Raw genomic sequence first — 230686 nt, 5'->3', positions numbered from 1 at the left:
ATCCAAAGTCCCCATAATTTGAAGTAATGTGGTTTTACCTGCTCCCGAAGCCCCTACAATGGAAACTACTTCTCCTTTATCAACTGATAAATCAACTCCTTTAAGAACATCGAGGTCTCCAAAGGACTTTTTAATATTTGTTGCCTTTATCATATGTATGCGTTGGAGCAGTGAAAGTAATCATTCCGAATGAGAGCCAAAAGCTGAAAATTTGAAAAGAAGGTTTTTAAATATTTGCCGACTAATAATGGAATGCTAAGGCGTTTTATGATATTGTAAAACCAACAAGTTTGTTTAATTTTATCGTCAATATGGATAAACAAAATAATTCTACAGAATCGATAGCAATTTTTGCTGGAGGGTGCTTTTGGTGTACGGAAGCCGTTTTTCAGAGATTGAATGGAGTAAAAGAGGTAATTTCTGGGTATACCGGAGGTTCAATTAAGAATCCAGCGTATCGTGAGATTTGTACTGGAAGAACCGGTCATGCTGAAGGTGTAAAAGTAGTTTTTGATGCTTCAGAGGTTTCATATACAGAACTCTTAGAGGTATTTTTTGCAACCCATGATCCTACAACTTTAAATAGACAAGGTAATGATGTGGGTACCCAGTATAGAAGCGAAATTTTTTATACCAGTCAACAACAGAAAGAAGAAGCTGAAGCTTTTATTTCTTTGTTAGAGAAAGAAAGAGTTTTTGGTTCCCCAATAGTGACGGCAGTTTCGGAGGAAAAGCCTTTTTATAAAGCTGAAATTGAGCATCAAAATTACTATAATGATAACAAGATGCAACCATACTGCCAGTTCATCATAAATCCTAAAATAAAAAAGTTGAATCAGCATTTTTCAAGCAAATTGAACGCAACATCCTAACAGATTATAAACCATTTTGCTTTCCCTTTCTTTACGAGTAATGGTATACGAGATGCAAAACAGAATTAAACTGATTACCAGCTTTTAGGCGAATTTGGGAAGATTGAGATTTTACATCAATTTCTTAAACCTACCAGGTCCGATTTATAATAGGGTATTTTTCTCTTTCAAGCCGTTTTGCTATTTTTCCGCAATGGCAAAAGAAAAAGATTCAAAATATAGAGACCTATTTTTGGGTCTACTGTTTGATGGTATTGGAATGCTCTCATTTGTCATACCTGGAATAGGAGAGTTTTCTGATGTTATTTGGGCTCCGCTTGCGGGTTGGCTTATGACCCAATTGTATAAAGGTAAGATGGGTCAAGTTGCAGGTGTGGTGACTTTTGTAGAAGAGCTGGTGCCCGGATTGGATGTTGTGCCCAGTTTTACCTTAATGTGGTTGTATACGCATGTTTTTTCTAAAGGAAAAAAATAAGGGAGCCTTTTACGAGAACTCCCTTAGTGGAAAACTAACAAACCTCACATTTGTTCTTTTCCAAGTCAAAAACGATTTATTGAATCGTCAAGTCAAATGTTAGGTTAAAATCAGGCTCACCATCTTCAGAGGTAGAAGTGGATGTTTTTACAGGAGTTTCATTAACAGGCGGTTGGTGCTGCAATCTCGCCGTAAAAGTACCCATAGTTGTACCTGTGGCAGCAGTGGTCCAATTAGTACTTAAGCCCACCGGGTTGCCATTATCATCCTGATCGTTATAGTTTATTGCTCCCGTAGCAGGAGAAATATTACCAGTACCCGTTGGGCTGTCAAAAGCACCATCGGTGAAGCTAAAGAAAAATTGGTGTTCGTCATCTTCGTCCAAGATTTCTTCACCTATATCTTCTACATCATCCGGATCCAAAGCGTTCAGGATTATGAAAGTTAACGTATACTGCGTGTCAGCCGCTAGGGCGATTCCACCTTGAACCTGTAGCTCTGCAATACCTTCTCCATCTGGATCTACCGCTGTTGCAGTTATTACATCCATAGGATCGGCATTGTTTGTAAATTGTAATGTTACACTGGTGATAACTTCCAACTCATCTTCTTCCCCGGGAGCGTCGTCATCATCACTACAACTTGCTATGGTTAACGCGGCAAATAAAATTGCCAATAAACGTAGATTCATTAATTTTTCAATTGTTTTCATTTGTTACTTTTTTTTATTTGTTTAATTGTTTCTGTAATCTAAAATCTGTTTTCAAATTTTATGTAATCAAGGAGGTCGAGTGATAATTGACCTCTTTTTTGGGGCACTTTGTTCAGTCATTTTTTTTTGATTTAAAAGAATAGTTCAGGGTAAAAAGTATATTTCTTCCCGGCTCATCCGCAAAGTATCGTAAATCATTTAAATAGTTTCTATAACGTGCATTTAAGAGATTAGTTACGGCTATGTTCGCGCTGAAGGCCTTCCATTTTAAGTTCCAGGATAAATCCAACAGGAAATAGCCGTCCGGAGCATCTGCAAAGTCAAAAATTTCAGAATCAGTAGTGATTTCCACAGATCCATCCGCAAGACTTTCCAAAGGAATTGTTCTTGGCGCCTGAAATTGCCTAAACGTGTAGCTAGGGCGTATCGTTAGTCTTGAAGATTCAAATTTCCATAGCTTTCCGTGATCCCATTGCAACTCATAATCAGTGGAAATCGGAGGCTGGTTTATCAAGTCTCCTTCGTTATCCGGGGTGGTGGTCCATAGATAGCTAAAACCAAAAGTTCCAACTATATTCTTTGTCCATTCTCGCCTCCAACTATAATCTGCTCCAAGAAAAAGAGCATCAACTTGGTCGAAGAAAAAAGCTGTATTTGGGCCTCTTACGGTTCCAAAAACTCCGATAGGTCGATCAAAAACATAGTTTTCAATAAAATGGGAGTAGACCGTAAGATTGTGTTGATTACCATTTTTGGTGGTCTTGAATTCATTGATGAATTTATAGCCTCTTTCGGGTTCCACATCACTATCTTCAAACCGAATAACTTCGCTGGTACTTGAGGTACCATCTGTATTGCTAAATCGAAGTAGGCCAAAAATACTTTCGTATCTCTGTTGTCCAAAGCTGAACAACTCAAATACGTTTGGAGTTCTCCAAGCGGTTCCAATATTTGTTCTGAAGGTGGTGTTTTCGTTGAACCTCCTTATATAGCCCAACGAGGTCGTCAAGTTGGTGAAATTGTAGTTGTCGCGAAAAATATCCTGGTTGGTCTCCCTACCTCGTACATCGTTGGATTCAAAGTCGACTCGTACCCCTGCTTCAAAAGTATTTTTTCCAAATCCTAAGCTCTCGGTTATAAAAGCACTATATCTGTCTATATTATAGTTGGGAACAAGTGGAGTGGTTTGTGTACCAGGATTATTGTCATTATTCTGGCTAAAGTATTGAACTCCTATCAGGCCATTCAGTCCGTACCATCTGGGATGTTGCCATTCCAATTGATAGTCATAGGTGAGTAAATCGAGGTCAATAATAGGGAGATTGGAATTTCTTCGTACATCAAATTCATCCCTTTGATTCAATTGTATTCCTCCTCTGAAGGTCAATTTTGCATCATCCGAATACCACCAGCTAATTTCCGCTTTGGCTAGATGGTGCTGAACATCCTGATTGGGCTCATCAATATCATAAGAAAAAGGATTGATGATAAGAGGTTCTTCGGCATTTATAGACCTTATAAAAGTATCTGCACTACCTGCTATTGATGATCGTAATAGTGCAAGATTTTGGTCTATAAAGCTGTAATTAATTTTAAAATCCCAATTTTCAAGATGACGAAGAACACCAAAACCAAAGGCTTTTTCTTCCCTTCCAGAGTTGGTTAAGTTGTAGTCAGGGGTCTTCCTGTCACCAATTCTTATATAGCTTCCATTGATATAGTAACTCCATTTGTCCGTACCCTCACCAATTTCCAAGTTGGCATTATAACCTCTACCATTAGTTTGATAGCCCGTTCCAACATTGGCATAAAGAGGATTATTTAATAATAAAGGGTTGGATTCCACTATTATGGCCCCACCAAGGGCCTCGGGCCCATACCGAACCCCTGCGGCACCCTTGACAACAGTTATACTATTTGTCGAATTTACATTAATTTCAGGAGCGTGTTCTCTTCCCCAGGTTTGAAAACCATGTTTTAGCCCATTATTGAGGATTAAAATTCTATTTCCAGATAGGCCATGAATAACTGGAAGCTCAACATTAGTTCCCGTTGAGGCGAAAGTAACACCTTGTTGACTCGATAAAACGGATGCTAAGGTTTGTGTAGGTTTACTGATGATTTCTTCTTTGCTTACTGTGACTTGGGCTATGGATTCAGTTCCTTTATCCTTGTTTATTTCAGCCTGGATAGTTACCTCATCCAACCCAACAATGGTCGGTGTTAAATAAAAATGGGGCGATGACCCATGATCATGATGATGCTCGTGTTCTGATTCTGAATAACCAAGACAAGAAATAATGAGGGTGTTGGTTTCCGAACATACCCCTTCTATCTTAAAAATACCGTCTTGATTGGTAAGGTCATATTTGTCCGTATTGCTTACCCTCACCGTAACATATGGTATGGGTGCCTTAGTTTCCGCATCAAGTACTTTTCCGCTAATAGATAGCGTACAAGGATTCTTTTGGGCAACAATGGAAGCTGAAACAAACACCAAAAACAAAAAAAAGAATGATTTTAAATTCACTTTATACCAAAATCGTGAGAATCTATACTGAGTTTGAACAAGAGCTCAGCATATTAATTTAAAGGGTTACATTACAAAGCTTTAAACTAAATAAGTCCTTATATACCCCCCTGAACTGAGAATACTATTCTAATGAAGCTTATGAGTGGGGTGGAGGTCTGGAAAAAAGGAGATTTATATTCGAACTAGAAGAAAAGGACTTTGACTTTAGAGGCGCCTTTTCTTCAATTGAAATAACATGATTTATGTCTGTGAAGAAGGGAATAGGAATATCCAAATCTGAGGCTTGGTTTTCTAGGACCAAATCACAGATTTCACAATCATCGATGGCTTCACAGTCTTCATCGTGATGTGCGTGCACATGAAAGGCGGATACCTTGACGAGTATCAGGCCAGAAAAAAGTAAAAGACCAAAAATCTTTTTCATGTGCAACATGCTGCAAATCTAGGTAAATTGAAGAACTCTATAATGTTAATAAAACCATAATTAGGGGATTAGGAATCCTAAACCCATACGCTTGAGCATTTTTTTCTCAAAATTCCAGAAAAATGAGAATTGACCAAATAGCCATCCGAAGAAGACCAAGAGTACTTGATAAATGGGAAAGATAAGGAGAATGCGTGCTGTCCAAAAAATCCAATCACTAATTATTCCTTGCTTCAAGCCTATCAATTCGGTTAAAGGACCTGCCAACTTTCCTGAAATACTCCCGGTAATAGCAAAAACAATGAATATGGCAATCATTTCCCAACGTTCTTCTACGGGCCATTTATTGGATAGTTTTTTAAAACACCACAAAAAAAGCTTGACCATTACATAATACCCTAAGGCACCCGCTCCTAAAGTAAAAATCCATTCAAAAACGGTGTTGTTAAGGTCAAAAAGATGTAGTAATCGTCTTGCAATTAAATATGCTGTTATCAAAGTCAACAAGACTCCTAGTATAGGAAACAACAACTGCCAATTTTGGGAAATGTCCCACCTTTGTTTAATTTTTTCCATCAATACAATTTCGATGGCAAAAATAACACATTAAATTCTTGGAAAGAAGGGACCTAGCCTTTGATTATACTTCCTTTGGAAGTAAATAAAAAAGTTATAGAGTTTGTAATTTACCTCATATCCGTAGTCTATGGAAGGACTATAGTCTATTTGAAATTGATATAGCTGTGGGTCAAAATTGAAAGGTTGCTGTACCCGGATGTTCCATTGGATAACCAGTATATTATTCCTGTTTTCAAGAAATTGTTGGGAATAGAAACCTTCGGGCCGGGCAATACCTTTTAACCAAGCATTGAAACCAGGTTCAAGAATTATTATATCATATTCGGTTTCTTCGTCAGATATTTCGACGGGATCCTCATCTTCCAAATTAAAATAGGCTTTCTCCTCTTCGGAAATGTTCAGAGAGTCTTTTTGAGAAAATGTTTGCGAGGTGAAAAAAATGCAAATCCCAAGAGAAATACATTTTAAGATAGTTTTCTTTTTCATATAAAGATAATATACAAAAAAGCCATTTGAATTTTCAAATGGCTGTGTTAAAATAAGTTAAGGATTTTTTACTTTCCAAAAAGGCCTCCTAGAATTCCACCAAGGCCACCGCCTTTTTTGCCTCCACTGTTCAGTACCATTCCTGCTAAATCGTCAATGACACTTCCATCTCCATCAGAATCGAGGAAAGTCTCAATCAAAGATTGTTCTTTTTGTGTATTACTACCTCCCATAAGTCCTCCTAAAAGACCATTTAAGGCATCAGGACTGCTTAGATTCTGCTGCTTAGTTTGTTTTCCTAAATATCCAAGAACAAGAGGTGCCGCTATTTTAAGAATTTGTGATATTGCCCCTGCATCAATTCCTGACTTGCTGCTTAATGCATTTTCAACTTGGGGCTGTTTGCTCCCAAAAACATGACCTAATATGCCGGCTCCATCATCCATTACTCCTTGGTCAACTCCACCGCCGAATAGGCCTCCTAAGTCGTCCAAAATACTGCCGTCATGTTTTGAGGATAAAGCATTCATGAGTCCTTGAGCGCCTCCAGGGGTTGAGGCATTCTTTTTCATTGCCCCCATAAGCAATGGCATGGCCATACTGAGAACGTCGGCGGTTTTATTTTCCGGTTGTCCCGTTTGTCCGGCAACCCCGCTTATCAATTGTTTGCCCATTGGGCTATTCAGTAAATCTAATAATCCTGACATTTCTAAAAGTGTTTAGTATGAATTGGTAATGTACAAAAAAGTAGGTTTTCCCTTAAGCTGATATCACAAAAACAACACTAATTTAAGAGAGAAGTTATTTGAGTGGCCAATTCCAAACCAATTCTATCTTGTGCTTCGTTTGTGGAGGCACCTATGTGAGGAGATAATGAGATTTTGGGATGCATTAAAATCTTGATTTCGGGATTGGGTTCGGATTCAAAAACATCAAGTCCTGCAAATGCCAGTTTTTCCGAATTCAAAGCTTCAACCAAGGCTACTTCGTCTATAATTCCTCCTCTTGAAGCATTGACGATTCCTGCCCCGGCTTTCATCATTTCGAACTCATTTTTTCCCAAAACATAGCCATTTTTTTGAGAGGGAACATGAATGCTAATGAAATCAGATTGCTTTAAAAGTTCATCCAATTTAGATACAGTCAGTTTAATAGTTACGGATTGACCATCGAAGAAATCCATGGTTAGATCTGCTTCTTCGTGATGATGGTCATTAAAAAGCACTTTCATTCCCATTCCAAGGCCCATTTGGGCCGTTGCCCTCCCAATTCTTCCAAAACCAATAATGCCCAGGGTTTTGCCTTTGAGCTCATGTCCTTCTGAGTAACTCTTTTTGAGTTGTTTGAAGTTACTGTCTCCCTCTAAAGGCATATCGCGATTGGCATTATGCAAAAAACGTACACCATTGAGCAAATGTCCAAAAACCAACTCTGCCACGGATTGTGATGAGGATGCGGGAGTGTTGATTACATGGATTCCTTTGGATTTGGCATATTCCACATCAATATTGTCCATACCAACTCCACCACGACCAATCAATTTTAAGCCAGGACAAGCATCTATCAATGATTTGGTAACTTTCGTTGCGCTTCGCACCAAAAGAACGCTAATCCCATTTTGGTTGATATAATTTTCAAGCTGCTCTGGGGCCACTTTGGTAACAATTACCTCTATACCTTCTTTTTCCAATGCATCAATACCTGATTGCGAGATGCCATCATTGGCCAAAACCTTGTGCATATATTATCCTTTTTTCTCCAATTCACTCATTATATCGACCAGCACGCCAACACTTTCCAATGACATGGCATTGTACATTGATGCACGATAGCCGCCTACCGAACGATGCCCATTGATTCCATTTATCCCTGCTTCTTTGCACTTTTCATCAAAAAGTTCCTTCAACGTCTCATCTGTGATATTGAAGGTGGCATTCATGATTGAGCGGTCCTCTTTTGCAGCAAAGCCTGAAAAAACAGGATTCAATTCAATTTCGGAATAAATGAGATTGGCTTTCTTCTCATTGATTTCTTCAATTGCCGCAATTCCTCCTAAATCTTTTAACCATTGTAAAGTAAGCATGGATACATAAACAGCAAATACTGGCGGAGTGTTGAACATACTGTCCTTGTCAGCATGAACCTTATAGCTCAGCATGGAAGGGATTTTTCGGGAGACCCTATAAAGAACCTCATCCTTTACCACTACCAAAGTTGTTCCTGCAGGCCCCATATTCTTTTGAGCTCCCGCATATATAAGGTCAAATTTTGAAAAGTCTAGCTGCCTTGAAAAAATATCGGAACTCATATCACATACCAAAGGGACATTGGTAGTTGGAAATTCCTTTATCTGTGTCCCAAAAATGGTATTATTTGAAGTTAGATGTAGGTAATCCAAATCACTGGGAACCTGATATCCCTTAGGGATGTAATTGAAATTTTGGTCTTGTGATGAAGCTACTTCAACAATTTCCCCTAGGAGCCTAGCTTCTTTAATGGCTTTAAGACTCCAAGTACCTGTGTTTATGTATCCCGCCCTGTTTTCCAAAAGATTGTAAGCGGCCATCAAAAACTGTGTGCTAGCTCCTCCTTGTAGGAAAAGTGCATGGTATCCCTTGTTTTCCAAACCCAAAAGCTCTAAAGCAAGGGAGCGTGCCTTTTCCATAATGGCCACAAACTCTTTACTACGATGGGAAATCTCTATTAAGGAAAGACCAATACCATCCAGTTCTACAACAGCTTCCGAAGCTTTTTTCATTACTTCTTGTGGTAGAATGCACGGTCCCGCACTAAAATTGTGTTTTTTCATTTTCTTGAAAAAATTTGGTGTTCATTTGAATGAAGGCCAAAGGTCTTAAAAAAACTTGGAAGGCAAAACCCGAATTAGGAAGTGTTGAAATCCTTAGAGGTTTAGCAGGAAATCTAAGGTGTCTACCCCATCTGCGTAATCGTTTAAGTCTGGGCTCTGTGTCTGTCCAAATGGAATTTCATCATCAAACCATCCTTTTGAAACAATGCACTGAATTTGCTCACTCTTGTTTTTAAGGTCTTTTTTCAGTATTGATTTATCTTCATAAAACTCATAAAACAAACAAGCGATAGGGGAGGAAAATCCTTCATCTTCCTTCAACACTAGAAAACCATTATCCATGATTTTGATATTGCTCATTAAGTAAACTGCCTTATTATAATCATAGTTGTTGGCATATTTGTTTTGATTGATGATATCTTGAAATCCGAAAATGGCCGTGTAGAATTTATCAAAATCGTATCCCTTTGGTACATAAAGCTTGGAAACATTGCGGCATCCTAAGCCATAATAGCGGAACACATCATTTCCCAACGCTTTCAATTCATCCTGATTTTCATTACCGGATAGTACAGCCACAGAATTTCTATTCTTTCGAATAATATTGGGATATTTACCAAAATAGTATTCAAAATATCTACTGGTATTGTTGCTGCCAGTTGCTATTACGGCATCGAAGCCTTCCAATTTTTCTTCAGTAAATTGGATGTAACCTTTAAGATATGGAGCATTTGCGACTAGTATTTCGGTTAAAAACGGGAGCAAAAGCCTATCATTTGATGAAAGTTTGACTAAAACTTTATTTCCAGAAAGCAATACGCATAAAAAATCATGAAAACCCACTAAAGGGATATTGCCAGCCATGATGATGGCCACCGTTTTCGGTTTTTTCTTGCTGGTACTATCATATACTTCCAACCATTTGTTTAAGTTATTTTCCGTTAGCATATTGGCCCATTGCTGTATTGAAAACTCTAAATTTTCCGGAGTAAACCAGCTATTTTGGGCCTCTGCTTTCAAAAGAACTCCTTTAAAATCTTGAAACGGGCCTGTATTTGGATTGTTTTTTTCTACTAGGTAGTTAAACAAAAAGCTTCCAAGTTTAACAAAAGCTTGCAAAGTGGACGATTGTTCCATTATTATATTTGTATACTAGTTTACTAGGATTTATTTTTGTCCAAAAATACGCAGCCTTATAAGATTCAGCTAAAAGAAGAAGGAAATTATGGCAATTATAATAACAGACGAATGCATAAACTGCGGTGCTTGTGAGCCAGAGTGCCCGAATACAGCGATATACGAAGGAGCCCAAGAGTGGCGATACAGCGATGGAACTTCATTGACAGGAAGTGTTGTTCTACCTGATGGCAAAGCGGTGAATGCTGACGAGGTTCAGGAACCTATCAGTGATGAAATCTACTATATATCACCAGATAAATGTACGGAGTGTATGGGATTCCATGAAGAGCCACAGTGCGCTGCTGTTTGTCCTGTAGACTGTTGTGTGCCTGATGAAGACAGGGTGGAGACGGAAGAAGAATTGTTGGGCAAACAATCGTTTATGCACCCAGAGTGAGAAAGAATTTCTAAGATTTAAAGCCCGAACCATGGTTCGGGCTTTCTTTTTTAAGCTATCTGAATCCTAAATTCTATATTTGCACCCCTAAAAAGAAATACTTTAATGAAAGCAGGTATTGTAGGACTGCCCAATGTGGGAAAATCCACTTTGTTCAATTGTTTGTCCAATGCAAAAGCGCAAAGCGCAAACTTCCCTTTCTGTACCATTGAACCCAACATCGGTGTGGTCAATGTGCCGGATACTCGTTTGGAAAAACTAGAATCGCTGGTGCAACCGGAAAAGGTAATTCCCGCCACGGTCGAAATTGTTGATATTGCCGGATTGGTAAAAGGAGCCAGTAAAGGAGAAGGTTTAGGAAATCAGTTTTTGGGCAACATTCGTGAAACGGATGCCATTCTTCATGTATTACGCTGCTTTGACAACGATAATATTGTGCACGTAGATGGTTCCGTAAATCCAATTCGAGATAAGGAAACGATTGACATGGAACTCCAATTGAAAGATTTGGAGAGCGTGGAGAAGAAATTGGACAAGGTAAAGCGTGCTGCAAAAACCGGTAATAAAGATGCTCAGAAAGAGGCAGCCGTTCTTACCTCTCTAAAAGAAGGATTAGAAGCTGGCACTTCAGTTAGAGCCATTTCAATTTCTGAAGATGATAAGACAGAGTTTGTAAAGCCCTTGCAATTAATTACGAATAAGCCAGTGATGTATGTCTGTAATGTGGACGAGGAAGCGGCAGCTACTGGCAATGATTATGTTGAAAAAGTGAAGGCCGCCGTTGCCGATGAAAATGCCGAGGTTATTTTCTTAGCAGTAGGTACAGAAGCGGATATCACCGAATTGGAAACGTATGAAGAGCGTCAACTTTTTTTGGAAGACTTGGGATTAAGCGAACCTGGTTCTGCCAAATTGATACGAGGCGCCTATAGACTCTTGGATTTGGAAACCTATTTTACGGCTGGACCCAAAGAGGTCAGGGCATGGACCATTCCAGTTGGTGCAACTGCTCCACAAGCTGCCGGTGTAATCCATACTGATTTTGAAAAAGGGTTTATCCGAGCGGAAGTGATTTCTTTTGACGATTACCTGAAATTTGAGAGCGAAGCCAAAGTCAAAGAAGCGGGCAAAATGCGTATTGAAGGGAAGGAATACATCGTTAAGGATGGTGATGTGATGCATTTCAGATTCAATGTATAAGCCCCGATTTGCTGGCTCTATCAACAAAGCTTGTTGATTACTTTCTTACCGTCATCCTTTGATTTTTGTGGCTAAATTTTAAATTAGCTAGGATTAATCCTATTCATGGCAGAAACTCAATATACAGAGGATAATATCCGTTCACTGGATTGGAAGGAGCATATTCGCATGCGCCCAGGTATGTACATTGGTAAGCTGGGTGATGGCTCATCCGCCGATGATGGTATCTATATCCTATTGAAAGAGGTCATCGATAACTGTATTGATGAGTTTGTAATGGGAGCTGGAAAAACCATCGAAATCAATATCAAGGAGAATACGGTCCATGTTCGGGATTACGGTAGAGGGATTCCTTTAGGAAAAGTAGTGGATGTGGTATCCAAGATGAATACAGGAGGAAAATACGATACCCGCGCTTTTAAGAAATCTGTCGGGCTCAATGGAGTAGGAACCAAGGCAGTAAATGCTTTATCTACCTATTTTAAAGTTGAATCCAATAGGGATGGCAAGTCTAAATCTGCCGAATTCCAAACAGGAAACTTGGTCAATGAAGAGCTTTTGGAAGAAACCTCGAGAAGACGGGGTACCAAAGTAAGTTTTGTTCCCGATGAGACCATCTTTAAAAAATACAAATATCGAAGCGAGTATGTGGAACGCATGCTCAAAAACTATGTCTATCTCAACCCTGGCCTTACCATAGTTTTCAATGGTGAGAAATTCCATTCCGAAAATGGCCTTAAAGACCTTTTGGAGGATACCAACAATGTGGATGATATGTTGTATCCCATCATTCATTTGAAGGGAAATGATATTGAGATAGCCATGACCCATAGCAAAACCCAATATAGTGAGGAGTATCATTCCTTTGTAAATGGGCAGCACACCACGCAAGGAGGAACGCATCAAGCGGCATTTCGGGAAGCTGTGGTGAAAACCATACGTGAGCATTACGGGAAAAATTATGAAGCTTCAGATATCAGGAAATCCATTATTTCGGCTATTTCCATAAAGGTAATGGAGCCAGTTTTTGAGAGCCAGACCAAAACAAAATTAGGTTCCACAGATATGGGGGGTGACCTACCAACCGTTAGGACGTATATCAATGATTTTGTTGGGAAGTATTTGGACAACTACTTGCATAAAAACCCGGATACAAGGGAAGCCATACAACGAAAAATAATCCAGGCCGAGAAAGAGCGTAAGGAACTATCAGGAATACGTAAACTGGCTAGGGAACGTGCCAAGAAAGCTAATCTTCATAATAAGAAATTAAGGGATTGTCGTATTCATCTTCAGGATATGAAAAAGGACCGTAGATTGGAGACCACTCTTTTTATAACAGAGGGAGATTCCGCTTCAGGTTCGATAACGAAATCTCGTGATGTAAATACACAGGCTGTTTTTAGTCTTAGGGGTAAGCCCTTGAACTCCTACGGGATGTCCAAGAAGATTGTGTATGAGAATGAGGAATTCAATTTATTGCAGGCTGCACTTAATATTGAAGAATCTTTAGAGGATTTACGTTATAACAACATTGTAATAGCCACGGATGCTGATGTAGACGGAATGCACATACGCCTACTTCTTATTACTTTTTTCCTTCAGTTTTTCCCGGAGTTGATAAAGGAGAATCATCTATATATTCTTCAAACGCCACTTTTCCGAGTGAGGAATAAGAAAGAAACCATTTACTGCTACAGTGAGGAAGAAAAGCGTAATGCAATTGAAAAACTATCTGGAAAACCTGAAATTACCAGATTTAAGGGATTAGGGGAGATTTCACCAGATGAATTCAAGCATTTTATTGGAGATGATATCCGACTGGAGCCTGTAATGTTGGATAAAGCTTTGAGCATTGATACGCTTTTAAAATTCTATATGGGGAAGAATACCCCGGACCGACAGGATTTCATTATAAATAACCTTAAAGTTGAACTTGATTTAATAGAGGAAAACTAACTCTAAACCAGATAATTTATCCTTCTTAATGGAAGAGAATGACGCATTGAACGAAGAAGGTTTTGAAAACCAAGATAACTCCCAAGAAGCGCTTACCAAAGTTACAGGTATGTACAAGGATTGGTTCCTTGATTATGCCTCTTATGTAATTTTAGAAAGAGCCGTACCTGCTATTGAGGATGGGTTTAAACCTGTACAGCGCCGAATAATGCATTCCTTAAAGGAGTTGGATGATGGGCGCTACAATAAAGTAGCGAATGTAGTTGGGCACACCATGCAATATCATCCACATGGGGATGCCAGTATCGCCGATGCGATGGTTCAATTGGGTCAGAAAGACCTATTAATTGACACTCAGGGGAATTGGGGAAATATATTGACAGGCGATGGGGCAGCAGCTTCCAGATATATTGAAGCACGACTGTCAAAGTTTGCATTGGATGTTGTTTACAGCCCGAAAATCACTGAATGGCAACTTTCTTATGATGGTAGAAAGAAAGAGCCTGTAAATCTTCCGGTAAAGTTTCCATTGTTGTTGGCTCAAGGTGCGGAAGGAATCGCCGTTGGCCTATCGACCAAAGTATTGCCACATAACTTTAACGAATTGATTGATGCATCCATTAAGCATCTAAAAGGACAGCGATTCAAATTATTCCCTGACTTTCCCACTTCGGGAATCATTGATGTCACCAACTATAACGACGGAGTTAGAGGAGGTAAAATACGGGTTCGGGCCAAGATTTCCACCTTGGATAAAAATACTTTGGTCATTAAAGAAATCCCTTTTGGAACCAATACCTCTTCTTTGATAGATTCCATTCTCAAAGCAAATGATAAGGGAAAGATAAAAATCAAAAAGATTGAGGACAATACCGCTGCGGAGGTCGAAATATTGATTCATCTCCCCAATGGGATTTCTCCTGATAAAACCATTGATGCCCTGTATGCTTTTACTTCGTGTGAATCTTCAATCTCTCCTTTGGGATGCATCATTGAGGATAACAAACCGTTGTTCATAGGGGTAAAAGAGATGCTTGAACGCTCCACGGATTATACCGTGGAATTGCTTAAAGCAGAGCTTGAAATACAGTTAGGTGAGCTAGAGGAACAATGGCATTTTGCATCGCTTGAGCGTATTTTTATCGAGAATAGGATTTATCGAGATATAGAAGAAGAAGAGACCTGGGAAGGAGTGATTGCTGCCATTGATAAAGGTTTAAAGCCTCATACCAAGCACTTAAAACGAGAAGTAACCGAGGCAGATATCGTTCGTCTTACCGAAATTCGTATTAAACGTATTTCAAAATTTGATTTGGAGAAGGCCGAGCAATTGATTGAAAGTCTCAATGACAGAATTGCTGAAACCAAACATCATCTAGAACATCTTGTCGAATATGCCATTGATTATTTCAAAGACCTGAAGAAGAAGTATGGCAAGGGCAAAGAGCGTAAATCCGAGATTAAAATATTTGATGATATTGAGGCTACCAAGGTAGTAATCCGGAATACCAAACTCTATGTGAACCGCGAAGAAGGTTTTATTGGTACTTCCTTGCGGAAAGATGAATACGTTACAGACTGTAGCGATATAGACGACATCATTGTCTTCACCAAAAAAGGGGAAATGATGGTCACCAAAGTGGATGCCAAGACATTTGTGGGCAAGAATATCGTTCATGTAGGGGTTTTTAAAAAGAAGGATAGCCGGACTACTTATAATATGATTTATAAGGAAGGAAAAGGAGGGTCTAGCTACATAAAACGATTCAACGTCACTGGAGTCACGCGGGATAAAATCTATCAACTTGCCGGAACCAAGGTCAGTGCCGATGTTCTTTACTTCACAGCAAACCTAAATGGTGAGGCAGAAATTGTTACGGTGATGCTGCGGCAATCTGGAAGCATCAAAAAGCTTAAATGGGATTTGGATTTTGCCGATGTCCTCATTAAAGGAAGGGCTTCGAAAGGGAATTTGGTCACTAAATATCCTGTGAAGCGCATTGAACTCAAAGAGAAAGGAGTTTCTACACTAAAACCTAGGAAAATTTGGTTTGATGATGTTGTAAATCGCCTAAATGTTGACGGTCGTGGAGAGCTACTGGGAGAGTTCAAAGGGGAGGATTTGTTATTGGTTATTGACCAAAAGGGAAGGGTGAAAACCATTGCCCCGGACCTTTTGACGCGGTTTGATGACAATATGATTGTCCTCGAAAAATGGAAACCCAATAAACCGTTGTCAGTTGTTCATTATGAAGGGGAGAAGGAACGCTATTATGTCAAACGTTTTGTGGTGGAAAATCCAAATAAGGAAGAAATTGTGATTTCTGACCATCCTAAATCCTTTATGGAATTGGTTTCAACAGACTGGCGCCCGGTAATAGAAATTGAGTTTGTAAAGCCAAGGGGCAAAGATGCCAAACCAAATCAAAAAGTGGATTTGGAAGATTTCATCGCCATCAAAGGTATAAAGGCCATAGGAAATCAATTGACATCTGATAAGGTAAAGAACATCAATGCTTTGGAGTCCCTACCTTTTGAGGAGCCTGAAGAGGTTAGCGCTCAGGAGATTGAGGTAGTAGACGAAGAGGCCATAGAAATCAATGATACCGATGTAAAGACAAATGATGACGATTCGGACCAACCCACTTTGTTTTAATCACATATTCTACCTATTTTAGTCGCCGACACACCAAACCATTAGCTGAATTACATTATATGGATTTTACTAACCCGCTGGTTTACGGCGTACCCGTTTTTATTGCCTTTATTTTATTTGAACTTACGTATAGCAAAACCCATGGAGATGACCATCTTTACAATTGGAAAGATTTGGCGGCTAGTGGTTTTATGGGAGTGGGCTCGGCCCTTCTTGGACCTTTGTTCAAAGTCATTTTTGCGATAGTGCTCTTTGAAACCGTCTATGAATTTTGGAATCCCATTGTTGATGGAACAAGGCAAAACTTGTTGGGCTATGAGTCTTTTGGGTATGCTTGGTATATTTGGATTATTTGCCAGTTGGCTGATGATTTTACGTATTATTGGTTTCATAGGGCAAATCACGAAATACGTATCCTTTGGGCGGCCCATATTGTTCATCATTCTTCCGATAATTTTAATCTAGGTACCGCCGTGCGAAATGGATGGTTTACCATTTTGTATAAACCTCTGTTCTATATGTGGATGCCCGCTATCGGATTCCCGCCCGAAATGGTTGTGGTTTGTTTGGGTATTGAAGCGCTATGGCAGTTTCAATTGCACTCTGTGTACATTCCAAAGCTGGGTTTTCTTGAAAAAATCTTTAATACGCACACCATGCACCAAGTTCATCACGCACAAAACGTGGAATATCTGGATAAAAACCATGGGGGTTTCCTCAACATATTTGATAAGGCGTTTGGTACATGGAAAGAATTGGATGATGATATAGATGTGAAGTATGGTGTAATTCACTCGCCAAATTCCTATAATCCAGTTGTAATACTTACCCATGAGTTCAAGGACATTTGGAATGATGTCAAAAAATCAAAAAACTGGTATCACAAATTCATGTATGTGTTTGGACCTCCAGGCTGGAGCCATGATGGAAGCACGTTGACCGTAAAACAACAGCAGAAATTACATAAAGAACATCAAGAGCAATATCCAGACTTGGTGTATAACCGTCCAAACTAACTTATTTTTCCAATACCTCTTCCGGTTTTGATTTGTTCTTCTTCATACGTAAATCGAAAAACTCTACCATGAGTGAAAAAGCAATGGCAAAGTAGAGATATCCTTTGGGTATTGCACCGATTTCATTGTCAAAGACGATTAAATGGGATAGGTGGGCCGCTTCGGTAATCAGCATAAAACCGATAAGAATCAAAAATGACAATCCTAGGATTTGAATGGAAGGATGCCTATTTACAAATTCTCCTACCGGATTGGCGAATAACATCATTATCAAGACCGAGATGACCACCGCGGTCACCATGAGTACAAGAGCATCCGTTGGGTTCGGCGATATCCCGTTGGTCATACCAATTGCGGTAAGAATCGAATCGAAAGAGAAAACAATATTGATGACCGTTATTTGGATTATGGCATTGGTAAGGGAGGAGGAACGTGCCTTTGTGACCTCCCTCTCATCATGACCTTTATCTTCTACCTTTTCATGAATTTCTTTGGTGCTTTTATACAACAGGAACAGTCCTCCCAAAAAAAGAATAAGTGCTTGCCAACTGATTCCACCTTTTATCCAGGCCTCATCCAAAACCAAAAAAGGCTTTTTTAGTTTTGTGAGCCACGTTATTCCGAAAAGAAGAACAATTCGCATACCCATGGCCAATACCAGTCCAAGGTTGGTAGCTTTTTTTCTGTCTTTTTGCTCAAGCTTTCCGGCTGCAATTGAAATGAAAATAATGTTGTCAATACCTAAAATGATTTCAAGAAAGGTAAGTGTCAACAATGCCATCCAGGCATCTGGGCTTGTAAAGATTTCGAACATGGTCAGTGTATTTTAAACGCGGTACCTTTAAATTTTCTGGTATCGCCAATAGCGTTATATTCAAATGTATAAGAAGAATCCGTTGTAGTCAATATTTTTATATGGATAGATTTTTCTTCGGCTTTACTCTTGGGATTTAGATTTTTCAATACATATTCACAATCATTGATCCAACGTATGGAGGAAGTATCCTGTTTTCCTTCAAAATAGTCTATTTCAATTTTCTCGGTTCTCTCGAAAACTGTCTTTTTTTCTTCCCCATCAATTTGGGTGGTGAACGAAAATTTACCTTCCTTAAAATCCAAACATTTTCGCTGGGGAGGAGCACTGCAAGAAAAAATAAAAACCAAAACGAATACGGAAAGATATAATCTAATCATGTCCGCAAAGTAAAGGTAAAGTCAATTATAAAGATTAAAAAGCTATTGCTTTTTTTGATTGAAAGTTTCGAAGGTTCCGTCGTTGTAGAACAGAACAATTTTTGAAATCTCCTTGTTTGAGTTTGTATTCGAGAGTTCTTCAATCTTCTTGGATGCATTTTTGTTTGAAATTCCTTCTGCTTCAGTTACGGAAGGAAGGGCAGAGGTTGAGTCGTCATCTTCTGGAAAACTGCCTTTTCCATTCAGCAACCAATACAAATTGACTTCGGGGAAAGTCTTAACCAATTTCATCACAAAGTCAAGGCTAGGTTTATTTCGCCCGTTTAGGATATGGGACATACTGGACCTTTGAATTCCAATCTTATCCGCAAACGCTGAAACACCTAAATCATAATGTTCCAAAATGATTTTTATCCTATTTACAAATCCATTGTTCACTCTTGTAACTTCTTTGTATCAAAAGTAAATCAATTATAACAAAGGAAGCAATTTGTTTTCGTGAAATGTATACCAGAATTTGAAGTAAAAGTTCATATAAAAATATTTATAAATTTGATTTATAAGATTTTATAGATTATTTTAAAGATTCTATTTACAAAAGTATCGTAAGTTGGATTTTAATACTAAAAATTATTCACATTTGTAACATGAAGTAATCATTGAATTAACTTTTGTAAACAAAAATGAATATAGATTTGTAATCTCTTAAAGGAACTGGTATTCATTAATACATGCATCATTTATACAAAGAAGAAAGTGTGGAAGGACGTTATGTTACCTTGAACCACTTGACAAAAACATGGTTACCTGGCTTGCCAGAACAATACGTTGATACCATTGGCAAATCCGAAAATGGCCAGCTTATTTATTCCATTACCTTAGGTACAGGTGAAAAAAAAGTGCTCATGTGGTCGCAGATGCATGGTAATGAATCAACAACAACCAAGGCTGTTTTGGACTTGGTTAATTTCTTAAGTTCTAACAGTGACATTTCCAATGAAATCCTAAAAAATTGCAAATTGGTAATTCTGCCCATGCTTAATCCAGATGGCGCAAAAGCATACACGAGGGTAAATGCAAACGAGGTTGATTTAAATAGGGATGCACAAAATCGTTCACAAGCCGAAACCAATATTTTGTGGTCCGTTTTCGAATCCTTTCAGCCTAATTTTTGTTTTAATCTGCATGATCAGCGGACACTGTTCAACGTTGGAGGTACAGACCAAGTTGCAACGGTTTCCTTTTTATCACCGGCGAGCGATAGCCAAAGAAGTATTACAGATAGTAGGGTAGAGGCCATGAAATTGATTGTTGGCATGAATCATAGATTGCAGCAAGAAATACCTGGACAAGTGGGAAGATATGATGATGCTTTCAATGCCAATTGTATCGGGGATTCCTTTCAAATGAAAAAAGTTCCTACAGTGCTTTTTGAAGCTGGACATTATCCAAATGACTATGAACGCGAAGAAACAAGACGCTTCATATTCTTCGCTTTGATAGAAGCGTTGGAAATTATTTCTGAAAATAAGTTGGACAATTTTGAGGTTTCCGAATATGCATCCATTCCTGAGAACCATAAGTTTTTCTTCGATGTATTAATAAAGAATGCTTCGGTTGTTAATCCCAATATAGAAACCGGGAATTCAGTGGGTATTCGATATGAGGAAATTCTCAATGCCAACAGTATTGAATTTAAGCCAAAAGTGGATGAGGTGGGAACTCTTGAAGATTTTTACGGGCATTTGGAGTTGGATTTGACAGTTTCTGAAGACTTTGATTCACTTTCCAGCCAAAAAGAGATATTGGAATTGCTAATTCATCTTTAACAGAATTATTGACTCTATTTGTAAGCTGTTACATTTTTTTTAAAAAAACGGGTTTTTTTTTACGTTTATTTTCTTAATTAACTACTTTTGTTGAAAATACTATTAACTATGACAAAAGTAAAATTAGACGAAATAGACCACCAAATTTTAGATATGTTAATTGACAATACCCGTACTCCATTTACGGATATTGCTAAAAAACTATTGATTTCTGCTGGTACTGTGCACGTTAGAGTCAAGAAGATGGAGGAATCGGGTATTATCAAAGGTTCTTCCTTGACTTTGGACTATGTAAAGTTGGGATACTCCTTTATAGCCTATGTTGGTATTTTCCTTGAGAAAACCCATCAAACAAAATTTGTCCTTGAGCGTTTAAATCAAATTCCATATGTAACCGTTGCCCATATTACTACGGGTAAGTTCAATATATTCTGTAAAATCCGCGCAAGGGACACGACCCATGCGAAAAACATCATCTTCAAAATAGACGACATAGACGGTATTAGCAGAACGGAAACTATGATCTCTTTGGAGGAAAGCATCAACGATAAAAAACGTTTGATGCATACTATTTTTAACGAGCTATAGTTTTACCAAGATGTCCCTTTCCGATAGTGAATACCATCCCTACTATGGGAACTATATTGCTTTGTCCGGTGATGCACCTTTTCTCCAAACATTGGAAAAAGGTCTAAACGAGTTTCAAGATTTTGTTTCAAGCATTCCGGATGATAGGATGAATTATGCCTATGATGAAGGAAAGTGGACAGTTTCTGAATTGCTCATGCATTTGATTGATGCCGAAAGAGTATTTCAGCACAGGGCTTTTCGGTTTGCAAGAAATGACAAGACTCCTTTGCCTGGATTTGAACAGGATGATTATGTGCCTGAGTCCAAGGCAGGGATTCGTTCTAGAAAAGAAATTATTGAAGAGTTTTTGACGGTTCGTAATTCTTCCATACAACTCTTCAAATCATTTAATGAAGATATATTGATAAGGATGGGAATAGCGAGTGGTTCTCCAATGAGTGTGCGGGCACTGGGACATGTTATCTGTGGACATCAAATCCATCATTTCAACGTAATCCGAGAGCGTTATTTGTAGATAAAGTAGTCCTTTTATAATAAGCCGTCTTTTTCTGGGTTGGAATCTGGGTCGGCTTCAAATTCGGAATGGTCCGGATGCGACTCATCTTGAGCTAGGGCTATTTCCTTGTCAACTTTCTTATCCAATTCCTTTTCAATGTTTTCCTCAAAATTTGAAATGAAGTTGGAAAGACTTTTACTAATCTTCACTAGGTAGATGGCCTCTTCTGTACGCACCTCCACCGCCTCAACAATTTCTCCGTTCGGTTTTTTCAACACAATGATATCTTCATCGCCATAGCCATAAGGATATGAGTCAATAAGACGGGCAGCCACATCATGGCTTAACTTTTTGTAGTCTATTAAAATTCGTTTCATGGCAGGTAGTTTTGATTTCTCTACCTAAGCTATAAAATTTAGAATCTTATGTGAATGAAGAGTTGTCAATATCCAAAATTAGTATATGAACCAATTATTGATTGTAGTATGCAAACGCTTTTTCAAAAAGAGGAGTAGGTACTTTTACATCCAAAATAGCAGCGCCTATGTCTTGTAACAATACAAAATTGATATTACCGTGTGTGTTCTTTTTATCATGCTTTAATAGGTCGACAATAATCTTGACATCTTCTTCTGAGAAATCCACTTTCTCAAAATGTTGGAGAAAGGTGGTTTTGATATCTTCTAAAGAAAGCATGGACAGGCCTTTGAGTTCATGGGAAAGGTATCCTTCCAAAATCATTCCAATAGCAATCGCTTCCCCATGCAGTAAAGCAGACTTTTCAGGGTTCTTTAAAAAATAAGACTCTATGGCATGCCCCAAGGTATGCCCGAAATTTAATATTTTTCGAATCCCTTTTTCCGTTGGATCCTCCATGACCACATCGTTTTTAATGGCAATGGACTTTCTGATATAATCAGCATGTGTATAATCGTCAACGGTTTTTAAGGAATCCCAATACTCGCTGCTCTTAATCAATCCATGCTTCAGCATTTCGGCAAAACCGCTGGTGATTTGCCTAGCATCCAAGGTTTTCAGCATATCTGGAAAAATAAGTACCATTTGAGGTTGGTTGATAACCCCAATCTGATTTTTCAAGGAACCGAAATCAACTCCTGTTTTTCCACCAATTGACGCATCAACCATAGATAATAGGGTAGTGGGAATATTTATAAAATCGATACCCCGTTTAAATGTAGAAGCTACAAATCCGCCTAAATCGGTAAGTACCCCGCCACCCAAGTTGATGAGCAGACTTTGCCTGTCACCTCCATAATCTGAAAGATTGCGCCAGACAGTTGTACAGGTCTGTATGGTTTTGTTTTCTTCACCGGATGGAATTTCAAGAATTTCATCAACAACGGGCCCCACTATTTTTTGGAGTTTGGGTAAACAGTGCTGCTTGGTGTTTTCATCTACCAAAACAAAAACCTTGGAATAGTCTTTTACCTTGATATGCTGGTTTATTGCCGCCTCCGCCAATTCCTCCAGATACACTTCGTATGAACCAGATGCTATTGAATTCATAATGCAAATAATCCACTAAATAAAGATTATTTTATCGATAATCTTATCGAAACCCTACTTATATTTGATTCATTAAAGGATTATCAAAAATGCACTTGAATTTTGAGGATACGGCAATAGCGTTTGAGTTGAAAACTGACTCAGAGCTGGAAAGGGCTTACTTTTTGTTCAAATTAATTGCCAATGAACCGTTGGTGAGAATCGGAACTGCCGTGACCAATTTTGCCATAAAAGCACATCTTCCGGTTGAAGGATTAATTCGCGCCACGGTGTTTGACCATTTTTGTGGCGGAACTACCGAAGAAGATTGCCTTTCTATCATTGACAAGATGTATGAAAAAGGGGTATGTTCCATTTTGGACTATTCGGTTGAAGGTAAAGAAGTGGAAGACCAATTCGATTTTGCCCTTCAAAAAACCTTGGACGTTCTGGATTTTGTAAAAGAAAAAGATGCTATTCCCTTTGCAGTCTTTAAACCCACGGGATTCGGGCGTTTCGAATTGTATGAAAAAGTAAGTGCTGGAAGACCGCTTAATTCGGATGAACAAAATGAGTGGGACAGGATAAAGGAACGTTACGATAAAGTTTGCAAAAAGGCATTTGATTTGGATGTGGCCCTTTTGATTGACGCCGAAGAGAGTTGGATGCAGCAAGCTGCGGATGATTTAGCTCTCGATATGATGCGTAAATACAATAAAGAAAAGGTTGTTGTTTATAATACGGCACAAATGTATCGGTGGGATCGACTGGATTTCATTAAAGAGCTGAATGAAACTGCTTCATTGGAAAAATTCAAGGTGGGTTTAAAAGTGGTGCGCGGTGCTTACATGGAGAAGGAGAACGAGCGGGCAAAAGAGCTAGGGTATCCAACCCCAATATGTAAATCCAAGCAGGCGACCGATGAGAACTTTGACGCTGCTATTGGCTACATGATGGAAAACCTTGACAGGATGAGTATTTTTGCGGGTACTCATAATGAATTGAGTTCCATTAAGTTGGTGGAGTTTATGGAAGAGAAACAGCTTGACAATAACCATGACTCTATATGGTTTGGTCAGCTTTATGGTATGAGCGACCATATTACCTACAATCTCTCTGCTTCAGGATATAATGCCGCCAAATATGTTCCCTATGGTCCCGTTCGGGATGTAATGCCCTATTTAATACGAAGGGCAGAGGAGAACACTTCCGTAGCAGGGCAAACTAGTCGAGAGCTCACTTTGTTGCAAAAAGAAAAAAAACGAAGGAAGTTGGAGGATTAGTTTTCTTTAAACTTGGATTCCACAATTACTTCACCGGAGCAATTTTTGAAAATCAACTGGATTTCATCTTGAGCTTGTTTCATTTTCACAACATATGTTTTGCATGGTTTGGATTCCGTATCACTTCTCCCAAAATCGATATCCCCGTCTTGTAAAAAGGACCGAATCAAAACCGTATCTCTAAACCTGGCCTCCAAATTATCTCCAAAAACCAAAGGTTTGGAACGCATATCTTTCAATACCCTACAATTAGGAAAGTAACAGAACTCGGTATCTGTCTCATCTGATTTTTTCTTGAAAAAGAAAACCAAAAAAATGATTCCAATGGATAGGCCTACTAAATACCAGCCCAAGCGTCGTAAAAATCCCATATATCCTTAAAAAATGAGAAAATTAATGTCATTATAGGAAAGTCCAAACCAATCACCAACGGATTTATTGGTCAATATTCCATGGTACATATATAGCCCATTGCGTAAACCTTTGTCAAAACGCAATGAGTGTTCTAGGCCACCATCTTCACCTATTTTAAGCAGATAGGGAGTAAAAATATTGCTTATAGAAATGGAGGATGTTCTTGGATATCGTGACGGAATATTGGGTACTCCGTAGTGGATGACATCGTATTTTTCGATAGTGGGTTTATCATGAGTGGTCACTTCGGAGGTCTCAAAACATCCACCCATATCTATACTTACATCAATAATCACGGCGCCTTTTTTCATGTTCTCCACCATGGTGCTCGAGACTACCACAGGAGACCTGTCCTTTCCTCGAGTAGCACCAATGGCCACATCACAGCGCTTCAGGGCTTTGAGTAAGTTTTTGGGTTGAATGGTGGAAGTATATACCGTACGATTCAAATTGGTTTGAAGATTTCGGAGTTTGGTCAATGAATTATCAAATACCTTTATGTTAGCTCCAAGCCCCAATGCAGAGCGAGAAGCAAACTCACCTACGGTTCCAGCCCCAATAATGACCACTTCAACCGGAGGTACCCCGCTGATGTTTCCAAACATAAGCCCGTTGCCTTTGTTGGTGGTTGCCATAAGTTCAGATGCAATCAAAATGGAAGAGATACCAGCGATTTCGCTAAGAGAACGTACTGCGGGATATTTTCCGTCCTCATCACGAATGTACTCGAAAGCTATGGCCGTCAATCGTTTTTTGGCCATCTTTTCAAAATAAGCTTTGGACTGTGTCTTTATTTGTAAAGCGGATATTACAATAGTCTGCGGATTGAGCATATCCATTTCCGAAAGGGTAGGGGGCTCCACTTTTAAAATGAGTGGACATGAGAATACTTTTTTGGTATCGCGAGTAATTTCTGCACCAGCATCAGTATAATCGGTATCCGAAAAGTTAGCGCCTTCACCAGCTCCAGATTCCACCAATACGCGATGTCCATGAGCTGTAATCGCGTTGACGGCATCTGGGGTCAAACAAATGCGCTTTTCTTGATATTGATTTTCCTTTGGTAATCCGATAAAGAGTTCTCCTTTTTGTTTCAGGATTTCCAAGGTCTCTTCTTGCGGTAGAAGTTGCTGTTTGCTAAACGGGGAGGAGGGTTGGTTCATACATTGTAAATCCGTTGATTATGCCATTAACAGGCAATAAAACAAATTTACATTTTTTTAGCAAGGGTTTGTTGGCGCTGTTCCAGTTTCTCGCGCTCTTTGCGGAGTTCTTCTTTTTCTTTAAGAATTTGAAGTTCAGTATCCATAGCGTCCAAATCAATGCCATGAACATGTTTATCTACCAATTTTACCCTAATAAAATATACAACTGGGGTAACTACCATTGTAACCGCAATGACATACAAGATTTCGCTTTCATCAATTATTTGGGAATCATAGGTAAGTACACTAAACAATTGAAAACTATACATCGCTATTGGAATCAAAATGGCATGATACCACCAATGCTTACATGTTGTAAACCAAATGATTAGAAGAAGTAAAGGGGTGATTTTTAAAAAGTAATAATAAAAAGCATCACCTACATTTGGAAATCCATTATTGGTAAAAGTAATCCCGATGAAATTCATTTCAGATCCATCAGATGGTAAGTATTTCCAGAAATAATGAAGTATAGGTGTTATGGCTATTAAAATCGTTACAATACCCTCGATTAGGAACTTTTGCCTTACCTTTTTCTTATCACTCATATAACCATAACTAACGAGACTTAAAATTATTGTATAAAAAACCCTTTGTAAAATTACAAAGGGCTTTAAGTACATACTTAGCTGTTGATGCTAGAACTTTATTTGCTGGTCCTTTCTGATACTGGGCGCTTCCTCCAAGGAATCCACGTCAACAATATTGGTTGAAACAGCTGTCATAGCCAAAAAGGCAATAGCTAAGAATCCAAAAAAAACTTTTTTAGTGTTCATCGTAAAAGAGTTTTTGGTTAATAAATGAATTCATTCACAAAACGAATGTAGGAAAATATTTCAAGCCAACCTACACTTCATCGATAAAACTTGCGTTTTATCCGAAAAAATAGGCCTTTTATCGATACTGACCAACCTCATAAGTGATTTCCTTCAAGATACATGGATTGTTTGGGTTCACGGATTTATCTCGATTGAACGTGTGTTTTCGTCGATAAACTGTAAGTAGATGAATTCCGTGTTATCGGGTAGAACAGACGATACCTTTTCAGGCCATTCGATAAATAACCAAGCATCTGAACTTAAATAATCCTCAAATCCCAAATCATAAATTTCACTTTCATCTTCGATGCGATAAAAATCAAAATGATACCCCAACAATTCATTTTTCTTGGAAAAGTATTCATTTACCATTCCAAAAGTGGGGCTGTTGGCCGAATCTATTCCATTCAAATTCTTGACCAAATGTTTTATTAAAGTGGTTTTTCCTGCACCCATTTCTCCATAGAAACATAAAACATTTCCAGATACGTGGTTCAGCAATTCGACCGCAACATCATCTATATCTTTTAAGGTAAACTCTCTTTTCAATTTTGATTCTATTTTGCCTCCAAAACTACAAAAGGTACAATCATTTCCTCCAAAGAAACTCCGCCATGTTGATAGGTATTTCTGTAATACCCTACATAATGGTTGTAGTTATTGGGATAAGCAAAGAAGAGGTCGTTTTTGGCAAAGATGTAGCTGCTGCTCAAATTGATATTCGGTAAATGTATTTCTTGTGGATTCTTAGTGGCCAGAACGTCTTTATCATCAAAGGTAAGGCTTCTTCCGGTCTTGTAGCGCAGATTCAAGCTGGTTTCTCGGTCGCCTATCACTTTTGAAGGTTGCTTAACATTAATGGTACCGTGGTCGGTGGTTAATATCAACTTCATTCCCAGACTCTGTGCCTGCTGGATAATATCCAAAAGAGGCGAGTTTTTGAACCAACTTAGTGTTAACGAGCGATAGGCCTTGTCGTTGGAGGCCAATTCCTTGATGACTTCCATTTCTGTTTTGGCATGGGACAACATATCCACAAAATTATAAACCAAAACCGTAAGGTCATTATCCTTTTGCGAACGGAAGTTTTGTGCCAATTGTTTACCCTGTTTCAAGGTACTTATTTTATGGTATTCCCAATTGAAGTTGAGCCCCAACCTTTTCAGTTGCTCCCCTAAAAACTCAGCTTCAAAGAGATTCTTCCCCCCTTCATCAGTATCATTTTTCCACCATTCTGGATATTTCTTTTCCATGTCCAAGGGAGTAAGTCCGGAAAATATCGCATTGCGTGCGTATTGGGTCGCAGTAGGTAGAATACTATAATAGGAACATTCTTTTTTCTTTTTGTAATGTACCCCCAATACCTTTTCAAAGGCTAGCCATTGGTCGTACCGAAGGTTATCAATTACAATTAATAGGGTCTTGTTGTTTTCCAATTCGGGATGGACCATATTTCGGAAAAGGGTGTGGGACATAATGGGACCATCATCCGAAGTAAACCAATCTTGATAGTTCTTGTCCACAAACTTGCTGAACTGTGAATTGGCTTCAACTTTTTGGGACTCCAAAATTTCAAACATCCCTGAGTCCTCAATCTGTTCCAATTGCAATTCCCAGTAAATTAATTTTTTGTAAAGCTCGGACCATTCTTCATGGCTGTTCACCATGGATAAATCCATGGCAATTTTTCTGAATTCCTGCTGATAGTTCGCTGTTGTTTTTTCAGATACCAATCGAGAATTGTCAAGGCTCTTTTTAAGCGAAAGCAATATCTGATTTGGGTTTACAGGCTTGATCAAGTAATCAGCTATTTTAGAACCAATAGCCTCGTCCATTATATACTCCTCTTCACTCTTGGTAATCATAACCACGGGAATGGAATCATCGTACTGTTTTATTTCATTTAGGGTATCCAGACCAGAAATCCCGGGCATGTTCTCATCCAGAAAAACAATATCGAAAAAAGTGTTCTTTATTTCTTCAAGTGCATCTTGCCCACTTTGACTGGTAACCACTTCGTAGTTTTTGCTTTCCAGAAAAAGAATATGAGGTTTGAGCAGGTCAATTTCATCATCTACCCACAGAATGGTGATTTTTTTCATATAGTGCTATCTTTACAGCTTTAAAAGTCGACTGCATTGGTCACAACCAACAAGCTTAAGGTCTATAACGATCCAATTTACGGTTTTATTGGAACTCCTAGTGAACTTATTTTTGACCTTATCGCCCACCCATATTTTCAACGTTTAAGACGAATATCCCAAATGGGAATGTCCTATTTGGTTTACCCTGGGGCTCACCATACTCGGTTCCATCATGCTCTGGGGTGTATGCATTTAATGACAAAGGCCATCCAGATTTTGAGGCTCAAGGAAATTGAAATTTCCGAAGAAGAAGAGTCGGGACTTCTTTGCGCTATTTTATTGCACGATATGGGCCATGGACCTTTTTCACATGCTTTGGAAGGATTTATTGCGGAGGATATCATGCATGAAGAAATATCCCTCAAATTTATGCAAGCCCTGAATTCAGAATTTTCAGGAGCCTTGGATTTAGCGATTCAAATTTTTCAAGGGAGCTATCACAAACCTTTTATGAATCAATTGGTGTCAAGTCAGTTGGATATGGACCGTCTTGATTATCTAAAGCGTGATAGTTTTTACTCGGGAGTAACCGAAGGTAATATTAACTCAGAGCGCCTAATCTCAATGCTCAATGTTGTTGATGGGCATTTATTGATAGAAGAGAAAGGAATTTATGCCGTTGAGAAATTTCTTATGGCCAGAAGATTTATGTACTGGCAAGTTTATCTACATAAAACAAGCTTGGTGGCGGAGCAATTACTTGTTCGCATCATGAAAAGGGCTCGTAGCCTTTTGACCGATGGTGTTCCAATTAATTGTAGTAAAATATTAAGGTACTTTTTAGAGTCTAAGGCAAATAAGGGTTTTTCAAATGAAGCCTTGGCGTTCTTTTCAAAATTGGACGATATTGACGTGATGTCTGCTTTAAAAGATTGGCAAGGTCACGATGATTTTGTACTATCAACTTTGAGTAAAATGATTCTCAACCGAAATCTTTTGCACATCAAGATGAAAAACAATCCTATTTCGGATGAGAAGTTTCAAGAAAAATTGCAGTGGGCGAAGGAAGTTCATAAGCTAAAAGAAGAAGACGTTCATTACTTTGTTTTTAGGGGAGAAATTGCAAACAAGGCCTACCACGATAGTTATCAGACTATAAATGTTCTAAAGAAAAATGGTAAAGTGACACACTTACTAAAAGAGTCTGATCAGTTAAGTTTGAAAGCCCTATCTAAAAAGGTGACCAAATACTATATCTGCTACCCCAGATAACCGTTTATCAAATTTTGTTACTTTTGCAGCAATGAAATTTACGGCCACCCAAATTGCAGGAATATTAGAGGGAGAGGTTGAGGGCAATCCTCAAATTACGGTACATAAATTATCAAAAATAGAGGAAGGAGAAACAGGTTCTTTAACCTTTCTTGCCAACCCAAAATATACCTCATACATCTATTCTACAAAAGCCTCTATTACAATTGTTAATAGGGATTTTGCACCAGAACAAGAACTTACCACTACTTTAATAAAAGTAGATGACGCGTATAAATCATTCTCTAAATTATTGGAGTATTACAACCAGGTCAAAAGCAATAAGGTAGGAGTGGAGCAGCCTTCTTTTGTATCCGAAACCGCTAAATACGGGGAAGGATTTTATCTTGGAGCTTTTTCTTACTTGGGCGATAATGTCAATATTGGAGACAACGTAAAAATATACCCCAATGTATATATAGGAGAAAATGTCACTATAGGTGACAACGTCCTAATTTTTGCAGGTTCAAAGATTTATTCAGAATCTGTTATTGGCAACAATTGTGTGATCCATAGCGGTGCAATAATTGGAGCAGATGGATTTGGTTTCACTCCAAATGAAAAGGGAGAATATAGTAAGGTACCGCAAACAGGTAATGTGATTTTGGAAGAAAATGTTGATGTTGGTGCCGGAACTACCATTGACAGGGCAACTTTGGGATCTACCATTCTTCGCAAAGGGGTGAAACTAGACAATCAAATTCAAATTGCCCATAACGTGGAAATTGGTGAACATACCGCGATAGCAGCCCAAACGGGAATTGCGGGATCTACAAAAATTGGCAAGTACTGTCTCATCGGCGGTCAGGTTGGAATAGTAGGCCACATCACCATTGGTGATAGGGTGCGGATCCAGGCCCAATCTGGAATAGGGCGAAACGTAAAAGATGGAGAGGTGCTACAAGGCTCTCCAGCACTTAATTACGGTGACTATAACAAGTCGTATGTTCATTTCAAGAATCTCCCGAAACTGGTAAATACAATCAACGAAATAGAAAAAAAGGCGAAAGTCGACCATGACTAATACAAAGCAACGTACCATTGAGAAAAAGGTAACCTTGGAAGGTGTTGGTTTGCATACTGGAGAGAATGTGACCATGTCCTTTGTGCCTGCTAAGGAAAACCACGGTTTTGCATTTAAACGTGTGGATTTGGAAGGTGAACCCATAATAGAAGCGGATGCCAGCTATGTAGTAAATACACAGCGGGGTACCAACTTAGAGAAAAATGGAGTTAAGATTCAGACTTCTGAGCACGTCCTAGCTGCTTTGGTAGGTATGGAAATTGACAATGTGCTTATAGAGTTGGATGCCCCTGAACCCCCAATTATGGATGGTTCTTCCAAATTCTTTGTTCAAGCATTGGAAGAAGCAGGAATTGTGGAGCAAGAACTGGACAGCGAGGTATATGTGGTCAAAGATGTCATTTCGTATAAGGACGAAGCAACAGGAAGCGAGATTACTGTAATTCCTTCAGACAAATATCAAGTAACTACAATGGTAGATTTTGGGACCAAGGTTTTAGGTACTCAAAATGCAAACTTGGAGCAACTATCTGATTTCAAATCGGAAATAGCAGATTCAAGGACCTTTAGCTTTCTTCATGAGCTAGAGATGCTTTTGGAACACGGTCTTATTAAAGGAGGCGACTTAAACAACGCCATTGTTTATGTGGACAAAGAAATTTCGGAGGCCACAATGAAAAAATTGGAGAAAGCTTTTAAGAAGAAGAAACTTTCTGTGAAACCCAATGGAATTCTGGATAACCTTACCCTGCATTATCCAAATGAAGCAGCAAGGCACAAGTTGTTGGATGTTGTTGGGGATTTGGCTTTGGCAGGAACTCGAATTCAAGGTAAGGTCATAGCCAATAAGCCTGGACATTTTGTAAACACTCAGTTTGCCAAGAAACTTCAGAAAATTATCAAGCAAGAAAGACGTAATTCGGTTCCAGATGTTGATCTTCATGCTAAACCTGTGAAGGATATCACTCAAATCATGGAAATGCTTCCTCACCGTCCTCCATTTTTGTTGGTTGACAAAATTATGGAACTCTCCGAAGAGCATGTGATAGGTGTGAAGAATGTGACCATGAACGAACCGTTTTTTGTAGGTCATTTTCCAGGAGCCCCAGTAATGCCAGGTGTACTTCAAATTGAGGCCATGGCACAAACAGGGGGAATCTTGGTGTTGAGCACGGTTCCAGACCCTGAGAACTATCTTACGTATCTTCTTAAAATTGATAACGTTCGATATAAACAGCAAGTAACCCCTGGCGATACGCTGATTTTTAAATTGGATTTATTGTCCCCAATCCGTCGAGGAATTTGTCAAATGCAGGCAAGGGCTTATGCCAATGGAAGATTGGTGTCTGAAGCTGAAATTATGGCCCAAATCACCAAAGTAAAAGGAAACTAAATGAATCAGCCGTTAGCATATGTGCACCCGGGTGCCAAGATTGCAAAGAATGTGGTCATTGAGCCGTTCACTACTATACATAATAATGTAACCATTGGTGAAGGAACCTGGATAGGTTCCAACGTGACCATAATGGAAGGCGCCCGAATTGGAAAGAATTGCAACATTTTTCCGGGGGCGGTAATTTCCGCCATGCCACAAGATTTAAAATATCAAGGGGAGGAAACCACCGTTCATATTGGAGATAATACTACCATCCGTGAATGTGCCACTATCAATAAGGGAACTTCGGATAGAATGAAAACGGTTATTGGTAATAATTGTCTTATCATGGCGTATTGCCACATTGCGCATGATTGTGTAGTTGGAGACAATAGTATTTTCAGTAACAATTCAACTTTAGCTGGGCATGTTACCGTTGGCAATAATGTGGTTTTAGCTGGAATGGTTGCTGTTCATCAATTTGTCTCTGTTGGCAATCATGCTTTTATTACCGGAGGTTCTTTAGTACGTAAAGATGTACCTCCTTACGTCAAAGCAGCAAGGGAACCACTTTCTTATGTAGGAATTAATTCAGTGGGGCTGCGCCGTAGAGGTTTTACTTCTGAAAAAATTAGGGAGGTTCAGAACATTTACAGAATACTTTATCAAAAGAATTACAACAATACTCAAGCAGCATCAATTATAGAAGCTGAGATGGAAGCTACTCCAGAACGCGACGAGATTCTGCAATTTATAAGAGATTCCCAGCGCGGAATCATGAAAGGATATTTTAGCTCAAACTAAAACAAATGGCAAATACTTCAGATATACGAAAAGGATTGTGCATAAAGTACAACCACGACATTTATAAAATTGTTGAATTTCTTCATGTTAAACCGGGTAAGGGACCAGCATTTGTAAGAACCAAGTTGAAAAGTGTCACCACGGGAAAAGTTATTGACAACACTTTTTCTGCTGGACATAAAATTGAAGATGTGCGCGTGGAAACACGTTCATATCAATATTTGTATGATGAAGGGGATACTTTTCACTTCATGAATACGGATGATTATAATCAAATATCCCTTCAGAAAAGCTCTTTAGATGCTCCTGATTTGCTCAAGGAAGGTGAAATAGTAACTATCCTTTTCAATACAGAAGATAGTTTGCCCTTATCTGTTGAAATGCCTGCAAGCGTTATATTGGAAGTTACCCATACAGAACCAGGTGTTAAGGGAAATACCGCAACTAATGCCACTAAACCTGCGACGGTGGAGACGGGGGCAAGAATCAATGTCCCTTTATTCATAAATGAAGGCGACAAAATCAAGGTTGATACTGAGAAAGGCGCCTACATGGAACGTGCTAAGGAATAGACGGCATGAAATTCCCCAAAGCACAAACCTTACAAGAAATAGCTAACCTAATAGAAGCTGAATTTGTTGGCAGCCCAGACTTTCCTGTTTTGGGAATGAATGAAATTCATGTGGTTGAGGAAGGGGATATTGTCTTTGTGGACCATCCCAAATACTATGATAAAGCACTGGAGTCCAAAGCAACCATTGTGTTGATTAACAAAAGGGTAGATTGTCCTAAAGGCAAGGCTCTGTTGATTTCAGATGACCCGTTTCGGGATTTCAACAAACTTACCTTACATTTTAAACCATTTGAATCCTCAAACACCTCAATTGCGAAAACAGCTGAAATTGGAGAAGGTACCATTATCCAACCTAATGTTTTTATAGGAAATCATGTAAAAATTGGTAAGAACTGTCTAATCCATCCCAATGTATCCATTTATGACCATTGTGTTATTGGCGACAATGTTACTATTCACGCAGGGACGGTGTTAGGAGCTGATGCTTTTTATTATAAAAACCGTCCCGACGGTTTTGATAAATTGATTTCTGGAGGAAGGATTGTTATTGAAAACAATGTGGACATCGGAGCTTCATGTACTATTGATAGAGGAGTTACGGGTGATACAACAATTAAGGAAGGTGCAAAACTGGATAACCAAATCCAGATTGGACATGACACGGTGATTGGTAAAAAATGTCTTATAGCCTCACACACAGGAATAGCAGGCTGCACAATTATTGAAGATGAAGTTACTCTCTGGGGTCAGGTAGGGATTACCAGCGGTGTAACCATAGGGAAAAAAGCGGTGATTCTAGCTCAATCTGGAGTTTCTAAGTCACTGGAAGGTGGAAAAACCTACTTCGGAAGTCCAGCTGAGGAAGCCAGGGCAAAAATGAAAGAAATGGCCTCGATAAGAAAGGTTCCATTTCTATTGGAAAAGTTTAAAAAGAATTCATGAATTGGTTGGCACAAATGATTGGCAAAACCTATTTTTGTAACGCATTTAAGTAAAATATATGAGCGTCTTAGTAAACAAAGATTCAAAAATAATTGTACAAGGTTTTACGGGTAGTGAAGGTACATTCCATGCCGGTCAAATGATTGAATATGGTACCAATGTTGTAGGTGGTGTAACTCCTGGTAAAGGAGGCCAAGAGCATTTGGGCAAGCCTGTTTTCAATACTGTTGAAGAAGCAGTTGAAAAGGTTGGTGCCGACACTACAATTATTTTTGTTCCACCTGCGTTTGCCGCGGATGCCATAATGGAGGCTGCCAGTGCCGGAATTAAAGTTATCATTACCATTACTGAAGGTATCCCAGTGGCAGATATGGTTAAAGCCAATGACTATATTCAAGATTTAGATTGTACTTTAATAGGCCCCAACTGTCCTGGAGTCATCACCCCTGGAGAAGCCAAAGTAGGTATTATGCCTGGTTTTGTTTTCAAAAAAGGAAACATTGGAATCGTCTCCAAGTCAGGTACTTTGACGTATGAAGCAGCGGACCAAGTAGTACGACAAGGACTTGGAATTACTACAGCCATCGGAATTGGTGGCGACCCTATTATAGGTACCACTACAAAACAAGCTGTTGAATTGCTTATCAACGACCCAGAGACGGAATGCGTAGTAATGATTGGAGAAATTGGGGGTCAACTTGAAGCCGATGCCGCCAAGTGGTACAAAGAAAGTGGTAGTACCAAGCCTATCGTAGGTTTTATAGCTGGAGAAACCGCACCCGCAGGAAGAACTATGGGTCATGCAGGGGCAATCGTTGGTGGTAGTGATGATACTGCCCAGGCCAAAAAGCGCATCATGCGTGAATCTGGAATCCATGTTGTTGATTCTCCTGCAGAGATTGGAGCCAAGGTCAAAGAAGTTATGGCATAGCCAATCGTTAAAAGAATTGTAAATCCCGTTTTCGACGGGATTTTTTTTCATTACAACTTAAAAACAACACCTATATTTGAGGTTATAACCATTCAAACCAACATTACTATGAAACTATTGGAAGGCAAAAACGTAATTATTACTGGAGCCAGTAGAGGAATTGGAAAAGGAATAGCAAAAGTATTTGGGGAACATGGAGCAAACGTTGCATTCACCTACAGTTCAAGCGAAGCTCCTGCTTTGGAATTGGAAAAAGAGTTAGAGGCAATGGGTGTGAAGGCCAAAGCTTATAAGAGTAATGCCGCCAGCTTTAGTGAGTCTGAAGCATTGATTGCCAATGTACTTGAGGAATTTGGAAGTATTGATGTCCTGATAAACAACGCGGGAATTACCAAAGACAACTTGTTGATGAGAATGGGTGAATCGGATTTTGATACGGTTATCGAAATCAATTTAAAGTCCGTCTTTAATATGACCAAAGCGGTGCAACGGACTATGTTAAAGCAACGAAAAGGTTCCATTGTAAATATGAGCAGCGTAGTTGGGGTCAAAGGAAATGCTGGACAAACCAACTATGCAGCATCTAAGGCGGGAATGATTGGTTTTACAAAATCGGTAGCTCTGGAACTGGGCTCTAGAAACATTCGTTGCAATGCCATAGCACCAGGTTTCATTGAAACAGAAATGACGGATAAGCTTGACGAAAAAACGGTTCAGGGATGGCGAGACGCCATTCCATTAAAAAGAGGTGGAAGTCCTGAAGATGTGGCCAATGCTTGTCTTTTCTTAGCTTCGGACATGTCGGCATATGTTACAGGTCAGGTCCTGAACGTGGACGGGGGTATGCTAACCTAAACTGAATGGACATACGCACGCTACTTCTTATCATTTTGGCGGTCATAGCTGCGTTGACCATTGTTTTTTATCAATATTTTTTTAAGGCTCGTCACAAAGGAAGTTTGAGAGTCATCCTTGCTTCCTTGAGATTTGTTACCCTCTTGGCGGCTTTTCTCCTGTTGATAAACCCAAAGTTTATTGATGAAGAATACTTTCTAGAAAAATCCAACCTAATCCTATTATTGGATGATTCGGCGTCAATGCTCAAATCTACCAACGCGGATGATATTGAAAGATACATTGCGGAAATTCTGAACAATGAAGATTTACAGGAGCGCTTTTCCCAATTTAAATTCAAGTTTGGTTCGCAAATGGAAGAAAGTGATTCGCTTTCCTTTCAGCAAGAGAATACGAATATTGCCAATGCCCTTTCAAAGACAAACGAACTCTTTATTAAGGGAAACAATACCGTTGTTCTTTTTTCCGATGGAAACCAGACACTAGGAAGAGATTACGAATTTTTAAACCTGAAGAACAATGTTCAGGTCAACTCCGTTGTGGTAGGGGACACTACAGCCTATTCCGATATTTCAATTGGCCAAGTGAACACGAACACTTATGCATTCTTGGGAAATAAATTCCCTGTTGAGATCATTATCCAGTATTCAGGAGAACAAAATATATTCAAAAATCTGGTCATTAATCTTGATGGGAAGAGAGTTTTTCAGGAAGCTGTAAGTTTCAATCCTGCCGAAAACAGTAAACGTATCAACACCTTAATTGAGGCCAAAAGCGTTGGGTTAAAAACTTTGGAGCTTCAAATTTCTCCCTTAGAGAACGAAAAAAATATCATCAACAATAACAAGGTTGTAGCATTGGAGGTGATTGATGAAAAGACTAATGTCACTTTGGTTTCGGATATGTTACATCCAGATATTGGTGCACTCAAAAAAGCGATTGAATCCAACGAACAACGCCAGTTAAACGTGGTCAAACCCAATGCGACGAGTGAGATTTTGGAAGCCACAGATGTTTTTATATTATATCAACCCAACGGAAGGTTCAAAAGAATCTATGATTTTATCAAAGCCGGCAATTACAATCACTTTACCATAACAGGCACGCAAACGGATTGGCGGTTTTTGAATCAAGTTCAAGAGAATTTCTTCAAAGAAGATTTTAACCAGAAAGAAGAAATCTTACCGGTGTTGAACAAGTCTTTTTCAGAATTTGGCTTGGGTGATTTTGATACTTCAGATTATCCACCTCTAATTAGCAATCTAGGTGATTTGGATATTTCCGCAACCCATCAAAATATATTGTTCCAACGTATTAAGGGTGTAGATTTAGACATACCCTTGATGACCACTATCAATTCAGAAGGAAAGAAGGAAGCAGTTCTTTTTGGGGAAAATATATGGAGATGGCGTGCGAAAAGTTATTTGGATAACAACGGTTTCGGAATTTTTGATGATTTTATTGGGAAACTCTTGTTGTTCTTGAATAGTGACGGAAAGCGAAGTCGATTGGAGTTGGATTATAAAACTGTCTTTGAAGGGACTGATGCGGCTCGAATTAAAGCGACTTACTTTGATAAGAGCTACAACCTGGACCCCAATGGCAATGTTCAAATTGAAATAAGAGACCAAAATTCTGATTATAGAAGACAGGCTCCAATGTTGTTCAAGGGTTCCTTTTTTGAATATGACCTCGAAAACCTAAATGCTGGAACGTATGAGTTCACTGTTCGGGAGAACAAAGAGAATATCTTCAAGTCCGGAACATTCAGAATAGTGGAATTTCAACAAGAGGACCAGCTGTTTTCTGCAGACTACAGAAAAATGCAACGACTATCGGAAAAAACAGATGGCAAGCTCTATTTTCCAAATCAATTGGATAATTTGATCGAAGATTTATTGAGCTCGGAACAGACCTTACCCCTTCAAAAGAGCAAGCAAAATGTCGTATCTTTAATAGATTATAGAGCACTCTTAGGGCTGATTGCTTTTTGCTTGGCAATGGAGTGGTTTCTAAGGAAATACAACGGATTAATTTAAAAAAAAACAGATGGATAGATTACCAAAGATAGGATTGCCCATAATCGTGGGTGTCATTTTAGTCATTATTTTGATTTCTAAATCAGCGATTACCATCGGCTCGGGTCAGGCAGGAGTTCTCTATAGGACCTTTGGAGACGGTGTGGTTACTGATAAACCACCATTGGGAGAAGGCTTCCACTTAGTGGCGCCCTGGAACAAAGTATATGTGTATGAAGTAAGAAGACAAGAAATCTTCGAAAAAATGAAGGTTTTGTCCTCTAATGGATTGGACATTCAACTAGACGCTTCTGCATGGTACCAACCTAATTACAATGAATTGGGCAAACTACATCAGGAGATAGGAGAAAACTATTTACAGCGAATCATTTTACCCACTATTAGGTCAGCGGCACGTAGTGTTGTGGGAAGATACACGCCGGAACAATTATATTCTAGTAAGCGTGACGCCATTCAGGCAGAAATTTTTGAAGAAACCAAAAAAATTGTGGACGAACAGTACATCGTTTTAGATGAGATTTTGGTCCGTGATGTTACCCTACCACCTACAATTAAGGAGGCCATTGAACGAAAATTGAAGCAAGAACAGGAATCCCTAGAATATGAATTCCGCTTGGTTACTGCCCAAAAGGAGGCTGAACGTCAAAGGATAGAAGCCCAAGGAAAAGCTGATGCGAACAAAATTCTCAGTGCTTCCCTTACGGACAAAATTCTTCAGGACAAAGGTATTGAGGCCACATTAAAGTTATCTCAATCGCCTAACTCCAAAGTTGTGGTTGTAGGGTCAAGTGGAGACGGATTACCCCTTATTTTGGGAAATAACTAAATAAAGCTTTTTTGATAAAAAAATATATTTTAATTTTATCCTCGAAATGAGAAATCAAAATGTACATCATCATTTTTATACTTGCACTCAAGCGAGGTAGAAATGTATTGTTGTAGATAAACTATATTTTAACCCGTTTGAGAAATCAAACGGGTTTTGTTTTTGTACCCTTTTGGTTTTTCAGATTAAATGAAAAAGAAGAATGACTAAAATTAGAATAGCGGTTCAAAAAAGTGGCCGTTTAAACCAAGATTCGCTCAAAATCTTAAAGGACTGCGGTATTTCCATTGATAACGGAAAGGACCAGTTAAAAGCTACCGCCCGCAACTTTCCTTTAGAAGTGTTTTACCTACGGAATGGCGATATTCCCCAATACTTAAGGGATGGAGTGGTGGACATTGCCATTTTGGGAGAAAACGTCTTGGTTGAAAAAGGAAAGGATATCTCTATTGCCGAGAAACTGAACTTCTCCAAATGTCGGGTTTCGCTTGCGGTTCCAAAATCTGTAGAATATAAATCGGTTCAGGATTTTGAAGGGAAACGAATCGCTACCTCCTACCCAACTACGGTAAAGGACTATCTCGCTTCAAAAGGAGTCAATGCAGATTTGCATATCATCAATGGCTCGGTGGAAATTGCACCTAATATTGGACTCGCAGACGGAATTTGTGATATTGTTTCTAGTGGGAGTACACTTTTTAAGAACAATTTGAAGGAAGTAGAGGTGATTTTGAAGAGTGAAGCAGTTCTTGCAGTCTCTCCTAAAATCTCTACTGAAAGAGAGGCTATTCTGGACAAGCTTAGGTTTAGAATTCAATCTGTACTTGAAGCACGAAACAACAAGTATGTGCTTTTGAATGCTCCGAATGAAAAGTTAGATGAAATATTGACACTCCTACCTGGAATGCGTAGTCCAACAGTTCTACCTTTAGCACAAAAGGGATGGAGTTCCGTGCATACCGTGATTCAGCAGGATACATTTTGGGAAGTAATTGATGAGCTAAAACAAGCGGGAGCTGAAGGTATCCTGGTTTGTCCAATCGAGAAAATGGTACGCTAATGCAACGAATTGAAAATCCACCAAAACAAGATTGGAAAAATATCCTGAAGCGTCCCACTCAGCAAGTAGGGGATATTGAGTCTACGGTGGAGCGCATTTTTTCTGAAGTTCAAAACGATGGAGATAATACGCTTTTGAAATACACCGCTGAGTTTGATAAAGTGGAGTTGGACGATTTAAAAGTTTCTTCCCAAGAGATTGAAGATGCCTCTTCAAAAATCTCCGAAGAACTAAAACAAGCCATAAAGGTTGCCAAAGGGAATATAGCACGTTTTCACGAAGCCCAAAAAAGTGAACCTGTTGTAGTTGAAACAATGCAAGGGGTCCAATGTTGGCAAGAGAAGCGTCCCATTCAAAAAGTCGGGCTTTATATTCCCGGCGGAACAGCACCCTTGTTTTCAACAATATTAATGTTGGCAGTTCCTGCAAAAATTGCAGGCTGTGATGAAATTGTGCTATGCACTCCTCCAGACAGCACGGGAAACATTAATGAAACGATTTTGTACACTGCCAAACTATGTGGTGTCACACAAGTTTTTAAGGTAGGTGGGATTCAAGCTATAGCGGGAATGACTTTTGGCACGGAAAGTATTCCCAAGGTATTTAAGATTTTTGGCCCAGGAAATCAGTTTGTCACTGTAGCCAAACAAATTGCTACAAAATATGGTGTTGCTATTGATATGCCCGCAGGCCCAAGTGAACTATTGATAGTAGCAGATGATAGCGCAAACCCGGAATTTGTTGCATCAGACTTGCTGAGTCAAGCGGAGCATGGCGTGGATAGCCAAGTTGTTTTGGTTTCTACTTCCAAAAGGATGATAGAGCAGACTGAAGAAGCGATTAAAAATCAGATAGAGCTTTTGCCAAGAAAGAATATTGCAAAAAACGCTATTTCCAATAGTAAACTTATACTTGTTCAAAATGATAAAGTCGCTTTGGACTTAATCAACGAATATGGTCCGGAACATTACATTGTTTGTGTCGAAAATGAGGATTTTTATGTCGCAAATACTATAAATGCAGGTTCTGTCTTTATTGGCAACTATACTCCAGAAAGCGCAGGGGATTATGCTTCGGGTACTAACCACACGTTGCCTACCAATGGATATGCAAAACAGTACAGTGGTGTAAATTTGGACAGCTTTTTAAAGAGTATGACGTTTCAGAAAATAGATAGGGAAGGTATTCAAGCTTTAGGAACTACTATTGAACTGATGGCTGAAGCTGAAGGCTTGCAGGCACACAAAAATGCAGTGACCCTGAGGCTAAAAGAATTGAAAGGAGGCGAGCAATGAAAGTAACCGATAAGTTCAACATTGATGATTTTGTCCGAGAGTCGGTAAAAGGACTAAAACCCTATTCTTCGGCTAGGGATGAATATGTTTCCGATGGTACTGCGATGATTTTCTTGGATGCCAATGAAAATCCCTATGAGAATGGAGTAAATCGATATCCAGACCCGCAGCAAAGAACACTTAAGACAGTTTTAGCTAACCAGAAAAACGTTTCCGAGCAGAATATACTTTTAGGGAACGGTAGTGACGAAGTCTTGGATTTGTTGTTCAGAGCCTTTTGCGAGCCTGGAATGGACAATGTTGTCACTTTGCCACCAACTTACGGAATGTACAAAGTTTTGTCTGGAATCAACGCAGTGGAAAACAAAGAGGTTTTACTAACCGAAGATTTTGAACCCGATGTTGACAAAATCCTAGAAACAATAGACCTGAAAACCAAAATGGTCTTTTTATGCTCTCCGAACAATCCCACAGGAAATAGTTTTTCTTCCTCCAAAATAGAAGCTATTCTAAATGGTTTTAATGGTTTGGTGGTCATTGATGAAGCCTATATTGATTTCTCAGAACATAATAGCTGGCTTTTAAGATTGTCGGATTTTCCGAATTTGGTGGTTACGCAAACGCTATCGAAAGCGTATGGGATGGCGGGAATTAGATTAGGTATTTGTTATGCTTCCGATGAAATCATTCAAATACTGAATAAAATCAAACCTCCGTACAATGTTAACGAACTTACTCAGCAAAAAGCTTTATCACGTGTAGATGATAATGATGCAGTCACTTCGGAAGTGAGTAAGATTCTGAAAGAAAGGGAAATTCTGATTAAAGAACTTCAGAGGCTGGGGTTTATAGAAAAGGTATATCCAACGGATGCCAATTTTGTATTGGCAAAGGTTGATGATGCTGAAAAACGGTATAAACAATTATTGGGCTTGAATGTAGTAGTGCGAAACAGGAGCTCGCAGCCCTTGTGCGACAATACTTTGCGGTTCACAGTAGGCACACCTGATGAAAACAAGAAATTGATTGAAGTTTTAACGAAAATTTCGTCACCCTGAATTCATTTCAGGGTCTCACTAAAAAGATGCTGAAACAAGTTCAGCATGACAAAATGGATATGAAGAAAGTACTTTTTATAGATAGAGATGGCACCATCATCAAAGAAACTGCTGATGAACAGATAGATTCGTTCGAAAAGATGGTTTTCTATCCCAAAGTGTTCACCTACTTGAGCAAGATTGCCAAGGAACTGGATTTTGAATTGGTTATGATAACCAATCAAGATGGGCTAGGCACCAATATTTTTCCGGAAGATACCTTTTGGCCAGTACATAATTTCATTTTAAAGTCATTTGAAAATGAAGGGGTTGTTTTTGATGAAGTTTTCATCGATAGGACCTTTCCAAAGGACAATGCGAATACGCGTAAACCAGGCACGGGACTGTTGACATCTTATTTTTCGGATGAATATGATTTAGCAAACTCCTTTGTGATTGGGGACAGATTGACGGATATCGAATTGGCTAAGAATTTGGGGGCAAAAGGGATTTTTATTAACGATGAAACCCATTTGGGAACCAATGAAATCACTGTAAAAAGGGAAGAACTGGACGAATATATAGCATTGGAAAGCAATGAATGGCAGAGAATATACGAGTTTTTGAAACTGGAAAATAGAACGGCAGTGATTTCTCGTAAAACCAATGAAACCGATATTTTAATTGAATTGGACCTAGATGGGACGGGTAAAAGTGATATTGATACGGGTCTATCTTTCTTTGACCATATGTTGGACCAATTGGCCAGACATGGACAATTGGATTTAAAGATTAAAGTTGATGGCGATTTGGAAGTGGACGAGCACCATACGATAGAAGATACTGCTATTGCTTTAGGTGAAGTTTTTTCTAAAGCCCTTGGTGATAAGTTGGGAATGGAACGCTACGGTTTCAGCCTTCCCATGGATGATTGCTTGGCGCAAGTGGCTTTGGATTTTGGTGGAAGAAACTGGTTAGTCTGGGATGCACAGTTCAATCGGGAAAAGATTGGAGACATGCCCACAGAAATGTTCCATCATTTCTTCAAATCTTTTACTGATGGTGCCAAGGCCAACTTAAATATCAAGGTGGAAGGTACCAATGAACACCACAAAATTGAAGCTATTTTTAAGGCTTTTGCAAAATCTATCAAAATGGCTGTCAAAAGAGATGCAGAGAAAATGGTTTTACCATCAACCAAAGGAATGCTATAAATGAAAATAGTCATAATCGATTACGGTGCGGGTAACATTCAGAGCATCATGTTTGCCATACAGCGTCTGGGTTTTGAAGCAGTTTTGAGTAGTGATGCAAATGAAATAGAGGAGGCTGACAAGGTTATATTTCCTGGAGTAGGAGAGGCGAGTTCTGCCATGACCAAACTCAATGAAAGCGGTTTGGAAGATACTATTAGAAACCTCACTCAACCTGTCCTGGGTATCTGTTTGGGTATGCAGCTTATGTGCAACAGTTCTGAGGAAGGAAATACAAAGGGTCTTGGTATTTTTGATTTAGATGTGGTCAAGTTTTCAGAAGCCTTGAAAGTGCCCCAAATAGGATGGAATGAAATTACAGAACTTAAATCCAATTTGTTCAAGGCGGTTCCCGAACGAAGCCATATCTATTTAGTGCATAGTTTCTATGCCCCTAAATCGGAGGACACTATTGCAGTTTCTGAATATGGTTTGGAATACAGTGCTGCGTTGAAAAAAGATAACTTTTACGGTACTCAATTCCACCCGGAAAAGAGTAGTACCATTGGTTCTCAAATCCTAAAAAATTTTTTAGAACTATAGTGATTCCAGAATTTTACATAGAAACAGATAAAAAGAAGCTTGATTTCGCTGCTATACATCATGCCATTAAAAGCAGTTATTGGGGTGCCTACCGAACAGAGGAAATGACTCAAAGTACAATTGATAATTGCCTATGCTTTGGTGTTTATTTGAAAGAAACCAATGTGCAGATTGGATTTGCAAGGGTCCTTACCGACGAGGTGGTTTTTGCCTATATTATGGACGTAATCATATTTGATGGATATAGGGGCATGGGAGTTGGAAAAGACTTGGTCAGTTACATTTTGAAATATCCCACAGTAAAAAAGGTGCTTACAGTTGCTTTGAAAACGAAAGATGCGCATGGGATGTATCGCCCATTTGGGTTTGACCGTGTTGGTAATTCATCAATGTGGATGGCTAAAGACCATGCGAAATACGATTAACTATGAGGATTATACCAGCAATAGATATTATCGAAGGAAAGTGCGTCCGCCTGTCCAAAGGAGATTACGACACAAAAAAGATATATAACGAAAATCCTTTGGAGGTTGCCCAAGCATTTGAAGCCCATGGTATTGAATATTTGCACTTGGTTGATTTAGATGGAGCCAAGTCAAAACATATCGTGAACCATAGAGTTTTGGAACAAATTGCTTCCAAAACCCAACTGAAAATAGATTTTGGGGGTGGTCTTAAAAGCGATGAAGATTTACGAATAGCTTTTGAAAGTGGTGCTTCTCAAATCACTGGAGGGAGTATTGCGGTAAAAGACGAGGATACGTTTTTAAACTGGATTGCTAAGTATGGAGCGGATAAGATTATTCTTGGGGCGGATGCGAAAGATGAAAAAATTGCAATTTCCGGTTGGGAAGAAGAATCAGATATATCGCTAATACCCTTCATAAAAGGGTTTCAGAAAAAGGGAATAAAATATGTTATCTGTACTGACATTAGCAAAGATGGCATGCTTCAAGGACCTTCATTTGGTTTGTACCGAAAAATTTTGGAACAAACCAAAAAGTGGGAAACACGCATTACCGGAAGTGGGGTAGAAGATGAAGAAGTTTTGGGAATACATTTGATTGCTAGTGGAGGTATTTCAGACTATGATGAGTTGAGCCAACTTGCCGAACTGAGATGCGAAGGGACTATTATTGGAAAAGCGATTTACGAAAACAAAATCAGCTTAAAACAACTTGAAAACTATATTTTGGAAAATGGGGTTTCATAAAGATTTTGAAAAGGAATTCATCTCACAAGCTAGCTATCGAATGGATGAGAGTCTTCGAATGGTTAAGAAGTGTCTTGACCAACTTTCAGATGACCTGATTTGGAAAAAACCGAATGCTGTCACCAACAGTATTGGGAATCTAATTCTTCATCTTTGTGGCAACATCACGCAATATGGCATTGCTTCACTTCAAGGATTGGAAGATGATAGGAATCGGGATTTGGAATTTGATACAGTTTCCGGATTTACCAAAAATGAACTCTTGGATAAACTAAAAAGTACCGTAGAAAAAGCTAAACAGAGCTTTGCTGATGCGGACTCGCAAGAATTGCTAAGAAAACGGAAAGTTCAAGGGTTTGAGTTTTCAGGGATTGGAAATATTGTTCATGTTGTTGAACACTTCTCCTATCATACAGGTCAAATAGCACTTTGGACCAAACTGTTGAACAACAAAGAACTTGGCTTTTATGACGGGATTGATTTGAACATAAAGAATGAAAATACGTAAGGGGACATGCTAACAAAACGAATTATTCCTTGTCTGGATATAAAAGACGGCAGAACCGTAAAAGGGGTCAATTTCGTAAATTTAAAGGATGCTGGTGACCCCGTAGAGTTGGCTGAAGTATATGCCTTGGAAGGTGCGGACGAATTGGTTTTCTTGGATATCTCAGCAACGGAAGAAAAACGGAAAACCCTTGCAGATTTAGTGTATCGCGTAGCGGAAAAGGTAAATATTCCTTTTACTGTTGGCGGAGGGATTCGTTCGGTTGAAGATGTCGATATCCTACTGAAGAATGGTGCGGACAAGGTTTCGGTTAATTCCTCAGCCGTGAAAAATCCAGACCTAATCAATCGGTTGGTAGCCAAATTTGGTTCACAGTGTATTGTTGTGGCTATAGACGCTAAACAAATTGATGGTCAATGGAAGGTTCATTTGGTTGGAGGCAAAGTACCCACGGAAATTGATTTGTTTGAATGGGCACATGAAGTAGAAGAGAGAGGAGCTGGTGAGATTTTATTCACCTCAATGAATCATGACGGAACCAAGAACGGCTTCGCTAATGAAGCTTTGAAAAGATTATCGCGAAGCCTTAAAGTCCCAATCATTGCATCAGGTGGTGCCGGTGAAGTAAGCCATTTTACAGATACTTTTAAGGATGGTGAGGCAGATGCAGCATTGGCAGCCAGCGTATTTCATTTTAAGGAAATAGATATCACCGATTTAAAAAAAGAATTGAAGCAAGAAGGAATACCAGTAAGATTGTAAAAGATGAAAATAGACTTTACCAAAAATGGAGATGGATTGGTCCCAGCTATTATTCAAGATGCGCGGACCAAAAATATCCTTATGCTAGGGTACATGAACCAAGAGGCGGTTGAAATTACCCAGAAAACCCAAAAAGTCACTTTTTTTAGCAGAAGCAAGCAACGCTTATGGACGAAGGGTGAGAAGAGTGGTAACTTTTTGCACTTAGTAGACATTAAAAATGATTGTGATAATGACTCATTGCTAATTACAGTGAGACCAGAAGGTCCGACTTGCCATACTGGGACCGATACCTGTTGGGGTGAGGTCAATTCGCAAGAATTCGGTTTTTTGTCCACATTAGAAAGCATTATTGCCTCTCGTAAGGAAAATAGTGAAAATGAAAAGAGCTATGTAGCCTCTCTTTTCCGAAAAGGTATCAACAAGATTGCCCAAAAAGTGGGAGAGGAGGCTGTGGAAACCGTTATTGAGGCAAAGGATAACGATGACTCTCTATTCTTGAATGAAAGTGCCGATTTATTGTTTCACTATCTAATACTATTGAAGGCAAAAGGGTTTTCTTTGGAAGACGTGGTTAAAGTCTTGGAGTCAAGACACTAATCAGTCTTTTAAGAAATCAATTCTTAAAAAGAGATTTTTTTGTAACCGTTTCATATACCGATTCCCTAAAATTTCTACTGAGCGGAATAGTTTCTTGTGTCAGCTTTAGACTTGTTTTTTCAATCGTTCTGATTTTGTTTATCGCTACTATAAAAGATTTGTGGACTTGAATAAAATCCGTGGCTGGTAGTATGTCCCAAACTCGTTTTAAGGGCATTAATGTCATGTATTTGTCTTCGCTGGTATGAAAAACGATGTAATTCTGTTGGGCTTGTATAAATTCTAAATCGGTAACATTTATTTTTTCATATACCTTATCACATTTTACAAAAAAGTATGCTGCTGATTCTTTTTTCTGGGATTCAGGAGCATTGTTTTGCTTAAGTTGAAAATAGTCTTTTGCTTTTACAGCTGATTTATGGAACCTACTAAAGGTGATAGGTTTCACCAAATAGTCCAAAACATCAAGCTCAAAACCTTCCAAAGCATAACTTGGATAGGCAGTAGTCAATATGACCATAGGTCTTTGGGGGTTGTTCTTCAAGTATTCCAATCCGGTCATAATGGGCATCTGAATGTCTAAAAAAATCACATCAACGGAATTATCCACCATGAGTGTATTGATTTGAGTGGGATTGGTGCCTTCTCCCAATAATTTCAAAAAATCCGTTTTTTGAATATAATCCCTGAGGCATTCACGGGCCAAGGGTTCGTCATCAATTAGTATGCAATTGATTACATCCATTACGCAATGTTGGTTTTTTCCAATACCTCTTGCTTCAACGTAATTTCTAAAGAGGCCTTGTATGTAGTATTTGTTTTCAATACTTCAAGTTTATGCGAATTCGGATATAACAGCTCTAGCCTACGTCTCACGTTTGTCAATCCAAGACCGGAAGATTCAGGCGTCTTGGTCACTGATAATTTAGGTTTGCTGTTTGAAACCTTTAACTGTAACCGATTGTTCGTGGTATGTGAGGAGATGTGAATCCAATTGCGGGAATCAGTGTGGTGTGAAACATGTTTAAATGCGTTTTCAACAAAAGGCATCAATAAGAAGGGTGCTATTTTGAGACCTTGTGTATTGGAACTATCCAATTCTGTTTGCAGGTCTAAATTGGACAACTCTTGTCTCAACGTTTCCAATTCTATATGATTCTTTAGGTAGTTCAACTCTTGGCTTAAACTGATTTCAGGCTCATTACATTCATACAATTGGTAACGCAATAGCTCTGAGAATTTGGCCAACGAATCTGAGGCCATATCCTGATTTTTATGGATTAAAACAAAAATTGAATTAATTGTATTGAACAAAAAATGTGGATTGTACTGTGAGCGTAAAAACTTCAGCTCCGTTTTCAGATTCTCTTTTTCCACCTCATTACGTCTCTTTTCTGAAGAAATCCAGTTTTTTGTCAATTTTATGCTCATAGCCAAGGTCATACTGGCCAGGGTAGAAGGCAATGCGTTGTTTTTGAATAGTTGAAAGAATTCTGTAGGGGCCACCTTAAACAGTTCTTGAAAGGGAACACCAACAATGGAGGCATTTACATAATAGCCACCAATAATTCCTGAAGAGGTGAGCAATATGGTCAATAATAAGGCGGGGATATATATCAGATATTTTCCTCTTTGTAAGAATCTAGGGATAAGATAATAGAGGTTAAAATAAACACCTAAAGCCTGCATTACCACGTAGAATGCAAATTTGGTTGAATACTGAGAAAAGAAAATATTGTTGACCGCTTCAACGGCCCCACTTTGCAAGGCCCACCAAAAGTAGTGGTACAAAAACCAAAAAACTAGATGGTACAGTTTGTACCGAACAAAAACCGACTTAATCTTTTCTAGCAAAACCAACTATACTTTACCTAAAAGTACTTAAAACTAAAGACTTGTTTTCGCTTGGGTTGATGTAATTGACGTCAGGTTATCAAAAATTGACAAAAGGCAATTTGTGCTACTGATATTTGGTTTTTGCAGGATATCATCAGTTTGAAGCTTCTTATCAATTATCTAAAACCCATCAGCAATATGTTTTTTGAGAAGTACTAGGTTCCATTTCCTTTGATAGAAACCAATAACACGCTGTCATGAAAATGTTTCTTGCGGATACAAGAATCTGGATTACCTTACTTATGTTGTGCTTTTTCTGCTGCTATTCGCAGGAGAAACCAATAGACGATGTGGTAGTCAAACAAATCACCGCTACCGGGAAGGCGGTCAGAGAGGCTTTTAAAAATGGGGATTTGGAAACTATTAAGTTGCATCATCATCCAGATGTGGTGAAGGCACTGAGCTATAACAACTTGAGAGTTGGACGTGAAGCTGTTTTGGAAGCACTCAACGAAACCATGGCCCAATTTGACCTTGAGTTTATTGGTGAAAAGGAGGACGAACTATTTCTACATAAAGGAGATTTGGTAATAAAGCAGATACTTTTCGGTATCCGATTGATTCCAAAAAATGGCGATGACCCATTTGTGTTCCGAGGTAGGACACTAGTCATTTTACAGCGATATGATAAAAGCCCCACCGGATGGGCTACCATACATGAAATAATTCAACCTTTTGAAGAGTGATTGAATCGAGTTATTAGAGCTCTAAAAGCTTTTTCCATCAAGCAAATAGTTTCACTCAATTAAAACAATCAAAAATCGAAACAGGTCATTGTCATAAAAATTCAACCATGAAGAAAAATAGAGTTGCAATAGTATTGCTAGCAGCAATCTTTAGTGCATTTTCGTTGCAAAAGAAGAACGTAGGTTATGAAAAAGTAAAGTCTCAAAGTCAAAAGTTTGGAGAGGCGCTAAGGACAGAATCACTGAATGAAGCAATCGATTTGATGGATAATGAGACCATCCTGCTACCAGAATACCATAAGTCTTTATGGGGCAAAGGTAAAATAAGGGAATACTTCACTCAGTTTTTTGCGAAAACAGAGACCATTAGCTATTCCAAAGAACCTTTTGAAATCTTAGATTTGGGGGAATACTTTATAGAATTGGGCACGTTTGAGCACCAGTACAAAACCCCTGATTCTCAAAACTTTGATTACTATGGAAAATATGCAACCTATTGGAAGGTTTCGGATGGTGAGAACCCAAGGGTTATAGCTCACATCTGGGGTGCTTCTAGCTATTTTGAGGCGGAAAACGTAAACTTTGTCTCGATTGATGTTCGAGATAGAGAGACCATGGAATTCAAAACGCGGTGGGAAAAGGAAATAGAGGAAATGCGTAGGTTTTCTTATGAAGCGGTTTTTGAGGGCGATGCCAAAACACAATTAAAATCTTATGCAGATGATGCTACCTACATGACATATTATGACCCACCCTTTATCGGAAAAGATAATATCACTAAATATTTTGAATCTCATTACAACCCGGATGTTCCCAAGGATTCTTTAATGACCAGAAGTGTCAAAGTTATAGATATGGGAGATTACGCTTTGAAGTTTGGAGAGTATTATGTAGAATGGACTTGGGAAGGACAGCCTTCATATATTGAAGGCAAAGGTTTGACTTTGTACAAGAGAATGAAAGATGATGGTATTAAAATCTATAAACAAATGATAAATCATAGCATGCCAGCTTCACCCAAATAATCAAAAAATGAGGATAAAAAACATAATGTTGCCCCTTTTGTTACTATTTCTATTGAACGCTTTTTCACAAGAGACGGCAATCATCTTTTCCAATCATGGAAAAACTGAGGAATTGGCATTGCAAAATCCACTTAAGGCTTTTATTGGTGAATGGACTTTGAAAGATGATAGTTGGACACAAAACTGGGGAGGGGAAACGGAAACAATAACGATACCCATGCACCACACCATTTCAACACAAATCAATACGGCGAACAGTCTCTTTTCCATTATTGACGGTCCAGAACCGAATGGTCATATTTTTTGGTCTTACAATCCGGTTACCAAAGTGGTGAACCATTTGTCAAGCTTTGGAGCGCTCAGGGCCGGAGTAGGTGCCGGAAGCATTACCAAAAGTGGTGATGTGACTTTAAAGATTTCATTTGAAGGAGAGCCAAAGGAAACCTACAGAATTTATCATTATAAATGGATTTCTCAAGATGAATATCATATGAAATCCACTCAGTACAATTCAGATGATGCACCTACGGGTTTGTTCTATGAGGGTACTTTCGTTCGTTTGCCCGATGAAAAGGAGAGGCTGAAATCTCAAATTGAGGCAATTTTGGCTGTGCTTGATAACAATGCGCTTACTGTTGAAAGGCAACTTGAGGTTTATACGGATGATGTCGTTCATATGGCTCCTGAAAGTGAAGCCAATATTGGAAAAGAGGCGCTTTCTAAGTTCTTAAAAGAACAGAGGAAGTACGGTGAGTCCATAATGAAACATGAAATTCTAGAAATGGAAGTATACGGAAGTGTGATTGTTATGCGAGGTAGGGTTACGGGTAGGTACCATCCAAAAAATAATACTTCTCCTATGCCATTTGTAACTAAGAATTTGTTTGTTTTCCGCCAGGTGGATAGAGATTTAAAAATAGGTAAGGTAATTTATAATATGTCACCACCAAACAACGAATAACTTCTCAAGTGTTCCAGAGGTCTTTTTCATCCAGAGCATAGGTGTATTTTTTTGAATCATCCGAAGATTTACTTCCATGAGTGTTTCCGTGTATGACATCCAAGTAACGTTCTCATGAGGTTGTATGGGCCATTCTTTTTTGAATGGAATATAAAACAGATTTTTTCCATAATCAACTTTTTCAAAATTCTCAAATCGCATCCAATATCCCACAACACAGCTTGGATTTAAGGGACGGATATGAACTATAGGCTCATCAAAAGGTCTGAATAACTGCGCTTTAAAACAGCAGCTTTGATGTAACACATTTGAATTCAGCCCTATTTCGTCAAGGATACTTTGGGTTTCAGGACGATTAATCAGTGCGAACTGTTCGTTCTTTATCTTTTCCATTTTGGTGAAAAACATATCCCTTCGGTTAGGTCCCATTAAGCGGTGAATAGGTTCAGAAATTGACGAATCAATGACGTAAAATTTATAAGTAAGCTCTACATGATGAACTATGTTGCTCACACTTTGGTTTAGTATAAAATCAATTTCGCCTATTGTCTTTTTTCCAGAGCGAACTGCTTGATTCATAAGCATAATCCCATAGGTTCCATCAAATCGTATCAGCTGCTCAAACACGTACTCCATTTGATGTCCCAAGCGCAGATTTTCAGGAATATCGACGGGATGTAAACCCTTTAAATCCATTTCAGGGAATTCAAATTGTTGTATACCAAACTGTATAGCTCTCCAGAGGGGAGGCGTGTTATAAAATCCTTCAACTTGTTTGATATACATAACAGGATGAGTCACTATCGTTAAGGTTTCTTTAAATGCGAAACCAATATGTTCAAATGTGTTATTTTTATATAATGGCTATGAATTTAAGAAAAGGGTTTCGATTCACTACCTACGAAGCACCCGAGCAGACTCCTTTTGAACGACTTTTTGAGATTTTCCAAGAATTGGTCACCCATACTTCTGGAGATGTGGAAGAGGCTTTGGATTGGCTGAGGGAATTGGATAAAGAATATGAACTTACGGATGATGACTACACCATCGATGATTTCATTGAAGATTTAAAAGCTAAAGGCTATATCCGAGAGGAAATTGACCCTAATGGAGAACAGGGAGAAGGTGAGGAAGGAGATGGAGGGGGAAATCTGTCCATAACAGCCAAATTGGAACGTATGCTCCGTCAAAGAGCATTGGCCCAGATTTTCGGCAAAATGAAACGGCGAGGTTCTGGAGACCATAAAACAGGTAAATTAGGAAACGGAGATGAGCACACTGGAGAGTTTAGGGAATATCGATATGGGGATTCTTTAGAAAGAATATCTATAACCGAAAGCTTAAAGAATGCCCAGATAAACCATGGGATGGATAGCTTTACCCTAAATGAAGAGGATTTAGTGGTTGAGGATACTCAGTTCAAGGCCCAAATGAGTACCGTGCTCATGATAGACATAAGCCATAGCATGATTTTGTACGGCGAAGACCGTATCACTCCAGCAAAAAAGGTGGCAATGGCCTTGGCAGAGTTAATTACCACAAGGTATCCAAAAGACACACTTGATATTCTGGTTTTCGGGAATGATGCCTGGCCTATACCCATTAAAGACTTACCTTACCTGAAAGTGGGCCCTTATCATACCAACACTGTTGCCGGTTTGCAGCTCGCGATGGATATTTTACGCCGCAAGAGAAACACCAATAAGCAAATTTTTATGATTACAGATGGGAAGCCTTCCTGTCTGAGATTGCCCAACGGAGAGTATTATAAGAATAGTGTGGGATTGGATGATTACATCGTAGAACGCTGCTATGCAATGGCGCAACAAGCAAGAAAGCTACACATTCCCATAACCACGTTTATGATTGCCCAAGACCCCTATTTAATGCAGTTTGTAAGGGAATTTACCAAAGCCAATAAGGGTAAGGCTTTCTACACAGGTTTAAAAGGTTTGGGCGAAATGATTTTTGAAGATTACGAAGAAAACAGAAAAAAAAGACTAAAAGGATAGATTGCTAATTATGAGCAAAATGGAATATAAGAAGATTACGACCCTAGGACAATTAAAAAAAGCGGGGTACGAAAGCAAAAGCATTAAAGATGAACTTCGAGATAATTTACTGGAAAAGATAGCGAACGGCGAAGAGACTTTTGAAGGTATATGGGGGTATGAAAACTCGGTGATACCAGAACTGGAGCGCGCTATTTTATCCAGACATAATATCAATCTTTTGGGGCTTCGCGGTCAGGCGAAGACACGACTGGCCCGTTTGATGGTTCAGCTCTTGGACGAGTGGATTCCAGTTGTGGCTGGTTCAGAAATCCATGACGACCCGCTAAATCCAATGTCACGTTATGCCAAGCAACTGATTGAAGAAAAAGGGGATGAAACTCCAATAGAGTGGCTACATCGGGACGAGCGATTCTATGAAAAGCTCGCCACACCTGATGTGACCGTAGCTGATTTGATTGGTGATGTCGACCCCATAAAGGCGGCGAACTTAAAACTATCATATGCTGACGACCGTGTTATCCACTTTGGCATGATTCCAAGAGCGAATCGCTGTATTTTCGTTATTAACGAATTACCTGACCTTCAAGCAAGAATTCAAGTAGCACTATTTAACATATTGCAGGAAGGTGATATACAGATTCGTGGTTTTAAGTTAAGGTTGCCATTGGATTTGCAATTTGTGTTTACCGCAAATCCGGAGGACTACACAAACAGGGGAAGTATTGTTACTCCTTTAAAAGACCGAATTGGATCACAAATTTTGACCCATTATCCGGAAAGTGTCGAAATCGCAAAGAAAATAACCAAACAAGAGGCCGATTTGGATTCCAGGCAGACGGACTCCATTTATGTTCCCGATATGGCCATGGATTTATTGGAACAAATCAGTTTTGAGGCCAGAAAAAGTGAGTATGTGGATGCTAAAAGTGGGGTAAGTGCCCGAATGAGCATCACAGCTTTTGAAAATCTTTTAAGTACAGCGGAAAGACGCAGTATACGATCGGGAAATAAAAAGACATCTGTACGGTTAAGTGATTTCATGGGAGTTGTTCCATCAATTACCGGAAAGATTGAACTGGTTTATGAAGGAGAACAAGAAGGTGCAGGTTCAGTAGCTGAAATACTTATTGAAGATGCTATTAAGACGCTCTTCTCTAATTTCTTTCCCAAAATTGACAAACTGGAACGAAAAGATGCCGAAGGTCCGTATGATGATTTGGTGTCTTGGTTTTTTGAAGGAGAAGGCTTTGAACTATTGGATGATGATTCGGATGAAGAATATCAAAACAAACTTGATTCAATAGTTCCTTTAAGAACTCTTGTTAAGGAATATCAACCCTCTATTCCAAAAGAAGACTCTTATTTTCTTAAAGAATTTTTACTATGGGGATTGGTTGCTTATAAAAAACTGAGCAAACAGCGGTTCTTACAAGGATATGAATTCAAGGATTTATATGGAAGTTATATACGCGGCCTCTAATTATTGCCACATATTTAAGTTATCATTGAAGTTTTCAAAATTGTACACTCCAATCTGACGTTTACGAATAGCGAAGGAAAACAAAGTGATAATGAAAAGGAGACAATAGAGAACCAATATGGTGGTTATCATGGGAAAAAAGGTTTCTGGAATGTAATGTTCCTGTAAATCTGAAACAGAATTAAGGACCACTATACTTTCATAGATTTTAAAGGCATACACCACCATCACGGCGTATAGCGCGTACTCCAAATTGCGCATTTTTGGGTCGGGCAACTCATCTTCTTTTATCTTGAACCATATCACATAGATATAGAGAAAATGAATTATACTCAACAATGGGAAAATATAGTTGTCTGGTTTAGTTAGATAAAATGAGTTAGTGTAAACCCCATAGAAGCTAAGTACAACCAAAACTGACAATATAAAGGCAGTAATCAGGTTGGTACTTTTCCAAGTAAGGATTTTAAAGATTTTGTTCATTTTTGGCAGATTTGGTATGGTCAAAATTGCTAATAAAACGGGAGTAATTCGGGTTTTATTCTATCCATTTCGATGAACCGGAAAGAATGTTGGGTAAACCGTAAAAACTGTGGTTTGTTTTCCTAAGAATTGCGTTTCATCGGAAAAATCTTAAAAAATGTGGCACTTCTCCATAGCCATTCCAAGGGACCGTATCGAAATTTTCTAAGCCACCAAGCACTGATAACCATTTGAAGGACAATAATTAAGATGGCTATGCCAAAGGTGTAGATATTCCTAAGTTCTCCCAAATAACCCAAGCCCCAGCCAAAAAGTAAGAAAGTGCCGATAATACTTTGAAAGAAGTAGTTGGTCAAGGCCATCCTTCCATAGGGAGCAAATTTGGAAAGCCATTTTTGTCCTCCAGTTCGCTTATAAACAATCACAAAAACGCTCAATAGGATGAAGGTCATGGCCACATTGTTCAAATCAAATGAGGTTAAACCAAACATTGCAATCCACTTATCAAAAGTCACGTTTCCTCCCATACTTCCAAAGGTTAAAGCCATAAGACCTCCTGAAACCAGAAAGAGAACCAAGGACCATATCCAAGTCCGTTTGATTAACTTTTTCATATCCGTATATCTTTCAAAGAAGCCCATACGTCCCACAAAGAGTCCCATTAAGAAAAACCCTAGGGTGATGTATGCCCTCCCAAAAACACCTAATTGAAAATTAGCTTTATTTAAGTGGCCTTGGTGACCGTTATAGGCAAAAACATCCGAAAGAGTGCCTTCTTTTAGGATAGCATAGTAATTCTTAACATCTTGACTATCAGGAGTAAAATCCATACCTGGGAAAACATTTCCTCCTTGTGTAAAATAGAAAACAACATATCTCCCAATACCTAAAAACAAAAGAGCAGTAATTCCCAGAATCCACTTGTTACCAACTTTATAAAACGGAATTAAGAAAACTCCAAGTATAGCGTAGATGGTCAAAATATCTCCCCCGTAAAAGAGACTATGTGCATATCCTATTATGAGCAATAGTATGAGTCTCCATAAAAATCGGCCTCCAAAATATTCGCCCTTTTTATTTGCATTGTCCATTTGAATAAAAAAGCTCAATCCAAACAGAAAGGAAAACAGCGCAAAGAACTTGCCTCGTAGCAAAAAGCCTATAAATCCATCCACAATATCATCCCCTATACCTTGGTGAACCGCCTCATTGAAAGAGGATGGGGACGGAGCACCTATGTAATTCTCAACCATGTGGACGATTACTATTCCGGCAAGTGAGAAACCTCGTAGGGCATCTATAATTTCAATTCGGTTTTTAGGTAGTATACCCTGAGCAGATGATTCCATAATGTTTTTTGATTGATTGATGTTTGAAAATAAGAATTTTAAGTCAAAATCATTGACAAAGAGGTATTTATATTTTTTTGTAATTTGGAAAAAACTATCGTGCATGCAGAACTGGGTATATGTAGTCTTGGCCATACTTACGGTGTATATCCTCATAAGCGTTCTTCTTTTCTTTTTTCAGGACTTCTTTCTGTTCAAACCAGAAAAGTTGAATAAGGACTTCCAGTTTCACTACGAAAATCAAGAAACGGAAGAATACAATGTAGAAACTAGGGATGGAGCCATAATCAATGGTCTACATTTTAAAGCCAAAGACCCGAAAGGGGTTGTTTTTTATCTGAAGGGCAACTCCAAGAGCATAAAAGGCTGGGGCAAATTCGCAGTGGATTTTACAAGACATGGCTATGATGTCATTATGGTTGATTATCGGGGATTTGGAAAAAGCACAGGTCGTCGTACCCAAAAAGCGGTAAAACGCGATATGCAGGTTATCTATAATAAAATCAAAAAAAAGGTATCGGAAAAATACATCATTCTTTACGGTAGGTCTTTAGGTTCGGGTTTTGCCGCAAAATTGGCTTCCATGAATGAACCACGTATGTTGATTTTGGATGCGCCCTACTACAGTTTGAGTAAAGTGGCTAAAAAGTATATCCCCTTTATGCCCTTGTCGTTACTGATTAAATTCCCAATGCCAACCTATAAGTGGCTGAAATATGTGAAATGTCCCATTCATATACTTCATGGTACTGATGATAGGCTGATTCCTTATAAAACCAGCGTTAAACTTTCTAAAATCAATCCCAAGCGAACCAAGTTATATACAATAATTGGTGGTGGTCATAAAGATTTGAACACCTTTGAATCGTATCATAGCATGTTGGGTGACATAATTAATTCACGTCCTAGAAAAGTGAACCTTGAAGGGTCAAGTATTGATGTGAAACATACTTCAAAACCGATTAATGCGTAAACTAGGTCGTTTTGCGATTATTATATTTGTTCTGTTCTTAACCCTTTCTCTTATGCTTACCTTGTTTCAGGAAAAGTTTATTTTTCTACCCACTCAACTTCCAGAAAGCTATACCTATTCTTTTGAAAGTGATTTTGAAGAATTCTTCCTGACCAGTCCGGATGGGGCCAAGCTCAATGCGTTGCATTTTAAGACAGAAAACCCAAAAGGGGTCATTTTGTATTTCCACGGAAATGCAGGAGATTTATCAAGATGGGGGCGAATTGCCCGTAACTTTCTTGATTTTGAATACGATGTAATTATAATGGATTATAGAGGGTATGGAAAAAGCACAGGGAAAAGAAATGAGTCCAATCTTTTGAAGGATGCACAATTGTTTTATGAACATACCACAGGATTGTTCCCAGAACACCAAATCGTAATCTACGGAAGGTCATTGGGATGCAGTATAGGCACCCATGTAGCTTCAAACAATGAAATCAAAAAACTGATATTGGAAACTCCATTTTTCAATCTGACCGATGTGGCTCAAGACCGTTTTCCATTTTTACCCATGAAAAGTATTTTGAAGTACAAGTTGAACTCGAACGAATTTATTAAAAAGGTTCAAGCGCCAATCCGTATTTTTCATGGTACCGAAGATAGGGTAGTGGCGTATGATTCAGGGAAGCGTTTGTTTAAATCAATTCCAATAACTGATAAAAAAATGTATACCATTGAGGGGGGCAAACATAACGACCTTGACCAGTTTGAAGTATACTGGCAAGGTATACGGGCAGAGTTAGACAACTAGCTCAATCAAATAAATCTGAAGACAGATACCGATCTCCACGATCACAAACAATCGATACAATCGTGCCCCTTTCCAAAGTCTCCGCCAACCGTAACGCTACGGTAGCAGCCCCGCCACTGCTCATACCAGAGAAAATACCCTCGTCTTTAGCCAATCTTTTTGCCATAACCACGGCCTCATCCTGGCTTACTTCCATAATTAGGTCCACCTTACTGGGGTTAAAAATCTTGGGAAGATATGCCTCGGGCCATTTACGTATGCCCGGTATCCTGGAGTTATCCGTTGGTTGAACACCAATTATATTTATGGCTTGATTTTGTTCCTTCAAATAGGTAGAAGTTCCCATTATGGTTCCGGTTGTTCCCATGCTGGACACAAAATGGGTAACATCGCCATTGGTATCATTCCAAATCTCCGGACCTGTGGTCTTGTAATGGGCCTTCCAATTGTCATCATTTGCAAATTGATTGAGCATTTTAAAGCCCTGATTGTGCACCTTGGCTTCTGCATAGTCCCTAGCGCCTTCTATTCCAATATCAGAAGAAGTGAGAGTAACCTTGGCACCATAGGCTCGCATGGTCTGCACACGCTCTTTTGTGGAGTTTTCGGGCATTACCAATTCTATATCCAGGCCATAAACACCAGCTATCATGGCTAAGGCAATTCCCGTATTGCCACTGGTGGCCTCAATTAGTTTTGTGGTTTTGGTAATTTCACCCCGTTCCAAGCCGCTTTTAATCATATTGTAAGCAGGTCTATCCTTAACACTTCCACCTGGATTATGCCCCTCCAGTTTAAACAAGAGCTTTACGTTCTTGTTAGTATTCAAGACCCGCGATTCCACCAAAGGAGTATTACCGATAAGGTCCAAAATGTTACTCGACATCAGCGGTCTTTATTTTTATTTCAGGAGTATGAAAAACTGTGGAATTTGGAGGAACCGAAGAGGTTAACCAAGCATTACCACCAATAACCGAATTTTCACCGACTACCGTTTCGCCTCCAAGAATGGTTGCGTTGGCATAGATGGTAACATTGGACATAATGGTAGGGTGCCTTTTTATTTTTTGAAGTTTTTTATCCACGTAAAGTGCTCCCAAGGTAACCCCTTGATAGACTTTTACATTATCGTGAATTACAGCTGTTTCTCCTATAACTACCCCTGTTGCATGGTCTATAAAAAATGATTTGCCTATTTGGGCACCAGGATTGATATCAACCCCAGTTTGTCTATGTGCATATTCCGTCATCAATCTGGGGACTAATGGAAATCCTTCTTTGTACAATTCATGGGCCAATCTGTAAATGGCTATTGCATAAAACCCGGGGTAGGCCATATAGATTTCCTGCATGGAAAGTGAGGCGGGGTCACAGTTCAATATAGCTTCTGCGTCCAAATTTAGTTTTTCAAGAATGGATGGGAGTTTAGAAACATATTTACTCCAAAGCTTATCACAAGGTTTGTTTGCATCCCAACATGCTAAATCAACAAGCCTTGTAAACTGTTTTTCGAGAAGGTCTAAATTCTCCTCAACGGGAGTGTTGACATCGAAGAGGGTATAGAAAAGAGTGTTCGTGAATTCCTCCGTTTCCCTTTTTAATCTATAGTCCAGGTAGGGTTGTTTCTTATGCCCCTTTAGTTCTTGAATGATTTTTTCCTTATCCATGATTGATTAGTAAGCCTTAAAAATAGATAAAACATATCCATACCGCTCTGAATTCTCTAACTTTAGCGTAAAAATAACATCTAGATTGTCGCATGGAGATTCAAAGCATTTCAAAAGAGACCCTTGATTTTTTAAAAGAATTGGAAAACAACAACAATAGGGATTGGTTCGAGGCCCATAAGCCAACATTCAAAATGCACGAATCTGCGGTAAAACAGTTTTATGCCAATGTTCAGGAGAACCTCAACGTTCATGATGAAATTGAAAAAATGAAGATGTTCCGCATATATCGCGATGTACGCTTTTCAAAAGATAAAACTCCGTATAAATCTCATTTTGCTGGCTCCTTCTCCCGCCTTGGGGCACATTTAAGAGGGGGTTATTATCTTAGAATAAAACCTGGAGAAACTTTTGCAGCGGTTGGTTTTTGGGAGCCCAATAAAGAAGACCTTTTCCGAATCCGAAAAGAGTTTGAAATGGATGCCTCGGACTTTAGAAGCGTGATTGGTAAAAAATCATTGAAGTCCATTTGGGGAGAGATTCAAGGCGACGGGGTAAAAACAGCTCCCAAAGGATTTGATAAAGAACATCCAGACATAGACCTAATCAAAAGAAAACAGTTCATTTTCGTAAGGAACTTTTCGGATAAAGAAGTACTGGATGAATCCTTTCTTGAAGAGGTGAACAAATCTTTCAAGGCCATACGCCCCTTCTTTGATATCATGAGCGATATCTTGACCACTAACTTAAATGGGGAATCGCTACTGGACTAGTATCGCTTCTTGTAGCAATTGCAATTGGTCCTTTAACCGCTCTATAACCATATTCATCATTCGTTTGTTAAGAGCAGAAGAATTTGTAATGTAAACAGTGTATTCTTCAACGGTAAATTGACCAATAATTATTCCTTTAAGGGAATTCCGAAACTTGATATCCTTTTGAATGGACTTTTCAATATAACTGAGCTTTTTTTCATTGGACAATTCATAGAATACCCCTTTGTGCTTTCTTACGTAGTTTTTAAAAACCTCTACGAGTAAAACGTTTTGCATTTTGATAATAGGGCGGAGCGTTTTATTCTGGAAGTGCTCTTCCATGCTCATATTATCGTGTATTCTTGCTTTGGGAATTTCGGGACGGATGTCCAACAACTTACTGGATCGTGAATCCATGGCGTTTCGTTTTATTAAAATTACAGAAACATCAATTCTACAAATTTAGCAAGAGCAATACTTTTTAACTATGTTATGAACAGAGTTTGGGAATACTTAACTTCGTCTTAGCGTATTAATAACACACCTATGAAATTTGGAAAGGTAGAACAGCCTGAACTCATCGATTTTACAATACCTGCGGATCACCCGGAAACTGCGGGCGTATTGGGAAAAAACAAGGACAAAGGTCCTTCAAATATTTTTGTAGGTTGTGCCAAATGGAACAGACAGGATTTAAAAAACTTTTATCCAAGAGGTACAAAAGATGAATTGGTCTACTATTCATCACAGTTTAATTGCATTGAGCTAAATGCTACGTTTTACCGAATATTCCCTGCTGAGCAGTATGAAAAGTGGTATGATAAAACTCCAGATGATTTTAAGTTTTTTCCAAAGATGACCAACGAAGTGAGCCATTTAAGAAGATTGAACGACAAGGTTTATGGCATTGTAGATCGCTATTTGGAAGTAACCTCCTTATTGAAAGAGAAATTGGGAACCATTTTTTTACAGATGCACAATAATTTCAATCCCAAAAATTGGGATAGGGTAGTGCGATTTGTGGAATATTGGCCCAAAGAATTTTCGTTGGCCATGGAATTTAGGCACACGGACTGGTTCAATGATGAAAAAGTAGCTCAAGAACTATATCACCTTCTTGAAGAAAATGATATTGCCAATGTTTTGGTAGACACAGCGGGAAGAAGAGACCTTATGCATATGCGATTAACAAACAACGAGGCCTTTATTCGATATGTTGGCGCCAATCACGAATCGGATTACCCAAGATTGGATGACTGGGTAAAAAGATTAAAAGCATGGGAACTGCAAGGGTTGAAAAACATACACTTTTTTGTACATCAAAATTTGGAGTTGGAATCTCCCTTGCTTTCAGCCTATTTTATTAAGAACTTGAACGAAGCTTTTGGTTCGGAATTGAAAATTCCGTCGACCTTAGTGCAACCTAGTCCACCAAGTCTGTTTTAATAGGGAATACCCACTTCCACAAAGGTATTTTTGGTATGGAACCTTGGCGAAACAGGTGCAGCCATACAACATGTGGACCCCAAATAAAACAATGAAAGCTCTTGGAGCTGTTTCACTTCACTTCCAATTTTGATATTTGCGGAAAGTTCTATGGTTCCTACCGCAGGCCCTCCCACAATGGATAAATACCATGTGCGACCTCTTTCATCTTCAATATCAATGTTGTACCGTTCATTTCTGAATGCCGGGATGGACGGATTCTGTTTATAAATCCAGGGACGTAAAACAATCAAATCTCCTGGGATATGTTGAATCCGAGTAATGGTTCCTGTTATAGGTGAATGAATTCTATGATAGTTTTTGTTATGTAAAAACACATTGGTGAACGTGTAGTTTTTTGGGATTTCGTTGTATTTCAAACCGAAAACTGTTGTTACTGAGCGGATATCGGTTTTCACTTGAACGTAATCCAGATTTTCAACTTTGTTCTCGTCACATAGCAGACCTTCGCAAGGCCAGACAAAAGGGCTGTCATTCAGTGGTAGTTCCTTGAATTCCCTTATGAAGAAATCTTGAAAGGATTCAAATTCTTCCTTTCCAAAAGGTGGTTTGAACTTGTCCAGATAGTCCTTATCCGAATAATTAAGTCGGATGTAGGATTTGATGATTTTTTTGGAGTATGGCTTGTTGTAGACGGAACTGTACCAGGATGAAAGATAACGTTGAATAGGGCTGGGTAGATTACCCCATAATTCCAAAGAAAGGTATTTGTAAAATTTTGCCCTCCAATCTGGCACTTGAAAAACGGTAAAGCTAGGGTCTGAATAGTATTCGACACTGGTTTGCATGATGGTTGTTGTTTTGATCGATGCCTGAATTTATTTAGAAGATATTTTTTACGGCTCTTAATTAAGAAAAGTTTATTTCATCATTAACAAATTTTATCAAAATAATAATGTTTTTGTTAAAAGTGTTACAGAAAAATCAGTCATAGGCCAAAGCTTTAATTTTGTCGTATATCCCAAAAACATTCTGATGAAATTTCACTCGAGAAAATGGGTCAAGCCTGAAGATTTAAATGCCAATGGGACTCTGTTTGGAGGTAAAGTACTGGCTTGGATTGACGAGGAAGCAGCACTATACAGCATTGTTCAATTGGAGAACAAAAAAGTAGTGACCAAATATATGTCTGAAATCAATTTCATGAGCAATGCTCAAAAAGGCGATATCATAGAGATTGGGATAGAAGTTGTAAAATTTGGAACAACCTCTATAACCTTGAACTGTGAAGTACGAAATAAAATGACCCATGAGAGTATTGTTACCGTGGACAATATCATTATGGTCAACCTTGATGATATGGGAAATCCGAAACCGCATGGAAAAACCAAAGTCGAGTACGTAAAAGACCGATTGGCCAAAAAAGAAAAGGAAGTATCAGGGTAATTCAGTACCCAAACAATTGTTCTATCATTCCATCTTACCGTAATTGATTGATACCTTTTATTCTGCAGGTTTTGTTAGCAAATTACTATACCAACGTAAACCGCATTTTGACAACAAAAAACCTACCCTTCAAAACAATTAGTTGGCCAAACAGGTTTTAATGGTCAAATTACCTATTGCATTTAGATAGGTAACATGGGAAGCGCAGAATTATTACGCTATTTGGAAAAACTTGAGATTGGTCTCAGCAGTTTTTCGTATGAAGAACTGAACACCTCGGAAGCGGGTGAACTAAAGAGAACATTCAACGAATTCAAAAACGGTCTTGAAAACAAGGTATTTGGTGTCCCTTCAACAAATGAATTGGAGGTAATCTACGAGGAGATAGGTATTTTAAAACCAAAAGCAGAAAACAAAACAGACTACAAGAGGGCACTGGAAAAGGTAAACCTGTTGCTTGACGAGTTTGATGCATCTGGACTCAATAAAAAACAGAATGAGCTATTGCAAGAACTGAGGCAAGTATGCATGACTTCAGGTTCCTCGGAACAAGAAGATAATAGTGTCGAGAAAAGTTTAGGAACCAAGGATAATGACCGTATCAACTTGGTACCTCTTTGGGAGGAATGCATGCACCGAATGGATTTGATGGAAGAATTGGCCAGACTTTATAAACAAAACATTTTTGAATTTGTAGGTAAGACCAAGGTACATCTACAAAGCAAAAATGTACGGGGATTGGATTTTTCTTGCCAAAAGGTACGACCTTCCTTAAGGATGTTACATTGTTATACGCTTTTAGAAATCACTGAACAAATGTCAAAAGTTTGCAAATCGGATAATGATTTGAAACATTTGAATTTCTTATATAACCAATTTTTAGAGGAATATCCTAAAGTAGAAAAGCTTTTGGACAAAAACATGCTTCTATTTAAGAAATAATGGAACCAGAATTATTACCAGACTATTACCAAAGCGTTTTTTATCAGTTGTTCAAGTTCACAACAGATGAAGAGTGCAAGTTGATTTTGCTCGAGCAAATTCTGGAGCTTGGTGATGAAAAAGAAATTTCCTTGTTGGAAGAGCTTGAGTGCATGGAAACTTTAAAAATCAGCACTAGGGCATATGAAGTAAAATGTCTTTTGCAAAAGCGCTTGGAATTGGAACAAAAAGAATTGGAACGCCTCCCCATGAGTCTATGCTTTTTGTATGAGGAGTTTGATATCCATCCTCCAAAGTCAGATGTCGATGTAGATATAGATTTTGAGCTTTCCTTGGAAATTTTATCAGATGAATAACAAATGTTCACATTTTTTTCACAACGAAAACCCTTAGTTTCACCACAATTTGTTGTAATACCTCAATCTTTAAGTTAGGTTTACGAAGAGTAATGAATACCCAAACTTAAAACCACCTAAGTTATGTTATACGATACCTACGGAGAAGAATACTTGGCCTTTCTTCAAGAGTTGAACGAAATATTGAGTATGAACGAACTGGTAGAATTGGATTACCTATAGTCTCAAATCAAAATACCTTTAGTCCCATGAAAAATCAAAACCAAGAAAACGCAGCTTACTTGAATTTTATTCGAGATTTAAACCAAATGTTGACAGACTTCAACATTACACAGCTGAATTACCCCAATAGCTTTAAATAAATAACAGAAAAAAGGAGCCAATAGGCTCCTTTTTTTATTTCCTATCCCAAGTAGGATTTAAGGTTTTTGTTTTTGGAAGCATGTCTTAGTTTTCGAATCGCCTTTTCCCGAATTTGACGAACCCTTTCCCGGGTCAAATCAAAAGCGTTCCCTATTTCCTCTAAAGTCATCGATGGCTCATCACCAATTCCGTAGTACAATCTTACGATATCCGCTTCCCTTGGTGTTAGGGTATCTAAAGCTCTGTTGATCTCTGTGTTTAAGGACTGGTGCATCAATCCCTTATCAGGTTTTGGGGACTCACTCACATTTAGAACATCGTATAAGCTTGAAGTTTCTCCCTCTTTCAATGGTGCATCCATGGAAACATGCGGACCAATATTTTTTAGGGATTGTTTCACTTCAGAGACAGTCATATCCAATTCCTTTGCTATTTCCTCGGGAGATGGTGGACGCTCATGGGCCTGTTCCAAATACGAAAATGTCTTTTTGATTCGGTTAATGGTACCAATTTTATTTAATGGAAGGCGAACCACTCGCGCTTGTTCGGCTAAAGCTTGTAAAATAGATTGTCTAATCCACCAAACTGCGTAAGAAATAAACTTGAACCCTCGGGTCTCATCAAATCGTTGAGCGGCTTTTACCAATCCCAAATTCCCTTCATTGATTAAATCTGGCAAGGTAAGCCCCTGGTTTTGGTATTGTTTAGCCACTGAAACAACAAATCTGAGATTGGCCTTTGTCAATTTTTCCAACGCCACTTGGTCTCCTTTTTTAATCCTTTGTGCCAGTTCCACCTCTTCCTGGGCGGTAATCAAATCAATTTTACTGATATCCTGTAGGTACTTGTCAAGGGATTTGGACTCTCTGTTGGTTACTTGCTTTACAATCTTCAGTTGCCTCATACGAAATAGTGGTTTCAGGTTATTCCGGGTATGATATTACTTCAACCACATTACAATTCCAAGCGCATTTTTGGATACTTATTAAAATGTTATGAAGAATTTTCGCTATGATTTAATCAGCAAAAACATTGTTAATAGTCTATTGATATTAAAGCAATGTTAAACCTGAAAACAGGTGTAAAAAACAACTAATTTTGTAAGGTTTGATGCAGCATAAAACTTAACACCCTTTTTTTTGGAAATACAAAAGGTCAAAAACACGAAAACACTTTACGATTACCAACACGAAGATTTGAAAAAAATCTTCAACCAAATACACGAGCTTCCTGCAGGGACCAACATTTTGTACCAGTTGCCCACAGGTGGAGGTAAAACAGTGGTATTCTCCGAAATTGCTAGGCAATATATTCAGGAAACTGGAAAAAAGGTAATTGTTCTAACTCACAGAATCGAACTGAGCAGACAGACTTCGAATATGTTGAATGGTTTTGGGGTTACCAATACCATCATCAACAGTGAGGTTAAGGAGCTTTATGACCAAGATGATTATATGTGCTTCGTGGCCATGGTGGAGACCTTGAACAACCGTTTGCAAGAAGAAAAAGTACAAATCAATAACATTGGATTGGTGATTATTGATGAGGCCCATTATAATTCCTTCAGAAAACTGTTCAAGTATTTTGAGAATGCTACTATACTCGGGGTAACGGCTACGCCTTTAAGTTCGAACATCAAGCTCCCCATGAAGGACCATTACAAGCATTTAATTGTAGGAGAGTCCATTCAATCCTTAATCAACAAACAGTTTTTAGCAAAGGCCAATTTATATAATTATGATGTTAGCCTAAGGACGTTAAAGATTGGAATAAACGGCGATTACACCGTTAAGTCTTCAGACGAGTTTTATAGCAATCAAAGCATGCTTGGCAAATTGGTTGCCGCTTATGAAGAATTGGCCAAAGGAACCAAAACGCTAATTTTTAATAACGGAATCAGTACCTCGTTGTACGTCTATGAAACTTTCAAAAAAGCGGGGTACAATATCAGACATCTTGATAATAAGAATACAGCCACGGAAAGAGCTGAAATATTAGAATGGTTTTCCAAAACCCCGGATGCTATTTTGACTTCGGTCAGTATTCTTACCACGGGTTTTGATGAACCTACTGTGGAGTCCATAATCCTAAATCGAGCTACAAGGTCTTTGACGCTATACTTCCAAATGATTGGAAGGGGGTCTCGAGTGCTTCCTAACAAAAGTGAATTCAACGTTGTCGACTTGGGTAACAACATTGCACGGTTTGGGCCATGGGATTCACCGGTAGATTGGCAGGAAATCTTTCATTTCCCGGATTTCTATCTGGAGAACATCAAAAATGATGAGGACATTGAACGCGAGTTTGTCTATGAAATGCCAGATGAATTAAAGGCCAAGTTCAGTAAATCAGAAAACATCCATTTTGATATAAAGGCAGAGTACAAAAAGGTATTTGCGGAAGGGTTGAAGTCTAAGTTGGTATTGGAGCGAAGCATTGAACAACATGCCCAAATCTGTGTGGAAAACAGTGAGGACGTTTTTGATGCCAGAATCCTGGCCAAAGAACTCAAGGAAGAGATTCAGTATAGGGTAAGGCAATATTCCTATTGTATTATGAACAATACCAAAAACTACAAAGAATGGCTCGAGGAAGATTACGAACGTAAATTACGCTCCAATATCTCCAAGAAATTTGCAGCCATGATGTAATTTGATGAGCAAAGTACTTATTATTGGGCATCATTGGCCCGAGCCGACTACAACGGCGGCGGGACATCGAATGGTTCAACTAATTGAGGCTTTTTCACACTTTGGATGGTCCGTTACCTTTGTTTCCACAGCCTCTAAAACCGAATATTCCCTGAATTTGAAAAAACTTGGGGTTGAAACCGCTTCCATACAGCTCAACCATTTTAGTTTTGATGATTTTATCAAAGAGCTCAATCCTCAATATGTGGTTTTTGACCGATTCATGGTAGAAGAGCAATTTGGTTGGCGTGTTGCGGAACATGCTCCAAAAGCCATTCAGATTTTAAATACTGAAGATTTGCACTCTCTTAGAAAAACCCGTGAAGCATATCATAAAAAAGGGGAGGAGTTCACCCTTGAAAAATGGAAGGGTGGAGATATCACTAAACGAGAAATTGCCAGTATCTATCGGAGTGATTTGAGTTTAATGATTTCCAAATTTGAAATGATTACACTTCTGGAAGAACTTCAGATTCCAGAAAACCTATTGATGCATCTTCCCTTTATGATGGAAGAAGTAACTAAAACTACCCAAGCTAAATGGCCATCTTTTAAAGAACGAAAGGATTTTATCACCTACGGCAATGGAAAACATAAGCCCAATGTAGATGCCATCATTTATCTGAAAGAAACCATATGGCCACTGATAAGAGAAAAACTTCCCAAAGCGGATCTAAAGGTTTATGGGGCTTATTTACCACAACAGATAAAACAAATGCATGCCCCTCAGGAAGGGTTTCATGTCCTAGGTTGGATAGAAAATTTGGATGTGGAAATTCAAAAAGCACGCATCGTGTTGGCACCTTTACGTTTTGGTGCCGGAATCAAAGGAAAGATTACGGATGCTCTAAAAAATGGAACTCCCGTTGTTACCACCAAAATAGGGGAAGAGGGGATGTCTTTAAATTTACCATCCATACAATCCGTTGAGAACAATGACCCAAAAACGTTTATGGACTGTGCGGTCCAATTGTATTCGACAAGGGAACTATGGTGTGAAGCCCAAAAACAAGGTTTGGAATCCATAAATGTTCAATATTCGAAAACAAAGCACCAACAAAGGCTACAAAAAACCCTTGAGGGAATATCTGAAAGTATTTTGAAACATCGCAACGAAAACTTTATTGGAGCTTTACTACAACATCAAAGTATGGTTGCGACAAAATACATGGGAAAGTGGATTGAAGAAAAAAATAGAGGATAAAGGTTATTTATTGGAGGTTCTACTCCAATTTCATTCTGTAAATATAGAAAGGACCTTTTCCTTCATCAGTTCCCCCAGTAAAAGCTGGAGTTTTATGCAGTTGATTTACCGTCATATAAATCCATCCGTCCGGGCCTAGTGAAACGTTGTCAGGCCAATCAATTTTGGCATCGCGGATTAAGGGCTTTAGATCCCCTTCAGATGTTAAAACATCAATTCCATAGTGTTGAATATTTGTAAAATAGTGGTTGCCAGATGCATCAGTGGCAGCCCCGTCAGAAACAGGCTTTGGCCCCATTATTTTAATATTCTTATCAATATCGTAATCGGTTCTACCATTTCTAAACATTTCTGTAGGTAACTGATACCAAGTAGTTCCATTCATGGCCCCGTAAAACAAAGTTTCCTTATCAGCACTCAAGGTAATAGGGTTAATGGCAACGCTCGCCGGAGCACCACCAAAATTGATTAGCTGACCATCTATGATCATATCCACTTTCTCAGCTTGAACGGATTCATTTGCAAAGCGCCTTGTTTTCTTTGTTTCAAGATGTAATGCAAGAATTCCAGGATTACCAATATCTGCCAGATACACCCATCCATTTTTTTCATCAACGGCCAAGTCTTGGACAAAACTTCCTTTTGGAGCAATTTCTTGGGGGAAATCATATCGAAAAACCTCCTTTTTAGTTTCGATATCAAAAGCAAATAAACGAGTTGTTCCTAAATTCAATCCAGCATCGATTAACCACAACCTATTCTGATTGTCGATACGAATTCCCAGTGGGGCATCCAGCTTATCTGTTGACGGTGTTTTCGAATCGTTTTGATAGCTTGTGCTCGGAAAATTTTCATAGCTGTTCTTACCAGTTATTTCAACCAATTGAAATGTGGGGTTGACCAAAGGATGTATTGTAGTAAAGACTCTTCCCGAAGGAGAGACAGCAACGTTTCCTGGCCTAATATCCATTTCTGCAATTATTTGAATTGCCTTCTCATTTTGAGCTTCAATACAGAAGGATGCAATAAGAGCGATTGATAGGGTAAAAATTGTTTTTTTCATACCTGAGCGTTTAGTCCATTTTAGTATGATGCAAGATACGTTGGTTTTTATGATTATTCCGGTTGATTAGTTGAATGCTGCACCAGTGCTTTGGTAAAAAAGTCAATTTGAAAATTCATTTCTTTGTAAGAGTAAATTATTTATATGAAATCACCCAATTGGCAGACCGCTATCGAATTTGAAGACATTACCTATAAAAAGAGCGATGGTGTGGCACGAATTGCCTTTAACAGACCCAATGTTCGGAATGCATTCCGTCCTAGAACCACTAGCGAATTGTACAAAGCTTTTTATGATGCACAAGAAGATACTTCCATTGGTGTTGTACTTCTTTCTGCAGAAGGCCCTTCAACTAAAGATGGTAAATGGGCTTTTTGTAGTGGTGGCGACCAAAAGGCAAGGGGGCACCAAGGCTATGTTGGTGAAGACGGATATCATCGCCTTAACATTCTAGAGGTGCAACGCTTAATTCGCTTTATGCCCAAAGTTGTTATTGCGGTTGTTCCTGGTTGGGCCGTGGGTGGCGGACATAGTTTGCACGTGGTTTGCGATATGACCTTGGCCAGTAAAGAACATGCTATTTTTAAGCAAACAGATGCGGATGTCACCAGTTTTGATGGAGGATATGGTTCTGCTTATTTGGCAAAGATGGTTGGCCAAAAGAAGGCTCGTGAAATATTCTTTTTAGGAAGAAACTATTCTGCGCAGGAAGCTTTTGAAATGGGCATGGTTAACGCAGTTATTCCTCATGATGAGTTAGAAGCTACTGCCTACCAATGGGCACAGGAGATTTTGGAAAAATCGCCTACATCCATAAAAATGTTAAAGTTTGCCATGAATCTAACAGACGATGGCATGGTAGGTCAACAGGTCTTTGCTGGTGAGGCTACACGATTAGCGTATATGACCGATGAAGCCAAAGAGGGCAGGGATGCCTTTTTGGAAAAACGTAAACCTAATTTTGGTAAGGATCAATGGATACCTTAGTGGATTGGTTTTTTAACTTATGTCAAAAACAAAAAGAATATCGATTTTAATACCCGACGCCGAAGAGGGTCTTTTTGTTCATGTTTTTAATTGTTTGATAACTATGGATGGGCTTGATATCCATATAGTATCGAAAAACAAAACTCATCCTTTTCAATATTCTAAATATGTCAAGAGCTTTACTAGCTTTTCTTCAGAACTAGGTAACGAAGCGTTCTTAGCCTTCATTAACAACCTCTGTCATTCAAAAGGAATTGACTTATTATTTCCAATCATGCCCCCAATGATAGACTTTATCTTGGAATATAGTCATCGATTTATTGAAACAGTTGGGTTGCCTCTTCTCCCACAAAAATGGTCTTTAGAAGTGGTAAACGACAAAATAGTATTCTCGGAACATTTACAATCCAAGAATATTCCTGGGCCTGCTTTTCAAACCTTTAAATTACCTCTATCCCAGGACAACTTGAAACTTTCATTTCCAATTCTGATCAAACCGCATCAAGGTAAAGAAAGTGGCAGCGGTCAAGGAATTATGTTGATATACGATATAGAAGAGTTTAACGATTTAATCCCTAGTTTGGGAGAAGACGGAAAAACAGTTTTTATCCAAGAGTATATAAAAGGATTCGACATTGACTGTAGTGTATTGTGCAAAGAAGGAGAAATACTTCAGCATACAATCCAAAGGGGGGTATTACCAGGAAAAACTTCTTTTTCTCCCCATGATGGTGTTATACTTGAACACAATGAAGGAGTCCTTGAAGTAACTAAAGCACTGATGAAGTCTTTAAATTGGACTGGAGTGGCTCATGTAGATTTACGATTTGATGAAAAACAGCTGGGTTACAAGGTGATTGAGGTGAATGGTAGATTTTGGCAATCTATTTTAGCCTCTCTCTATGTGGGAGTTAATTTCCCTCAATTGTTAGTGCTAAGTGCCTTTGGTAAAAAGATTAAAAATGCAGAGTATGATACCAAAACGTTTTATAACCGTAGCGGAGCATTAAAACTAATTAGACGAAATCCAGGCATTCTGTTTAACTTGAGAAAACTTTGGTCTTCAACCCCATTAAAATTTGTTTTTTACGATCCAATACCATGGATTGTTGTTGCCAAAAGAACCATTTATGGTAGACTATTTGGGTAAAGCGTCTTATTGAAAAGAAGAATAAATGGGTAGGGAATTGCCAGAAACTTAGTTAATGGATTTGTTCAGCCCCATTTTATTTTGGAATTATTTGGCGTTCTCCTTTTGGAACCAAGCAATCAAACTACCACTTAAAAAATGTAACAAACTAAAAAGAGCCTTGCCACTTGGGTCAAGACTCTTTTACGAGAACACTATATGAAAATGAAAAAATTTACTTGCTTATTTTTTACATTGTAAATGTAGTGCTAGACCTCAAGTGTAGGAAAATTATGTTGTGAAGTGGCCTTTCTGTGTGGTTTTCGGACTATTTTAAGACATTTAGCCTATTTATTCAAGGGATTTTATCACTTCAGATAGAAATCCATTGACATCAAAATCGGGTCTTTCTGCCAAACCGGTACGTACAACCACCAGTTCTTTAGAAGGAATTATAAACACATGCTGACCTTGAAATCCATTGCAAGAGAACAAATCTCTAGGAACATCTGGATATATTCCTTCTGCATTTAACCAAAAATGAGCACCATAAGTGCCATCAGAGTCCTGGGTCACCTCAGTGATATAGTCCACCCAAGAGGAATCAAAGACTTGTTTCCCATTCCAGACGCCTTTATCCAAATACAATTGGCCAAATCGAGCCCAATCCCTGGTAGTGGCCCAGGCATACGAAGAACCCACATAATTTCCTTTAACATCGGCTTCCAAAATCATGGAATGCATACCTATCTTGTCAATCAAATTTTGGTAAGGAAAATCCAAATATTCTTGATGGCTTCGAAACTGTTGTCGCAAAATTCCAGAAAGTAAATTTGTGGTGCCCGAAGAGTAATTCCATATTTCTGTTGGTTTCGCCACAGGTTCTTTTTCTTTTTGGGCAACGGTCATATCGTCTTCCAAAAACAACATACGAGTTACATCAGAAATTTTGGAATAATCTTCTTCCCATTCCAATCCACTTTGCATACGCAATAAATGATTCAGCGTGATTTGGCTTCGGTCATCATTTTTCCATTCTGGAATAGGTGCGGGCCAATCCATTTTCAATTTTCCTTGATGTTCCAAAACTCCATAGCAAGTAGCCAATATACTCTTGGTCATGGACCAGCCCAAGACTCTGGTATCTTTAGTGAACCCTTCGCTATATCGCTCTCCTAAAAGATATCCCTTGTGTAGTACAGCTACAGTACGTGTCTTTTGCACTTCTGGATTTGAAAAAGCCAAAGCAATAGCTTTATTTAATTGGTCGTAATTCACTTCAGGCAGTAAGGTGTCCTTAGCTTCAAGATGTCCAAAAGGATATGGTTTTTCGATTTTATTGAAATCACGTTTGGGTTGTAAATAGTTTTCATTTTCGTCATAATCAGAATCAACAAGAACACTTCCCAAACCCTGCCGGTCAATAGCTTTGCGATTCATCAATCCATAAACGGAAGCGGAAGCGGAACTGTTTTTTGAATCCAAAGAGACTTCGGCCAATTCCACCAAAGGCATTTTTAAGTCATTATTTACGATTGAGGAAGAATCCCGTTCTGCCAGGTAGGTTGCGGAAGCCATGTATTTTGATGCATAACCGCTGATGATGTTCAGCTTGGAGTAATTCAGATAAACAACTATGGCAATGACAACCAATAACAGTAAGAGTATTCTTTTTACGTATTTCATGGATTAAGATTTGTTGTAACTTTCAAGAACTAAATATAAAAATTTACCGCATGTCCAACCTAGGAATGATCATTGAAGAGAGAAGCCGTGATATTGGCGACTTTTTAGTAGGTCGTTTGATTCCATTTCGAAAAAAGCGTATGATAGGCCCTTTCATCTTCATTGATCATATGGGGCCTACACAATTGGGTCCAAAAAAATACATGGACGTCGACCAACATCCTCATATCGGATTGTCAACATTGACCTATATGCTAGAGGGCGAGATTATGCATGAGGATAGTATGGGGACCAAACAACGAATTAGTCCAGGCTCAGTAAATTGGATGACCGCAGGGAAAGGTGTAAGCCATACGGAACGCACTCCAAAAGACCTAAGAAATGGAAAGGTTTTTACGGCTCATGGCTACCAAATTTGGATTGCTTTGCCCAAAGAATTGGAAGAAATGGAGCCTGAATTTCATCATACTCCAGCAACAGACCTTCCTAAATGGCAAGACAGCAATACTAAATTTACTTTAGTGGCTGGTGAGGGTTATGGGAAAAAATCCCCTGTCCCAGTTTATTCACCACTATTTATGATAGAAATAAAAAATCAGGATGAGTATGTACTGGATGTTCAAGATGATTTAAAAGGTGAGATTGGCATATGCGTTGTGGAAGGTGGTATTACCGCCTGTGGACAGGACGTGGGAAAAGGGAATATTCTCGTTTCCAAAGTAGAAGACACCTGCAAGGTTACCCTACAGCCAAATTCACATCTTTTACTTTTTGGTGGCGAGGCATTTCCGGAGGAGAGACATATTTATTGGAATTTTGTTTCAAGCAGCAAGGAAAAAATCGAAAATGCAAAAAATGCATGGAAGGATTGGTCTTTCCCAATGATGGAAAATGATTCAAGCTATGTTCCTTTACCTAAATGATTCAAATTGTGGTACTTTTAATCTGATTTGAAAAAGCTCCTACTCATATTGCCTTTTATTGTTTCGTGCCAAGAAAAAGTAGAGGTGGAAAACCCAAAGTTTGAATGGCGCTCTTTGGAAGTTACCGCTTCTGCATATAATTCACTATCCTGGCAGACCAAAGCCGAAAATCCAAATATTGCAGCATGGGGGGATACATTGAAACCCGGTATGAAAAGCATTGCTGTATCTCGTGATTTGATAAAAATGGGATTGGGTCACAATACCATGGTAAAAATTGGAACTTGGCCAGACACTTTTTATGTTAAGGATAAAATGAATCGTAGATGGCGAAATAGAATTGATATTTATATGGGGGTGGATGTGAAAAAGGCAAGAGAATGGGGAAAGCAAAAAATCGATATTTGTTTTGCCATACCTTTAGATACCACTTCAACACTAAACCGGTAGATATGCGGCTTTTTTATTATGTTCTTTTTTTGTTTTTCTTGCTGATTGGATGTGCCAGCAAAAAAGAAATAGTGGATAAGCCTATTATTTTCAATGACCAGCGGATACAACTTACCAAGGAGTACTTGGAGCAGCGCTATAATCTTAACCAAGATACTCCAACAATTGAACCTAAGATGATAGTGCTTCACTGGACGGCCATTCCTACACTGGAGAGGTCATTCAATGCGTTCGTGAGCCCAACTCTCCCTAATTGGCGACCAGATATTGAAAGTGTAAGCGGACTTAATGTGTCTTCTCATTTTTTGATAGACCAAAATGGTACAATTTACAGGCTTATGCCGGAAACAACGATGGCCAGACACGTAATAGGGTTAAACCATTGTGCCATTGGAGTTGAAAATGTGGGTGGAACGGAAGAAACCCCTTTAACTCGTAAGCAATTAAAGGCCAATGTATGGTTAGTGAATTATCTGGCCACTAAATATGACATTGAATACCTTATTGGTCATCACGAGTATACAGATTTTGAAAACCATCCCCTTTGGTTGGAAGTGGACGATGGGTATCGAACAGTGAAAACAGACCCCGGTCCTGATTTTATGAATAAAGTGCGAAACTCCACCAAAGCGTTCAATTTTAAACCCCTTCCAACAAAATAATCAATGAAGCCTTTTGTAGTATTCATCGCATTCTTGTTTTTCTTTTCTATCTCAAACGCCCAAGTTAATATTACTTCCAGGCTTTATGATACGTATTCAAATTATAAAGAACCTTCTCTAACTAAAAGAAGAATAAAACACAAGCAGATTCAGCCTTTGATTCAACGATTTGCGGACAATTCTAAATTTAAAGTACAAAAGGTGGGAGAGTCTATTCAAGGAAGGGATTTGCATTTAATCAGCATTGGTTCCGGTGAAGAAGACATCTTTCTGTGGTCCCAAATGCATGGAGACGAGCCTACTGCCACTCAAGCTATATTTGACATTCTTAACTTTTTGGATGCACCTGAATTCGCTGAGGAAAAAGATGAGATTTTGGCTAAAACCAAGCTTCATTTTTTGCCCATGCTTAATCCTGATGGGGCAGAGATATATCAACGAAGAAATGCTCTGGGCGTGGACATTAATCGAGATGCGCTACGACTGCAATCTCCAGAAAGTCGTGTTTTAAAAAGAATTCGGGACAGTTTGGATGCAGATTTCGGCTTTAATCTGCACGACCAAAGCACCTATTACAACGCTTATTTGACGGATAAGCCCGCTACCATTTCCTATTTGGCCACAGCTTACAACTACGAAAAGGATATTAATGAAACGCGGGCAAATGCCATGAAGGTAATTGTATATATGAATGACATCATCCAGAAATATGCACCGGGCCAAGTGGGCAGATATAGTGATGAGTTCGAACCACGTGCTTTCGGTGACAACATTTCCAAATGGGGAACGAGTTTGATTTTGATTGAATCCGGCGGCTATACCAATGATATAGAGAAACAGGAAATTCGCAAGCTAAATTATGTTTCCATTCTATCAGCAATTTACACTATTGCTCAAGGTAGCTATAAAGACATTTCCATTGAAGATTACGAAAAAATACCACGAAACGACCGAAAGCTTTTTGACCTTAAGATAGAAAATGCGACTTACAATCTTTTAGGTAAAGATTACGTTTTGGATTTAGGAATTCGTCGACAGGAAATAGACAATGCTAGCCACGAAGACTTTTATTACAAAAGCACTATTGTGGACCAAGGCGATTTATCCACCTTTTACGGCTATGAGACTTTTGACGCAAGTGGTTATACCATTGTAGCACCAAGATTGGCCGAAGGTAAGGCAGCTATCTTTCAATCCGGAAATCCTCCAAAACTCCTCAAACAAGGTGTAGCGTTTATAAAGACTACTTTACCGGAAAAAGGGGTTACAACAAATTCAAAATTCCATTTTGCTGGAAATGATTTCAATCTTCCCGAATTCAATCTTAAACCTGGCCAAAACCCAACTTTTTTCTTAGAAAAAGAAGGTGAAATCACGCATGCAGTAATCAATGGATTCATTTTGGATTTGTCCAAACCGCTAGAAGACCAAAAATTTGGTAATGCCTTGATTTATCGTTAGTATCCAAATTGGATGTTCATTTCATTTCCATAACGGAGTAAAACAACCAACATTCCAAAAAGTGTAAACACAATTGAGGCAAAAATGGAAAGCACCAACGTTTTTAATCCTTTGTCCAAAGCACCTGCGGCACTTCCTTCAATTATTTCTTTAATTACATCCATAGCATTTTTTTTGAGTTAAACTTCTGTATCGTAGTTTAGGATGTAAGTGATTAGTCGTTTATATGTAAAACAACTTTCGGGCCAGAAACCCTACTTTAGAAAACATTAGGAATGTAGCTAAGACTGGCTACTCGCAACCGCCAGTAAAACCATCGGCCCTAAATTTGGTCTGAACAGCTCCTTGGAGACCGCCATCGGTGAGTTGAATGACCAGATTGTTCTCACCGCTTCCATCCCGTTTTGGGGTGCAATATTCAAACAAATAAAAACTATTGGCCTGTTCTGATACCCGTTGTGAAATTTGATTGAATGTGGCTTCAAGCTCTTCTTTGTTACCTGCAAAGACACTTGCGGTTTTACCAATGTCACTCAAGACATCCACATCAATTTCGGCACCTAAACCGATAGTGAAAAAGGAAATGTTTGGATTGGCTTCATTCACTGCACGCAGAGCATCCTGTTCTCTAAACCGTGATGCCTGGTCCGTACCGTCCGTAAACAAAACAACAGAAGCCGCACGAACTATGGAACTTTCATTGTTTTGTTCCACTAAATCTTCAGCAATATCGGTGGACTTTATTACCGCTCCGTATAAGTCCGTTGAAGGGTCGCTGCTTATATTTTCCGTAATTCCATTGATTGAAGCGGTAAGCTCTTCTGCCGAAGAAGTCAACGGGTTGAGCAAGTGTAACTCATCTTCACCGTCAAACCAATAGATGGCCATTTGAAATGACTCTGTTTCTGGGGAAGGAATTACATTTTCCACGAAGCTACTTGCGGCTGTTTTAAGCTCTTCCAAACTTCCCTGCAAAACGCTATTACTCAAATCAAGCACTAAAAGTGTACTATTATTGAATACTTGCGAATTAGGAGAAATTCTAGCTAAAGACTCCGAAGCGGATATGGTATTGAAGCAATCGTCATTTCTACCCTGTTCGTAAATGGTGAATTGGTTTGCCGTAAGTCCTGAAATAGGATTTCCATTGGTGTCAGAAACTTTAAAAAGTATAGACACTCTTCCAGGAAGCGAGGTTTCTTGATTTTGTATAGACAGCAAAAGTTCGTTCTCTTCAAAACCCAAACAATCATCGGGATTTTCACCTTGACCCAATTCTCGTTGATTGATGTCAAAATTGACGTCATCATCTGCGTTGCCGCAGGAAACAAATAGTAATAAAGAAAGAATAGGGAATAGAGAAATTACGAGGTTTTTCATTTTCTTCTAAGCTTTGTTCTATTTGCTCAACGTCAAATTCTACCGTAAAGTGTGTGTCGCTTTCATAATTAAATTAAAGAAAAGTTAAAATATGGGTGCTCTTGTTAAAAAAGAAGCTATCCATCCAAATTTTGGTAACTTCAAGAACAATTCTTTTGAAATCACTCAATTCAAAAAACTATGCCAACGTATCAATTAAAAGTAAACGGAACTTCCAAAACTGTCGATGTTTCTGAAGACACTCCTGTGTTATGGGTATTACGTGACCACATGGAGCTAGTGGGAACAAAATATGGTTGTGGGATAGGGCAGTGTGGAGCCTGCACCATTCATGTTGATGGAACAGCCATGCGAAGTTGCTCATTAACACTTTCCCAGGTTGAGGGAAAATCTATTACAACCATAGAGGGTCTTTCAGAGGACGGTTCCCACCCTGTACAGGAAGCTTGGAAAGAAGTTGATGTACCCCAATGTGGTTATTGCCAGGCTGGACAAATTATGACTGCATCCGCTTTTTTGGAAAGCAATCCAAATCCTACCGAGGATGAGGTTAAAAATGCTATGCACGGAAATATTTGTCGCTGTGCATCCTATACTCGAATCAAAACTGCAGTAATGAAAGCTGCCGAGAACATGGAATAACTATTCCCATTCACTTCTAAAACGAAAAAATGTCATCAAATAAAACAAACGCTCTAAGTAGAAGAGCATTTTTAAGGAATTCTTCACTGGCAGGAGGGGGAATGATAATTGGATTCAATCTTCTCAATTCGTGTAAACCCAAAGTAGTAGCAGAACCTACCATTGACCTAGCCAGTCTGGATTACAATGATTTCAATGCATTCATAAAAATTGCAGAAAATGGTGCCGTGACCATATTTTCACCAAATCCTGAAATTGGTCAGGGTGTAAAGACTTCCATGCCCATGATAATTGCTGAGGAACTGGACGTGGCTTGGAAAGATGTATATGTGGAACAAGGTATTTTGGACACGGAAAACTACACCCGACAAGTAGCTGGGGGAAGCCAATCCATTCGTCATGGATGGGATGCGTTAAGAGAAACAGGGGCTAAGGCTAAGCATATGCTGGTAAGTGCCGCTGCAGCGAGATGGGGCGTGGACCCTTCCGAGTGTTCCGTGAGCGAGGGTGTAATTACCAATGCCGCCGGAGAGACCTTGGGTTACGGCGATGTTGTGAACGAAGCAGCACTCTTGGAAGTTCCCGAGAAAGTGGAATTGAAGAAGCCTAGGGACTACAAAATTATGGGTAAAAATGCCGGTAATGTGGATATTGATAAAATAACAACGGGCAAGCCATTATTCGGTTTGGATTATAAAACAGATGGCATGGTCTATGCCGCTGTGGTAAGACCTCCGAGTTTCGGACATAAGCTAGTTTCTTTTGATGATTCGGAAGCTAGAAATATGCCTGGGGTAATCGATGTTGTTACTATAGGAGAAAAAGTACGCAGCTTGTTGGCGGAAGACCCTAGTTTTTCGAGCAAGATATCTTCTAGTGACAAGGTGGTGGTAATAGCAAAAACCACTTGGCAGGCTTTTAAAGCAAAAGATGCCATTAAGGCTACTTGGGAAGAGGAAACTCCTATGGAAAGTACCGAGCAGCACAATAAGATACTGACCGATTTACTGGATGGTAGCAAGTTTAATACCATGCGTTCGGATGGAAATATCAAAAAGGCGTTTGCCGAAGCGGACCAAGTTTTGGAACGCACTTACGAATCACCCTTTTTACCGCACAACTGCATGGAACCCATGAATTTTTATGCCAATGTAACTTCTGAGAAGGTGCATTTGGTTGGACCCATTCAGACTCCAGCCTGGAAGGCCGGTTTAGTGGCCAAAATGCTGGGTAGGGAGGAAAAGGACATCCTGTTGGAGATGACACGTATGGGTGGTGGCTTTGGTAGAAGGCTTTATGGTGATTTTGTCATCGAAGCTGCTGAAATATCCCAAACCATAAATAAGCCTGTTAAAGTAGTTTATACCCGAGAAGATGACATGGAAGATGGAATCTACCGAATGGCCATTAAATACAGAATAAAGGCGGGAATTAAGGATGGAAAAGTGACCGCATACCATTTGAAGGAAGCAGCCGTAAACGATAATATGTATGGGCTTATTCCCAATTTCTTCCCTGCTGGTGCCATAGAAAATTATCAAGTGGATGTAGCCAGCTATAAAAGTAACATTACTACGGGTGCATGGCGTGCTCCGTATACCAACTTTTTGGCTTTTGCAGAACAAAGTTTCTTTGACGAGTTGGCCGAAATGATGGAAGTTGATAAAATTCAGTTGCGTTTGGATTTATTGGATAAAGTGAAGCCAGAAGACGACGAGCGCATCCAGTACTCTCCTGACCGAATGAAAGAGGTCATCAAAATGGCTGTTGAAAAATCAGGATGGGGAACTAAACCCAGCAACGTGTATCAAGGTTTTGTCAACTACTACTGCCATAATACCCATGTTGCAGAAGTTGCAGATGTGGAGATTGAAAATGGAAGCCCAGTAGTTAAGAAGATTACTTGTGTTGTGGATTGCGGCATTGTTGTCAATCCTCTAGGGGCAATGAATCAAATTGAAGGTGGTGTAATTGATGGGGTTGGACACTCCATGTTTGGAGAATTGGCATTTGAAGATGGGAAACCAACGGCCAATAACTTTGATAGATATCGACTAATACGAATGAAAGAGGCACCTGTGGTTGAAACCTATTTGATGGAAAACGAATATTCGCCTACAGGATTGGGTGAACCCACTCTACCTCCTGCCGGAGGTGCGGTAGCCAATGCACTCAAGGCTGCTACAGGAAATAGACTTTACGTTCAACCATTTACCAAAACACCTGAATTACTAAAAGTTCCAGAGAAGGAGATTATAGGCTGATATTATGACGATACTTTTATTCGGGGTAACTAAGGATATTGTGGGTAGTTCTACTTTGTCCGTCCCCACAACATCCGTAACCGGGAAAAAAATTCCAAATACGGTAAGGGAATTGCGGCAATTTTTAGGCGATGCCTATCCCGAGTTGAACAAGTTATCCTCATTGGCAGTGGCCGTAAATAATGCCTACGCCAAGGATGAGCAAATCATTAATTCTTATGATGAAATTGCCCTGATTCCACCTGTTAGTGGAGGATAATAAGTGGGTTTTGTATCTTTCAAGCGGATTGTATTATGGCGTTAATCGATAATCACGGAAGAAAAATAAATTACCTGCGTTTAGCGGTCACGGACCGTTGTAACCTGCGTTGTAATTATTGCATGCCAGCAGAAGGAATAAACTTCGTTAAAAACGATAAATTATTGAGCATACCAGAATTGGAAAGGGTAAGTAAAGCCCTTGTAAATCTGGGAATCGATAAAATAAGGATAACAGGAGGAGAACCTTTTGTGCGTAAGGATTTGATGGTCTTGTTGCGCAGTTTGTCCAAAATGGAAGGACTGAACGACATTTCGGTAACGACAAATGCAACACTAATTGGTCCCTATATTGATGAATTGAAGGAATTGGGAATTCGCAACATCAATGTGAGCCTCGATTCAATCAATCGAGAGACCTTTGAGCGTATTACACGAAGAAAACAATTTGATACGGTTCACAATAATCTTATTCGATTAATTACCGAAGGATTTAATGTCCGTATTAATTTCATCGTTTTGGATGGCCAAAACGAGCAGGATATTCTTCCCATTCTAGACGTGATGAAACATTATAAGGTTTCTGTTCGGTTTCTGGAAGAAATGCCTTTTAATGGGGGTTCCAAGAATTTTTCAACCATAAAATGGAATTACAAAGCCATTTTGGACCATGTTGCCACCAAATACGAATTTGAAAAATTGGTTTCACCTGCCACATCAACCTCAATCAATTACCAAATCAAAGGGCACCAAAGTACTTTCGGAATTATTCCTTCCTTTAGCAGAACTTTTTGCGGCACCTGTAACCGACTACGCGTTACCGCAACTGGAGATGTCATTACCTGTCTATATGGTAAACCTAAAGCAAACCTGAGGGATATTGTAAGGGCAAACGAAAATGATGATGAAATGAACTCCGTGATTTTGAACACAATAGGTTCCAGGGCAAAGACAGGGTTTGAGGCGCAGGATGAACATGCTAAAACCATTTTTGATAACTCCATGACCTCAATTGGAGGTTGATTCAAATCATGGACCTATGAGCAATACACCTAAGCTTTATGGATTAGTTTTGGGCGGTGGTAGAAGCACTCGCATGGGTTCGGATAAGCGCCTTCTCAATTATCATGGAAGTGAACAACAAGCTTGTATGTATAATTTATTGGAGCAGGTTTGCGAAGCTTCTTATTTAAGTATCAGACAAGACCAGGTTTCGTCAAATGAAGGCAGGTTCAATGTTATTATCGACAAAAATAGGTATCAGGGCCCGTTTAATGGCATCATGAGTGCTCATGCAGCATATCCTAAGGTTGCTTGGCTGGTATTAGCCTGCGATTTACCATTTATGGATAAAGAATCTCTTAAAACTCTGATAGCCAAAAGAAACCTTCTAAAAGGTGCTACTGCCATGGCTACAAAAAAGACAGATATCCCAGAACCTTTAGTTACAATTTGGGAACCAAAAGGACTGGAGAAGGCAAAGGAGTTTCTGGAAGTATCAAAGAATTCAGGTCCCACCGAGTTTTTACGAAACTCAGAAATTGATAAAGTATATCCAAGTACAGATGATGTTCTTTTCAACGCCAACTCTCGGGAAGATTTTGATCAAGCTAAAACCCGTTTGAAAGCATTACAAGATGGATAGGTATACGCGACAAACCAGTTTATCCGATTTCGGAGAGGTAGGACAGCAAAAATTGTCCGAAGCCAAAGTTTTAGTGGTAGGATTGGGAGGTTTGGGACTACCAGCGCTGCAATATTTAAATGCCATGGGTGTAGGAACCTTGGGATTGATAGACCAAGATATTGTGGATTATCATAATTTACAGCGTCAGATACTTTATACCGAAAAGGATGTAGGAAAATCAAAATTGAACACTGCACATAACAAACTGCAATCCCAGAATTCGGAGACCAATTTCATTCTACATGATACGTTTTTAACCAGGAACAATGCCTTGGAAATTATCAAGGAGTACGACCTTGTTCTTGATGCTACGGACAATTTTCCCACTAGATATTTGATAAACGATGCTTGTGTTGTCTTAAATAAACCTTTTGTTTATGGAGCGCTGCATGGGTTTGAAGGCCATGTTAGTGTTTTTAATTTTAAAGGTGGACCGACCTATCGTTGTCTTTATCCAGAGATGCCGACTGTGGAAGAGATTCCCAATTGTGATGAAAATGGCGTTTTGGGTGTAACCCCCGGTATCATTGGAAATTTACAAGCATTGGAAGCAATAAAGGTAGTCACAGGAATAGGAAAGGTGCTTTCGGGCAAATTATTGGTGTTTGATGGGTTACATCAAAACTATCTAAAGATAGCATTCAAAACCCACCCTGAAAATCTGGCAATAAAGGAACTTAGAGAGACTTATGAGTCCTCGGGTTGCAGTATTATAAATTCTATATCGGCCCAAGATTTTTCTCAAAAACGATTAAATAAGAGTCAGATAGTTTTAGATGTTAGAACGCCAAAAGAGTTTGAGCATAACCATCTGGCGGAATCTATAAATGTTCCCCTGCAAGAATTGGAATTGCCCTTTAATCTAATAGAGTCCAAAGCACCTATTTATGTAATTTGCCAATCGGGGAAAAGAAGCGAACTCGCCATAGAGCAGCTTCAAAAAGCGCATCCAGAATTGACTTTTTGTAATATCTTGGGTGGCATGAATCGGCTTTCAATTCTTACACAATAATCGGCTCATCCTTTTTAACCAACATCCAGCACTATGATTTCTTTTGATTTGGCCTTGGAATTTGTTCTAAAACATGAACAGAATTTTGGTACTGAAACAGTTCCTTTTTCTGAAGCTTACAATCGTGTTTTGGCAGAATCAGTTCTTGCGGATAGGGATTTTCCACCCTTTAACAGGTCGACTAGAGATGGTATTGCAGTCAGTTCCAAGGCGCTAAGCGAAGGGATGAAACAGTTCAAGATTGTAGGTATCGCCCAAGCGGGTGCACCTCAATTGAATTTGGAAAATCATACAGATTGTGTTGAAATCATGACCGGCGCCATGGTTCCTAAAAATGCGGATACTGTCATCATGTATGAGCATTTGGAAAGGGTTGGGGATACTTTTCAATTACTAGAGAAGGTGAAACCAGGACAAAACATCCACTACCAAGCCAGCGATTTCGAAAAGGGTGCTACTCTCTTAAAGCCTGGTGTAAAAATCACCGCTGCGGAAATTGGGGTGTTGGCATCTGTAGGGAAACATGAAGTTTTGGTAAAAGTCAATCCCAAGGTCGCCGTAGTTTCGACGGGAGATGAACTAGTCGATGTGGACAAAGAGCCTTTGCCTTTTCAAATACGGAAGTCGAACAGTTATTCAGTACAAGGCTTATTAAAAAAAGAAGGGATGACAGCAGATGTTTTTCATCTAGTGGATGACAAAGAAATTCTTGAAAAGAAACTTGCCGAGCAAATTGAGAAGAAAGATGTACTCATTTTAAGTGGGGGAGTTTCTAAAGGAAAATATGATTACCTACCCGAGATTTTGAACAAATTAGGAGTTCAAAAAGAATTCCATAGGGTTTTACAACGCCCCGGAAAACCTTTTTGGTTTGGAATACACCATATCCATAAGACGTTTATTTTTGCTTTTCCCGGTAATCCAGTATCCACTTTCGTGAACTATCATGTCTATTTTAAACCTTGGCTTAACAAAACTTTAGGAGCAAAAAACCCTGTATTTACAGTACTTTTAAAGGAATCTATGGAAAATTCAACGGACCTTACTTTTTTTAAAGGTGTTCAAGTAGCTTTCGAAAATGGCTCACTTGTGGCTGAAGAGGTGAAAACTACAGGTTCCGGGGATGTAATTGGGCTTACCAACATCGATGGTTTTGTTCAATTGTCACCTAAAGATGTAATGAAAGAGGGAGCTAAGGCCCCATTTATTCCAACAAGAAGCCTAACATAATATGACGCACGAACTTAAAAGCATATTAATTGGGTATGAAACAGCAAAAGCTGAGGGGATTAAATCTGTTTTGGCCACTGTTGTGGCTTTGGATGGTTCGTCTTACCGTCGCCCGGGAGTTCGAATGTTATTGTTGGAAAATGGGAAAATGATAGGAGCAGTCAGTGGGGGATGTGTAGAGAAAGAGGTGTTACGACAAGCTGAATCTGTTTTTCAACAGGGTGTCCCAAAAGTAATGGTGTATGATGGACGATACCGATTGGGTTGCGAAGGTATTTTATACATTTTATTGGAACCATTTCAACCTGATGCTCAATTTTTGGAAGTGTTTTGGGAAACGATAAAGTATAGAAAGCCTTTCTTCATTAAATCCTTTTTTCAAAAAAACCATTCAGAAAATAGGGGTTATGGTTCTTCTTTTTTGTTTAAAGGGAATGAACTAGCATTGAACTCTACTATGGTGAAATCGGATATGGAAGTCTTTGAACAAAAGCTTTCTCCATGCTTCCAACTCATCATAATCGGCGCCGAGCATGATGCCGTACAATTGTGCCAAATTGCAAGTCTCATGGGATGGGAGGTAACCGTAGTATCCAATCCCCGTGAAGAAAAAACGGCAAATCATTTTCCAGGGGTTCATAACTTTCTTCAGCAGGAACCGGAAAATCTAGAAATTCCTTTGGATGAAGAAACTGCCGTCGTTTTGATGACTCATAGTTTCGTGAAAGACTTGGGCTTCCTACTGGCACTTAAGGACAAGAACTGCGCCTATTTAGGGCTTTTGGGGCCTATGCGTAGACGGGAAAAGCTTTTTGATGAATTGTTGGAAAGACATCCGGACATTACAGAGGATTTTCTGGATTCAATTCATGGACCAGCAGGTATTGATATTGGCGCTGAAACACCTCAAGAAATATCGATTTCCATTATTTCTGAAATTTTGGCACGAGTTAGACAAACGGAGCCAATGCTTCTCAAAGAAAAGTTGGGTAAAATCCACAGTTGATTCATGACAAAAGCCATTAGTGCATTAACCCTGGCCGCTGGCGCCTCTAATAGAATGCCCAATAAGATTAAGCAACTACTACCTTGGGATAACACTACTCTTTTAGGGAATACGATACATCAGGTTAGTCCGTTGGTCGATGCTGTACATGTTGTCCTAGGGGCTTATGCAGACGAAATCCGGCCCACGTTATCGAAACAGGTGATTGCTCATGTAAATCCCAATTGGGAAAGTGGAATGGGAGCTTCAATAGCATATGGAGTAAGTCAGATTCTTAAAAACGAAAAGGTTCCCGATGCTATACTGATTTTGGTTCCAGACCAGCCGTTAATGGATACCATGCATTTCGATAAGCTAAAAGAAACATATTTGAAAAATGAAAATGTCAACCTTGTAGCGACCCATTACGGAAACCAAAGACATGGAGTTCCTGCAATTTTTGACCATTCGCTCTTCTCAGAACTTCAAAGCTTAAGGAAGGATTTTGGGGCCAAAAAAATCATTCAGAACCATTTATCTGTAGCAAAATTGATTCCAGGAAACGGAAAGGAAATTGATGTGGACACCTATGAGTCGTACCTTCAATTGATTAAGGACACATCTAAAGGAAGTTCAATCTAATTTCAACGGAGAAGCGCTGACCAGTTAATTGGTCTATCGACTTGAAGTAGGTTTTTTTGAAGTGGACTCCACCACTTCCAAATCCTGAAAAATACCGCAGGAGATTTGTTTTTTTATTAAAGATTTGGATTTCTTCTTTTTTACCAGAGCGGCTATTTCTTTATTTAAGAATTGCATCGGAAGTGTTTTACATAAGAACGATAGTTTTTCAAAATTAGTCTTTGGCAAATTGGTTTTGTACACGTTCCAAAACGGTCATCCAATGCATTTTTAAGATAAGTGCTGCCGTGGGAATATTGTTTTCGGCAATAGCATTTAGTATAGCGTCGTTTTGGGTTTCCATCTGTTGACCCACCAGACTACTTTCCGGTAAGATTTGTTCGTAGAAAAATAACCTGGCCTTTAAGTCGTCTATAATTTGAAGGAGAATAGGGTTGGTACAATTGGCAAGAAGTAGTTTATGAAATTCAAATCGCGTGCTAATTGAATTTCTGATTTCCTTCTGTTCAAAATAGTTACGAAGTTCCAGAATGTATTCTTTACTAAATGGAGTGCTTTCCAAGGCCATTACTTCCAATTGTGAAACCGTTTCATAAAGGTGCTTGGCTTCTAATGTACCCAAAGGACGTATTATAAATCCTCTATTGGGAATGGCCTTAACGATTCGGGCATGCTCCAATTGGCTAAGTGCCTCCCTTACCGGGGTAACGCTTATTCCAGTTTCCCTGGCCACCGCTGCTAAATTGATGGTTTTCCCAATTTGCAGTTTTCCCTGTTGAATTTGTTCCAACAAATGGGACTTTACCTTGTCCCGAAGTATTTGAGGTTGAATCATACTTGGAAGATACAAATCATTGTCTTACACCTTACTTTGTCTTTTATGGATTACCCGTATATTTAAGCGTATTCTAAACTTTGCTACGGTATGAAAAAATGGATTATTTCCGTGATTACACTGTTTTTGCTGATTGGTTGTAAACAAAATGTACCAATTCCAGCAGATATCTCATTGTATGAATCTGAGTTGTTTAAAGACGTCCAACTTGCGGCTGTTTTTAAAGACTCCAAAACCTTGGTGGACCTAGTGCCCAAAGAAGAAATTGGAATTCTAGAGGCAAAATATCTTACGGAAAAAACCAAAGAGGGCTTTGATTTGGAAGGTTTTGTAGCCAATAATTTTGAAGACCACTCCATGAAGGCTCTCGAATTTAAGACCGATACCACCAAAACCATGTATGAGCATATCAACACCATGTGGGATAAACTTACCAGAGGGCCAGATAGTATAATCCCCTTCTCTTCGAGGATTGCATTACCACATAAATATGTGGTGCCCGGGGGAAGGTTTCAAGAAATCTATTATTGGGACAGTTATTTCACCTTGGAAGGTCTACTGGCAGCTGAAAAAGATGAATTGGCAAAGGCTATGGTAGATAATTTTAGCTTTTTGATAGATTCCGTAGGATTCATCCCAAATGGCACAAGGGATTATTATCGAACCCGTAGTCAACCTCCTTTCTATGCTTTAATGGTAGATGCCGTGACTAGAAAGGACAGCACAAAACTTACTGACTACTTGCCTCAATTGGAGAAGGAGTACAACTTTTGGATGGCCACTTCAAATTCAACTGAAGATTCAAAGGCGGACCAGCATGTTGTAAGACTTGATAGTGTCATACTAAATAGATATTGGGACAAGGCATTTACACCAAGACCTGAAGCCTACAAGGAAGACCTGCATTTAGCCGGTGAGGTACCCCAATCTGAAAAACCAGCCTTATTGAACAATCTTAGGGCAGCTGCTGCTTCTGGATGGGATTTTAGTTCTAGATGGTTTGGAACAAAGGGAGAGTTTAGTAGCACTGAGACTACGAACATTCTTCCTGTCGATTTGAATTGTCTACTTTATTTTATGGAAAAGACTATTGCCAAGACTTATGAATTAAATGGGCAACCAGAGGAGGCAAACAGTTACATGGAAAAAGCCACTTCACGAAAATCTAGTATTCAGGAATTCTTTTGGAATGAAGAAAACGGCTTTTTTCAGGATTATAACTATGCTAAATCGGCTGCTACCCCAGAGCTTACCTTAGCTGGGGCTTTTCCATTGTACTTTGGGTTGGCTACTGTAGAACAAGCTGAAAAAACCAAAGAAGTCTTGATGAATACGTTTTTAAAAGACGGTGGATTGGTAACCACTTTGGAGTATTCGGAACAGCAATGGGATGCACCAAATGGATGGGCTCCTTTGCAATGGATTGCAGTGAAAGGTTTACTGAATTATGGGTATATCGAAGAAGCCAAAGAAATCATGACACGTTGGTTGGCCCTGAACGAAGAAGTATTCAAGAACACGGGTAAGATGATGGAGAAGTATAACGTAGAAGACCTCACATTGCTTTCGGGCGGAGGGGAGTATGAAACGCAAGATGGTTTTGGATGGACCAATGGTGTTGCTTTAGGTTTTAAACAAATGATGGAGGAGCTAGAGGATTAAACTCCTGTGAGGAAAATGTAAGGGTTTCGTGATTTTAAAGACATAATAAGGGCAATCTCATCAATCAATAATGGCGAAATCACTACTTTTTATTCCCGATATTTCGGGGTATACTAAGTTCATACAGACCACGGAAATTGAACACAGTCAGCATGTAATTTCTGAGTTGCTTGAAGTGCTCATAAATGCCAACACACAGGAACTTAAGCTTGCGGAAATTGAGGGAGATGCACTTTTTTTCTACAAGGAAAATGATGTGCCATCCCAAGAAAATCTTTTGGCGCAAATTGAGACTATGTTTACCGCTTTTTATAGTCATCTCCAGCGACTTGAAAAATATCGGATTTGTCCATGCAACGCCTGTGCCACAGCTCCGAATCTTCAGCTTAAAATTATAGCCCATACCGGCGACTTAAGTCACATAGAAGTACACGGTACTAGAAAACCCTTCGGAGAAAAAGTAATTGAAGCTCACCGGCTGCTAAAAAATTCCGTAGAGAGTGATAATTATACGCTCATTAGTCGGTCTTTAGCCCTCGAAATACAGCTGTCGCCCTATTATTCAAGTAAATTGTTTCGATTTAGACAGGGCTCTGACAATTATGACGACAAAGACTTGGAATATTTGTATGCACTGATTGACCGGGAACAACTTTCATTACCTCCTTTGGATGAACCTTTGAAAACCAGTTTTGAGAACGCTCCAAATATAACATCCACAAGGACCTTTCCTATTGCCGCTGAACGTTTGCTGGAATATGTTTCCAACTATACGTATCGACCGTATTGGGTGAAAGGGGTGGACAGATTTGAATTCAACGAAAACGAGGTTACCCGCGTGGGGACCAAACACACCTGTGTTATTGATGGAAAGGATTTAAATTTTAGCACGGTGACCATCGATACCAAAGATGGGGAGCTGGTATATGGGGAAGTTACTTCGGACATACCTTTTTTGGACGAACTCAACCAGTTTTTTATAATTACCCCTATATCGGAAACAGAATCAGAGTTAAGGTCTGAAATCTATTGGAACGTCAATGCTCCTTTAAAAAGGATTTTTGTCAACCTGTTTGTGAAACCAACGCTAAAAAAGAATACAGAAGAAGCATTGGATAGGTTGCATAAGTTTACAGTTGAAAAACCCGTTGAGGCAACATAACGACTTAAGCTTTGTTGTCCAAATATGAACTAAGATTTTGCAGGGTATCATCCCAAAAACGCTCATAAAATTTAAGCCAATGGTTCACCTCCTGTAAGGGTAGGGGGTCGGCCAGGCAAAAACGTTCACGACCTTTGGTCTGGATTTGAATAAGCCCGGCGTCCTCTAAGGTTTTAAGATGTTTGGTGATGCCCTGTCGGCTTATGGCAAACTGTCCGGATATTTGCGTTATAGGCATGGCAGTGGCCGCCACAACCAAGGCGTGAAAAATTTCACGCCTAGTAGGGTCAGCAATGGCCTTTAAGATTTTTGTGATTTTACTCTGCATGTATTTCATTTAATAAGTATTCGTCCAACAGAGAGATGCAGTTATCCCATCCACCATTGAAATCAGTGTACATTTTTATCGCAGTATCCCCTGCATATTTGGAAATACCGGAATGTTCCAAATACAATCTTGTTTTTCCACCCAAATCTTCCAATTCCCATTTTACGGTAGTTTCCACATTTGTGTTTTGAACTTCCCATGTATAAATCAGAGTGTAGGGTTCTGCTTTTTGAACAACTCCCAGAATAGGTTCGCATCCTTCCTTCCCATCTGAAGTAAAGGTATACCTATACCCAACTTCGGCTTTGAAGTCGGCTTTGATGAACCATGTTGACAATTCTTCTGCTTTTGAAATGGCATCCCAGACTTTGTCAATGGAATGACTCAATACCTGTGTTTTTGTAATAACATCTTTCATGACTGTTCGTTTATTTAAGATTAATATGCAACTATATGGTTGCAAATATAATCAAACATTCTAATTACGCAACTATAAAGTTGCATATAAAATGATTCACTGGGGTTTATTTCACATTTTGTTTAGATTTTTCTGGTACACTTTTAAGTATCTTGCTCCGGACTAATTCTACCAAAACTAACACTCATGAAATTCTATTTCAAGACTTGGGTCTTCTCCCTTTTCCTTCTCTTTTTCTCCGTTTTATTAACCGCTCAAAAACCTGACTCCACAACTTTTAAAGGATTGGAATTCAGAAGTTTAGGGCCCGCTCTTACTTCTGGTCGTATTGCTGATATAGCCATTCATCCTGAAAATGAAAGTGTTTGGTACGTTGCCGTTGGCTCCGGAGGGGTTTGGAAAACAACCAATGCGGGAACCACTTGGACTCCAATTTTTGATAAGCAAAGCGTTTATTCCATTGGATGTGTAACGATTGACCCCAACAATCCGAATACAATTTGGGTGGGTACTGGTGAAAATGTAGGAGGCCGTCATGTTGGATTCGGAGATGGTATTTATGTAAGTCATGATGAGGGTAAAACATGGAAGAATATGGGACTCAAAAACTCAGAGCACCTTTCCAAGATAATTGTGCATCCAGATAATTCCGATGTGATTTGGGTCGCTTCCCAGGGACCTCTTTGGAGCAAAGGTGGTGAACGTGGACTATATAAATCATCTGATGGCGGAAAGACATGGAATAGAACCTTAGGAGACTCCAATTGGACGGGAGTTACCGATATGGTAATTGATTTTACCAATCCGGATGTACTTTATGCTGCCACATGGGACAGGCATCGAACCGTTGCTGCCTACATGGGAGGTGGGCCAGGTTCTGGTCTTCATAAGAGTATGGACGGGGGAGAAACTTGGACAGAATTGAAAAATGGTATCCCAAAATCCAATCTTGGTAAAATAGGATTGGCTATTTCTCCTTTTGATAATGAAGTTCTTTATGCAGCTATCGAACTTGACCGCAAAAAAGGTGGCCTCTTTATTTCTAGAAATCAAGGCGCTTCATGGAGCAAACAATCGGACGCGGTTTCTGGAGGTACCGGACCTCATTATTATCAAGAGTTGTACGCATCTCCCCATCAAAATGGAAAGCTCTATTTGATGAGCAACTATGTGCAGATATCGGATGACCATGGAAAGAATTTTACCTTCATGAATGAAGATAAAAAACACGTGGATAGCCATGCCATGGCCTTTAAAAAATCGGACCCAGATTATGTTTTATTTGGCACGGATGGAGGTCTTTATGAATCTTATGATTTAACCAAAACATGGAGGTATTTCAACAACTTACCGCTTATTCAATATTATAAAGTTGCTGTTGATGATGCCAAACCTTTTTATAATATTTATGGGGGAACCCAAGATAATGGTTCCCATGGAGGACCATCCCAGACTATTAGCAGTAAAGGGATATTAAATCATGATTGGTGGAAAACCTTGGGTGCTGATGGTCATCAATCTGCTACGGAGCCAGGGAATCCAGATATTACCTATGGTGAATTTCAACAAGGTTGGCTTTGGAGAATAGATCAAACCACAGGTGAAACGGTATTTATCCAACCGCAACCAAAAGCTGGAGAACCCCATGAGCGGTTTAATTGGGATGCTCCAATTTTAGTGAGTCCACATAATCCAAAGCGATTGTATTTTGCCTCTTATCGGGTTTGGAAATCTGAAAATAGGGGCGATGATTGGACTGCAATCAGCAGTGATTTAACTCGAAATGAGGAAAGGTTGGCCTTACCCATAATGGGCAGGGCACAAAGTTGGGACAATCCCTGGGATGTTGGGGCCATGTCAAATTACAATACGATAACCTCTTTGGCAGAATCTCCAATACAAGAAGGATTGATTTATGCTGGTACTGATGATGGAATTCTTCAGGTAACCGAAGACGGTGGAAACAATTGGCGAAAAATAATGCTCGGTTCTATCAAAGGAGTGCCGGAAAGAGCCTTTGTCAATGACGTTAGGGCCGATTTGTTTGACGCTAATACCGTTTACCTGGTTCTAGACAATCATAAGGAAGGGGATTACAAACCTTATCTTTTAAAAAGTTTGGATAAGGGAAAGACATGGAGATTCATGAATGGTAATCTTCCCAAAAAACTATTGACTTGGCGAATCGTTCAGGATTATGTTAAGCCCAATTTACTTTTTATTGCCACCGAGTTTGGAATTTATATGTCCAATAATGGTGGAGGAAGCTGGATGGAGTTAAATGGAGGTCTTCCAACCATTTCATTTAGGGATATTACCATTCAACGCGAAGCCGATGATTTGGTAGGAGCTTCTTTTGGAAGAGGGTTTTATGTGTTGGATGATATTTCGCCTCTACGTGATTCTGATGCTTCCAAAATGGGTGAGGCTACTCTTTTCAAAGTACAGACTGCAGATTGGTATATCCAAAGAAGCGGTGTTGGCAGTCAAGGTAATACGGAATATGTTGCCAAAAACCCTCCGTATGGGGCGGTTTTTACCTATTATCTACCTGAAAAGTTGAAGAGCCTCAAAGAAGTAAGAAAGGAACAGGAAAAGAGCCTCAACAAGCAAAATACTAACATAAATTTCCCGGGTTGGGACGCATTGGATACTGAAACCAATCAAGAGAAGCCATCCATTTTCCTTATAGTAAAGGATAGCAACGGAAATACTGTAAATACCGTGGCCGGAACAAATAAGAAAGGCTTTAATCGGGTCTCTTGGAATCTTACCCATGCGGATAGGACAGGGATTCCATTAAAAAAACCGAAAGGGGACAACGATAACTTTTTTGGCTCTCCTTTTAGGGCTACACCAGGAAGATATTCGGTTGAGCTTTATCAAAATGTGGATGGGACCATGACCCAGCTATCAGAAGTACAAAGTTTTGAAGTAAAACGATTAACACAAGGTGCATTGCCGTCCAAACCCACAAGTGAAATAGATGCATTTAGAGTTGATTTTCAAGAATTTCGCCAAGACTTAATGGCTACCAATACCGTATTGGAGAAAAGTTTGATGAAAGTAGACGCTATGCATCGCGCTTTAAGTCAAGCCAAGCAACCTTCTGCGAATCTCAATTCAAAAATACACACTGCCAAAACTTCTCTTTTAGAACTAAAGTTAGTAATGAAAGGAAGCGTTGCAAAAAACGAAGTTGGCGAGCGTAACAATCCCTCTCCAGAGAATGGTTCCTTTATAGGTTTTGTGGCTTTGGGCAATACCTATGGCCCAACCGGAAACCAAAAGGCAGCGTTTCAAAGAGCAAAAAACCAACTTCAGGATGTGAAGAAAGAGTTGAATGTTTTTGTAGAAAACACAATTCCTGGTCTAGAGTCTGAACTTAAGGCCGCCGGAGCACCATGGATTGAAGGTCAAGGGCTTATTCAAAACTAACATTGGATGACAAAAACTGGACTCTTTTTTAGTCTTTTGTGCACCCTGTTGATATCTACCTTATCCCTTGCTCAATATACTTCCAGTGATTGGGAATCAAGAGATAAGTGGATGAAGACCGATTTCCTTTTGGAAATGGCCGAAGTTTCCGCAGGAGATGTGGTTGCGGATATTGGATGTCATGAAGGATATCTTTCCATGCACTTGGCACGAAAAGTAGAAAGCAGTGGAAGGGTGTATGCGGTGGATGTTAGAGATGATAGATTGGCCACTTTACGTGAAAATGCCAATTCAAGAAACTTGAGCAATATCATAACCATCCTTGGAGACTATGATAATCCTAAATTACCGGAAGGTGCGTTGGATTGTGTTTTTGTTATTGATACCTATCACGAAATAACAGCGTACAAAAAAGTAATTAATCACATCCGGAAAGCCTTGAAGTCAAAAGGCCAAATCATGGTGTTGGAAAAGTTGAAAAAACGCATCATAGGAAAATCAAGGGAGGAACAGGTGGCTGCGCACTCCTTGGCCATGCATTATGTAGAAAAGGAACTACAACAAGCCGGTTTTTCCATAGTTTCCAAAATTGAAAACCATGGTTTATGGGAAAAGGAAGATGACAAACAAATGTGGGTGATTTTAGCTAAAAAGACTCTGCAATAGTCAGGGTTGCCTTAATTCGTAAACAAAACTTTGTATTCCAGGTAAATCTTCGCCAATATCATTTACAAGTTGGTCTCCTGAAATTCTTAAACCTGTAAGAATATCATCATTGCCGCTAAAGGTTACTTCAGTTTCATCCGAAAACCAACTTCCTGTACCCGTTATGGTCCCATTACAATCGGCACTGAACATGTCTCCTGTGATGGTTGTTATCGCAATATCAGATTGCTCAAAAGTCCAAACTAGGTTGCCATCAATTAATAAACTACCTGTGATGCATTCAAGTTCGTCCATCAAATTTGCAGAAGCTGTACCATCCATATTAAGGTCTTGAGGGGGATTAATATTGACCTCAACCAAATCCCAGAGACCAATCACTTCAAAATTGGGAAGAGGTGTTTGCTCAACTCCATCATCCAAATTACAGGAGTTGGTGAGTACAATTAGCAACACGAACACTATTCTTAAACTAAAAGATTTCATAGCTGGTTTTTTAAATCATGGCTCAAAATAGCAATATTCTATTTAATATCTGTTAAAAGTCAGTCTTGTCCAGCGTTGACAGCTTACTTTCTTTTCTTGAGTTTACGTATATTTATTGGAAACTGAAATTTTTTCTTATGCACAAAAAAGTACGTTTGACGGCTCTATCCTTTGTTGTTTTGTTATCTATATATGCTAATGCCCAATCTGAATTCTTAATTGGTGACGCATTACCGGATGCTCCCATCTTATCAGAACGTGGTGACTATGGGGTAGGGGTGCAAGCTTTAGAGTTTGTTAATAAAAATCAACCTGACATTTTAAATATTGCTGACGGCAAGGCACCAATTTATGATAGAAAAATAACGGTGGAGGCCTGGTATCCTGCTACAATTCCTAATGGTACCAAGGAAATAGAGGAATATACTCAAGTTTTAGGTAGAAATGGAACTGAGGGAAGACCTGTCGTGCCATTTACATTTAAAGGTAGAGCACTTAGAAATGCAAAAATACTTCAGGAATCAAAAAAATATCCTTTGGTTATACTTTCCCACGGTTATGTAGGGTCCCGTTTTTTATTTACTTACTTGGCGGAGAACTTGGCATCAAAAGGGTATGTTGTTGTCTCTATTGATCACACTGATTCAACCTACAAGGATGCTGCAAACTTTACCAGTACTTTGGTGAACAGGTCTCTGGATCAACTTTTTGTGCTGAATGAAATTGACAAACTTTCCCAACCTGAAAGCGGTAGTTTTTTATCAGGGATGGTGGATGTTTCCAAAACAGGACTTGTAGGGTATTCCATGGGAGGTTACGGCGGATTGAATACTTGCGGTGCTGGTTATAGTGAAGCGGCAGTTGGGTTTTATAAATCGATGACAGGTGGTAATACCGCTCTAGATGAACGTACGATGTCCAGTAAGTCCTATAAGAAAATGATGGATTCTAGAATTAAGGCCTTTGTGGCAATGGCACCCTGGGGGATGACCAGAGGTGTATGGGATGACAAGGGATTGGCAGGACTTGAGGTACCTACATTTTTCATAGCTGGAAGTGAGGATGATATCTCTGGATATGAAAAAGGAATAAAGGCCATTTATCAAGGAGCCATAAATTCTGATAGGTATTTACTGACCTATATCAATGCACGGCATAATGTAGCTCCAAATCCTCCTACTGTTGAAACTATGCAAAAAGGTCTCAATATCGATGAATACTTGCGCTATGCGGATTCGGTATGGGATATGCGTAGAATAAACAATGTAAATCAACATTTTATCACGGCTTTTTTAGGCATTCATCTAAGGGGAGAGGATAATATGGAATACTTGGACCTGGAACCCAATGCCAATACTGGAAATTGGAAAGGCTTCAAGCCCCGAACATCTGTTGGCATGGAATTACTGCATGAAACACCAATAACTCAAAATTAAAGCACATGAAACGTAGGGATTTTCTTTTAAGCACAGGAGCGTTGGCCTTGGCAGCAAATTCGTACAGCAAAATCTTGGGAGCCAACGATAAGATTGGAATTGCACTGGTAGGAGCGGGTAGAAGGGGAAGATGGGTTCTGAAAGAACTACTGGCCACAAATAGGATGGAACCTATTATCTTTTGTGATGTATGGGATGAACAAATAAAACGCACCCAGGAATACACCAAAACGAACAATATAAAAACGACCTTTGATTTAGAGGAAGTTCTTTCAAACTCGAAAGTGGATGCTGTGGTGTTGGCCACTCCAGACCACCTTCACAAGGACTACGCTATTAGAATACTTGAAGCAGGCAAACATCTCTTATTGGAGAAACCGGTGACCTTGAAGTATAAAGAGGGATTTCCTCTTAAAAAAGCCGTTGAGGAAAGTGGATTGGTATGTCAAACAGGAACTCAACAACGCAGTAGTAAAATGTTTAAAAGGGTCAAGGAAGAATTCTTTAGTGGTTCCAGGCTTTTGGGGGACATTATTTTTGCGCGTGCGGTATGGAGCAATTTTGGATGGCAGCGGAGGAAACTGGAAGAACAACCGATGCCCAAAAATTTTAAATGGGATACATTTTTGGGGAACTCACCCAAAGTGGATTATCACTGGCCCCGATATGATGGTTGGAGACACTATAAAGAGTATGGAACGGGTATTTTATCAGATTTGCTGACCCACTGGGGAGATGTCGCCCAATGGATGATGGACGATCCCAACCCCATGAATGCAGTAACGTCAGGAGGGATTTACCATCTTAAAGATGGCAGAACAAATCCAGATACGGTTAATACTATTATTCAGTACAAAGCAGGATGGAATTTTACATTCGAATGCAGCATTTTGCCTGTCAAAAACCAACATGATTCTGTTTTGTTTCATGGAACCAAAGGGAAATTAGAACTTTTCAGGGCCGGATATATTTACACCCCACACGAAGGTTCCCCCGTTGTTTTTGATAACAATGAGAACTTGACCAGGGCCCATATGGATGATTTTTTAGATGGTTTAGTATTGGGCAAACAAGTGTCGGCTCCAATAGAAATTGGTTTGGAGGCTGTAAAACCTTCTTATCTTGCTGCGGCCTCTTATTGGAGTGGAAAGCGGATGAAGTTTAACGATGACCAAACGGATATTGTTGAGGCCTAATCCGGTAGGTGGTACTTTTTTATCAATTGTTGCTACAATCTCTCTTTAAAACTATTTGATGCCCCAAATACACCATTGAATTATGATCAAGAACTTGGTTGAAACTCAAAAATCTTTTTTCGCTTCACAGCAAACCAAAGACGTAAGCTATAGGAAAACCTATTTGAAAAAACTGTACAAGGCGTTGATAGCTCATGAAGATGATATATGCGAGGCCATTTATAGAGATTTCAAAAAGCCGAAGTTTGAGAGTCTGGTCACGGAAACTCAAATTGTACTCTCTGAGTTGAAATATATTATAAACAATCTGGATGAATGGACAAGACCAGAACGGGTTTCAGGGCCTTTGGCCAATTTTCCCTCATCTGATTGGCTTTATCACGAACCGTATGGCACAGTCTTGATTATATCTCCATGGAATTATCCTTTTATGCTTGCTATTTCACCTTTGATAGGTGCTCTGGCAGCAGGGAATACAGCGGTGCTTAAACCTTCCGAATTGAGTCCAAACACATCAAGAGCAATTCTAAAGCTTTTGGAAGAGGTATTTGATGAAGAATATGTTTCCGTTGTAGAGGGTGGGGTAGAGGTGTCTCAAGAATTATTATCCCACAAATGGGATTATATTTTTTTTACGGGAAGCTCGCACGTTGGTAAAATTATTTACCAAAGTGCGGCAGAACATCTAACTCCAGTTACTTTAGAGTTGGGAGGTAAAAACCCATGTATTGTTGACGAAACAGCAGCCATCAAGTTGGCCGCGAAAAGAATAGTTTGGGGAAAGTTCATGAATGCTGGACAGACTTGTGTTGCTCCTGATTATATTCTAGTCCATAAAAGTGTAAAGGATGGTTTTGTTGATGCTCTAAAGAAAAATATCCAAAAGTTTTATGGAAGTTCGATTGAAGCATCGGATGACCTTGCCCGAATAACCACAAAAAAGCATTATGAATCCCTAAAGGCTATGATAACTGGACAAACCGTGCTTTCTGGGGGCTCCTTTAATGACGAAACGCAATATATTGAACCTACCTTGATTGATGAACCTGACCTGGAAAGTCATCTGATGAAGGGTGAAATTTTTGGGCCTATTCTCCCAATTTTGTCCTATGATTCTGAATCAGAAATTGGGGATATTATTCTTAGGTATGAAAAACCCTTATCGCTATATGTTTTTTCAACAAGGAAAAAATTCCAACAAAAGATTATCAATACTTATGGATTTGGAGGTGGTGGTATCAACGATGTGATTATGCACATAGCCAATAAAAACCTTCCTTTTGGAGGAGTCGGGGAATCTGGAATAGGAGGATACCACGGTAAGCATTCCTTTAAGTTGTTTTCGCATAAAAAATCCTTGGTGAAAAAACCAAATTGGGGAGATATTCCCTTCCGATATCCTCCATATACACTACCTCTCAAATGGATAAAGCTATTCCGACATCTTTTTTGAAATCCCAATGATTTTTTTGCGACTGTTATAAGCTGAATTGTATAGTTCGTGGAAATAACATCAAAAGCATTACGCTTCTTTAGCTATCTTTATAAATCTCAAAAAAACAATCACAATGAAACAATTAACCGTACTAATGCTATTTTTCGGACTTGTATTTGCTGCATCGTGCAAACAGAAATCGGAGTCCACAAAAGCAACCGAAGAAGTTTCTCAAGAACTACCTGTAAAAGTAAAAGGGGAGGAGGTAACTTATGCTACGGATTCCACAAATCTCAAAGGATATATTGCATTTGATGAAAATGCTAGCGAGAAACGGCCAGGAGTTTTAATAGTTCATGAATGGTGGGGGCATAATGATTACGTGCGTGAGCGAGCAGATATGCTAGCCGAATTAGGGTATACTGCGATCGCTGTAGATATGTACGGTGATGGTAAGCTGGCCGATCATCCAGATGATGCCGGGAAATTTGCCATGAGCGTAATGACCAACCTTCCAGAGGCTACAGCTCGATTTAATGCCGCTTTAGCTGTACTCAAATCACATGAGTCCGTAGACGCCGATAAAATTGCTGCCATTGGTTATTGTTTTGGAGGAAGTGTGGCGCTCACCATGGCCAACTCTGGAGCGGACCTAGATGCTGTTGCTGCATTTCACAGCGGTGTTCAATTACCTGTAATGCCCAGCTCTGATTTAAAGGCTAAAGTATTGGTTTGCAATGGGGCAGACGACCCTTTTATTAGTCCAGAGTCTATTGAGGCGTTTAAATCGGCCATGGATTCCATAGGTGCTAGTTATCAATATATTTCATATCCTGGAGTTAAGCATAGCTTTACAAGTAAAGAGGCGGATGCCAATGGAGAAAAATTTGGACTTCCTCTTGCTTATGATGCCGATGCGGATGCAAAATCATGGGCTAGTCTACAAGCACTTTTTGAAGAGTCGTTTTAAAAAATTCAATGTTATTGACCGTAGGGAAGATTCAACAAATTCGTCTTACGGTCATTGTTAACTCTTGTTTGCATAAATCCGCCGTACCTGGAATATGGTTATCTTTATAATTCTCTGATAACCATTAATAAGACTTTAAGCGCAGTATGGCTTCCAAAGCAAAATACCATATTTCTGTTTTGATGGACATGGACAACTCTTCCAAATCTGCACTGCGCAGTGCCGTGGAGCTTGCGAAAACACTTGGTGGTAGGGTGGAAGCCCTCTATATCAAATCCCCGTTGAAAGTGGTAAAACAAGCCAATCAGTTTTCGGCCAAACGTGACCTTTACGAAGATAGTAGGCTCGCAAAATCAACCATTCAAGATTTGACAAAAACCATGGGAGAAAATGAAAGTTTAGACATTTCATATACCATTAGTTATGGGAATGTGAAGAATAAACTCAAGAGCTACCTGAGAGAAACAAATCCCGACATTTTGGTATTGGGAAAACCCAAGTATAGGGCTTTGGGTGGGGTTGAAGAAAAACTGACCTTATTGATTGTTGGTGAAAAAGACAACTTACTATCTTTTAAAGATTTATCCTTAGGCATTTTCGGTGATTCAATACCAGATGCCAAGAACGAAATTCTTCAGGTTTTGAAAAAGGAAACTACCCAACCTATACGTTTGTTTAGCATTAAAAAGGGAAGACAAAATGATACTTCTGGGCAAGAGACGGATAACAAAACGGTTTCCTATGTGTTTTCCGAAGGAACAAACGCAATAGACGGGCTCACTTCCTATGTTGAACGAACAAAAACCCAGTTGTTTTGTATTCCCAAAACCAAATCCGTTAAATTTAGCTTCCAGAGTGACGAAACCGAGCAGCTGTTGCGAAAAGTAAATGTTCCGGTTTTACTTCTATCATGAAAATGTCCTCAGGTTGTAACCCTTTTTATTCTTTATTATATAAAATGAAAAATCTTTTTTCCGCAGCTACAGTGCTAACATGCCTAATGGTATTAGTTATAGGTTGTAAAAACAAATTAAATAGTGAAAAAACTACTGAAACCAAGCAGTATGAGGAACCAATCTCTGAATTGCCCCTTAACCGGTTGAAGTTGCTCAATGGCTTTAAAATTGAAGTATACGCAGATAAAGTGGATGGTGCGCGTTCGATGGCTATGGGGAACAACGGGACATTATTTGTTGGTACGCGAAACGACAAAACGGTGTATGCCATTCAGGACCGGGACCAAGATTACAAAGCGGATCGCATAATTGTCTTGGATTCCACATTGGAAGTACCTAATGGAATTGCATTTAGAAATGGTTCTTTATACGTAGCGGAAGTTAATCGGTTGTTACGCTATGATAACATAGAGGAGGAGCTGGAAAATCCTTCCGAGCCTACCGTGGTGTATGATGATTATCCAACCGAGTTTCACCATGGCTGGAAGTATATTGCTTTTGGACCGGACGATAAGCTTTATGTGCCTGTAGGGGCACCCTGTAATATCTGCGATAGTACTGTATCAGACCAAAGATACGCCTCCATAACTAGAATGGATCCTGATGGCTCCAATAGGGAAATCTATGCGCATGGGGTACGAAATACAGTGGGTTTTACCTGGCATCCAGAGACACAAGAAATGTGGTTTACGGACAATGGTCGGGATATGATGGGGGATGACATACCTCCATGTGAGTTGAATAGAATTACCGAACAAGGTCAACACTTTGGATATCCATTTTGTCATGGCGGTACTATTAAAGACCCAGAATTCGGTGACCAAAGACCTTGTGAGGATTTTGTGCCTCCGGTTCAAGCCATGGGAGCGCACACAGCACCTTTGGGGGTAAAGTTTTATACAGGGGAAATGTTTCCAAAAAAGTATAAAAACCAAGCTTTTATTGCCGAGCATGGTTCTTGGAATCGTTCTAAAAAGGTGGGATATAAGATTTCATTGGTGGAGTTGGAAGATAACAAAGCGGTAAGCTATACCACATTCTTGGAAGGCTGGCTGGACCATGAGAGTCAGGAACAATTTGGTCGCCCGGTGGACATTTTGTTTTTGGAAGATGGGTCCATGCTGATATCAGACGATTATGGAGATGCCATTTATCGCGTAACATATGAAAGGACCATAGCCAGCAACCAGTAAACACCAATCTGGTGTTTACTGGTTGCCTGTATGGCTCTTTTTCAAAGAGTATTCCTTAATTGTTGATGTAATTGTACAATTCCTGAATCTTTTCAGGAGTATTGAATTTACCCCCATAAAAAGAGGTAACCGTGGCGGAAGTATCATCCTTTATTCCTCGGGAGGAAACACATAGGTGTTTGGCATCAATAATGACAGCCACATCTTCAGTACCTAAAATAGCTTGGAGTTCCAAAGCAATTTGATTGGTCAATCGTTCCTGTACCTGAGGGCGTTTGGCAAAGTATTGTACAATACGGTTCAATTTGGAAAGTCCTATGACCTTACCAGACGAAATATATGCAACATGTGCTCTTCCAATTATAGGAACAAAATGGTGTTCACAATTGGAGTAGAAGGTGATGTCCTTTTCAACCAACATTTGGTTGTATTGATATTTATTATCAAATAGGGCAACCTTGGGCTTATTGGCGGGATTTAATCCCGAATAAATCTCATCTATATACATTTTTGCCACCCGCATGGGAGTCCCTTTAAGGGAATCGTCCGTTAGGTCCAAGCCCATAACATCCATTATCTGACCAAAAAGGTCGGCAATCTGTTCCTTTTTTTCATCATCCGAGAGCTCAAAAGCATCCGGCTTCATAGGGGTTTTTACGCCAGTATATAGATGGTCATCGCCAATCTCGTCATGGGTATAAGAGTTCAATAAATCTGTGGATTCGAGGTAATCTTCTAGTAGTAAATCTTGATCTTTCATTTGATAATTCCAGTGGAACTAAAAAGCTCCCAGTTCAATTATAAATTTTAACAAGTTAAAGCTAATGATTTGTTTAATGAAAAACTAAAAATATTAAACAATTTTAACAAACATATAGCTTATTGTGTAATCAGCAAATATCGTACCAACTGTTTGTCCGTCGAAATCCCTAGAGATATGAAATAAATGAAGGGATAGCAGGACCAAATAATATGTCTGAATTTATGATCATAGCTTACATTTAGGCAAAGGCGAATAGAACTAGGCTCGGAGAAGCCCATGATGTCATTTTTGCAAAAAAAACTGCTAATCTTTTTCTACTTCCTCCATCATCTGGTCGAAAGAAGTAATCCAGCTATACAGTTTACCGCCTAAACTAATTATAGGACCAGATAAAGAATCCATTTCTTGCGTCGATTTGGACAAAAATTTACCCAATTGTTCTTTAACGTCAGGTTTTTCATCTAAGGAAACACTTCTAAAAAGGAAGTTTTGGGTGTTGAGTTGTTCAACAATACTATCACAGGCACCACAACCAGTGTATGTATAGATAGTGATTTGTTTTTTAGGCTTGACTTTAGGTGGAGGGAGATTTAGTTTGGTAAACTCTTTCTTAACAGCCCGTTTTGATAAACTGTCGTTGGTTTTGAAGATTTTAGAATAAACCGGTGTCTTGTCCCGAAGTAGGATAATAGTCTTTAAATGAACTTTGGAGGCTGCAGGAACACGAATCCATCTGGGTTTGGCTGCACTTTGTCTAAAATTGGTGCCTTTTACTTCAAACAGCACGTCATAATCTGTATACGTTCTGTTCTCTGCAAAAAATGTAATCCGATTTTTGGATTGGGTTTCGACTACCTTGATGGTGCCTTGCTGTGCATAAGCAAAAGTCCCTACAAGACAGAGCCATAAAGTCAGTGCTATTGGGATAGTGCTAGAGAAGTTAATTTCTTTTTCAATTAATTGCATACCTTAAAATACGGCAAATCATTGGATTATTAAAGATACGGAGGTGAAGCGTATATTTTAAATGGTTACTCGATATAAAAGAGCTTTTAGTGATAGGGGGTTTAAAATTCTTATTTTACATAATATAAATTATAGTACAAATGTATTGTTTTGCTTTTCTAGCGGTTTATCCATTTGATAGCTATAATTCTATTATGTAAAATTGTAAATGACAATTTAAAAAGTACAATCTGATATTTTAAAATGTACAATTAACATTGAACTTTAATCTTTTTGTTCTTTAAAATTCCCGTAAGTAAATGTTTCCTAGATTATAGTTGCAATATCTTTGGAAATCAGCCTTTTTAACTACAAAAAGTAAATTAAGCTAATAATTACTGCTATTAACATAAAAACTGATAAGCACCCTTTTGATTGTGACTCATTTATAAAACTCAGGTTTTGAGCTCTTCTCAATTCTTTATTGAAGTTTTTTTCCCAACCTTCAGGAACCTCGAAAAGTATTACTTGCTCTTTTCCATCTATTCTATTCAAAGCCTCCTTATTGGCCTTTATAATCCCAACGTTCCAATAACAATGTATCCGATTTTCTTTCGTGTTCAATTTTACCATCTTCCCATTGGATGGTCACCCTTGTCAATCCACCCTTTGGAACATTGTATGGCCTTTTGGGACTAGTGGAGGGATACAGTCCTGCGAACCTAATCGACCCGTCATCTATTTCAATAGTGCCCTCTCTAACCCTGCGCCACTTCCCTTCACCATAAATTCTATCAAATCGTTGCTCGGAATACTCAATGGTAAATTGATGTTTTTCCATCAACCGTTTGTCGGCCAATCTATCACCCTTAACTTCCCCAAGATTGAGGGATGAAATTTTATAATCTTTATCTAGATATATGGGGTCCGGCAACACAATCCAATTTGAACCATCCCAAAATTCTGAGTTTAAAGTAAAACCTCTTCTGGTCAGATCATTGCTGTCCCATACTTCCCTTTTCTCCCTTATGCCAAAATCAGGAGCTTCCAACTTAATGTAATCATGGTCCTGGAAGGCCCAATAACCACCCTCAGTTCCTGTTTCTGAAAAGAATGTCAGTTTACCACTAATTTGCATAACCTTCAAATATCGCTATAATAATTTTACGACACTTGGGCAGGTCGTTGACCTTTTTTACTACGGTTGAGAAGTGCATTACACAATTGGTATGTTAAAACATATTCAAAGGAACAATTAAAATAGAATGTGAATAGGTAGCTACTCCCCTATCCCGCTGTCCCTTCCAGTATGGTCCCAAAAACAGACCTTTTTGATACTATGCTCTAATAAGGTTTACCCAAAGTAGCTCTAATCAAAATGTTAATATTTGGATATTAACGTTTTATGATTTTTTACATACTTTTAAGGTACTATGGGTTCAGCCAATTCACATCCTAACCCCCTAGCATCACGTCTTGAGCAACAGCTTAAGTTTGAGAAATTGATTTCAAAGCTATCAACCCGTTTTATCAATATGCCTGTTGGTGAAATCGATACTGAAATCAAAAATTCCCTCAAGTCGTTGACCGAATTCATGGATGTCGATTACAGCAGCCTGAACACCTACTCCGAAGAAACAGGATTGGCCTCAACTACTCATTTCTATGCTCGACCCCACCTAGATTCTTTTATAACCCATGAGGATTTTAGGCAGATTTCAATGAGCAAATTCCCATATGCCGTCAATGAATTGACAAATCAAGGTATGATATGTATAGGTGATGTGGATGCCCTACCTGATGACGCAAAGAACACCAAAAAGTTCATGAAAAACTTTGGGCTGCAATCTCTTCTTTATACGGCTCTTGTAATCGATAAAAAGCCAATAGGCTTTCTGGGTTTTGATTCCTACGAAAAGAAAATTGATTGGTCCTCGAAATATATCAGCCGATTAAAGTTGGTCGGCGAAATTTTTGCCAATGCCTTGAATCGGAAAGCTAGCCAGGAAGAATTACAGAGGGCGTACAAACAACTGGAAACCCTAAAGAACCAATACCAAAAGGAGAGTGAATACCTACAAGATGAAATAAAGTTAAATCTTAACTTTGAAGAGATCATTGGGAAAAGCGGGTCACTCAAAAGCACCCTTAAGCAGGTCAAACAGGTAGCTCCCACCGATAGTACGGTTTTAATCCTAGGGGAGACAGGTACCGGAAAAGAGCTTATTGCGCGTGCCATACATAAAAATAGCCGAAGAAACCAACGTCCCTTGATCAAGGTGAATTGCGCGGCCTTGCCCACCTATCTTATTGAAAGTGAACTCTTCGGTCACGAAAAAGGTGCATTTACCGGAGCTATTAACCAGCATATCGGACGTTTTGAAATGGCGCACGAGGGCACTATTTTTTTGGACGAAATAGGTGAGATGCCCCTCGAACTTCAAGTAAAACTACTACGTGTTTTGCAGGAAGGTGAGTTTGAGCGTATTGGAAACCCAAAGACAAAAACCGTGAATGTTAGGGTCATCGCCGCCACCAACAGAGATCTATTGAAAGAAATTGATAAGGGAACCTTTAGACAAGACCTTTATTATCGATTGAACGTATTCCCCGTGGAAGTGCCCCCACTTCGTGAGCGAATGGAGGACCTCCCCCTTTTGGTCCGACAATTTGTGAGCAAAACGGGAAAAAAAATCGGTAAGTCCATTGATACCATCCCCGAAGCCCTTATTTCAAAATTAGGGGAACACCACTGGCCGGGGAACATCAGGGAATTGGAGAATATAGTAGAACGTGCCGTAATCACCTCGGAAACCAATGTATTGAGTCTCAAGGATGCCCTGATCAAAACCGAGCCTTCTTCAGTACATCGGACAAACAGTTCATTACAAGACGTTGAAAAAACACATATTCTTCAGGTACTTAAAAAGTGCAATTGGAAAATAGAGGGCCAAACGGGTGCCAGCAAAATCCTGGATATCAATCCGAGTACCTTACGATCTAGAATGTTGAAACTGGGCATTAAAAAAGATGTCTCATCTTAATTTTTCTTTCTTTCCTAGAATAATCCATCCCATTTTCCGCCATATATAGCGGAAGCCGTGGTATTTCGAGGCAACTTCTTCTTTGACTCGCGTCTTATATATTTTTAAAATATTGATTATCAATTAATTAAATAAATATTAACGTCGTGGCACGGCCATTGGATATGGTATGCCGTCTTAAAATTTTTAATCAATAATGACGGTAATAATGGCTTTAGTAGAAGTAAGAAGCAACAAACGAAGTGAATTTTTGAACATCATGCAAGAAGTGGCCCTGAAAACAAAAGAAGACCACTATTGCGAAAAATTTGAAATCTATCAAGATGTCGAGAATGAAAATATCTTTTCATTCTTTGGAAGTTGGAAGAACCCCAATGGGTTTCGGATGCACCTAAAATCAGATCAGTTCACGATGGTCCTGATTGCCTTAAAACTTCTCAAAAAAAATCCTGAGATACGATACTTCAAAAATCAAATGACCATGGGAATCCATGGTCTGAAGGAGTTGAGAAACATACTGCAGGCCCATTGAGGATTCCTGAATGATAGAAATGTACAGAGCAGAAAATGAACCACTTGTTGGAAGATTATTGGGAAGACCTAAGATGGGAGGCCCTGATCACATGGCAACGATTGAACCTAGCAGAATTGAACCAGGTCAATGGAAACGCTATTGAATTGGAAAAACTAATACGACGTGAATATGAATTTAATGCATGGCAAATCCAAAAACAGATCAAGGACCTGATCAATAGATATGATAACCTGTTTTTCTTGGCGGATTGGAATTTCATCAAGGTCCATTTATTGGACTTCTGGCCTCCACTTGATGGTGATGATATCAAATATATCAATGGTAGCCGAATACGAATGTTAGGAACTGTAGAGCGGAAATATGGATGGACCAAGGAAAGGGCGATGGACGAGGTAAGCAGATTTCTAAGACAATTCATGGATTGAACAAAAATGTAAAAACACTAAAACAATAATTATTAATCAATTAAATCAAAAATCATGAGTGAAATTTTAAATGGTTACTGGAACGAGCTTAAAGGCGAGGCTCAAAAAACTTGGGGAAAACTGACCCATAACGAACTAGATCAAATTGCTGGGGACGCCAAAAAATTGGAAGGCCTGTTACAGCAAAAATACGGCCACTCCATTGAGGAGGCCAGAAAAGAGGTCAACAAGCTGCAGGACCGTTATGACAACATGACCTATTCAGGAGAGTGGAACCAGCTTAAGGGAAAAATGCAAAAGTATTGGGGAGAGATCACTGAAAATGAAGCAGATAAAATCAATGGCAGTAGAACCCGTTTGGTCGGTCTTCTCCAAGAAAAACTTGGAAAAACCAGGTCGCAGGCCCTTGAGGAAGTAGATCAATTCCTGAAAAAAATATCCTAACAACTATCTAAACACCCCTGGGCTATACCAGGGGTGTGTTTAAACCATCCTTAAAAACAAATAAAATGAAAACACGAAACATTTACTTGATTGGAATTTTGTTGCCGACCCTTCTAATTTTGGGAAGCTGTAATTCCATTAAAAACTTGAAAACGGCTGTTGAATATGATAAGCAGGCCGATTTTAATACTTACGAAAGCTATAAGTTCGACAAGGAGCTATCATATTCGGACACCCATGACAACTATAGCAGTCAGAATCAAAGAGCATTTGAGAATGCGATACATGACCAGTTGAAAAAGAAGGGGTTGGAAGAAACTGAAACCCCAAACCTTCACATCAACTTTTTTGTTGTGGACACCCAAGAATCCCAGAGCATCACTCATACCTCCTACCGAAACCAGCGATATGGTGGTATGGCACATGTGGATACCTATATCAAGGAGTACGAGCTTGGAACATTGGTAATTGATTTAGTGGATGTCTCCGCCAATAAATTGGTCTGGAGGGGATTGGCGAACGGTATCATCACTGGAAAACAGGACGATATGGAGAAAACCATCAATGAAGCTGTCAAGGCAATATTATCAAAATATCCGCCCAAGAGCTAAATCATCAAAAAAAGAAAGAACCATGAAATTCAAAAGAAAAAATTGGTGGATGTACCTCTTGAGGGGAGTATTGTTCATTGTTGTGGCCGTACTGGTATTCAGAAACCCGTTGGCCTCGATTGTGGGCCTGACGGCGACCATTGGATTGCTGACCTTTTTCACGGGATTAGTTTTCATAATAGGTAGTATTACAGTAAGAAAGTTCTATAACAAATGGGGCTGGACACTTGTGCTGGGGATTTTAGATATACTACTAGGCGCCATGCTCATGTTCTATCCAGGAATGACAGCACCTTTATTGGTCATGTTCATCGGCTCTTGGACAGTGGCCATCGGTATAATGGAATCCGGTCTGTCATTCGGGCTTAAGAAACTTAAGTTCAAGAAATGGTGGGTGTTATTGGTGATGGGCCTACTGTCCATTTTGTTCGGGGGCATTATAATTTTCAGGCCTTTGGTCGGAGCGTTGTCGGTGACCATGTTTATGGGGATGCAGTTTCTGCTCTATGGAAGTTATTTGATTGCCAAGGGCTTCCAGAAAGAAGAGGCCCCTACGCCTACCCCAATTCCAATTGAAGATTGATAACAAGGGATAACGATATATCAGATATTATGAAAAGGGATATGTTATGTCTTACGGAAATCATCCGTAGGATTGAGAAAATGAAATACCAAGGAGAAAAGGCTCCAACTGATTTTTCCATAAAAGGCTATTCCAAGGGAAAAGTGGATTATCACATCCAACTGTTGAAAGATGCCGATTTTATAAAAACAGGTACTAACGATAAAGGCCGGGAATTGCCGATCAGACTTACTTGGAAGGGCCATGAGTACGTATTTCAGACCTTGAACAGTACCGTTAACGTTGTTGAGGAAGGAATAGGTGTTGTTGCGGATTTAATGTAGAATATCCTTCTGGATTCCCCCCTGCTAAAGGCGCAGCTGGTTGGTCCGCGTCCTTTGGGGGAATCTTCCTTTAAAACTCTTTCCGTATGAATAAGTTAAAGCTGTTTTTCATTTTTGTTCTTCTTGCAGTTCACACCCAAGCCCAAATTGTGAACGTGGAATCCTTGCGAAAGGTGACCGACACCTCCAAATGGTCGGGAAATGTTGGACTCAATCTAAGTTTGATCAAGAACAGGAACGATATTTTTAAGGTCACCAATAGGGCACATCTACAATATCTGAACAAGCGAAACCTTTTTTGATTGTCACCAATTTAAATTTTCAGCAATTGGACAGTAGCAAGTTTGTAAACAGTGGTACCATTCATCTGCGTTACAACTATAAACTCAAACCTAAAATTGCCTTGGAAGTCTTTTTTCAATCCCAGTATGATGCCGTTTCCAATATTTCTTTGAGAAACCTAGCGGGGCTGGGACCTCGGTTCAAGATTGGCAATTCGGATAAATACAAGTTCTATCTGGGAACCTTGGTGATGCATGAGTATGAGAAATCAACAGAGACTTTTGGCACTAATATCAATAGGGATGTAAGGGGCAGCGGTTACCTTTCTTTTAGCCTTTATCCTACCGACCGATTTTCGATGGTAAGTACCACATACTACCAACCGAACCTCAAAGAATTTGGAGATAATAGAATCTCAAATGACACTTCTTTGACCTTTGAGGTGTATAAAGGATTGGGATTTACATCCACTTTCAACCTTTTATTTGATGCATTTCCACCAACAGGAGTCCCCAAAACGCAATACACCTGGACCAATGGAATTGTGTATTCCTTTGATTAAGAAGGGGAAAAGGGATTAACTTCTCTAAATAGCTTCCACGTGTATGCTTAATCACATTAATTCAGGAAACCGAACAACTGTAGTCTATGATAAAATGAATTTAAACAGCAAATAATGAATCCCATAAAACCACCTTTTACCGAACTTTTAATAAGCTTACGGAGCGGTTATTTTATAGTGTGATTTCTTTTGGGTAATCCATCCCTTGTATCAAAATTTTTAAAGTCTAATAAAACTTTCATGAAATTAATTGGAATATTATGCGTCTAGTCTACAATATCTAATAAATGGTCGCTTAATTTTTTTTAACCTGACTTCATATTTTAAGTTAACAAAGTAGATAGATAAATTTTATCAAAATACATTCTCATTTGAAAATCTACTTGGAATATTCTCCTTTCGCATAAGAAGCTAACATGGATGCATTTGGTGTCTTACAATTGTTCGGGAAATCAAAGAAATATATACACTTGGGAATACCGTTTTCAAAGATGATCCTAACGGTTCCTGTACTGTTGGTTTTGAACCCGTTGTACCTATAATTTGCGACCAGTTCTGTGGGTCTTCCCATGGTATTTGTATATTTCTTTACACTGGACACACTTTTTGGTACATACCGATTGAATGCCCATGTTTTGGCCTGATCATCCACTAGTTCATCTATCAACCTTTCAAAGTCTTGCTCGCCATTTGGCCCTCCCGAATTTTTCATTTTTTCGTATTTGCTGCGTTCTTTCATTTGAACCGCTGGCTTGTCCAAAGCAAACAACCTTAAATTCTCTTCAAGCCGCCCAATAGAAGGACTGTTACAGGCATTAAGATTGAAAATCAATGACATATCTGTTGCCAAACCCTTGGCCTTATGAGCTATATCCACGGTATTTCCCATAGCATTCGGATCGGTCATAATCTCAATGGTAGTCCTTAGTGCATCCCTGTTCTGTATGTCAAGAACGGTCAAATAAGCTCCATATAGCTCGGGGCGTGCATAGATTCCTGTACCCACGGTTTTCCACTGCACGCATGTCCTATCCGTCTCAACCCCGTAACCATTGGTTGTTACCCGTTCCTTAACGCAGACATTCTCCATAATCTCAACTTTATCTGCGGGAAGTGCATTAGGGCACCGCCTACCAAAAGCCCTTAGATATTGACCGAATATCGATAGGAATTCATTGTCCTCCCTGGTCATGTCAATATTTTCAAAATGCCCCCGAAAGACATAATCAAAGAACTCTGCACAGTACAATCCGTCTGTATTCAGTTCTATGGAATCGCCGCTCTTTATAAAACTGATTGGATGTTGTTCAACTGGGCAATTAAACGAACCCAGGAACATAACAATCATTATAAGGACTGAATTTTTCAAATACGTATTTTTCATTGGTTCAAGTTTTTTACAGAAGTTTCTAAGGCTTAAAGAACCTATATCTTATCAATTTTTATTAGGTAAAAGGAGTAATTATCCTTTGTGTTTCCATTGGCTTCGGCTTTTATCATTGCGGATATTTTCTCAACAGGAATTTCCTTTTTGAACCAATTTCCAATTTTTTCCTCGTCCATATTTTCAAGTACACCATCCGAGCATAGCATGAAAAAATCGTTCTCTTGAAGGTTCTCGATAGTTTTCACATCCGGTTTGGAAGGGTTCAGGCCATTGATGGCCCTCGTTATGATATGTCGTTTGGGGTGGTGCTTAGCTTCCTGCTGCGTAATCTCTCCCATATCCAACATTGCCTCCACGACTGAATGGTCCTTGGTGCGGTACAGAATTTCGCCATCCCGTATATGGTATATTCTGCTATCACCTAACCAAGCCACCTGCACTTTTCCAGCATGACCTCCGATATACAACAGGCTCAATGTACTTGCCATGCCCTTCGACTCCGGAAAGTTTTTTAAATGTTCACGGAATTTATTTTCCACAAATTCTAGGGCTTCGAACCAATAGGTATGCACTCCCCTGGGTGGGTTATCGTTGATAAAAGAAGCCATTTCGTTACATACCAGACGGGATGCCAGTTCACCTTTGGCCTGGCCACCGACACCGTCACATACCATGAACAGCCGTGTATCTTTAGTTGGAATTGCAGGGTATATGGTATCTTCGTTTGAGTCCCTATTGCCTATTTCATTACAATTGACCGGTAGTTGGATTTCCATGTCCTTCAATATTTTTTAGCAATAAAATCACAGGCATTTTTATATCCCTTTTCACAAGATTGTTGATACCAGGTTTTTGCCAAATAGGTGTTTTTTGGGGTGCCAGCGCCACTATAGTAACAAGAGGCCAGGTTATACATTCCGACCCTATCCCCATTTTTCGCGGACTTTTGATATAGCCCAAACGCCTGTTTCATGTTTTTCGGACCTCCGAGACCATTATCATACATATAGCCAAGAAAACTCTGTGCACTGGCATGGTCTCGATCAGCCGCTTTTTGGAACCACTTTTTGGACGCGTAGTAATATTTGCCATTGTAATACATCACCGCCACCCTATATTGACTGTGCAAGTCCCCTTTTTCTGCGGCTTTCAAATACCATGGTGTGGCCTTTCCTTTTTTGTCCTTGCCCAATTTGAGGTCGTAATACAGGTCTGCCAATTTTATTTGGGCTTGGAGATATTCTTTAGTAGCTGCGTTGAGATACCTTCTTTCGGCTTCAAAATAGTCTGTGGGCCCCGCCAAGCCCTTTTCAGCCATAGTGCCCAACATATAGTCCGCAGCTATAATGTTTTGGGCCGCTGATTTGGTAAAAAATTCTTTGGCCTTGTCGTAATCCTTGTTTTTTCCTTTTCCTTCATAATATAATCTGCCTAAAGCATACAGAGCTAAACCTTGATTTTGTTCAGCTGCGAGCTCATAATACCGTATTCCCTGGGTTAGGTTCGGAGTTCCATCAGCTTCCCCGTACTCAAGAATTTTACCCATCATGTATTGGGAGTTCGCATACCCTTTATCAGCAGCTTTCTGGTGCCAATTTTTGGCTAGTTTTATGTCCTTTGGAACCCCAAGACCATTATAGTGAATAACACCCATATTGTGCATCCCGAAGGTATTTCCCTTTTCGGCCGCCAATTGGAACCATTTTTTGGCCTCTGGATAATTCTTGTCATTGAAATATAAAGTACCCAACTCATTTTGAGCTCCCAAATGTCCTTTATCCGCCGCTTTGGTGAACCATTGGATTGCCTTTATACGGTCGGGTTTGGCCAATACTCCATTCTTATAGAAAATGCCCAGATTAAATTGGGAAATAAGATCCTCGTTCTTGGCAGCGATTGTAAATAGTTCCAAAGCCTTAACCGTATCTTGGGGCACATACTGACCAAACCTGTACATATTCGCCATGCCCCGATATCCAGAATACCTGCCTATGGACGTGCATTTTTCATACCCCTTAAATGCTTCCTCATAGTTTTTTTCTGACGTATTGAGTATTGCCAAGTTTTCAATTGCAGCTGGATGGCCCTTACTAGAAGCTTTTTCGTAGTAACGTTTTGCCTTACCCGCGTCCTTTTCCATGACAAAACCAAAAAAGTGCATTAAACCCCTTAGATTGAGAGCCTCTGGGTTACCATCATCGCTTAAGGTCACAATGCTGTTCTTTGCCTTTCCATAGAATTTTTTGGCCTCGACCGTGTCCATGTCCACACCGAGTTCGTTTTGATAGGCCCATCCATGATTAAAGTTCGCCAGGTCATATCCTGCATCAATGGCCATATCCGCATATTCAAAACCCTTCTCGTAATCGACCTCTGTCCCATACCCATTTTGATTGAATCTGGAGAGAAAATAAAAGGCTTCCCCGGACCCATAGTTGGAGGCCTTAATATAGGTATCATGGGCCTCTTTGAACTTCCCCTCCTTATAAAGGTTCCACCCATCTGCCAAAAGCGTATTTATCTTGGTGGAGCGATAAAAAGCATAGCCCCCGATGCCTAATCCCAATACCAATAAGCATGTTATTAGGGCAGGCCAGACCTTTTTCCTTTCGCCTCTTTTGCCTTCGTGCTTTGATGTATTTGAAGGAATAAAAATGGTGCCCTCGCCATCATCGATTCCGCTCAAAGCACGTACGAAGCCAGAGACAGAGGAAAATCTATCTATGGCATTTTTCTCCAGACTGGAGCGTAAAATGGCTTTATACCTTTCAGGAACTTCCGAGTAATCCGGTTCTTCACCAATGATACTGTCCCTGGTCAGTTCATAGTCCTTGCTGTTGTGACCAAAAGGTAGTTTTCCCGTCAACATCTTGTAAAACATGATTCCCAAGGCCCAAACGTCCGTTCGTTCACCGATTTCGCCATTCAGTCCAAACTTCTTTTTGAAGAACTGTTCAGGGGCCATATAATGGGGTGTTCCCACCCCCTCGGTCATGGACTGTTGGATGGTTTTTTCGGATAGGACATCTTGACTGATACCAAAATCCGTTATTTTGGAAACCCTGTTTCCACTTCTATCCTTGCCGAAAAGGACATTGCCGGGTTTTAAATCCCTATGTATGATACCCTGTCCATGAAGATAATCCACTGCTTGGGCGACTTCCAAAATAATTTTTTCGGAATCCATCGGGGACAGCCCTTTTTGAATGGCCTGTGCCAAGGTGCCCTCCCCAGCATATTCCATGATAAGAACTGGATAGCTGGCATCTCTGCCCATGGCATCTTTGTGGACAATGTACTCGAGATCATAATACGTGATTAGATGTGTATGGGAAAGCCCATCAATTTTGGAGAACTCTTGTTCCAGACTGTACTTTTTCTGTCCAGTACTCCCTTGTGTGCCCCTGGAAACGGCTTCCTTGTAAATCTTGAGTGCCACATACCTGCCTTCGGTATTCAAATCACGTGCCTTGAAAACCTCGGCAAATCCACCTTCCGCAATCAGGTCTTTTTCAGGGTCCCACTCATAATGTGATAGTTTCATAGGTTTTTGTTGTTTGTTCGGTCGTTCCCTAAATGTACTAAAAATCAATCCTGTTCTTGGATATGGGCGACCATTTTGCACGCCCCATCATGGCCCTGTCCACAGGCTTTGTTGAACCACAGTTCCGCCTTACCCAGGTCTTTCGGAATTTCCAACCCTTCATAGTACAGGTTGCCCAATGTCACATTTGCATTGGTGTTTCCCATATCCGATGCTTGCTCAAATAATGGAACGGCTTTCTGAATGTCTTTGGGCACTCCCTGGCCCTTAAGGTGCATGATTCCCATATTGAATATGGCTGGGGCATACTTCTTTTTTGCGGATTTTTGAAAGTATGCAAACGCCTTGGAATAGTCTACTTTAGCATTTTTCCCAAAATAATAAGTACAACCCCTTTCAAAAAGTGCTTTTCCGTTCTTTGGGAAGAACCAAATCCCCGCCAATACCGCCAATAATATCCAAAGGGAAAAACCCCATAGCCAATCTGTCAATGGTATTTCGTAAGACGGCATAGGGTTCGGTAGACTGCCGGTCTCTTGAAAGGATGCCAGTTGTTGTTCATCAAGGGTGTAGTAGGAACCAAATTTTCCCTTGATGCCCAAAACATAGCCATCATCCTTCATGTATACCCCCATGAAGAAAAATTGGGAAGTGGTCTTATATCCTAAATAAAGGTCTTCCCCATTGGAACCCTTTATGTCAACATCCATAATTTTTTCTATGCGCTCGCTTTTTCCGAAAAGGCCCCTGACCCTTTTGGCCATGGCTATGTTTGGAACTAAAGCCATTAAGACTATAATCAGTACAAGTTTTTTCATTGTTTCAATTTTTGATGGTTATCATTAGAGTTTGGTCTACTTACTTTTTTGAAAGCCCATTTCCTGGCTTCTTCCCCAAACCGGGTATTCTCTCTGAGCAAGTCCCGAAAGCTGTAGGATTCGAAAAATCCACAACCGGCACAAAACGATACCTCGCTTTCTGAATCATAGAGCCCCTTAACATGGGCTTTTTCCAAATGGGTCAATTTGAAAACTTGTTGTTCTTCCAATACCTCACATACTATTACCGCCAAATATCTTTTTCCGGTATCATTCGAGAAAAGCAGCTCACGTATTTTTTGATATTCCGCTTTATATATGGCCAACTCCATTTCCCAAACCGACTCTGTGGGTCTGCCAAAAAAAGAGCAGTGAAACCCTACTGTTGACCGATGTTCTTGGGTATTTTGGGAGTAATCAAGTTTCATTCCTGATATTAGGAACATGGACAAGAAGGAAAGTATCAAAAAAGATGGGGATAACTTGAGTTTTAAGGAATTTATGGTCTTCATCTTCTGTTTGGTTCATGTTTACATACATGTATAACCATAAGATGGAAATGTCATCTTTTTTTATTCCCATTTACCTTTTTTCTTCGTAAACCACTGTTTTTATGGGTTCCCTTGTCATAAAAAGTCGTGCCAACCTGTTTTTAGTAATATCAACCGTAATTAAGGGCGTCGCTTCTTTTGCATCTTCATCCAAAGCATAAATTTGATTGTCTTGGACCAGGTAATAATAATATCGTCCAGTTTCTTCCACCCGGTATACCATTACCTTTTCCAAATCCAAATTGGCTTGGATCATAAGTTCCAACTGATGTTCTTCTTTATTGAAAAAATATGTTTGTTCTCCAATATTGTCATTATCAAACCTGACCACCAATTCCGACAGGACAGTTGAAGCATTTTGGACTCCGACAATATCCAATGTGACCTTCTCTTGGGATGGTACTGATTTTAAGGGCCCATTGAAAAGTGTATTTACACCCTTATTGTTGCGCTTTACATCGACCTTTATCAACGGTAATCTCCGCTCTGTTTTTTCCAAATCATAGTAGTCGTTTTTATATTTGAGAAAATAGCCAGATTCCCGGTTCTTTAAGATTCTGAGGGATAGGGCTTCCAATTTTCCCATCAACGGATTACCGTACAATTTGAAAACACCATCATGAAAAGTATAGAAAAGGGGGGTTGAGGATTGATATTTTCTTACCGCTCTGCTCGGAAGTGTTTTGTAACCTCCAATAGCCAACTGTACCTCTCTTTCTGTGTTGGGGTTTTGAACACTATCGTGTTCTTGCAAATCATCGGTATTCTCACTATCGACCAGACCGTCATTATCCTGCACTCTGTCAATATTTGGGTTATCTTGCTTGTTTTCTTCGACCAGTTTTCCTTCATTCACCTCGAAAATGGAATCGGTCTTTATTGTGGATGTTGTGTCCACGTCCACTACGGTAGGTTTGGTGTTTGATGTTGGAGGGCCATATTCATTGAAAAGTAAAATTGCCCCTCCGATTATCAAACATGCTGCTATTGCCCCACTATAAATGAAAAGTCTGCGATATTTTCCGTTTGGTCTGTCTGAAGTCGTAGTTCTTTGGTTTTCCTGATACTCTTGATAGTACTTTCGTAAGCGGTTCTTTAATTCTGCCTTTTCTTTCTCGGTGATTTCCTCATATATTTTTTCATAGACCCTTACCTCTTTGGCAAAGTCGGGATTGTCTTGCAACAACTTCTCTACCTCATCTTTTTCCAATGGGGCCAGTGTACCTCTAAGGTACTTGTCTATCAGCGCTATGTACTTTAAATCCTCGATCATTTTACTGCTCCAAAGCGATTATGTCGTCATACGAAATGCTGGATCTGAGCTTTTTGAGACATCTTAATTTTTGTTGACTCGCCGACCGGGCACTTGAGTAGTTGAACCTTTCCGCGATATCCTCCATGCGCATGCCCAAAAAAATTGCGGCCTCTAGAAGGGACTTGCATGGTTCCCCCAAGCGTGACATGGCTCTGCCCAAATAATCCTTTAATCTGGGCCCTCTGCGGGTAACCTCATATATCAGTTCTTCTTCAAACTTGCTTTCAAAACCATTGGCTTCCCCAGGTTGCTCGTGGCGCTTTCTTCGGTTAAGTTGGTTGAGCCACTGTCTTTTGGAAATTTCAAACAGGTATGTGCTTATTTTACTTCTTTGCTCGTATTTTCCAGACATTACATTCTTGTAAAAGACGATTATCGCTTCCTGGAACACATCGAGGGCATCCTCCTCGTCCCCATTGTTTCTGAGAATCCAGCTTTTTACCATCCCCAAATGGGCATATAACTGCCCAAGGCATTCCTCATTACCTGATTTCAGCTGGCGTAAAAGTTCTTGGTCAGTCATTTGGTCCTAAGGCTTTCTTAAAAACTGATTTCAAGTAGGTCCTCTATTGGCACATTGAACCGATACCCCTCGATGAGTACCTGTGCTTCCCCCAAAATAGTGAAATTCACTTTTTGATCGGTCAACCAAGAGAATTTCATTTGTTTCAACAAGTCCAGATTATTTAAAGTAACCTGTAAAGGAATTATTTGTGACCCCATGGGTCTCTGGTCATAAGGTTTTTCCAACGTCCAATGTGCTACAGATTCCTTGGTCTTATCTAGGTAAAAGCCCAGCTCCAAACTGTCGATTTGGTATGCAATGGGCATCCGGTTGACGGCCTCCATTTCGAGTCTGAGCTGCGTTTTTCTTAAAGAAGGTAGCTTGTTACTGGATATGGAGCGTAACTTGAAATTTTTGCCATAGTCCAGGTTTTGCTCAATCTGGGTCAGAATGGCCTCTTTGGTATTAAGATCAATTTGCTCATCCAATACAATACTAAAAGAGTTCAGCATAAAGCTGACCTTCCCGTTTCCCTTGAGGTCAAAAGTCGAAGCTTCCGAGGTTAGCAGTTCGGGATAGAATGTGCTTAAACTTTTTAGGCTTATTTTACAGCTTACGGGGATTCCTATGGTGTCATTGGCACTTAGTACAATCTGTTCCTTTAGGAATCCACGGCCCACCAACGAGTCCCTGTAGTAGATTTCCATACTGGATTGGCGCAATTTTGTCCTGACATTGTTTGGGTTGTAAACAATGTAGTCCATCCCTACCATAAGGGTGTCATTTTTGGAGTTTAAAATGGCGATATTTTCAACGGCCACGAATTCCGGTCTCTTGGCGCATGAGATAATGACCGAAAGGATGGCGAACAGTATTGTTGTCTTTATTTTGGTTATTGTTTTCATAGGGCATCCTTCTTTTTAAGTGATACGAAAATCAGCAGGTAAAAAAGCATGCTGAGAATGGCGATGGCCAAAAGGTTCCTATCAAACCCATCAAAAAGGCTTCCTATCAATTTTCCTTCGCCCACCAGTTTTTCATTATAAAGGTCCAATATTCGAAGGGCTGAGGAAGGGGCATCCTGTACCCCGTTGACAGGAGGGGGCATTGCCACTGAAGCAATTACGGATTGTGTGGTATCGACAGTGCCTTCCAAAGTTGGAGAAGCCTTGTCCTGTACCCGTGCCAATCCCTCGGTGCCCCATCGTCCCAGGGTGAAAAAGCTCAACAGTTCCACAAGGGTATTGTTTATTTTGGTCATTACCCCTGCCAACATGATCTGTGGCATCAATGCAATGGGCACCACTGTCATCACCTTTTCAGTATTGTTGAAGGTCGCTGAGAGCCAAAGTCCTATGAGCGAGGCTGAAATGGAGATATAAAACATGAATACCGCGCTACCCCAAAACGATCGCAGGAATATCTCTTCAAAGTCGGGGTGGGAATTCCATTTAAAGTTAACATACACAATGCCCACAAAAATGAGGGTCTGAATCAATGCGATGAGCGCAAGAACCGTCCATTTAGAGAGGATATAGGTATTGATGCCCAAATTGAACATGCGCTCCCTTTTGTAAATGGGGAGTTCCCCGACAATTTCCTTGGCGGCATTACTGACTCCGAACCAAATCCCTGAAATGGCCATCAAGAACAACACCCCTACCTGGAACTTGTCGAAGACCAAACACACCAGTCCACCTATTATGATAGGTTGTGCCAAGAGAAGTCCGAGGTTCTCCCTGTCGTTGACCTTGATTCTGAAATACCTGGAAATCAGCCAGAACAATTGTAGCCAATGGGAGTCTTTCCGCTCTTTTTTGATTTCCAGGTTGCTCGTCCCGGACACACTTTGCTTGGGTGGTTTTTGATAAAACTTGCCAACCACCTCTATATCGCTCATTTTGCTATAAACTTCCACAATATTGCCCACTTCAAAATGGGTGGTCAACAAATCCGCTGGTCCTTTAAAGACCAAATGCCCCTGTACTCCCAGAAATATGACCTCATCCACATAATTGAGGTCTTCTGGTTTGTGGGTGACCATGATTATGGTAGTCCCATTGTGCGCTAATGCTTTTAAGCTGGTCAAAAAGCCCTCTATGGTTTCAGGATCCAGTGGAGAGGTGGGTTCATCCAAAAAGAGGATAGTAGGTTCGGTCAAAAGTTCCACGGCAATGGAGACACGTTTGCGTTGACCGCCAGAAAGACTGTCTACTTTTGTAGTTCGAATATCTTTCTCTTTGTCTTGGTCCAAATTCAGATCGGAGATGACCTTGTCTATCCTTTCATTGATTTCCTCATTCGTCGTATCATCCGGCAAACGCAATTTGGCGGCATAGAACAAGGTCTTATACACGGTTAGTTCCCTATGGACAATATCATCCTGTGGTACATATCCTATCTTTTTTTTGATTAAGCCAAAATTTTCTGCCAACGACAGTCCATGAATCAGTACTTCCCCGGACGTAGCGGGATTCTCCCCGTTTAGACATTTTAATAAGGTTGACTTTCCGCAACCCGAGGGACCCATCAACGCCACAAACTTGGATTGGAGGATGTTCAGTGACATATCTTGGAGTCCAATTTTGTTGTTTGGGAATTTTTTTTGGATGGCCAAGGCCTTGATGGCACTTTTTATTTTTCTAAGGTCTTTGGGGCCATTAGCGAGTGTTATGCTGTAAAAGGATATTGTAATCGTATCACTATCCTTCAACTTTGTCTTGGTCTTTATCTCTTTTCCGTTGAGATAGGTCTTATTGGTAGAGCCCAAATCTTCAACCCAAAAACTCCCTTGGGAATAGGACAGCAAAGCATGTTCACGGGTCACCGTAGGGTCTTCCAAAACAATGTCATTGCTTTTTTGACGTCCAACTTTTAGAATCCCCTTGGCAATGATTTTTTGTTTGAAATCAGATGGCTCTGGCCCTATAATTTCTTCTTGTTCCTTTTTTCTAGTAAGCCCTTCAGTGGAAAGGTAAAAGGTTAAAGAAGCGATATGGATTGTATCCCCCGGTTCGATACTTGACCAAACATTGGGCTCCAAACGCTTTTGATTTACCATGATTCCGTTAGCGCTTTCTAAGTCGATAATGAAGATTCCTTCTGATCGTAACTCAATTTGGGCGTGTTGCCGAGAAACTCTTTTGTTGTCCACTTCAATGTGAGCACCATGCCCCTTTCTCCCGATGGTCAGTTTTTTTCCCAGTTCAAGAGGCTGTGATTCAGTATTGTGAACTAAATACATTTATTTTTTATCTATTGTTGACTATATAAGAGTGAACGCAGTTCTTTCGATGTGCTGCAAACGGGTGTGTCGATGTAAGCTTTCTCAGCAGATCCTGTTTTTCATAACGCTCCAACTTCTTGAAGAAATCAGCAAATCGGTTGATATCATACCCTGCGGCCTTTGCAAGTTCAAAACCGATTTTATCCGCCTCATATTCATCAATTTGGTCGAACGGTGGGGAAAGTGTTTTATTTATCTTGCTTGCTATTTCCGCAAACCCTTCCATTCGGGTCATATCCCCTAAATCAGTAGAAAGTGTGAGTTTGGTTACTTTACGCTGGGTGTGCAATCGGTCCTCATGGGCCACCTCATGGCCAATGATAAAGGCCAGTTCATCATAGGAATCCACAAAGTCCAATAGTCCAGTGGTGATATAAAGATAACCGCCAAGAGTGGCGAAAGCGTTGATCTCATCGGACTTAAGTATGCTCAATGTATAGTTAACTTCTTTACGGGAAACGTTCTTTGTGATTTTTTGTAGGATTTCCTCAACTTTTTCCTTGGCAAAATGGGTGTTGTCCAATTGACCCAAAAGGACGTATCGATTATAAATGTCCTTACCGATGGAGCTTTTGGAATTGCTACTGATGTATAATGCAAAATCAAGCCAATTGTTCTCCGCCTGTTTCAATAGAAAAGCAGGACCATCAAATGCATGACCGCATTTGTTCAATAAGGCAGCATCCTCGACCTTCGAGGTATATACGGCTATGGCCTCGTCAAGTTTATCCAAGGGCAGTTCTTGTGCGCCGGACCATTTAAAAAGAAGAATAAATAGAAGAGTGGAAAAGGTTGGTTTCATCGTGTTTTTATGGTATATAACCAAATGTAGCAAATGTCATCTTCTAACTGGAAAATTTCCCTATGAATCTTTGCCACATACATTCGATAACCATCTCCTAATCATGTTGGATTCCTCCCCTGTTGGTCTTCTGTTTCCCTTGCCCAAAGATTGCACCAGTATGCGGAGTTTTGGGCTTATCTCGATTGTAATCACCCTGTTTCCATTCTTTTTCAGCGAGAAAATTGCCGAAGTTCCCGAAGCACATCGTCCTGCATAGGTTGCCACACAATGGTGCATGGATTGTCCTTCTTCGTACAGTTGTTTGCCGTTGATTAGTTCCACAAAATCCCAAGTGTTGTCCCTCCCGTCCATAAAGGTCCAATCCCAGTCATGGCTTTCCCAATGATACCCTATCCATGAGGGCAAGTATCGGGAGGCCTCATATTCCTCACTGGCGGTGAGTACGTTGTTCAACGTCCTTCCCTTCCAAGTAAATTCCCCTTCATCCGCGTTACGGGTCGCTTCGGTATGTCGGTGAAGAGCCCAAGCGATTATTAGGTTGCTTTCCTCATCGCTTATGGCCTCTCGATTGCTTATTAACCAGACCAAGGTGTTCTTCCAAAATCTGTGATAAGGTTCATCATGGGTCCGCTCTGTCGGGTCAATGACCAGTGAACGACTGTACATAACGCGCATAAAATCCTGTTGATTGCCTCCCAATCTATATATTTCTGCATAGAGACATGATTCCATAGGGTAATCAGTGTTAGGTGCGCCCAGTAGGAAGTGTTGGAATTTATTGGAGATGTTCCAGCCAAAGTATTTGGATGCCTTTTTAAGACTTCCACCTTGCCCTATGATCAAATACCAACAAATCCACTTGAAAGGAATGTACTTCCTTCCAAAGCCATCGTTCCGATTTGGGAACCATTGTTCTTTGAGAAAAACAGGGACATCGTATACTATAAATAGATGATCAAGTATATGTTTTCCGCTTTCTGGTGTCCAAGATTTCGGATCTCTCAACCAGAATGGGGATAACAAACTGCACCATTTAGCAATAAAGTCTCCATGTTCTAGGCCCACTGCCTTTTTGATGATTTCAATGTTTGAAAGGTCACCAAGCGTTTTTCGTAGGCTTTCCACAGTTGTGTTCATGGTATTTTGCAGATTATCCATGTTCTTGAAATAACTGTGCAGTCTTTCTTCAATATGGTTTCCCGGTACCAAGTTCTTTTGAAGTTCTTGTAGATTCGAATTCCAAGGTTGCGATATTTCATCCCCGACATTCAAGTTCTGAATGGTCTTTTCGAGGTTGGTGATATTTTCGTACAACCTTTGATAATTGTATTCGCAGATATCCTCTTGGCTTCCCAAGCCAATATCGCTGTAGTAACAATCTAAACAACAGTGGAAACCAGGAATATAGCCATTCAAAGCCACCAAAGGATCCCTTAGGTTGTTCCAGTACATATCATGTATATGGCCTCCGGATTTATCAAAATGGTATTGTTCGAGTTCTTCCTCCAGAGAAGTCTTGGAATTCTTCAATCCATAAAACCTTTGCCAACGCCAGTTGTGGGGTTTTTTGTAAAATTTACGGCCCATTTCGGAATACTTTTGATTAACCTCTGGTAGTGTATAACTAAATTAACGGAAAGTCATCATTAAAGTACGTTTGGTGGCAGATTGAACAGTAATTATTGGTTAGCTAGAATTCTTGGTAGTATTTTAAATCCAGCGTTTAAAGGGATAATTTGTTTTGTTTATTTCATTGGTTTACCCGTTTTGATCGATATTCATAAGTACCATAAATAGAACCTTTCTTGGGACGAGTGAAGTGTACATTTTAAATTATCATCCTTTATTTTGTATGTTTTGTGTACATTTTAAAATATCATTAAGTCTTTATAAGTAAATAAAAACCAGTTAGTTATAAAGAAATCTGGTTTTGACCTCTGTACATTTTAAATTGTCATTTACAAAATATCCCTCAGCATTTCGTGATTTAAGCGAATGTAAATGACAATTTAAAAAGTACAATCTGGTATTTTAAAATGTGCAATTAACATGAGTTAGAAACATGAACATATATTCAAAGCAATAATATATTGATTTAGCAACTTCAAGGAAACAGTTATATACGATAATATCATTTTAGATTCGAAATCGAAAGTTTGTATTTTTATATACTTAGCTAATACGCTTAAGTGCTTCTTCTTTGTTGGTTAAATCGGATGATGAACGAGATAAATCAAAAATGATTTCCTTTCTCGCTTCGATTTCTGTTTTCAATTCTATCCTTGGCATCCTTTAAATATACTTTTGATGAACAGCGAGGTAAAGATAAATTAATCCAGTCCCGAAATAGGTTGCTTTTATGGAACCTCTCTTTAATTTAGATCTAAAATAAGTCAGTTTGAGATGCTCTTTGCAGTGAATTAAAATTGGATTTTTTAACGTATAAATCATGAGTGACCCATGTTAAATAACCGAAGGTTAACCTTGTTATGATTGATGGAACATAATTTGGTACATGGCAATTTTTAACTTGACTAATATGGAGCGCCCCATTACAAAAGACTACCATATTTTCAATCTTTATCATTATTTGGAGCAGGATACAAGCTATAACCTTGAAAATGTGGTGTCTGAATTTACGCTTGACAAAAACAAATGTCTCTATAAACCTCCTACTCAACATTTATTCATCTATGAGGTGATAAATGGAGCTATAAAATTGGGCAGCTATACGTTAGATGGGAAAGAATTTGTATACGATGTTGTTTCCTCCAACGACTTCATTGGTAATTTGAAATACCTCAACAACCAGTTTTTTGAATTTGCCAAAACACTGACATCAACTAGGCTAAGAGCTTATAAATTGTCTTTTTTCAAAAAAGTAATCATAGAGGAGCCCCGGATATCTGAATGGTTTATCTCCTATTTGGTACAACGATGGTGCACAGCCGAAAAAAAACTGCGTAAAATTAATGAGAAGAGTACTACGGAGAAGCTACGTTTCCTAATGGCTTATCTTGATAAAAGCATTGAGGACGCGGAGGGCAATATACATGTGCTTTACGATCTTCTTACCCAAAAGGATTTAGGGGATTTCATAGGAGCAACCCGTCAAACAGTTGCCACAGCACTAAAGAAAAATCAATCCATTTTTCCTAAAATACCTGGGTAAAACACTTTTTTCAGTCTAAAATCCAACTCGAGAAGTTTGCTAATTAAAGGTGGAATACCTTCTAAACCTATTTTTTCCAAGCGATTACAGTACCCTATGCTACAAATCGGGTTTCAATTTGTTGAAAATGATCAACAACTATCAGATGAAGTGTCAGGTTAGGTATTTAAACTGCTTTAAAGATAAAAGAAAGAGGGGTTTAAAGACGTGAAACCCCTCTTAGTTGCTAATTGAACAATCTTAAACTTAATTAAAGGTATAACGAGCTCCCAATTGAAGTCGCCATGGTGTGCCATTTATTGGTTCAGTGCCAGCTCCTGTCTGGACACTATAATCATATGCATTTGTTGTAGGATCAAAACCATTGATACGCATAAAATCCCTTCTCCTACCAAAGTTGTTGGTACGTCCCCATTCCCTATTCAACAAGTTGGCGGCGTTGAATAAATCTGCTGTGAGCTCCAGACCATGTCTGTTGTTATTAAAACTGAACCTTTTTTGCAAACGTAAATCAATAATCGCCCTGAAAGGATTCTTCCCACCATTACGCTCAGCAAAACCACCAAAGCTTTCCCGTAAATACTCCTTAAAACCTTCCGGAGTCTCCGGGTCGTTGAGTACTTCGTTGTATCCATCTACAATGGCCTGGGGCGTATTGGGGTCATTGGGGTCGAAAATATAAGCTATATCATTTCTCAAATTGAAATCACCATTAGCACTGGTATTGTCATCAACATGAAGTGAATATCGAGTACCACCGGTTCCAATGATGGTGGCACCAAAGTTGAATCCTTTCCAGGTTGGGGTGGAGCCATTAAGTACCAATTTGGTGTCAAAATGATTGTCTGAAAAGCCATAGTTCAAGTCCCTTGGATCCCCTTCCACTGGAATAAACGTAGAGGTATTGGCCACACAACAGTTGTATGAGGAATTATCTTTGGTCCTGTTCCAGGTAAAGCTACCGTTTAGGTATCCATCACGGCCAATCCGAGCGGATCCCTCCACGATAAGCGTAATATTGTCCAGTACCCCATCAGAAGTCAAGACCAAAGTCCGGCCCACTTGGTCCGAAATCCTGGAGTTTGTCCAATCGGTCAAGCCATTTTCCGTGATGGTATTCGCGGGGACAAAAACATCCCTCCCTTCAATAGGCGTTGTAAAAAAGGGTTCTGTAACAAGGTTGGCTTCCTGATATACATAGTTATTGGTCGTATGACTAAAGAGCGCATTGATACCCAAAGTGTAACGATCTCCAAAGAAACGAGTGTAACTAATGTTTCCTTTGTAAATCGTAGGCACTTCAAAATCCGGACTCACCGCATTTATGGTTGAAAATGGCGTCTCCCCTTCCGGGACTCCGGGAACGGTACTGGGATCATTGCGATACGAGATAAAGTCCGGTGTAGGTACAGCATCCCCTGTCACATCAATAGCTCCTAGCAAAGTCCCGCTATTTTGAATGTTGTTTACTTGAGCATAATAGTGAGGTTGGGCACTAAAAGCGCCTCCTCCAATTTTAATGATATCCGTGTTTTTGCCTTTTACGTTCCATGTCAGTTGGAAGCGTGGCTGAATATTGTCAAAATCATCGATCCGCTCATCTGTGCGTATGCCCAACTCTTGAAATACGGTGGGATTAAATTCGGCCTCATCCATAAAAACAGTAGCGTCCCAACGAAGCCCTGCCATCAAATTCAGATTTGGCGCTAAATCAAACTCAACCTGTCCAAACAATGAAAGGTCCAAAACCGTCTGTTCTACTAGGGGTAGCCCCTGTAATGGAACTTCACGGGCATATCTTGAAGCATTTAAATTTTCAAAGTCATCCAATGAATCAAAGAAAAAACGACCGTTCTGTTCGTTGGATAGCAATGTTTCCAAATAGGTAATTAGATTGTCCGTACCAAATGTAAAATTGAATTTACCTGTATTGACATAGGTAGTATTTGCAATTTGTAATTGGTTTTCCAAATTGGTTTCTGGAGTAAATCGTTGTCCCCCCAATTGAACACTTCTGTTTCTTGTATTGCCATTGGGTAAGACCGAGGACACCTCTACAATGGCCCTTGGGATATTGGAGGCAGGAAGCTCCGTATTTGGGGTAAAATCCCTTTCCGCATGCTGGTACTGTACCTTGAACTCATTGATAACGGTTGGGGAAAATATGGAGCGCAGTGAAAGTAAAGTACTGTTTTCCTGTGATTGAAAGTTAGAAAAAGATTCGGCTACTTCAATATTGGAATTATCGCTTACACTAAAAGGATTTTCCCATTTGTTGTATAAATTCCGCAAGGTAAGCCTGTGATTTTCATTTATCTGCCAATCCAGACGGATAAATAAATTATTGGCTTCCGTTTCCCTATCAAATTGTCCGGTCTGTTGTGAATCGCTCAGACCGTAGACATCCCTACCTATCTGTAAAAACCGGTCCAAGTTTTCCTGGGAGATACCCAAAAGGTTTTGGTCATTATCGCTTTGGATATCTGCAATACTCAAAGGCTCTCCTGCATCCTGCCGCTCATATACCGCAAAAAAGTGCAATTTATCCTTTATGATAGGGCCTGAAAGGCTAAACCCATATTGGGATGTAAAGAAATTGGCATCTCGATCTTCCCCCCGAATATTGAACTGACTTTGCAAGGCATCTGCCCTATGGTAAAAAAAAGCGCTTCCGCTCAAGGTGTTTGTCCCTGATTTGGTAACTGCATTGATGGCTCCACCACCTTGTCTTCCTTGCAGCACCGAATAATCATTAGTAGCCACTTCAAACTCTCGGATAGCTTCTTGGGAAATAGTGTAGGGGCCTCTTCCTATTTCCCCAGCTGTGAGCTGGTTTCGTGCATTTACCCCGTCAATGGTTATATTGGTTGAAGTACGTCTTTGTCCTGCCAAATTAATGGAGCCGCCACCTTGAAGAGGAGAAAGGCTTGTCAATCCGGTAAAGTTTCTACCTTCCAACGGCAGTGTCTTAATTTGGTCCGTTCCTATTTTGGTAGATGCCCCCAACTGTTCTATTCGTTTGGTAAGGGTATTGGAAGTCACAACTACCTCATCCAGTGCCATAGAAGTTTCCTTCATTACAAAATCAACTACCAAGGCGTCGCTTAAATTGATTGTAAATCCATCTTTCACCATATCTTGGAAGCCCAGATATTGGACCGTGATTGAGTATGCCCCCCCCAATTGTAATTGTTGTACCAAATAGTTTCCATTTTCATTGGCTACCGTACCTGAAACAAACCCCGTGGATGTATTCTTTATAACAATGGTCGCCCCCATCAGTGGCACGCCATTAGCATCGGATATTTTCCCCCTAATGGAAGCATTGGTGGCTTGACTATAAGATGTAATACCGTAAATGCAAATAATTAGAATAGCAATTATTTTGGGTAATCTTTCAAACTGTCTTTGCTGGTGGAATCTGTTGATTTTCATTTGTGTTTCTTTTTGATTGGAGTGTAAAACTAAATCCGCCGATAAGGGAATACATGTTAACTTTTAACATGTACCTAACTATTAACCTTAACTTGTAAATTTGTTAATGTGAAGCATTCCTGTAAGCTTTGGAAAAGTGCCTGACTATATACTTATTGGCTATTTCAACAATGCTGGGACATCACAAGGCAAGTTCTACACAATGTTATTTTTAATAGTTGCCTGCCGCCAACATCCAAAATAGTTGGAACTTAAAGCATTCAGCTAGCTTCTTGAGCGAACAACACCAGACAGCATTAAATAGGGATGAACGCCGCTACTTCACCCAGGGCATGAGTATGGTTGTTAGGTTATTTCAGGTAAGGGCCTTGTTCGACCCTAAGACCTTAAAAGAGAAAGAGAATGCTTAGTTTCCGTTGGAAATGTTCACAAGAAAGAGAAAAGAAAAAATAAAGGAAAGAGTGGTTACTTTTTTGGAACGCGCTAATTTGAAAGACATCCGTAAAGTTATTTGAATGCCATCTCTGAAAATATCTAATTTTCGCCTAAACCCGAAAGTTTAAACCATTCCTAAACCAAAAAGTTATCTAAAAAAGCCAAAGGTTTCAGGTTAACGGATATTAAGCTGCAACGGCATATAATTAACCCAATCTTAATTCACCAAATGACTCCCATTTGAGATTTTTTGCGACTTTTCTAAAAAAATCACTGCCATGCACTCTTTTCGCTTCTTTATTCCATTATTTTTCGTGTTTACCACGATAAATGCTCAAAACAACCCAACAATTTATATTGATATCCCTACAGTTAAAAAGCCTTGGAATCATATTGAATGGAACACTGCCCCAGAACAATTTCAGTTTGCCATTGTTACGGACAGAACAGGGGGCCCTCGACCAGGGGTTTTCCCAGTAGGTATTAAAAAACTAAACTTATTACAGCCCGAGTTTGTAATGAGTGTGGGCGACCTGATTGAAGGCTATACCAGAGATACTGTGCAATTGAATGCGGAATGGAAGGAATTCATGAGTTTTATAAAACCACTGGACGCCCCCTTCTTTTACGTTCCTGGCAACCATGATATTACTAATGCTGTAATGGAAGAGAAGTGGAAAGATTTATTTGGCGTTTCCTATTACCATTTTGTTTACAAAGACGTACTTTTCCTTTGCTTGAACTCTGAAGATAATCTTCGCGGAGCAGGTCGGGGAACTATAGATGACACCCAATTTGAGTATGTAAAAAGGACTTTGGAAGATAATGCGGATGTAAAATGGACATTAGTGTTTTTGCATCAACCTCTATGGGTTCAGAACGACACCAAACGTTGGAAAGATGTGGAAATGCTTTTGGCCGACAGAAACCACAATGTTTTTGCCGGCCATTACCATCGCTACTGGAAAAGCGAAAGAAACAACGGGAATTACATTGCCTTGGCCACCACAGGTGGAGCAAGCCGTTTACGCGGTAAGGCTTATGGCGAATTTGATCATGTGGTCTGGGTCACAATGACTGAGGAAGGACCTATTTTAGCCAATCTGTTTTTAGATGGAATCTGGGATGAAAATGTAGTAACCGAAGAACTGGTCAATCTGGTCAGGAACCAACCGTTTCCCGTTCGTATTGATCCAATTTATCTGGACGAAACCGGCCTAGAAAATATGTCTGCGGAGGTCAAGGTTACCAATCATAGTGATACCCAAATGAAAGTCAAACTTACTGGGCAGGCCCATGACAAAATGTTTTATCAACTCGACCAAACCTCCTTCACCGTAGAGCCTAATGACGTTGTAACGTTCAATATGAATCTGAAAAAAATAGATAAAGCAATCTTTACCGAATTAGACCCCATTAAAATTACAGCAGAAATCACCTATATATTTGAATCACAGCCTAATGTATACTTTTCATCTGTTCTGAACTTTATGCCTTTTGACAAGAACACCGTAAAGAGGGTGTCAAAAATCCAATTGGATGGAAAGCTTGATGAGTGGAAGGGAGCCGAATGGAGGGCTGTTAACAATGTGGAGGGAAGTCCTTTTGATTATGACGGTGATGAAGACTTTGATATGCAATTTGCTACAGCATATGACGACACCAATTTCTATGTTGCAGTGAACCTTAAAGACAACGATTTTTTTATTGAGGAAATGGGTTCCTATTGGGACCAAGACGCTATATTTTTAGGCCTTGACGCACGTCCAGCGCATGTAAGCGCTTTCAATGCAGGTGAAGGAAGAGGACGGGACTGGATTAACTTTTTGCGAACTTTTAAAAAGGAAAAACCGGTATACAACGAAAACCGACTACCGGTTTCTGTTACATCAGAGGTACAGATGACAAAAAACGGAGCAACTATGGAAATTGCCGTACCTCTGGAATACATTAAAAAAGGAAGTGGTGAAGATTGGCAAAGCCTACGTTTTGGTTTAGGTTACTACGATTATGATAACGGCGATGAAGATGGCACTACACATTTTTGGTTCCCAGCCTGGAATAGCGCCAAAGACATACCAGGTTCCGGAATGCTCTTTAAGGAATGATTGTTGGGCCGCTTCAAGAGTTATTGTAGCATCATGAAGTCGCGTACTTAGCCAAGGAAAAGAGGAAATCGGTTACAGTAGTGCAACCTTCTCTGGGTACTCCATAACTATCACGTATTTATTTCGAAGCTTATTCTTTACTATAATTATAAACATGTTTTGGTTTGAGATTTATTGGACTGTTTTACGGGAATAATTCGCTTTTTTATAGGCAAGACAACCTGACGGTGTTTTCTCCGCTAAACACCTAAATCAGTCCGAAAAAACTTAAGTTTATAACTCGCAGTTGAGAGTTGTTTAGAATCCTTTGATTCCAAGTTTTGAATCGTCCTTTAAAAAGAACGTTTCTTGGGACAAGGGAAAGTGTACATTTTAATTTACCATTTACAATTACCGCAGCTATTAAAAAAACAAACACCTAAAAAAACTACATTTCGAGACTACCTTAAATTGTATAATGGATTATGGAAACTTAAAGCGTCCCTTAAACAAGTAATACTGGAAACTATCAAAAAAGGGCTATAAATTTTGGAGGCCACTCCCCTAACCCATTATTAATTCTTTCCTCGTCCCAATAAACAGTCACCTAAGGGATTTTTTGTAGGATGAACTTAATAGCCCAATTGAACTTCATAAAACATGATATTGATGGGGAGTTGAGTCATACCTATCAATCCGTGATTTTGAGTTTACTCTTAATATACCAACTCATAATTGAAATCTACAGCCATACAGCTTGGGATTGATTTGTTTGTAAACAGAACAATAGTTCTTCGATGTCTTATTCGATTTAGATAGTGAACTATCCTCTGAATAGCGTTATGATCTAGATAATCAAAGGGTTCATCTATGAGCAGTATTGGTTTTTGGGTGAGGAATGCCCTGGCATACATCAACAGCTTTCGCTGTCCGTTGGACAAATTACTGCTTGACTCACCAATACATTGATCCAAATGTAATGAGTTTGACAGCCCGAGGGTTTCCAATATTTTTAAAGCTTTCCTTCTATGCTGGTGTTTTCGACTATAGGAAACGGCCTCAAATACCGTTCTGCCCAACAAGCTACATTGATCGGCCACCAAAGTCATTTTTTTTCTCAGTACTTTTAAGTCTATCTCATTTATAGGTTGGCCGCCAATTAAAACATCACCTTCATCACCTGTATAGAGTCCATTTATAAGTTTCAACAAGGTCGTTTTCCCAATACCACTTTTACCATGGATAACCGTTATGCTGCCGAAAGGTATATCCAAATTCAAATGACGGATCACTGGGTCTTTCTGTTTTTCATAGGTAAAGGATAGATTACGTACAGCTATATGACCCTGCTTTGGGTCATCTTTTGTTTTATTACCCTCTTGCTCTTTGGGAAGTTGTAAGATATTGGTTAATTTTTGATAAGAAATACTACCGTTGCGCCATACCATACTTACTCGAAAACACCTTCTGAAAACTGGCATCGCCGTGATTAAAAGCAAAAGGGCCGTGAAAAAGGTTTTAGGGTCTACACTACTACCACTGATATTGTTTAAATACATGGTAATCCACATTACCATACCTATGGTTAAGTATAACCCAAAGGGAATTACCGCTCCAATAGCACTAGTCACCAATTGATAGGATTTGCCGAGGTCCAATAAATTTCCCACTCTTTTCTCATACTTTTTCATTTCCGGGACGTACCTATTGAAGACTTTAATTGTAATGATTCCCTGCAATCTAGAAGTAACAAATTTTAACAGTCCAGATTTGGCGTTCCTTCTTGCTACCGAAATAGTATATAACCTTAAGTTCATTACATAAACTATTGCGGCCAACATAATACTTAGTACTAGCAGGGTTACACCCAGATAGGTATTGATTGTAAAAAAAATCCAAAGTGTTAACACCAATAGAATGGTATCACTGCCAAACCGGATGATTCCTTTAGTGAAAAAGGCCTGTATATTGGTCAGATCGCCACTATAGCGAAGCAAGTACTTGGAAAATCCTTTTTGATCATATATGGGCATTGTCATTTGAAGTTGATGGGAAAAGATTTTGTTTCTGAGAAAGGCTAGGTGCATTTCCCCCAAATAGGCAGTAAGGTATCGCTCACAAAAATCAATGCTGCCCCGTAGCAACAGAACAATAATAAATATCGTAAGGTACCCTTCAAAAGTGGAAATCCATTCTTTGGGAATAAAGCCTAACAAATGTGCTCTATGAGATTTTACATCAAACAATAGATTATAGGACAAGGCCATATAAATAGGCAATAAAATAACAAGTAACTGTGAAGTCAGGCTAACCAAAAAAGTAAGTACTACCCTACCTAAGTTAGCTTTAGAAAATGACCATATTAAATGTGAATAATGCAAAACAGAAGGATTTACGTATCTAAAAATCGCCAACGCTCATCGGGTTTGGGTATTCGACAGTTAGTCCGCTTTCCAAACCATGAATAACGCGAGCGCGCTACCCAGTCATATATACCATTTCGCAATTGTAACGGCAGCCATCTTAGGACATAAATTACCTTTAAAGGCATACCCAGTTCTTTTGTTATTCGCAGAATGGCATCACTCTTCACATATTTTTGTGCACCATCGACCAAAACAATGGAATCTATTTTTTCATGGGAAAAATCGTAACCCAATACCTTTTCGGCCACCGCTGATTGCAAAGGGGCAAACCGAAAACGCCTTTGTTTGTCCCAACGGATTACAAAACGTATCCAGGCGTTACAAAGTGAACAAACACCGTCAAAAAAGACAATTGCCGTTGTTTCACGCGAAATACTTTTTTTACCCTTTATTTTTTTGCGAAGAAATGCTATCCATTTCTCAGGCTCGAAGAAAGATAGAAACAGTAAACCGGTCATCTGGTACCTAAAACGAATGCCCATAATCAAGAAAATGCCCCAGTGCATAAACCAGGTCAATACGGCCCAGACCATTCCCCAACGCTTCTTTAAAAGAGCGATTGGCGCACCAATTTCTAAAACTAGGGTAAGAATGCCCATTCCCAGAAATAACCATGTATGCTGATAGATAATTTTAAAAAGCGGTGCCGTTTCTGCAATCAACACGGATTTACGTATGGCATCAATAGCAACTTGTGAGCGCATGGCACTACCATTTGCCCATTCTAAGGCCAAATCACCTGCTATTTTGGCAATTCCAGATAAAAAGTAAGATCCCAAGGTAACGGCGCAAATAAGAACTACCGGCCATCCGTAATTGAAATGGGCTTTTTTTATTTTATTGCCATTTCTCCCACTCTGCCATGCGTCAACGGACCACGCATCAGTTGAAGCCACAAAACCAAGTATCACAATATGTAACACCAGGGCATTTCTATTGTGGTAAATCATCGACCATGAATTTCGATAGGTAAAAAAAAGCAAGGTCAAAAGGGCAAACACCGGACCACTGAATTTGAATTTCCATCCGATTATGTAAAAAATGTTCAATACAATCAACCCTACTGAAATCCACCAAAAGGCAGTTGCAGATAAGGGTTCCTCCATCCAAAACAATACGCCAATTGGATCAAAGGCTGAAGTGTTTTTTACCATTTTCTGTAGCATTTCAAAACGTGAAATCAAGTACCAAAGACTGAAACACCCGGTCGCAATTCGTAAGAGGGCCAACCGTTGGGGACTGATTGCCTCAAACCAACGTTCTTTTAATGTTTTTATAATTGTTTTCATTATTCCTTGATTTTTAGGGTAGCAATGTTCCGCTCTAAAAGCGGAAGCGTATCGTTGTTTAAAAAGTAATTTTCTAAATGATAATAACCTTTCACCAATTCAATTCTAGTAAGGCCGTGATAATAGGCTCTGTCTTTTTTGACCAAACGTTTTTCAACCCTTTTAAGAAAAGTCATGCCACCATCATTTCGATGTGCCTTGTTGATTTGTCTGCGTACCTGATTGAACCCTCCGGTACCAGCAAGCCGATAAGGAAGGTGTTCTTTATGGCCAAGTGAATCGTAGGTGACTACATAGTACAAGCCATAGGTAGCCCCTCTTTTCTTTGAGAACATGGGATAATACGAGAAGGGAAAACTGTCTGTTGGGGTTTTGACCCAATTCTGAACGATCGGAGAGAGTACTATACCAAGCGCTACAATACTAAAAATTGCTGCTTGTCGCCTTGTATACTTCATGACTACTTATTTGTTGGGGTGCCACCTTCAAACGGCCACACCTGTTTTCGATTCTTTCAAAACATTATTCAACAAAGTTGGATCAACCAACTTTTCAAGGGTCAGTACGGGCAAACATGAATTTTCCTCTACCTCCAATACCATAAGCGGACTTCCGGTAAAGAGTCCCGCAAGGGCAAAAAGCCTAGGACCGAATATCGGGGACAACAACTCGATACCTGCATGTACCGCCAAGCTATTGCCACATGACAAAATCACATGGTCGATGGAATCGGTGAATGGCAAATGGTTCATCAAGGCGCTTGTTTCTTTCTGGTACAATCCGTCAGCGACCTCGATAACCAAATAATCAGGGTCCATAGCCTCGACATTGCTCAAAAGTCCTTCATAAACATCGAGTATCGTAGCCAAAGAGCATAAGTAGGTGGATGGGAAGCCTAAATCGGAAAAATCAGTTACGTAATCTGCCCCACAATCAAAGCATAGCATTTTATCCTTATTGAATACGGTTCCAGTAAGTTTTATATAGGCCACTTTATGCCCCGAGTTTTTTAGGCCTCGGCACAAAAAAGCCGCTGTCGTTGTTTTACCACTATCCATGCTTGAGCCCACCGATAAAATAGTCTTGAACCCTCGCTGTTTGAAAGGGTTGAAAACCTTTCTTTCTTTATTATGATATATGGTATTGATGACCTTACCCTGATCAACCACATAGCCCACCATTTTTAGCTTTGTGGGGCCCTTTTCTTCAAGCTTGTAGTACATAGAGAACACATTCCCTACAACACCGCCTTTACCGACCAAATCATATTCATTTTGATATGCCTTAGGCACATAGGCCTCAAATTGATTGCTTGCATATCGGTTGCCAAAGGCTACCATAATGTGGTCGCCTTCAAAAATGTAGCAGTTGCGGCCAGCATAGTCTTGAATGGCATTTAACGATCCTATTTCGAGTACTTCAAAAACGGCGACATCACCAGCCTCTGGCTTGTGGCTCTTAGCCAATGAACGATCTATTTTAAAATCGACGATACTTTTACAGCTATTTGCTCTTTTTATTGTTTTCATGATATATGGGATTTTAGTGTTACTACTTAAAGGTTTCTTGTTTTGGTATTCTGTTTTGATGCGGTTCTAGCGCTACCGTTCACTTTTATGCGATAAAAGAAGCTGAACGACAGCACGGAAAAATTGTTGAAACTTCTTTTCACTTCACCGTTTCTTGGGTCGGTGACATTTAATCTTCGGTATGGGCTACCAATATTGAACTCCCTTTGTCGCATGAAGCTCAGATTGGCACTGGCACGCTTGAATGGCCGGAAGCGGAGCCCCAATCTGATACGATGGGCGTGCAGTCCGTTAGGTGATTGTTTGACCAATTTGTCGCCCGCACTATCTCGATATTGGAAAGGTCTACCGTCCAGATAATAGTGCAGTTCATTGGTGATATAGGGAGTTATTTTTAATGGTAGGCCCCAATTACCTGCATGGAGTCCCAGCGCGTAGCGAATACGGTATTCAAATTTGCTTCGTTCGGGAAAGTGCCACTCAGGACGAAGCGTATGGGCAATTCGTAGTTTTCCCCAACGGTGTGACAGTCTTAACCGGGTCTCGATTCTATTTCTTGCCTGTTGATCTGGATCGCCAGGGCTTGAGGACCTTACATAGCCAAATCCCAGCCTAAAGCGACGATTAAAGCGGTAATCGATACGTGCATTGTTCTGTATGGAGCTTAAATCAAGACGCTCATCAAAGAGGTACAATTGACCTGCTCGTACCCGCCATTCATCTGTGATTTTTGTACTCCATGAATGTCCGGTCCATACTTTTAAATCTTCTTGGGCGATGCTGGTTGCACTCGCGAATAAAGCGCTGATCGCGATAATTAAGGTGGTCACTTTTGGCTTTTTCATTGTTAGGATTTGAATGTTTGTTCTTTTTCTTATTTCTATAAGGACAATTGGGAACAAACGTGACAAACCCACATTGATTTTAAGTCAAAAAGTGAAGGGGTAATAGTATAAAATAGACGTATCTATTTGAAAATCATTTGATTTCGGAAGAGAAGAAAAAATATAAAACCCAAGACCAATACGCCAATCCCCATCCACAAATACAGAGAGTTTTCTTTGGGATAAATGGAGTCTACTTCGCCCAAGATGATGAAATTAGCCCAATAGTATGGATGTTGTTGACTTGGGGTAGCTGTCTCTAAGTAATTTAACTTGGCCTTTTGTAAGGCAATGTCAGTAGCTTCGCCGGTCTTTATGTTCTTTAGAAACGAATTGGTCAAAAGCAAAGAACTGGTTTCTGTGGCATTCCAAAGGCTGGAGAGAATATTCTGTGCACCACCCAACAAAAAAGCCTTGCTCATACCCTGCACCCCTTCGCCCTGATAAATCTTACCACTGGCCGAGTGGCAGGCGCTCAACAATACCAATTCAGCATTAAGTCTGTTCTTGTACAAATCTTGGGGTGATAATAAGTAGACTTCCTCGCTATCATCAAAAATGACTGCGGAACGATATGGATCGTCAAAATCGACTAGGCCATGTAACGACAAGTGTATAATTTTGGCCTTGCTGGCGTGCGAGAAGAAATTGGACAAACTGGCCTCTTCATTGACAAAAGTTACGCCTTTAAAGATGGCCGCTGCATCTTCAATTTCCTGTCTGGACATGGTCAATTGACCCAAAAGTTCATCACCAAAAAAACGTTTGGAGGTCTTTAATTTCTCATTCAGTTGTTGGCTGTATTCCGCCCCAAAGCCCACATACTCCCATTGTGGCTTTTGACCCATCTCATTTTCTTGGTTCAATAAGGCAGCCGCATAGGCATAGGAAACTGCATAATCATTGATGACAAAGTTATTCCCATTAGACAAGGCCTCAAAAGAGACCGTGTGTAAAGGACCATCAGGAATAATGGATAGACGATCGATATTCCCGTTCAATTCTTGCAACCCTTCTTGCAGGGTCTTCTCAAACAACAATTGTGAGGCAGCTGGTGATATGGACTGCAATGGACTGTTGCATTGTGACACAAAAGTGTCAATGGCATCTTGGACTGCATCGTCAAACGGGGCGGTTTTGGCAAAAAACTGCGTTTTAGTAATCCAAAAACTGTAAATACTGTCTTTGGCGACGAAGAACTCAACCACGGCCAAATCTTTTGGGATACGTTGTCGTGTTTCTTCAAGGGTGGGTACTTTTAAAAATTTATAGCGTTGGTTGTAGTACTCGGGTTGATTTTGTTCCACTTTTTGTAAAAAGGCATCCAACCGGTTTTGTGCAATGAGGTACTCCTGTAAGATTGAATCCTTATCTGCTTCATCCGCTTCAAAAAGAGAAGCTTGTTGCCCATTCATATGTTCTCGCAAAGCTTGTTCTTCCAATACAGTCTCTTTATCAGTATTTGTTGAAAGTGCATTGATACGGTTCAACTCTTGCTGTAGGACCAGCGCTTTGGTCTTTGATGAGAACTCGTACGCCTCGTTCAGATAAAATACATCATTGGTAAGGTCATATAGTCGTAATGCATCTTTTATGGCCTTGGCATAGTGGGCAATACGTATTTCCAAAAATTCGAGTTTGGATTGTTGGAACTGAAACGAAAGCAACCCCCTTTTGACTATAGAATCAATTTTATGTTGCACGTTTAACGAAGCATCAAGAAAACCTACATTTTGCGAATTCTGGTATTTGGCCTCAAAAATTTTGGTCTTAAGCTCCATCAAACGTATCAACTGTTCATCATCGCGTGCCCTTGATGTTTGAATAATGGGCAAATGGTTGGCGTCAAAATCATCATGGGGCAGCAACATATCAAAGGCATGGCTTAGGTGTTGGTCTGCCCGTGCCAAAGCCCCTTGCCGAATTAAAATATCACACAGATTTTCATAGGCAGCAGCTATTGCATGTTGACTCTCCCCCTTTAAATATAGAGCCTTTCTCAAGTTTAGAGCGCGATACATATTGTTCTCAGCTTCTTTTAACTTCCCTTCTTCGGTTTGAATCATGGCCACCAATTCTAACCCGATGGAATAATAAAAAGGTTCGGTTAGTTCATCCAATAGCTCTAATGCGTTGTTAGCCATTAGTCGGGCGTTGGTATACTCTTTTAATTCTAAGTGAGTAGTTCCCGCATTTAAATAAACCTTGGCTAGATTAATTGGATCTATTTCATTCGGATAAGTATCATAAATAGCTAAGGCGTCCTCAATACTTTTTTTGGCCTTATGAAACTCTTTAAAATTAATATCCATGGCAATCAACTCATTCAAAAGGATAAATCTCCATGACTCAGTATCATCTAAAACTTCATAAATATTAAGGGCCTTACTATAGTAAAGTTGAGACCTGAAATAATCGTTCAATAGACTGTAGAAATTGCCAATGCCATAGTACTTGTCTGCTAAATCAAGAAGAGGATAGTCTCTTAAGCTCTCTATTATTTGCAATGATTGGTCAATATACTTCTTTGCAGGTTCCCAATTATTTAAATACTGATAGGAAACTCCGAGATTGTAGAGTGTATTTGCCATTTCCGAAATAGGAACTTCAGGACAATCCTTCCAAACGTTAAAAGCAACTTCTTCATAGAAGGTAACGGCTTCATCATCTTGTAGCAACATGTAGTGAGAGACGCCAATTTTATGCAACAGTTTCCCTTTGTGGTAACAATCCAATTCTTGATAACCCGATTTTGCCTTCAATTCTTGTATCAAATCGATATTGGCCTCGTAACGTTCGTTTTTAATATTGTCATTAATGATTTGGTAGTATAATGAAAAGAAATCATTGGTATTGGGTGTCCAGGAAAGGGTGAGTAAAGCGATGCTTAAAAGCAGCAAAGGGCGAAGTACGGTCATGCGTTTGGGGCTATTCTTGCGAGGAAGACTATTACTGTTCTTCAACTTACCGTATGAAGTTATGATATTTCTATTGGCTTTGCAATTCAGCCATGGTAACGGATTGAAACGAGATTCTAAAAAAGAAGCTTTCTTTGTTAAAAGCAGGAAAGCATTATATCAGTTGTAAGATTATCATTGTTATTTTGGATATTATAAATCCTAAAATCATATTCATGAAAAACAAATCGATTGCAGTATTGAAAACTAAGAACGTAACCCCATAGGCCGACAAGCAAAAACAGAAATTGCTCGATGGTTATGTAACTGGGGCTACGGGAAGAGCTAAAGTTAAATAGGCCTGTACACTTGGTTTTGGGTAGAATCCCTCCCGAGGAAGGGGAACTTTACTCTTGTGAAAGTCCTTCCTTCATTCCTATCAGGAAAGGATATAACTCTTTTAGAGAGGGCATTTTAAGAAATACTTTCTAGAATCAATGTCGGTTCAAGCACCGTAGAGAATTTTTCGATACGTTTTTAGACTTCTCGACTGCACTCGAAATGACATTAGGACCATATATGACCTTTATTGAGCTCGATTATCCAATATACTTTGAACAAAAAAAGCGAGCACTCCAGTGCTCGCTTTTTTACTCGGTTAAGTCTACTATTAGTTACCGGTCAGACTGTCAAATGCCATTTGAAAATCTATGGTGCCATTGGCAACCACTCTTCCGGATAAGCTTGCATTGGGTGTTGAGGTGTTTATCAAAGCCGTGCGAATCTGTTGTTGGTCAAAAGTAGGTTGATGGGTGGCCAAAAGTATCGCCATGGCCGTTACATTGGCCGAAGCAAAGGATGTCCCTGAGCGCATATCGACCCCCATGGTCAAATTGGGCCCTGGAATGTTTTCACCCAACAACGCTACATCAACCCGTTGCCTACCATAGCTACTGAACTGACTTAAAATATCATCACAACTGACGGATGCCACGGATAGAATATTGGCATTGGGATACGAGGCAGGAAAGGAAATTACCTCATCCACATCGTTGTTTCCATTGGTATTCCCTGCAGAGGCAATGACCATAGCCCCCATTTGTTCGGCATAGTCCAAGGCCAATTTTAAAGGCCTATCCGTAGGGTCTGAGTTGATATCCTGATAGCCAAAGCTAAAGTTCAAAATGTCGGCCCCCTCTTCAACAGCGTCGAGGATTGCTGGAACGAGATTGGAAACAAAACCTTGGCCCGTGGCATCATGCGTTTTTCGAATATCAAAAGACACTTCAGCATCTGGATTACCACTTTGGCCTAATAAATGGTGAATGAGGCCTGCGATATGGGTGCCATGGCCGTTTTCATCTTCTGGCAGTTCGTCATCATTAACATAATCGTAACCTGTGTATTCGCCAATGGCAAAATCATAATTTGGGAAATTGGCATTGGACAAATTAGCAATGCCCGTATCAAAAATGGCGACCTTGACTTCATTTAAACCCAAGGCCACTTGCGGCACTATGCTTTCAAAACAGGCCAATGGTGGCATAATCGTTGGTTCTGTTAATACTGAACCGATGTTAAAGCCCACTTCTTTGACCCTAGTTCTGCTTCTTGCCCGAGTTACATGTCCATCAATTTGGGTCACGTTCTCGCCTTGGGCAGAGGTGTAGGGAAACTGGCGTACGTTCCATAGCCGTAGGTTAATCTCTTCACGAAACCATACTTCGTCTGAATTCAAATCCTCTTTGAGTTCATCAATTTCAGCTTCGGACAAATTGGGGTCCAATCGAACAAAAAACAAAGTAGGGTGTTTGAAGATTTCATCATCATCATCATCATCGTCATCGTCATCATCGTCATCGTCATCATCATCATCGTCATCATCATTATCACCATTACCATTACCATCCAAGGCCAATTGGTCATCATTCAAATCTTCATCCATGTCTGACGTACACGATGTAAAAAAGACTAGAAAGCTCAGTAGTAACAACAGTAGTATGCGGTATCGATTTGTTTTCATCATCTTTATTTTAGTGTTATTTATTGTGTGTGATTTAATGTATTTGTTCCAATAGCGAAACAGCTTCTTTATATTTCCATTCATCTTTGCCAATTGCTTTTAGCTCATTTATTGCACTTTCAGTATTTCCTAGAGCTAAATGGGCCAATCCCAAAAACCATTGTGCTTCTTGTGTAAATCGTTTGCCCTTGGTCTTGCTTTCGACCAGCAATGGGACCGCTTGTTCATAATCCCCATTTTTTAAATAGGCAAGCCCCAAATAGTACCTATCCTCTGCTGTAGGTGCCTCAAGTGCCTTAAAATGGGTAACCGCTTTGGTAAAATCGCCTTGGTTAAAGGCCACAATAGCTTGCGTACGCTGCTCATCAACTACTGTTGCTCCTTTAAACGTTCCAGGGTGGCTCAGCGGCTGCTCACTTAAATACTGCTGTGCCAATACCTGGGGACTATCGCCTGCCCAGTTTGGGTAGAACACCAAGGCAATTAATACGGTAATACTAGCGGCTATTGCGAGCATATAGTTCAGGTATTTGATTTTACCCTTTCCACGCTCGGCACTACGAATAATACCATGTTTCTCTTTTAGCGTATGGGCCAAGCGCTGACGTAACTCAGCATTCATTTGTTGTGTGACTAATGCGCCCATGATCTCATCCGTTTCTTTTTCGGATAGTTCTTCTGATATCAAATGATGTAGCTTTTTTTTCATGACGTTTTAAATTTCAACACTAATCAGTTCTTTCATTTTTTTTATGCAACGTTCTTTTTGTTTTCTTACCGTAGCCGGTGATTTTGAGAGCTCATCCGCTATTTCCAGTAATTTCATTTTGCCGTAGTAATATTTTGTCAATACATCTTTACAGCCTGCACCCAGTTTCTGCCATGCCTTATTAAACTCTGGGGACATTTCTCTATTTTCGGTTTCTACGGTCTCTTCATTAACCAACAGGTTATTATCAACCGTTTGTACTTTACTTCTTTTGCTTTTTAGATACATTTGTGAGGCCATTTTTGTGAATAAAAACCTTAGGTTTCCATAACTTAATTTTCCTTGTACAAATCGCAACCTAAAAGCTATCAAGGCATCCATAGTCGCATCGTAGGCATCTTCATGGTCCGCACGATTTTCACGTTTTAAATACACAATTGTCTCTTCAAACTGTTTTGTGAACACCTGTTCAAAAAAGAAGGTGTCGTTTCGTTTTAAATCAACCACCAATCGGTCAAAATCGGCTTGTGTTAATCCAAAATTTTTGTTTTCCATTTATTTCATGTTTAGTCGCGGGGGGACTATAAAAAAACCTAGGTCCTTAAAAACCAACTGTCATCTACAACTTGACTTTGTTCGTTATTTTGATATATAAGCTACCAAAAAAGAAAATGTGACATTAAAAGTGAAATTATTTAAAACATATTGATTATATGCTCTTCAAGTATCTCCTTGGCACTTGGGAAATAGGCTTAACATAATAGTGTAGCTAAATGTATCACTTAAAAAGAAAAAATTGGGGAGACTTTGAAAAGAACACCGTCGGTATTGCTGACCCTATATAAAATGTTTGTTGGTATTACTAAGCATATGAGCCATACTATTGGCTCTTTTCTTCGGTGTCATAAAACGAACCATTTTCAGGATTATATTCAAAATGTACATTTTACATTGAAATCATTGATTTTAAACGTTTTATTGCATTTAAAGGTCATTCAGATAATTCTGGCCTGGTCTCTGTCGATGTAGGAGTATAATTGAATGTAGTGGTTTGGAGCATTTTTTTCAGAAGAACTGCAAGGTGTTTCCTTTCATCCCTGTTGAGTGAAGTAACAGTTTTCCTGGCTTCCTCAAAACGAATCTCAATTGCCGCGTCAATCACCTCGAACCCCTTCTTTGTTAAACCTACCTTAATGACCCTGCCATCTTTTTGACTTGGAGCCCTGTAGATTAAATTCAACTTTTCCAGTCTTTTTAATAAAGCGGTCATGGCTCCTGAGGTTATCAAAACTGACTCAATCAATTGTTTAGGTGTTAGTTCATAAGGTTTCCCCGAACGCCTAAGTGTCGCCAGCACATCTAAGTCTGTATATACAATTGATTTGTCCTGTATGGCCGCATTGGCTCTTTTTTCCAAAAGTTTCCCCAGCTTTAAAATCCTTCCAACTATCAGCATGGGTGACGCATCCAAATCCGGACGCTCATTTTTCCATTGTTTTACCAGAAGGTCTAAAATATCGTCTTTGCTTTGCTCCATGAACTACTAGTATGTGGTTGGAATTGTTGGCACCAAAAATATCTTGATATAAAGATAAATCACATATATTTGCAAAGTATCTTCATGTAAAGATAAATCTATAATTCGATATGACAAGGTCTTGTGTAAAACGCCGAAACGTAGTTTCAATCCTCCTGTGCACGGCACTATTCGTTTGCTCAATCAGTTGTTCCAAACATAAGAACTCTACTTCAAGTGCAAAGTTTTTGCTCCAACAAGCTCTTGATGAAAACAACTTGCCAAGTCTTTCCGTTGCAGTCTCTCAAAATGACTCAATTATATTGGCAGAGGCATTAGGTTTCGCAGACATTGAGAACCAACTGGAAGCCACTGAAAAAAGCGTCTACAGGGTTGGCTCCATAAGTAAAAGTCTAACGGCTACTCTGATAATGATTTTAAAAGAACAGAAGAAGTTAGATATCAAGGCTCCAATCAACGATTATTGCCAATCCTTTCCTGAAAAGGGCTATGAGATATCATCAGAACAGCTCCTGTCCCATTTAGGGGGAATAAGACATTATGATTTTGACAATATTGAAACGGAATATTACAGCATAAAACGCTACTCTTCTTCAGCTGAAGCACTGGATATTTTCAAAGGGGACTCACTTGTTGCCCCACCGGGTTCCAATTACCACTACAGCAGTTATGGATACAGCATATTGGGCTGTATTATCGAGAACCTTGATAGGACCTCTTTCCAAAAATCCCTGAAAAAGAATGTTTTTTTGTCTGCTGATATGTTTCAAAGTACTGTGGATATGCCAGAGCAAATTATCCCAAACCGAACAAGGCCCTATGAAACACTGGAGGATGGTACTTGGGAAAACTCCCGCCCCGTAGATTTAAGCAATAAATATCCAGGAGGAGGGGTATTGTCCACACCGACAGATTTGGTCAAATTTGGAAATACCCTTTTACAAAATCAACTGATAAGTGAGGAATCACGTTTAGACATGTGGAATCCTCGGGAAACTTCAGATGGTACCCCTACAAATTATGCCTTGGGATGGAGAGTTTCCGAGGACCGTAAGGAGATTTATCACGGAGGTTCCAGTGCAGGAGGGACAGCTTATCTTTACATAAAGCCAAAGGAAAAGTTGGTCATTGCATTTTGCTCTAATGGTGCCTGGTCAACTTCCCGTCACAAATTTGTACAGGACCTGGCCGCTTTGTACGACAACAAAAGCAATAAACAATGAAAGATTGGTTTCAAATAGAGAATATAGATGAGATTGACTCCCCTTCTCTTGTACTTTATGAGGATAAATTGATACATAATCTTCATAAAATGTTGGACATGGCGGATAACGACCCAAACAGGTTGATGCCGCATGTTAAAACGAACAAGATGTCCGAGGTGATTAAACGAATGGTTTTCATGGGAATCTTAAATTTTAAGACTTCGACAATAGCCGAAGCTGAAATGGTAGCAAACGAAGGAGGTAAAAGTGTTTTGGTTGCCCATCAACTGGTCGGCCCAAAAATAAGTCGTTACGGGGAGTTGGTTGAAAGTTTTGATGGAACCCAGTTTTCCACAATTATAGACAATCTGGATATAGCCCAAAAACTGCATGATGAGGCTTTGGCCAGAGGCATTACTATCGATGTATTTCTGGACATTAACAATGGAATGAACCGTTCGGGAGTGGAACCTGGACCGGATTTGGACAATCTGATTGGTTCCCTTGCAAAATATAAGAGACTGAACCTTAAAGGTATTCATATATACGACGGACACTTTAGGGATCCTGATTTTCAGAAAAGAAAAGAGGATATTGAGCAGGCTTTTTCCAAGGTAAATGGGATTTATCGGAATCTTAAGTCAAGTAATCCAAATATGAAACTTATATGTGGAGGAACACCTTCATTTACGGTACACCTCCTAAACCAAGAAAGAATCTGTAGCCCTGGGACATGTGTGTTATGGGATTGGGGGTATGATGAAAAATTGACTGAGCAAGACTTCGAATATGCCGCATTGATCATTAGCAGGGTTATTTCCAAACCCACAAAGGACATAGTGACCATTGATCTGGGACATAAATCCGTTGCTGCTGAAAACCCTATCGATAAGCGGGTAAAGTTTTTGAACCTCGAAGGATACAAACTTTTATCGCAAAGCGAAGAGCACGGTGTCTTGAAAGTGAACAAATGGGACAATATCAAAGTTGGAGATGTTCTCTATGGGGTTCCCTATCATATTTGTCCTACCATAAACTTACATGACGGGGTATCCTTAATACGAAAGAATAGTAAGGTAGGTAATTGGAGTATTAGTGCCAGAAGCAGGAAAATTTCAGTATAGCTGTCTAAAGGAATAAAATCTTATCATGATTGATTAGTAATAACAATCCGTCCTTAAATGAAACAAATAAGTGTGATAAATGCAATAGAAGTGCCCAAGGGTTTTGAAGAAAAGGCAATAAAAGTAAGGGATGCTTATATTAAATATTTCAAAACTAAGCCGGGATTCGTAAGCTCAACGTTTTATAGAACAATTAATGATAAGGGCAAATTCAATTTCATCAATATTGTGGTCTGGGATTCATATAAATCGTTTCAGGAAGTAGTAAATATCGGATTTGAAAATGATGAAGGTTTGAATGCAGGCCATATGAAAGTTTTAGGAAAAGGATTTCCCATGCCAATTGAAGTTACACCGGGTCAATTTGAAATTATACGAAGCGACTGAGAACCCTTGATATCGTCGTTTTATCAAACCATTTTTCTCAGGTTTAGTAGTAGGCATTTTTAGATTATGTTTTTAATTAGTTCTAAATTTACCAATAGGATTAGGACTTATTCAAAAACTGGTTTCAACTTTTTTTAGTCTTGGAAAAAATTCATCGTCATACTATAACGGACCTCTATCAAACATTGGGTATGCCTGGGGATGATGAAATCAACTTCACGATTCTTAGCGTTCCTAACATTCACCAGGAACTCCCCTTCAAATCACCAGTTCTAAGGGCAGAATATTTTTCTTTTATCCTGACCAAGAAAGGTTCAGGTGTATATAAACTTGACGACAACACGTTCCCATTTGGGGATAAATCCATCTATTTTACCAATCCAGGGCATATCAAATCATATGAATTGTACTCTTCAAAAGAGGCGCAAATCATTATGTTGACGGAAAAATTCCTTCAGGAAAATGTACATCCGGAGATTTATAGCGAATTTCCCTTTCTTCTAGCTGAAATCGTGCCCCCCAACGAACAGACCGAAACAGAGTTCAAGGAATTGGAAATGCTTTTTAATCAGGTGGACTTTGAGTTTAAAAATGATTCCAAATACAAGGATAAGGTCATTGGCAATATGATATTGATACTGCTGATGAAAATCAAAGAGCGGTTTTGGGCCAACTACAATCCCCTAGTTGAGGGTGAGCATAGCTCCAGAATCGTCAAGTCGTTTAAAAAAATACTGGAATCTGAATTCAAGAAAATATTGGGTGACAAACAGGGTCACGTAAAACTACAGGCCCAATACTTCGCCGAACAACTCAACCTTCATCCCAACTATCTTAATTCCGTACTTAAGAGCAAAACAGGTAGGACGCTCAGTGATTGGATATCCCAACGCACACTTTCAGTATCCAAATCCCTTTTGGTGGATTCTTCCCTATCACTCAAAGAGATATCTTATTTGTTGGGTTATAGTGAGCCCACACACTTCAGTAGATTCTTCAAAAAGAACACAAAACTATCCCCTAGGGCCTTCAGGACAGCCAATAAGAGGCTGTAATCTTTGAAATTGGTCAGTTTTCGTTTGGACCGGGTTCGCGAACAGCCCTCGTTCCTTGACACCTTTGTATCAAATAATTACGAACAATAAAAACGAAAAAAATGACTGATTTAAGTAGTACATCAAGAAACAAAATCAATATGCCACTTGTTGGATTTGGCACGTACCAACTATCAACCGAAGAAGCGGAATCCAGTGTGGCAGAAGCTTTGAGGGCCGGGTACAGACATATAGACTCGGCGGAAGGCTACAACAATGAAAAAGGAACTGGCAATGCCATTAAAAAATCTGGTATCGCAAGGGAAGAGATTTTTTTGACCACCAAACTTTTCCCGGGAAACACTCAGTGGGGAGTTCAAGAAAAAACGTATGATTCCACCATTGCCACCCTGAAAAACCAATTAAAGGAGCTTCAGGTTGACTATGTTGACCTTTATCTCATCCACGCCCCGCTCGCATCATTGCGATTGGAACAATGGAGAGCCTTGATTGAATTGAAAAAACAGGGACTGACCAAGCATATTGGGGTGTCCAACTATAATGAAGAGGCCATCAATGAGATTTTGGAAGCAGGTCTGGAAAAACCGGAAATCAATCAAATTGAGTTCCATCCGCTTTGTGCGCAGCCAGAACTGACACAGTTTCTAAATAAACATTCCATTGCGTCCACCGCGTACAGTTCGCTGGCCCCACTTTCCACCTGGAGAACGGCCGAAGGCCAAGGTGGTGAAGTATTGGCTGAAAAAAAGCAGGATGCGCAGTCCACCATTAAGGAGGTTGCAAGTGAATTAAATGTCTCTGAGGCCAAACTCTTGTTAAGATGGGTATTGCAAAACGGGTATAGTGTACTAACTAGAAGTACGAATCCGCAACGTATCAAAGAAAACATAGACCTGTTTGATTTTACCATTCCACAAAGTCAAATGCAACGACTGAACGATTTGAATCAAAACCAAGCTTTTGCTTGGGCAGCCAATGGCCTAAATCCTATGGAAGCCGCTCCCGCTCTGAAATAGATGGGATTCCCGAACAAGTTGAACTAAAAATTAATAGTACTAAAGAATCATAAGATGATAACAACAGGAATATCATTTGCTCCAAATACAAAAGAAATAAACAGCTCTTCAAATTCAATGGTTGCCAGATATCTCAAGAACAATCCTTTGGGCCTTGGTTTCCTGTTGAGCGATAAGAGAAAAAATGAAATAAAAAGTGAGGGCGACTATTTTGGAAACGCGCCTTTTACGAACGAAGCATTATATAAAGATTACATCCCATCGGACATAGTTTCAAGATGGGATTAATAAAAACAATAAATCAGTAGCACAATGAAAAACATAAATAAAATGAGCCGTAGGGAAATTTTAAAAAAAGGCACTTTGGGTGCAACAGGAGTTGCAGCAGCAACACTCCTTGGGAGTAATACCCTTGCAGCACAGCAAGAAAATGGGAAAGTGTTCACCTCCCAAATAACGGCAAAGACTGCCTTTATCACAGGGGGTGCGAGGGGAATAGGTCTGGCTGCCGCAGAAGAACTTGCAAAGGCTGGAATCAACATTGTCCTTTTTGACATTGCCACAGAAGACATTCCCCATGTAGGCTACAAACTGTCCTCGGAAAGTGATTTGGTAGATGCTAAGAAAAAAATAGAATCCCTAAATGTGAAATGTTTGGCCATCAAGGGCGATGTTAGAAACATTGATGACCTAAAGAATGCGATGCAAAAAACGGTCGACACATTCGGAAGTTTGGATATTCTCGTCGCTAATGCTGGGGTGACCCAAGTAGGAGCTATTGAAGAATTCAGTCCGCAGGAGATAGATGTCGTGTACGATATAAATGTCGCAGGCATAATTAAGACCACTCAGGCTGCCGCCCCCTTCATGAAGCAACAAAAATCAGGAAGAATGGTATTCCTATCTTCGGCACTGGGCCGAATGGGAAATGAACTTTTTCCAGTCTATGCTTCTACCAAATGGGCGATTATCGGTTTTGCCAAAAGTGCTGCCCTTACTTATGGAAAGGACAATATTATGTGCAATGTGGTTGCCCCGGGATTGGTCCGCACCAAGTTGGCCGATAATCCCTACGTATTGGGGAAAATGATGCCCAACAATCCGGATTCAACCTTTGACGGTATCTCAGAAACTTTGAAACCAGGTAATCCAATACCCGTTGGGCATTTAGAGCCAGAAGATGTTGCCAAGGCGATAGCTCTTTTCACTTCGGATGCTACAAACAAGGTTACTGGAGAAGTGTTTGATGTAAGCTATGGATCGTTATCAAGAAGTATAGCATAACCCATCAAAAGCATGGAACAAAAGCGATTCGTGTTTTAACGAATCGCTTTTTCTTTGAAAAAAACTCTGATTATCTTTTGCGTAGAATATCGTATGTGAGAAATATTAAAGGAAGCTTCTCCAATTGAAAAGGTGCCATCAAACCAAGGTTTTCAATTGCAATTAAAGAATTGTAGAATTTAAATTAAGTATTCATCGATGCTTCACAAGTCTTGGCCAATTGGCCAGTGCATTATAAAAGCTTCATTTTGGCTTTTTATGTTAACGAAGTCATTCAAGTTTCATACGTTTAAACGCTTCTAAGGCTTCATATTCTGCCATACCCAATTGATGGTACTTCTTTGCTGTATTTCGGTTGCGTTCCTCAGCCCTGACCCAAAATTCCCTAGAATCATCCCCTCTGAACATCACTCGGTTAAGTTGAGATTGATGATAGAAAATGGCGTTACGCTTCTTGACCACCTGATCTGGACTCATGGGTACCACCATGTCGATGTCATGTGTTTTCCACTCATCCCAGGCTCCACTATATAACCATACCCAACATTCTTTCATGAACTCTTCTGCATTAAGCTTGTTAAATGCCAATTTTAGAGCATCCAAACATGTTTTATGAGTTCCGTGTGGATCAGCCAGATCACCAGCAGCAAAAATTTGATGGGGCTTTATAGTCTTTATCAAATCAGATAATAGGTCAACATCATTTTCTGAAAGCTTACGTTTTTTGGCAGTTCCTGTTCCATAGAATGGCATTTTCAAAAAATGTACGTTTTGGTCAGGAATACCTAAAAAACGTGTTGCTCCAATAGCTTCCTTTTCTCGAATGAGTCTCTTCAAATCCAATACTGCCTCTGAGTCCGCTTCCATATTTTCTTGTTCAGTTAGTTCCCTAATCAATGATTCAGAAGGGTCTTCACTCCATTTTTGATACAGGGCCTGGCAGACCTCTGCATATTTAATAGCCTCTTCCTTACTTACAGCATTATTACCCGTGGTCTGATAGGCCACATGCACTTCGTGTCCTTGTTCAACCAAACGCTCTAAAGTACCGCCCATGGATATCATATCATCATCTGGATGAGGACTGAACACTATGATTCGCTTTTTTTCTGGAACAGCCCTTTCTGGTCTTTTGCTGTCGTCAGCATTTGGTTTTCCTCCTGGCCATCCTGTAATGGTATGTTGCAAACGGTTAAACATGTTAATGTTTATATCGTAAGCGGAACCCTCTTGGGTCAAGAGGTCGGCCATCCCATGATTATTGTAATCCTTGTCGGTAAGCTTAAGTACCGGTTTTTTCAACTTTTCACAGAGCCATATAATGGCCTTGCTTTTTAGCTTTTTATCCCATACACAGTCTCCAACTACCCAAGGTTCTTTTATCCTGGTCAGTTCAGAAGATGCAGCACGGTCCAACACAAATGTAGTATTAGGGTGTTCCTGCAAATAAGTTGCCGGTACTTCAGATGAAATTTCTCCTTCAACGGTCTCCTTGATTATTTCGGCTTTGTTGGTGCCCCAAGCCAATAAAACTATTCTTTTGGCTTTTTTTATGGTACCTATACCCATGGTGATGGCCTTTCTGGGTACGTTGTCTATTCCTAAAAAAGCAGGCGCTGCGTCCACTCTGGTGATATGGTCCAAGGTTATACTTCTCGTTTTGGAATTATAGTGCGACCCTGGTTCATTGAATCCAATATGGCCAGTTCTACCAATGCCTAAAAGTTGGAAATCCAGCCCCCCATGTTTATCGATAAGGGCATCATATTGAGAGCAGTACTGATTCAAATCGTGCATGGGTACCATACCATCTGGAATATGAACGTTTTTAGCTGGAATATCGATATGATTGAACAGGTGTTCGTGCATAAAGTAATGGTAGCTTTGGATGTTTTCCTTGGTCATGGGGTAATACTCGTCCAAATTAAAAGTGATTACATTTTCAAAACTAAGGCCATCCTCCTTGTGCATTCGTACCAGTTCTTCATATACCCTTATAGGGGATGAACCAGTTGCCAGCCCTAGGATACAATTATCATTACTGTCATGTTTTTGCCTAATCAGCCTTGCGATTTCATGGGCAACTACAATTGAAGCCAATGAAGAGTCTTTAAAGATTACGTTGTGCACCCGTTCGAATCGGGTCTCCTCTAGTGCCCCTGGTTGAGCAAAATCAATGGAACCTTTGAGTTCAGATATACTCCGCATCATCTTATTTGCTTAAAGTTTTGTTCTCTTTCTTCATCCAGTACAGTAATTGAGGGATGTTGTAGGCATGGGTCCATCCAAATACTCTTAACCCTTGATTTATTTCCCAGTTGGTAATGCCTTTTTTGCTTTTTGGAAGGTTTGAAACTTCCAAAAGTGCATCATTGAAGACTTCTATATCAGTGAACTCATTATAGTCTTTGGAGAGCCTTCCTACTTTAAGCATTTCGGCCCTTTTCATTGCTTCATTTAAAAAGGACTGCTTACCACTAAATTCATAACCGATTAAAAGTGGGTTGATGGTCGCAAGGTAGGATTCCATTTCATGGTTTAGCGGAGGAACATCCCGTACCCATCTTGCATGGTCCAAAAGCGCTTTTTTCACTTCTTTTCTCCCAGTTATCTGCCAGTATTTGTAAAGTCCCAACGCCACATAAGGCTGACTATAGCCAAATCTATCCAATAAAAGATTCCCTCCTTGTTCCTGTTGAAGAGCCAACATTAAATCAACTCTTTCATCCAATTCTTTCTTGTACCTCTGAAGTTTGGTGGCATCATAAAGCTCAACAAGATTCAATACCGATAAATAGAGCCTTCTTCCTCTTAGGTCATGCTCACCCCAGATTCTCTTTATATAGGTATCGCCAGTCATTTTGGCAATTTCCAAAGCTCTATGGTCTCCAGACAAGTAGTATGAAGCTATCCAGCCCTGTATCCAAACATGGGCACTCAACAGTGCAATCCAATGTTCATTGGCATGTCTTCGTCCAATTCCAAGATACGGAGTAGATTCAGGTTCATCCTTATAGTTCCAAAAGTCTATGGCATCATTAATTTCACCCAGATAGCTCCGCTTTTTGGGCCAATGTACATTATCCACATCCATGGTGTGTCTGCTCATTTCTTGGGCCATACGGTAATACTTCGAGTTACCAGTTCTCATGAAATTGGTCCATAACATAAAATCCACGGTCGGTTCATTATTCGTCCATTGGTACCATCGCCCTTTGAAGTAATAGGTTTTTCCGTCTCCATAGTCAAACATTCCGTACCATGGTTGATGGTTTTGATTGAATGAAAACCATTCATATTTGTATTGCAGAGCATTTTCAAATTCTGGATATTCTTTGGAATAAGGTGCCATGTTCCCATAGACCTTTGAATCCATATACCAACTAGGGTCAGTGTGAGCAACCGGACTATTGATGACGTAGTCCATTTTTTTGTCAAGAGCCTCATTGGTGTCTTTGTCATCATGGAAATAGTAGATAAACTCAGTTGTTTTTGTGATGCCCTGTGCAAAATTCCCTAGCATACCTCCGTCGAGCAATGTATGGCTACGCTCAAAACTCATCGCCCCAACATCAGAGGGCCATATATTGCCTAAAAGTGTATTCGTAGCTGGGTTAATTTGGATTCCCTTAGGATATTCTTCCAGAAAATTCTTGATTCCGATACTGATACCACGTCTTCCGTCACTGATATTCATCCAACCCTTGGCCCTTTCCGCTTCTTTCAAAATATTTTTCCCCTCGGAGATTAGACCGCGGAACTCCTTCTTTTTGGAAGTTTTATCTTCAAAAGGTTCTTTTTTGAACCTATTCATATATAGACTTCTCAAACTGGGTCCATTATCTCGTTCAGGACCCTTCTGTAATACTTGTGCGCTGCTATTTCCAGAAAGATTAATGGTCTCAACTACGCTTGGTCCTTTTACGTGCCAATCTCCTTCGTAAAGTGGCGTAGTAATCTCCACATTATCCATCAAATCGTAGTGCAATTGTAGACCGCAGGCTGCTATTTGATCATTAGGTTGGGTCCAACCAGGATCGTCAGCAGTATCTTCGGAAATAATTTTTTTGTTCTGTGTAGCGATATTAGCATGTTCCCCTTCCTGAATTATATGTTTATCTGGAACCCCAGTGTAGGTAAGGGTATGTAGAACCTTAATGTAACTTTTGCCTGCGTACGTGTGTAATCTTATGGAAAAAGGAGAAATATTGTTGTCCTCTCTGTTATAGACGTAAGTGCCTTCTATTCTGAAAATGGTATGCATGGGTCCCGAACCCTTTTCTCTAAAGACTTCGTTAATAATTGCTTTTGAGGAATCAACTCCAGCGTCATCAAGAATATCCAAAAAGGTTCCTCTTCCTTCAGATGGAGCAGAGGCAATGCGCTCTTCCTTTTCAAAACTGCCGTTTTGATTAGAATCCAAGTAAACGGCATCCAAGAACCCATTTCCCAACTTATTTATGGATAACGAGAGAGGACCTGTGTTTACCTCTACCCCTCCCCCTGGTCTCATGTTGTTCGATGATATGATCCTATCGGGACTTTGTATGGGATCGACCCCTTCGCCGTACTCCAAAATGTAATTGGATGTCTCTTCGGCAAAAAAGAACACCCAAATCCATTTAACACTCCCGTCTGCAGGTAACCATGTTGCGACTTCTGTGGTTTGGCAAGGTATTTCCCGCCCTTTAGAGGTAAGTAATCGAACATTATCAACTGAGTAAAGCTCACCAATAGGGAATGGAATTCCTAAAGTAATAGGAGCCCCCACAATATTATTATCTATTTGAATATCGACCTTTTTTGGAGCCTGAGCACAGGCCTTTATTAAGAAGCAGCTAATAATTACAAGTATTGTTTTTCTCATGTATTGATGTTCAAATGCGTTCTTTGATTAAGACAGAGCGCTGCCGCCCCCAAAATGGCCGAATCTTGAAGATTTGATGTCTCAATGATTGTTTTTTCTAGTTGTTTTGGATAGGCGAATGTTCTCAAAGCCATTTCCATGGTGGATTTGAAATAGGGATATGCTTGGCTGATAGAACCCCCAAGGAATATCGCCTCGGGAGCATAAGCGTACAAAATATTCTTAAGGGCCTCACCTAGATGCCAACCGTAATCATCAAATGCCTCACTCGCCTCTTTATCCCCCACTTCAGCCAAATTATATAGTGCTTTAGCGCTTTTTTCATACTGGTTGGGAAAGAAAAAACTACCTGTGTAGTGCTCTAGGATACTGTTTTTATAAGCCAACATACCTATTTCTCCAGCTCCGCAGAGGACCCCTTCATATAATTCACCATTTATGATAATACCCATACCAAGGCCAGTTCCAATGGACAATCCGATGCAATTGTTATAGTGCTTTGCTTTTCCAAACCAATGTTCTCCCATTACAAAACAATTCGCATCATTATTGATATAGACAGGAAGTGAATACCTTTGTTGTACCATTTCCTTGAGCTTTATCCTTTTCCAAGAAGGAATGTTCTGTACATCATAGGCAATCCCAGTTTCTGTGTCTACCACGGCAGGAACCCCTATTCCGACGGACTCTACTGAATCAGTAAGTACTGCATCAATTACATTGAACATTCGTTCCACAGTTTGAGAGGCGGTTTCCAAAGAATTGACCTGAATGGTTTCTTTTTGTACCAAATTATCTTTGGCCACACGACCAACTTTGATGTTGGTTCCGCCAATGTCTACACCCAATACCTCTTTATGCATCTACATTTTCCTTTTTAAAACTGACGGTTTTATTGTTCACCAAGGGTCTAGCCCAAAATCCAATGGACAGAATGAATCCCAATGGAATCAGCAAGAAGAACATACCGAACCGCAAATTTGTTAGTTGCCCCAAACCTCCAACTATCAATGGGAATATTGCGCCTCCAGCAATACCGGTACATAGTATTCCTGAGAGAGAGCCATGGTTTTCTTTTACCGAGTTAAGCGCTAAGGAGAATATGATGGACCACATGACCGAAATAAAGAAGCCTATCGCAGGGAAAGCAAAAAGAGCAGTCCTTGTATTGCCTAACAGGGCTAAAACGATAAAAACCATGGTGATTAAAGTAGCTCCAATCAATAATTTTCGACTGTCCATAATCTTCAAAAGCAATAAGCCCAAAAGACAACCGATAGTCAACATGGCCCAGAAATAAGCTACTGTATCTGCTCCAACGGTCTGAGCATCCAAGCCATGGTATTCAAACAAAAATTGCGAAATCCAATTACCAACTCCCTGCTCTGTTCCTACGTAGCAAAATATTCCCAGAAAGAACAACAGGGTCCATTTATTTTTCAAGAGATTGATATAGGACTGAGAATCCCCGGCCACTTCATCAGCTTTCTTTTGATATTTAGGGTATCGTACAAGAAAGACCACTATGAGCAACAAAACAGCGATACCAGAAAAAACCAAATACAGGCCCACCCAAGGTAAATCTTCAGAAACCACATCTCGTAATAGCTTGGCCAAACCACCATCAGTAGAATCTTCATCAACCACATATTTATAGAGAAATGGGCTCAAGAATGAGGCCAACCCGAACACCAATTGAGCCAAAACAGAATTAAAGGCAAAGTGCTCCTCTCCCCCAGCTGCGCGAAGCATTGGATTGATAATGACCTGAAGCACCGCCATACAACTTCCAAGTACAAAAAGCGTAATGCTGAATATCACATAACCCGGAAAAAGGGTAAATACCAAGGAGGCAAGGGCCATAAATAAAAATGAAAGTGACAATAATCTACGGTCACTATATTTTTCGGATAAAAATCCTGCTGGTATGGACATCACCCCATAAGCGATAAAAAAGGCAAATGGCAAAAGCCCAGTCAAAGACAAGCTAAGGTCAAAACTGTTCTTCACATCTACAATAATGGAATTTAGGATGTTGGTAATAAATGATATCACAAAGAATATCAACATCACCAATCCAATAATATGATAGTATCTTTTAGGTTTGTTATCAGTGCCCATAAGTGGCAGAATGCTTTTTAGTTCGTTTAATTAAGATCTACTTTCCACTTGCTCCTAACATAGGGAACAGAACTTTTATCTCTTCCTCTGTAGGTTGCCTTCCATATTCACATATTTCTACAAATTCTACATGCTTCGCATCAGAAGATTTTAGATTTGGATACCACTTTTCTATAGCCTTGGATTCTTCATCATCCCAGTCTCTTTCCTTAGCCCAAAGTTGTTTTAACCATACCAATTGTTCTTCCTCAGCATCAGGAATTTCATCAAGATTGCCCTCGCCTACCCAGGGTAACCATTCAAACATCTGTGATTGATGTGCGGCAAGTGCCATGACCTTTTTATCGATTACTTCATCCACAACCACAGCAATATCCTTTGAAAAGGGATAAGGTTTTTGGAATCGGTCACTCATGTATAAAAAAACAGGGTTTTTTCTTAATGGAGGAGTATCCGGTGTTACATTGGGAACAACCACCAAATAGGCCGCGTCTTGAACTGCAATTCCGGCATTCCTGTGATCAGGGTGATAATCATTGGTCCTATGGCCTAAAACAACATCTGCATCCCATTCACGTATTTTCCGAATTATTTGATGTCTGAGGTGAAGCGTTGGCATCAACTCCGCATCGTGGTTGTCCAGCACATCATATTCCACTCCCAGAATTTTTCCAGCTCTTTTAGCCTCGGCTCTTCTTCGTTTAGCCAAGGCACCTCCACCCTCTCTTTGGTGACCGGCATCACCATTAGTTAGGGAAACAAATTTTACTTTATGACCCATTTTGGCAAAAAGAGCAGCTGCCCCTCCAAACTTCACGTCACAATCATCTGGATGCGCTCCAATTGCAATGATGTTCAATACTTTTTTTTCTTGTGCATTGACCAATATCAGTCCAAGCAAAAGACATAGAACAGTAAGCTTTTTCTTCATGATTTCTTTCATTTACCTTTTTAATCAGTTTATTCGTTAATTGACTGAGACAGTTGAATTAACATCCTTAGTCTAAAATTTAATACATAAGTAGGGTAGCTCATGACAAGTGGAATCAACTAAACTAACTCAAATAATTACGCATTGTTCTTTCAGTCATTCTGTATAAAACTTGGATTGATATCCAGTTCCCGTTGGGGAATGAAGAACAAGTTGCGAATGGATGCTGGTTCAATTACATCCGATTCTGCCTCAATAAGTTTTTCGGTTGCCACGCCAAATCGCAATAGGTCCGGCCAACGATGGTTTTCAAAAGCCAACTCAACCTGACGCTCATCCAGAAGCTTTTCCTCAAAAGTTCCTGGTGTGGATGCATCAATACCTGTCAACCCAGCACGTATGCGCACTTGATTGATTAGATCGTAACTTTCTTGGGATTCACCAATGGCTTCTGCAAGCATTAGTAATACATCGGCGTATCGAAAGACTACAAAATTGATATCTGAATCATTTTCAATTGGAGGATCACTTTCATACTTAGTCACGAAGTTTTGTACCACTACCTCACTCTCTGCATTAATCCAGGTAGTATCCATCGACGCTTCAAATCGCAAATCACCAGCTACATAAGCATTCTGCATAGTAGCCGTTGGTCGATTTCGACCAAAACCTTGACCTGTTTGGAGAAAAGAGCTTGGAGAGAAATCGTTCGAATAAGCACTTCCTTGACCGATTCCACCGCTTATGAACTGAACCTCAAAAATGGACTCTGCGTTGTTCTCGTTCGAAGCTCCCCAAAGATCTGCGTAATTTGGCAATAATTGATACCCGTACTGATCAACAATACGACGTAAAACAATCTCTGCTTCCGAGTCCTGACCAGTGGTCAGCAAGACTTTGGCTAAAAGCGTAGCGGCTGCACCCCTTGTAGCTCTGCCCAAATCACTATCGGGATACGAAATGGGCAAGTTAGTTTCTGCGGTTTCGAGGTCTGATACCAACTGGGCATATATAGTAGATGCATCCACTTGTGTTAACTCGTCACCAGGCACAAACGGGGTAAGTTGTAATGGTATATTACCAAATGCAATGGCCAAATGATAGTACATCAGAGATCTCAAGAAAAGTGCCTCTCCGATGATTCGGTTTCTAAGCCCTTCATCAAAATCTGCCGAACCAATTCGGTCCAGAATCACATTACAATTCGCAATTACCCGATAGGAGCCACTCCAGGCGGCATCAATCTGTTCATTCAATGGATCTTCAGTAAAAGCATTTATCTCTGTGAACACCCTAGCCAGTCCAGTTGCATCAGGCCCTTGGTCGGTATTATCGCCCCGCATTTCAAACATAGTCCAATATGCCCTTCCATAAACTCCATTGTCTTGTAGCCCGGCATAACTGGCATTTAGTGATACAATAAAGTCTCCTTCATTGTTGAAAAAATCTGCCTCATTCCGATTTGAAATAGGTGCTAAATCCGTGAAATCATCGCTACAAGCAGATGCTACACATATTGTCAAGAAAATTATAAGTATTCTTTTCATCTTTTGTAGTTTTAAATTAGAAGGATAGATTGATACCCATGGTAAAGTTCCTTGTTAAGGGGAAAGCTCCATAGTCTTCTCCAGGAGTTAGGCTATTGGTAGAAATATTACTTACTTCAGGATTGTAACCTAAGTAGTCGGTGATAGTAAATAGGTTGGTTCCCGTCACATAGATTCTTAGCCTATCCACACTATCACCAAAAATCTTGTCTGCCGGCAGCGTATAGCCTAAGGTTACGTTTCGCAATCGGATAAAAGAACCATCTTCCACTTGAAAGGAAGAAGGCCTATTATTATTTCCATGATTTCCCGTTTGTCTATCGGCTCTAGGAAAACTCCCGTTACCCGGTTCTGAGGGCGATCGCCATCTATCGTTGAAAACGGCATAGGAGTTAAAATTTCCTTCTCCATTTTTTAGGTGTCTTGAGGTAAGGTTTAAAATTTCATTCCCTTCCACTCCTTGTATCAAAAAGCTGAGATCAATTCCTTTAAAGCTAAACCTATTGTTTATACCCCAAGTGAAGTCTGGAAAATAACTTCCGGTCACTGTTCTGTCATCAGGAGTTATCTCACCGTCTCCGTCTACATCTCTAAACCTGAAATCACCAGGTGCTGGATTTGGTGCTTGGGTATCAAATGGTGCATTGTCAATTTCCTCTTGACTTTGATAGATACCATCGACGATATACCCAAAATAACTTCCGATTGGATCACCTACACGGGTTACATGACGAACACCAGCGCTACCCGCGGAAAATATAGGTTCATTGTTTTCATTCAGGGATAATACCTCGTTCTGATTCGTAGAAAAGTTTATCTCTGTATCCCAGTTAAAATCACCAACAAAGTTTTTGGTCCGTAAAGCAATTTCAAAACCTTGGTTCTCTACTTCACCAAGATTTTGCAATACGGTCTGAAAACCAGATACGGAAGAAATGCTAACATTCAGTAAAAGGTCAGACGTCCGAGTGTTGTAGTAATCTGCCAATAGGAAGACCCTATTACTGAAAAGTCCAAGTTCCATACCGACGTTTACTTGTTCAGACCGTTCCCAAGTAAGTTCCGGGTTAGGAATGGTGGACTGTATTAAGCCATTGACCTCATTTCCTGCTAGGTTATAATTGTCTGGGGAAAGAAGTCCTATTGCCCCGTAGTTGGGAATCTCAAAGTTTCCGGTCTCTCCCCAACTTAATCTGAACTTAAGCTCTGAAAGAGCCTCGAAAGACTCCAGAAACGGTTCTTCACTTACACGCCATCCCACCGAAAAAGAAGGAAAGTATCCTGTTTGGTTGTTTGCACCAAATCTGGAAGACCTATCTGAGCGAATTGTTCCCGTAAAAAGATATTTATCCTTGAAACTGTAATTCATTCTAAAAAGCGCGGAGGCCAAAGACCACTGCTCCTCAATAGAATTTCCTGCAAAAACCTGTCCTCCACTGATTGTGGTAACCAAGTCATCAGGGAAATTATCGGCCAAAACCTCTTTTATAGAGATATTATCTCTTTGGGCGGTATACCCCAAAACTGCATTGATATAGTGGTCACCAAATTCTTTTTCCCAATTCAAGGTGTTTTCCCAGACCCAATTCACTTCCGTAGAAGAGGTGGCTTGTGCATAGGACTCCCCTTCTGTTGAATCACGAAACAACAAAGAATTTCCCCTAAAAAAATCTTGATTGAATAAGTTTAGGTACATTCCTCCAAACGTCCTGAAAGTCAATTCTGGAAATATTTCATAGGATAAAGCTAATGAAGCCCTATTTTGAAACTGGAATATTTGGTCATCAACAGCCTCTATGATGGCCAAGGGGTTACTGGATGTTGTAGTTCCGCCACCAAGGAAAGATTGATTGTTCAACTGATTAATGGTTCCATCCGGATTAAAGGGGTTAACTGTAGGTGAATGTACAATTGCAGAATAGACCACTCCGGGGGGTCTGGCAAAATATGGAGCGGAAGCTGGCACCCTCTGATTCTCAGTAATTGTTGGTGCAATCCTTAAGTCCATATTTAGCTTATCGGTTAATTGTGAGTTAAGATTAAGCAACAAACTATACCGGTCAAAGCTGGATTTTTCCAAAATACCCTCTTGGGTAAAATAACCCGCTGAAGCATAAAAGCTAGTCCTATTGGTCGTAGGAGACGCATATGAAAAATTATAGCTTTGTGTAATTCCGGTTTGGAATATTACATCTTGCCAATCGGTGTCAGTGCCATCCCAATCAATAAAGGATTGCGGTAATTCGAAGAGTGCATTGCCCCGGTCACCTGGTCCAATGGGATCATCTATGGATGCCCCATCAACTGAGGAAAGATAATTGTTGTTTCTAGCATCTCGAGTAAAATCAATGAGTTCCTCTGCATTCATAAGATCCAATTTATTTGCCACATTTTGAATCTGTATAAAGGAATCAAAAGAGAACTGTCCTTTATCACGGTTTGCTCCATTTTTGGTTGTAATTAGCAATACCCCGTTACCCCCTCGCGAACCATATATAGCAGCCGCTGATGCATCTTTCAACACTTCAATGGAAGCAATATCATTAGGGTTCAAAGTGGCCAGAGGATTGACCGGAGGTGGTTGAAAACTAGCACGCCTTCTTGATACACCTCCAATTACCGAAGTGGTAAGATTTCTGGAAATTGGAATACCATCAATAACAAATAGCGGGTCATTACCGGCCGAAATAGACCCAGAACCCCTGACACGTATGTTGGGAGCCGCACCAGGTTCACCGGATACCTCCTGGACTTGAACACCAGCAACCTGTCCTATAATTGCTGCCTCTGGACTCAGGGCGGGAACTTCTACAATGGTCTCCGAATCAATGGAAATCACCGAGCCCGTAACGCGCTTTTTGGCCAAGGTACCGTAACCTACCACAACGACTTCATCAAGGGATGCTGCATCCGGTTCCATTGAAATGGAAACCGTGGTCAGACCTTCAATATTAACTTCCTGTGTTTTGTAACCTATGTAAGAAACGACGATAGCGGTTACTCCTTCGGGCACTGTAAGTTCAAAATTTCCATCAAAATCAGTTGTTGTGCCCCGGCTTGTTCCTTTCGCAACAATGTCGGCACCTGGCAAGGGCATACCTTGATCATCAATAACGGTTCCGGTAAGAGTTGCCTGTTGAGGAATGTTGGTGCGTGGTTCATCTTTGATTTTTTCTTTAGGCGTAAAATCACTCTTTACTTGAGGCTTCACAACGACCTGTTTGGCAACAATCTTGTGGTCTAATTCAATATTGGAAAATAGTTCGGATAAGAAATCCTCAATACAGGTATCTGTAGCTTTTATTGAAATTTTTTTCTCGACATCGATTTCGGAAGCTTCGTAGAAAAAGTTATATCCTACTTGTTGAGTTACCCAATTGAAGACCTGCTTTAATTCCATATTCTTGAAATCCACAGTAATATGGTCATTCTGTGCACATTTGACCTCGGCCCTAACCTGCACAAAGCTCAGCAGTACCATACATCCCAAAACGAGTTTGATGAGGCGGTTGGCACCTGTGTTAGTTAAATAATTTTTCATATGAGTTACATTTTCTGGTTCGCATTAGTTTTTAAGGGTTGTTATTTTGTCTTCATAGGCAATAATTTTATGGTTCTTTGATTACTAGAGTATTTCCATTCAAGGAATAAGAGAAATTGGTATGAGCTCTTATGGTCTCCAATATTGCAGTGACGTTTTCATCTCTGAATTTTCCATTAAAGCGTTGTGTGGAAAGCTTTTCGTAGTTATTATCAATGTCCACGTTAAACTTCCGTTCTAATTTTTTGATGATTTGGTCTATACCCTCATTTGAAAAAACAAGTTCTCCTTCGGTCCAGGCTATATAGTCAGTTGGATCTACGTTGCTTACGGAAAGGTCCTTATCCTCGTTTAAAAAAGTAGCCCTTTGATTAGGTATTATGGTCTTGGAGACCTTACTTGGGGCTCTATTTTGATTGGCAGATACTTCCACCTTGCCCTCGACCAAAACGACTTCTCTTAAGACTTCGTCCTTGTATGCAGAAACATTAAATGAGGTCCCCAATACCTTAGTGGATATACCGTCAGTAAAAACTTGAAAGGGAATACTATCACTGGTTATATTGAAATAAGCTTCCCCAATAAGAGATACCTCGCGTAGGTGAAATCCATTGAAACTATGAGGATATGTGAGCTTTGAACCAGCATTTAAGTGTACCAACGACCCATCTTCCAATTGAACTTTAAATGTTTTTCCATAAGGTACATGAACTGTATGGTACACTGTGTTCGCAGATTCATTGAACGGCGCATCCGAAAAATAGTATCTAAGTAGGCTATCTTTTTCGATAGTCATTAATCCACCTGTTGTTGGGAGATTCAAATCGCTTTCAAGAGAATAAAATTTGGAGATGCCATTATCATTTATTTCCAGAGTAAGGGTATTGGTATCCCAAGTTTGGATGGATGTTGGCCTCAAAGACCAGTAAATAAATGAGCCTAAACCCAAAAACAAAACAAAAAGGGCTGCAAGGGCCAAAGGATTAAATCTGCGTCTTCTATTTCGTTCTGGATATATGGATAAGGTGGAGAGCTGTTTTTCCACCTGAGAAGCATTTAAGCTGTACTTAATCCAAATCTCAGTCCGAACATACTCCTCGAGATAGAGCCTGTTCTCAGGAACTTGTATCCATTGCAGTAAAAAGGACTCTTCTTCTTCTGTGGCTTCGTTGTCCAGAAACTTTGATATAAGAATATCTATTTCGGAATTATCCATAAATCATTTAGTGTTTTCTTAAGATTAGACTTGAGAATTAGGAAATACCCCTACTCTATTTTTACTTTTTTTTACAAAAAGTTGATGAAATAGTAAGAATTTAATTAAATGAAAGAAAAATCTTCATTTTAAGTACAAAACGTTCCGAAGGCGTGTCAAGGCTTTAGACATATGTACTTCAACTGTCTTGGTCGATATATTCAACCGATTTGCAATCTCATGATATTTTAGGCCCTCTTTTTTTCCCAATAAGAATACTATTTTACATTTTTTGGGCAGCTTTTCTATTTCCTGATTTAGTAAAGCAATTTTTTGTTCTGTATCATTTTGATTGTTTTCTATGAACTCCAAAGTAGCCCTGTATTGAATTTCCTTGATAACGTGTAGTTCCCTGACCTTTTGCTTTTGTTGATCTCTATATAGGTTATAGGCCATTTTAAAAAGATATCCCTTGATACATTCCTTAATGACCAAGTTTTTCCGCTTGGTCCAAAATTTGATAAAGGTCTGCTGTACAATTTCCTGTGCCATTTCATCATTGCCACAAATGGTCGATATATATCCTTTAAGCTCATGGAAGTATGTATTAAAAATATAGGTATGGGCGGCTCTCACTCCTTCTCTCAAATCAATCAACAATAATTCGTTGTCTTGGTACTTGCTCTCTTCCATCACCTCTTTTTTTATATGACTAACTTCAATGCATTTCCATCCTGTTTCACTTCTCTTCTTAAAAAGGATGCACGTTTCACCTTATCCCCCTTCAATTCAAATATGGCGATGGCATATATGGTCTTACCGCTATCAAAACCTTCAATAAACTGTGATTCTACTACGACATTGTCATTAATGATTCGTTGTAAAGTGGTCACAAAGAGGTTATGGTTTTCCTTGAACCTTTTTTCATAGACTCTTCTGGCATCTCCAATTCCCGAGCACAATACATCCCTCGAATCAAATAGAAAAGATTCAAATTCCGGATGCATGAAGGAGACAAACTTCTCCAAATTCCTTTCGTTATAGGCGGCCATGAATTGGTGGATAATTTTTCCGGCTTTCATGTGCTTACAGTTTTCTATCGATTACATATCGAGCTTCTTCCACCTGCGAGGTATCTGCAGTAAGATGACGCCAACGGTACCTTTTGGAGAATTCATGAGATTTTCCTTCAATGATATCCGCGACCATTGCTCCAAGTATAGGAGCCATTTTTAAGCCATGGCCACTACCTCCACTACTAACAGATAATCCCTGAATTTCTGGATGTCTATCAATCCAAAAGTGGCCATCCAATGTATCGATATAAAGACATCTTCTAGTAAAAACAAGCGGCGCGTCCCAAAGTTCTGGAAAGGTCTGCTTAACAAATGAGCGCATATCTTTAACCTCATCATCGGTAATTTGTCTATCGTCATTATCTGGGTGGATACCCACACCATTGGAATGTTTGGCAATTTTGACTATACCCCATTTCTCCAAAAAAGGAAACCCATACCATCCTGAGTTTGATATATCTGCGGTGAAAACTGAAAAACGGGGTGGGACAAAGTTGTCTGGATTTTTAGGTTTTAACCAAAATACCGGATGTCCTGTTGACCTCATGTATGGTTGTAATTCCGGGAGAAGCATAGGTGTATGGGCACCTGCCGCTACCAGGGCATGTCCGCAGTGAAATGTTTCCCCTTCCTTTGTCTTAACGGCGGATAATACTCCATTTTCTATTTGAAAACTATCGGCCGTTTGTCCTTCGTGGATTACTACTCCTAATGTCCTCGAATAAGTTGCCAGTTTTTCAACTGTCAATGCTGCATCTGCGTAACCCGCACTTGCATTGAAATTGGCGTCTATATATTCATCAGCGTTCACAGATGGGAAACGCTTTTTTATTTCTGTTGCATTCAATCTATCGGGTTTGTAGCCCGCTTCCAACAAATGTTGATAGCTGTATTTTTCAAAAGTGTGATTTTCACTTTCTATAGCTTCTTTACAAAGCATCAAAAACCCTACCTCATGGTACAGTTTTTCCCCAAAGAAATCATTCCATTCTTTCCACTTTTCAATGGATTTTTCCACCATACGGAAGTATTCCCAATCCGACCCATACTCCATACGTACTGCCTTGGTAACATCCGTGGAAGCTGCCATATGGTGAGGTATGGTGTCCGGGTTGATTAAGCCCACTTTATATTTTCTTTTCGCTAGTTCTACAGCGGCGGTAATGCCATAGATTCCACCACCTATGACCAATACATCATATTTTTTCATTGCTTTTTGTTTCATCTTTTACACTCCAATTAACTAATCGTTCTAAAGACGGGTCAACCTATTTTCTCTATATATCCTTATTTTCCTTCTTTAGGTGTTTTTTAATATTCCATTAATTAATATGAAAACCAATGACAAAGGCAGCACCAACATAAGTATGGGCTTCCAATAGCGCTTAATTCGTATTTTATTATCGCCTTTTTCAAGATGCGAACTAAGGCGACCAAATCCGACTACATAACCTGCGAATAAAATGGTCAACAATCCTCCAAGGGGTAACAGTATTGTGCTAGTCAAATAGTCCAAAGTCTCAAAGACAGTTCTCCCAAAAAACAACAATGGGTCATCATTATAAGAGAGTACTACTGGGATTGAAATCAGAGTAATCAAGCCTGTTACCAATAATAAGGCTGTAAGACTGGTCAATTTGAATTTATCCTGCAAACTATCTTTTAACCCTTGTATACTGGATATAAGAGATGTAAATCCAGCCAAGAAGAGTAAAAGAAAAAATATGCCCCCCACTACAGAACCATATTCCAGGCTATTAAAAACAGAAGCCATGGTAACAAAAATGAGGTTTGGCCCTGAATCCGGTTCCAAACCAAAACTAAAAATGGCGGGAAACAACATTAATCCAGACAGAAATGCAAAAAAGGTATCGGCGATAACAATATAAAAAGTACTACCAATAAGGTTTTCTTGCTCATGCGTGTAACTCCCAAAAACAAAAGCCACGGCCATACCTACGCCTATTGAGAAAAAGAGCTGTCCCAAAGCGCTCATAATCACTTGAAAGTTGATTTTGGAAAAATCAGGTGAGAGCAACCATCGATATCCTTCCATGGCACCATCCAAGGTTGCCGCCCATATAGAAAGCCCGACAACTAAAAAAATCAGACCTAACATCATACCCTTGGAATACCGTTCTAAACCTGCTTTTAGTCCTTGCTTGACAACCAGCAGTGCAAGGAACATAATTCCCAAAATGACCAAAATCACCTTGGTCATGCTGGAAGCAACAAGATTAAAATGAGATGATAGACTGTTTATACCCAAGGAAGTAATTTTACCACTTATGCATTCCCATAGATAAATGACTATCCACGCCATTATCATGACGTAAAAACCCATAATCAAAAAGCAGGATAAGGAGCCCAACCAACCAATTCCATTCCAAGGTCTTCTTTTGCCCAAAATTCCAAAGCCCAGCAAGACAGTTGTCCCAGACATCCGCCCCAGTGCCACTTCGACTATAAGTAGAGGAACTCCAATACCAATCATTAAAAGCACGTAGACCAGCAGGAAAGCAGCACCTCCACCCTCGCCTGCCACATACGGAAACCGCCAAACGTTACCCAATCCTATAGCGAAGGCTGAAGTGGTGATTATAAAGGATAGCTTACTGCTCCAGGTATTAGTCGACATAGGTTCTTGGTTGCTTAAAGTTGGTTAGGCCCGGGAAACTAGAATTGGCTGTTACAGTGATTTGACCTTTCCAAACATATTGTACTAGGAAGGTATTAAAAAAATATTAAAAAGCAATATGAATAGTGTAATTTTAAAAAAAGCAATATAAATTATGTTTATTTGAGTACCTTTGAAATGCATCCAACTAATATTTTGTTTATTGTAAACTATGAAGACAATAAATGGTATTGACCTAAACGAACTTTCAAAGAAAAGACGGCTTGTAGTACAGTATGCCCTTGATTATCCTGATAAGGTTGTATTGATGCGGATGGAAGAATTAAGCGATATTCTAGGAGTTAATCCTGCGACCATAGTAAAAGCATGCAAGGCCATTGGGTTAAATGGATTTCATGAATTGAAGGAGCTTTTAAAAGAGGAAGTTCAACTAACTCGGGTCGACTCGATTTTCACGGGTATGATTAAAGAAGTTCGGGCTCACTCAAACCCACAAAAAGTTGCTCAAGATGCCATTTTGGGAGACATTATGATGCTTCAAAAGACTTATGACGCCATTGATTTCCCAACGATTGAAAAGATTGCCATGGCCATCATTGACTCCAAGCAAACCTATATTATTGGCCTAGGTCATATAGGGCTGGTAGCAAACTACATGGAACGTATTTGCCGATCTGCGGTACCTCAGATACATGCGAGTACAGAATATCACGGTGAGCTCTTTTTGAATATAGCCCACTTTTCAAAAGATGATGTAGTTATCGGACTTTGCTTAGACAAATGTCAGAACCAAACCATAAGTGCCTTGAAAACTGCTAAGACTGAACGAAACGCCACAACTATTTCCATTGTGGATAGCGATCTTTCACCTCTAATACCCTTTAGTGACCATCATGTGACCATAAACAGTACCCACAGTTTGTACTTTGGGAGTATGGTTGGCGCCTTTTGTATAATCAACGCCATTTTTTACAGTATTGCCAATATTCTGAAACCGGAGACCGTGGCACATTTTAAATTTTTTAGAACCATGTCCGAGAAAGAGAATGTATATAGGATATGACTTTTATCGCAACTGGTAAGCTAACCTAGTTTTGAACTCCTTATAAAAAATCTTGTAATGATAATGCATGGGATGTTAAAAAATAGGGGTTGATTTGGACCTTAAAGAATCAGACAGCATAAATATCCATGTAAAAATGGAAGGACCAAAGGCTCCATTTTAATTTAACCTAAATACATGGCTATTCAATAGATTTTATTGATGAAAGAACCTGTTCCTTTCTATCTTGTGGGGCAAGTTCAAGTGCCTTTTCAAATGCCGATTTGGCCTGTTTGCTATTTTTTAAAGCTATAAGGGCATTTCCCCTATTAAAATGTGCCCGCCAATAGGCTTTGTCTTTTTTGATGGCCTCACCGAAAACATATTCTGCCCTATCAAATTTTTCTTCCCTCATAAGCCTTCGACCATATCTCTCAAGATAAATGGCACTACCAACTTCTATGGCTCGTTGAATGGCTAGCTCTGCACCGGCCTCATCTCCGAATTGTTTCAATAATTTTGCCTTAACATCCCAATTGGAGAAATTCTCCTGCATTTTAATCGATTGTTCAATCCATTGCAACGCTTCTTCTGTATTGATACCATATTCCGCACAGTAATCAGCTGCTTGACACCAACTAAACCACTCCCAGTAGGCATCCGAACGCAATTGTTCACGAATATGTTCCAAGGCTATGTTGTCAATATCCAAAGTAAACTCAAGTTCCGCTTGCTTATCGGCCCAGCCTAGTACTATCGAAAAAGAATCCCGTTCCCGTTTGTTAAAATCAAAGCTCATCCATTCCCTATGTTCTCCTGTGGACTTGACAGGTACTGTTATCCTAAGGGCATCCTCCTCCTTGTTATAAAAATAACTCCCCCAAGAAGTGTGGTTATCGGAAAAAATAAATGTCCATTCATCAGCTTCGGGTAATAGATGGAGTCCATAACTGCCTGCCTCCAATTCTTGACCGCCAATTTGTACTTTGTCAGTTATTGTGATGACCGTATTTTCATTGGCTCCAGCTCGCCAAACCTTTCCATAAGGAACAAGTTTCCCCCATATTTCCCTTCCTTTTGTACCAGGACTATGATAACTGATTGTAACGTCAGTATATCCGATACGTTGTTTAATTATTGATTGTGGGCTTTTGTCAGGTAGAGTTAACGGGTTATGAATGTTGAAATGCTGTGCATTCAAATTGTATGTTGCAGTCAATACTAGAAGAACCAATAGTCCAGTATTTATAGACTTGATGGCTTTTTTCGATGATGAGGTTAGACCTTTTCTTTTAAGATTTTTGGTTTTCATAATCTAAGGAAATATGTCCAAAAGGTATGAATTATAGAATAATGAATGTTTAAATATCAATGCTCTTGGTTCTTATTTTTTAAGAAAGTATTTCCCGGACTTTAATTTTGGTTTTGTCCTATCACCTATATCAACAGTTCAGTTTAATTGACTTCAGCTAGATGAATCTATATGTTTACTTTCCAAATTATTACTGAATTTGAATCAGTAAACTGAATTTTCAGCTATTGGCAATGAAATATAGTTTTAAGGAATTGTAGGCTTTAGTTTACCATTTAAAATTCCCATCATAGACCAAGCATTGGAAACTGCTTTACCTTATGATACGTCAGTGCAGTTTTAATACAAGATTTTAGCTCTTCGATAGGCAATTCATCTTTCATTGGAAATATAATGGCTCTTTTGCCTTCAAACCTAAATACATTTTTAAATACTATTTTGAAGGTGGGAACCAATCTACTGGTACATTGAAAATACATCGCATACTGGTCAGGACTTTTTGGTTTCCAATCTATTCTGATGGTACTTCCCGTTTTGGTCAAATAACTGGGTTCTCCCCACTTTAAAGTTTCCTCAAGCATTGAAACCTCCTCAGTTTCGTTAGCAGTTTCAATGATTAATCTTCTAAGATTATCCATCTTATCACACACTGTCTCTGGATAATTATCAAAGACCGCTTGTACGCTGGAATTGGTATTTACTTGTATTCTTTGCAATGACATGAATCGGGTTACATTCAAATATATAAACGTTTTAACCAAATATGTCCAAAACTATAAGTTCCAATAGCAATTACAATAGCTAATAGAAGAATAGAAATGGAGATGGTGAAAGAAAGTGACCTACTGCTTCTGTTTTTTGACAAAAAAAACAGCTCAATCAATAAAAGCGGTAGAAGATAACTCCCAAAACCAATTAGAATGTTGGTGATGCCTTCCAAATTTGGTGCACTTCCTGGTATTTTTCCTTCAAAAATGAAGCGACAGAAACCGTACCATATTCTAATGAACCATACACCACTCACCACTATGAAGAGTCTTATAGCCCATTTTTGATGTGCCTTAAAGTTGCGTTCTCTAGCTGTTTTTATCGCAAGATAGGCGAACCACATAATGAGTATCGCATTTAGAGCATTTGCCAGTTTCAAAGGAATCTCACCCAAAGTATGGCGGGTGATTATCATGTAGAGTCCAGTAATACTTGCTATGAAAGCTGTGACAATGTATAAACGACCTGATATTCTGTGAAAAGCCCTAAAATTATTCCGTACAATTGGCATCAACTGTAGAGGTCCCCCAACAGTAATTACAAAGGCGAATAATAGGTGTATTCCGAGCATTAGGTTTCCCAACAGGTCACCATCTATCAACCCCGTTGGCATTACCTTGCCCCATTTTTCAAAATGACCGTTAATTGATGATTTCCCATAAAATACCAACACGTAAAATGCAAACAAAAATTGACCGATAGCCATAACAATGAAGCAAATTTTGATAGCAAAATCCATTAACGTCATTGACGTGGAATTACTCTTGCCTCCTATAATATCTCTACTCATTTCAGATATATTTAGCACTAAGGAATACAATAACTTGAGTACATTTAAATGAGTTTGACCAGACCTATTAAAAAGTTTATGAAACCCAACAAACATTTGGTTTTAGTACAAAAAGGTTATTTGAACTTTATTAGAGTTGTAAATCCATAAAACTTAGGATAAAGTCAACTATTTTGATGGTTTGATAAAAAATACTTGCTGTTTTAGGGTATATTTTTTTATTATTCAATTATGGACAGGAACATCTTAACGGATCAAGAATCGTGGTGGTTTATCAGGTACAAGTTATATCATATCTTCTTTTGGGGATTTCTATTCTATTTTTGGGCCATAGCAGTATACGATAGTGTAAGTACCGCCACCGAGACCTTATTCTTCTCTCCCAAAGGGGTACAGTACATTTTTATTGTCATCATACATACCTTAGCCGTTTGGTTTTGCCTTTACTTTTTGTTGCCCAGGTATTTATACAAGAAACAACCCTATAAGTTTGCTATCCACTTTGTTCTCTGGGTACTTCTAGTAAGCATGGTTTTAGTAGGAAGCTACTTTCTTAGTTCTGAGATTATTGGAATGCCCATTGATTACTATAATTATTTTTCGGGAGATAGGAGTTTGACCAATTTCTTTACAACCCAGGCCCTCCCTTCAAGTGCTGGTACAATGCTTTTGGGCCTTAGCATTAAGCTTGCCAAAAACAACATTCAAAATCAAAGAAGGCAGGAATTACTGGAAAAGGAAAGATTACAGACTGAGCTTCAATTTCTAAGGCATCAACTGAACCCCCATTTTTTGTTCAACACTATTAATTCTATTTTTTTCCTTATCAAAAAACAGCCTGATAAAGCCTCTAAATCCCTTGCTAAATTCTCTGAGCTATTGCGGTATCAACTTTATGAAAGCAATGTGGATTTTATTCCCCTCTCCAAGGAAATCAATTATTTGGAAAACTTCATTGCGCTGGAACAACTTCGAAAAAAAAGTAGTTTGAGGGTAATCTTCAATCAAAATTATGAGGAAAAAGAGGCTTATTTGATTGCTCCATTCATTCTCTTGACGTTTGTAGAGAATGCCTTCAAGCACGTTTCCAATGAAAAGAACACGCTTAATTGGATTGAAATATACTTAAGTATTGAAGACACAAACACTTTAAAGTTTAATATCATCAATAGCAAACCAGCAACAACTGACAATGGGACTTTCACGGCAGGTGGAATAGGCCTAGAAAATGTTAAGCGTAGACTTAACCTTATTTATCCCTCAATTCATTATCTCGAGTTCCAAGATAAAAAGTCAACATTTTCGGTTAGTCTTAGTCTAGAACTAAAAAGTGTAGGTTCCGGTTTTAACGAAAATAGAATTTATCACGCCATGAAGAAGAAAACGATATGATTAAAGTAGTCATAGTAGATGATGAACCTCTTGCCTCTGAAGGCCTGGCAAGTTATGTTCGTGAGCTGGATACTCTACAGCTTGTTGGAACTTGCGAAAACCCCATCGAACTAATGACTGTCTTGGAACAACATTCCATCGATTTAATCTTCCTTGATATTCAAATGCCTAAAATGAGCGGTCTTGATTTCATCAAGATTAAGAAAAACCTACCATATATAGTAATAACCACTGCATATCCTAATTATGCTGTGGAAGGTTTCAATCTTAACGTTACAGATTATCTTTTAAAACCCATAACTTTCGAGCGCTTTGTCCAAGCCGTCAATAAGGTGTTGGATTTGGAAAAGCAAATGAAGGCTGTTGAAACCAGTCATTCTGAAAATCACTTTTTTATTAGAAGTAATGGTAAATATGAAAAAATTTACTTTTCGGACATTGAGTATATCCAGGGATTACAAAACTATGTTACCATCTTTACTTCAAGGGAAAAGTATACCACACTTCTGACTCTAAAACAACTTGAAACAAACCTAGATGCCGAAGGTTTTGTTAGAGTACATAAATCATTCATCGTTTCCTTGGACAAAATTAACTCCATAGAGAATCACGAGATACGGCTAACCGATAAAACAATTCCAGTAAGTAAGAATTATAGGGACTTGCTCATGGAAAAGGTGGTAAAGGGAAAGCTTTGGAAACGATAGTACATTTTACAACTGAAAAACATAAAAACAATGGATAGAAAAACATTTATGCAAAAAACCACTGGGGGTATTATACTCGGTGCTTTGCTTCCTTTCACAACCTACTCACAGGAACAGCAATTACCGAAACCGTTGGATATCCAATTGGTAAAAGACTTTGTTGTTGCCGGCCACCGAAGCCTTCAAACCGTTAAGGAAATGCTAGAAGAGCATCCCTATCTGATTCACACTAGTTATGATTGGGGCAAAGGAGATTATGAACAAGCGATTGAGGGAGCTGGGCATCTTGGCAAAAAGGAAATTGCTAATTTTCTTATTGAGCAGGGTGCTAGATTGAATTTATTTGTGCTGACCATGTTAGGAAAGACTGAACTTGTAAAACCTGTACTAGAGACCTATCCAAAACTAATTTTCTCAAAAGGTCCACACGGATTCAGTTTACTTCATCACGCCAAGGTAGGCGAGGCTAAAGAATTGCATGATTATTTAACAGCGAAAGGATTGAATACGTATAACCTCGGTAAGAATTAAAGAAATGGGCATAGAACTTTACTAACTCAAACCGGGATTAAACAGCAAAATTGATAGAATTGAATTTTTTTGAAGAAATATGTGACCTTATGAATTAAGTAGTGTCTGATTAGCTGAGATAAAGAAGAGTTCAATTCAAGAATTTCTGCTTTATCCTCAGAAGAAAATCAGCACACCCATCGTAACCGGAAACGTTAAGAATTCATTCATCCGGGACTGTACCTCGGTGGGTGGTCTGTTTTTGTGTTATGAACTACTGATTGATGACTGCGCATAGCAGACTCAAACAATGGAACAATATTGTTTCAATAGATTACACTTGTTTATTTAAAGCAATGGGCAATACAAAATTCGTATAGCTCAGGAACGGTTTTGATTGATGTCTCTGGGTTGGTAATCTCTTCTAGTAAGGATGGACAATCTGAAAAATACGCTTTAAGCTGTTTCCTACGTAATCCAAAAATACCTTGAGTGACCCGCACCATTTCATTGGAGTTTGGTCTATGAAAGAATGGAACTGCATCCAGATAGGAACTGTCATCATCTTCAACAAGTTGTTCGTAATAAACAAGTTTTTTACTTCGTTGTATCACCCTTAAAAAAGTCTTAGGAGTAGCTATATCGCTATAATATCTGAATTTGAAAAACGTACTTTCTTCCCTAAAGGGTACGGACGCAAAATTTTGTCCATGATAGCCGTATCCCAGAATATCACTAGGACCATACTTTCTCGTCCTAGAATGGTCAATTTTTTTAAATCGTACTTTGTTATAAAGTGAAACAAAGGGTTCTTGCGAACGGTCCTTGATAAGTCCTTGAATGGTATCACCACTCTTTTCAATTATATACCCTTCTAGGAAAGTTTTTTTCTGAGCATTCAATGGGAATAGACTACACATTAAAATGGCTAGCAATAATCTTTTTTTGAAAATCTCACCCATTCAACTTGCTTTGGTATTCACCATAAAACCCCAAATTTTATACCATTGTTAGTGTAATGGATTGTTTGAACCTAATTTTGGGTATGTAAGAAGAAAAGTGTGGCCCGATAATGCCGAAGTTTAACAACTAGCAAATAAAACGGGAACTGTGGATACAGTTCCCGCCAATTCTATAAATACTGTTTGTAGACTTTATTTATTTTAAGGATTTGGCTTTTGCAAAAGCTTCCTCTGCTTGCTCGATTTGTCCCAAAGCTTTTAAAGCAGTGCCTAGGCCTTCCCAAAAACTGGCATTTTTCGGAAAACTTTCCACAAACGTTCCAAAGACAAAAGCTGCGGGCTGATATTGTTGCTGGTCCAATAACATCTGACCTACTTGACTAAATTCTTGTTCGAAGTTGATATGTTGATACTTGGAATCTTGAATAATACGCCCAGCATCTGTTTTGAGTTGTTCCAGCTTCCCTTCTGCAAAAAGTTGCCTAAAATATGCCATAGGGTCCACTACATCAGTAGGATCTATGGTTTCAATAAGTGCTAAAACGGGATCTTGATTGCTACGGTATTCATCAAAAGTGGACTCTGCATAAAAATTAGGTGTAGTGGCATCCGCGTTCTCCCATTGAGGTTTGTCCTGCCACCATGCAAAGGAAAGGTAGGTCTTTATCCCTGAGTTAGGTAACTGCACTAATTTGGTGTCCCCGTAAAAGTTCTTGTTCTCGGAAGTAGGTTCCCCAACTATAATGGCCTCCGTATAAGTCTCCACATCGTTGGTCAGGTTTTGACAAGCGGAGAAGGTATTACGGCCAATAATATAAAAGAAGTTTCCCCGTTTGTTGAGTTTTGGCCGGGCCATAATGCCCTTGATGAAGTGAATATTGTTGTAGTTGTTGCCTCCCCCATTCAAACGCACGTCATAGATGAGTTTTTCTACACCTTGCGTATCTATAAAATCAAACAGGCGAGCATAAAAATCTTTTAAGGTCTCTTCTGGGTGATCGAATACCGAGCTTTGGCGCACGTAGAGGGTCTTCGTACCTTCCATCAACTCAAAATAAAAATACTTGTCATTGAGGTATTTTAGGTAGAAAGGGGTTTCACCTGCCTCACGTACACTCAGCCAGTTGTCATTGGCAATGGTATATAGGTAATCTCTAGACATATCCGCCAAGGGAATGGCCGAAAAGCTATGGGTAAAGCGTTCGCCATTTTTTTCTAAGCTCAAACTTACCTCTTGTTGTAGCGTCTTTGTAAGGCCCTGAGCGTGCAATACGGCTGGGACAGTTAGAAAGCGTAGGCCATAACCTTTAAAGTACTGGTCGTTTTCTGCAGGGACAACCGGTCTGATCTTAGCCAAAGCTTCTTCAACTGGCACGCCATTCACGGCCAATACTTTGGCACCTAAAGCTTTGGAATGTTCTTTTTGTACTCCCTCAATGTAGATACCATCCTTAAAATGATACAGGTTCGCTGGAAGCACGGCATCTTTGGCCAATGTACTAAACGGAATTTGGGTGTGACCATAACCAAAGGCGGATACCATTCGGGTTAACCCGACTCTGATTTCATGTTCAGCTAAGGTTGGAATTTTGACCCGCAGCTCAGAAACCTGTTTGTCCCAAGCCTCTTTAGAGATTTTTTTAAACAAAAACGGATACTCCATATGAACTTGTTCCTGCAGGTAATCCAAATCGGATTGCCATTGTGCTGAAGTGAGTTTTTATTGAGCTAAAATACTGTTTGATAAGGTGATGAATACTACTACTAATAGTATAGGTTTAAAGATGGTGGTTTTCATAATTTTGACTGATTTAATGTATTGGAGTGCAAGAAACAGTGTTTGTTACATTTTTCAATCTGCATTTTTCTGAACCATCTTATTCCTTGGTTGAAACATCATATTGAAGTTTTGGATAAGTAATCATATGATTGCCAATGAATGGCACTTACAACGCGAAAATTGAATTTTTTTAAACATTGATTAGGTTTAGGTATCGATTTAGTAGGCTACCTCTCTACCCTACTCACTTAAAAGACTAGAGAACATCCTGATATGGCAATTTTATCAAGGCAATCTGTTCTTAATGGTTGCTATTTGCCCCATATGGTTGGCCGAATGTTCCATCACATGATACCAAATATAATGGTAGTTCAAACCCTCCTCTATATTTGAAGTGAACCATTTGTCATCTTTGGTTTTAAGTCCTTCCAGTGTTTTTGTACGAACTTCATCCCACAGATTCAAATAGTATTGTATCGGCTCACCTTTAAGTATGCTTTTTACTTTTTCATTAAGTTCGCCTGCCACACCAAACCGTTTCAATTCAGCTTCTGTCCATTCCCGACCTTCCAATGTCGCTATCTGGTAATACGATTCCGTAGACACTAAATGCATTATCAATGACCCGATGCTGTTGGCATCTTTATCATACAAGAAATCTGTTTGCGTTTGGTCCAAGTCTTTAACTTGTTGGGTAATTCTGTCTTTCAAGTCCTCCATCATATAGACCATCAAACCGATTTGCGGAGAATAACCGTCTACTGATTTAAGCTCCCCTTGGGCATTCAAAAGCATTGTTGCCAGAAAAAGCAGTAAAAAGGTTATGATTGTCTTCAGGCACTTCATAGCACTATTTTTCAAATTAATAAGTCTCTTTTGGATAGAACATAAAGTTAACGCTTATGTGCATCATATATAGAATTGCTAAGCAATAATTCATTTTGTTGCCACAAACGTTTTCAAGGGGCTGTTAAACATTCAAAGATGTGTTATCCACAAATTTTCCATCCCAATCTTCAAACTGTTTTTCCATGTAAAGCTTTAAGCATAACTAATCTTGATACTGTGGCTTATTAGAAAACCTTGTGCCAAGAAGCTTGATAATTGAGCACATCTAGATTCTAATTCCTAATTTTATTTTCATTCTAATTCTCATATTCAGCTATAAAATTGGAAGTAAAGAAACACGGTTTTGACCGAAAAAAGTATAACAGAGAGCTTCTTATGGACTGCGTGTTCTTTTCGGAAACCGGCCGGAAGGTAATTACGGGATACCCATTCTGCTATGATTTTCATGGCATTTTCATTCAAAATAGCGGACAGGCCAAAATCTCCATTGACAATGAATCTCTTAGCCTTGACAGAGGATGCTTTATATTTTTACGCGCTAACCAAGTAAGGGAATGGGTTGCCCTTACACCTGATTTCTCTGGATATCTGTTAATATTCGAGAATGAGTTTACGGAGACATTTTTTAATGATGATCTTTTTGTACATCGATTTCAGTTCTTCCAAGTGAGCCAACCAGCGGTTCTACGCTGTAGTGAAGGTTTTTTATCTGAACATGTCGAAAGTTGTAGGAGAATTGGCAGGGAATTGGATAATCTTCAGGACGACAGTCACCATTACCTACGGTCACTGTTGTATAACATGCTAATAAGCATCAATCGAAAGTATATCAAATCCTATAATCTATCATCGGAGCTTTATCAGGATAACATTTCCTTACGATTTAGAAAATCCTTGGAGGAAAACATAAGGAATACCCAAAGGGTTGAAGACTATTCTAATTTGCTCAAAGTCAGTCGTAGCCAACTTAATAAGGCCATAAACAAAACATCAGGAAAATCAACCTCGGTGATTATCCGAGAGCGATTACTAACAGAAATCAAACGGGATTTGTTGTACTCAGACAAAAACATTTCTGAAATCGCTTATGAGCTGGGGTTTTCTGATAATTCAAATTTTGTTCGATTTTTTAAAAAACAAACCGGACTTACTCCAAATGATTTTAGGTCTATTAATGCGAAATGACCATTTATAATCCATATTGACAATCACTAATATCCGTTATACTTTTTCCTTTGTGCTAAGCAAAAAAGTATGTATGAAAGTCAGAATTATCATCCTTTTAACCACCTTGGGTTTAACGCAAACTGCCTGCAAGCATTTAAAAAACGATGAACAGGTTATTTCTTCAGTGCAAAATGAGGTGAAGTCCACTAAATTTTGGGCGCACAACTACAATATGGAAATGGATGTGTCTTATGGTGATGACCCAGCCCAGCGTGTTGACATTTATACCTATGGGAGCCACATAGGGGAACCCAACTGGTTTGCGCGAAGTAAAAACAAAAAGCCAACCTTGGTATGGATTCATGGTGGTGGTTGGCGATTTGGCAATAAGGAAACCGACGCATGGTTCTTTTTCCATTTTTTAGAGCGAGGATGGAATGTGGTCAATGTTGAACATAGACGAGGTTTAGGAACAGCGCCAGATGCCGCGGAAGATGTTCTTTCAGTTATGAAATGGATTAGCGAAAATGCTGAAGAATATAGATTGGATACCAATAAGATTGTTGTTTCAGGGGCTTCGTCCGGTGGTCATTTGGCAATGCTTGCTGGTTTGGTCAATAGCGTCCCGGAAAGCCATCCTGCCTATGTAGGTGATAAAATCAGGATTCAGGCAATTGTTAATTGGTATGGTATTACAGATATCCAAAAAATAGAAGCCTATTTGAGTTCCCAACTTCCCAATCAAAATTTTGTGTTGAACTGGGTACAAGACAAAGAAAAAATACCTGAAATCTCAAAAAAATATTCCCCGATCAATTATGTTACTGAAAATGCCCCTCCCATCCTGACCATTCAAGGAGACCTAGATACGTTGACCCCATACGACCAAGCTCTATTGCTTCATGAAAAACTTGAAACCGTAGGTGCTAAAAACCAATTGTTGATCCTGGAGGGAGGTACTCATCTCGGTTTTAGCGAGGAACAATTTCAATTGATTTTCAAAACCATATTTGATTTTTTGAAAGCCAACCCTTAGAAAATCACTATAGAACACAGGACTTAAGAAGGTAGTACATTTCCAAAACCCAATAAAATGAGAAGTTATTTAACATCAGCATTCGTATTGTTTTCAAGTATAATTACGATGGCTCAACAAGATAAAAATGAAGTGTATTTTCCTTTGGAAGATGTTGCAACACTTTCTGGAATAATAACCATAGCATACAACGGTATTTCAGGTGAAGCAGGAACCTCTCGCCAACTGGAAAAAATGAAAAGCTTATATGCTCCGAATGCCATAATTTTCAAGAACACTTCAATCAAGGGGAAACCATCAAGAAAAGTTTTGACCTTAAATGAGTTTTATAGCGAAATGGGAAACATTAGGGAATCTGGATTTTTTGAAGAAGAAATCAATCGTGAAGTTAGAATTTTTGGAAACATTGCCCAAGTATGGAGTACTTATCAAGTTCGACATGATAAAAACGGGCCGATTATCCGTAGGGGCATTAACAGCTTGCAACTCCATTTTAAAGATAACCGATGGTGGATACTTTCCTGGGGTTGGGACGGGGAAAGTGAGACAAACCGAATTCCGACCTCTTTTGATTCGTACTGAAAAACAAAGAACATATAGTTACTTAAACAGTACTCGCTGCCATGCTGCCCGATATCTTAAAAATCCTACTACTGAATAAGTAATACATAACTTCTCTTTTCTACATTATCTTTTTACATTTGAAATAAGGGTGAATCAATTGTTATTCAGCTATATATAACCATATTTAACATGCTAGACGCAATACTTGTATCAATCATTAGTGGTTTTGGTTTGGGATTGAGCTTTTTTTTTGGAATACTCTTTTTGAGAAATAAAAAGCTGTCAAACCGTATTCTGGGTTTACTTTTGATTGTTTTCGCGCTTCGCATCACGAAATCCGTTCTTTACAATTTTGTTGAGTTACCTCTATTCGTAAAAAATTTAGGACTAGCAGCAAATTTAGCTGTTGGCCCACTTTTGTATTTATATGGCTATCATTTGCTATATCAAAACCAGTCTTTTAAAAGGTCCTATTTGTTGCATTTCATACCCTCGCTATCGTATGTCTTATTTGGACAAGTGATTCCAAACTCAGATGATAGTGTTTTTTGGAAAGCTAGTTACATCTTTATTCTGTTTCAGTCTTACACCTATCTTGGATTGAGTATTTACTTGTATCTAAAGAAAATGAATCATGTACAGAAAGAGTTGAAGCTGTGGTATGTTCGACTGATTTTTACCTTGGGATTAATCTGGATGACCTACACATTTATCTTTGTCGGCATTCTCCCAATATACTCAGCAGGTCCTGTGGCCTATTCCTTTTTTATAGTCTTGTTGGCATATCTGGGAATAAACTCAAAAAAAACCTTTAATCTTAGTTTGACGCCAAAGTATAGCACTTCTTCACTAACTCCAGAAAAGGCAAAAGCATATTTTGAAAAAATTGAAGATGTAATGAAGGAAAGGCAATTATATCTAAATCCGGGATTAACCGTAACATCTGTTGCAGAAGCTATTGGTATATCTTCACGCAATGTGTCGGAAATCATAAACAAATATGCTGACCAGAATTTTGCCAGTTATGTTAACGACTATCGGATAGAAGAAGCTAAATCCTTGTTGAAGACACGAGGTAAAAAAACTAAAATAATCAGTGTTGCCTTAGATGTCGGATTCAACAATCTTTCTTCATTTAATGTTGCATTTAAGGCCATGACGAATTTGACCCCTTCTGAATATAGGGCACAGTACGACTAAGCCTACTTTTCTGGATTAATTCATTTGCCCTAATTGTTATCAGCTTCCTCGTGGATTTGTTATAAAACACTTAAGCATGATTGGTACTTATTGCTTTTCCAATAAATCTGATAAATCGTTTTCCAATTCATGAATCCATAGGTTAAAAAGGTCCACTACGCATAATTTGGAGCCTAAACTTATCCACATGAAAAACATCCGAATACTTCTTTTTTTTATAGGGTTTATTGCCCTTTCTATTGCGCTCGATAAACTACATGCTCAAGAAACCATTTTTGATTTTGATAACAATAGTACCGTTCTTAAAAGGAATAATAGTATACCCCTAATGGAGCGTTACTTACAGTCGTTGGATAAAAAGGGTAATTTAAAGGAAGAAACCATCTTTGATAGAAATAGCATGGTGTATGAAAATGATCTTCCGATACCCGTAGTAAAGCGATACGAGGAAATTCTGGGTATAACCGGAAGGTTTGAACTGGTTGGCAATGTGAATCTATGGATTGAAGAAATAGGAGAAGGCATCCCTCTGGTTTTGGTAGGCGGAGGCCCTGGTACCAGTCTCCATTACTTCCATCCGCATTTTTTAAAGGCATCAAAGTTTTCAAGGGTGATTTACTATGATCTTAGAGGAGTAGGATTATCAGAAAGAACACCAGAAGAAGAGGAATACAGCATAATACAAGCGGTAGACGATTTGGAAAAGCTTAGAGTGAAACTAGGTATACAAAAATGGGTTGTTCTAGGATTATCTTTTGGCGGAGCAATAACTCAGATTTATTCCCTAAAGTATCCAGAGAGCTTGTTGGGAATGGTTTTGGTAAGTTCAGCGCTACCGATGTCAATTGATATTGGATTGGGGTCAAGACAGTATGACTATCAATCTCAAGAAGAACGCAATAGAATTGAAGAAGTGTATTCCCTTAATGGTAAAAGGGTATTCCCAATACATTCTGAAACGGTAAATCCGAATTTGCAAAAAAAAATGTTGTTCAATGCTTTTATGAATGGCGATTGGAAACGAAGACATCTAAGAAAGTGGACTGTAACGGATATGGCCATGTATGCTAGGTATGAATTTGTCCACGATAAAAATTATTATACCAGCATGCTTAATGATTACTTCAATTATGATCTCAAGGATGCATTTGCAGATTGCCCTATTCCCACCCTTATTATTGATGGCGAATGGGATTTGGCCTATTCTTCAGAAAAACATGAACTGATGAAGGCCCAATTCCCCAATGCCAAAAGTATGTTGGTAAAAGGTGCTGGCCATATTCCCTATGAAGATGATCCATCGACGTTTTTTGAAACACTGAAAGGGTTTTTGGAATTCACAAAGTCAAACAAAGACGCCTCCTACACAAATTGGAGAAAAAGAGTGAAGCTTGACCAGTATAGAAAAAGAAATCTTGCCCAGGACCCAAAATTTCAAAAAAGAAAATAAATCGGTAAGAGATAAGAAAATGCATTTATCCTAAAAACAATAGTTAAGATTTAAGTCAAACTTCCCCGTTTTCTGAAGGAAGATGGTGTCGTACCCTCAAATTTCTTAAAAGCCCCATTGAAAGAAGATAGACTGCTAAAACCGACATCAAAGGCAACAGATGAAATGGTGTACTTATCATTTGTAGCATCCAAAAGCTTTTTTTTGGAATCTTGAATACGGTAATAATTGATGTAGTCATTAAAATTGCGCTTACCATATTCGTTAACCGCTGAGGATATCTGTTGTGAGCTCTTCCCCAATAGTTCACTGAGTTTAGACAAGGAAAGGTCGGGTTCTAAGTATAGCTTATCGCCAACTACAAGTTTATCTACAAATGTGAAAAGCAATTGATTGCTGTTTTCCTTGAAAACCATGCCATCTACATCGGTGGCTCGAAGTTCAAACGCTTTATAGCTTAAAAAGTAAACAACCACAGAATACAATAAAGGGCCAATGACGTAGGGTACGGCATCATCCAAAATATTCAGTACATAAATGCCCCAAATCAATATAAAGCCTATTAGCAACAGATGTAACCAATGAAAAACCGCTTTTTGGGACTTTGTCCAATGTTCCTTGGGATGTCTCTTTCGTGCTAACCGATATTCACGCCAAGCCAAGCCAATATAAAAAGCCAAATGGAGATATATAAAAATCAGTCCGCTCGAAAAGATTACAATAACCCATTCGCTATTCTCATACCATCCGCGGGTTACAAAAAGACTGGCCCCAAAAATCAGCCCAAATGGAGCCAATTCCAACAGATTTATTTTGAGCAATCTAAAATTAGGGCTGGTCATGCAAAGCACATACCAGCGAATTAGAGGTCCAATTAACAAGAGAAAAGTAAGTCCAATAAATATAAAAACGGGCTCCAACCCCTGCCCAAAGTTTAGTAGCACTGACTTTCCTATCCTGAATGCCATAAAAATCAAAATCAACCCTAAAAGAAGATTGGAAAGGCTTTTTCTTTTTTTGAAGAAGATGAGATAAAATGCACAGAGCATTCCATGCAACAGCCCAGCACTACTAAGAAGAATCAATACAACATCCGATACCTTCAAAAGTCAACGTTTTGACGAAAATAGAAATATTTAACACACAAAGACGCAGGACTCTTAAGAGTTCATGCGCCTTTCGTTATGAGAGTTTTGTTTTGGAATCATCCTTTTTGAGCTATTTTTTTAGTATAAGAGGTTAAGCCTACCAAGCCAAAGAACCTACCAATGTTACCTTGCATAGCTGCGATTAAACTGTGTTTGGCAATGAGAACGCGTTCTATTTCAACCTTCTCTTCCGTATACATTTGTTCTATTAAGGCCTTTGCCTTTCGAGAACCAGAAGTTTCATAAGTCACTAAAACTTCAACAGCATTTTCTTCGGGAGTCAACGCCCTATATTTTGGGGTATAACCCATCTCTTGGACCATTGTCTCCGCCAATTTCCAGGTAGACCAAGGATTTTGCCCCGTCACTAAATTTTTCTCATGGCTTATCTGTTCCAAGTACATCGCACCTTCATTAAACTGAGCACCTTGTGCCTCCAATTTGTCTTGTAACAGAAAGGGGAAAATGGTTTTGGCCTCAGGGATCAACAACAATTCTTCCTTGTTGGTGAACCCACTTACAGTTTTGTTTTCCAGTAAATGCTGGCCATTATCCAAAGTAACGTTGACTAGGGCTGCTGGACCGTGGCAAACCGCCCCAACCACTTTATTGGATTGGTATAGTTCCCGAATTATGGTCTGTATGGCTTTATTTTCAGGAAAATCGAACATGGCACCCTTACCTCCAACAAAGAATACTGCTTGATAATCTGATGGGAAAATATCTTCCACCGGTATGGTGTTCTTGGTCTTGTTTTGTGCAACGCTATCGTTCAAAAAGGCAAAATCAAATTCACCCATATCTTCATCATCAATAATCACTTTAGGCTCGCCGCCTTGTGGACTTGCAATGTCCACCTCAAAACCATTGGCCTGAAATACATAATAAGCGCGTGATAGTTCTGTAAGCTCATAACCGGTGATTTTACCACTGGTTCCCATGGTTTTAGCACTAGTCACTACAGCCAGTATCCTTCCTCTATGGTTGGGTACATTCTGGGTAAGGTAAGGTAATTCGCTAGGTTCAACTTTGGTATGGTCTATTTGCTCTTCTTTTTTGGGAATGAGACTCATAAACCACACACCAAAACCAAACAGCAATACTAATAATGAAGCCAAGCTGATTAAACTCCATTTAAGAACAGGATACTTCTTAAGCATATCATTTAATTTAGAATTATGCCGCGAAGTAAGGTTTCATCTTATAAAAAAGCTGTTGAAATTATAATTCCGTCAGAGTAAAATATGATTTGGGAAGAGCAAAGCCCCCAAGGACTATCCAAAAAACAAGATACTTCCCCAATAGCCGGTTGGCGAACTATGCCTTCAGAGAGAATGATGAGCCTCATGGAGATTGGTGTTTTGACCAGGCTAAAATTAGACCATCGGACCAAAAACAATTGCCTCATCCCCTACTTCCATCTGCTCACAACTTCTAGCAAAGCTGCTACCATCATTCATCATTTGAAATCTAAGCTGTTCATCTTCACCATTTGAAGTCAAAGGAAGCCAGCGATAGGGCAAATCCAACTCCATGACCTTAGGGTCCTTAAGTTTGAGTATGGTGTATTCGCCATTTTCATTCTTAAACCCAGCCGGTTTTTCGAAGTTTAATTCAATGGTATTGTCATCTACTAATTTAGATGATTTGAACTTAACTACACGATGGTCAACGTATTTTTCCGCATCAACATCAGACCATATCTTGTCTTTGGTCATCTGTAAGGCAGCTAAGAATCCTGCTGTTATGCTTCCCTCAAAACCACCTCCTGGAAAGGCCCAGGCTGATGCAAAATACAGGTTGGGTATCAGGATATTATTTCTGAATCGCTTACCTCCTGTCATTTGAAGGGTTTGGGCAAAACCGTAAACCGCCCCGCTGGGATTAAGGGTATAGCGTTTGATAGTTTTAGGAGTTGAGACCTCATAATATTCAATACTTTCTCGAATACCCGGGAACTTATCATCTAAACGTTGCAACAAGGTTTCTGCCACTTCTTCCTTTTTAGCCTTGTAATCTTGTTCACTTAGCCCTTCCCAAGACCTGAGATGGTCAATCGCACATATCACCCCAGCAGCCTTATCAGGAGGTGCTAGTCCTGCATCGACTTTCTTGTAATCCACAAAGATGAAGCTACGCTTTTTCCAATCCCCCAATTGGTTAGGGTGAACATCTCTTAATCGCTTAACGTCATCACCTTTGATAAAGTTCGAATAATACTTAACCCCAAACTTATCTACCTTTTGGTTAAAGCCTAGATACATGCACAAGAGCGAAGTAGAGTTGGTATATGAACCTATTTTTTTCTTAAGCTCACTGGCATAGGGCTCGTCCAACAAATCAGGCACAGTAGGGATAGCCGCATTGGCCACTACGTTGTCACAGCTTATGGTGACTGAAGGTGCTTCTTTGTCAAATACATCGCGAAAAGTAACTCCAGTTGCCTTGCCATTCTCGGTTACAATCTTTTCTGCAGTTTTTCCTAATAGCACGGTGCCCCCTTGTTTTTCAATAAAGGCCGCTAGACTATTGGACAATTCTTGTGAGCCACCTTTTACAAAGTGTCCACCACATTCTATGAAACCTGCAAGAGGTAGCCCAAAGTAAAGCAAGGCTAAATTATAAGGATCATCACCCCAGTAACCAACATGGGCGGTCATATCCAATTTTAGTTCTTCACTTTTTATGTTTTTATCTAGCCAGGAACCGATAGTCTCCCGGGTTGCTGTTACCAAGTTTGGAGAAAGCAAGGGCATTAAGGGATAGATTAACTTTCGCATGAAAGGAGACCGTGGTAGGTTCATGGACTCCTTGCGAATCCCAGCAATAAGTTTCATAAACTTCTTTATAGCCTTTTTTTCGTTTGGATACTTGTCCACCAGCGCCTTAGTTGCAGCCCCGTAACCATGGGGAAGAACAAAATCTTCCTTATCGGATAGTACACCATAAAACTCAGGGACTTGCAGAAATTCAACGTTCTTGTCCACCTCAAGCATTTTGAAGATATTGCTTAAGTTGCTTCCCTCTGCCAGACCACTCATTTCATGCAGGCCTACCTCGACAATAAAATCGCCTCGTTTAAAAGTTGTTGCACAACCACCGGGTTTGTAGTGCTGTTCCAACAGTAGGACTTTCTTTCCAAATTTTGAGAGGGTAGCTGCTGTAGTCAATCCTGCTAGCCCACCGCCGATAACAATGGTGTTGTATTTCATGCCGATTCAATTTACCTGCAAATTGTAGGGAAAGTCAAAATACTGTTTTGAGTCTAGGTAATACTCGTTTAGAGGAGTCAAAAGAATAGTGTAAACTTCCCGGGTTTGCGAATTACAGGTCGAAATTACCCTCAGAAAACAGAATATGAAATGATGAAGATCATACGAATAGACTTTTTAGCCAATCAAACGACCATTGACGAATAGTTGACAACTCGTACCTTTAGGAAGGATATTTTAAGATAAATGAAGACGTTAAAACACAATATCATTCTTGTTTTGGTACAGTTTGTACGTTTTAGAATATTTTGGTACTGTAGTAAGCGTAAAAAAAAGGCGCCATACCCATTGCTTTCTTATTGATAGGTGCAGAGCGTTGAGAAATTCCTGTACCAAAAGGATTTACATTTATACCTTTTTTCTAAAGTTTTTAGGGCTTTCACCTGTTTTTTCCCTAAAAAACCTGCTAAAGTATTGGGGGTATTCAAATCCCAACTGATAGGCAATCTCTGATATTGACTTATCACTTCCCAGTAGTAGGTGTTTTGCCTTTTCTATCAATTGAAACTGAATATGTTCTTTAGTGGTCTTTCCCGTAAGGTCTTTTAACATATCACTTAAATATTTTGATGAAAGATTGAGTTTATTGGAGAAATAACTGACTTCAGGAATGCCTACTTCTTGTAGGTCGCTTTGCGAAAAAAAGGATTTCAGTTCTTTCTCAAAAGTAGCAACAACTGAAGAATCTGCATCATTTCGGGTAATGAACTGTCTTTTGTAAAACCTTTTACTATAGGTCAACAACAATTCAATGTTCGACAAAATAACCTCTTTACTAAACTGGTCTATGGGCAGGACGTACTCATCAAAGATATTCTGGAAAATCTGTTCCATCTGCTCCTCTTCCTTCTTGGAGGCATGCAGGGCCTCATGAGTCTCATAATTGAAGAAACCGTAATCATTTATCTCATCCGCCAGTTTTGAGTTTGCTAATAATTCAGGGTCGAAATACAATTCCCAACCTTCAGATTCTTTAGCATCACATTGATCAAAGGATATCGCCTGGTTGGGGCCAACAAATCCTAACACACCTTCTTGAAAATCATAGGTTTTCCTGCCGTATTCGATATATCCCTTCAATTTCTTTTTTAAACTAATACTATAAAAACCCAAGGAAAGCATGCCCATTTCCTTGGCATGGGCAGGAATGTTCTCCAAACGTATTATACCGATTAGCGGGTGTTGTGGTTCAACTCCTGCTAGTTTGCACAGATCTATAAACTTTGGGATATGTGTGATTCTTTTTGTTTTTGACATACTTCAGTTTTTTAAAATCTCCAACCAATTAGGATATTGGACGGAATGAGGGTGGGAGGTATTACACTTTCTATATTAAAAGTTGTATCGCCTACTTGTTGGTCGTCCGTATTGTTTAAAATAAAGATGATGTTATAATTCAACCCAACATTAAAGTTTTTCTTTTTGAACGGATACCAGGTATAGCCAACTCCAAATGATGAGAACCAATTATCGAAAGAAGTGTCTGCGTCCGAAGCAATTTCATTGACTGTCCAGCCTTCAAAGCCCACACTTCCATTTACATAAAAACCAGCATCATAGCTCTCTTTACTAAATCGGTATCTTGCTTCTGCTGCAACCAAGTAATCCCAATCCACATTAATAGCTTGATTGTCGTTGAAAAAGAGGTCCCGAAAATCGTCGGGCAGCTCAAATCCTGCTTCGATATTTAGACCAAATGACCATCGTTTTGGCAGGTGATAAATACCTCGTACGCTATACCCTCCAAGGGCAAAATAGGCTGGATTGGTACTAATGCCAAAACTTCCTTTGTCGATGTGAGGGTCAGCATCTTGTGCCTTCACACTGTAGATTTCAAAACCTGCAAATACCACCAGGGTTATTAGTATAGTTTTAATTCTTATACTTTTCATAGCAATTTTAATTTTTATTTGATTAATAATAGATTGTGTACTCCACGGGCCACTTTTAGTTGTTTTTCCGTTTTGATCAATTCGTCATCCTTTACCTCCCAAAAGTCAATCCAACCTTCAGTAGGAAATTCTTCATTACGATCGTGATAGACAGCAACGGCGATGGTATTATTCTCCAAATCGAACACAGCATCCTCAGGAAGTGCGCCCTCAAAGCCATAATCTTTGCCCACTTTGGTCAGCTCTCCGGTATCCGGATTGATTTTCACCAGTGACAGTGACGATTCCTTTCGTGCAGGTACAAACCAAAACCCCTTTTTAGGTGCCCAAGTTCTTCTCATATTGGCGGTGACCGCGTAGTTGCCATCTGGACTGATATCGAATCCTTCTGGACTAAGGCCGACCTTTTCTTTATCAATGATTGTATGATTTCCTCCCTCATCAAATCCTATGGATACCAATTTTCCTTTTCCATGGGTAATCTGGCCCAGACCATCCCCCCATCTGAGATCGGAAAGGATAAAATACTTACCGGAAGGATGCCAATTCCCCACACTCCAACGTTTGGCCACCTCCATGGTTTTGCCCAGTTGTGAAAGCGATATGGTACCATTGTTGTCTGTAATTTTAAAAAATATCAAATGGGTATTGTTAAGGTTTGCCGCAATGATATTTTTCGTTGGATGAAATTCTATAGTCCGTATGCCGCCATTACCTGTGTCCTTTGTGGAAATGTCTTCGTGAGTAAAGTACTGTACACTTTCTATAAGTCCTTCTTTTAATCCCATTACTACCAATTCTTTTCCTATTGTAGTAGAACCAGATACCAGTAAAGTTCCGCTCGCATTGATGCTAACACCTTGAATGTTTTCACCAACTTCTTTTTCCTGTACTATTTTTGGTGTTGCGGCATTTGTGTAATCAACTACCGTAATTTTTTTTCCAACCGGGAAATCAGTAAAAACATTCCCCATTTTTTGAGCATCTCCCTTGTGAACCGACCTAGTTTCCGCCACGTAAGCAAGTTGATTTGTAGGGTTCCATTCAAGAATGGCAGGCCACGAAATAACCGAATTGCTCACGTGCAATGGCTCCATGGGATTTGACGAATCACCTGAACCATCAACCAACAACAATTCATCTTCAATTCCATTGACTTTGTTTAGCTCTCCGTTGGCATACGCCCCCGCAATCATATCAGCATCGGAAATGGCCAATAAACGCCCCTTAAAATTCGGGGATACATTTTGAGAGGGTGCAATGGACTGGCCTTGTGCTAAGTGCCAGACACTGAATAGGGCCAATACTGTGCCCAAACTAATTCCTGTAATTTTCATAGCTTTTTTCATTTTATTTTTCTTTGTTGATACATTGTTTTTTATCATAAGGGAACTATTGTTGTTTAGGGCGGTACTAGAGAGTTTCGTCGTGTAAAGTCTCAAAACTTCCATCCTAGCGTAATGCCTGGATTTAAAAGCAATCCGTTAAGTTCAAAATCGGTGTTGCTTAGGGGTTGGGGTTCGTCGCCATCCAGTATAAAAATGAACGATAAGTAGGGATGAACTGAAAAACCGCTCCGTTCCCAAGGATACCAAATATATCCTATGGTAGGGGTTATGAAAGCGTTGTCAAAATCTGCCGTTTCATCTTCAATCCTGATTTCCCATTCTTCATAACCAAAGCGTAGACTACCATAAAGACCTTCTTGATGTTTTTTAAAGTGATATCTCACTTCTCCGCGAATTAAATATGGTAAATCAACTTCGTCCAATAAATCCCCGTTGTCAAAAATGGCCTCGGTACTGAAGTCAGAGGTAAAATTGCCCCCTTCTCCTCCTACTCCTAAGCTCCAATGTGATTCGGGCAAATGGTAATAGGCGTTAAAAGAATACCCCGAGGACAACCAGCTTTGTATGGCTGTTTCGAAGGAGAACTGTCCTTTCGAGTTACCGTCTTGGGCGTACAGTCCTGAACCTAAGGTCATAATTATGATTAGTGCGCCTATTTTCGATTTTTTCATGATGGTTATTTCAATTGTTGTCTATGAATGTTCTAACTTTTTTAGCTGACAATGGTCCGCCATGACCTGGATACCACATTTTAATGTGGGTCTTATCAGCAAGTCTTTTGATTTGTTTCAGGTTTTCTTCCAAATTGCACATGAAAAGATGGTAAGCTGGTTTTTTCTTGTTCAAAGTTTGTCCACGAATTAAGTCGCCAACAAAAATTGCATCTCCCATTTCAACATATAGGGAACCTGGAGTATGTCCCGGTAAGAGCTGGACAAAACCATTAAAGCCAATACTCGAAAGGTCAAAACTATCCTTAACCCGGATATCGGGAACAAATTCCTCATACGTTCTCTTTGCGTGTGTTTGTTTTATCAATAGACCCAATGGGCCCCTTGGACAGAGGTTCTTGTCCGTACCTTTAGCTTTGATGATTTCTTCCTCTTCAAATCCGACCAATATTCTGATTCCAAATTTTTCTTTGAAATAATGTGCATTACCTGCATGGTCTGGATGCGCATGGGTCAATATCAGATAATCAATGGTAGAGGGGTCAATTCCAATATCCATTAGCTTTGACTCCAAAACCTCCCCTTTGTGGGGATTGCCCGAATCAATCATTAGTAGCTTACCGTCTTGTTCAACAACAAAAATGTTAGCAAAGGATTGGGTAATCTGAAAGATAGTAAGGTCACCTTTTGAATCATACTTTCCTTTAGGGGTAAAGCCTGCAAAAAACCATATAATAGCAAGGCCAATCACAAACCGTGTCAGTATTGCTATGGATAATATTTTAAACTGCTTAGTAGCCATTGCTTCCATTTTCGAGAACAAAATTGTTTAATCTACTACTGAAAAAAGTATACAAAAGGCGGAAAGTCTAACACAAAAGGCGGGAATTGAGTAAGATTCCCTTTTCGATAAAAAGAACTCAAGATGAGTTTTGAACAATTCGAGTTTAATGGACCCAAAACTACCTTGACCTATAAAGCGAGTTAGTTTAGTGATATAATAAGGTTAGGTCAATTATGTATTTTTTGTTTCTAAAAATTCATTATCCTTTAATGATTTTTTGTTTACATTTTAAAATGTTAATACCTTTATATTAAGCGGTTTAGTATCAAAAATGATGAAGTATAACAAATGCATACAATTGCACTGGTATTGGCCATTTGGCGAAATACTTTGAATAATCAAAGCATTGTCAAAATATGCTTAAAAGTGATTAAGTAGTTAAATGTAAATCCGACAAAGACAACATGGAAAAAGAGGTATTTCATGAAGGTGAACTGGCGGTTCAACGCAAGCTTGGAAAAGAAAAGGAGGCTAATAGATTGAAAAGAATGATTACCCCAGTCATCTTTCCTGGTATGGTACCCTTTATTGAACTGCAGACCTTAATATTTGCAGGAACTACCGATGCATCTGGGCAACCTTGGTCGTCGGCTCTTTATGGTGAATTAGGCTTCTTAAAGGTGCCAAACCGTAACGAATTGATAATACATCCAGAAAAAATCAAAAGCCCCAAAAGTGATGTTTTTTTCCAAAACATTGAAACCAATACCGAAGTGGGCTTCCTATTTATTCAACATGAATCCAGAACCCGTTTTAGGGTCAATGGCCGCGTGGTTAAAGAAAATGGGGTCATCAAAGTGCAAGTGGTTGAGTCCTATGGTAATTGTCCTAAATATATCCAAGCAGGAAAGTTGATACTTGACAATACCTTTGATGCCGATTTAGGTGAGGTGCCTGAGGGTACTGTACTTGGCCCAAATGAACTTGATATCATTTCTAGAAGTAACACCTTTTATGTTTCTTCCCGAAACAAAGACGGGAGAACAGACACATCGCATCGAGGAGGAAATGATGGTTTCGTTTCTGTAAGCCCCGATGGTACACTTTTGATTCCAGACTACCCTGGGAACAATTTGTTCAATACCCTTGGGAACATTCATCAATATCCAAAAACTGGGCTGCTTTTCATGGACCATAATTCGGGGACGGTGCTGCAGTTAGTGGGAGAAGCTAAGGTACTATACGGTAGGGATTCGGAAAAAGAACTTGCCGTTTCAGGAGAAACAGGTGTTTTCTGGGAATTCCGTACCACCAAGTGGATACGTACAGAAGGTCATTACAGAGGAGCCTGGGAACTATACACTTATTCGCCCTTCAATCCAACGGTAGAGTGACCTATTATTAAGAGGTTTCAGTTTCATTCCAAAGGTTGTTCTATATTTCAGAAATCCGGTTAAGAGGAATGTTAAACTATGCGTTAGCTCTGGCAAAGCCCACGGTATCCCTGTAAAATTTTGGCGAAATATCCACATTGTTCTTGAAGAAGCGGCTGAAATAGTATTCGTCCTCATACCCCAGCTCATAAGCAATCTGTTTAACCGATTTGTCCGTTAGGTACAGTTCACGCTTGGCCTCTATAATAATGCGCTCCGATATGAGATTCGTCATCGTTTTATTAAAGTGCGACTTCGCAATTTTGGCCAAAGCCTTTGGACTGATGTTCAACATCTCCGCGTAATCCCCAGCCGAGTGCTTAGACTTAAAGTACTGTTCAATAAGATTCTTAAGTTTTTGGAGTACAAAAGGGCCTTCATCCTCTTCGACCGAATCAGTGACTTCGGGTTGTTGCTTAGCCTTAATCCTGGAAGCTGAGATAAGAAAAATCTTTAGATAGGATACCAAGAGCTCATACTGGGCCATTCCAGCCGTATTTATCCCGTTGTACATCTGTTCGAACAGTCCGTCAAACTCCCTTTTAGCCATTTCATCGACCTTCAAAAAAGGGGAATTGTAAATATTGTTGAAAAGTACACCATTGCATGCCACTTGCTGATGATGCTTGTGGATACAGAAGAAATCGGGATGGAAATTCAAAACAGTCCCTTTCAAAGGGACTTCCTCAATAAACATGAAGGGTTGATATGGGGTCAGAGCGAAAAGGGTATCTGGTTCGAAATTGTATTCTACCATATCAATTTTCGCTTTGCCCCTGCCCTCTCGTATCCAAACTATGGAATAATAATTCAAACGCTGTATGTGGTCAAACTGGGAATTGTCCTCAAAATTGGAAAGCTTGAAAGCTAGATTCCCGGTCTGTTCGTTCACAAGGGTATTTGTATTAAAAACATCCATAGTACTAAGATAGTTATAACCTTCTTTCTTTTTCTTCAATCGGCAAGTCATTGATGCTGGCGTAGCGTTTTCTCATCAGGCCGTTTTCATCAAATTCCCAATTCTCATTCCCATAAGCTCTGAACCATTGACCTTCTGCGTTACGGAACTCATACTCGAATCGGACCGCTATCCTGTTGTCAGAAAAGGCCCATAACTCCTTTTTCAACTTATAGTCATTTTCCTTATTCCATTTATCGCTCAGGAATGCAACCACCTCTTCTCTTCCATTGATGAATTGTGAACGGTTGCGCCACTCGGTGTCCACAGTATAGGCTTTGGAGACCTTGTCAGGGTCTTGGCTGTTCCAAGCGTCCTCTGCCAGTTGTACTTTTTCCCTTGCTGTCTCTTCATTGAAGGGAGGTAGTGGAAATTTCTTTTCAATTGCCATGTCTTTCTATTTTATTTTTTAAAAACAAAAGGGCTGACCCAGACTTTAAACACAGGTCGGCCCTTACCTTATATTTATGAAGGCACTATTACTGGTTCTTAACGGTTGGCCAATATTTATGTGCAGCGGTTTTTAACTCGGTAGTACGGTTGTTCCAGTCAAGGATGGTCTCGAAACGCTCTCCCTGGAAGGGCGCATTAAAAAAGAGGTATAGTTTGCCATCTACAATGTCATAGGACTCCGGGTCGATGGGAAACTTAGCCTGCTTGGCACCCACACCCCATGCACAGTAACCATCGAACTGGGGTAGGTATTTTTCTGGTGCTTCTTGGAATGCATCCCTGTTCTCTTTTGTAAAAAAGTAATAGGTAACCTCTTTATGTTTGGCAGAAAAGCCCTCGAAACCGCGCTTTGGTCCGTCTTTAAAATAGGATACTACATCGTATCCGCCTATGGCAACACCGTTGCCGTCCACTGGATCAATCTGGGCCTCTGCGGTTGTTCCGAAGATAAGGGCCACTGTAAACATCATAATAAATCTTAAATTTTTCATTTTTCTATTTTTTAAGTTAAAGAATTTTTTAAATGGTAGCAACGGCTTCCACAACGGGAAAATCGATTACGGTATCAGCCGTGTTGTTGAAATAGTTGGTAAAAACATTAAGCGCAACATGTGCCACAATCTCCCCTACTTCTCCTTCGGTATACCCGGCAGCCTTAACAGCTTCTATATCCTCATCTGAAACCTGTCCGCGTTTGGCCACCAAAACTTGTGCAAAAGCCAGTGCAGCTTGAATTTTGGTATCCCTGTTTTTACCTTCACGTGCTTGTTCCAAGGAATCAGCGTCTATCCTTACCAATTTTTCACCAATAAACGAATGGGCCGATAAGCAGTAGTTACATTGATTGGCCTCAGCTACGGTCAAGGCAATAAGCTCTCCCAGTTTACTGCCAAGGCTTCCTTTTCCAAGGGCTCCGCTTAAATTAAGGTAGCCTTCCAATACAGCAGAAGAGTTTCCCATGGTACGCATCATGTTGGGCACCATACCCAGTTTGGATTGGATTCCATTAAAAAGTTCTTTGGTTTTTCCAGTCGCTACTTCCGGATTAAGCGCATTCAAACGTGTCATATCTTTAAGTTTTAAATTGTTCGTCATTATCGACACAACAAAGGTGCAACTCAGTTCATCTCGAATGAATGGACATTTTACGCAAGTGGATGGACAATTTTCCCGGAACGCCTAAAAAGTGGTAAAATGGATATAGAAATACTTATCCAGATGGATACTAAAGACAATCTAGATACCAACTTTGCTTGAGTTAAATCTTAGGTTTGAATAATTACTTTTGCAAAGAGTAACTTTTTGGTTTGACTATACGAAAGGGGAAAAAGATTAAGAACAATGTTTTCCACCAAGTAGAAATGAATTTAAAAAACAAGGTAACGTCCTTGATCTATGTATTCACCGCTGGCCAGGTCTAAATACCTTCATTTCCTCAGGATTTGATTCCAAATAAGGTCCGCCAATCAAATCAATACAATATGGAATAGCTGGAAATACGGCTTCAAGACATTCTCGAATGGATTTTGGTTTGCCTGGTAAGTTCAAAATCAAAGTTTTCCCACGAATTCCAGCGGTCTGACGTGAGAGAATTGCAGTGGGTACATATTGTAAACTTACCTGTCGCATCTGCTCGCCAAACCCAGGTAGTAGTTTTTCACAGACGGCTATGGTTGCTTCAGGGGTCACATCCCGTACGGCCGGTCCTGTACCACCTGTTGTAACTACTAGACAACAGTTCTGATTATCGGTCATGTTAATCAATTCCTTTTCCAGTAAACTTTGCTCATCTGGAATAACCGCGTACTCCGCTTCCCATAAACTGGTTAACCAAAGGTTTAGAAGTCGTTTTACTTCTTTTCCAGGTAAGTCTTCATATTCTCCACGACTGGCACGGTCCGACACATTTATAATACCAATTTTTATTTTTTCCAACTATACTTGATTTTTGAGTTTAACAGACGTACAAATGTGCATCAATTTATTGTTTCTCTACAGGAATCAGTTTTGTAATTTTCACGGCAACCGAATCAATTTTATTACGGGAATAATACACGGGAAAGTATTCATCATTTGCCCAGGGCTCAAACAAATTGTCATAAAACTCGCTATCTGGATTGCCGGATTGTCCAGGTCCATTTGAGCCCAAAGCAGCATCCCAATCACCAGTGTTCACAATTATGCGAAAAGAAGCGCCACTACTTTGTCTTAAGTTACTTCCAGTGGAACCTGGTGTATAAGCATTCCCCCCACGAGGCAGAGGCCCAAGATTTAGTCTTGATTTCATCGAGTCGTTTACAGCATTGCTTAAGGCATGCTGGATATAAGTATGTTTGAAATCTTTTTGTCCATATTGCCAGAGGTTCATGTCCTCTCCTAGCCTTTTTTGCAAGTCTTCTACCCCATTGTAAAAAGCGTTGCTTAAGAATTCGTTCCTGCCGAGTATAGGATTTTGTCCAAACCTCACATCAGGAGCTTTTAGCCATTCCATGATACGAGCCAATTGGATCCCTGGAACAATGCCTTTTCCTTCCTTAGGTATGAACTGTTCATTCGCCAAATCCTTAATTTGATTTTCCCAAGCGACATAAATGGCTGCAGGAATTGAATTAGCTTCCAGTTTATAATCCCAGTTAGCCAATCTTTCTTTTGCCTCTTCAGCGACTCCTGTAAAAACCAGTTGTTCCAACATTGGAACCAAAGTGCGCGCTGGAATGGAGAGATAGTCGGTTTGTAGGGCCTTCATATCTTCCATTGTCAATTTTTTCTCTGAATCCAATACTTCATTCACTCTGTCTCCGCGATAGGGATCGGACCATGAGTAACCAATGGCATCCCAATGGTTATAGCTTTCAGGGGTGACATTTTGGTTGGCTGTTGCCAGATATCCTTTGGCAGGATTGTACTCATTTGGCTTTTCAATTATGGGTAAATAGCCTTCCCATTCATAGCTTCCATCACCCGGAACAGGAACAAGACCACTGAAATTTCTACGAATCGGAGCAATCCCAACGGCCTGCCAACCTATATTTCCTTCTTTATCCGCCCATATCATATTTTCCCCTGGTATATGGCTATAGTTACAAGCTTCTCGAAATTCCTCCCAGGATTTTGCTTGATCCATACGCAAAGAAGCCAAATAAGGTGACCCTCCAGGTTCCAACCATGCGCAACGTACTGCATAAGCCACATGATTTATGCTGTCAATATGAGTTACAGGTCCATGTTGAGTATAAAACAAGTGTGCAGTATGATTTTCCTTTCCTTTAACTTTTATGTTTTCAGTTATGCTTGTCATATCCACCCACTCCCCTTTGTATTTGTATTGATGGGGATTGTTGGGATTAATATCGTAGACATACAAATCTTCACCATCCGTTCTAAATACAGTAAGTCCCCAGGCTCCATATTCATTATGTCCGATTGAAATTCCCGGAATCTCAGGTTCTCCCCCTCCAATAACATTCCATCCTGGTGCGACTAAATGCGCCATATAACGTAGCGAAGGAACAGCTATGGTTCTATGTGGGTCATTGGCCATATAACTTTTTCCATCTGCCATACGATTGCCAGTAATAACCCAATTATTACTACCTATGCTATACATGTCGTTTTTGTCCTCATATGCAGAGGCTACAGTTTCCGCTACTTTATTGTTTTGAAAGTTTGGGACAACATCATCTTTGGTAAATTTCACAGGTTTTCGGTAGGCATTATATAATGCTAAAATATCATCCGATAGCAAGTCCGTATTAATTTTGGAATCTATCGTTAAATTAGGTTCCTTGGGATGGAACCAGTATAAATCCTTGACCTTTTCCGCACTTAACTTAGCTACAGCCTGTCCAATTTGCAATTCTTGACCTATATTTCCCAAAAGTCCCTGATGTCTTGAAATTACTACGTCAGGGGTCCACTTTTGGGGTTCAATACCCAGAATTTTAAACTCAATCGGTAGTTTTTCAGGAGTTTTGAGAATTGTTTCTATATAGGCGTTGACGCCGTTGGTGTATGCAGTGATTAACTCAGCGCCATCCTCATGGTAATAATTCATTTCAGTGATCATGTCGCCTCTGAACTTAAACAAACGCGTACCGATATCCCGTTTTAACTCCTTTTCTCCAAGAATTTCTGCAACGGTCCCAGTTGCTTGTCTTCTCCAGATTTCAAATTGAAAAAGTCGGTCTGCTGCTGCCGCATAACCCTGTGCAAAAAACAAATCGTGCTGGTTCTTGGCATAAATATGATTAATGCCCCATTCATCCCTTACAATCTCAACGGGTTCTTTTAACCCATCTGCAGGTAGATTGAATTCCGAGTTAGTCTTAGAATTATTACAGGAAGTAAAAAGGATGACCAATAATAGCGTAATTGCTTGTCTCATTATACTGGTGTTTGGATATTTTGACTCTTCTAAAACTACAGATTAATTCTGCAGGTTTTGCAAAAAATTTGAATCCAAAATTCCAATTGACAAATGAGTCTAGCAATAGGTGAGATAAGAGTAAATTACGCTAAAACGAAATGCAGCTTGATTTTAGCTTTTCCTTTTCTTTTCTCCAATGAACTCATCATTTTCCCAATATCCTTTTTGTACTAGAGCCCCCTTCTGATCAAAGACTTTCCCTCGTCCATTTCGCTGATCGGCCTTCCACTTTCCACCCCATTTACTCCCATCGGTCTCTATCATCGTTCCTCTTCCATGTCGGGCATTATTTTGAAAACCGCCTTCGTAACGACTCCCATCAGGCCATGTGTAGGTTCCGTTACCCGAAATAATGTCTCCAAACAAGGAACCGGAATATTTGGCACCATCAAACCAAACAATAATTCCTTTGACCATACTTCCATCTTTCACTTCGACATCAAAATAAACCTCTTTTTCTACGAACTTGTGCCAACCATCTGGTAAGTACTTTACCTGATTCTCGTATATCATATTTATTTTTTGAGCGGAAAGATGTATGGTCGCGCTAACTAAAATGATAGAAACCAAAATGAATTGCCTCATTACCTAATTTTGGCTTTTGGTCGACAATCCTTCTATTTGCTTACTATTAAATTTATTCGAATAGTTTTAAAATTAGGTTGCTAGTCATATTAAAAAATGGGATATAAGCTCTACAGTAACTGCTAGAAGCTCATCAACCTAACGATAGCAGTGGTAATAACCTCTAAATCTAGGTGTACCACAACATTTATCATTTACCTTGATTTAAAGCCATCATTCACCACTTAACCACATGGTGCGAAGTGATTCAAAGGATTTATACAGCTTAATAAAAGCTAGATTTGAACTTAGTTTGAAGTTTTACTATTTATTAAGCGTTAGTTAAACGTACCTATTGTTGTATCCTAAAGTCTATCGCATTATTGTTTATATGCTATATCCCTATCAATAGAATTGGCAAAATCAAAAATCTGGAGCAAATCTTTTTCATATTTGATGTTTAAAGACTTTTTCTTGATGAGTGCTGCCACTTGGATTTTCTCACTTTCATCAAAGAAATCTATCAATTTAGATTTCTTACTAGGCACAAGGCTTGCAATATTGGTAGCAAGGTCCATTACGTAAAGTTCGGTACGCAGTACAAACTTACTTGGAACATCGAGCATAAGTGAATTAGCTGCCTTTTTTCCCTCTTTATAGGTTATTAGAGGTCTTTCCATGAGTTGATATCTGCCTCCGTCGCTTTTAGTCACTAAGTACTCTTCAAGCCTATTTCCTTTTTTATCAATAAACGCCACAAGCCTCATCTCATTTTGATTGTTAAAAACAAACCTTAGCATTTTATCATTAACCAACGCCTTTGCTACTTCCTCAGTGGAATTCGTTTTTTTGATTTCGATTTCTTTGTTGTAGCCGTTGTATCTGGCGTAAAAAGTGCCTAAACGTTCTTCCCCATAAAACAGTGAACCCTTTTGAAAAGCTTCAACTACATATGGACTTCCAAGAATATTCGAAAGCTGTGTGGTTGACACCTGGGCGTTTGTTGATTTTAAATCAGCAAAAGTGAAAAAATTGGAAACATTCCTCGTTTCTGTATAACCAACAACACTAGCTTCGCAAGCTGCATGAACTGTTCCCTGTGCATAAATGGCACTTCCACCAAAAATGGCAAGAAATGCAAAGACTATTAAATTTTTCATTGTAAGTTGTTTTGAATTAGCGACTTGCATAAAATTAAGCGTTTGTTCCCGTAATCATTCTTGAAACCTTAATTATTTACTAAAAAATCTGTTTTTTTGTTGAATCACCAATTCAAACAATTTAAGCATAACTATTTTTAATAATAGCACTCTTTTATTGTTTATTCCTAAAATCTTTTAACATTCTCTTTGAAAATAGTACTATCCTATTCAATAAAGAACATATTTTCTCCAAAAGATTTCAATTTGGAATCCCTACAAAAAAGCTGGGATAATACGCTCGGCCATCAACTGCAGGGTCTTGTTTTCATTGTCATGTGCAGTTACTACTACCAATAGGTCAAGTTCATCTATGAGGATAATATACTGTCCTCCTCCACCCTGTGCCGATCTGCAGAAATAGGTTTTGTCGCCAACTTTTAGATCTGCGCTCCACCAATAAAATCCATAACCTTGCTTGGAGACGTCCTTACCGCCACCGTAAACGTCATCGTCACCAGTCAATAGTATTCTACTGAGAGCTTTATCGATAAATTCTTTTGAAACAAGCTGTTCGCCCTCCCATTTACCGCGGTTCATGGTCAACATTCCCCACTTTACCATATTGCGGGAGGTCATACTGGTCCGCCATCCAGCCTCAGGTAGACCACTGGGAGCTGTTTGCCATTTGTAGTTGGTAATTCCTAGTTTGTCCAATAGCTCTGTTTTGATAAAATCTTCAGCTGACCCTGGCACAACAGCTTCAATTACCTGCATTATCAAATCGGGACCTGTACCATATACAAATTTTTGGGTGTCAGGAGTGATAGGCGCACTATGCTCAAGAATTGTCTGCACCAGCTGTTGCCCTTGTATCTGGCTTGGGTCCTTCTTAAAGGCTTCCCATTGTTCATCCGGGATACTTATTCCGGTACTCATAGTCAATGCCTTTTCCAAAGTTATGAGTTCAGTACCTTTAACAAATCTTGACGAATCCAATTCCTTAAGAAAACTGACCAATGGCTTTTCTAAATCTGCCATAGTTAAGAATCCCATTTGTATGGCCCGGCCAAGAGCTAAAGAGGTATAGGCCTTAGTAGCTGACGCTTGAGGGTGAGGTTGATTTATACGACCACGAGAGTAATAGGATTCAAAAATTAATTTATCTTTTTGATAAATTAGGAAGCTATCAAAAAAACCATGCTTTTTATCTGAGATTTCTTCTGCTACCTCTTGTATCATTTTCTTATCCCCACCATCAATCCCTACTTCGCCTACTTCAATACCATCGTTTTTATCTTCGGGAGTTGCGTTAAGGAAAGCTTTGTTGATTTGTGGTGTATCAAAGAAAGGAAGTTCATCTGAATGGTTTGAAACATGACTCATTATTGTTGTTAACCATGCTACACTTCGTACAGCAGTCATGGGGAAAGCTGTTTGATGATTACCTTCAATAACTTCTTTTTGTAAAGATAAACCTCTGTCCCGTCTACCTTTAAGAACTCCTACTAACCCTTGGATAGGCTCAACCATTTCACTTTCCTGGGTTCCATAAGAAAGAAAAACATTGGCATGTAAACTATTATCCTCATCTGATGAAATTGAATCCAACTTGGTGTTGAGTTCTGCGAGGTAAGGAACTTCATTTTTTATAGATGGACTTCCAATGATGTAATTATCAAAGGTATCGGGTTTGCTCAGTAGCACATAAGAACCAAATTCACCACCCAATGAGTAACCGAAATAGGTACGACTGCGTGAATCAGCTCTATAATTACCTTCAATGTATTTTATAACATTGTTCCGGATGAAGTCGAGATGTTTATTGGCTTGACCAAGTTGGTATTTGTTTTGGATTTCTGGCTTTTTTGATTCCTGCATGCTATAATCCCGGAAACGACTCACATGTTCCCCGACCTCTTCTTTTAGGTCTTGGCTGCTATTTTTTTGCCAGGATATTCCAACCAGGATAATATCTTCCAGCATGTATTCAGTGGAAGCGGACAATATTTCAAGATGCCATATTGCATCAGTGAAATAAAGGACAGGATAGAGTTTGTCGGGATTTTTTGAATACGATTCCGGCAATTTTACATACAATTCATAGTCCCTTCGCAATTCCGAATCCTTTATGGGTATTACCTTGAAATGTTTTGCTTCTAAAGAAGGCCATTCCCTATTATGGGTCTTTGCTTTTATCTCTTGCTTCTGTGCAAAAGTGGTATGTGCAAAAATCATTATCAGCACTACCAATCGGGTTGTTCTCATAAATATCTTCTTTTAATGGAATTTCGTGTTGTTATTCTGCTAAGTCCTGACACCTAGCTGGCTTTGTTATTTAGCCGTTGGATAAATGTATTGGAGAATTCGTGTCGGAAGTTTTAATCAGGACAAAAGCGGGAATTAAGTGACGAAACGATTTCATAATTGATATCTGGCTTTCGTAAGAAATTATGGGAACTCCTATTTAGACGTAGTACCTTTATAAAATTTTAATTGATGCTTTTATGTTCAAAAGGTCTTTGAAGAATACCGTACTGATCAATGTTGGTGCATTCTTGCTCGTGACCCTTCTTGAAATTTTAAGCATTTGGACGGTCAAAGACAAATTTGATACCGATCTTTCCTTTTACCTGCATGGCATTAATTATGCTACCATTATAATGGTCATTATTTGGGTGAATCATTTTGTTCTCATTCCTTATTTCTTGGATAAGCGACACTATTCAGTATATGGCCTACTCCTCATTGGAAGCATTTTTTTAGGCTCATATGTTAAGGGATATGAAAAAGGATGGGAGGTGGTTTCCAAATTCTTTTTCTTTCTCATTTATACTACAGGAACTGGAATGGCTGCATTTCTTTTGCGAAGGAACATCATTACCAAAAGGGAAACAGATGAAAGAGAAAAATTACACAGGGAAATAGAACTTAATTATTTAAAGGAACAGGTAAATCCGCACTTTTTATTCAATTCTTTGAACAGTATTTATTCCCTTTCCAGACAAGAATCGCCGGAAACTCCCATGGTGGTCATGCAGCTTTCTGAGTTGATGCGATATCAACTTGAAAGTGCTAAAAAAGATACGGTTTTATTAAAAGAAGAACTTGAGTTCATAGAAAACTATTTACTACTTGAAGAAAAAAGACTCAGTAATCGCTGTGCCATTGAATTCGTCATTGGAGGCGATTTGTTGGACTATGCGATTGCCCCAATGTTGTTAATTCCATTTGTTGAAAATGCCATAAAACATGGAGCCCAGAGTACAAATGAACAGAGTGCCATTGATATTTCAGCCTCCATGAAAAAAAACAAACTTCAATTTTCTGTATATAATTCCAAACCTAGAATAGTCTCTGAATCCAAAAGAGCAGGAATGGGATTGGAAAATGTGGAACGACGTTTAAATCTCCTGTATCCCAATTCCCATGTTTTAGAGATTCAAGATTCGGAAAAAGCATATTTAGTGAACTTAACCATTACCCTTAAAGCTTAAAGTAAATGATTAAGGTAGGTATTATAGATGACGAAATATTAGCTCGTAAAGTCATAGAAGAGTATTGTGCCAAGATTGACAGTTTTACTATAGTGCTTAGTACCGGAAACCCAATTGAATTTATCAACTTCGTCCAACAGAATGAGGTGGACCTAATTTTTTTGGACATAGAAATGCCTGAACTTAATGGGATGGAAATTCTCAGTTCCCTTGTAAAACCACCAAAGGTAATTTTAACGACGGCGTATTCAGAATATGCCCTGGAAAGTTATAATTACGGTGTTGTTGATTATCTATTGAAACCCATAAAAATTGAGCGCTTTTTGAAAGCTATAAACCGAGTTTCAGCTTCTCAATTAGTTCCCGCCAAAAAACATCATAAAAGTGAAGAACTTCAAATAAAACATGACGGTCTTCCTGTTAATGTTCCATTTGATACGATTCTGTATATCCAAAGTTTTGGGAACTATTTGAAAATCTTTACGGATTCAAGAATGTACCTGATATCAGAAACACTAATCAATATTTCTACCCTATTAACGGAAAATTTCCAGCGTACACATAAGTCATACATTGCTAATTTGCATAGAGTTGCCAAAGCCACCAGAACACATTTGGTCATTGAAAACAACAAAGTTCCAATAAGTACGACCTATAAGGTTATCGTTTCAAAAAAAATGGAAGACTTGTCAAATTGATTTACTTAACAGAACAGAATCATCAATAGTTGTTTCGATTTTTCTATTCAGTAAAGACCTTTATTACCTGTTGCCCCACTTGATAGCCTACTTGCAATCCCACTTCATTATCGGTACGAAAATGTACACCTCCCTCAAAGCGTGATTCTGAACACTCTTTCGCAAGTTCATAAAACAACGACTCATCCTGAGGAAACAAAAAAGATAGTACCTTGGAAATAGACCCAGCAACAGTTGTATGTCCGGCAGGATAACCGGGGAAGTTTGGGGTGTCAACCAAAATAGGTTTAAAAGAAATATCGTACTGAAAAGGTCTGATTCCCCAATAATGGTATTTCCCATCCCAGGCGGCAATGATACCATCGAAGCGTGCCGTGTGAAAAACGGCGTTTGCAAATGCAGCTTCTAACGGGTCCAGGCCGAATTCCAAAATCTTACGTTCAATCAGTCGATCCCAAATGGGCTCACTTTTCCATTTCCAGGCTATTTCACTTGTTTGATTTTCCGCATTGAATCGCCTAAGCTCTTCCATATCTGAAGACCAGTCTGTAGGAGGTGGACTTGGTCTGAATTGATTGGGTTGAACGAGTGTGAGTGGTTTCCATTGTCTTTTCATGGGGTCCCAAGGGCCAGGATTGCCTGACCAGAGACTGTCTGCTTTTGGCACACTGCCTTCCCAGCGCCGGTTTGTTCCATCGCTCTTGGCATATTCAATATACTGTTTGGCGATTTTTCTACCGATTTCCAATCCCTTTTCAATATCAGAAAGAAATTGAATTCCAGTGGCTAGACGAGCAGATTTGAAAGCAGTAAGACTGCTATCTAGCAATTCTTTTTGTTCTGGAAAATAATGTCCTATCACCCTATGCGCCGCCCCAGCTGCTGCGCTCCATTCACAAATAAAAGCAGAGAAGTCCTGTTCCTTTCCAAGTTTCTTTATTTTGGAATCGTACTGGTAAGGTGCTTTCTGGGAATGAGCCTTTTTATGTTTCCAAACTTCCACCATCGCATCATAGATTGCAAGATGCATGATGGCCACCCGCCCTCCGTTTTTATGGCCTTTATGATTTCGGCTAACTTGCATTAAAAGTTGATGCCAGCGGTAAGCGGGATAAGAACCATTCCAATATCGTATGAACCATAAATCATCTTTACCGATTTTCTTTTGAGCATCAATTATTCCTGAAATTTCGTCTAGAAGAATTTCCTCATTTATTGGTGAAAAACGCTCCTGAAGTTCAAATTTGAAGGAATCATGTGAGGAAAAGTCTATTTGCCCTACCCCCACTTGCGGTATCATCAGTAAGAACGTAATACAGAAAGCGGATAGGAAAAATGTGGAGAAAAACTTAATTGATGAATTCATTGGGAGCTAATAATTATTTGTAAAACACATTAATACTGTTCTAGAGATTTTACATGGGCGAATATTTTTACTCCATGGATAACCGCCTCAACATCCTCACTAAACATTTTTAAACCTTTCACATGATTCACTCCGTGGTTTGGAGAGATGGAAATTACATCGTGTTGCTTTTGCTCCTTGTCTATGGCTCTCACCTCTATCAAGTTACCCATTCTGCTCACACCTTTAACGTTAAATACTTCCCCGTTTTTACCAATCGCCTTTACATCCAATATTCTACCTTCATAATCAATGGCTTTAACAGGATAATATGTATCGTTTTCACTTATAATCATTTTTATGGGTAAAGTTTGCCCGTTTACTAGGGCTTTGACACTTAAAAGGCTAATGTCATGAGAGTCTTGTATGGCCTTTACATCGTAATAGGTACCATCTTTATCAATGGCCTTGATGTCCAATAATTGTGCTTCTGGGAAAACCGCTTTTATGTGCCAATAGATTATGTTTTCTTCTGTGGAAACTTGTGCCTGTACACAGGTAAGGAAGAAGAAAAAAACTAACAATCCTATATGTTTTAAAGTTGTTAAGACGCGTTCCATAGATTTCATATTTAGCACTTTAAATCAATAGTATATATAATCTTGATTCTCAAAATGATAAAAATCAGAACTCAAAAATGTGCCCTACCATAGCCTCCTTAAGCTTTGTCATTAAATGCGACAATCTGTTTTCCGAAGATAGCGGCGATTCCCGCTGCCAATCCTCCTATTATACCAGTAATCAAAATCAATAAGTATGGATTACCCCCTATTTGTAATAATTGAGATATTTTTCTTGCTAGGGTAAAATCATTGGCATTGCTCAGCACGAAACAGTAAACAGCCCAAAATAGAAATATGCTTGAAAAAGGGACAAAAAACACGGCCGCTTTTTTCAGAGGTATGAAAAGCGACGTTACCAAAGCAGCTGTCATAATGGACCACCAAGGCAGAAAGATTGAAAATACCGCAGCTAACACAATAGTAGCTAAGAAGTTGATAACGTTCTTATTCATTACTTACTGGTTTTAAGGTTTGTGTACCTATAATTGAACTATCTGCTTTGTTGGATTGTAAAAAGTTCAGATTATGGTATTTGCCTGCGGCCCAATGATCAGTAAAATTGTCATAGTATTGACTACCAGGATTACCTGATTGTCCTCCAGGGTATATTCCTAAAGCAGTGGGTGGTGTGGTCATTTCTACTATCATCCTCCATGAAGGACCATGATTTTTTGAAGTGGCATTGACAATATTGCGATCGCCACCTATGGGAATATCGAATCTTGAAAAAGCAGGTAAGGCCTGTAGTAAATGGCCTAAATAGGTGCCCTTGTAATTACCCCATGCATAATCTCCATCTTCCTTCTTAATCTCGTTTAACCGTTTTGTGGCTTCCTTAAAAGCGATAAGAAATAGGTCTTTTGCCGTCTCGGTCTTGTCCTCGGTTGATACAATATCCATGAACTCATGGTCACCATGGTTCTTTAATAAATAAATGGTCTGGTAGGTAAATGGTGAAGTCAATGCAGTGTTCTCATCATCAAATTCATCCCAAAGGGTATTGTACAATTCACCATACCATTGTCGCCATATGCTTGGTCCTACTTCGTCTATGTCATTTTTAAAGTTCCAAGCTAATTTCACCATAAATTGCTTTTTCGTCCTCAGATAGGGATGAAATATCCATATGTTCCAACATATATGGAACGAGTTCTTCTGCCTTAAGATTATGGGTATTGTTATGTAAATCCTTAAAATCTTGAACACTAAATTTTTCCTTGGAATTAAAATACGTATTAATGACACGATTTCTGTACGTTTCATAACCATCGTTGAAAACGTAATAAGGATAGTTCTCATCCACAGGATGTTGATTGGCCGAGCTTACAAAACCCCGTTCTGGGTTTTTGGTATGTGCATTGAATTTCTGTGGGATATAGGACTGCCAATCGTGTTCTGGGTTACTTCCGTCCATTAAAAACTTACCCTGACCTTCCCATTTATTTGGGAATTTTCCTTGTATCCATAGGGCAATATCACCCTCCGTTGAAGCAAAAACAAAGTTTTGTGCTGGTGCATTCCAATATTGCAGAGCACTGATGTAATCATTATAGTTTTTAGCCTTGTTCAGTTCTATGAACGTTTTCTGATTATTGCCCCCATCATGGCCTATCCATCTCATCGCATAACCTGCATGCTCATTATCGGATTTGAAGTTTTTATCATACACAACTGGGCCATGATGCGTATACAACACAGAATCCTTATAATTTTCTTTGCCTTTTATCCTGATATCCTCTACCCTTACGATAACATCTTTCCATTGGCCATCATATTTGTATTGCGAACGATTGTCATTAAGTTCTATTTTGTACCAATCAATCACATCTCTAGTAGCATTGGTTTCTCCCCAAGCGATGTTTTGATTAAAACCAGAAATTACGCTCAAAGCACCAGGAATTGTGGCACCAAACGCATTGTGTTCAGGGGTACTCAATTGCATGACAAACCAAGTGGAAGGTAGTTTAAGTCCCAAATGTGGATCATTCGCCAATATTGGATTGCCTGTAACCGACTTTTCGCCTGAAATCGCCCAATTATTGCTGCCGTTATCTGGGTTTGGTTTTTCAATGGTTTCAACAATGGTATCAAGAACAGCTTTGCTCTCCGGTAATTCTGTTTGGGGAACGTCAATAAAACTCCAGTCAGTGTCTTTAGGGATTACTGGGTCAGTGCTATCAAAGAAATCAGGAAAAAGTAAATTGAAATTCTCCTCTCCGATGAGCCTCAGCACATTGGTATATTCAAGATCATCATCATAGCCAGCCAACAGTTTGGTCATGTACATCAACAACAGAGCCGTTTTTTTAGGTGACCAAGCTTCGGGTTCGTAGTCCAAAAGTTTGTATTCTACGGGATAATCTTCTGGATTGAGCTGATTAATGTATGCATTTACCCCATCTGCATAGTCTTGAACAAACCTCAAAGTCTCTGTATCATGTTGTTCCATATATGCAATAGCTTGTTCTGCCCCGTAACCCATGCCACGTCTACGCTCCGTTCGGTCATACTCCAATGCTCCCTCACCAAATATTTCGGATAAACGGCCTGCTGCGGCATGAGTTTGAAACTCTAATTGCCAAAGGCGGTGTTTAGCGGTTAAATAGCCCTGGGCTTTATACAGGTCATGTTCATTTTCTGCAAAAACATGGGGAATCATCAATTCATCATAGTGAACAGTAACCTTACTTATTAAACCTGGAATAGTTACTTCACCGTTTATGGATTCATCGCTTTCATTCTGCCAAATGCCAGAACTGGGATTTAAAAACTTACCCAATGGTGGAATGGAGCCAAGTTTTGTATTTAAGGCATAAAAAATTCCAGCGGTGAGTACAAATGAAATAAGAAGTTTGATGTATTTCATATCGTAATTTATGTAAGTAGTATCTCTTTTTTTATTGAACCGCGTTTTTAATTTTCATCAAATCCGTTTTCAGTTCATCGTAGCGATCTAATACATCTCTGCCGATAACCTGGTCTGCACTATTGACCATATAATTGATATATGATATTTGAGCCACCAACATCTGTTGGGGATAAGCCCCCTTATCATTTTTTAATTGTGTAAGTGCAGCATTTATCTTTTCCAATCTTGCAGAATTCGTTTTATTCTTATCGTCCTCTAATTTTTTAACCTCTTTTTCCAACCTATCTTGTAGTTGCCGTGCTTCCGATAGCAAAGTCAATACTTTTTGTTGCATTTCGTGTTGCTTGGTTAACAACTCCATGGTAATACCGTCTGCTTCTACTCTAGGGTCCATTATAACTTCAAAATCTTGTGTCATACTTTTATCGCCCACAGTAATCCTGGCTGTATACTTCCCGGGTGGAACCATCGGTCCATTTTTGTAGCGTTTCTTTGCATCTTTATCCCATGGTCCTTTTTCACGTAAATCCCATTCAAATCGATTCAACCCTTTTTTAGCTTCCAACTTTTTGTTGACATACCGAAACGTGGCACTTAAGTTCATGTCCTCCTCCTCACTTGCTGATGACTTCACTGAGGAACTGTCATTTAAGATGGTAACAATGGGCTTTTTATTGACATCCAAAATCTCTAGTTGCAATCCTTCAGTAGCTTTGGGCAAATAATAATCAATAAACACTGTTGTTCTTGGATATTTGGGAAATGACCCACCTGAACGCACCTTAGGATACCTGTAGCGGATGGTATTGTCCGGTTTAAACAGGTGGGGGGTCTCTTCTGATGAAGTAATAGCGCCGTCGCGCAATGAGGTGATGTTGTCTAAAATCCAAAACCCACGCCCCATTGTGCTAAGTATCATGTCTCCCCTGAAAATCTTGATATCAGTAATTGGGGTAACAGGAAGGTTTTGTTGAAAAGACTGCCATGTTTTTCCATCGTTTAACGAAACATACACACCGTATTCCGTGCCTGCATACAACAAACCAGGTTTAACGGGGTCTTCACGTAAGACTCGTGTTGTGTAATCATTGGGAATACCATTTGAGTCAGTACTCAACAGTGTCCAACTGGCGCCATAATCCGTTGTTTTATATAGATAAGGTTTGGCATCCCCCAATAAGTGTCTGTCAACGGCGATATAGGCAGTAGCCATATCGTGATATGAGGGTGCTATGGATTCTACCCTACCCCCTTTTGGTAATTTCTTTGGAGTTACGTTCTCCCAAGTTTTGCCACCATCTTTCGTCACAGAAACAACACCATCATTGGAACCTGTCCAAATTAGTCCTTCTTTTAAGGTGGATTCCCGAATGGAATAGAGTGTGCTGTAATACTCCTCTCCTGTTATATCACGTGTTATTGGACTACCTGAAATCACCTGCTTATCTGCTTCAAAAGCCGTTAAATCTGGCGAAATGGTCTCCCATTCATACCCATCAGAATCCGTTTTGTGCAAGAATTGAGAACCATGATATACTACATCGGCATTGTGTGGCGATACATGAACTGGTGCAACACGCTGAAAACGATATTTCAAATCCTTCGGATTGTGTCCATAGATGTTACTTGCACCAACATAGTAGCTCTTTTCTACTCCTGTCAACTTGTTGAATACCCCAAAACGCCCTTTGCAGTTTGCATAGACAATATTGTGATTTCCAGGTTTGGGAACAGCAGGACCTGTTTCACAACCTCCGGTATTAATGACCCAAGCTGAACCAGGGTTTTGGACCCCGCTGGGTGGAAAACTGGGTACCGCAATAGTTGTATAATTATCTTGTTGCCCCGCATACAGCCAATAGGGATATTGGTCGTCCACTTCCACTTGATAAAGTTCGGCTGTAGGTTGGTTAAACTGGGTGGACCAAGTTTTACCTCCATTGAAACTTACATTCGCACCCCCGTCATTGGCCTGAATCAATAACCGAGGATTATTGGGATTCAACCAAATGTCGTGATTATCCCCGTGGGGTACGCTCATTTCTTTCCAAGTTTTTCCCCCATCAGTAGATTTGATAAGTGGATTGGCATTAGAATATACAATATCGGGGTTGGTAGGGTCCAATTCTACATTGGTATAGTAAAAAGGTCGATTTACTAAACGAATATCATCGGAAACGTGTTTAAATGATTTTCCTTGATTGACCGATTTGTACAGCCCTTGTTCACCTTCTGGAGCTTCAACAACAGCATAAATAATACTGGAGTTAACTGAAGATACAGCTAAATCGATTTTGCCGATGGTGTCCTTGGGGAGACCTTTTTCGAGTTTTGTCCAATCCTTGCCCCCATTCACGGATTTGTATATGCCTCCCTCCTTTTTGGTGCCTCCTGAGATAATGGTCCACGGCTTACGTTCCGCTTTCCAAGCCGCTGCATACACTACATTGGGATTTCCCGGTAACAATTCAATATCCGCAAACCCAACTTTATCAGAAATGAATAGCACCTTTTCCCAGTTTTCGCCTCCATCGGTGGTTTTATATACGCCTCTTTCGGGATTACTTTTAAAGGCATTCCCAATGGCTGCTACCCAGACTACATTACTATTTGTGGGGTCTATTTCCACTGCCCCTATTTGGCCGACATTTTTCAATCCGATATGCTCCCATGTTTTACCTGCATCAATCGATTTGTATACACCCTTACCACTAATGACATTGCTTCGTAACCCATCCGAACCTGTACCCACGTACACAATGTTGGGGTCATTTTCAGCTACTTGAATAGCTCCTATGGATGGAGTATCAAAAAAACCATCAGAAACATTTTTCCAAGTAGTTCCATAGTCCTCAGATTTCCAAACGCCACCTCCAGAAGCCCCCAAGTAAAAAGTTCCCGGAATAGTGGCAACTCCTGTTACCGTAGTGACTCTACCGCCTCGAGCTGGCCCAACCGTGCGATATTTTAGAGCTTCAAAGTTTTGAGAGAACAGACTCGTTCCAAAAGCAAGAAAAGAGAATAAGAGCAATCTTAAATTTAGAGGTAATTTCTTCTCAGTCATATGATTTAATTATGTTATTGAAATAGTAAGTTTGATTTAATGTGGAAGCTAAATTCAGTAGCCTGCAGCCTGACCATCTTTCCTGGATTCTGATGCTCCTGAATACACCTTGTTTTCCAAATCAACACCAATAGCCTGATACCCACCAAACATACCAACACCGAATCCAATACGATGTCCTTTTTTGCGTAATTCCCTTAGGGTTTCAGAATCAAAACCACTTTCAAGAAACAAAGTTCCCCCGTTTGTCATTTTAGACCCAGTGGGTTGCGAACTTCCCCTATGACGCATTCTTGGTGCATCACCCGCTTCCTGCAGGTTCATTCCAAAGTCGATTACATTCATAACAATTTGTGCATGCCCCTGAGGTTGAACCGCTCCACCCATAAGACCAAAACTGACCCAAGGTTTACCATCTTTTGTAATAAAAGCAGGGATAATAGTGTGGAAAGGACGTTTCCCTGGCTCGAGGGCATTGGCGTGTTCCCTATCTTGGACATTAAACATTTGTCCACGGTTTTGGAGAACAAAACCTAATCCGTCAGGTACCATTCCGGATGCAAATTCAGAATAAATGCTTTGAATAAAGGAAACAATATTACCCTCTTTATCAGCAACGGTCAGGTAAGTGGTATTGCCAGTTTCAATTTCCATATCACCGGCAGGATAGGTGTCTGCAGCTTTATCAGGATTGATTAGGTTTCTTCTTTCTGTGGCATAATCGTCTGACAATAATGCTTCAATAGGAATTTTATTGAACTCAGGGTCGGCATAGAACTTGGCACGATCTTCATAGGCCAACTTTTTTGCTTCGGTAAGTACATGCAAATATTCAGCACTACCAAAACCCATACCGGCAATATCAAAACCTTCAAGAATGTTCAACATCTGGAGGGCCGCGGTACCCTGCCCATTTGGAGGAAGTTCCCAAACATCATATCCCCGATAATTGACTGAGACCGGCTCAACCCAATTTGAGGTATGACCTGCTAGGTCTTCATAACTTAAAAACCCGCCATGCTCTTTCATGTAGCCGTCAATGGTCTTAGCTATAGAGCCTTTGTAAAAGGCATCCCGACCTTCCTGGGAGATGAGTTCATAGGTATTTGCCAAATCGGGGTTTTTGAAAACCTCTCCCTTAATAGGAGGTTTACCTGATGGCATATAGGTCTCAGCAAAACCCGGCTGGTCCTTTAATCCTTCGTAATTTGAAGCCATTTCATAGGCAATCACTTCTGAAACTGGAAATCCGTCTTTTCCATAATTAATGGCAGGTTGCAAAATGTCTTTCATCGGAAGACGTCCGAACTTCTCATGAAGCATAAACCAGCCGTCTACACAACCTGGAACTGAAACGGGTAATGGACCATAAAACGGAACGTACTTCATTCCTTTTTCCATGAAATAATCAATAGACAAAGATTTGGGTGCCCTTCCACTCCCATTTAAACCATATAATTTTTCATCTTCTGCTGACCACACAATCGCAAAAACATCTCCACCTATCCCACAACTCGCTGGTTCTACAAGTCCCAGAACAGCATTGGCGGCAATGGCTGCATCAATGGCACTACCCCCTTTTTTTAAAATGTCCAAAGCAACCTGTGTAGCTAAGGGTTGGCTTGTAGCGGCCATTCCATTTTGTGCTAAAATTTCGGAACGAGTGGTAAAGGTTTCCCCGGTTAGTCTGTCTTGGGCATTTGTCACAAACGCAAAACCCAATAGGGCAATGACTGATGTCAAAAATTTCATTTTCAAAAGAGTCTTAAGTTAAATCAATGAAATGAAAACTTCGTGCTTATATTTTGACATTGATTTATGTTCTTAAATATAAGGGATAGTGAAACGAAATCGCCTATCCAGTCAAAAAAAATGGGTTTCATAAATGATTACTCTAAAATTAAATTCAATTGTCGTTGGTTGATTATGGGCGGAATTTGGAGTAACATTGTGACTACTGTGTCTAAATATCAAAAAATGAAACAGAGTTTCCTTTTAAATGTCTTGGTGTTTATCTTCTTTCTTGTGTCCTGTAGAGTTGACAAAAAATCAGAGGACCAAATTTGGCATACCAAGAAGTGGGTAAAGGAAAACCAAGTGCATAATCGATTGTTGGATGTTGAAAAAGAACAAGGATGGACATTGCTTTTTGATGGTGAATCCTTGAAAGGTTGGCATCTTTACAACAAGCCAGATTCTACCCAATTTTCCGGATGGCAAGTTAAAGAAGGGACCCTTTTTTGCGACGCCACTGACGAAACCAAGGTTTTTGGAGATTTGGTCACTGATAGGGAATATGAAAATTACGAACTGGTTTTTGATTGGCAAATGGCCATACGCGGAAACGGAGGGGTTTTTATCAATGTTCAGGAATCTCCTGAATATAGATCCACCTATCAAACAGGACCAGAGTACCAATTATTGGAACCAGCCCACTCGGATACGAATACTCCCCTAAAAAGACCAGGATGTCTTTGGGGAATTTCTCCGCAACTCAACCCTGCACAAGCTAAAATTACCGGACAGTGGAATACCTCTAAAATCGTGCAAAACGACGGAAAAATAGAGTTCTATCTCAATGGAAAACTAACTGCCAAAGAAGATTTGAAATCACGAGAATGGAGGGACAAAATTGCCAACTCAAATTTTAAGGATGCGCCCAACTTTGGCAAAGCAACACAGGGTAAAATTGCGCTTCAAAATTGGTATTTTGATTCATGGTTCAGGAATATTAAAATTCGAGAGCTATAAAAAATCAGGTGCAAGGATGATTGAACATTACCTTTCAAGCTAAACCATGAAGTAATTCCTAATTCTGGTCGTTAATCTTCAAGGATATTGGTCATGGCATACATTTCCTCAATCAGTGGAATAGTAACGTCATCATTTCCTGTGCCGGCATGAACCGAAGTTATTACTGACTCCCCTATGATATGTCTACCCCTAATACTTCCATCCTCATCTTGATGTAGTCCCTCTACAGGATATGTGCTTAGGTAATTGACAAGTTGGTCGTTTGAATAGGAAGTCTTCAAGCCCCAGATGGCATGAAGAATTAAAGGTTCCCCTTCCGGAGAGTCACCCACATACAGCATATTATGCCCTTTTTTCCTCAAGATTGTCAAAAAGGGTATTCCTTTTTCTTGTATCAACTTCACTTTTTCTTCCGTTGATTCAGGCAATTCATATTTATGTCCAACATCGATTTGGTCTCCTGAATCCCTAGGCAACCAAATTCTGTAAGAACCCAATAAATCGCGTATCATAGACGAACAATCTCTATTCTCCAAATTTCCTCCCCATCCGTAGGGTCTTTCAACCAAATTGGAAACCAGTTGTTTTAACGTTTTTTCGTTAAATAAAAAATTGCTGAAAGCAACAGCATCCTTGTTAATTTCTGCCTTTAGAATCCGAGCGTTTTGGTTTTCATTTGCATTGGTATAATACACTGTGACTTTACCAGGAGTATTGGAAACTTCCTCATACGGTAATACCATTCCAATTTTTGCATTAATTGCATAATTGGAATCGGAATTTTTGAGATTAACATTATCCGACAAGGGAAGACAAAAACTCTTCGAAGACCATTGTTCAATAAAGTCCTCATCAACAATAGCCATATCATGCATGGACACCCAGCCTTTGTAATAAGGGCTAATAACATAACCCCATTGCCTATCTTTCGAAGTATGAGCTATAAATACAGGTGTATTTGCCCATAAAGCTGTTTCCTGAAAGTAATCGAAAGGATAGCCCTCCCCCGCTTTAGAATAGGTGTCAAAACCAGGGCGATTTGTTGGAATTCTCCGCAAATCCGTGTGGGCAATTACTATTCCTTTTTTTTGAAAATTAGGGTAGGATAGAAAATCCACATTATTAACAACCTGTTCCCTTTGCCACTTCTTGTGGGGTTTTTTGTTCTCCCCGTACCATTCATCATCTTTTAGATATTTGTCCAAATAGGACAATTCTTTCCCAGGAAGTCTGTCCAAAGAAGAGAGCAAAGCATCTGGTGTTGATTCCCAAGGCACAAAAAATCGTTTAATAAACTCATTTCTTAGAGAATCCGGAATCTCAATATTCGCTTGTGGATATTTTATACTCTCATAAGAATAGGTTTTAACTTCTATGGCAACCTCCTTTTTGTATTCATTTTTACAACCTAATAGTATACAACAAATACACAAAATCAGAATTAAAAATGTGCGCACACTTATCTCTTTTTTGTTCCTTAATGAATTGTCAAAATCCTTTTATTCCCCAACTGAAATCTGAGGGATATTCGCCGTTTTATCGTTGATTCCTTTAATATTTGTATTGACTATTGCATTCAATTTACCAGTAGCTTCGTTAACCTCTCCTTTTAATTGTTCCAATCTTGATATCTGAGGTTGGGTAGGTTTCGCGAACGCGCTGTTAACCGCACGCATCAACGAGCGGATTTCTTCACGCAGTCTGGGTCTTTGCCGATATGTCATAGATGGAGGTGGCCTTTTCAGAATATCATCCTGCAAATCAGAAATATTGCCCATAGCGCTTTTAATATCTTCAAGTAAGGATTTGTCCATCCCAGAACCTTGACTATGTTCCAATTTATTTTTCAATTCCACCAATTGGGTTTTGTAGGTATTGGTAGTGTTAATCATTGTATTTGTTGTCGACAAAAGCCCTCGAAGTTCAAGCAATACTTTTGTTTTGGACTCATAATCTTGAGGGGTAAGATCCATTCTAGGATCTGAACGAACCTCAATTGGAGTTTCTAAAACTTCTCCATTCACTTTTAGTCGGGCAGTGTAGGTTCCAGGAGACGCCAAAGGATACATAGGACCGGAAAAGAATCCGCCTCCTTGGTCATTCTCCATTTTTGTGGCAGCCTCATGACCCAAATCCCAAACAATTCGGTTGATTCCTTTTTTCGCTGTGGAATCTTTCAACGTTCGGATTACTTCTCCCGAAACATCAACAATCTCAACCGTTGCTGTTTTCTTTTCTCCATCAGCAAGATAAAAGTTGATATTGGCTCCATAATCAGGGTTTTTAGCCTTATAATGACGGTCCCCCAGGTTTTCTATTCGCCAGAACATATGCCACTGTGTTGCTCTACGCACTGGAAAAAGATGGGTTGACTTTCCATTAGTATCTGCCATTTCTTGGAGCGGACGGATATCGTCCAAAACCCATGCTCCCCTTCCGTGTGTGCCTACAATTAAATCACGGTCTCTAGGTTGAATCCTAAGATCACGTACTGATACATTAGGCAAGTTGTTATTGATTTTGGTCCAAGACTGGCCTTTATCCCAACTAGCAAAAATGCCGTGCTCCATTCCCACATACAACAAATTAGGATTAATTGGGTCTTGACGTACGACTTTTACGTAATCATCTTGGGGTAGACCATTGCTTATTTTGGACCAAGTTCGTCCATAATCAGTAGTCATAAAGGCATAGGGTCTGAAATCATCCATTCGATGTTGATCTACAGTCACGAAGGCCGTACCAGCATCGTGTTCGGAAGCGTGAATTTTAGAGACCCAAGCAAAATCAGGCAGCCCTTTGATTCGGTCATTGAGTTTTGTCCATGTTACTCCCCCATCCCTTGTTAGTTGCACATTACCGTCATCGGTTCCAACCCATATAACTCCCGCTTCTACAGGTGATTCATCAATATAAAGGATGGTACAATGGAATTCAGCTGCGGTATTGTCTTGATAAATTTCTCCTCCTGAAGTTTTTTGTTTGGACTTATCATTGGTTGTAAGATCTCCGCTTATTTCTTCCCACGAATGTCCCCTATCGGTCGATTTGAAAACTACGTTTCCTCCCGTGTACACCGTATTGGTATCATGAGGGGAAATTAGAATGGGAGCATCCCAATTAAATCGATATTTATGGTCTTCGATGGCATCACCCGCTGAACCAATTATTTTTGGATAAGGATGTATGTTTCTCACGTTTCCATGACGGGAATCCACATGAAAGATAACACCTCCTTGCAGGTTGGCATAAACCTCATGTTCACTTCCAGGAATCGGCACAGCATAGTAACCATCGCCATAGGCAAGTCCTTTCCAATGCCTTTTCAATATTCCAGCAGAGTAAAGGGAATTACTTGGACCAACCCATGTACCATTGTCCTGCAATCCTCCATAAATGTTGTATGGGTCTTTGTTGTCAATGAAAATCTGATAGAATTGTGATAATTCCACATTGTTGATTATTTCCCAACTGTCACCTCCATCATGGGATATCTGATAACCACCGTCACTACCATTCAAAATTCGATTGGAGTTGGCAGGATCAATCCAAAGAGATTGATGGTCGCCATGTACTGTTGTGGCAATACGTTCCCATGTCTTGCCTCCGTCAACAGATCGACTTAGTCTACCAGAAATTGAAAAGAGAATATCTGGATTGTTTGGGTCTACCCTTACATCACTATAATAAAAAGGTCTGAAGTTTATATTTGGGTCATCATTGACCATGACCCAATTATCCCCCCTATCTTCCGACCGGAATGCCGTTCCTCCTCCCTGGAATTCCGTCATCAAATAGACAATGTTCGGCTGGCTCTGGGCAATATGAATTCCTGGTCTGGCCATTGGGGTTTCTGGCAGCCCATTCATTATTTTTTTCCAAGTTTTGCCGCCGTCCATCGTTCGATAAATGGCTGTTTCTTTTCCACCATCATCAAATCGCCAAGGCCTTCTTCTGAAGGTCCACATACCAGCATACATAATCCGTGGATTGCTCATATCCATAGCAATATCGGCGCAGCCTGTATCTTCGTCGATATATAGTATTTTATCCCAACTCTTACCCCCATCTGTAGTTTTGAACACTCCCCTCTCAGGATTTGCTCCCCATTCCTTTCCCAATGCACAGACACAAGCGATATCGGGGTCGTTGGGGTCAACAACTATACGTTTTATTCTTTCCGTTTCTTTCAAGCCAAGGTGGGTCCAACTCTTCCCAGCATCTACGGAACGATATACACCCCATCCATAACCCACACTGTTTCTGGGATCACCTTCACCAGTACCTACCCATAGCACGTTATGGTCTGAAGGTGCGATGGTGAGCGCTCCAATGGAATAAGCACGTTGTCCTTCAAAAATGGGTGTAAAATCCACTCCTCCATTGGTGGTCTTGAAGATTCCTCCATCTGCGCCGGAGACATAGAACGTACTTGCATCACCTGGGATACCATCGATATCGGTAACCCTGCCTCCCATGTTGGCAGGACCAATCGCTCGCCATTCATAGGATTTTAAAGCGTCTGCATATTTGTTTTCTTGGGAAAACATAGGAGTGGTAAATAGTAAAACCCCAACTAGGGAAAGTAAAACAGATAGTTTCATAGTGGTAGGAATTAGTCAGTTGAAAAATGTCTAACAAAATAACCAAAAACCTAGAGATATGGAAGGATTTGAACAAGGGTTATTTGTGTTCCATCCAGTCTAAAGTGTTTCTCGTAAGCCAGAAAGTATTCATACTAAAAGATTATAAATGCATTGCTCTATCATACAGTCATTGTTTTAACTCTTTAAATGAAAATAAAATCTCAGTTTTGTAAGTTGAGCGTTCTAAGCAAACTCGTATTTGAGGGCTAGACTACAATATGATTAACCTTTATATCGAACTAAAGAAAGTAAAATGCAAAACACTGGTAATTTCTTTGTTGTAACTACCTTTTCAAATGTTCTTTTTGAAGGTAACCCAACACCTGTATGCATTTTAGATTATGAAATAACAGATACAGCTATGGAAAGTTATGCCAAGGAATTTGGTATGCCGGTGGCGGTGTTCGTCCATAAACCAAAGTCTGAGGCCTACTATTCCATTCGCTATTTTACAGTTAGGGGGGAAATCCCTGCTTGTGGACATGGTACCTTGGCTGCTGCCGATGTATTGTTCAATCGTTTTGGAGTGCATGGAAGCAACATCACTTTTAGGACTATCGAAGGAATCGATTTGAAAGCTTCAAAAGAAAAGGATGTAGCCTACATTGAATATCCAAGATATGGGTTAAAGGATTTTGATATCACTTCCGCTTTGATGGAGGCCTTGAACATCGATGCATTTCAAACACATTTCTTCTGTGAGGAACTAGAATCTTTGTTCATTGAATTAGAAGAAGAAGAAAACGTAAGACAGTTACGTCCAGACTTCCATAAGTTGAAAAACAGCTCAAAACTTTTAAAAGAGGTGGTGGTCATGTGTTCTTCCCAAAGTGATACGTATGATTTTACGCTTCGTTCCTTCTGTCCTTGGATTGGCATAAATGAGGACCCTGTTACCGGTTCCATACACTCTGTTTTGGGACATTATTGGGGAGAAAAGTTGAAAAAAGACAAATTAATAGCCTATCAAGCCTCCGAGCGCGGGGGAAAAATATACGTCTCCCCCTTGAAAAACTCAGTGAAGCTTGGTGGAAATGTGAAATTCATGTTTGAAGGAACCCTTCACTTGGAATCCTAATGTGAGTGCCTTCTGTAACCTTCTATAATTAATGATTTAAGTAAAATCTCAAGGCTGGATTTTTGTACCGACAAATCAATCGTTCGTACCAATGATTCCCGATTTCGTACTTTTTTTAGTTCAATACAGAAGAAGTATAGTAAATTTCGCCATGCTCGATATTACTAAGACATATACTGAATGGAGCTTGGAACGAGTTTCCAGGCATTTGTTCTATTGGTTGGCATGGCTGTGCTTTTATGTCGTTGTCAACGAAGGGGCCTTTGAAAATGGGGATTATAGCTCTTGGGTGTATTTTGAGCTTTGTGTGCTTCCCATTAAACTCTCTTTTACTTATTTTATTATCTACCACCTCTTTCCAAAATACATCGTAAAGAAAAAATATTATGCCTTTTTCATTAGTGTCGCACTACTCTCCTTTATTGGTGGACTTTTGTTCCGAGCGGTGGATTTTTATTATATAAGTAGGTATTTGGTAACTGCTGAGTCTTTTCTGGATAAAATAGACGGCACTCAATTCTGGACCTTTCATATTGCCTATAAAACCATTGATTTACTTTTTGTGATTTCTTTAGTATTGCCCATTAAGCTAATTCAGTTGCAGACCCGACAACAAAAAAAGGCCCAAGAGGTTTTTATGCAAAAATTGGAAACCGAATTACAGTTTCTTAAACATCAATTGCAGCCGCATTTCTTGTTCAACACCTTGAACAATCTTTACGCCATGGTCATTACAGGAGATTCCAAATCGGGTGATGTGGTCATCAAATTATCTGAAATGATGAGTTACATGCTTTATGACTCAAACGTAAGATTCATAGATTTGAACAAAGAGCTTGAAAACTTGGAAAACTATATAGCCTTAGAAAAGCTGCGCTATGGAGAGGAACTTGAAATTTATTATAATGTAGTGGGCAAGCATGAGGGGTTCCAAATCGCACCTCTTATATTGATTTCATTTGTTGAAAATGCCTTTAAACATGGAGTGTCCAAAGACCTGAGCCGAAGCTGGATTAAAATCAATGTACAGGTCACTGAAGATACGTTCTCCTTTACGGTAGAGAACACAGTTCACGATGAAGCCTCAAACAATGGCGAGGTAAGGGTAAAGAGTGGATTTGGCCTTGCTAATGTAAAAAAGAGGTTGGAGTTGATCTATGGCGATGCGCATGCCTTGGAAATCCATAACGGCGACACTTACAAGGTTGACCTAGAACTAACTCAAAAAATGGACCTTACCTATGTTTAAATGTATTATCGTAGACGATGAACCTTTGGCCATAAAAGTTCTAGAGACCCATCTTAAAGAATTCAGTGATTTCAAGCTTGTGGGAAGCGCTAGAAATGCATCCAAGGCATTTGAACTTTTGGGAAAATCACAAATAGATGTAATGTTCCTTGATGTGGAAATGCCCAAAATGGATGGTATTTCGTTCCTAAAAGCATTGAAAGATGCCCCTATGGTTATTCTTACTACTGCACACAGAAATTTTGCCTTGGAAGGCTTTGAGCTGGATGTAGTGGATTATCTTTTAAAGCCCATATCATTGGACAATATGATGAGGGCGGTAACCAAGCTAAGGCGTTTACAACGTGAAGAGCCCCTACTAAAGGCCGAGGAAAGCTATTCCCTGGTGAACGAGCCTTTTATTTTTGTGAAAAGTGAACGGGAAAACGTAAAAATCGAGCTTCACGAAATCATATACATAGAAAGTCTCAAGAACCATGTCAAAATTGTGACTAAAAAGAAAAGTTATGTGACACTGGTCAGCATTAGTCAAATGGAAGCAAGGTTGCCCAATAATCTGTTTTTACGTGCCCATAAATCCTATTTGGTAGGGGTGTCTCATATCACCAACTATACAAATACCTATCTTACCCTTGACCGAAAGTCCATTCCCATTGGGAAAATCTACAAGGACAAGGTATTGGAGCGATTGAGCCCCAATAACATTTAGTGTTCCAAATTCTAGGTGAAGTATTGAATTTTCAATGGTTTTTAGGGTATTCATTTTCAGTAAATACCTAGGGCAATTGTTGTGCTTGAAAAAGTAGCCGGCCATCTTTAAAAATTGACGCCACAAAACATAATGAACTGAAAAACAGATTTATCTGTTTGTATCAATAAACCAGTAGTTGGGCATTTTACAGAATTTTTAGGGGTAGTACAGATTTAGTTTTGGTCAAAACAAAAATCAGTACAAATGAAAAGAATAGTAGCGGCACTCCTTTTACTTTATGTATCCATTAGTAGTGCCCAGAACAGTATCTCCGGAACCGTGGTTGACCAAAATCAAGAACCGCTTCCCTTTACAAATGTTTTGCTTTTGAATGCCGAAGATCCTAGATTAATCACTGGGGCCATAAGTGACGAAATGGGAAGGTTCATTTTGGAAACAACCCAAAACGGTACCTTTTTTCTAAGGATTACATCCATTGGTTTTTCAGATTATGACTCCCCTATCTACGAATTGGATGGCAGAACCGAAATTAGAATTGAAGAACCTATACAATTAGCTGAAGATGTTCAGCAATTGGATGAAGTAGAGCTTGTCGGCAGGAGAAATTTGTATGAAAGACAGCCCGACCGTACAGTGGTAAATGTACAAAGCAGTTCCATTAATGCTGGGGGTTCTGCCCTATCCGTTATTGAGACATCTCCAGGCATGACCGTGAACCGAGTAAATGGTGTAATTGGAATGTTGGGCAAAGAGGGAACAGCTGTTTACATCAATGGAAAACGCACCAGAATGTCGGGTGGTGCTTTGGTTCAATTGTTGGACGGACTTCCAGCTTCAAATATTGAAAAATTGGAACTCATCAATAACCCACCTGCCAGTTTCGACGCAGAAGGAACCGCTGGTGTCATTAATATCATTCTTAAACAAGATAATCTTAACCAAGGTTGGAGCGGTACTGTTGTCGCAAATACAGGATACGGGGACGATATTAAGTATGGAGCTTCAGCAGATGTCTTTTACTCTGGAAAAAAGTTGAGCTTCTTCACCTCTATAAGCAACAACAACGATTACAACGAACAGCCCACTTTTATCGATAGAGCGTATACCTTGGACGGCAATCGTTTTAGGGAGGACTTAAACAGCGCTCGCGACGCATTTACTGGATTGACTCAATTGCGATTAGGAGGAGAATACGAGTTCTCCGAAAAAACAGCTTTGGGGGGTGAATTTAAAATTCGTAAAAATGCTTGGGATTTGGATGCATTCAGTGAAACCGTAGGTACAGAAAATGGAAACAGATTATTCACGGAAGACTTGAGGAGTACTGAAATAAACGATTGGACCCATGTTTTGACAAGCATATTTCTTGACCAAAAAATAGGAGAAAACTCTACTCTCGGATTTGAATACGACTACTTGGGTTATGATAACGAAAATGATGCTACCTATGACGAAGTCAGAACGGAGAATGAAGTGGTTAGCAACAGGTCTTTCATTTCAGAAGCTGAAACGGATGTAGAATTTCATGTGGCCAAGGCTGATTTTAATACCTCTTTGGATGAAAGTACGACTTTGGGCTTTGGAGTAAAGGCCACTATTTCAAGTTTCACCAATGATGTTTCAGTATTTGATTTTTCATCTGGAGAACCTATCATGGACGAGACCTTATCCCAAATTAGAAACTTGGATGAAGATATCTGGGCAGCCTACGTGGACTTGAATTTTAAACTTGGTGAGAAAACAGATGTGAATGCAGGTTTACGGTATGAGTATACCGACTCCAACTTAAGCACCGTGGGGGAAGAGAATGACATTGTACTGAACCGTGGACAGTTTTTCCCAAGTTTACGAGTGTCACATAGGCTAAATGAGAACTGGAACACCTCTTTTTCCTATGGGGAACGAATTACGAGACCTAATTTCAATACGCTTTCACCAGCCTTTTTCTTTTTCAACTCGACGACCATTGTTACTGGTAATCCAGCGATACGACCTGTTACGGCCAGGTCATTTTCATACAGCTTAGGGCATAAAAGGAAGCAACTAACCTTTCAATTCACGGACGAAAGAAGTCCAAACGCCTGGGGGACACCTAGCTTCTCGGAAGACTTTAGCACCACAACCTTGATTCCACAGCCCATTGAGGACAGAAAGCTGTTTAGTGCTACCCTCTCCTTTCCAGTGAAATTGTTACCTAAATTGACCTCTAACCATTCCATTAGTGGTCTTTGGCAACACGAAGTTCCTATCTATGAAGGCATATCCTTAACCCGCAACAACTGGTACATAAATGTGAACAGTAATTTTCAATATCAACTTTCATCAAAACTTACTGCTGATTTTTCAGCCAACTATATCTCTCCAAGAATTTTAGGACTTTCTGGTAGTGATGCGGCGATAGGTTTGAATTTGGGAGCATCCTATCGTTTTTCCGATAGATGGCAATTGTCTTTTTCCTTTAGGGATATATTGGATAGAAATTCGTTTCTACAATTCGATTCAGATATTCCTGAGAATGATGCTAATTTGGATTGGATATACCAATCGGAAGGTAATA

The 230686-nt window shown here is 39.5% G+C and carries 215 protein-coding genes (2 of these 215 running past the window's edge); 106 read left to right on the top strand and 109 right to left on the bottom strand.

Translation table 11 applies throughout. The features are described 5' to 3' along the window. Positions 1-153 carry the beginning of an ABC transporter ATP-binding protein gene (locus CLV81_RS17190; RefSeq protein ID WP_106146705.1) on the bottom strand. The gene continues 510 nt to the left of window position 1, outside the view, so the window shows 153 of its 663 coding nt (coding positions 1-153); its start codon is at positions 151-153; its stop codon lies beyond the left edge, outside the window. Positions 154-311: 158 nt separating this feature from the next. On the opposite strand from CLV81_RS17190, the gene msrA reads away from it, so the two are divergent. Next, a complete protein-coding gene (gene msrA / locus CLV81_RS17185; RefSeq protein WP_106146703.1) occupies positions 312-872 on the top strand; it encodes a peptide-methionine (S)-S-oxide reductase MsrA in 561 nt (186 codons plus the stop codon). Between the two features lie 193 nt (positions 873-1065). Continuing rightward, a complete protein-coding gene (locus tag CLV81_RS17180; protein WP_106146701.1) occupies positions 1066-1347 on the top strand; it encodes a hypothetical protein in 282 nt (93 codons plus the stop codon). Positions 1348-1423: 76 nt separating this feature from the next. On the opposite strand, the gene CLV81_RS17175 is transcribed toward CLV81_RS17180, so the two are convergent. From CLV81_RS17175 to CLV81_RS17135, 9 genes are all read right to left on the bottom strand, one after another. Beyond that, positions 1424-2038, bottom strand: a complete 615-nt coding sequence (locus tag CLV81_RS17175; protein WP_245912075.1) for a GTP cyclohydrolase — start codon at positions 2036-2038, stop codon at positions 1424-1426. 133 nt (positions 2039-2171) lie between these two features. Then, positions 2172-4589, bottom strand: coding sequence for a TonB-dependent receptor (locus CLV81_RS17170; RefSeq protein ID WP_245912074.1), 2418 nt, complete (start codon positions 4587-4589; stop codon positions 2172-2174). 139 nt (positions 4590-4728) lie between these two features. Continuing rightward, the gene (locus CLV81_RS17165) at positions 4729-5016 is read right to left on the bottom strand and encodes a hypothetical protein (protein ID WP_146129933.1); all 288 of its coding nucleotides are present in this window, start codon (positions 5014-5016) and stop codon (positions 4729-4731) included. A 60-nt stretch (positions 5017-5076) separates the two neighbouring features. Beyond that, entirely contained in the window at positions 5077-5592 is a 516-nt protein-coding gene (locus CLV81_RS17160) for a DUF6787 family protein (protein ID WP_106146696.1), read from the bottom strand. A 30-nt stretch (positions 5593-5622) separates the two neighbouring features. Then, entirely contained in the window at positions 5623-6081 is a 459-nt protein-coding gene (locus CLV81_RS20675) for a DUF6146 family protein (RefSeq protein ID WP_106146694.1), read from the bottom strand. A 68-nt stretch (positions 6082-6149) separates the two neighbouring features. Beyond that, complete coding sequence (locus CLV81_RS17150; protein ID WP_106146693.1) at positions 6150-6788, bottom strand: DUF937 domain-containing protein; 639 nt, start codon at positions 6786-6788, stop codon at positions 6150-6152. 77 nt (positions 6789-6865) lie between these two features. Next, positions 6866-7822, bottom strand: coding sequence for a D-2-hydroxyacid dehydrogenase (locus CLV81_RS17145; RefSeq protein ID WP_106146691.1), 957 nt, complete (start codon positions 7820-7822; stop codon positions 6866-6868). A 3-nt stretch (positions 7823-7825) separates the two neighbouring features. Next, positions 7826-8890 carry a 3-phosphoserine/phosphohydroxythreonine transaminase gene (gene serC, locus CLV81_RS17140; protein WP_106146689.1) on the bottom strand — a complete coding sequence of 355 codons (1065 nt, stop codon included), beginning with the start codon at positions 8888-8890 and terminating at the stop codon, positions 7826-7828. Positions 8891-8983: 93 nt separating this feature from the next. Then, on the bottom strand, positions 8984-10027 hold the full coding sequence (locus tag CLV81_RS17135; protein WP_106146687.1) for an acyl-CoA reductase: 1044 nt from the start codon (positions 10025-10027) through the stop codon (positions 8984-8986). Positions 10028-10115: 88 nt separating this feature from the next. Between CLV81_RS17135 and CLV81_RS17130 the strand changes: the two genes are divergently transcribed. The 5 genes from CLV81_RS17130 (at position 10116) to CLV81_RS17110 (ending at position 17297) form a co-directional block, all read left to right on the top strand. Then, the gene (locus CLV81_RS17130; protein ID WP_106146686.1) at positions 10116-10466 is read left to right on the top strand and encodes a 4Fe-4S dicluster domain-containing protein; all 351 of its coding nucleotides are present in this window, start codon (positions 10116-10118) and stop codon (positions 10464-10466) included. Positions 10467-10571: 105 nt separating this feature from the next. Continuing rightward, positions 10572-11666: a redox-regulated ATPase YchF gene (gene ychF, locus CLV81_RS17125; protein WP_106146684.1), complete on the top strand. Its 1095-nt coding sequence runs from the start codon at positions 10572-10574 to the stop codon at positions 11664-11666. A gap of 105 nt (positions 11667-11771) precedes the next feature. Beyond that, positions 11772-13625 (top strand): DNA topoisomerase IV subunit B, encoded by a 1854-nt coding sequence (locus CLV81_RS17120; protein WP_106146682.1) that lies wholly within the window; start codon positions 11772-11774, stop codon positions 13623-13625. 28 nt (positions 13626-13653) lie between these two features. Next, complete coding sequence (locus CLV81_RS17115) at positions 13654-16281, top strand: DNA gyrase/topoisomerase IV subunit A (protein ID WP_106146680.1); 2628 nt, start codon at positions 13654-13656, stop codon at positions 16279-16281. 59 nt (positions 16282-16340) lie between these two features. Next, complete coding sequence (locus CLV81_RS17110) at positions 16341-17297, top strand: sterol desaturase family protein (RefSeq protein WP_106146678.1); 957 nt, start codon at positions 16341-16343, stop codon at positions 17295-17297. Between the two features lies 1 nt (position 17298). Here the strand turns inward: CLV81_RS17110 and CLV81_RS17105 are convergent, their stop codons facing one another. From CLV81_RS17105 to CLV81_RS17095, 3 genes are read right to left on the bottom strand one after another with little or no spacing between them, the layout of a single operon-like run. Then, the gene (locus CLV81_RS17105; protein ID WP_106146676.1) at positions 17299-18111 is read right to left on the bottom strand and encodes a TerC family protein; all 813 of its coding nucleotides are present in this window, start codon (positions 18109-18111) and stop codon (positions 17299-17301) included. A gap of 2 nt (positions 18112-18113) precedes the next feature. Then, on the bottom strand, positions 18114-18491 hold the full coding sequence (locus CLV81_RS17100) for a DNA topoisomerase IV (RefSeq protein WP_106146674.1): 378 nt from the start codon (positions 18489-18491) through the stop codon (positions 18114-18116). A gap of 42 nt (positions 18492-18533) precedes the next feature. Further along, on the bottom strand, positions 18534-18929 hold the full coding sequence (locus CLV81_RS17095; protein WP_106146672.1) for a helix-turn-helix transcriptional regulator: 396 nt from the start codon (positions 18927-18929) through the stop codon (positions 18534-18536). Positions 18930-19222: 293 nt separating this feature from the next. Between CLV81_RS17095 and CLV81_RS17090 the strand changes: the two genes are divergently transcribed. From CLV81_RS17090 to CLV81_RS17080, 3 genes are all read left to right on the top strand, one after another. Next, positions 19223-20320, top strand: a complete 1098-nt coding sequence (locus tag CLV81_RS17090; protein WP_106146670.1) for a M14 family metallopeptidase — start codon at positions 19223-19225, stop codon at positions 20318-20320. Positions 20321-20428: 108 nt separating this feature from the next. Continuing rightward, positions 20429-20908 carry an Lrp/AsnC family transcriptional regulator gene (locus CLV81_RS17085; RefSeq protein ID WP_106146668.1) on the top strand — a complete coding sequence of 160 codons (480 nt, stop codon included), beginning with the start codon at positions 20429-20431 and terminating at the stop codon, positions 20906-20908. A gap of 10 nt (positions 20909-20918) precedes the next feature. Then, positions 20919-21425 (top strand): DinB family protein, encoded by a 507-nt coding sequence (locus CLV81_RS17080; protein WP_106146666.1) that lies wholly within the window; start codon positions 20919-20921, stop codon positions 21423-21425. Between the two features lie 14 nt (positions 21426-21439). Here CLV81_RS17080 and CLV81_RS17075 read toward each other — a convergent pair whose 3' ends face one another. Then, positions 21440-21784 (bottom strand): hypothetical protein, encoded by a 345-nt coding sequence (locus CLV81_RS17075; protein ID WP_245912073.1) that lies wholly within the window; start codon positions 21782-21784, stop codon positions 21440-21442. Between the two features lie 94 nt (positions 21785-21878). Beyond that, a complete protein-coding gene (aroB, locus tag CLV81_RS17070) occupies positions 21879-22934 on the bottom strand; it encodes a 3-dehydroquinate synthase (RefSeq protein ID WP_106146664.1) in 1056 nt (351 codons plus the stop codon). An 89-nt stretch (positions 22935-23023) separates the two neighbouring features. On the opposite strand from aroB, the gene CLV81_RS17065 reads away from it, so the two are divergent. Continuing rightward, positions 23024-24196 (top strand): proline dehydrogenase family protein, encoded by a 1173-nt coding sequence (locus tag CLV81_RS17065; RefSeq protein ID WP_106146663.1) that lies wholly within the window; start codon positions 23024-23026, stop codon positions 24194-24196. Here CLV81_RS17065 and CLV81_RS17060 read toward each other — a convergent pair. The 6 genes from CLV81_RS17060 to porX form a co-directional block, all read right to left on the bottom strand. Further along, positions 24193-24567 (bottom strand): hypothetical protein, encoded by a 375-nt coding sequence (locus CLV81_RS17060; RefSeq protein WP_106146661.1) that lies wholly within the window; start codon positions 24565-24567, stop codon positions 24193-24195. The two genes, CLV81_RS17065 and CLV81_RS17060, sit on opposite strands and share 4 nt — an antisense overlap. A 6-nt stretch (positions 24568-24573) precedes the next feature. Next, positions 24574-25773 carry an alanine dehydrogenase gene (locus tag CLV81_RS17055; protein ID WP_106146659.1) on the bottom strand — a complete coding sequence of 400 codons (1200 nt, stop codon included), beginning with the start codon at positions 25771-25773 and terminating at the stop codon, positions 24574-24576. A gap of 47 nt (positions 25774-25820) precedes the next feature. Beyond that, on the bottom strand, positions 25821-26363 hold the full coding sequence (locus CLV81_RS17050) for a hypothetical protein (protein ID WP_106146657.1): 543 nt from the start codon (positions 26361-26363) through the stop codon (positions 25821-25823). Between the two features lie 90 nt (positions 26364-26453). Next, positions 26454-26591, bottom strand: a complete 138-nt coding sequence (locus CLV81_RS20670; RefSeq protein ID WP_170068339.1) for a hypothetical protein — start codon at positions 26589-26591, stop codon at positions 26454-26456. Between the two features lie 177 nt (positions 26592-26768). Further along, positions 26769-27182 (bottom strand): tRNA (adenosine(37)-N6)-threonylcarbamoyltransferase complex ATPase subunit type 1 TsaE, encoded by a 414-nt coding sequence (tsaE, locus tag CLV81_RS17045; RefSeq protein ID WP_106146655.1) that lies wholly within the window; start codon positions 27180-27182, stop codon positions 26769-26771. An 8-nt stretch (positions 27183-27190) separates the two neighbouring features. Beyond that, positions 27191-28735, bottom strand: coding sequence for a T9SS response regulator signal transducer PorX (gene porX, locus CLV81_RS17040; RefSeq protein ID WP_106146653.1), 1545 nt, complete (start codon positions 28733-28735; stop codon positions 27191-27193). A gap of 36 nt (positions 28736-28771) precedes the next feature. On the opposite strand from porX, the gene CLV81_RS17035 reads away from it, so the two are divergent. The 20 genes from CLV81_RS17035 (at position 28772) to hisIE (ending at position 47669) form a co-directional block, all read left to right on the top strand. Beyond that, the gene (locus tag CLV81_RS17035; protein ID WP_106146652.1) at positions 28772-29989 is read left to right on the top strand and encodes an HD domain-containing protein; all 1218 of its coding nucleotides are present in this window, start codon (positions 28772-28774) and stop codon (positions 29987-29989) included. Positions 29990-30020: 31 nt separating this feature from the next. Further along, positions 30021-31052: a UDP-3-O-(3-hydroxymyristoyl)glucosamine N-acyltransferase gene (lpxD, locus tag CLV81_RS17030; protein ID WP_106146650.1), complete on the top strand. Its 1032-nt coding sequence runs from the start codon at positions 30021-30023 to the stop codon at positions 31050-31052. Beyond that, complete coding sequence (locus CLV81_RS17025; RefSeq protein ID WP_106146648.1) at positions 31045-32445, top strand: bifunctional UDP-3-O-[3-hydroxymyristoyl] N-acetylglucosamine deacetylase/3-hydroxyacyl-ACP dehydratase; 1401 nt, start codon at positions 31045-31047, stop codon at positions 32443-32445. The genes lpxD and CLV81_RS17025 overlap by 8 nt, the downstream gene beginning before the upstream one ends. Beyond that, the gene (gene lpxA / locus CLV81_RS17020) at positions 32446-33231 is read left to right on the top strand and encodes an acyl-ACP--UDP-N-acetylglucosamine O-acyltransferase (RefSeq protein WP_106146646.1); all 786 of its coding nucleotides are present in this window, start codon (positions 32446-32448) and stop codon (positions 33229-33231) included. Between the two features lie 5 nt (positions 33232-33236). Next, complete coding sequence (efp, locus tag CLV81_RS17015) at positions 33237-33803, top strand: elongation factor P (RefSeq protein ID WP_106146645.1); 567 nt, start codon at positions 33237-33239, stop codon at positions 33801-33803. Between the two features lie 5 nt (positions 33804-33808). Continuing rightward, positions 33809-34747, top strand: coding sequence for a UDP-3-O-(3-hydroxymyristoyl)glucosamine N-acyltransferase (locus tag CLV81_RS17010; protein WP_106146643.1), 939 nt, complete (start codon positions 33809-33811; stop codon positions 34745-34747). Between the two features lie 58 nt (positions 34748-34805). Continuing rightward, the gene (gene sucD / locus CLV81_RS17005; RefSeq protein WP_106146641.1) at positions 34806-35678 is read left to right on the top strand and encodes a succinate--CoA ligase subunit alpha; all 873 of its coding nucleotides are present in this window, start codon (positions 34806-34808) and stop codon (positions 35676-35678) included. Positions 35679-35786: 108 nt separating this feature from the next. Then, positions 35787-36533 carry a 3-oxoacyl-[acyl-carrier-protein] reductase gene (gene fabG, locus CLV81_RS17000; RefSeq protein WP_106146639.1) on the top strand — a complete coding sequence of 249 codons (747 nt, stop codon included), beginning with the start codon at positions 35787-35789 and terminating at the stop codon, positions 36531-36533. Between the two features lie 5 nt (positions 36534-36538). Further along, positions 36539-38572 (top strand): hypothetical protein, encoded by a 2034-nt coding sequence (locus CLV81_RS16995; protein WP_106146637.1) that lies wholly within the window; start codon positions 36539-36541, stop codon positions 38570-38572. A 10-nt stretch (positions 38573-38582) separates the two neighbouring features. Beyond that, positions 38583-39398: a prohibitin family protein gene (locus tag CLV81_RS16990; protein ID WP_106146635.1), complete on the top strand. Its 816-nt coding sequence runs from the start codon at positions 38583-38585 to the stop codon at positions 39396-39398. A 202-nt stretch (positions 39399-39600) separates the two neighbouring features. Further along, positions 39601-40458 carry an ATP phosphoribosyltransferase gene (hisG, locus tag CLV81_RS16985; protein WP_106146633.1) on the top strand — a complete coding sequence of 286 codons (858 nt, stop codon included), beginning with the start codon at positions 39601-39603 and terminating at the stop codon, positions 40456-40458. Next, positions 40458-41753, top strand: a complete 1296-nt coding sequence (hisD, locus tag CLV81_RS16980) for a histidinol dehydrogenase (RefSeq protein ID WP_106146631.1) — start codon at positions 40458-40460, stop codon at positions 41751-41753. The genes hisG and hisD overlap by 1 nt, the downstream gene beginning before the upstream one ends. Further along, a complete protein-coding gene (gene hisC, locus CLV81_RS16975; protein ID WP_106146629.1) occupies positions 41750-42811 on the top strand; it encodes a histidinol-phosphate transaminase in 1062 nt (353 codons plus the stop codon). The genes hisD and hisC overlap by 4 nt, the downstream gene beginning before the upstream one ends. A gap of 59 nt (positions 42812-42870) precedes the next feature. Next, positions 42871-44004, top strand: a complete 1134-nt coding sequence (gene hisB, locus CLV81_RS16970; RefSeq protein ID WP_106147682.1) for a bifunctional histidinol-phosphatase/imidazoleglycerol-phosphate dehydratase HisB — start codon at positions 42871-42873, stop codon at positions 44002-44004. Then, a complete protein-coding gene (gene hisH, locus CLV81_RS16965) occupies positions 44005-44586 on the top strand; it encodes an imidazole glycerol phosphate synthase subunit HisH (protein ID WP_106146627.1) in 582 nt (193 codons plus the stop codon). It abuts the gene before it with no gap. Continuing rightward, the gene (locus tag CLV81_RS16960; protein WP_158259150.1) at positions 44586-45011 is read left to right on the top strand and encodes a GNAT family N-acetyltransferase; all 426 of its coding nucleotides are present in this window, start codon (positions 44586-44588) and stop codon (positions 45009-45011) included. Before hisH ends, CLV81_RS16960 begins: the two co-directional genes overlap by 1 nt. Before the next feature lie 2 nt (positions 45012-45013). Continuing rightward, positions 45014-45799 (top strand): 1-(5-phosphoribosyl)-5-[(5-phosphoribosylamino)methylideneamino]imidazole-4-carboxamide isomerase, encoded by a 786-nt coding sequence (gene hisA / locus CLV81_RS16955; protein ID WP_106146625.1) that lies wholly within the window; start codon positions 45014-45016, stop codon positions 45797-45799. Then, entirely contained in the window at positions 45786-46307 is a 522-nt protein-coding gene (locus tag CLV81_RS16950) for a DinB family protein (protein ID WP_106146623.1), read from the top strand. The genes hisA and CLV81_RS16950 overlap by 14 nt, the downstream gene beginning before the upstream one ends. Before the next feature lie 6 nt (positions 46308-46313). Continuing rightward, complete coding sequence (gene hisF / locus CLV81_RS16945; RefSeq protein WP_106146621.1) at positions 46314-47069, top strand: imidazole glycerol phosphate synthase subunit HisF; 756 nt, start codon at positions 46314-46316, stop codon at positions 47067-47069. A gap of 3 nt (positions 47070-47072) precedes the next feature. Then, a complete protein-coding gene (hisIE, locus tag CLV81_RS16940; protein WP_106146619.1) occupies positions 47073-47669 on the top strand; it encodes a bifunctional phosphoribosyl-AMP cyclohydrolase/phosphoribosyl-ATP diphosphatase HisIE in 597 nt (198 codons plus the stop codon). A 16-nt stretch (positions 47670-47685) separates the two neighbouring features. Here the strand turns inward: hisIE and CLV81_RS16935 are convergent, their stop codons facing one another. Together CLV81_RS16935 and CLV81_RS16930 are read right to left on the bottom strand one after the other, a co-directional pair. Continuing rightward, a complete protein-coding gene (locus tag CLV81_RS16935; RefSeq protein WP_106146617.1) occupies positions 47686-48414 on the bottom strand; it encodes a LytR/AlgR family response regulator transcription factor in 729 nt (242 codons plus the stop codon). Beyond that, positions 48414-49523: a sensor histidine kinase gene (locus CLV81_RS16930; RefSeq protein WP_146129932.1), complete on the bottom strand. Its 1110-nt coding sequence runs from the start codon at positions 49521-49523 to the stop codon at positions 48414-48416. The genes CLV81_RS16935 and CLV81_RS16930 overlap by 1 nt, the downstream gene beginning before the upstream one ends. Positions 49524-49762: 239 nt before the next feature. On the opposite strand from CLV81_RS16930, the gene CLV81_RS16925 reads away from it, so the two are divergent. From CLV81_RS16925 to CLV81_RS16915, 3 genes are all read left to right on the top strand, one after another. Then, positions 49763-50251, top strand: coding sequence for a Cif family virulence factor (locus CLV81_RS16925; RefSeq protein WP_106146613.1), 489 nt, complete (start codon positions 49763-49765; stop codon positions 50249-50251). Positions 50252-50358: 107 nt separating this feature from the next. Then, positions 50359-51276, top strand: a complete 918-nt coding sequence (locus CLV81_RS16920) for a DUF4440 domain-containing protein (protein WP_106146611.1) — start codon at positions 50359-50361, stop codon at positions 51274-51276. Between the two features lie 7 nt (positions 51277-51283). After that, positions 51284-52237, top strand: coding sequence for a nuclear transport factor 2-like protein (locus CLV81_RS16915; protein WP_146129931.1), 954 nt, complete (start codon positions 51284-51286; stop codon positions 52235-52237). Here the strand turns inward: CLV81_RS16915 and CLV81_RS16910 are convergent. Continuing rightward, on the bottom strand, positions 52217-53023 hold the full coding sequence (locus tag CLV81_RS16910) for a DUF1853 family protein (RefSeq protein ID WP_106146606.1): 807 nt from the start codon (positions 53021-53023) through the stop codon (positions 52217-52219). The two genes, CLV81_RS16915 and CLV81_RS16910, sit on opposite strands and share 21 nt — an antisense overlap. Before the next feature lie 74 nt (positions 53024-53097). On the opposite strand from CLV81_RS16910, the gene CLV81_RS16905 reads away from it, so the two are divergent. Together CLV81_RS16905 and CLV81_RS16900 are read left to right on the top strand one after the other, a co-directional pair. Next, the gene (locus CLV81_RS16905; protein WP_106146604.1) at positions 53098-54249 is read left to right on the top strand and encodes a vWA domain-containing protein; all 1152 of its coding nucleotides are present in this window, start codon (positions 53098-53100) and stop codon (positions 54247-54249) included. Positions 54250-54268: 19 nt separating this feature from the next. Beyond that, entirely contained in the window at positions 54269-55732 is a 1464-nt protein-coding gene (locus CLV81_RS16900) for a magnesium chelatase (protein ID WP_106147678.1), read from the top strand. Here the strand turns inward: CLV81_RS16900 and CLV81_RS16895 are convergent, their stop codons facing one another. Both CLV81_RS16895 and CLV81_RS16890 read right to left on the bottom strand, forming a co-directional pair. Beyond that, the gene (locus CLV81_RS16895; protein WP_106146602.1) at positions 55733-56215 is read right to left on the bottom strand and encodes a hypothetical protein; all 483 of its coding nucleotides are present in this window, start codon (positions 56213-56215) and stop codon (positions 55733-55735) included. It lies immediately after the preceding gene. Between the two features lie 122 nt (positions 56216-56337). Continuing rightward, a complete protein-coding gene (locus CLV81_RS16890; RefSeq protein ID WP_158259149.1) occupies positions 56338-57564 on the bottom strand; it encodes a DUF418 domain-containing protein in 1227 nt (408 codons plus the stop codon). A 103-nt stretch (positions 57565-57667) separates the two neighbouring features. Here CLV81_RS16890 and CLV81_RS16885 point away from each other — a divergent pair, with 103 nt between their 5' ends. Both CLV81_RS16885 and CLV81_RS16880 read left to right on the top strand, forming a co-directional pair. Next, the gene (locus tag CLV81_RS16885) at positions 57668-58537 is read left to right on the top strand and encodes an alpha/beta hydrolase (RefSeq protein ID WP_106146599.1); all 870 of its coding nucleotides are present in this window, start codon (positions 57668-57670) and stop codon (positions 58535-58537) included. Beyond that, positions 58530-59330, top strand: coding sequence for an alpha/beta hydrolase (locus CLV81_RS16880; RefSeq protein WP_106146597.1), 801 nt, complete (start codon positions 58530-58532; stop codon positions 59328-59330). The genes CLV81_RS16885 and CLV81_RS16880 overlap by 8 nt, the downstream gene beginning before the upstream one ends. 1 nt (position 59331) lies before the next feature. On the opposite strand, the gene cysM is transcribed toward CLV81_RS16880, so the two are convergent. Together cysM and epsC are read right to left on the bottom strand one after the other, a co-directional pair. Beyond that, positions 59332-60216, bottom strand: coding sequence for a cysteine synthase CysM (gene cysM, locus CLV81_RS16875; protein WP_106146595.1), 885 nt, complete (start codon positions 60214-60216; stop codon positions 59332-59334). Further along, positions 60206-60997: a serine O-acetyltransferase EpsC gene (gene epsC, locus CLV81_RS16870; RefSeq protein WP_106146593.1), complete on the bottom strand. Its 792-nt coding sequence runs from the start codon at positions 60995-60997 to the stop codon at positions 60206-60208. The genes cysM and epsC overlap by 11 nt, the downstream gene beginning before the upstream one ends. 92 nt (positions 60998-61089) lie before the next feature. On the opposite strand from epsC, the gene CLV81_RS16865 reads away from it, so the two are divergent. After that, positions 61090-61770 carry a DUF2461 domain-containing protein gene (locus tag CLV81_RS16865; RefSeq protein ID WP_106146591.1) on the top strand — a complete coding sequence of 227 codons (681 nt, stop codon included), beginning with the start codon at positions 61090-61092 and terminating at the stop codon, positions 61768-61770. Here the strand turns inward: CLV81_RS16865 and CLV81_RS16860 are convergent. Then, positions 61759-62169 carry a glyoxalase gene (locus CLV81_RS16860; protein WP_106146589.1) on the bottom strand — a complete coding sequence of 137 codons (411 nt, stop codon included), beginning with the start codon at positions 62167-62169 and terminating at the stop codon, positions 61759-61761. The two genes, CLV81_RS16865 and CLV81_RS16860, sit on opposite strands and share 12 nt — an antisense overlap. Before the next feature lie 129 nt (positions 62170-62298). Here CLV81_RS16860 and CLV81_RS16855 point away from each other — a divergent pair, with 129 nt between their 5' ends. Further along, positions 62299-63198: a DUF72 domain-containing protein gene (locus tag CLV81_RS16855; RefSeq protein ID WP_106146588.1), complete on the top strand. Its 900-nt coding sequence runs from the start codon at positions 62299-62301 to the stop codon at positions 63196-63198. Here the strand turns inward: CLV81_RS16855 and CLV81_RS16850 are convergent. Beyond that, positions 63195-64046, bottom strand: coding sequence for a phosphatidylserine decarboxylase (locus tag CLV81_RS16850; protein ID WP_106146586.1), 852 nt, complete (start codon positions 64044-64046; stop codon positions 63195-63197). The genes CLV81_RS16855 and CLV81_RS16850 overlap by 4 nt on opposite strands. A gap of 187 nt (positions 64047-64233) precedes the next feature. Between CLV81_RS16850 and CLV81_RS16845 the strand changes: the two genes are divergently transcribed. From CLV81_RS16845 to CLV81_RS16835, 3 genes are all read left to right on the top strand, one after another. Next, on the top strand, positions 64234-64644 hold the full coding sequence (locus CLV81_RS16845; RefSeq protein WP_106146584.1) for an acyl-CoA thioesterase: 411 nt from the start codon (positions 64234-64236) through the stop codon (positions 64642-64644). A gap of 195 nt (positions 64645-64839) precedes the next feature. After that, the gene (locus CLV81_RS16840) at positions 64840-65586 is read left to right on the top strand and encodes a hypothetical protein (RefSeq protein ID WP_106146582.1); all 747 of its coding nucleotides are present in this window, start codon (positions 64840-64842) and stop codon (positions 65584-65586) included. Then, positions 65586-65942 carry a hypothetical protein gene (locus CLV81_RS16835; RefSeq protein ID WP_106146580.1) on the top strand — a complete coding sequence of 119 codons (357 nt, stop codon included), beginning with the start codon at positions 65586-65588 and terminating at the stop codon, positions 65940-65942. The genes CLV81_RS16840 and CLV81_RS16835 overlap by 1 nt, the downstream gene beginning before the upstream one ends. 403 nt (positions 65943-66345) lie before the next feature. Here the strand turns inward: CLV81_RS16835 and CLV81_RS16830 are convergent, their stop codons facing one another. Further along, the gene (locus CLV81_RS16830) at positions 66346-67209 is read right to left on the bottom strand and encodes a sigma-70 family RNA polymerase sigma factor (RefSeq protein ID WP_106146579.1); all 864 of its coding nucleotides are present in this window, start codon (positions 67207-67209) and stop codon (positions 66346-66348) included. A gap of 235 nt (positions 67210-67444) precedes the next feature. On the opposite strand from CLV81_RS16830, the gene CLV81_RS16825 reads away from it, so the two are divergent. After that, the gene (locus CLV81_RS16825) at positions 67445-68956 is read left to right on the top strand and encodes a DEAD/DEAH box helicase (RefSeq protein ID WP_106146577.1); all 1512 of its coding nucleotides are present in this window, start codon (positions 67445-67447) and stop codon (positions 68954-68956) included. Between the two features lie 4 nt (positions 68957-68960). Next, the gene (locus CLV81_RS16820; protein WP_106146575.1) at positions 68961-70199 is read left to right on the top strand and encodes a glycosyltransferase; all 1239 of its coding nucleotides are present in this window, start codon (positions 68961-68963) and stop codon (positions 70197-70199) included. A 19-nt stretch (positions 70200-70218) separates the two neighbouring features. On the opposite strand, the gene CLV81_RS16815 is transcribed toward CLV81_RS16820, so the two are convergent. Further along, positions 70219-71262, bottom strand: a complete 1044-nt coding sequence (locus CLV81_RS16815) for an L-dopachrome tautomerase-related protein (RefSeq protein ID WP_106146573.1) — start codon at positions 71260-71262, stop codon at positions 70219-70221. Positions 71263-71406: 144 nt separating this feature from the next. On the opposite strand from CLV81_RS16815, the gene CLV81_RS16810 reads away from it, so the two are divergent. Both CLV81_RS16810 and CLV81_RS16805 read left to right on the top strand, forming a co-directional pair. Beyond that, complete coding sequence (locus CLV81_RS16810) at positions 71407-72249, top strand: 1,4-dihydroxy-2-naphthoyl-CoA synthase (protein ID WP_106146571.1); 843 nt, start codon at positions 71407-71409, stop codon at positions 72247-72249. Positions 72250-72268: 19 nt separating this feature from the next. Continuing rightward, a complete protein-coding gene (locus CLV81_RS16805) occupies positions 72269-73399 on the top strand; it encodes an ATP-grasp domain-containing protein (RefSeq protein ID WP_106146569.1) in 1131 nt (376 codons plus the stop codon). 330 nt (positions 73400-73729) lie between these two features. On the opposite strand, the gene CLV81_RS16800 is transcribed toward CLV81_RS16805, so the two are convergent. Further along, the gene (locus CLV81_RS16800; protein ID WP_106146567.1) at positions 73730-75064 is read right to left on the bottom strand and encodes a serine hydrolase domain-containing protein; all 1335 of its coding nucleotides are present in this window, start codon (positions 75062-75064) and stop codon (positions 73730-73732) included. 50 nt (positions 75065-75114) lie between these two features. On the opposite strand from CLV81_RS16800, the gene CLV81_RS16795 reads away from it, so the two are divergent. From CLV81_RS16795 to CLV81_RS16780, 4 genes are read left to right on the top strand one after another with little or no spacing between them, the layout of a single operon-like run. Continuing rightward, positions 75115-75987, top strand: coding sequence for a pirin family protein (locus CLV81_RS16795; protein ID WP_106146565.1), 873 nt, complete (start codon positions 75115-75117; stop codon positions 75985-75987). Between the two features lie 27 nt (positions 75988-76014). After that, on the top strand, positions 76015-76437 hold the full coding sequence (locus CLV81_RS16790) for a 3D domain-containing protein (RefSeq protein ID WP_245912072.1): 423 nt from the start codon (positions 76015-76017) through the stop codon (positions 76435-76437). Positions 76438-76439: 2 nt separating this feature from the next. Beyond that, positions 76440-77099 (top strand): peptidoglycan recognition protein family protein, encoded by a 660-nt coding sequence (locus CLV81_RS16785; protein ID WP_106146563.1) that lies wholly within the window; start codon positions 76440-76442, stop codon positions 77097-77099. A gap of 3 nt (positions 77100-77102) precedes the next feature. Beyond that, entirely contained in the window at positions 77103-78560 is a 1458-nt protein-coding gene (locus tag CLV81_RS16780) for a M14 family zinc carboxypeptidase (protein WP_106146561.1), read from the top strand. Here the strand turns inward: CLV81_RS16780 and CLV81_RS20615 are convergent. Together CLV81_RS20615 and CLV81_RS16775 are read right to left on the bottom strand one after the other, a co-directional pair. Further along, a complete protein-coding gene (locus tag CLV81_RS20615; protein WP_158259148.1) occupies positions 78557-78724 on the bottom strand; it encodes a hypothetical protein in 168 nt (55 codons plus the stop codon). The two genes, CLV81_RS16780 and CLV81_RS20615, sit on opposite strands and share 4 nt — an antisense overlap. A gap of 127 nt (positions 78725-78851) precedes the next feature. After that, on the bottom strand, positions 78852-79940 hold the full coding sequence (locus CLV81_RS16775) for a vWA domain-containing protein (protein WP_106146559.1): 1089 nt from the start codon (positions 79938-79940) through the stop codon (positions 78852-78854). Positions 79941-80120: 180 nt separating this feature from the next. Here CLV81_RS16775 and CLV81_RS16770 point away from each other — a divergent pair, with 180 nt between their 5' ends. From CLV81_RS16770 to CLV81_RS16730, 9 genes are read left to right on the top strand one after another with little or no spacing between them, the layout of a single operon-like run. Further along, positions 80121-80582 (top strand): (2Fe-2S)-binding protein, encoded by a 462-nt coding sequence (locus tag CLV81_RS16770; RefSeq protein ID WP_106146557.1) that lies wholly within the window; start codon positions 80121-80123, stop codon positions 80580-80582. A gap of 29 nt (positions 80583-80611) precedes the next feature. Beyond that, positions 80612-82846: a xanthine dehydrogenase family protein molybdopterin-binding subunit gene (locus tag CLV81_RS16765; protein ID WP_106146555.1), complete on the top strand. Its 2235-nt coding sequence runs from the start codon at positions 80612-80614 to the stop codon at positions 82844-82846. 4 nt (positions 82847-82850) lie between these two features. Continuing rightward, positions 82851-83105, top strand: a complete 255-nt coding sequence (locus CLV81_RS16760) for a MoaD/ThiS family protein (protein ID WP_106146553.1) — start codon at positions 82851-82853, stop codon at positions 83103-83105. A 35-nt stretch (positions 83106-83140) separates the two neighbouring features. Continuing rightward, the gene (moaA, locus tag CLV81_RS16755) at positions 83141-84127 is read left to right on the top strand and encodes a GTP 3',8-cyclase MoaA (protein ID WP_106146551.1); all 987 of its coding nucleotides are present in this window, start codon (positions 83141-83143) and stop codon (positions 84125-84127) included. A gap of 16 nt (positions 84128-84143) precedes the next feature. Beyond that, positions 84144-84749 carry an NTP transferase domain-containing protein gene (locus CLV81_RS16750; RefSeq protein WP_106147674.1) on the top strand — a complete coding sequence of 202 codons (606 nt, stop codon included), beginning with the start codon at positions 84144-84146 and terminating at the stop codon, positions 84747-84749. After that, entirely contained in the window at positions 84742-85803 is a 1062-nt protein-coding gene (locus CLV81_RS16745) for a HesA/MoeB/ThiF family protein (RefSeq protein ID WP_106146549.1), read from the top strand. Before CLV81_RS16750 ends, CLV81_RS16745 begins: the two co-directional genes overlap by 8 nt. Positions 85804-85836: 33 nt before the next feature. Then, positions 85837-87033, top strand: coding sequence for a molybdopterin molybdotransferase MoeA (locus tag CLV81_RS16740; protein WP_106146548.1), 1197 nt, complete (start codon positions 85837-85839; stop codon positions 87031-87033). 1 nt (position 87034) lies between these two features. Beyond that, positions 87035-88039, top strand: a complete 1005-nt coding sequence (locus tag CLV81_RS16735) for an XdhC family protein (RefSeq protein WP_106146546.1) — start codon at positions 87035-87037, stop codon at positions 88037-88039. Between the two features lie 3 nt (positions 88040-88042). Continuing rightward, positions 88043-88660: a nucleotidyltransferase family protein gene (locus tag CLV81_RS16730; RefSeq protein ID WP_106146544.1), complete on the top strand. Its 618-nt coding sequence runs from the start codon at positions 88043-88045 to the stop codon at positions 88658-88660. Positions 88661-88693: 33 nt separating this feature from the next. Here CLV81_RS16730 and CLV81_RS20665 read toward each other — a convergent pair whose 3' ends face one another. Both CLV81_RS20665 and CLV81_RS16725 read right to left on the bottom strand, forming a co-directional pair. Next, positions 88694-88837: a hypothetical protein gene (locus CLV81_RS20665; RefSeq protein ID WP_170068338.1), complete on the bottom strand. Its 144-nt coding sequence runs from the start codon at positions 88835-88837 to the stop codon at positions 88694-88696. A 37-nt stretch (positions 88838-88874) separates the two neighbouring features. After that, positions 88875-89495: a GntR family transcriptional regulator gene (locus CLV81_RS16725; RefSeq protein WP_106146542.1), complete on the bottom strand. Its 621-nt coding sequence runs from the start codon at positions 89493-89495 to the stop codon at positions 88875-88877. Positions 89496-89585: 90 nt separating this feature from the next. Between CLV81_RS16725 and treF the strand changes: the two genes are divergently transcribed. Further along, positions 89586-91157 carry an alpha,alpha-trehalase TreF gene (gene treF / locus CLV81_RS16720; RefSeq protein ID WP_106146540.1) on the top strand — a complete coding sequence of 524 codons (1572 nt, stop codon included), beginning with the start codon at positions 89586-89588 and terminating at the stop codon, positions 91155-91157. Between the two features lie 70 nt (positions 91158-91227). After that, a complete protein-coding gene (locus CLV81_RS16715) occupies positions 91228-92319 on the top strand; it encodes a DUF2652 domain-containing protein (protein ID WP_106146538.1) in 1092 nt (363 codons plus the stop codon). 4 nt (positions 92320-92323) lie between these two features. Here the strand turns inward: CLV81_RS16715 and CLV81_RS16710 are convergent, their stop codons facing one another. After that, the gene (locus tag CLV81_RS16710; RefSeq protein WP_106146536.1) at positions 92324-92647 is read right to left on the bottom strand and encodes an ArsR/SmtB family transcription factor; all 324 of its coding nucleotides are present in this window, start codon (positions 92645-92647) and stop codon (positions 92324-92326) included. Next, positions 92637-93065, bottom strand: coding sequence for an SRPBCC family protein (locus CLV81_RS16705; protein WP_106146534.1), 429 nt, complete (start codon positions 93063-93065; stop codon positions 92637-92639). The genes CLV81_RS16710 and CLV81_RS16705 overlap by 11 nt, the downstream gene beginning before the upstream one ends. A 186-nt stretch (positions 93066-93251) precedes the next feature. On the opposite strand from CLV81_RS16705, the gene CLV81_RS16700 reads away from it, so the two are divergent. Further along, positions 93252-96503, top strand: coding sequence for a WD40/YVTN/BNR-like repeat-containing protein (locus tag CLV81_RS16700; RefSeq protein ID WP_106146532.1), 3252 nt, complete (start codon positions 93252-93254; stop codon positions 96501-96503). A gap of 6 nt (positions 96504-96509) precedes the next feature. Then, a complete protein-coding gene (locus tag CLV81_RS16695) occupies positions 96510-97169 on the top strand; it encodes a class I SAM-dependent methyltransferase (protein ID WP_106146530.1) in 660 nt (219 codons plus the stop codon). Here CLV81_RS16695 and CLV81_RS16690 read toward each other — a convergent pair whose 3' ends face one another. After that, complete coding sequence (locus tag CLV81_RS16690; protein WP_106146528.1) at positions 97170-97652, bottom strand: hypothetical protein; 483 nt, start codon at positions 97650-97652, stop codon at positions 97170-97172. Between the two features lie 137 nt (positions 97653-97789). On the opposite strand from CLV81_RS16690, the gene CLV81_RS16685 reads away from it, so the two are divergent. The 6 genes from CLV81_RS16685 (at position 97790) to CLV81_RS16660 (ending at position 104838) form a co-directional block, all read left to right on the top strand. Further along, positions 97790-99088, top strand: coding sequence for an alpha/beta hydrolase family protein (locus CLV81_RS16685; protein ID WP_106146526.1), 1299 nt, complete (start codon positions 97790-97792; stop codon positions 99086-99088). Positions 99089-99093: 5 nt separating this feature from the next. Further along, positions 99094-100284 (top strand): Gfo/Idh/MocA family protein, encoded by a 1191-nt coding sequence (locus CLV81_RS16680; protein ID WP_106146524.1) that lies wholly within the window; start codon positions 99094-99096, stop codon positions 100282-100284. A gap of 82 nt (positions 100285-100366) precedes the next feature. Beyond that, positions 100367-101737, top strand: coding sequence for an aldehyde dehydrogenase (locus CLV81_RS16675; RefSeq protein WP_106146522.1), 1371 nt, complete (start codon positions 100367-100369; stop codon positions 101735-101737). Positions 101738-101852: 115 nt separating this feature from the next. Next, positions 101853-102689, top strand: a complete 837-nt coding sequence (locus tag CLV81_RS16670) for a dienelactone hydrolase family protein (RefSeq protein ID WP_106146521.1) — start codon at positions 101853-101855, stop codon at positions 102687-102689. A gap of 146 nt (positions 102690-102835) precedes the next feature. Then, positions 102836-103603: a universal stress protein gene (locus CLV81_RS16665; RefSeq protein ID WP_106146519.1), complete on the top strand. Its 768-nt coding sequence runs from the start codon at positions 102836-102838 to the stop codon at positions 103601-103603. Between the two features lie 86 nt (positions 103604-103689). Then, on the top strand, positions 103690-104838 hold the full coding sequence (locus tag CLV81_RS16660) for a PQQ-dependent sugar dehydrogenase (protein ID WP_106146517.1): 1149 nt from the start codon (positions 103690-103692) through the stop codon (positions 104836-104838). Between the two features lie 55 nt (positions 104839-104893). Here the strand turns inward: CLV81_RS16660 and folE are convergent, their stop codons facing one another. The 3 genes from folE to CLV81_RS16645 all read right to left on the bottom strand — a co-directional run bounded on the left by folE (position 104894) and on the right by CLV81_RS16645 (position 107684). After that, a complete protein-coding gene (gene folE / locus CLV81_RS16655; RefSeq protein WP_106146515.1) occupies positions 104894-105598 on the bottom strand; it encodes a GTP cyclohydrolase I FolE in 705 nt (234 codons plus the stop codon). 306 nt (positions 105599-105904) lie between these two features. Beyond that, positions 105905-106567, bottom strand: coding sequence for a glutaredoxin domain-containing protein (locus tag CLV81_RS16650; protein ID WP_106146513.1), 663 nt, complete (start codon positions 106565-106567; stop codon positions 105905-105907). A gap of 541 nt (positions 106568-107108) precedes the next feature. Continuing rightward, positions 107109-107684 carry a hypothetical protein gene (locus tag CLV81_RS16645; protein WP_106146511.1) on the bottom strand — a complete coding sequence of 192 codons (576 nt, stop codon included), beginning with the start codon at positions 107682-107684 and terminating at the stop codon, positions 107109-107111. Positions 107685-107979: 295 nt separating this feature from the next. Here CLV81_RS16645 and CLV81_RS16640 point away from each other — a divergent pair, with 295 nt between their 5' ends. From CLV81_RS16640 to CLV81_RS16595, 9 genes are all read left to right on the top strand, one after another. Continuing rightward, positions 107980-109590, top strand: coding sequence for a sigma-54 interaction domain-containing protein (locus CLV81_RS16640; RefSeq protein WP_211298019.1), 1611 nt, complete (start codon positions 107980-107982; stop codon positions 109588-109590). A gap of 196 nt (positions 109591-109786) precedes the next feature. Further along, the gene (locus CLV81_RS16635; protein WP_146129929.1) at positions 109787-110122 is read left to right on the top strand and encodes a putative quinol monooxygenase; all 336 of its coding nucleotides are present in this window, start codon (positions 109787-109789) and stop codon (positions 110120-110122) included. A 35-nt stretch (positions 110123-110157) separates the two neighbouring features. Beyond that, the gene (locus tag CLV81_RS16630) at positions 110158-110550 is read left to right on the top strand and encodes a CsbD family protein (RefSeq protein ID WP_106146507.1); all 393 of its coding nucleotides are present in this window, start codon (positions 110158-110160) and stop codon (positions 110548-110550) included. Between the two features lie 54 nt (positions 110551-110604). Further along, complete coding sequence (locus CLV81_RS20730) at positions 110605-110994, top strand: CsbD family protein (protein WP_211298018.1); 390 nt, start codon at positions 110605-110607, stop codon at positions 110992-110994. A 65-nt stretch (positions 110995-111059) separates the two neighbouring features. After that, a complete protein-coding gene (locus CLV81_RS16615; RefSeq protein WP_106146505.1) occupies positions 111060-111605 on the top strand; it encodes a DUF4136 domain-containing protein in 546 nt (181 codons plus the stop codon). Between the two features lie 22 nt (positions 111606-111627). Continuing rightward, entirely contained in the window at positions 111628-112188 is a 561-nt protein-coding gene (locus CLV81_RS16610) for an HdeD family acid-resistance protein (protein WP_158259147.1), read from the top strand. Positions 112189-112217: 29 nt separating this feature from the next. Continuing rightward, entirely contained in the window at positions 112218-112511 is a 294-nt protein-coding gene (locus tag CLV81_RS16605; RefSeq protein ID WP_146129928.1) for a DUF2513 domain-containing protein, read from the top strand. An 86-nt stretch (positions 112512-112597) separates the two neighbouring features. After that, positions 112598-112813 carry a hypothetical protein gene (locus tag CLV81_RS16600; RefSeq protein ID WP_106146499.1) on the top strand — a complete coding sequence of 72 codons (216 nt, stop codon included), beginning with the start codon at positions 112598-112600 and terminating at the stop codon, positions 112811-112813. A 26-nt stretch (positions 112814-112839) separates the two neighbouring features. Further along, on the top strand, positions 112840-113355 hold the full coding sequence (locus CLV81_RS16595; RefSeq protein ID WP_158259146.1) for a DUF481 domain-containing protein: 516 nt from the start codon (positions 112840-112842) through the stop codon (positions 113353-113355). Positions 113356-113734: 379 nt separating this feature from the next. Here the strand turns inward: CLV81_RS16595 and CLV81_RS16590 are convergent, their stop codons facing one another. The 11 genes from CLV81_RS16590 to CLV81_RS16540 all read right to left on the bottom strand — a co-directional run bounded on the left by CLV81_RS16590 (position 113735) and on the right by CLV81_RS16540 (position 127153). Continuing rightward, positions 113735-114739 (bottom strand): hypothetical protein, encoded by a 1005-nt coding sequence (locus CLV81_RS16590; protein ID WP_146129927.1) that lies wholly within the window; start codon positions 114737-114739, stop codon positions 113735-113737. Positions 114740-114780: 41 nt separating this feature from the next. Continuing rightward, positions 114781-115518: a PP2C family protein-serine/threonine phosphatase gene (locus CLV81_RS16585; RefSeq protein ID WP_106146493.1), complete on the bottom strand. Its 738-nt coding sequence runs from the start codon at positions 115516-115518 to the stop codon at positions 114781-114783. A gap of 5 nt (positions 115519-115523) precedes the next feature. Then, positions 115524-118286, bottom strand: a complete 2763-nt coding sequence (locus CLV81_RS16580; RefSeq protein WP_106146491.1) for a serine/threonine-protein kinase — start codon at positions 118284-118286, stop codon at positions 115524-115526. A gap of 44 nt (positions 118287-118330) precedes the next feature. Beyond that, the gene (locus CLV81_RS16575; RefSeq protein WP_106146489.1) at positions 118331-119104 is read right to left on the bottom strand and encodes a tetratricopeptide repeat protein; all 774 of its coding nucleotides are present in this window, start codon (positions 119102-119104) and stop codon (positions 118331-118333) included. Continuing rightward, the gene (locus tag CLV81_RS16570) at positions 119101-119616 is read right to left on the bottom strand and encodes a hypothetical protein (RefSeq protein ID WP_146129926.1); all 516 of its coding nucleotides are present in this window, start codon (positions 119614-119616) and stop codon (positions 119101-119103) included. Before CLV81_RS16570 ends, CLV81_RS16575 begins: the two co-directional genes overlap by 4 nt. 70 nt (positions 119617-119686) lie before the next feature. Beyond that, a complete protein-coding gene (locus CLV81_RS16565) occupies positions 119687-120928 on the bottom strand; it encodes a hypothetical protein (protein WP_106146485.1) in 1242 nt (413 codons plus the stop codon). A gap of 1 nt (position 120929) precedes the next feature. Continuing rightward, positions 120930-121493 (bottom strand): RNA polymerase sigma factor, encoded by a 564-nt coding sequence (locus CLV81_RS16560; protein ID WP_106146483.1) that lies wholly within the window; start codon positions 121491-121493, stop codon positions 120930-120932. Between the two features lie 17 nt (positions 121494-121510). Then, entirely contained in the window at positions 121511-122380 is an 870-nt protein-coding gene (locus tag CLV81_RS16555; protein WP_106146481.1) for an LEA type 2 family protein, read from the bottom strand. Beyond that, a complete protein-coding gene (locus CLV81_RS16550; protein ID WP_106146479.1) occupies positions 122377-124719 on the bottom strand; it encodes an FHA domain-containing protein in 2343 nt (780 codons plus the stop codon). The genes CLV81_RS16555 and CLV81_RS16550 overlap by 4 nt, the downstream gene beginning before the upstream one ends. Positions 124720-124726: 7 nt before the next feature. Beyond that, entirely contained in the window at positions 124727-125563 is an 837-nt protein-coding gene (locus CLV81_RS16545; protein ID WP_106146477.1) for a M48 family metallopeptidase, read from the bottom strand. Positions 125564-125623: 60 nt separating this feature from the next. Beyond that, positions 125624-127153, bottom strand: coding sequence for a PcfJ domain-containing protein (locus CLV81_RS16540; RefSeq protein ID WP_106146475.1), 1530 nt, complete (start codon positions 127151-127153; stop codon positions 125624-125626). 952 nt (positions 127154-128105) lie between these two features. On the opposite strand from CLV81_RS16540, the gene CLV81_RS16535 reads away from it, so the two are divergent. Further along, a complete protein-coding gene (locus CLV81_RS16535) occupies positions 128106-128738 on the top strand; it encodes a Crp/Fnr family transcriptional regulator (protein ID WP_146129925.1) in 633 nt (210 codons plus the stop codon). 246 nt (positions 128739-128984) lie between these two features. Here CLV81_RS16535 and CLV81_RS16530 read toward each other — a convergent pair whose 3' ends face one another. Next, positions 128985-132173, bottom strand: a complete 3189-nt coding sequence (locus CLV81_RS16530) for a TonB-dependent receptor (RefSeq protein ID WP_106146472.1) — start codon at positions 132171-132173, stop codon at positions 128985-128987. 272 nt (positions 132174-132445) lie between these two features. Between CLV81_RS16530 and CLV81_RS20610 the strand changes: the two genes are divergently transcribed. Continuing rightward, complete coding sequence (locus CLV81_RS20610; protein WP_158259145.1) at positions 132446-132583, top strand: hypothetical protein; 138 nt, start codon at positions 132446-132448, stop codon at positions 132581-132583. Positions 132584-132886: 303 nt separating this feature from the next. Further along, the gene (locus CLV81_RS16520) at positions 132887-134716 is read left to right on the top strand and encodes a metallophosphoesterase (RefSeq protein WP_106146467.1); all 1830 of its coding nucleotides are present in this window, start codon (positions 132887-132889) and stop codon (positions 134714-134716) included. A gap of 695 nt (positions 134717-135411) precedes the next feature. Here the strand turns inward: CLV81_RS16520 and CLV81_RS16515 are convergent. The 10 genes from CLV81_RS16515 to CLV81_RS16460 all read right to left on the bottom strand — a co-directional run bounded on the left by CLV81_RS16515 (position 135412) and on the right by CLV81_RS16460 (position 147989). Beyond that, the gene (locus CLV81_RS16515) at positions 135412-137076 is read right to left on the bottom strand and encodes an ATP-binding cassette domain-containing protein (protein WP_158259144.1); all 1665 of its coding nucleotides are present in this window, start codon (positions 137074-137076) and stop codon (positions 135412-135414) included. A gap of 11 nt (positions 137077-137087) precedes the next feature. After that, a complete protein-coding gene (locus tag CLV81_RS20820; protein WP_245912071.1) occupies positions 137088-138410 on the bottom strand; it encodes a DCC1-like thiol-disulfide oxidoreductase family protein in 1323 nt (440 codons plus the stop codon). Next, positions 138410-138868 carry a hypothetical protein gene (locus tag CLV81_RS16500; RefSeq protein WP_106146461.1) on the bottom strand — a complete coding sequence of 153 codons (459 nt, stop codon included), beginning with the start codon at positions 138866-138868 and terminating at the stop codon, positions 138410-138412. Before CLV81_RS16500 ends, CLV81_RS20820 begins: the two co-directional genes overlap by 1 nt. Positions 138869-138895: 27 nt before the next feature. Further along, positions 138896-139939: a P-loop NTPase family protein gene (locus tag CLV81_RS16495; protein ID WP_106146459.1), complete on the bottom strand. Its 1044-nt coding sequence runs from the start codon at positions 139937-139939 to the stop codon at positions 138896-138898. Positions 139940-139965: 26 nt separating this feature from the next. Then, complete coding sequence (locus CLV81_RS16490; RefSeq protein ID WP_146129924.1) at positions 139966-140784, bottom strand: DUF2490 domain-containing protein; 819 nt, start codon at positions 140782-140784, stop codon at positions 139966-139968. A 122-nt stretch (positions 140785-140906) separates the two neighbouring features. After that, complete coding sequence (locus tag CLV81_RS16485) at positions 140907-143741, bottom strand: CHAT domain-containing protein (RefSeq protein ID WP_106146455.1); 2835 nt, start codon at positions 143739-143741, stop codon at positions 140907-140909. Between the two features lie 649 nt (positions 143742-144390). Next, positions 144391-145746 carry a S8 family serine peptidase gene (locus CLV81_RS16480; protein WP_158259143.1) on the bottom strand — a complete coding sequence of 452 codons (1356 nt, stop codon included), beginning with the start codon at positions 145744-145746 and terminating at the stop codon, positions 144391-144393. 31 nt (positions 145747-145777) lie between these two features. Beyond that, complete coding sequence (locus CLV81_RS16470; RefSeq protein WP_106146450.1) at positions 145778-146452, bottom strand: tetratricopeptide repeat protein; 675 nt, start codon at positions 146450-146452, stop codon at positions 145778-145780. A 6-nt stretch (positions 146453-146458) separates the two neighbouring features. Further along, entirely contained in the window at positions 146459-147007 is a 549-nt protein-coding gene (locus CLV81_RS16465) for an RNA polymerase sigma factor (RefSeq protein WP_106146448.1), read from the bottom strand. A 436-nt stretch (positions 147008-147443) separates the two neighbouring features. Beyond that, entirely contained in the window at positions 147444-147989 is a 546-nt protein-coding gene (locus tag CLV81_RS16460) for a MarR family winged helix-turn-helix transcriptional regulator (RefSeq protein WP_106146447.1), read from the bottom strand. Positions 147990-148099: 110 nt separating this feature from the next. Here CLV81_RS16460 and CLV81_RS16455 point away from each other — a divergent pair, with 110 nt between their 5' ends. The 7 genes from CLV81_RS16455 (at position 148100) to CLV81_RS16425 (ending at position 154060) form a co-directional block, all read left to right on the top strand. Next, a complete protein-coding gene (locus CLV81_RS16455; protein ID WP_106146445.1) occupies positions 148100-149212 on the top strand; it encodes a serine hydrolase domain-containing protein in 1113 nt (370 codons plus the stop codon). After that, complete coding sequence (locus CLV81_RS16450) at positions 149209-150318, top strand: D-TA family PLP-dependent enzyme (protein ID WP_106146443.1); 1110 nt, start codon at positions 149209-149211, stop codon at positions 150316-150318. The genes CLV81_RS16455 and CLV81_RS16450 overlap by 4 nt, the downstream gene beginning before the upstream one ends. A gap of 57 nt (positions 150319-150375) precedes the next feature. Beyond that, positions 150376-150705, top strand: a complete 330-nt coding sequence (locus CLV81_RS16445) for an antibiotic biosynthesis monooxygenase family protein (RefSeq protein ID WP_106146441.1) — start codon at positions 150376-150378, stop codon at positions 150703-150705. 140 nt (positions 150706-150845) lie between these two features. Continuing rightward, positions 150846-151760 carry a helix-turn-helix domain-containing protein gene (locus CLV81_RS16440; RefSeq protein WP_106146439.1) on the top strand — a complete coding sequence of 305 codons (915 nt, stop codon included), beginning with the start codon at positions 150846-150848 and terminating at the stop codon, positions 151758-151760. A gap of 101 nt (positions 151761-151861) precedes the next feature. Beyond that, positions 151862-152776 (top strand): aldo/keto reductase family protein, encoded by a 915-nt coding sequence (locus CLV81_RS16435; RefSeq protein WP_106146438.1) that lies wholly within the window; start codon positions 151862-151864, stop codon positions 152774-152776. Positions 152777-152830: 54 nt separating this feature from the next. Then, positions 152831-153064, top strand: a complete 234-nt coding sequence (locus tag CLV81_RS16430; RefSeq protein ID WP_106146436.1) for a hypothetical protein — start codon at positions 152831-152833, stop codon at positions 153062-153064. A gap of 24 nt (positions 153065-153088) precedes the next feature. Further along, positions 153089-154060: an SDR family NAD(P)-dependent oxidoreductase gene (locus CLV81_RS16425; RefSeq protein ID WP_106146434.1), complete on the top strand. Its 972-nt coding sequence runs from the start codon at positions 153089-153091 to the stop codon at positions 154058-154060. 270 nt (positions 154061-154330) lie between these two features. Here the strand turns inward: CLV81_RS16425 and nagB are convergent, their stop codons facing one another. The 12 genes from nagB to CLV81_RS16365 all read right to left on the bottom strand — a co-directional run bounded on the left by nagB (position 154331) and on the right by CLV81_RS16365 (position 171976). Next, positions 154331-156268 carry a glucosamine-6-phosphate deaminase gene (gene nagB, locus CLV81_RS16420; RefSeq protein ID WP_106147666.1) on the bottom strand — a complete coding sequence of 646 codons (1938 nt, stop codon included), beginning with the start codon at positions 156266-156268 and terminating at the stop codon, positions 154331-154333. A gap of 4 nt (positions 156269-156272) precedes the next feature. Beyond that, positions 156273-158927 carry an exo-rhamnogalacturonan lyase family protein gene (locus tag CLV81_RS16415; RefSeq protein ID WP_106146432.1) on the bottom strand — a complete coding sequence of 885 codons (2655 nt, stop codon included), beginning with the start codon at positions 158925-158927 and terminating at the stop codon, positions 156273-156275. Further along, entirely contained in the window at positions 158924-159790 is an 867-nt protein-coding gene (locus CLV81_RS16410) for an ROK family protein (RefSeq protein WP_106146430.1), read from the bottom strand. The genes CLV81_RS16415 and CLV81_RS16410 overlap by 4 nt, the downstream gene beginning before the upstream one ends. Beyond that, a complete protein-coding gene (locus CLV81_RS16405) occupies positions 159783-161048 on the bottom strand; it encodes an MFS transporter (protein WP_106146428.1) in 1266 nt (421 codons plus the stop codon). Before CLV81_RS16405 ends, CLV81_RS16410 begins: the two co-directional genes overlap by 8 nt. A gap of 37 nt (positions 161049-161085) precedes the next feature. After that, positions 161086-161979, bottom strand: coding sequence for a PIG-L deacetylase family protein (locus CLV81_RS16400; RefSeq protein WP_106147664.1), 894 nt, complete (start codon positions 161977-161979; stop codon positions 161086-161088). A gap of 152 nt (positions 161980-162131) precedes the next feature. Further along, a complete protein-coding gene (locus tag CLV81_RS16395; protein ID WP_106146426.1) occupies positions 162132-163526 on the bottom strand; it encodes a RagB/SusD family nutrient uptake outer membrane protein in 1395 nt (464 codons plus the stop codon). 16 nt (positions 163527-163542) lie between these two features. Further along, the gene (locus tag CLV81_RS16390; RefSeq protein WP_106146424.1) at positions 163543-167067 is read right to left on the bottom strand and encodes a TonB-dependent receptor; all 3525 of its coding nucleotides are present in this window, start codon (positions 167065-167067) and stop codon (positions 163543-163545) included. 67 nt (positions 167068-167134) lie between these two features. Beyond that, positions 167135-168283 (bottom strand): FecR domain-containing protein, encoded by a 1149-nt coding sequence (locus tag CLV81_RS16385; RefSeq protein ID WP_106146422.1) that lies wholly within the window; start codon positions 168281-168283, stop codon positions 167135-167137. A gap of 123 nt (positions 168284-168406) precedes the next feature. After that, entirely contained in the window at positions 168407-168955 is a 549-nt protein-coding gene (locus CLV81_RS16380; protein ID WP_106146420.1) for an RNA polymerase sigma factor, read from the bottom strand. Positions 168956-168966: 11 nt separating this feature from the next. Continuing rightward, entirely contained in the window at positions 168967-169344 is a 378-nt protein-coding gene (locus CLV81_RS16375; RefSeq protein ID WP_106146418.1) for a nuclear transport factor 2 family protein, read from the bottom strand. A 4-nt stretch (positions 169345-169348) separates the two neighbouring features. Further along, entirely contained in the window at positions 169349-170548 is a 1200-nt protein-coding gene (locus CLV81_RS16370) for an NAD(P)/FAD-dependent oxidoreductase (protein WP_158259142.1), read from the bottom strand. Positions 170549-170638: 90 nt separating this feature from the next. Continuing rightward, positions 170639-171976: a sodium-dependent transporter gene (locus CLV81_RS16365; RefSeq protein WP_106146414.1), complete on the bottom strand. Its 1338-nt coding sequence runs from the start codon at positions 171974-171976 to the stop codon at positions 170639-170641. 211 nt (positions 171977-172187) lie between these two features. Between CLV81_RS16365 and CLV81_RS16360 the strand changes: the two genes are divergently transcribed. Beyond that, positions 172188-173039, top strand: a complete 852-nt coding sequence (locus CLV81_RS16360; protein ID WP_106146412.1) for a MurR/RpiR family transcriptional regulator — start codon at positions 172188-172190, stop codon at positions 173037-173039. A 181-nt stretch (positions 173040-173220) separates the two neighbouring features. Here CLV81_RS16360 and CLV81_RS16355 read toward each other — a convergent pair whose 3' ends face one another. The 3 genes from CLV81_RS16355 to CLV81_RS16345 form a co-directional block, all read right to left on the bottom strand. Then, complete coding sequence (locus CLV81_RS16355; RefSeq protein ID WP_106146411.1) at positions 173221-174330, bottom strand: DUF2911 domain-containing protein; 1110 nt, start codon at positions 174328-174330, stop codon at positions 173221-173223. 287 nt (positions 174331-174617) lie between these two features. Then, entirely contained in the window at positions 174618-175052 is a 435-nt protein-coding gene (locus tag CLV81_RS16350) for a DUF1801 domain-containing protein (protein WP_245912070.1), read from the bottom strand. A gap of 14 nt (positions 175053-175066) precedes the next feature. After that, on the bottom strand, positions 175067-175888 hold the full coding sequence (locus CLV81_RS16345; protein ID WP_158259141.1) for a DUF2306 domain-containing protein: 822 nt from the start codon (positions 175886-175888) through the stop codon (positions 175067-175069). 231 nt (positions 175889-176119) lie between these two features. Between CLV81_RS16345 and CLV81_RS16340 the strand changes: the two genes are divergently transcribed. The 3 genes from CLV81_RS16340 to CLV81_RS16330 are packed head-to-tail and all read left to right on the top strand — an operon-like array spanning position 176120 to position 178518. Continuing rightward, on the top strand, positions 176120-177280 hold the full coding sequence (locus CLV81_RS16340; protein WP_106146407.1) for a sensor histidine kinase: 1161 nt from the start codon (positions 176120-176122) through the stop codon (positions 177278-177280). After that, positions 177277-177987: a LytR/AlgR family response regulator transcription factor gene (locus tag CLV81_RS16335; protein WP_106146405.1), complete on the top strand. Its 711-nt coding sequence runs from the start codon at positions 177277-177279 to the stop codon at positions 177985-177987. The genes CLV81_RS16340 and CLV81_RS16335 overlap by 4 nt, the downstream gene beginning before the upstream one ends. A gap of 30 nt (positions 177988-178017) precedes the next feature. After that, complete coding sequence (locus CLV81_RS16330) at positions 178018-178518, top strand: hypothetical protein (protein ID WP_106146403.1); 501 nt, start codon at positions 178018-178020, stop codon at positions 178516-178518. Positions 178519-178841: 323 nt separating this feature from the next. On the opposite strand, the gene CLV81_RS16325 is transcribed toward CLV81_RS16330, so the two are convergent. The 3 genes from CLV81_RS16325 to CLV81_RS16315 all read right to left on the bottom strand — a co-directional run bounded on the left by CLV81_RS16325 (position 178842) and on the right by CLV81_RS16315 (position 182085). Then, on the bottom strand, positions 178842-179459 hold the full coding sequence (locus CLV81_RS16325) for a hypothetical protein (RefSeq protein ID WP_106146401.1): 618 nt from the start codon (positions 179457-179459) through the stop codon (positions 178842-178844). Between the two features lie 196 nt (positions 179460-179655). Further along, positions 179656-181122: a hypothetical protein gene (locus CLV81_RS16320; RefSeq protein ID WP_106146399.1), complete on the bottom strand. Its 1467-nt coding sequence runs from the start codon at positions 181120-181122 to the stop codon at positions 179656-179658. 402 nt (positions 181123-181524) lie between these two features. Continuing rightward, entirely contained in the window at positions 181525-182085 is a 561-nt protein-coding gene (locus CLV81_RS16315; protein WP_245912068.1) for a mycothiol transferase, read from the bottom strand. Between the two features lie 324 nt (positions 182086-182409). Between CLV81_RS16315 and CLV81_RS16310 the strand changes: the two genes are divergently transcribed. The 5 genes from CLV81_RS16310 (at position 182410) to CLV81_RS16290 (ending at position 187505) form a co-directional block, all read left to right on the top strand. Then, a complete protein-coding gene (locus CLV81_RS16310) occupies positions 182410-183273 on the top strand; it encodes a helix-turn-helix domain-containing protein (protein ID WP_146129922.1) in 864 nt (287 codons plus the stop codon). Positions 183274-183346: 73 nt separating this feature from the next. Then, the gene (locus tag CLV81_RS16305; RefSeq protein ID WP_106146395.1) at positions 183347-184291 is read left to right on the top strand and encodes an alpha/beta hydrolase; all 945 of its coding nucleotides are present in this window, start codon (positions 183347-183349) and stop codon (positions 184289-184291) included. Between the two features lie 57 nt (positions 184292-184348). Then, the gene (locus CLV81_RS16300) at positions 184349-184873 is read left to right on the top strand and encodes a nuclear transport factor 2 family protein (RefSeq protein WP_146129921.1); all 525 of its coding nucleotides are present in this window, start codon (positions 184349-184351) and stop codon (positions 184871-184873) included. A 171-nt stretch (positions 184874-185044) separates the two neighbouring features. Beyond that, complete coding sequence (locus CLV81_RS16295) at positions 185045-186055, top strand: helix-turn-helix domain-containing protein (RefSeq protein WP_106146391.1); 1011 nt, start codon at positions 185045-185047, stop codon at positions 186053-186055. 187 nt (positions 186056-186242) lie between these two features. Further along, positions 186243-187505: an alpha/beta fold hydrolase gene (locus tag CLV81_RS16290; RefSeq protein ID WP_106146389.1), complete on the top strand. Its 1263-nt coding sequence runs from the start codon at positions 186243-186245 to the stop codon at positions 187503-187505. Between the two features lie 50 nt (positions 187506-187555). Here CLV81_RS16290 and CLV81_RS16285 read toward each other — a convergent pair whose 3' ends face one another. The 8 genes from CLV81_RS16285 to CLV81_RS16250 all read right to left on the bottom strand — a co-directional run bounded on the left by CLV81_RS16285 (position 187556) and on the right by CLV81_RS16250 (position 196639). Further along, positions 187556-188611 carry a helix-turn-helix domain-containing protein gene (locus tag CLV81_RS16285; protein WP_106146387.1) on the bottom strand — a complete coding sequence of 352 codons (1056 nt, stop codon included), beginning with the start codon at positions 188609-188611 and terminating at the stop codon, positions 187556-187558. A 98-nt stretch (positions 188612-188709) separates the two neighbouring features. Next, on the bottom strand, positions 188710-189813 hold the full coding sequence (locus tag CLV81_RS16280; RefSeq protein WP_106146385.1) for a type 1 glutamine amidotransferase domain-containing protein: 1104 nt from the start codon (positions 189811-189813) through the stop codon (positions 188710-188712). A 216-nt stretch (positions 189814-190029) separates the two neighbouring features. Then, entirely contained in the window at positions 190030-191865 is a 1836-nt protein-coding gene (locus CLV81_RS16275; RefSeq protein WP_106146383.1) for a phytoene desaturase family protein, read from the bottom strand. A 408-nt stretch (positions 191866-192273) separates the two neighbouring features. Next, a complete protein-coding gene (locus CLV81_RS16270; RefSeq protein WP_106146382.1) occupies positions 192274-193182 on the bottom strand; it encodes a helix-turn-helix domain-containing protein in 909 nt (302 codons plus the stop codon). 11 nt (positions 193183-193193) lie between these two features. Continuing rightward, the gene (locus CLV81_RS16265) at positions 193194-193817 is read right to left on the bottom strand and encodes an outer membrane beta-barrel protein (RefSeq protein ID WP_106146380.1); all 624 of its coding nucleotides are present in this window, start codon (positions 193815-193817) and stop codon (positions 193194-193196) included. 14 nt (positions 193818-193831) lie between these two features. Beyond that, on the bottom strand, positions 193832-195166 hold the full coding sequence (locus tag CLV81_RS16260; RefSeq protein WP_146129920.1) for a lactonase family protein: 1335 nt from the start codon (positions 195164-195166) through the stop codon (positions 193832-193834). Positions 195167-195255: 89 nt separating this feature from the next. After that, positions 195256-195837, bottom strand: coding sequence for a hypothetical protein (locus CLV81_RS16255; RefSeq protein ID WP_106146377.1), 582 nt, complete (start codon positions 195835-195837; stop codon positions 195256-195258). A gap of 10 nt (positions 195838-195847) precedes the next feature. Next, entirely contained in the window at positions 195848-196639 is a 792-nt protein-coding gene (locus CLV81_RS16250; RefSeq protein WP_158259140.1) for an MBL fold metallo-hydrolase, read from the bottom strand. Between the two features lie 446 nt (positions 196640-197085). Here CLV81_RS16250 and CLV81_RS16245 point away from each other — a divergent pair, with 446 nt between their 5' ends. Beyond that, positions 197086-198015: a PNPOx family protein gene (locus CLV81_RS16245; protein WP_106146373.1), complete on the top strand. Its 930-nt coding sequence runs from the start codon at positions 197086-197088 to the stop codon at positions 198013-198015. A 76-nt stretch (positions 198016-198091) separates the two neighbouring features. Here CLV81_RS16245 and CLV81_RS16240 read toward each other — a convergent pair whose 3' ends face one another. The 9 genes from CLV81_RS16240 to CLV81_RS16200 form a co-directional block, all read right to left on the bottom strand. Then, on the bottom strand, positions 198092-199012 hold the full coding sequence (locus tag CLV81_RS16240; protein WP_245912066.1) for a helix-turn-helix domain-containing protein: 921 nt from the start codon (positions 199010-199012) through the stop codon (positions 198092-198094). Then, positions 198987-199403: a nuclear transport factor 2 family protein gene (locus CLV81_RS16235; RefSeq protein ID WP_106146371.1), complete on the bottom strand. Its 417-nt coding sequence runs from the start codon at positions 199401-199403 to the stop codon at positions 198987-198989. Before CLV81_RS16235 ends, CLV81_RS16240 begins: the two co-directional genes overlap by 26 nt. A gap of 88 nt (positions 199404-199491) precedes the next feature. After that, entirely contained in the window at positions 199492-199956 is a 465-nt protein-coding gene (locus CLV81_RS16230) for a YHS domain-containing (seleno)protein (RefSeq protein WP_211298017.1), read from the bottom strand. A gap of 28 nt (positions 199957-199984) precedes the next feature. After that, on the bottom strand, positions 199985-200533 hold the full coding sequence (locus CLV81_RS16225) for a carboxymuconolactone decarboxylase family protein (protein WP_106147656.1): 549 nt from the start codon (positions 200531-200533) through the stop codon (positions 199985-199987). Between the two features lie 333 nt (positions 200534-200866). Next, a complete protein-coding gene (mog, locus tag CLV81_RS16220; RefSeq protein ID WP_106146369.1) occupies positions 200867-201400 on the bottom strand; it encodes a molybdopterin adenylyltransferase in 534 nt (177 codons plus the stop codon). 46 nt (positions 201401-201446) lie between these two features. Next, on the bottom strand, positions 201447-203849 hold the full coding sequence (locus CLV81_RS16215; RefSeq protein ID WP_106146367.1) for a penicillin acylase family protein: 2403 nt from the start codon (positions 203847-203849) through the stop codon (positions 201447-201449). A 153-nt stretch (positions 203850-204002) separates the two neighbouring features. Beyond that, positions 204003-204476, bottom strand: coding sequence for an MORN repeat-containing protein (locus CLV81_RS16210; RefSeq protein ID WP_106146365.1), 474 nt, complete (start codon positions 204474-204476; stop codon positions 204003-204005). A 359-nt stretch (positions 204477-204835) separates the two neighbouring features. After that, positions 204836-205615, bottom strand: a complete 780-nt coding sequence (locus tag CLV81_RS16205; protein WP_106146363.1) for a hypothetical protein — start codon at positions 205613-205615, stop codon at positions 204836-204838. A 255-nt stretch (positions 205616-205870) separates the two neighbouring features. Continuing rightward, a complete protein-coding gene (locus CLV81_RS16200; protein WP_106146361.1) occupies positions 205871-207862 on the bottom strand; it encodes a serine hydrolase in 1992 nt (663 codons plus the stop codon). A 239-nt stretch (positions 207863-208101) separates the two neighbouring features. On the opposite strand from CLV81_RS16200, the gene CLV81_RS16195 reads away from it, so the two are divergent. After that, a complete protein-coding gene (locus CLV81_RS16195) occupies positions 208102-209091 on the top strand; it encodes a sensor histidine kinase (RefSeq protein WP_106146359.1) in 990 nt (329 codons plus the stop codon). Between the two features lie 5 nt (positions 209092-209096). Next, a complete protein-coding gene (locus tag CLV81_RS16190) occupies positions 209097-209789 on the top strand; it encodes a LytR/AlgR family response regulator transcription factor (protein WP_106146357.1) in 693 nt (230 codons plus the stop codon). A gap of 43 nt (positions 209790-209832) precedes the next feature. Here CLV81_RS16190 and CLV81_RS16185 read toward each other — a convergent pair whose 3' ends face one another. The 7 genes from CLV81_RS16185 to ggt form a co-directional block, all read right to left on the bottom strand. Then, on the bottom strand, positions 209833-211155 hold the full coding sequence (locus CLV81_RS16185) for a vanadium-dependent haloperoxidase (protein WP_158259139.1): 1323 nt from the start codon (positions 211153-211155) through the stop codon (positions 209833-209835). 29 nt (positions 211156-211184) lie between these two features. After that, positions 211185-211754 carry a DUF7486 family protein gene (locus CLV81_RS16180; RefSeq protein WP_106146354.1) on the bottom strand — a complete coding sequence of 190 codons (570 nt, stop codon included), beginning with the start codon at positions 211752-211754 and terminating at the stop codon, positions 211185-211187. A 98-nt stretch (positions 211755-211852) separates the two neighbouring features. Beyond that, positions 211853-212209, bottom strand: a complete 357-nt coding sequence (locus tag CLV81_RS16175) for a hypothetical protein (protein WP_106146353.1) — start codon at positions 212207-212209, stop codon at positions 211853-211855. Continuing rightward, entirely contained in the window at positions 212202-212843 is a 642-nt protein-coding gene (locus CLV81_RS20875; protein ID WP_281258010.1) for a penicillin acylase family protein, read from the bottom strand. Before CLV81_RS20875 ends, CLV81_RS16175 begins: the two co-directional genes overlap by 8 nt. After that, the gene (locus tag CLV81_RS16170; RefSeq protein WP_281258009.1) at positions 212818-214623 is read right to left on the bottom strand and encodes a penicillin acylase family protein; all 1806 of its coding nucleotides are present in this window, start codon (positions 214621-214623) and stop codon (positions 212818-212820) included. Before CLV81_RS16170 ends, CLV81_RS20875 begins: the two co-directional genes overlap by 26 nt. A 31-nt stretch (positions 214624-214654) precedes the next feature. Then, positions 214655-217690: a VPS10 domain-containing protein gene (locus tag CLV81_RS16165; protein WP_106146351.1), complete on the bottom strand. Its 3036-nt coding sequence runs from the start codon at positions 217688-217690 to the stop codon at positions 214655-214657. 54 nt (positions 217691-217744) lie between these two features. Then, positions 217745-219442, bottom strand: coding sequence for a gamma-glutamyltransferase (gene ggt / locus CLV81_RS16160; RefSeq protein WP_106146349.1), 1698 nt, complete (start codon positions 219440-219442; stop codon positions 217745-217747). Between the two features lie 225 nt (positions 219443-219667). Here ggt and CLV81_RS16155 point away from each other — a divergent pair, with 225 nt between their 5' ends. Continuing rightward, on the top strand, positions 219668-220441 hold the full coding sequence (locus tag CLV81_RS16155) for a 3-keto-disaccharide hydrolase (RefSeq protein ID WP_106147654.1): 774 nt from the start codon (positions 219668-219670) through the stop codon (positions 220439-220441). Between the two features lie 71 nt (positions 220442-220512). Here CLV81_RS16155 and CLV81_RS16150 read toward each other — a convergent pair whose 3' ends face one another. After that, positions 220513-221901, bottom strand: a complete 1389-nt coding sequence (locus CLV81_RS16150) for an SH3 domain-containing C40 family peptidase (RefSeq protein WP_106146347.1) — start codon at positions 221899-221901, stop codon at positions 220513-220515. A gap of 42 nt (positions 221902-221943) precedes the next feature. Then, positions 221944-225048 carry a WD40/YVTN/BNR-like repeat-containing protein gene (locus CLV81_RS16145; RefSeq protein WP_106146345.1) on the bottom strand — a complete coding sequence of 1035 codons (3105 nt, stop codon included), beginning with the start codon at positions 225046-225048 and terminating at the stop codon, positions 221944-221946. Between the two features lie 295 nt (positions 225049-225343). Here CLV81_RS16145 and CLV81_RS16140 point away from each other — a divergent pair, with 295 nt between their 5' ends. From CLV81_RS16140 to CLV81_RS16125, 4 genes are all read left to right on the top strand, one after another. After that, positions 225344-226168: a PhzF family phenazine biosynthesis protein gene (locus tag CLV81_RS16140; protein ID WP_106146342.1), complete on the top strand. Its 825-nt coding sequence runs from the start codon at positions 225344-225346 to the stop codon at positions 226166-226168. A 151-nt stretch (positions 226169-226319) separates the two neighbouring features. Further along, positions 226320-227417: a sensor histidine kinase gene (locus CLV81_RS16135; protein WP_158259138.1), complete on the top strand. Its 1098-nt coding sequence runs from the start codon at positions 226320-226322 to the stop codon at positions 227415-227417. Beyond that, complete coding sequence (locus CLV81_RS16130) at positions 227410-228126, top strand: LytR/AlgR family response regulator transcription factor (protein WP_106146338.1); 717 nt, start codon at positions 227410-227412, stop codon at positions 228124-228126. The genes CLV81_RS16135 and CLV81_RS16130 overlap by 8 nt, the downstream gene beginning before the upstream one ends. Before the next feature lie 246 nt (positions 228127-228372). Beyond that, a protein-coding gene (locus CLV81_RS16125; RefSeq protein WP_106146336.1) for a TonB-dependent receptor crosses the window boundary here: on the top strand, positions 228373-230686 show its 5' portion. 95 nt of this gene lie beyond the right edge of the window; only the first 2314 of its 2409 coding nucleotides appear in the window; it begins with the start codon at positions 228373-228375; the stop codon falls past the right edge of the window.

Origin of the sequence: Flagellimonas meridianipacifica (assembly GCF_003001695.1) — a bacterium.
Taxonomy (GTDB): Bacteria; Bacteroidota; Bacteroidia; order Flavobacteriales; family Flavobacteriaceae; genus Flagellimonas; species Flagellimonas meridianipacifica.
Note: the sequence above shows the minus strand (reverse complement) of the source record. Positions and strands in the feature narration are given on the sequence as shown.

Excerpts from the sequence above, each read along its gene's own strand:
- CLV81_RS16880 (WP_106146597.1), top strand. The coding sequence starts at position 58,530 with ATGCGTAAACTAGGTCGTTTTGCGATTATTATATTTGTTCTGTTCTTA.
- porX (WP_106146653.1), bottom strand. The coding sequence starts at position 28,735 with ATGAAAAAAATCACCATTCTGTGGGTAGATGATGAAATTGACCTGCTC.
- CLV81_RS16585 (WP_106146493.1), bottom strand. The coding sequence starts at position 115,518 with ATGGAAATCCAACTACCGGTCAATTGTAATGAAATAGGCAATAGGGAC.
- lpxD (WP_106146650.1), top strand. The coding sequence starts at position 30,021 with ATGAAATTTACGGCCACCCAAATTGCAGGAATATTAGAGGGAGAGGTT.
- CLV81_RS16600 (WP_106146499.1), top strand. The coding sequence starts at position 112,598 with ATGAATAAGTTAAAGCTGTTTTTCATTTTTGTTCTTCTTGCAGTTCAC.
- CLV81_RS16605 (WP_146129928.1), top strand. The coding sequence starts at position 112,218 with ATGAAAAGGGATATGTTATGTCTTACGGAAATCATCCGTAGGATTGAG.
- CLV81_RS16290 (WP_106146389.1), top strand. The coding sequence starts at position 186,243 with ATGAAAAACATCCGAATACTTCTTTTTTTTATAGGGTTTATTGCCCTT.
- sucD (WP_106146641.1), top strand. The coding sequence starts at position 34,806 with ATGAGCGTCTTAGTAAACAAAGATTCAAAAATAATTGTACAAGGTTTT.
- CLV81_RS17165 (WP_146129933.1), bottom strand. The coding sequence starts at position 5,016 with ATGAAAAAGATTTTTGGTCTTTTACTTTTTTCTGGCCTGATACTCGTC.
- CLV81_RS16185 (WP_158259139.1), bottom strand. The coding sequence starts at position 211,155 with ATGAATTCATCAATTAAGTTTTTCTCCACATTTTTCCTATCCGCTTTC.
- CLV81_RS17050 (WP_106146657.1), bottom strand. The coding sequence starts at position 26,363 with ATGAGTGATAAGAAAAAGGTAAGGCAAAAGTTCCTAATCGAGGGTATT.
- CLV81_RS16730 (WP_106146544.1), top strand. The coding sequence starts at position 88,043 with ATGACAAAAGCCATTAGTGCATTAACCCTGGCCGCTGGCGCCTCTAAT.
- CLV81_RS16920 (WP_106146611.1), top strand. The coding sequence starts at position 50,359 with ATGAAGAAAAATAGAGTTGCAATAGTATTGCTAGCAGCAATCTTTAGT.
- CLV81_RS16805 (WP_106146569.1), top strand. The coding sequence starts at position 72,269 with ATGTCAAAAACAAAAAGAATATCGATTTTAATACCCGACGCCGAAGAG.
- CLV81_RS16305 (WP_106146395.1), top strand. The coding sequence starts at position 183,347 with ATGAAAGTCAGAATTATCATCCTTTTAACCACCTTGGGTTTAACGCAA.
- CLV81_RS17175 (WP_245912075.1), bottom strand. The coding sequence starts at position 2,038 with ATGAATCTACGTTTATTGGCAATTTTATTTGCCGCGTTAACCATAGCA.
- CLV81_RS16190 (WP_106146357.1), top strand. The coding sequence starts at position 209,097 with ATGATTAAGGTAGGTATTATAGATGACGAAATATTAGCTCGTAAAGTC.
- CLV81_RS16670 (WP_106146521.1), top strand. The coding sequence starts at position 101,853 with ATGAAACAATTAACCGTACTAATGCTATTTTTCGGACTTGTATTTGCT.
- CLV81_RS16325 (WP_106146401.1), bottom strand. The coding sequence starts at position 179,459 with ATGGGTGAGATTTTCAAAAAAAGATTATTGCTAGCCATTTTAATGTGT.
- hisA (WP_106146625.1), top strand. The coding sequence starts at position 45,014 with ATGAGGATTATACCAGCAATAGATATTATCGAAGGAAAGTGCGTCCGC.
- CLV81_RS16335 (WP_106146405.1), top strand. The coding sequence starts at position 177,277 with ATGATTAAAGTAGTCATAGTAGATGATGAACCTCTTGCCTCTGAAGGC.
- CLV81_RS17120 (WP_106146682.1), top strand. The coding sequence starts at position 11,772 with ATGGCAGAAACTCAATATACAGAGGATAATATCCGTTCACTGGATTGG.
- CLV81_RS16560 (WP_106146483.1), bottom strand. The coding sequence starts at position 121,493 with ATGACTGACCAAGAACTTTTACGCCAGCTGAAATCAGGTAATGAGGAA.
- CLV81_RS17060 (WP_106146661.1), bottom strand. The coding sequence starts at position 24,567 with ATGGGATTTTTACGACGCTTGGGCTGGTATTTAGTAGGCCTATCCATT.
- ggt (WP_106146349.1), bottom strand. The coding sequence starts at position 219,442 with ATGAAATTTTTGACATCAGTCATTGCCCTATTGGGTTTTGCGTTTGTG.
- CLV81_RS17180 (WP_106146701.1), top strand. The coding sequence starts at position 1,066 with ATGGCAAAAGAAAAAGATTCAAAATATAGAGACCTATTTTTGGGTCTA.
- CLV81_RS16990 (WP_106146635.1), top strand. The coding sequence starts at position 38,583 with ATGGATAGATTACCAAAGATAGGATTGCCCATAATCGTGGGTGTCATT.
- CLV81_RS20615 (WP_158259148.1), bottom strand. The coding sequence starts at position 78,724 with ATGGATGTAATTAAAGAAATAATTGAAGGAAGTGCCGCAGGTGCTTTG.
- CLV81_RS16645 (WP_106146511.1), bottom strand. The coding sequence starts at position 107,684 with ATGCAAATTAGTGGTAAACTGACATTCTTTTCAGAAACAGGAACTGAG.
- CLV81_RS17135 (WP_106146687.1), bottom strand. The coding sequence starts at position 10,027 with ATGGAACAATCGTCCACTTTGCAAGCTTTTGTTAAACTTGGAAGCTTT.
- CLV81_RS16925 (WP_106146613.1), top strand. The coding sequence starts at position 49,763 with ATGAAAATGTTTCTTGCGGATACAAGAATCTGGATTACCTTACTTATG.
- CLV81_RS16890 (WP_158259149.1), bottom strand. The coding sequence starts at position 57,564 with ATGGAATCATCTGCTCAGGGTATACTACCTAAAAACCGAATTGAAATT.
- CLV81_RS16665 (WP_106146519.1), top strand. The coding sequence starts at position 102,836 with ATGGCTTCCAAAGCAAAATACCATATTTCTGTTTTGATGGACATGGAC.
- CLV81_RS16535 (WP_146129925.1), top strand. The coding sequence starts at position 128,106 with ATGGAGCGCCCCATTACAAAAGACTACCATATTTTCAATCTTTATCAT.
- CLV81_RS16205 (WP_106146363.1), bottom strand. The coding sequence starts at position 205,615 with ATGAAAAATTTAATAGTCTTTGCATTTCTTGCCATTTTTGGTGGAAGT.
- CLV81_RS16635 (WP_146129929.1), top strand. The coding sequence starts at position 109,787 with ATGACGGTAATAATGGCTTTAGTAGAAGTAAGAAGCAACAAACGAAGT.
- CLV81_RS16350 (WP_245912070.1), bottom strand. The coding sequence starts at position 175,052 with ATGTCATTGCAAAGAATACAAGTAAATACCAATTCCAGCGTACAAGCG.
- CLV81_RS16260 (WP_146129920.1), bottom strand. The coding sequence starts at position 195,166 with ATGAAAAAAGCTATGAAAATTACAGGAATTAGTTTGGGCACAGTATTG.
- CLV81_RS16265 (WP_106146380.1), bottom strand. The coding sequence starts at position 193,817 with ATGAAAAGTATAAGAATTAAAACTATACTAATAACCCTGGTGGTATTT.
- CLV81_RS17130 (WP_106146686.1), top strand. The coding sequence starts at position 10,116 with ATGGCAATTATAATAACAGACGAATGCATAAACTGCGGTGCTTGTGAG.
- CLV81_RS16865 (WP_106146591.1), top strand. The coding sequence starts at position 61,090 with ATGGAGATTCAAAGCATTTCAAAAGAGACCCTTGATTTTTTAAAAGAA.
- CLV81_RS16950 (WP_106146623.1), top strand. The coding sequence starts at position 45,786 with ATGGGGTTTCATAAAGATTTTGAAAAGGAATTCATCTCACAAGCTAGC.
- CLV81_RS16735 (WP_106146546.1), top strand. The coding sequence starts at position 87,035 with ATGACGCACGAACTTAAAAGCATATTAATTGGGTATGAAACAGCAAAA.
- efp (WP_106146645.1), top strand. The coding sequence starts at position 33,237 with ATGGCAAATACTTCAGATATACGAAAAGGATTGTGCATAAAGTACAAC.
- CLV81_RS16680 (WP_106146524.1), top strand. The coding sequence starts at position 99,094 with ATGAAACGTAGGGATTTTCTTTTAAGCACAGGAGCGTTGGCCTTGGCA.
- CLV81_RS17150 (WP_106146693.1), bottom strand. The coding sequence starts at position 6,788 with ATGTCAGGATTATTAGATTTACTGAATAGCCCAATGGGCAAACAATTG.
- nagB (WP_106147666.1), bottom strand. The coding sequence starts at position 156,268 with ATGCGGAGTATATCTGAACTCAAAGGTTCCATTGATTTTGCTCAACCA.
- treF (WP_106146540.1), top strand. The coding sequence starts at position 89,586 with ATGAAAAAATGGATTATTTCCGTGATTACACTGTTTTTGCTGATTGGT.
- CLV81_RS16180 (WP_106146354.1), bottom strand. The coding sequence starts at position 211,754 with ATGGAACGCGTCTTAACAACTTTAAAACATATAGGATTGTTAGTTTTT.
- CLV81_RS16905 (WP_106146604.1), top strand. The coding sequence starts at position 53,098 with ATGGCTATGAATTTAAGAAAAGGGTTTCGATTCACTACCTACGAAGCA.
- CLV81_RS16435 (WP_106146438.1), top strand. The coding sequence starts at position 151,862 with ATGACTGATTTAAGTAGTACATCAAGAAACAAAATCAATATGCCACTT.
- CLV81_RS16210 (WP_106146365.1), bottom strand. The coding sequence starts at position 204,476 with ATGAGGCAATTCATTTTGGTTTCTATCATTTTAGTTAGCGCGACCATA.
- CLV81_RS16360 (WP_106146412.1), top strand. The coding sequence starts at position 172,188 with ATGAAGACAATAAATGGTATTGACCTAAACGAACTTTCAAAGAAAAGA.
- CLV81_RS16885 (WP_106146599.1), top strand. The coding sequence starts at position 57,668 with ATGCAGAACTGGGTATATGTAGTCTTGGCCATACTTACGGTGTATATC.
- CLV81_RS16315 (WP_245912068.1), bottom strand. The coding sequence starts at position 182,085 with ATGAAGTGCCTGAAGACAATCATAACCTTTTTACTGCTTTTTCTGGCA.
- CLV81_RS16750 (WP_106147674.1), top strand. The coding sequence starts at position 84,144 with ATGAGCAATACACCTAAGCTTTATGGATTAGTTTTGGGCGGTGGTAGA.
- CLV81_RS16915 (WP_146129931.1), top strand. The coding sequence starts at position 51,284 with ATGAGGATAAAAAACATAATGTTGCCCCTTTTGTTACTATTTCTATTG.
- CLV81_RS16760 (WP_106146553.1), top strand. The coding sequence starts at position 82,851 with ATGACGATACTTTTATTCGGGGTAACTAAGGATATTGTGGGTAGTTCT.
- CLV81_RS16470 (WP_106146450.1), bottom strand. The coding sequence starts at position 146,452 with ATGAAAAAAAAGCTACATCATTTGATATCAGAAGAACTATCCGAAAAA.
- CLV81_RS16550 (WP_106146479.1), bottom strand. The coding sequence starts at position 124,719 with ATGTATTTAGTTCACAATACTGAATCACAGCCTCTTGAACTGGGAAAA.
- CLV81_RS16460 (WP_106146447.1), bottom strand. The coding sequence starts at position 147,989 with ATGGAGCAAAGCAAAGACGATATTTTAGACCTTCTGGTAAAACAATGG.
- CLV81_RS16520 (WP_106146467.1), top strand. The coding sequence starts at position 132,887 with ATGCACTCTTTTCGCTTCTTTATTCCATTATTTTTCGTGTTTACCACG.
- CLV81_RS17090 (WP_106146670.1), top strand. The coding sequence starts at position 19,223 with ATGCATCATTTATACAAAGAAGAAAGTGTGGAAGGACGTTATGTTACC.
- CLV81_RS16480 (WP_158259143.1), bottom strand. The coding sequence starts at position 145,746 with ATGATGAAAACAAATCGATACCGCATACTACTGTTGTTACTACTGAGC.
- CLV81_RS16145 (WP_106146345.1), bottom strand. The coding sequence starts at position 225,048 with ATGAAACTATCTGTTTTACTTTCCCTAGTTGGGGTTTTACTATTTACC.
- CLV81_RS16770 (WP_106146557.1), top strand. The coding sequence starts at position 80,121 with ATGCCAACGTATCAATTAAAAGTAAACGGAACTTCCAAAACTGTCGAT.
- CLV81_RS16410 (WP_106146430.1), bottom strand. The coding sequence starts at position 159,790 with ATGCATAAAGAGGTATTGGGTGTAGACATTGGCGGAACCAACATCAAA.
- CLV81_RS16280 (WP_106146385.1), bottom strand. The coding sequence starts at position 189,813 with ATGCTTAAGAAGTATCCTGTTCTTAAATGGAGTTTAATCAGCTTGGCT.
- lpxA (WP_106146646.1), top strand. The coding sequence starts at position 32,446 with ATGAATCAGCCGTTAGCATATGTGCACCCGGGTGCCAAGATTGCAAAG.
- CLV81_RS16555 (WP_106146481.1), bottom strand. The coding sequence starts at position 122,380 with ATGAAAACAATAACCAAAATAAAGACAACAATACTGTTCGCCATCCTT.
- CLV81_RS16400 (WP_106147664.1), bottom strand. The coding sequence starts at position 161,979 with ATGAAGAAAAAGCTTACTGTTCTATGTCTTTTGCTTGGACTGATATTG.
- CLV81_RS16900 (WP_106147678.1), top strand. The coding sequence starts at position 54,269 with ATGGAATATAAGAAGATTACGACCCTAGGACAATTAAAAAAAGCGGGG.
- CLV81_RS16995 (WP_106146637.1), top strand. The coding sequence starts at position 36,539 with ATGGACATACGCACGCTACTTCTTATCATTTTGGCGGTCATAGCTGCG.
- CLV81_RS16380 (WP_106146420.1), bottom strand. The coding sequence starts at position 168,955 with ATGGAAGAGAGCAAGTACCAAGACAACGAATTATTGTTGATTGATTTG.
- CLV81_RS17100 (WP_106146674.1), bottom strand. The coding sequence starts at position 18,491 with ATGATTAGATTATATCTTTCCGTATTCGTTTTGGTTTTTATTTTTTCT.
- CLV81_RS16250 (WP_158259140.1), bottom strand. The coding sequence starts at position 196,639 with ATGGCTACTAAGCAGTTTAAAATATTATCCATAGCAATACTGACACGG.
- CLV81_RS16690 (WP_106146528.1), bottom strand. The coding sequence starts at position 97,652 with ATGAAATCTTTTAGTTTAAGAATAGTGTTCGTGTTGCTAATTGTACTC.
- CLV81_RS16780 (WP_106146561.1), top strand. The coding sequence starts at position 77,103 with ATGAAGCCTTTTGTAGTATTCATCGCATTCTTGTTTTTCTTTTCTATC.
- CLV81_RS17075 (WP_245912073.1), bottom strand. The coding sequence starts at position 21,784 with ATGAAACGAATTTTAATAGACTACAAAAAGTTAAGCCATGATGTGGCT.
- CLV81_RS16715 (WP_106146538.1), top strand. The coding sequence starts at position 91,228 with ATGGCGAAATCACTACTTTTTATTCCCGATATTTCGGGGTATACTAAG.
- hisF (WP_106146621.1), top strand. The coding sequence starts at position 46,314 with ATGCTAACAAAACGAATTATTCCTTGTCTGGATATAAAAGACGGCAGA.
- CLV81_RS16395 (WP_106146426.1), bottom strand. The coding sequence starts at position 163,526 with ATGAAAAGAATACTTATAATTTTCTTGACAATATGTGTAGCATCTGCT.
- CLV81_RS16830 (WP_106146579.1), bottom strand. The coding sequence starts at position 67,209 with ATGAGGCAACTGAAGATTGTAAAGCAAGTAACCAACAGAGAGTCCAAA.
- CLV81_RS16675 (WP_106146522.1), top strand. The coding sequence starts at position 100,367 with ATGATCAAGAACTTGGTTGAAACTCAAAAATCTTTTTTCGCTTCACAG.
- CLV81_RS16425 (WP_106146434.1), top strand. The coding sequence starts at position 153,089 with ATGAAAAACATAAATAAAATGAGCCGTAGGGAAATTTTAAAAAAAGGC.
- CLV81_RS17115 (WP_106146680.1), top strand. The coding sequence starts at position 13,654 with ATGGAAGAGAATGACGCATTGAACGAAGAAGGTTTTGAAAACCAAGAT.
- CLV81_RS17065 (WP_106146663.1), top strand. The coding sequence starts at position 23,024 with ATGCACTTGAATTTTGAGGATACGGCAATAGCGTTTGAGTTGAAAACT.
- CLV81_RS16850 (WP_106146586.1), bottom strand. The coding sequence starts at position 64,046 with ATGCAAACCAGTGTCGAATACTATTCAGACCCTAGCTTTACCGTTTTT.
- CLV81_RS16615 (WP_106146505.1), top strand. The coding sequence starts at position 111,060 with ATGAAAACACGAAACATTTACTTGATTGGAATTTTGTTGCCGACCCTT.
- CLV81_RS16165 (WP_106146351.1), bottom strand. The coding sequence starts at position 217,690 with ATGACTGAGAAGAAATTACCTCTAAATTTAAGATTGCTCTTATTCTCT.
- CLV81_RS20875 (WP_281258010.1), bottom strand. The coding sequence starts at position 212,843 with ATGGTGAAATTAGCTTGGAACTTTAAAAATGACATAGACGAAGTAGGA.
- hisC (WP_106146629.1), top strand. The coding sequence starts at position 41,750 with ATGAAAGTAACCGATAAGTTCAACATTGATGATTTTGTCCGAGAGTCG.
- CLV81_RS16195 (WP_106146359.1), top strand. The coding sequence starts at position 208,102 with ATGTTCAAAAGGTCTTTGAAGAATACCGTACTGATCAATGTTGGTGCA.
- CLV81_RS16490 (WP_146129924.1), bottom strand. The coding sequence starts at position 140,784 with ATGAAAAAGCCAAAAGTGACCACCTTAATTATCGCGATCAGCGCTTTA.
- CLV81_RS16640 (WP_211298019.1), top strand. The coding sequence starts at position 107,980 with ATGGGTTCAGCCAATTCACATCCTAACCCCCTAGCATCACGTCTTGAG.
- CLV81_RS16705 (WP_106146534.1), bottom strand. The coding sequence starts at position 93,065 with ATGAAAGATGTTATTACAAAAACACAGGTATTGAGTCATTCCATTGAC.
- hisIE (WP_106146619.1), top strand. The coding sequence starts at position 47,073 with ATGAAAATAGACTTTACCAAAAATGGAGATGGATTGGTCCCAGCTATT.
- CLV81_RS17055 (WP_106146659.1), bottom strand. The coding sequence starts at position 25,773 with ATGAACCAACCCTCCTCCCCGTTTAGCAAACAGCAACTTCTACCGCAA.
- CLV81_RS16840 (WP_106146582.1), top strand. The coding sequence starts at position 64,840 with ATGGGAAGCGCAGAATTATTACGCTATTTGGAAAAACTTGAGATTGGT.
- CLV81_RS16135 (WP_158259138.1), top strand. The coding sequence starts at position 226,320 with ATGCTCGATATTACTAAGACATATACTGAATGGAGCTTGGAACGAGTT.
- CLV81_RS16775 (WP_106146559.1), bottom strand. The coding sequence starts at position 79,940 with ATGAAAAACCTCGTAATTTCTCTATTCCCTATTCTTTCTTTATTACTA.
- CLV81_RS16405 (WP_106146428.1), bottom strand. The coding sequence starts at position 161,048 with ATGGGCACTGATAACAAACCTAAAAGATACTATCATATTATTGGATTG.
- CLV81_RS16700 (WP_106146532.1), top strand. The coding sequence starts at position 93,252 with ATGAAATTCTATTTCAAGACTTGGGTCTTCTCCCTTTTCCTTCTCTTT.
- CLV81_RS20730 (WP_211298018.1), top strand. The coding sequence starts at position 110,605 with ATGAGTGAAATTTTAAATGGTTACTGGAACGAGCTTAAAGGCGAGGCT.
- CLV81_RS16255 (WP_106146377.1), bottom strand. The coding sequence starts at position 195,837 with ATGAAAAAATCGAAAATAGGCGCACTAATCATAATTATGACCTTAGGT.
- epsC (WP_106146593.1), bottom strand. The coding sequence starts at position 60,997 with ATGGATAAGGAAAAAATCATTCAAGAACTAAAGGGGCATAAGAAACAA.
- CLV81_RS16140 (WP_106146342.1), top strand. The coding sequence starts at position 225,344 with ATGCAAAACACTGGTAATTTCTTTGTTGTAACTACCTTTTCAAATGTT.
- CLV81_RS16590 (WP_146129927.1), bottom strand. The coding sequence starts at position 114,739 with ATGAAAAATACGTATTTGAAAAATTCAGTCCTTATAATGATTGTTATG.
- CLV81_RS16430 (WP_106146436.1), top strand. The coding sequence starts at position 152,831 with ATGATAACAACAGGAATATCATTTGCTCCAAATACAAAAGAAATAAAC.
- CLV81_RS16445 (WP_106146441.1), top strand. The coding sequence starts at position 150,376 with ATGAAACAAATAAGTGTGATAAATGCAATAGAAGTGCCCAAGGGTTTT.
- CLV81_RS16695 (WP_106146530.1), top strand. The coding sequence starts at position 96,510 with ATGACAAAAACTGGACTCTTTTTTAGTCTTTTGTGCACCCTGTTGATA.
- msrA (WP_106146703.1), top strand. The coding sequence starts at position 312 with ATGGATAAACAAAATAATTCTACAGAATCGATAGCAATTTTTGCTGGA.
- CLV81_RS16835 (WP_106146580.1), top strand. The coding sequence starts at position 65,586 with ATGGAACCAGAATTATTACCAGACTATTACCAAAGCGTTTTTTATCAG.
- CLV81_RS16530 (WP_106146472.1), bottom strand. The coding sequence starts at position 132,173 with ATGAAAATCAACAGATTCCACCAGCAAAGACAGTTTGAAAGATTACCC.
- hisG (WP_106146633.1), top strand. The coding sequence starts at position 39,601 with ATGACTAAAATTAGAATAGCGGTTCAAAAAAGTGGCCGTTTAAACCAA.
- CLV81_RS16155 (WP_106147654.1), top strand. The coding sequence starts at position 219,668 with ATGAAACAGAGTTTCCTTTTAAATGTCTTGGTGTTTATCTTCTTTCTT.
- CLV81_RS16740 (WP_106146548.1), top strand. The coding sequence starts at position 85,837 with ATGATTTCTTTTGATTTGGCCTTGGAATTTGTTCTAAAACATGAACAG.
- CLV81_RS16365 (WP_106146414.1), bottom strand. The coding sequence starts at position 171,976 with ATGTCGACTAATACCTGGAGCAGTAAGCTATCCTTTATAATCACCACT.
- CLV81_RS16820 (WP_106146575.1), top strand. The coding sequence starts at position 68,961 with ATGAGCAAAGTACTTATTATTGGGCATCATTGGCCCGAGCCGACTACA.
- cysM (WP_106146595.1), bottom strand. The coding sequence starts at position 60,216 with ATGTCGAGTAACATTTTGGACCTTATCGGTAATACTCCTTTGGTGGAA.
- CLV81_RS16565 (WP_106146485.1), bottom strand. The coding sequence starts at position 120,928 with ATGATCGAGGATTTAAAGTACATAGCGCTGATAGACAAGTACCTTAGA.
- CLV81_RS16660 (WP_106146517.1), top strand. The coding sequence starts at position 103,690 with ATGGTATTAGTTATAGGTTGTAAAAACAAATTAAATAGTGAAAAAACT.
- CLV81_RS16815 (WP_106146573.1), bottom strand. The coding sequence starts at position 71,262 with ATGAAAAAAACAATTTTTACCCTATCAATCGCTCTTATTGCATCCTTC.
- aroB (WP_106146664.1), bottom strand. The coding sequence starts at position 22,934 with ATGAATTCAATAGCATCTGGTTCATACGAAGTGTATCTGGAGGAATTG.
- CLV81_RS16355 (WP_106146411.1), bottom strand. The coding sequence starts at position 174,330 with ATGAAAACCAAAAATCTTAAAAGAAAAGGTCTAACCTCATCATCGAAA.
- CLV81_RS17080 (WP_106146666.1), top strand. The coding sequence starts at position 20,919 with ATGTCCCTTTCCGATAGTGAATACCATCCCTACTATGGGAACTATATT.
- CLV81_RS16570 (WP_146129926.1), bottom strand. The coding sequence starts at position 119,616 with ATGAAGACCATAAATTCCTTAAAACTCAAGTTATCCCCATCTTTTTTG.
- CLV81_RS20675 (WP_106146694.1), bottom strand. The coding sequence starts at position 6,081 with ATGAAAAAGAAAACTATCTTAAAATGTATTTCTCTTGGGATTTGCATT.
- hisB (WP_106147682.1), top strand. The coding sequence starts at position 42,871 with ATGAAGAAAGTACTTTTTATAGATAGAGATGGCACCATCATCAAAGAA.
- folE (WP_106146515.1), bottom strand. The coding sequence starts at position 105,598 with ATGAAAGATCAAGATTTACTACTAGAAGATTACCTCGAATCCACAGAT.
- CLV81_RS17010 (WP_106146643.1), top strand. The coding sequence starts at position 33,809 with ATGAAATTCCCCAAAGCACAAACCTTACAAGAAATAGCTAACCTAATA.
- CLV81_RS16300 (WP_146129921.1), top strand. The coding sequence starts at position 184,349 with ATGAGAAGTTATTTAACATCAGCATTCGTATTGTTTTCAAGTATAATT.
- CLV81_RS16745 (WP_106146549.1), top strand. The coding sequence starts at position 84,742 with ATGGATAGGTATACGCGACAAACCAGTTTATCCGATTTCGGAGAGGTA.
- CLV81_RS16765 (WP_106146555.1), top strand. The coding sequence starts at position 80,612 with ATGTCATCAAATAAAACAAACGCTCTAAGTAGAAGAGCATTTTTAAGG.
- CLV81_RS16320 (WP_106146399.1), bottom strand. The coding sequence starts at position 181,122 with ATGGAGTATCCGTTTTTGTTTAAAAAAATCTCTAAAGAGGCTTGGGAC.
- CLV81_RS16580 (WP_106146491.1), bottom strand. The coding sequence starts at position 118,286 with ATGAAACTATCACATTATGAGTGGGACCCTGAAAAAGACCTGATTGCG.
- CLV81_RS16340 (WP_106146407.1), top strand. The coding sequence starts at position 176,120 with ATGGACAGGAACATCTTAACGGATCAAGAATCGTGGTGGTTTATCAGG.
- CLV81_RS16175 (WP_106146353.1), bottom strand. The coding sequence starts at position 212,209 with ATGAATAAGAACGTTATCAACTTCTTAGCTACTATTGTGTTAGCTGCG.
- CLV81_RS16800 (WP_106146567.1), bottom strand. The coding sequence starts at position 75,064 with ATGAAATACGTAAAAAGAATACTCTTACTGTTATTGGTTGTCATTGCC.
- CLV81_RS16455 (WP_106146445.1), top strand. The coding sequence starts at position 148,100 with ATGACAAGGTCTTGTGTAAAACGCCGAAACGTAGTTTCAATCCTCCTG.
- CLV81_RS16795 (WP_106146565.1), top strand. The coding sequence starts at position 75,115 with ATGTCCAACCTAGGAATGATCATTGAAGAGAGAAGCCGTGATATTGGC.
- CLV81_RS20820 (WP_245912071.1), bottom strand. The coding sequence starts at position 138,410 with ATGAAAACAATTATAAAAACATTAAAAGAACGTTGGTTTGAGGCAATC.
- CLV81_RS16540 (WP_106146475.1), bottom strand. The coding sequence starts at position 127,153 with ATGGGCCGTAAATTTTACAAAAAACCCCACAACTGGCGTTGGCAAAGG.
- CLV81_RS17105 (WP_106146676.1), bottom strand. The coding sequence starts at position 18,111 with ATGTTCGAAATCTTTACAAGCCCAGATGCCTGGATGGCATTGTTGACA.
- CLV81_RS16610 (WP_158259147.1), top strand. The coding sequence starts at position 111,628 with ATGAAATTCAAAAGAAAAAATTGGTGGATGTACCTCTTGAGGGGAGTA.
- CLV81_RS16725 (WP_106146542.1), bottom strand. The coding sequence starts at position 89,495 with ATGATTCAACCTCAAATACTTCGGGACAAGGTAAAGTCCCATTTGTTG.
- CLV81_RS16170 (WP_281258009.1), bottom strand. The coding sequence starts at position 214,623 with ATGAAATACATCAAACTTCTTATTTCATTTGTACTCACCGCTGGAATT.
- CLV81_RS16910 (WP_106146606.1), bottom strand. The coding sequence starts at position 53,023 with ATGTATATCAAACAAGTTGAAGGATTTTATAACACGCCTCCCCTCTGG.
- CLV81_RS16710 (WP_106146536.1), bottom strand. The coding sequence starts at position 92,647 with ATGCAGAGTAAAATCACAAAAATCTTAAAGGCCATTGCTGACCCTACT.
- CLV81_RS16295 (WP_106146391.1), top strand. The coding sequence starts at position 185,045 with ATGCTAGACGCAATACTTGTATCAATCATTAGTGGTTTTGGTTTGGGA.
- CLV81_RS17025 (WP_106146648.1), top strand. The coding sequence starts at position 31,045 with ATGACTAATACAAAGCAACGTACCATTGAGAAAAAGGTAACCTTGGAA.
- CLV81_RS16650 (WP_106146513.1), bottom strand. The coding sequence starts at position 106,567 with ATGCAATTAATTGAAAAAGAAATTAACTTCTCTAGCACTATCCCAATA.
- CLV81_RS16330 (WP_106146403.1), top strand. The coding sequence starts at position 178,018 with ATGGATAGAAAAACATTTATGCAAAAAACCACTGGGGGTATTATACTC.
- CLV81_RS16545 (WP_106146477.1), bottom strand. The coding sequence starts at position 125,563 with ATGAAACCAACCTTTTCCACTCTTCTATTTATTCTTCTTTTTAAATGG.
- CLV81_RS16215 (WP_106146367.1), bottom strand. The coding sequence starts at position 203,849 with ATGAGACAAGCAATTACGCTATTATTGGTCATCCTTTTTACTTCCTGT.
- CLV81_RS16345 (WP_158259141.1), bottom strand. The coding sequence starts at position 175,888 with ATGAGTAGAGATATTATAGGAGGCAAGAGTAATTCCACGTCAATGACG.
- CLV81_RS16860 (WP_106146589.1), bottom strand. The coding sequence starts at position 62,169 with ATGGATTCACGATCCAGTAAGTTGTTGGACATCCGTCCCGAAATTCCC.
- CLV81_RS16450 (WP_106146443.1), top strand. The coding sequence starts at position 149,209 with ATGAAAGATTGGTTTCAAATAGAGAATATAGATGAGATTGACTCCCCT.
- CLV81_RS20670 (WP_170068339.1), bottom strand. The coding sequence starts at position 26,591 with ATGAACACTAAAAAAGTTTTTTTTGGATTCTTAGCTATTGCCTTTTTG.
- hisD (WP_106146631.1), top strand. The coding sequence starts at position 40,458 with ATGCAACGAATTGAAAATCCACCAAAACAAGATTGGAAAAATATCCTG.
- CLV81_RS17145 (WP_106146691.1), bottom strand. The coding sequence starts at position 7,822 with ATGCACAAGGTTTTGGCCAATGATGGCATCTCGCAATCAGGTATTGAT.
- CLV81_RS16895 (WP_106146602.1), bottom strand. The coding sequence starts at position 56,215 with ATGAACAAAATCTTTAAAATCCTTACTTGGAAAAGTACCAACCTGATT.
- CLV81_RS16390 (WP_106146424.1), bottom strand. The coding sequence starts at position 167,067 with ATGAAAAATTATTTAACTAACACAGGTGCCAACCGCCTCATCAAACTC.
- CLV81_RS20665 (WP_170068338.1), bottom strand. The coding sequence starts at position 88,837 with ATGCAATTCTTAAATAAAGAAATAGCCGCTCTGGTAAAAAAGAAGAAA.
- CLV81_RS16935 (WP_106146617.1), bottom strand. The coding sequence starts at position 48,414 with ATGGATGTAATCAATTGCATACTAATTGATGACGAACCCTTGGCCCGT.
- CLV81_RS16500 (WP_106146461.1), bottom strand. The coding sequence starts at position 138,868 with ATGAAGTATACAAGGCGACAAGCAGCAATTTTTAGTATTGTAGCGCTT.
- CLV81_RS16495 (WP_106146459.1), bottom strand. The coding sequence starts at position 139,939 with ATGAAAACAATAAAAAGAGCAAATAGCTGTAAAAGTATCGTCGATTTT.
- CLV81_RS16465 (WP_106146448.1), bottom strand. The coding sequence starts at position 147,007 with ATGGAAAACAAAAATTTTGGATTAACACAAGCCGATTTTGACCGATTG.
- CLV81_RS16375 (WP_106146418.1), bottom strand. The coding sequence starts at position 169,344 with ATGAAAGCCGGAAAAATTATCCACCAATTCATGGCCGCCTATAACGAA.
- CLV81_RS16200 (WP_106146361.1), bottom strand. The coding sequence starts at position 207,862 with ATGAGAACAACCCGATTGGTAGTGCTGATAATGATTTTTGCACATACC.
- CLV81_RS16225 (WP_106147656.1), bottom strand. The coding sequence starts at position 200,533 with ATGACACGTTTGAATGCGCTTAATCCGGAAGTAGCGACTGGAAAAACC.
- CLV81_RS16275 (WP_106146383.1), bottom strand. The coding sequence starts at position 191,865 with ATGAAATACAACACCATTGTTATCGGCGGTGGGCTAGCAGGATTGACT.
- CLV81_RS16485 (WP_106146455.1), bottom strand. The coding sequence starts at position 143,741 with ATGACCGTACTTCGCCCTTTGCTGCTTTTAAGCATCGCTTTACTCACC.
- CLV81_RS17160 (WP_106146696.1), bottom strand. The coding sequence starts at position 5,592 with ATGGAAAAAATTAAACAAAGGTGGGACATTTCCCAAAATTGGCAGTTG.
- CLV81_RS16845 (WP_106146584.1), top strand. The coding sequence starts at position 64,234 with ATGAAATTTCACTCGAGAAAATGGGTCAAGCCTGAAGATTTAAATGCC.
- ychF (WP_106146684.1), top strand. The coding sequence starts at position 10,572 with ATGAAAGCAGGTATTGTAGGACTGCCCAATGTGGGAAAATCCACTTTG.
- CLV81_RS16630 (WP_106146507.1), top strand. The coding sequence starts at position 110,158 with ATGAACCACTTGTTGGAAGATTATTGGGAAGACCTAAGATGGGAGGCC.
- CLV81_RS17085 (WP_106146668.1), top strand. The coding sequence starts at position 20,429 with ATGACAAAAGTAAAATTAGACGAAATAGACCACCAAATTTTAGATATG.
- CLV81_RS16810 (WP_106146571.1), top strand. The coding sequence starts at position 71,407 with ATGAAATCACCCAATTGGCAGACCGCTATCGAATTTGAAGACATTACC.
- CLV81_RS17110 (WP_106146678.1), top strand. The coding sequence starts at position 16,341 with ATGGATTTTACTAACCCGCTGGTTTACGGCGTACCCGTTTTTATTGCC.
- CLV81_RS16130 (WP_106146338.1), top strand. The coding sequence starts at position 227,410 with ATGTTTAAATGTATTATCGTAGACGATGAACCTTTGGCCATAAAAGTT.
- CLV81_RS16270 (WP_106146382.1), bottom strand. The coding sequence starts at position 193,182 with ATGTCAAAAACAAAAAGAATCACACATATCCCAAAGTTTATAGATCTG.
- moaA (WP_106146551.1), top strand. The coding sequence starts at position 83,141 with ATGGCGTTAATCGATAATCACGGAAGAAAAATAAATTACCTGCGTTTA.
- CLV81_RS16855 (WP_106146588.1), top strand. The coding sequence starts at position 62,299 with ATGAAATTTGGAAAGGTAGAACAGCCTGAACTCATCGATTTTACAATA.
- serC (WP_106146689.1), bottom strand. The coding sequence starts at position 8,890 with ATGAAAAAACACAATTTTAGTGCGGGACCGTGCATTCTACCACAAGAA.
- CLV81_RS16785 (WP_106146563.1), top strand. The coding sequence starts at position 76,440 with ATGCGGCTTTTTTATTATGTTCTTTTTTTGTTTTTCTTGCTGATTGGA.
- fabG (WP_106146639.1), top strand. The coding sequence starts at position 35,787 with ATGAAACTATTGGAAGGCAAAAACGTAATTATTACTGGAGCCAGTAGA.
- CLV81_RS16415 (WP_106146432.1), bottom strand. The coding sequence starts at position 158,927 with ATGAGAAAAACAATACTTGTAATTATTAGCTGCTTCTTAATAAAGGCC.
- CLV81_RS16245 (WP_106146373.1), top strand. The coding sequence starts at position 197,086 with ATGGAAAAAGAGGTATTTCATGAAGGTGAACTGGCGGTTCAACGCAAG.
- CLV81_RS16235 (WP_106146371.1), bottom strand. The coding sequence starts at position 199,403 with ATGGCAATTGAAAAGAAATTTCCACTACCTCCCTTCAATGAAGAGACA.
- CLV81_RS16575 (WP_106146489.1), bottom strand. The coding sequence starts at position 119,104 with ATGAAAAAACTTGTACTGATTATAGTCTTAATGGCTTTAGTTCCAAAC.
- CLV81_RS16230 (WP_211298017.1), bottom strand. The coding sequence starts at position 199,956 with ATGAAAAATTTAAGATTTATTATGATGTTTACAGTGGCCCTTATCTTC.
- hisH (WP_106146627.1), top strand. The coding sequence starts at position 44,005 with ATGAAAATAGTCATAATCGATTACGGTGCGGGTAACATTCAGAGCATC.
- CLV81_RS16685 (WP_106146526.1), top strand. The coding sequence starts at position 97,790 with ATGCACAAAAAAGTACGTTTGACGGCTCTATCCTTTGTTGTTTTGTTA.
- CLV81_RS16385 (WP_106146422.1), bottom strand. The coding sequence starts at position 168,283 with ATGGATAATTCCGAAATAGATATTCTTATATCAAAGTTTCTGGACAAC.
- CLV81_RS16370 (WP_158259142.1), bottom strand. The coding sequence starts at position 170,548 with ATGAAAAAATATGATGTATTGGTCATAGGTGGTGGAATCTATGGCATT.